Source organism: Pedobacter nototheniae (assembly GCF_032678625.1).
Lineage (GTDB): Bacteria > Bacteroidota > Bacteroidia > Sphingobacteriales > Sphingobacteriaceae > Pedobacter > Pedobacter nototheniae_A.
On the sequence record NZ_JAVTSO010000004.1, the window covers coordinates 115,343 to 346,028 of the forward strand.

155 protein-coding genes and 1 tRNA gene (2 of these 156 cut by a window edge) are annotated in these 230,686 nt (G+C 38.2%); 46 read left to right on the top strand and 110 right to left on the bottom strand.

Features of this window, described 5'->3' with window-relative positions:
* The 3 genes in view from R2Q77_RS13410 to R2Q77_RS13420 are tightly spaced (at most 6 nt apart) and all read right to left on the bottom strand, a layout consistent with a single transcriptional unit that may run on beyond the window.
* Positions 1–915 carry the 5' portion of a HAMP domain-containing sensor histidine kinase gene (locus tag R2Q77_RS13410; protein ID WP_316804235.1) on the bottom strand. It extends 345 nt beyond the left edge of the window, so the window shows 915 of its 1,260 coding nt (coding positions 1–915); the start codon lies at positions 913–915; its stop codon lies off the left edge, out of view.
* Entirely contained in the window at positions 912–1,589 is a 678-nt protein-coding gene (locus R2Q77_RS13415; protein ID WP_316804236.1) for a response regulator transcription factor, read from the bottom strand. The genes R2Q77_RS13410 and R2Q77_RS13415 overlap by 4 nt, the downstream gene beginning before the upstream one ends.
* Before the next feature lie 6 nt (positions 1,590–1,595).
* A complete protein-coding gene (locus R2Q77_RS13420) occupies positions 1,596–2,195 on the bottom strand; it encodes an HD domain-containing protein (protein WP_316804237.1) in 600 nt (199 codons plus the stop codon).
* A gap of 358 nt (positions 2,196–2,553) precedes the next feature.
* Between R2Q77_RS13420 and R2Q77_RS13425 the strand changes: the two genes are divergently transcribed.
* Complete coding sequence (locus tag R2Q77_RS13425) at positions 2,554–2,970, top strand: EamA family transporter (protein WP_316804238.1); 417 nt, start codon at positions 2,554–2,556, stop codon at positions 2,968–2,970.
* Positions 2,971–3,129: 159 nt separating this feature from the next.
* On the opposite strand, the gene R2Q77_RS13430 is transcribed toward R2Q77_RS13425, so the two are convergent.
* The 17 genes from R2Q77_RS13430 to R2Q77_RS13510 all read right to left on the bottom strand — a co-directional run bounded on the left by R2Q77_RS13430 (position 3,130) and on the right by R2Q77_RS13510 (position 49,210).
* Positions 3,130–5,160 carry a heavy metal translocating P-type ATPase gene (locus tag R2Q77_RS13430; protein ID WP_316804239.1) on the bottom strand — a complete coding sequence of 677 codons (2,031 nt, stop codon included), beginning with the start codon at positions 5,158–5,160 and terminating at the stop codon, positions 3,130–3,132.
* Between the two features lie 42 nt (positions 5,161–5,202).
* A complete protein-coding gene (locus R2Q77_RS13435; RefSeq protein ID WP_316804240.1) occupies positions 5,203–6,414 on the bottom strand; it encodes an efflux RND transporter periplasmic adaptor subunit in 1,212 nt (403 codons plus the stop codon).
* Between the two features lie 15 nt (positions 6,415–6,429).
* Entirely contained in the window at positions 6,430–10,749 is a 4,320-nt protein-coding gene (locus R2Q77_RS13440; RefSeq protein ID WP_316804241.1) for a CusA/CzcA family heavy metal efflux RND transporter, read from the bottom strand.
* Between the two features lie 179 nt (positions 10,750–10,928).
* Complete coding sequence (locus tag R2Q77_RS13445; protein ID WP_316804242.1) at positions 10,929–11,249, bottom strand: DUF6660 family protein; 321 nt, start codon at positions 11,247–11,249, stop codon at positions 10,929–10,931.
* A 247-nt stretch (positions 11,250–11,496) separates the two neighbouring features.
* Positions 11,497–12,396, bottom strand: a complete 900-nt coding sequence (locus R2Q77_RS13450) for a helix-turn-helix transcriptional regulator (RefSeq protein ID WP_316804243.1) — start codon at positions 12,394–12,396, stop codon at positions 11,497–11,499.
* A 23-nt stretch (positions 12,397–12,419) separates the two neighbouring features.
* A complete protein-coding gene (locus R2Q77_RS13455) occupies positions 12,420–14,828 on the bottom strand; it encodes a multicopper oxidase domain-containing protein (protein WP_316804244.1) in 2,409 nt (802 codons plus the stop codon).
* A gap of 142 nt (positions 14,829–14,970) precedes the next feature.
* Entirely contained in the window at positions 14,971–15,183 is a 213-nt protein-coding gene (locus R2Q77_RS13460) for a hypothetical protein (protein ID WP_316804245.1), read from the bottom strand.
* A gap of 13 nt (positions 15,184–15,196) precedes the next feature.
* A complete protein-coding gene (locus tag R2Q77_RS13465) occupies positions 15,197–17,437 on the bottom strand; it encodes a heavy metal translocating P-type ATPase (protein ID WP_316804246.1) in 2,241 nt (746 codons plus the stop codon).
* Positions 17,438–17,633: 196 nt separating this feature from the next.
* A complete protein-coding gene (locus tag R2Q77_RS13470; protein ID WP_316804247.1) occupies positions 17,634–18,659 on the bottom strand; it encodes a sterol desaturase family protein in 1,026 nt (341 codons plus the stop codon).
* A 36-nt stretch (positions 18,660–18,695) separates the two neighbouring features.
* Entirely contained in the window at positions 18,696–19,622 is a 927-nt protein-coding gene (locus tag R2Q77_RS13475; RefSeq protein WP_316804248.1) for a sugar phosphate isomerase/epimerase, read from the bottom strand.
* A 182-nt stretch (positions 19,623–19,804) separates the two neighbouring features.
* Positions 19,805–21,766, bottom strand: a complete 1,962-nt coding sequence (locus R2Q77_RS13480) for an OmpA family protein (protein WP_316804249.1) — start codon at positions 21,764–21,766, stop codon at positions 19,805–19,807.
* Between the two features lie 33 nt (positions 21,767–21,799).
* On the bottom strand, positions 21,800–22,816 hold the full coding sequence (locus tag R2Q77_RS13485; protein WP_316804250.1) for a type IX secretion system membrane protein PorP/SprF: 1,017 nt from the start codon (positions 22,814–22,816) through the stop codon (positions 21,800–21,802).
* Positions 22,817–22,821: 5 nt separating this feature from the next.
* Entirely contained in the window at positions 22,822–41,172 is an 18,351-nt protein-coding gene (locus R2Q77_RS13490) for an Ig-like domain-containing protein (protein WP_316804251.1), read from the bottom strand.
* Positions 41,173–41,943: 771 nt separating this feature from the next.
* Entirely contained in the window at positions 41,944–43,347 is a 1,404-nt protein-coding gene (locus R2Q77_RS13495; RefSeq protein WP_316804252.1) for an alkaline phosphatase, read from the bottom strand.
* Between the two features lies 1 nt (position 43,348).
* Positions 43,349–44,161, bottom strand: coding sequence for a tyrosine-protein phosphatase (locus tag R2Q77_RS13500; protein ID WP_316804253.1), 813 nt, complete (start codon positions 44,159–44,161; stop codon positions 43,349–43,351).
* Between the two features lie 76 nt (positions 44,162–44,237).
* Positions 44,238–45,833 (bottom strand): SusD/RagB family nutrient-binding outer membrane lipoprotein, encoded by a 1,596-nt coding sequence (locus R2Q77_RS13505; protein ID WP_316804254.1) that lies wholly within the window; start codon positions 45,831–45,833, stop codon positions 44,238–44,240.
* 20 nt (positions 45,834–45,853) lie between these two features.
* The gene (locus R2Q77_RS13510; RefSeq protein ID WP_316804255.1) at positions 45,854–49,210 is read right to left on the bottom strand and encodes a SusC/RagA family TonB-linked outer membrane protein; all 3,357 of its coding nucleotides are present in this window, start codon (positions 49,208–49,210) and stop codon (positions 45,854–45,856) included.
* Positions 49,211–49,428: 218 nt separating this feature from the next.
* On the opposite strand from R2Q77_RS13510, the gene R2Q77_RS13515 reads away from it, so the two are divergent.
* The gene (locus R2Q77_RS13515) at positions 49,429–51,846 is read left to right on the top strand and encodes a TonB-dependent receptor domain-containing protein (protein ID WP_316804256.1); all 2,418 of its coding nucleotides are present in this window, start codon (positions 49,429–49,431) and stop codon (positions 51,844–51,846) included.
* A 159-nt stretch (positions 51,847–52,005) separates the two neighbouring features.
* Positions 52,006–52,506 carry a DinB family protein gene (locus tag R2Q77_RS13520; protein WP_316804257.1) on the top strand — a complete coding sequence of 167 codons (501 nt, stop codon included), beginning with the start codon at positions 52,006–52,008 and terminating at the stop codon, positions 52,504–52,506.
* Positions 52,507–52,634: 128 nt separating this feature from the next.
* Here R2Q77_RS13520 and R2Q77_RS13525 read toward each other — a convergent pair whose 3' ends face one another.
* Genes R2Q77_RS13525 through R2Q77_RS13540 form a run of 4 tightly spaced genes read right to left on the bottom strand, consistent with a single transcriptional unit; the run spans position 52,635 to position 57,768 of the window.
* Positions 52,635–53,555: a DUF4625 domain-containing protein gene (locus tag R2Q77_RS13525; RefSeq protein WP_316804258.1), complete on the bottom strand. Its 921-nt coding sequence runs from the start codon at positions 53,553–53,555 to the stop codon at positions 52,635–52,637.
* 50 nt (positions 53,556–53,605) lie between these two features.
* Positions 53,606–54,856 carry a hypothetical protein gene (locus tag R2Q77_RS13530; protein ID WP_316804259.1) on the bottom strand — a complete coding sequence of 417 codons (1,251 nt, stop codon included), beginning with the start codon at positions 54,854–54,856 and terminating at the stop codon, positions 53,606–53,608.
* Positions 54,857–54,874: 18 nt separating this feature from the next.
* Positions 54,875–55,351 (bottom strand): DUF4625 domain-containing protein, encoded by a 477-nt coding sequence (locus R2Q77_RS13535; RefSeq protein ID WP_316804260.1) that lies wholly within the window; start codon positions 55,349–55,351, stop codon positions 54,875–54,877.
* 11 nt (positions 55,352–55,362) lie between these two features.
* The gene (locus tag R2Q77_RS13540) at positions 55,363–57,768 is read right to left on the bottom strand and encodes a TonB-dependent receptor (RefSeq protein WP_316804261.1); all 2,406 of its coding nucleotides are present in this window, start codon (positions 57,766–57,768) and stop codon (positions 55,363–55,365) included.
* A 557-nt stretch (positions 57,769–58,325) separates the two neighbouring features.
* On the opposite strand from R2Q77_RS13540, the gene R2Q77_RS13545 reads away from it, so the two are divergent.
* On the top strand, positions 58,326–58,451 hold the full coding sequence (locus R2Q77_RS13545) for a hypothetical protein (protein WP_316804262.1): 126 nt from the start codon (positions 58,326–58,328) through the stop codon (positions 58,449–58,451).
* 248 nt (positions 58,452–58,699) lie between these two features.
* On the opposite strand, the gene R2Q77_RS13550 is transcribed toward R2Q77_RS13545, so the two are convergent.
* The 10 genes from R2Q77_RS13550 to R2Q77_RS13595 form a co-directional block, all read right to left on the bottom strand.
* Positions 58,700–60,568, bottom strand: coding sequence for an alkaline phosphatase (locus R2Q77_RS13550; RefSeq protein WP_316804263.1), 1,869 nt, complete (start codon positions 60,566–60,568; stop codon positions 58,700–58,702).
* Entirely contained in the window at positions 60,562–62,085 is a 1,524-nt protein-coding gene (locus R2Q77_RS13555; protein WP_316804264.1) for a RagB/SusD family nutrient uptake outer membrane protein, read from the bottom strand. Before R2Q77_RS13555 ends, R2Q77_RS13550 begins: the two co-directional genes overlap by 7 nt.
* Positions 62,086–62,097: 12 nt before the next feature.
* Positions 62,098–65,397 (bottom strand): TonB-dependent receptor, encoded by a 3,300-nt coding sequence (locus R2Q77_RS13560; RefSeq protein ID WP_316804265.1) that lies wholly within the window; start codon positions 65,395–65,397, stop codon positions 62,098–62,100.
* Positions 65,398–65,555: 158 nt separating this feature from the next.
* Complete coding sequence (locus R2Q77_RS13565; RefSeq protein ID WP_316804266.1) at positions 65,556–66,500, bottom strand: FecR family protein; 945 nt, start codon at positions 66,498–66,500, stop codon at positions 65,556–65,558.
* Positions 66,501–66,563: 63 nt separating this feature from the next.
* Entirely contained in the window at positions 66,564–67,127 is a 564-nt protein-coding gene (locus tag R2Q77_RS13570) for an RNA polymerase sigma-70 factor (protein ID WP_316804267.1), read from the bottom strand.
* Between the two features lie 180 nt (positions 67,128–67,307).
* A complete protein-coding gene (locus R2Q77_RS13575) occupies positions 67,308–68,645 on the bottom strand; it encodes an amidohydrolase (RefSeq protein WP_316804268.1) in 1,338 nt (445 codons plus the stop codon).
* Positions 68,646–68,749: 104 nt separating this feature from the next.
* A complete protein-coding gene (locus R2Q77_RS13580; protein ID WP_316804269.1) occupies positions 68,750–69,604 on the bottom strand; it encodes a helix-turn-helix transcriptional regulator in 855 nt (284 codons plus the stop codon).
* A 29-nt stretch (positions 69,605–69,633) separates the two neighbouring features.
* Positions 69,634–70,638 carry an LLM class flavin-dependent oxidoreductase gene (locus R2Q77_RS13585; protein WP_316804270.1) on the bottom strand — a complete coding sequence of 335 codons (1,005 nt, stop codon included), beginning with the start codon at positions 70,636–70,638 and terminating at the stop codon, positions 69,634–69,636.
* A 157-nt stretch (positions 70,639–70,795) separates the two neighbouring features.
* Entirely contained in the window at positions 70,796–71,710 is a 915-nt protein-coding gene (locus R2Q77_RS13590) for a DUF6268 family outer membrane beta-barrel protein (protein WP_316804271.1), read from the bottom strand.
* Between the two features lie 126 nt (positions 71,711–71,836).
* Positions 71,837–72,661, bottom strand: a complete 825-nt coding sequence (locus R2Q77_RS13595) for an alpha/beta hydrolase (protein WP_316804272.1) — start codon at positions 72,659–72,661, stop codon at positions 71,837–71,839.
* Between the two features lie 354 nt (positions 72,662–73,015).
* Here R2Q77_RS13595 and R2Q77_RS13600 point away from each other — a divergent pair, with 354 nt between their 5' ends.
* The 6 genes from R2Q77_RS13600 (at position 73,016) to R2Q77_RS13625 (ending at position 84,508) form a co-directional block, all read left to right on the top strand.
* Positions 73,016–74,419, top strand: coding sequence for a S41 family peptidase (locus R2Q77_RS13600; protein ID WP_316804273.1), 1,404 nt, complete (start codon positions 73,016–73,018; stop codon positions 74,417–74,419).
* A gap of 79 nt (positions 74,420–74,498) precedes the next feature.
* Entirely contained in the window at positions 74,499–75,089 is a 591-nt protein-coding gene (locus R2Q77_RS13605) for an RNA polymerase sigma-70 factor (RefSeq protein WP_316804274.1), read from the top strand.
* A 1,961-nt stretch (positions 75,090–77,050) separates the two neighbouring features.
* A complete protein-coding gene (locus tag R2Q77_RS13610) occupies positions 77,051–78,079 on the top strand; it encodes a FecR family protein (protein ID WP_316804275.1) in 1,029 nt (342 codons plus the stop codon).
* Positions 78,080–78,242: 163 nt separating this feature from the next.
* Positions 78,243–81,494, top strand: a complete 3,252-nt coding sequence (locus tag R2Q77_RS13615; protein ID WP_316804276.1) for a TonB-dependent receptor domain-containing protein — start codon at positions 78,243–78,245, stop codon at positions 81,492–81,494.
* Between the two features lie 405 nt (positions 81,495–81,899).
* A complete protein-coding gene (locus tag R2Q77_RS13620; protein ID WP_316804277.1) occupies positions 81,900–83,246 on the top strand; it encodes a hypothetical protein in 1,347 nt (448 codons plus the stop codon).
* Between the two features lie 191 nt (positions 83,247–83,437).
* Positions 83,438–84,508 carry a hypothetical protein gene (locus R2Q77_RS13625; RefSeq protein WP_316804278.1) on the top strand — a complete coding sequence of 357 codons (1,071 nt, stop codon included), beginning with the start codon at positions 83,438–83,440 and terminating at the stop codon, positions 84,506–84,508.
* An 81-nt stretch (positions 84,509–84,589) separates the two neighbouring features.
* Here the strand turns inward: R2Q77_RS13625 and R2Q77_RS13630 are convergent, their stop codons facing one another.
* The gene (locus R2Q77_RS13630) at positions 84,590–88,453 is read right to left on the bottom strand and encodes a TIM-barrel domain-containing protein (RefSeq protein ID WP_316804279.1); all 3,864 of its coding nucleotides are present in this window, start codon (positions 88,451–88,453) and stop codon (positions 84,590–84,592) included.
* 174 nt (positions 88,454–88,627) lie between these two features.
* Positions 88,628–90,376 (bottom strand): FAD/NAD(P)-binding protein, encoded by a 1,749-nt coding sequence (locus R2Q77_RS13635; protein ID WP_316804280.1) that lies wholly within the window; start codon positions 90,374–90,376, stop codon positions 88,628–88,630.
* 230 nt (positions 90,377–90,606) lie between these two features.
* Between R2Q77_RS13635 and R2Q77_RS13640 the strand changes: the two genes are divergently transcribed.
* On the top strand, positions 90,607–91,179 hold the full coding sequence (locus R2Q77_RS13640; protein ID WP_316804281.1) for a DUF1543 domain-containing protein: 573 nt from the start codon (positions 90,607–90,609) through the stop codon (positions 91,177–91,179).
* A 60-nt stretch (positions 91,180–91,239) separates the two neighbouring features.
* On the top strand, positions 91,240–92,040 hold the full coding sequence (locus tag R2Q77_RS13645) for a CPBP family intramembrane glutamic endopeptidase (RefSeq protein ID WP_316804282.1): 801 nt from the start codon (positions 91,240–91,242) through the stop codon (positions 92,038–92,040).
* A gap of 67 nt (positions 92,041–92,107) precedes the next feature.
* Here the strand turns inward: R2Q77_RS13645 and R2Q77_RS13650 are convergent, their stop codons facing one another.
* A complete protein-coding gene (locus tag R2Q77_RS13650) occupies positions 92,108–93,196 on the bottom strand; it encodes a TlpA disulfide reductase family protein (protein ID WP_316804283.1) in 1,089 nt (362 codons plus the stop codon).
* Positions 93,197–93,251: 55 nt separating this feature from the next.
* On the bottom strand, positions 93,252–93,425 hold the full coding sequence (locus R2Q77_RS13655) for a ComC/BlpC family leader-containing pheromone/bacteriocin (protein WP_316804284.1): 174 nt from the start codon (positions 93,423–93,425) through the stop codon (positions 93,252–93,254).
* A gap of 245 nt (positions 93,426–93,670) precedes the next feature.
* On the opposite strand from R2Q77_RS13655, the gene R2Q77_RS13660 reads away from it, so the two are divergent.
* Positions 93,671–94,543, top strand: a complete 873-nt coding sequence (locus R2Q77_RS13660) for an alpha/beta hydrolase (protein WP_316804285.1) — start codon at positions 93,671–93,673, stop codon at positions 94,541–94,543.
* A gap of 19 nt (positions 94,544–94,562) precedes the next feature.
* On the opposite strand, the gene R2Q77_RS13665 is transcribed toward R2Q77_RS13660, so the two are convergent.
* The 3 genes from R2Q77_RS13665 to R2Q77_RS13675 all read right to left on the bottom strand — a co-directional run bounded on the left by R2Q77_RS13665 (position 94,563) and on the right by R2Q77_RS13675 (position 98,354).
* Complete coding sequence (locus R2Q77_RS13665; protein ID WP_316804286.1) at positions 94,563–95,138, bottom strand: DUF4256 domain-containing protein; 576 nt, start codon at positions 95,136–95,138, stop codon at positions 94,563–94,565.
* A gap of 93 nt (positions 95,139–95,231) precedes the next feature.
* Positions 95,232–97,568: a family 20 glycosylhydrolase gene (locus R2Q77_RS13670; RefSeq protein ID WP_316804287.1), complete on the bottom strand. Its 2,337-nt coding sequence runs from the start codon at positions 97,566–97,568 to the stop codon at positions 95,232–95,234.
* A 216-nt stretch (positions 97,569–97,784) separates the two neighbouring features.
* Positions 97,785–98,354 (bottom strand): porin family protein, encoded by a 570-nt coding sequence (locus R2Q77_RS13675; protein ID WP_316804288.1) that lies wholly within the window; start codon positions 98,352–98,354, stop codon positions 97,785–97,787.
* A gap of 243 nt (positions 98,355–98,597) precedes the next feature.
* On the opposite strand from R2Q77_RS13675, the gene R2Q77_RS13680 reads away from it, so the two are divergent.
* Both R2Q77_RS13680 and R2Q77_RS13685 read left to right on the top strand, forming a co-directional pair.
* A complete protein-coding gene (locus tag R2Q77_RS13680; RefSeq protein WP_316804289.1) occupies positions 98,598–99,692 on the top strand; it encodes a preprotein translocase subunit SecD in 1,095 nt (364 codons plus the stop codon).
* A 266-nt stretch (positions 99,693–99,958) separates the two neighbouring features.
* On the top strand, positions 99,959–100,783 hold the full coding sequence (locus tag R2Q77_RS13685; RefSeq protein WP_316804290.1) for an XAC2610-related protein: 825 nt from the start codon (positions 99,959–99,961) through the stop codon (positions 100,781–100,783).
* An 86-nt stretch (positions 100,784–100,869) separates the two neighbouring features.
* Here the strand turns inward: R2Q77_RS13685 and R2Q77_RS21040 are convergent, their stop codons facing one another.
* The 24 genes from R2Q77_RS21040 to R2Q77_RS13800 all read right to left on the bottom strand — a co-directional run bounded on the left by R2Q77_RS21040 (position 100,870) and on the right by R2Q77_RS13800 (position 127,537).
* A complete protein-coding gene (locus R2Q77_RS21040; RefSeq protein ID WP_410479282.1) occupies positions 100,870–101,451 on the bottom strand; it encodes a DUF6688 family protein in 582 nt (193 codons plus the stop codon).
* Positions 101,417–101,935 carry a DUF6688 family protein gene (locus R2Q77_RS13690; RefSeq protein ID WP_316804291.1) on the bottom strand — a complete coding sequence of 173 codons (519 nt, stop codon included), beginning with the start codon at positions 101,933–101,935 and terminating at the stop codon, positions 101,417–101,419. Before R2Q77_RS13690 ends, R2Q77_RS21040 begins: the two co-directional genes overlap by 35 nt.
* A gap of 76 nt (positions 101,936–102,011) precedes the next feature.
* Positions 102,012–103,070 carry a hypothetical protein gene (locus tag R2Q77_RS13695; RefSeq protein ID WP_316804292.1) on the bottom strand — a complete coding sequence of 353 codons (1,059 nt, stop codon included), beginning with the start codon at positions 103,068–103,070 and terminating at the stop codon, positions 102,012–102,014.
* Positions 103,071–103,086: 16 nt separating this feature from the next.
* Positions 103,087–104,097, bottom strand: coding sequence for a hypothetical protein (locus tag R2Q77_RS13700; RefSeq protein WP_316804293.1), 1,011 nt, complete (start codon positions 104,095–104,097; stop codon positions 103,087–103,089).
* A 3-nt stretch (positions 104,098–104,100) separates the two neighbouring features.
* Positions 104,101–105,111 carry a hypothetical protein gene (locus R2Q77_RS13705; protein ID WP_316804294.1) on the bottom strand — a complete coding sequence of 337 codons (1,011 nt, stop codon included), beginning with the start codon at positions 105,109–105,111 and terminating at the stop codon, positions 104,101–104,103.
* Positions 105,112–105,114: 3 nt separating this feature from the next.
* Positions 105,115–106,125, bottom strand: a complete 1,011-nt coding sequence (locus R2Q77_RS13710) for a hypothetical protein (protein ID WP_316804295.1) — start codon at positions 106,123–106,125, stop codon at positions 105,115–105,117.
* 3 nt (positions 106,126–106,128) lie between these two features.
* Positions 106,129–107,073, bottom strand: coding sequence for a hypothetical protein (locus tag R2Q77_RS13715; RefSeq protein WP_316804296.1), 945 nt, complete (start codon positions 107,071–107,073; stop codon positions 106,129–106,131).
* Between the two features lie 68 nt (positions 107,074–107,141).
* Positions 107,142–110,201, bottom strand: a complete 3,060-nt coding sequence (locus R2Q77_RS13720) for an OmpA family protein (RefSeq protein ID WP_316804297.1) — start codon at positions 110,199–110,201, stop codon at positions 107,142–107,144.
* Between the two features lie 23 nt (positions 110,202–110,224).
* The gene (locus tag R2Q77_RS13725; RefSeq protein WP_316804298.1) at positions 110,225–110,701 is read right to left on the bottom strand and encodes a DUF4280 domain-containing protein; all 477 of its coding nucleotides are present in this window, start codon (positions 110,699–110,701) and stop codon (positions 110,225–110,227) included.
* 19 nt (positions 110,702–110,720) lie between these two features.
* Positions 110,721–111,716, bottom strand: a complete 996-nt coding sequence (locus R2Q77_RS13730) for a hypothetical protein (RefSeq protein ID WP_316804299.1) — start codon at positions 111,714–111,716, stop codon at positions 110,721–110,723.
* 15 nt (positions 111,717–111,731) lie between these two features.
* The gene (locus tag R2Q77_RS13735; RefSeq protein ID WP_316804300.1) at positions 111,732–113,138 is read right to left on the bottom strand and encodes a phospholipase effector Tle1 domain-containing protein; all 1,407 of its coding nucleotides are present in this window, start codon (positions 113,136–113,138) and stop codon (positions 111,732–111,734) included.
* The gene (locus R2Q77_RS13740) at positions 113,122–114,162 is read right to left on the bottom strand and encodes a DUF2931 family protein (RefSeq protein WP_316804301.1); all 1,041 of its coding nucleotides are present in this window, start codon (positions 114,160–114,162) and stop codon (positions 113,122–113,124) included. Before R2Q77_RS13740 ends, R2Q77_RS13735 begins: the two co-directional genes overlap by 17 nt.
* Before the next feature lie 71 nt (positions 114,163–114,233).
* Positions 114,234–114,407: a hypothetical protein gene (locus R2Q77_RS13745; RefSeq protein WP_316804302.1), complete on the bottom strand. Its 174-nt coding sequence runs from the start codon at positions 114,405–114,407 to the stop codon at positions 114,234–114,236.
* A 3-nt stretch (positions 114,408–114,410) separates the two neighbouring features.
* Complete coding sequence (locus tag R2Q77_RS13750; RefSeq protein ID WP_316804303.1) at positions 114,411–116,273, bottom strand: type VI secretion system Vgr family protein; 1,863 nt, start codon at positions 116,271–116,273, stop codon at positions 114,411–114,413.
* A 292-nt stretch (positions 116,274–116,565) separates the two neighbouring features.
* The gene (tssD, locus tag R2Q77_RS13755) at positions 116,566–116,961 is read right to left on the bottom strand and encodes a type VI secretion system tube protein TssD (RefSeq protein WP_316804304.1); all 396 of its coding nucleotides are present in this window, start codon (positions 116,959–116,961) and stop codon (positions 116,566–116,568) included.
* Positions 116,962–117,063: 102 nt separating this feature from the next.
* Positions 117,064–117,462: a type VI secretion system tube protein TssD gene (gene tssD / locus R2Q77_RS13760; protein WP_316804305.1), complete on the bottom strand. Its 399-nt coding sequence runs from the start codon at positions 117,460–117,462 to the stop codon at positions 117,064–117,066.
* A 478-nt stretch (positions 117,463–117,940) separates the two neighbouring features.
* Positions 117,941–118,513 carry an NAD(P)H-dependent oxidoreductase gene (locus R2Q77_RS13765; RefSeq protein WP_316804306.1) on the bottom strand — a complete coding sequence of 191 codons (573 nt, stop codon included), beginning with the start codon at positions 118,511–118,513 and terminating at the stop codon, positions 117,941–117,943.
* Positions 118,514–118,647: 134 nt separating this feature from the next.
* Positions 118,648–120,036 carry a DUF5458 family protein gene (locus R2Q77_RS13770; RefSeq protein WP_316804307.1) on the bottom strand — a complete coding sequence of 463 codons (1,389 nt, stop codon included), beginning with the start codon at positions 120,034–120,036 and terminating at the stop codon, positions 118,648–118,650.
* A gap of 22 nt (positions 120,037–120,058) precedes the next feature.
* A complete protein-coding gene (locus R2Q77_RS13775; RefSeq protein ID WP_316804308.1) occupies positions 120,059–120,505 on the bottom strand; it encodes a hypothetical protein in 447 nt (148 codons plus the stop codon).
* A gap of 58 nt (positions 120,506–120,563) precedes the next feature.
* On the bottom strand, positions 120,564–123,080 hold the full coding sequence (locus tag R2Q77_RS13780; protein ID WP_316804309.1) for an ATP-dependent Clp protease ATP-binding subunit: 2,517 nt from the start codon (positions 123,078–123,080) through the stop codon (positions 120,564–120,566).
* 4 nt (positions 123,081–123,084) lie between these two features.
* Positions 123,085–125,460: a type VI secretion system protein TssR domain-containing protein gene (tssR, locus tag R2Q77_RS13785; protein WP_316804310.1), complete on the bottom strand. Its 2,376-nt coding sequence runs from the start codon at positions 125,458–125,460 to the stop codon at positions 123,085–123,087.
* 49 nt (positions 125,461–125,509) lie between these two features.
* On the bottom strand, positions 125,510–126,487 hold the full coding sequence (locus R2Q77_RS13790; protein WP_316804311.1) for a PKD domain-containing protein: 978 nt from the start codon (positions 126,485–126,487) through the stop codon (positions 125,510–125,512).
* 30 nt (positions 126,488–126,517) lie between these two features.
* Positions 126,518–127,006: a type VI secretion system transmembrane protein TssO gene (locus R2Q77_RS13795; RefSeq protein WP_316804312.1), complete on the bottom strand. Its 489-nt coding sequence runs from the start codon at positions 127,004–127,006 to the stop codon at positions 126,518–126,520.
* A gap of 9 nt (positions 127,007–127,015) precedes the next feature.
* Positions 127,016–127,537 carry a hypothetical protein gene (locus tag R2Q77_RS13800; protein WP_316804313.1) on the bottom strand — a complete coding sequence of 174 codons (522 nt, stop codon included), beginning with the start codon at positions 127,535–127,537 and terminating at the stop codon, positions 127,016–127,018.
* A 188-nt stretch (positions 127,538–127,725) separates the two neighbouring features.
* Between R2Q77_RS13800 and R2Q77_RS13805 the strand changes: the two genes are divergently transcribed.
* Entirely contained in the window at positions 127,726–128,160 is a 435-nt protein-coding gene (locus R2Q77_RS13805; RefSeq protein ID WP_316804314.1) for a GPW/gp25 family protein, read from the top strand.
* Positions 128,161–128,186: 26 nt separating this feature from the next.
* Positions 128,187–130,061 carry a type VI secretion system baseplate subunit TssF gene (locus R2Q77_RS13810; RefSeq protein WP_316804315.1) on the top strand — a complete coding sequence of 625 codons (1,875 nt, stop codon included), beginning with the start codon at positions 128,187–128,189 and terminating at the stop codon, positions 130,059–130,061.
* Positions 130,062–130,063: 2 nt separating this feature from the next.
* On the opposite strand, the gene R2Q77_RS13815 is transcribed toward R2Q77_RS13810, so the two are convergent.
* Positions 130,064–131,002: a type VI secretion system baseplate subunit TssG gene (locus tag R2Q77_RS13815; protein WP_316804316.1), complete on the bottom strand. Its 939-nt coding sequence runs from the start codon at positions 131,000–131,002 to the stop codon at positions 130,064–130,066.
* Positions 131,003–131,121: 119 nt separating this feature from the next.
* Between R2Q77_RS13815 and R2Q77_RS13820 the strand changes: the two genes are divergently transcribed.
* Positions 131,122–132,015, top strand: a complete 894-nt coding sequence (locus R2Q77_RS13820) for a TssN family type VI secretion system protein (protein ID WP_316804317.1) — start codon at positions 131,122–131,124, stop codon at positions 132,013–132,015.
* A gap of 18 nt (positions 132,016–132,033) precedes the next feature.
* On the top strand, positions 132,034–133,173 hold the full coding sequence (locus R2Q77_RS13825; protein WP_316804318.1) for a hypothetical protein: 1,140 nt from the start codon (positions 132,034–132,036) through the stop codon (positions 133,171–133,173).
* An 80-nt stretch (positions 133,174–133,253) separates the two neighbouring features.
* Here R2Q77_RS13825 and R2Q77_RS13830 read toward each other — a convergent pair whose 3' ends face one another.
* The 3 genes from R2Q77_RS13830 to R2Q77_RS13840 all read right to left on the bottom strand — a co-directional run bounded on the left by R2Q77_RS13830 (position 133,254) and on the right by R2Q77_RS13840 (position 138,273).
* A complete protein-coding gene (locus R2Q77_RS13830) occupies positions 133,254–133,622 on the bottom strand; it encodes a PleD family two-component system response regulator (RefSeq protein ID WP_316804319.1) in 369 nt (122 codons plus the stop codon).
* A 121-nt stretch (positions 133,623–133,743) separates the two neighbouring features.
* Positions 133,744–134,925, bottom strand: coding sequence for an MFS transporter (locus R2Q77_RS13835; protein WP_316804320.1), 1,182 nt, complete (start codon positions 134,923–134,925; stop codon positions 133,744–133,746).
* 105 nt (positions 134,926–135,030) lie between these two features.
* Positions 135,031–138,273: a PAS domain S-box protein gene (locus tag R2Q77_RS13840; protein ID WP_316804321.1), complete on the bottom strand. Its 3,243-nt coding sequence runs from the start codon at positions 138,271–138,273 to the stop codon at positions 135,031–135,033.
* Between the two features lie 275 nt (positions 138,274–138,548).
* On the opposite strand from R2Q77_RS13840, the gene R2Q77_RS13845 reads away from it, so the two are divergent.
* The gene (locus R2Q77_RS13845; protein ID WP_316804322.1) at positions 138,549–138,884 is read left to right on the top strand and encodes a nuclear transport factor 2 family protein; all 336 of its coding nucleotides are present in this window, start codon (positions 138,549–138,551) and stop codon (positions 138,882–138,884) included.
* A 237-nt stretch (positions 138,885–139,121) separates the two neighbouring features.
* Here R2Q77_RS13845 and R2Q77_RS13850 read toward each other — a convergent pair whose 3' ends face one another.
* The 8 genes from R2Q77_RS13850 to R2Q77_RS13885 form a co-directional block, all read right to left on the bottom strand.
* Positions 139,122–139,817, bottom strand: a complete 696-nt coding sequence (locus R2Q77_RS13850; RefSeq protein ID WP_316804323.1) for a DUF3823 domain-containing protein — start codon at positions 139,815–139,817, stop codon at positions 139,122–139,124.
* 15 nt (positions 139,818–139,832) lie between these two features.
* A complete protein-coding gene (locus R2Q77_RS13855) occupies positions 139,833–141,608 on the bottom strand; it encodes a RagB/SusD family nutrient uptake outer membrane protein (protein WP_316804324.1) in 1,776 nt (591 codons plus the stop codon).
* 10 nt (positions 141,609–141,618) lie between these two features.
* The gene (locus R2Q77_RS13860) at positions 141,619–144,990 is read right to left on the bottom strand and encodes a TonB-dependent receptor (protein ID WP_316804325.1); all 3,372 of its coding nucleotides are present in this window, start codon (positions 144,988–144,990) and stop codon (positions 141,619–141,621) included.
* 274 nt (positions 144,991–145,264) lie between these two features.
* Positions 145,265–146,416: a FecR family protein gene (locus tag R2Q77_RS13865; protein WP_316804326.1), complete on the bottom strand. Its 1,152-nt coding sequence runs from the start codon at positions 146,414–146,416 to the stop codon at positions 145,265–145,267.
* A gap of 97 nt (positions 146,417–146,513) precedes the next feature.
* Complete coding sequence (locus tag R2Q77_RS13870; protein WP_316804327.1) at positions 146,514–147,095, bottom strand: RNA polymerase sigma-70 factor; 582 nt, start codon at positions 147,093–147,095, stop codon at positions 146,514–146,516.
* A 582-nt stretch (positions 147,096–147,677) separates the two neighbouring features.
* Positions 147,678–149,441 carry an arylsulfatase gene (locus R2Q77_RS13875; RefSeq protein ID WP_316804328.1) on the bottom strand — a complete coding sequence of 588 codons (1,764 nt, stop codon included), beginning with the start codon at positions 149,439–149,441 and terminating at the stop codon, positions 147,678–147,680.
* A gap of 626 nt (positions 149,442–150,067) precedes the next feature.
* Complete coding sequence (locus R2Q77_RS13880) at positions 150,068–150,565, bottom strand: SRPBCC domain-containing protein (protein ID WP_316804329.1); 498 nt, start codon at positions 150,563–150,565, stop codon at positions 150,068–150,070.
* The gene (locus R2Q77_RS13885) at positions 150,562–150,882 is read right to left on the bottom strand and encodes a metalloregulator ArsR/SmtB family transcription factor (RefSeq protein ID WP_316804330.1); all 321 of its coding nucleotides are present in this window, start codon (positions 150,880–150,882) and stop codon (positions 150,562–150,564) included. Before R2Q77_RS13885 ends, R2Q77_RS13880 begins: the two co-directional genes overlap by 4 nt.
* 305 nt (positions 150,883–151,187) lie before the next feature.
* Here R2Q77_RS13885 and R2Q77_RS13890 point away from each other — a divergent pair, with 305 nt between their 5' ends.
* The 4 genes from R2Q77_RS13890 to R2Q77_RS13905 are packed head-to-tail and all read left to right on the top strand — an operon-like array spanning position 151,188 to position 154,316.
* Positions 151,188–152,225, top strand: a complete 1,038-nt coding sequence (locus R2Q77_RS13890; protein WP_316804331.1) for an aldehyde reductase — start codon at positions 151,188–151,190, stop codon at positions 152,223–152,225.
* Positions 152,226–152,230: 5 nt separating this feature from the next.
* Positions 152,231–152,389 carry a hypothetical protein gene (locus R2Q77_RS13895; protein WP_316804332.1) on the top strand — a complete coding sequence of 53 codons (159 nt, stop codon included), beginning with the start codon at positions 152,231–152,233 and terminating at the stop codon, positions 152,387–152,389.
* 5 nt (positions 152,390–152,394) lie between these two features.
* Positions 152,395–153,525: an MBL fold metallo-hydrolase gene (locus R2Q77_RS13900; RefSeq protein ID WP_316804333.1), complete on the top strand. Its 1,131-nt coding sequence runs from the start codon at positions 152,395–152,397 to the stop codon at positions 153,523–153,525.
* Between the two features lie 5 nt (positions 153,526–153,530).
* Complete coding sequence (locus tag R2Q77_RS13905; RefSeq protein ID WP_316804334.1) at positions 153,531–154,316, top strand: AraC family transcriptional regulator; 786 nt, start codon at positions 153,531–153,533, stop codon at positions 154,314–154,316.
* A gap of 141 nt (positions 154,317–154,457) precedes the next feature.
* Here R2Q77_RS13905 and R2Q77_RS13910 read toward each other — a convergent pair whose 3' ends face one another.
* On the bottom strand, positions 154,458–154,907 hold the full coding sequence (locus R2Q77_RS13910) for an Lrp/AsnC family transcriptional regulator (protein ID WP_316804335.1): 450 nt from the start codon (positions 154,905–154,907) through the stop codon (positions 154,458–154,460).
* A 108-nt stretch (positions 154,908–155,015) separates the two neighbouring features.
* On the opposite strand from R2Q77_RS13910, the gene R2Q77_RS13915 reads away from it, so the two are divergent.
* Both R2Q77_RS13915 and R2Q77_RS13920 read left to right on the top strand, forming a co-directional pair.
* Complete coding sequence (locus tag R2Q77_RS13915) at positions 155,016–155,897, top strand: alpha/beta hydrolase (RefSeq protein ID WP_316804336.1); 882 nt, start codon at positions 155,016–155,018, stop codon at positions 155,895–155,897.
* Between the two features lie 68 nt (positions 155,898–155,965).
* Positions 155,966–157,087 (top strand): P1 family peptidase, encoded by a 1,122-nt coding sequence (locus R2Q77_RS13920; RefSeq protein ID WP_316804337.1) that lies wholly within the window; start codon positions 155,966–155,968, stop codon positions 157,085–157,087.
* A gap of 313 nt (positions 157,088–157,400) precedes the next feature.
* On the opposite strand, the gene R2Q77_RS13925 is transcribed toward R2Q77_RS13920, so the two are convergent.
* From R2Q77_RS13925 to R2Q77_RS13945, 5 genes are all read right to left on the bottom strand, one after another.
* Positions 157,401–158,240, bottom strand: coding sequence for a sialate O-acetylesterase (locus R2Q77_RS13925; RefSeq protein ID WP_316804338.1), 840 nt, complete (start codon positions 158,238–158,240; stop codon positions 157,401–157,403).
* Between the two features lie 141 nt (positions 158,241–158,381).
* Positions 158,382–159,011 carry a hypothetical protein gene (locus tag R2Q77_RS13930; RefSeq protein WP_316804339.1) on the bottom strand — a complete coding sequence of 210 codons (630 nt, stop codon included), beginning with the start codon at positions 159,009–159,011 and terminating at the stop codon, positions 158,382–158,384.
* A 238-nt stretch (positions 159,012–159,249) separates the two neighbouring features.
* Complete coding sequence (locus R2Q77_RS13935; RefSeq protein ID WP_316804340.1) at positions 159,250–160,689, bottom strand: S41 family peptidase; 1,440 nt, start codon at positions 160,687–160,689, stop codon at positions 159,250–159,252.
* A 319-nt stretch (positions 160,690–161,008) separates the two neighbouring features.
* A complete protein-coding gene (locus R2Q77_RS13940; RefSeq protein ID WP_316804341.1) occupies positions 161,009–163,165 on the bottom strand; it encodes a catalase in 2,157 nt (718 codons plus the stop codon).
* 4 nt (positions 163,166–163,169) lie between these two features.
* Positions 163,170–163,661 carry an ankyrin repeat domain-containing protein gene (locus R2Q77_RS13945; RefSeq protein WP_316804342.1) on the bottom strand — a complete coding sequence of 164 codons (492 nt, stop codon included), beginning with the start codon at positions 163,659–163,661 and terminating at the stop codon, positions 163,170–163,172.
* Between the two features lie 171 nt (positions 163,662–163,832).
* On the opposite strand from R2Q77_RS13945, the gene R2Q77_RS13950 reads away from it, so the two are divergent.
* Positions 163,833–164,750 carry a GlxA family transcriptional regulator gene (locus R2Q77_RS13950; RefSeq protein WP_316804343.1) on the top strand — a complete coding sequence of 306 codons (918 nt, stop codon included), beginning with the start codon at positions 163,833–163,835 and terminating at the stop codon, positions 164,748–164,750.
* 87 nt (positions 164,751–164,837) lie between these two features.
* On the top strand, positions 164,838–165,611 hold the full coding sequence (locus R2Q77_RS13955) for a DJ-1/PfpI family protein (protein ID WP_316804344.1): 774 nt from the start codon (positions 164,838–164,840) through the stop codon (positions 165,609–165,611).
* A 146-nt stretch (positions 165,612–165,757) separates the two neighbouring features.
* Here the strand turns inward: R2Q77_RS13955 and R2Q77_RS13960 are convergent, their stop codons facing one another.
* The 13 genes from R2Q77_RS13960 to R2Q77_RS14020 all read right to left on the bottom strand — a co-directional run bounded on the left by R2Q77_RS13960 (position 165,758) and on the right by R2Q77_RS14020 (position 186,433).
* Positions 165,758–166,555: a sterol desaturase family protein gene (locus tag R2Q77_RS13960; RefSeq protein ID WP_316804345.1), complete on the bottom strand. Its 798-nt coding sequence runs from the start codon at positions 166,553–166,555 to the stop codon at positions 165,758–165,760.
* Positions 166,556–166,647: 92 nt separating this feature from the next.
* Positions 166,648–167,247: a Crp/Fnr family transcriptional regulator gene (locus R2Q77_RS13965; RefSeq protein WP_316804346.1), complete on the bottom strand. Its 600-nt coding sequence runs from the start codon at positions 167,245–167,247 to the stop codon at positions 166,648–166,650.
* A 105-nt stretch (positions 167,248–167,352) separates the two neighbouring features.
* A complete protein-coding gene (locus R2Q77_RS13970; RefSeq protein WP_316804347.1) occupies positions 167,353–169,641 on the bottom strand; it encodes a Gldg family protein in 2,289 nt (762 codons plus the stop codon).
* A gap of 13 nt (positions 169,642–169,654) precedes the next feature.
* Positions 169,655–172,432 (bottom strand): M16 family metallopeptidase, encoded by a 2,778-nt coding sequence (locus R2Q77_RS13975; RefSeq protein ID WP_316804348.1) that lies wholly within the window; start codon positions 172,430–172,432, stop codon positions 169,655–169,657.
* A complete protein-coding gene (locus R2Q77_RS13980; protein ID WP_316804349.1) occupies positions 172,422–175,076 on the bottom strand; it encodes a MutS-related protein in 2,655 nt (884 codons plus the stop codon). Before R2Q77_RS13980 ends, R2Q77_RS13975 begins: the two co-directional genes overlap by 11 nt.
* Complete coding sequence (locus tag R2Q77_RS13985; RefSeq protein ID WP_316804350.1) at positions 175,076–177,379, bottom strand: Gldg family protein; 2,304 nt, start codon at positions 177,377–177,379, stop codon at positions 175,076–175,078. Before R2Q77_RS13985 ends, R2Q77_RS13980 begins: the two co-directional genes overlap by 1 nt.
* Positions 177,380–177,394: 15 nt before the next feature.
* Positions 177,395–178,318: an ABC transporter ATP-binding protein gene (locus R2Q77_RS13990; RefSeq protein WP_316804351.1), complete on the bottom strand. Its 924-nt coding sequence runs from the start codon at positions 178,316–178,318 to the stop codon at positions 177,395–177,397.
* 56 nt (positions 178,319–178,374) lie between these two features.
* Positions 178,375–179,130, bottom strand: coding sequence for a DUF4397 domain-containing protein (locus R2Q77_RS13995; RefSeq protein ID WP_316804352.1), 756 nt, complete (start codon positions 179,128–179,130; stop codon positions 178,375–178,377).
* 31 nt (positions 179,131–179,161) lie between these two features.
* The gene (locus tag R2Q77_RS14000) at positions 179,162–180,547 is read right to left on the bottom strand and encodes a RagB/SusD family nutrient uptake outer membrane protein (protein ID WP_316804353.1); all 1,386 of its coding nucleotides are present in this window, start codon (positions 180,545–180,547) and stop codon (positions 179,162–179,164) included.
* 81 nt (positions 180,548–180,628) lie between these two features.
* A complete protein-coding gene (locus tag R2Q77_RS14005; RefSeq protein WP_316804354.1) occupies positions 180,629–184,000 on the bottom strand; it encodes a SusC/RagA family TonB-linked outer membrane protein in 3,372 nt (1,123 codons plus the stop codon).
* A 241-nt stretch (positions 184,001–184,241) separates the two neighbouring features.
* Positions 184,242–185,366 (bottom strand): FecR family protein, encoded by a 1,125-nt coding sequence (locus R2Q77_RS14010; RefSeq protein WP_316804355.1) that lies wholly within the window; start codon positions 185,364–185,366, stop codon positions 184,242–184,244.
* Positions 185,367–185,443: 77 nt separating this feature from the next.
* The gene (locus R2Q77_RS14015; RefSeq protein WP_316804356.1) at positions 185,444–186,028 is read right to left on the bottom strand and encodes an RNA polymerase sigma-70 factor; all 585 of its coding nucleotides are present in this window, start codon (positions 186,026–186,028) and stop codon (positions 185,444–185,446) included.
* 331 nt (positions 186,029–186,359) lie between these two features.
* Positions 186,360–186,433: transfer RNA gene (locus tag R2Q77_RS14020), tRNA-His, on the bottom strand.
* Positions 186,434–186,606: 173 nt separating this feature from the next.
* Between R2Q77_RS14020 and rnhA the strand changes: the two genes are divergently transcribed.
* Positions 186,607–187,080: a ribonuclease HI gene (gene rnhA / locus R2Q77_RS14025; RefSeq protein ID WP_316804357.1), complete on the top strand. Its 474-nt coding sequence runs from the start codon at positions 186,607–186,609 to the stop codon at positions 187,078–187,080.
* A 59-nt stretch (positions 187,081–187,139) separates the two neighbouring features.
* Here rnhA and fbp read toward each other — a convergent pair whose 3' ends face one another.
* The 5 genes from fbp to R2Q77_RS14050 form a co-directional block, all read right to left on the bottom strand.
* A complete protein-coding gene (gene fbp / locus R2Q77_RS14030; RefSeq protein WP_410479285.1) occupies positions 187,140–188,219 on the bottom strand; it encodes a class 1 fructose-bisphosphatase in 1,080 nt (359 codons plus the stop codon).
* A gap of 19 nt (positions 188,220–188,238) precedes the next feature.
* Positions 188,239–188,730, bottom strand: a complete 492-nt coding sequence (locus R2Q77_RS14035) for a metallophosphoesterase family protein (protein WP_316804358.1) — start codon at positions 188,728–188,730, stop codon at positions 188,239–188,241.
* Positions 188,731–188,736: 6 nt separating this feature from the next.
* Positions 188,737–190,536, bottom strand: a complete 1,800-nt coding sequence (locus R2Q77_RS14040) for a serine hydrolase (RefSeq protein WP_316804359.1) — start codon at positions 190,534–190,536, stop codon at positions 188,737–188,739.
* A 101-nt stretch (positions 190,537–190,637) separates the two neighbouring features.
* On the bottom strand, positions 190,638–191,342 hold the full coding sequence (locus R2Q77_RS14045; protein ID WP_316804360.1) for a tRNA1(Val) (adenine(37)-N6)-methyltransferase: 705 nt from the start codon (positions 191,340–191,342) through the stop codon (positions 190,638–190,640).
* Between the two features lie 3 nt (positions 191,343–191,345).
* Positions 191,346–191,729 (bottom strand): VOC family protein, encoded by a 384-nt coding sequence (locus R2Q77_RS14050; RefSeq protein ID WP_316804361.1) that lies wholly within the window; start codon positions 191,727–191,729, stop codon positions 191,346–191,348.
* A 182-nt stretch (positions 191,730–191,911) separates the two neighbouring features.
* Between R2Q77_RS14050 and purL the strand changes: the two genes are divergently transcribed.
* On the top strand, positions 191,912–195,691 hold the full coding sequence (gene purL, locus R2Q77_RS14055) for a phosphoribosylformylglycinamidine synthase (protein WP_316804362.1): 3,780 nt from the start codon (positions 191,912–191,914) through the stop codon (positions 195,689–195,691).
* 118 nt (positions 195,692–195,809) lie between these two features.
* On the top strand, positions 195,810–197,285 hold the full coding sequence (locus R2Q77_RS14060; RefSeq protein ID WP_316804363.1) for a TlpA disulfide reductase family protein: 1,476 nt from the start codon (positions 195,810–195,812) through the stop codon (positions 197,283–197,285).
* A gap of 76 nt (positions 197,286–197,361) precedes the next feature.
* Here R2Q77_RS14060 and R2Q77_RS14065 read toward each other — a convergent pair whose 3' ends face one another.
* Positions 197,362–198,207 (bottom strand): TonB family protein, encoded by an 846-nt coding sequence (locus R2Q77_RS14065; RefSeq protein WP_316804364.1) that lies wholly within the window; start codon positions 198,205–198,207, stop codon positions 197,362–197,364.
* Between the two features lie 204 nt (positions 198,208–198,411).
* Between R2Q77_RS14065 and R2Q77_RS14070 the strand changes: the two genes are divergently transcribed.
* From R2Q77_RS14070 to R2Q77_RS14090, 5 genes are all read left to right on the top strand, one after another.
* Entirely contained in the window at positions 198,412–200,586 is a 2,175-nt protein-coding gene (locus R2Q77_RS14070; protein WP_316804365.1) for a glutamine synthetase III, read from the top strand.
* 480 nt (positions 200,587–201,066) lie between these two features.
* Positions 201,067–202,248 carry an AIR synthase related protein gene (locus R2Q77_RS14075; protein WP_316804366.1) on the top strand — a complete coding sequence of 394 codons (1,182 nt, stop codon included), beginning with the start codon at positions 201,067–201,069 and terminating at the stop codon, positions 202,246–202,248.
* A gap of 174 nt (positions 202,249–202,422) precedes the next feature.
* On the top strand, positions 202,423–203,877 hold the full coding sequence (locus R2Q77_RS14080) for an aminoacyl-histidine dipeptidase (RefSeq protein ID WP_316804367.1): 1,455 nt from the start codon (positions 202,423–202,425) through the stop codon (positions 203,875–203,877).
* A 77-nt stretch (positions 203,878–203,954) separates the two neighbouring features.
* Positions 203,955–204,527 carry a pentapeptide repeat-containing protein gene (locus tag R2Q77_RS14085; RefSeq protein WP_316804368.1) on the top strand — a complete coding sequence of 191 codons (573 nt, stop codon included), beginning with the start codon at positions 203,955–203,957 and terminating at the stop codon, positions 204,525–204,527.
* A 54-nt stretch (positions 204,528–204,581) separates the two neighbouring features.
* Complete coding sequence (locus R2Q77_RS14090) at positions 204,582–205,601, top strand: S41 family peptidase (RefSeq protein WP_316804369.1); 1,020 nt, start codon at positions 204,582–204,584, stop codon at positions 205,599–205,601.
* On the opposite strand, the gene R2Q77_RS14095 is transcribed toward R2Q77_RS14090, so the two are convergent.
* From R2Q77_RS14095 to R2Q77_RS21045, 4 genes are all read right to left on the bottom strand, one after another.
* Positions 205,602–205,934, bottom strand: a complete 333-nt coding sequence (locus R2Q77_RS14095; RefSeq protein ID WP_316804370.1) for a DMT family transporter — start codon at positions 205,932–205,934, stop codon at positions 205,602–205,604.
* 69 nt (positions 205,935–206,003) lie between these two features.
* Positions 206,004–206,768: a methyltransferase domain-containing protein gene (locus R2Q77_RS14100; RefSeq protein ID WP_316804371.1), complete on the bottom strand. Its 765-nt coding sequence runs from the start codon at positions 206,766–206,768 to the stop codon at positions 206,004–206,006.
* A gap of 91 nt (positions 206,769–206,859) precedes the next feature.
* Entirely contained in the window at positions 206,860–207,159 is a 300-nt protein-coding gene (locus R2Q77_RS14105) for a hypothetical protein (RefSeq protein ID WP_316804372.1), read from the bottom strand.
* Positions 207,160–207,455: 296 nt separating this feature from the next.
* Entirely contained in the window at positions 207,456–207,680 is a 225-nt protein-coding gene (locus R2Q77_RS21045) for a helix-turn-helix domain-containing protein (RefSeq protein WP_410479286.1), read from the bottom strand.
* Positions 207,681–207,961: 281 nt separating this feature from the next.
* Here R2Q77_RS21045 and R2Q77_RS14110 point away from each other — a divergent pair, with 281 nt between their 5' ends.
* Complete coding sequence (locus R2Q77_RS14110) at positions 207,962–208,633, top strand: LytR/AlgR family response regulator transcription factor (protein ID WP_316804373.1); 672 nt, start codon at positions 207,962–207,964, stop codon at positions 208,631–208,633.
* An 87-nt stretch (positions 208,634–208,720) separates the two neighbouring features.
* On the opposite strand, the gene R2Q77_RS14115 is transcribed toward R2Q77_RS14110, so the two are convergent.
* Both R2Q77_RS14115 and R2Q77_RS14120 read right to left on the bottom strand, forming a co-directional pair.
* Complete coding sequence (locus tag R2Q77_RS14115; protein ID WP_316804374.1) at positions 208,721–209,272, bottom strand: hypothetical protein; 552 nt, start codon at positions 209,270–209,272, stop codon at positions 208,721–208,723.
* Between the two features lie 58 nt (positions 209,273–209,330).
* Positions 209,331–212,678, bottom strand: a complete 3,348-nt coding sequence (locus R2Q77_RS14120) for a TonB-dependent receptor domain-containing protein (RefSeq protein WP_316804375.1) — start codon at positions 212,676–212,678, stop codon at positions 209,331–209,333.
* Between the two features lie 544 nt (positions 212,679–213,222).
* On the opposite strand from R2Q77_RS14120, the gene lpdA reads away from it, so the two are divergent.
* The 7 genes from lpdA to asnS all read left to right on the top strand — a co-directional run bounded on the left by lpdA (position 213,223) and on the right by asnS (position 221,357).
* Positions 213,223–214,611, top strand: coding sequence for a dihydrolipoyl dehydrogenase (gene lpdA / locus R2Q77_RS14125; RefSeq protein WP_316804376.1), 1,389 nt, complete (start codon positions 213,223–213,225; stop codon positions 214,609–214,611).
* A 120-nt stretch (positions 214,612–214,731) separates the two neighbouring features.
* Positions 214,732–215,571, top strand: a complete 840-nt coding sequence (locus tag R2Q77_RS14130; protein ID WP_316804377.1) for an MBL fold metallo-hydrolase — start codon at positions 214,732–214,734, stop codon at positions 215,569–215,571.
* The gene (locus R2Q77_RS14135; protein WP_316804378.1) at positions 215,571–216,131 is read left to right on the top strand and encodes a GNAT family N-acetyltransferase; all 561 of its coding nucleotides are present in this window, start codon (positions 215,571–215,573) and stop codon (positions 216,129–216,131) included. The genes R2Q77_RS14130 and R2Q77_RS14135 overlap by 1 nt, the downstream gene beginning before the upstream one ends.
* Positions 216,132–216,260: 129 nt before the next feature.
* Entirely contained in the window at positions 216,261–216,620 is a 360-nt protein-coding gene (locus R2Q77_RS14140; protein ID WP_316804379.1) for a hypothetical protein, read from the top strand.
* A gap of 302 nt (positions 216,621–216,922) precedes the next feature.
* Positions 216,923–217,450, top strand: coding sequence for a ferritin (locus R2Q77_RS14145; protein WP_316804380.1), 528 nt, complete (start codon positions 216,923–216,925; stop codon positions 217,448–217,450).
* 717 nt (positions 217,451–218,167) lie between these two features.
* A complete protein-coding gene (locus tag R2Q77_RS14150; protein WP_316804381.1) occupies positions 218,168–219,817 on the top strand; it encodes a M28 family metallopeptidase in 1,650 nt (549 codons plus the stop codon).
* A gap of 91 nt (positions 219,818–219,908) precedes the next feature.
* The gene (asnS, locus tag R2Q77_RS14155) at positions 219,909–221,357 is read left to right on the top strand and encodes an asparagine--tRNA ligase (RefSeq protein ID WP_316804382.1); all 1,449 of its coding nucleotides are present in this window, start codon (positions 219,909–219,911) and stop codon (positions 221,355–221,357) included.
* Positions 221,358–221,422: 65 nt separating this feature from the next.
* Here asnS and R2Q77_RS14160 read toward each other — a convergent pair whose 3' ends face one another.
* Positions 221,423–221,911, bottom strand: a complete 489-nt coding sequence (locus R2Q77_RS14160; protein ID WP_316804383.1) for a hypothetical protein — start codon at positions 221,909–221,911, stop codon at positions 221,423–221,425.
* A gap of 1,193 nt (positions 221,912–223,104) precedes the next feature.
* Positions 223,105–224,766 (bottom strand): FMN-binding glutamate synthase family protein, encoded by a 1,662-nt coding sequence (locus R2Q77_RS14165; protein WP_316804384.1) that lies wholly within the window; start codon positions 224,764–224,766, stop codon positions 223,105–223,107.
* Positions 224,767–224,849: 83 nt separating this feature from the next.
* Here R2Q77_RS14165 and R2Q77_RS14170 point away from each other — a divergent pair, with 83 nt between their 5' ends.
* Together R2Q77_RS14170 and R2Q77_RS14175 are read left to right on the top strand one after the other, a co-directional pair.
* Positions 224,850–225,470 carry an L-threonylcarbamoyladenylate synthase gene (locus tag R2Q77_RS14170; RefSeq protein WP_316804385.1) on the top strand — a complete coding sequence of 207 codons (621 nt, stop codon included), beginning with the start codon at positions 224,850–224,852 and terminating at the stop codon, positions 225,468–225,470.
* A gap of 149 nt (positions 225,471–225,619) precedes the next feature.
* Positions 225,620–230,686, top strand: partial view of a lamin tail domain-containing protein gene (locus R2Q77_RS14175; RefSeq protein WP_316804386.1) — the 5' portion only. The gene runs 1,809 nt beyond the window's last position; the window shows 5,067 of its 6,876 coding nt (coding positions 1–5,067); it begins with the start codon at positions 225,620–225,622; its stop codon lies beyond the right edge, outside the window.

The following is a 230,686-nucleotide window of genomic DNA, read 5'->3' on the forward strand; positions in this document are numbered from 1 at the left end:
ACCGTCTCGTTCAAACAATTCCTGAAACTGGCGGACTTTCCCTTCTACCATTTCCTTGAGATCAATATCCTGAGCATCAGAAATAAGGTTATTTTCTATTTTCGCCAAAAGCAAAAGCGATTGGTGCAATCTTGAAAGCCGGCCGGTAGCATGGTAAATATCTTCCAGTAATGCACCTTGTTGTTCAGTAAAAGATTCAGTTTGTAAAAGGGAATCGAGTTTGGAATTAATAACCGCCAGTGGTGTCATCATTTCATGCGAGGCATTGTCGGTAAAACTTTTAAGTTCTTTATAATCTCGCCTAACTTTTTCGGCCATTGCATTAACCGATCTATTCAGTTCGTTAAATTCGTCTATTGTTGTGGGCTCTTCCTCAATATTTTCCATTCGGGCCACCTCAAAAGTCTTCATCCGGTTTAAGATGCTGTAAAAGGGTTTCCAAAGCCTGCTTAACACAAAACGATTGATTCCCAACAAGGAAAGGAGTAAAACAATGGTTACAGCAAGTGTAATAAATAGAATAATCCGAACTAAATCTTCTGCTTCTACCCTTGATTTGGTGATATTTACAATAATGGTTTTGCCATTTAAATTAACCGTTGTAACCAACCTTCTTCCGGGTTCTGTTTCCTTTTCTTTCGGGTTAAGGTAGCTGGTATATAAAAATTCCCGTTCCGGTACCTGGCCTTTAACTTCTTCGTAAGAAATTTGCTGATCTAAATAACTTGCCGGAAGTGGGAGGCGGTTATAAGCTGCAGTATATTGCCTGATTTCATTTTCTTCTACTGCTAAATCCTTATCGAGTTTTTCTGTTAAAATAAAGTGGATAACCAAATAATATATAATCCCTGTAATAATCAGAACGATAAGGGAGGTATAAATGTTAACCTGATTGTAGCGGCTGGAAAGTTTCATATACTTCCAAATTTATACCCGATTCCATACACGGAGCGCAAGTAGTCTGCCGCACCGGTTTCCATTAATTTTTTCCTGAGGTTTTTAACATGTGTATAAATAAAATCGAAATCATCAGAAAGATCCATTTCATCACCCCAAAGGTGTTCGGCCATAGCATTTTTAGTGACGACTTTATTTTTGTTAGACAGGAAGTAAACCAGTAAATCAAATTCCTTTTTTGTTAGTACAACCTGGTTATTGTTAATTATAACCTTCATTGCCGAAACATCTACACTGATTTCATTAAAAACAATTACATTATCGCCATCAAAGTTTTTACGGCGTACAATTGCACTTACCCTGGCCTTCAGTTCTGAAAGGTGAAAGGGTTTCACTAAATAATCATCGGCACCAAGATCCAATCCCGCAAGCTTATCATCTAAAGAATGTCGGGCAGAAATAATAAGCACCCCATCTCTCTTCTTTAATTGCTTAAGTTTGGTCAACAATTCAAGTCCTTCGCCACCGGGCAAGCCAAGATCAAGTAAGATACAATCGTAATTGTACATCGAAATTTTCTCTAAGGCCATGCTAAAATTTATGGCGTGCTCACAAATATTCCCTTCGCCGGTAAAATAGGTTAATATGCTTTCCAATAAAGCTTGCTCATCTTCAATGACTAAAATCTTCATAAATAATCAGGTAAAGCGCTGAATGAGTTTTTCTATGTTTAAATTTTTATTTTTTTGAAGAAACTGTTTCCCATAACCGGTAAAATATTCGTGTTTGGCTAACATTTCGAGGTTTAGTGCCGTCCATTGCAATTCAGAATATACCAATCCTAATTTCGCTTCCCATTCTTGTTTTAGCCGGGCTGCAAAAAGGTTATAATTACTTAGTGAAAAATGGTAAAAATCGGCATCGCAAATCACCTTTTCGAGCATATTGGAGGGAAATTGCGGGTAACGCGTTGCCATAATGCAGGCCTTAACCTGCTCTACTTTACCTGCACTTAGCCCATTTTCAAACAGAAAGTTTTCGGCAATACGTACACTGCTGTTTTCGTGTCCCATGTATTGATCCGTATAACCAATATCGTGCAGAAATGCGGCAATATTTAAAATGAATTGATCTTCTTTAGAAATTTTAGTTTCCCTGCCAATAACTTTCACACCTTCAACAACTAATAATGTATGTTCAAAATTGTGAAAATACATAAAATCAGGAAGTTTATTTTTTAGCAAATCTTCAGCAAACTGTTCAACTTTTTCTAATAAAAACTCCTGAGGTATTTCCATGAATTAAACCCTGTTATGCGACAACAATTATAATTGCCAATTCTGAAGAAATGCTGTAGCTAAAAAGATATGGCTACAATGCCGCAGTTGTTCAAGTTAACAACACTTTTCGATTTTGCAAAATGATATAGATGATATGCCCCATCGGGTGGCTTTTATATCTTTTATCTGACAAAACATCCTTTTAAGTTGAGGCTAAACTTTACCCAAATCGTAATTGAGTTATGGAAACGCGGAAGAAATTTTAACTTTTATGGATAACGAAGGGCCACCCATTGGGAAGAAAGAACTTCGACAACGTTATATTCAGTATTTCTACAGAATTAAAAGCGATCTTTAATATTCAAGTAATCGCAAAATGATGTGGAAATTTTATGCTTTATTATCCGCTTTCTTTGCTGCTGCAACAGCAATTTTGGCTAAAATTGGAATTAAAGGCGTTAACGGTAATCTTGCAACGGCCGTTCGCACAGTTGTTATTCTTTTTATTGCCTGGGGAATTGTTCTGGCAACCGGCGAAATTTCAGAGTTAAAAACACTAAGTAAAAACAACCTGATTTTTTTGGGCTTATCTGGCGTAGCCACGGGCTTATCGTGGATTTTTTATTTTAAAGCACTCGAAACCGGAAACGTATCCAAAGTAGCACCGATAGATAAATTGAGTGTGGCTATTGCAATGGGGCTTGCCTTTTTAATATTGAAGGAACCCATTGATGCCAAAACACTTATTGGCGGATTAATGATTGTTGGTGGCAGCTTAGTTATCTTACTTTAGTTTATTAATATACAGCATAACTGCTGCACCTTCCGCTTTGATTCACCTGCTGTACGATTTCCTTTCTGCAGATAAGATATGTAATCAAACATACTACATCATTTTACCATAATGCCCGCTCCGGTTTGTGCAACCGGAGCGGGCAAAAATAGAAATGGATTAAACGCTTACTGGTTTCTTAGGGTTGTAAGCAAGCAACCGCAACGCATTAAAAACCACAATCAGTGTAGATCCTTCATGTGCAATTACAGCTGGTCCTATTGAAGCAATTCCAAGAATGGTTAAAGGAATTAATACGGCAACTACCCCGAGGGAAATCCATAGGTTTTGTTTAATAATTCCCCTTGCTTTTCTGCTCAAACCAATGGCAAATGGTAAACTTTCCAGCTTATCGCCCATTAAGGCTATATCTGCTGTTTCTAAGGCCACATCAGAACCAGCAGCCCCCATGGCTATACCAACGGTACTTTTAGCCATAGCCGGTGCATCATTTACCCCATCGCCTACCATGGCAACCATTTTTTCAGATTTTGCCAGTTTTTGTACTGCTTCCACTTTATCTTCGGGCATTAGGTCTCCCCATGCATCTGTAACACCAATTTGTTTTGCTACTGCTTCGGCAACCTGCTGATTATCCCCGGTAAGCATAATCATTTTTTTGATCCCCAAACTGGTTAATGCTGCCAGGGTTTGTTTGGCCTCTGCCCTCGGAACATCCATCAGCGAAAGCAAACCTATAAAAGTACTTTCCTGCTTAACCAGCATTGAAGTGTGTCCGCCTTTTTCCAGTTCTTCAACCTGCTTTAGTATATCTTGTGGAATACCTTCTTTTTCGAATAGCGCTTTATTTCCGATTAATATTTTTTTGCCTTCTACTTCGGCTTGTACACCTCTTCCTGTAATTCCTTTCACATTTTGAGCCTCCGGAACCGTTTGATCTTTCATCTTTTGAAGCATCCCCTGTACAATGGCTTCGGCCAATGGGTGATCGCTCCTTTTCTCAACAGCAACCGTAACAGCCATTAATGATTCTTCGGAAACACCATTTAAAGATATAACATTGGTTAACTGCGGCTTGCCTTCGGTTAAGGTTCCTGTTTTATCAAAAGCAATAGCATTCAATGCGCCTAAATCTTCCAAAGGTCGCCCACCTTTAATTAAAACACCAGCCCTGGCGGCCCTCGCTACCCCACTTAATACAGCACTGGGTGTAGAAATAGCCAAAGCGCATGGACTTGCGGCGACCAGTACCGACATTGCCCTGTAAAAACTTTTGCTAAAAGGTTCGTCTATAACCAAAAAAGCGAAACACAGTAAGGTGACCAGCACCAAAACAAAAGGCACAAAATATTTCTCAAATTTATCTGTAAAGAGCTGGGTTGGCGACTTTTGTTTTTCAGCTTCGTTAACCATTTTAATCAACCGTGAAATGGTCGAATCTTTAGCTTCACGGATTACTTTTACTTCCAGAACGGCTGCGCCGTTTATGGTTCCTGCAAAAACACGAAACTGTGGTTTTATGCTTTTATCTGTCGAATAATCAAGGCTGGCATCAGCAACAGGTAATTTATCAACCGGAACACTTTCGCCGGTAATGGGTGCCTGGTTAACACTTCCTTCACCTTTTACCACTACACCGTCGGCCGGAATTTTGCTGTTCGGCTTAATAATAATTACATCACCCAGCTTTAATTCTTCAATGCGTATTTCAGTTTCCTTACCCGCTCTTACCACAAGCGCGGTTGGGGGGGCAAGGCTTGTTAATGCCGAGATAGATTTGCGTGCTTTACCCATAGCGTAATGCTCCAGGGCATGGCCTAAACTAAAAAGAAACAATAAAAGTGCTCCTTCTGCCCACGAACCTAAAATTGCAGCACCTATTGCAGCAACCAGCATTAAAAAGTCAATTTCAAAGCCCCCTTTTGAGATGGTTTCTACCGCTTCTTTTGCGGTAAAGAAACCTCCAAAAAAGTAAGCCAAAATGTATAAACTTAAACTTGACCATGATGGTAAGCCCTGTATATAGCCAAGTCCGTAACCAACCGCTAAACAAACACCACTTAAAATGGCAAAATACAATTCTGTATTGGCGCCAAATATGCCACCTTCATGATGATGGCCTTCTCCGGATTCCTGAGCGCTATGAACATGGTTATCATGATTTTCTTTATCTTTTTTTTGTGTTTTCATCGTTATAATTTTATTTATACGGATTAAATATTTCATTTTTCATTAATGCTCATGCTCACCGGCATTACTCATTTTAGCCAGCACAAAAAATGCGCCTTTAACTACAATTTCGGCATTTTCGGGTATTTGCTTAAGCAAGGTAATTTCTGTGTAGCCAACATCGGTGGTACCTTTTGCCACAGGTATTTTTTCAAAAAGCATTCCTTTTTCAGTTGCCCCTTCTTTATGCTGTGTTTCGGCCTTGCGTACAAAAATAAAATCCTGCCCGCTTACATTCACAATGGCTTCTGATGGTACCGCAGGTTTGGTTCCGGTTTCCAGGCTAATTACCGCGGTGATGGTCATACCATCAATCAAACCCTTCTTATCGCCCTGCACTTTGGCATGCACGGTAACTGCTTTACTTTCGCCTTCAAAAGACGATCCTAAGGAATAAATTTGTGCATCGTATTCTCTACCGGGATTATTGGTTAAAGTAAAGTGAATTAACTGGTTTTCTTTAAGCTTTGGAATGTCTTTTTCATATACAAACAAATCAAGGTGCAGCTGGCTGTTATCTACAATTTCGGCAATGGGTGTATTTACATCTACGTAACTTCCCATTTCAACTTTTACATTGCTTACTACTCCATTTATCGGGCTTCGTACCGATAAAACCGAAATCAATTTTCCTTTATTTAAACTGGTCGGATTAATGCCCATTAACTGTATTTGTTGTGCATACGTTGCTTTTGCCGTTAACAGGGTTTTCAATTCCGTTTCGGCAGATTGTAAATTCTTTAAAGCGCCGGCATTACCTGCATTTAATTCTTTCTGCCTTTTTACTTCCAGTTCAACCAAACTAATTTTTGCACTGGTGTTTAAATAATCGCTTTGCACCCTTATAAATTCCGGATTTGAAATGGTTGCCAATACTTGTCCTTTACGTACCTGATTGCCAGGTTGTATAAGTAATGATTTAATTACGCCATTATAAACCGAATTTACACTTGCCCTGTTTTGATTTGGCACCTGTAATGTTCCATTGGTTTTTAGGGCCGTTGTAAGTTGTTTATTTTCGATACTTCCTAATTTTAAACCGATGCTTTTAATCTGCGAATCGGTAAGCATAGCCGTATTTCCACCTGCTTCCTCGTGGGTTTCTTCAGGTGCTGTTTTTGACTTTTCCGTTTCGGTACTGCTTTTCCCTTTACAGGAAACAAGGATAGCCGAAGCGATGAGCAATGTGAATATAATAATCAGATATTTTTTCATTTGAATATAGTTGTTTTATTGGTTGATGTAATAATTATACTGGATAACCGACTGATTATAAGTATTTAGCACTTCTAAATAATTTTTCTGTATATCAATTGATTGCGTAAGGTATTGCGACATTTCAGCAAAACTGATTTCTCCGGCTCTATAGGCCAAAGTAGCTGCCTTTATAATTTCATTAGCCTGCTTTAAGCCCGTAGTTTCATAAAAGGCCAGCATGCTGTACCCTTTATCTACTTCCTGCAACAACTGTGATTTTTTATTGTCGAAAAGCTGCACATCGTAATCATATTGTTTTTGCTGCACGGCTTTTTCGGCCTGTGCCACTTTTACTTTATTTCGGGAAGTACCGGCGTTAAACAACGGAAAGGAAGCCGTAACTGAAAATCCGGTAAAAGGATCTTTTGCTCCCCATAAGCGCTGGCTGAAAAAACGACCTGAAAAATCTGGTTTATTTTCATTTTTAATCACAGATATTCCTGCATTTGCAATATTTATATTCTGCGCCTGTAACTCCAGTACAGGGTGTGTGGCACCTGTTTGCCTATCGGGTGCAGCTAATTTTACCAGGGGTTGTTGTAAGGGCAAAATATAGTCGGAAAGGTTAAGCAGCTGCATCATTGCCTGCTGTTGTATTTTAGTTTCCCGATCCATTTGCTGCATTAAAGCACCAAGTTCTTTCACGCGCACATTAGATGCTATGCTATCCAGCCCCGGACTATCACCTGTTTTTACTTTAAGTTTTGCAGCCGCATTTAACGATCTGTAAATGCTATCCAAACGATGATACAACTCCTTTTTATCCTGCAAATACCAAAGCTGATAGTATACAGCCCTAATGTTTCGTTTTACATCTACACCAATAGCGGCATCATTAGCCTCAAAGTATTTTAACTGTTCTGTATACAGATTTTTTTGTGCTTTATATAAACCCGGCCAGGCGAGATTTTGAGAAAGACCTATCTTTAAAACACCTGTATGATCACTGGGTCTTAAATCTTCATTCTCAGCAAATACACCTGTTTTTGTTAAAATAGAAGCGGTTTTAATTTGTGCCTTGCCTTTATTTAATTGTTGGCTATTTACATCATATTGAAGATTTCCCCTCGACAGCATCAGCGCTTCCTCTATACTTACTCTTTTTGAAATTACTTGTTGTGCCTGAACATTATTGGACAAACCAGCCAGAAAAAGAAACCCTATAAAAATTGCAGCTTTTGGCTTTATTTTGATTTTAGCGGAGAATAACAGGTACAGCAATGGCAATACAACCAATGTTAAAAATGTTGCAGTAATCAATCCGCCTATAACTACGGTTGCTAAAGGTTTTTGCACTTCAGCGCCTGCCCCACTGCTTAATGCCATAGGTATAAACCCTAAAGAAGCAACGGTGGCTGTCATTAATACCGGGCGCAGGCGCATTTTTGTACCTTCCAGTATTCGCTGGATAATATCGTCTATGCCATCTTTTTTCAGTTGGTTAAAAGTGCCAATCAATACAATACCGTTAAGTACAGCTACGCCAAACAATGCAATAAAACCAACACCTGCAGAAATACTAAAAGGCATGCCCCTGAGTAACAATGCAAACACCCCACCAATAGCACTCATCGGAATGGCTGTAAAAATGAGCAAAGAGTCTTTAACGGTTCCGAAGGTAAAAAACAGTAAAAGGAAAATCAGTGCCAAAGCAACGGGCACGGCAACCATTAACCTTGCCGAGGCTTCCTGTAAGTTTTCGAAAGTGCCACCATAAGTATAGTAATAACCTGTAGGTAAAAGTTTAGCTTCATTCAATTTTTGCTGAATATCTGTAACCACACTTTGCACATCCCGGTCTTTTACATTAAAACCAACAACAATTCTGCGTTTGCCTTCTTCGCGGCTAATCTGGGCAGGTCCATCTTTAAAAGAAATATTTGCCACCTGCGAAAGCGGAATCTGGTTCCCATCGTTTGTTGCTACATACAGGTTATTTACATCCTCTATTGACATTCTGCTGGCACTATCCAACCTAACAACGAGATCAAATTTTCTTTCATTTTCAAACATCACGCCTGCGGCTTTTCCTGCAAAAGCAGTGCTTATGGTGTTATTTATATCTTCTATATTTAATCCATAGCCGGCAATTTTTGCCCTGTCGTACTGAATGGTAATTTGAGGCAAACCCGTTGTCCTTTCTACCTGAGGTTCTGTTGCACCCTTAACCGTTTGTACAATTTTTGCCACTTTAGGTGCAAGTGCTGCCAGGGTATCAATGTTTTCGCCAAAAATTTTAATGGCCACATCTTGCCTTACTCCCGTCATTAACTCATTAAAGCGCATTTGTATCGGCTGCGAAGCCTCAAAGAAAACACCTGGTATAGAGGCCTCAAGTTTCTCCATCATCAGTTGTGCCAATTTATTATAATCCTGTGTGGTTGTCCATTCACTTTTGGGCTTAAGGTTTATAATTAAATCGGTTGCTTCGGGCGGCATCGGGTCTGTTGGTACTTCCGCACTTCCTGTTTTACCAACAACCATTTTTACTTCCGGAAATGTTTTTATAATCCGGCTGGCCTGCATAGAGGTTTCTACACTTTGACTGAGTGATGTACCCTGTGGAAGGATACAATGAAAAGCATAATCACCTTCCTGCAACTGCGGAAGAAATTCGCCGCCCATTCTGCTAAAAACAAAAATGGTAATAACCAATAAAGTTACTGCACCTGTTACCACCGCATATTTCATTCTAATTGCCCAATTAATTAATGGTGTATATCCTCTTTGGAAGAAATCCATCATACGGTCGGAAAAGGTTTTTTTATGCGATATTTTTTTTGAGAGAAATAATGCCGACATCATCGGGATGTAGGTTAACGAAAGCAATAAGGCTCCAAAAATGGCAAAACCTACTGTCATGGCCATTGGGCGAAACATTTTACCTTCTATACCAACCAAAGTTAGAATAGGAATGTAAACAATCAGAATGATGATCTCGCCAAAAGCCGCGCTGCTGCGTATTTTGGATGCTGAAACAAACACTTCTTCATCCATTTCGTTCTGTGTAAGCTTTTTAGTTGATTTTCGGGAGGCTAAATGGTGTAAAGTAGCTTCAACAATAATCACAGCCCCGTCTACAATCAATCCAAAATCAATTGCACCCAGACTCATTAAATTGGCACTTACCCCAAATACATTCATCATGGCTAAAGCAAAAAGCATAGCTAACGGAATAGCAGAGGCTACAATTAGACCTGCCCTGAAATTGCCGAGAAACAAAACCAGTACCAGTATTACAATCAGCGCGCCTTCTATTAAATTTGTTTTTACGGTATTAACTGCTCTTTCGACCAAACTGGCCCGATCACTAAATGCTTCAATAACCACATCTTCTGGCAAGGCTTTTTTAATAACCTCCATTTTTTCTTTTACCTTTTGAACTACTGCAGCACTGTTTGCGCCTTTCAGCATCATTACAATTCCTCCAACTACTTCTTTCTCTCCATTATAAGTAACTGAACCATAACGCACTGCATTACCCAGTTTTATTTCGGCAACATCTTTAACCAATACCGGAATGTGGTTTACTTTTTTAACAACCGTATTGCCAATATCGCTCATAGACCCCATCAGGCCAATGCCCCTGATGAAATAAGCATTTGGCTTTTTATCAATGTAAGCGCCTCCGGTATTTTCATTGTTTTTTTCCAGTGCAGTAAAAATTTCAGCAATGGTTACGTTCATGGCTTTTAGGCGATTCGGATTTACTGAAACTTCATACTGTTTTAATAAACCGCCAAAACTATTTACTTCGGCAACGCCGGGCGTACCATACAGTTGCCTGGCAACAATCCAATCCTGCATGGTTCGTAAATCCATAGCCGAATATTTATTTTCTGAACCTTTTTTTGGGTGAACAACGTATTGGTATATTTCGCCAAGCCCCGTACTAACCGGAGCCAGTTCGGGTGTACCCAATCCTTTAGGAATTTTTGTTTCGGCTTCTTTAAGTTTTTCGCCGATTAACTGGCGGGCAAAATAGACATCAACATCTTCATGAAATACAACGGTTATAACGGAAAGTCCAAATCTTGAAACCGATCTTATTTCCTGAAGATCGGGCAGATTAGCAAGAGTTTGTTCTATGGGATAGGTAACTAGTTGTTCTGTTTCCTGTGCAGCCAACGTGGGTGTAAGGGTAATAATTTGCACCTGGTTATTGGTAATATCGGGTTGGGCATCAATTGGCAGCTTGGAAGCGCTCCATATACCCCAGCAAATAAGTGCCAGTGTAAGTAAGCCAATGATGAGCTTATTTTTGATGCTGAATTTTATAATTTGATCTAACATTTCTAAAAATGATATGAATTGATGGATGATCAGATTATAAGTTGTACAAGGCAATGGCCCGGATTGCAGGCTGTAAAATCTTGACAACAAATTATCTGATAAATAAGGTATGGATTGCTAACTGCGATGAAAACAGATAAACATGCTTACAAACATCACAGTAGAATCAAAAAAGGAAATTAAGCGATGAGTTTTGGCGGTTGCCAAACATCTACAGGTTGTTTTTTTATAGCGGTGATACAAAAAACCTGATAAGATTTATAATGAGGTGCTTCTATCTGGGCTGAAGTTTGATCAATTGGAAAATGCTGACCTACTGAACAGCATGCACAACCACAAAGCGGTGGACAGGATTCGTCCTGCAAATGTTTCGTTGCCGAATCAGTGTGCTGTACGATAGAAGAATATTGAGTATTTGCAACAATATCTGCCATATCCTGACAAGGCATTAGCCCTAAAAGGATTAAATAAACAGAAAATATAATTATTGAATACCTCATTTTTTTCAAAACTAACAATTATCCTTTAAGAAAGTGTTTAAATTTCTAATTTTATCTATGCTTATTATACTGCGTTTATACCAGGTTTTGATCACGAAATAAATTCAGGGCAATGAAATTAAAACTTTCTAAATCTTTCAGTTTTAAATAAGCATAATCTATTTGCCTATTTATATGGATTGATTACAGTACAAAGTAAGCTCATTTTATAAGCCCAAACAATGGATGGATAAGTGAAGGTATTGGATTATTCGAGGATTTTATTTTTGAAAGATAGTGCAGAAGCGCCAGTTATCTTTTTAAAAAGTCTCGAAAAATATGCCGGATCGTCATAGCCTAAATCTGCGGCAATTTCTTTAACTGATTTATTGGTATGAAAAAGTAAGCGTTTGGTTTCTAATATAACCCGCTGTTGTATGTGATGCGATACCGGGAAACCTGTAACCTGCTTTACACATTCATTGAGGTAAGCAGCTGATACATTTAACCGGGTTGCGTATTCTGTAGGCTTTTTAAGTTTTAGAAAAGATTTTTCCAGTAGGATTTTAAAATCTCCGGTCAATATTTTTGCCCTGGAAAGGTTAGGTACAAGCGAAGTTTGTTCGAGATACCTCGAAATGGTTAAACCCAGGTGTGCATTGCAAAGATCGCTCAAAAATGAGGCATACAATTTATCTCCCTTACGTTTAAAAGCCTGTTCGCACAAGGAGGCTGTATTATTGAGTAAAGCTAATGTTTCTATATCAATTGTTAATGGTTCTACCAGAAGCAGCGATTGCTCTAATGGTTCGAGGTAACTAACGTTGATATTTTCATCGGTAATTCCCATCAGAAAAAGATCGGATTTTTCGACCTCCAGTATTCGGTGCACCTGATTGGGGTGGATGTGCATAACGGCCGGCGCTAAAATATGATGTTTTTCAAAATCAAGTTCAATCCATGCCGAACCACTTTGGAGCAATAGGAAAATATGGTAATCATGACGGTGGGAATCTTCTGATTCTCCAAAAGCTTCCAGGTTTTCTGGTGTAATGCGACCTATGGATATGCCAAGATCAAAATCTTTACCGAGCTGGTTTACCGGAATGCCTTGTTTATTTACAGGAATATGGGTGTGTAAATCGTGATGATTTGTTTTAACATTCATAAATCCAGTTTTAGCTGCACAAATTAATAGTTTAACGTAATCCCTCCACCATAGCCCATATCGCTATCGTAGTGGGTCGAAAATGAAAAATATTTAGTTACAATGTAGCGAAAACCTGCCATATATTCTTTGTCGGTATTGCCCATCAGATTAAACCTAAGCCTGTTTGTAATTGGAATATCTTCTCTTGTTAACTGAAAACGCATTTTCCCTTTACTATCGAGGCGTGCCTCGGCAACGAAAAGCATGGGCAATGTATATTGAAAACCAATTACAGCTGCCTTACGGTTATGTTGGTTGCTGGTTTGTCCGAATAGATTCTTTTCAGATTCATTTTTCATATTATTATAGTGATAATCGAACCCAACAAAAGGCATAAACATTTGCATTTTCCCAATATACCGGCCAAAATAAGTTTCGCTTTCGTAACCATGCTCGGCTTTTAAACCCACTCGCCATTCGGTAGATAAACGGTAACGGGTATTGGACAGCATAAATTCGCCGTCGCTGCCGTTACTTTCTAAACCAACGGTAGCCATGGGATGAAACTTTCTATCGTCGCTAAACAGCTTGCGTTGTGCAAATTTCGGATTTACGATTTCTGGATTAGGTGGCGAATTTTCATAGCTGAATATCCTGCCCATGCCACTCATCATGTGGTACAAAATATGGCAATGAAAAAACCAGTCGCCGCTTTCTGTTGCAGCAAATTCGATGGTGTCGGTTTCCATTGGCATAATATCAAGTACATTTTTCAACGGTGCGTATTCTCCCTGTCCGTTTAACACCCTAAAATCGTGACCATGCAGGTGCATAGGGTGCCGCATCATCGAATTATTATACAGGATAATCCTTACGTTTTCTCCTTTTTTAATCAGTATTTTATCGCTTTCAGAAATTGTTTTATTATCAAGCGTCCAGGTATAACGGTTCATATTGCCCGTTAATTCAAACTTTAATACTTTTAAAGGCCCTTCTCTTAAAGTGGTTTTTTCGGTAGCCCTTAACATGCCATAATTTAAGGTTACCGGTGCGGCTTCCTCAACTTCTTCTTTGGCCGGCTCGGTCTTTTTCTTCTTGCCATACTCATGTCCGGTTACTTCAGGGTACATCACATTATTCATATCCATTTGCTGGTTAGACATTTTCATGCCCATAGGCTCCATATCACCATTCATCTTCATCATTCCATTCATCATTTTCATGCCTTCAAAATACTTGAGCTTGGCCAGTGGTTTTGCAGGTTTTTTAACCCCGCTGCCCAGCCATAAAGAAGTTGAATTGGTTCGATCCTCAGCCGTGGAAAGAAATTCGTAGCTTCCATCTGCCGGAATCGTTAAAACCACATCATAAGTTTCGGAAGGTGAAATCAGTAAACGATCTACTTCAACAGGCTCCACATCATTACCATCGTTGGCTACAACAGTTATTTTCCCGCCCGACCAGGTAAGCCAGAAATAAGTTGAAGCACCACCATCTACAATCCGTAATTTTACTTTATCACCAGCTTTAAACTGAGGCTGAACGTTAACATTTTTTCCATTGGTCAGAAATTTTTCATAATACACATCGCTTACGTCCATGGCCGTCATACGCTTCCATTCATTCTGTAGTTTTGCTTTAAAATAACCTTTGCCAATGGCCTCACCATAACTCTGCGTAGTACCTTTTTTAATGGCAAACCAATCTGATGCGTTATGAAGTGACCGGTCTACTTCATTCGGGTTCATATCTGTCCAATCGCTCAATACAACCGGGATAGCTGGCATTTTGGGTTCGTTTCTTTTATTAAAAATCAGGGCGCCATACATACCACTTTGTTCCTGCAGCATGGTATGGCTATGGTACCAGTATGTACCATTCTGAATAACCGGAAATTTATAGATATATGTAGAATGTGGCTTAATGGGCATTTGCGTTAAATAAGGCACACCATCCATATTATTAGGCAAAAATACACCATGCCAATGGATTGAGGTTTCCATATCCATCAGGTTATGCACATAAACCTCGGCAGTGTCGCCTTCTGTAAAAGTAAGTACGGGACCAGGAATAAGGCCATTTATAGCCATAGCCATTTTTGGTTTTCCCGAAAAATTAACCGTTGTATCCTTTACATAAAGGTCGTAGCGAACGGTTTTAGCACTTACGGGCGCAGCTTTAGCTTTGTTTGCAACAGAATTAACGTCAATATTTTTTTTCAAATGCTCCGGCTCCTTTTTTTCTGGAGATGAATTTGATTTTGTGCTTTGCTTAACCAATGCCATTCCACATTTCGGACAAGCTCCCGGCTTTGTACTTTTAATTTCCGGGTGCATGCTGCATGTGTATACTATTTGTTGAACATCGGTTTTTATGGCGTTTCCATTTTCCTGTGCTGACGCAAATGCATACATGCAGGTTAAAAAGAAATACAAAATCATTTTTTTCATTGGAGAATATTTTCTGATAATGGCGTGTAAAAGGTCTGTTAAAACCTATAAGTTAGAATGCTCGTCATGCTGAATTATTTCAGCCTCTTTCTTGATAAAAAGCCCCGATAAATTCTGGGTGACGGATTTCATCTATAAAAACCTAAATCTTTTCAATCAGGTAACCGGCCTGCTCAACGGCACTGGTAATACTTTTTGCATCAGTACCTTCTTCAACCTTAACCGTCATCACTTTATCAGGGTTTTGCGTATCTACTTCCCAGCTTTCAACATGGCTAAGTTTATCCATAAAAGGGGTTACAGTAGCAATACAGCCACCACATTTAATATTGGTTTTAAATTTTAATGTTTCCATGATTATTTTATTTTTAGTTTGATAATAAATTTGAAAATTTTAACCTTAAGCTGTTTCCAACCACCGATACTGAACTTAAAGCCATTGCAGCCCCGGCAATCATGGGGTTTAATAAAAATCCGTTAATGGGATATAATACGCCTGCGGCAATTGGAATGCCGATTAAATTGTATATAAATGCCCAGAACAGATTTTGGCGAATGGTACGAACGGTTAATTTTGACAGACGCAATGCTTTTGGCACCATCATTAAATCAGAGGATACCAAAGTAATTTTAGCTACATCTATCGCAATATCAGATCCTTTACCCATCGCGATAGAAACATCTGCCTGTGCAAGTGCATGGCTATCGTTTATACCATCGCCAATCATGGCAACTACTTTACCCTGAGCCTGTAATTCTTTTACAAAATCAGCTTTATCGGATGGCAATACTTCTGCTTTGTACTGGCTTATTCCGGTTTGTTGCGCCACTGCAGCTGCAGTTTGCTGGTTATCGCCGGTTAGCATATATACTGCTATTCCCATATCCTGCAATATTTTAACGGCATCCGCAGATCTTTCTTTGAGCTGATCGGCAATGGCTACAATTGCAAATACCTGATGCTGATCTGCAAAATAAATAACCGTATTGGCAGCTTGCTGTAAAACATCAGCCTTTTGCTGCAAATCATTGCTGATTTGTATTTGCTGATCTTTTAATATTTTATGACTGCCAGCCCAATATGTATTTCCATCAAAATCAGCCTGTACACCTTTACCCGTAATGCTGTTAAAATTGCTTACCGCTACCGCACTTGTAAGCTGGGGTTTAATGTGGTTAACAATGGCCTCGGCAAGCGGATGTTCGGATTGTTGCTCAAGAGCAAAAAATACCTCCATAAGCTTTTCTTTTTTGCCGTTAATACCAGTTTCCCAGATCATTTCTGTTACTTCGGGTTTCCCTTTGGTTAAAGTTCCGGTTTTATCTAAAATTACGGCATTAACTTTATAGCCCTGCTCAAGTGCTTCAGCATCTTTAATCAGAATGCCACTTTCGGCTCCTTTTCCAATCCCCACCATAATGGCAGTAGGTGTTGCCAAGCCAAGTGCACAAGGGCAGGCAATAACCAATACTGTAACCATAGCCAGCATTCCCTGTGTAAAAGCATTTTCGCCACCAACCAATATCCAGGTTATTAAGGTTAAAAGCGCAATCGCCATAACTACCGGTACAAATATCCCGGCAATTTTATCCACCAGTTTTTGAACCGGTGCCTTCGATCCCTGGGCATCCTGCACCATTTTAATAATTTGTGCCAGCATGGTTTCTCCACCAACTTTTTCGGCAGTAAAACGAAAACTCCCTTTCTGGTTAATGGTTCCTGCATATACTTTATCGCCCTCGTTTTTCGATACTGCAACAGGCTCTCCTGAAATCATACTTTCATCAACATAAGAACTTCCCTGAAAGACAACTCCATCTACAGGGATTTTCTCTCCGGAGCGAACCAAAAGCTGGTCGCCAATATGTACATCAGTTAGTGCAATTTCCTTTTCTCCCTCACTGGTGATCAGTAAAACAGTTTTAGGCTGTAAGCCCATCAGTTTTTTTATTGCTGAAGACGTATTCGATTTGGCCCTTTCTTCTAAAAGCTTGCCCAACATAATAAATACAATTACAACTGCTGCTGCCTCAAAATAAACATGTGGATGCAAACCCCTGTTATGCCAAAATTCAGGGAAAAAGGTGTTGAAAACACTAAACAGGTAGGCAATACCGGTACTTAAAGCAACCAGTGTATCCATATTGGCCTTTCCATATTTAGCTTGCTTAAAAGCATTGATGAAAAAGTTTTTGCCAAACACAAAAAGCACAGGTGTGGTAAATACCAGCATAATGTAGTTTGCATAAGGTATATCCATCATAAACATGCCAATAACAACAACGGGTAAGGTTAAAACAGCGGATGCAATCATTCGTTTTTTGAGCGATTCGTAATTGCTGCGCTGTACTTCTTCCTGTTTTTCTTGACCACTTTCTACATCCAGTATTAAGTCGTAACCAACAGATTGTACTGCCTTTTGAAAATCAGCAGGTTGCACCTGATCTGTATGGTAAAGAACTTTTACAGATTGTGTTGCATAATTAACCTCTGCTTTGTCTACACCTGGCTGGGCAGCAATCATACTCTCTACGCTTACTGCGCAAGCTGCACAACTCATGCCCAAAACGGGTAGTGAAATGGTTTCTATATTTTTTGATGAACTCATTTTATCTGTATTGAATGATACAAAGATACCATGAGTTAAGCGCGCTGTTCTTACATGATTTTAAGAAAAAGTTATATGATTCCTTAACAGATGCTGTTTGTATCGTTCTTTAAAGAAAAGAATGAATACAGGGCATTACTCCAGGCTAAAGCAAGCCCTTAAGTTGGGAAATACGGATTATTAATGACGATAAAAGTTAAGCCGATAAACTACCTGAAGGTATTTCCTCTTCTATGGCATTTTCTTCTGTTATGTACAGTGCCTTCGTAATTTTTGCAGTTTTATGATCACCTGTATGGCTCCATCCCGGTGGCATAACGATATAAAGTAATTTGGCTTTTAAACCCGGGGCCGCAGCAATATCTTTTCCTAAACAAATAAATTCGCCAAAATAAACATCCCAAAGGCTATTAGGATTCATTTCCCTGGTAATGCCATATTCTATTTTGATTTCTTTTCTTTCGTCCTGATAAGTTTTAAATATATGGTCCCATATATTTAACAGATTACAAAAATTGGTATCCATGTATAAAGGATTTTTTGCATGGTGTACCCGGTGGTGAGAAGGCGTAAGTAAAATGCGATTTAAAAAACCTAACCTGCCATCTTTAATTACATTTTCACCAATATGAATAAACGAACCCCAAATTCCATCAATAAACATAATGAAAAACAGCAGTGCCGGGTTAACGCCAAGGAGAATACAAATTGAGGTCCTGATTAAATCGGCATAAGGTGCCTCGAGAAAGAAATGTGCAAAGTTTACCGACATATTCATCTGCTGGGGTGCGTGATGTGTGGAATGCAGGCACCATAAAATCCTGACTTTATGCCCCAGAAAATGATAAACAAAGTGCGAAAGTTCCCACACAATATAACCGTAAATAAGCCAGTACCAGGTAAAAGTGGTGGTAAAAATTGCCCATCGGCTTAATAAGCCTATGCAAAGGCCAACTACAGCAATTGAAATAAAATTGGAAATAAAGCGGTTAAGTACAAATACTAAGAATGGTATTTTATATTCTTCTACTTTGAAGCGCTTATAAAAAGCTGCCCTTATAATTTCAAAAAGAAGCAGAAAAGGAATAAGCGGCCATAGCAAATTCTGGATGCCCGATAAAGTAGCTAAAGAACCATAATCTCCTGATTGTACTATTTTTATAAGGCCTCCTAAACTGAAAAAGCCGATTAATTCATCATATACTATTTTAAAGATGTCCATTAATACCCTATTTAATTACAAGTTACAAAAATCATTTTATAAATATCTTTTTCTCCAGGTCTGCATCATATACACATTTATGGCCCATTGATCGGAAACCGGGACATTGGTAAATGGCAATGTTGGCATATAAGTGGGCGGACCAAATTCGGTGAGCATGGTGAGCATTTTTCCTTCCTGTTTTTTTATGGCCACGATTTTATCCCACCAGACAAAATGAGCTTCAACTGCAGGTTTCCATTCGGGTGCCCGTGGGTCACTAACCTGTGGTCCTTCTGCATGTCCAACTCTCGAATGGACATGATCTGTTCTTGAAATGGCAAGGTTAACCGTTTCGGGCTGGTCTTCCAATAAGCTCTCGCTAACATTGCACCAATGAGAAATATCGAGTGTGAGCCTGAGCCCTGGGTTTTCTTCTAAATATACCCTCGAGGCGGGAGCCGAATAAAGCATGCGCGAACGGTGTGTTTCGTGGTAAATGGCTACACCAGTTTGTTTGGCATACAAAATTGTAAAATCTATAAACTTTTTATTTTCTTGATACTTAAAAAAATCCTTTCCGGAGTGGACATTGATGTAAAGCGGTTTTTGCAAGTTATTATTAATCGCTTCGTTAAGTACTTTTTTAAATGTTGCAAAATGCGATTCAAAAACTGGCTCATCTCCACGGCAAAGAAAACCTACTTCAAGGCGATATTCTTTCAGGGCAGCAAAAAGTTCTTTTGCAATTTCGGCCGACCATAAAATTTCTATGCCATCATATCCATCTTGTTTTGCTTTTTTACAAAAACCTGTAACCGAGCCATTGAAACCCCAATAAGGTGCCATAATTTTTAATACAAAGCCTTCTGCAGCCGCCGGCGAATGTGCTTTTGAAGTTCCAAATACATTTAAAGTTGGTAAAAAGGAAGCAGCTGAAATGGCTATACTGTCACCGATAAAATTTCGACGATTGTAGCTCATATTTATATTTGGTTAAAACAGCACATATCTTATGTGTTGAAATGAAGGTAGGACTTTTAGCTAAAACCCAAATTTCAAAACCCAATTGTATTAGATTTGTTACTTATTAATCCGTGATTCTTTCTAAATCTATTGCAGCATAAAGAACCTTCAAATAAAAACCGGAACGGTAGCATTATTTATTATTGCTTTACGATTTTAAATTCTGTGCGCCTGTTTAACTGATGTTCGGCCTCTGTGCACTTAACCCCGTTAGCGCATTTATTAACCAATTGCGTTTCGCCATAACCTTTTGCCGTAATCCTGTTTCTTTGAATTCCGCGGGACAAAATGTAATCAACTGCGGCATCTGCCCTTTTTTGGGAAAGCCATAAATTGTAAGCATCACTTCCCCTGCTATCGGTATGCGAACCAAGTTCAATCCAGATGGTTTCATTTGCTTTCATTATTGCCACCAATTTATCCAATTCTAATGCTGCTTCCGGTCTTATATTCCACTTATCAAAATCATAATAAATATTGTCAATTCTGATGGGTTTATCGATCGTTATAGCCACAAGAAATAAATCTTTATGCAGGGTTTCTGCTGCACTTAGATTAAAGGTATTAACCGAAGCGGTATCCTTGCGATAATTGGTCTTCTCTCCTTTTAAACTATAATTAAACCCTTTATCGATGCTGAATTTAAACATGCCGTTTGCATCAGTTAAAGCCACCAATGGCGCTGCTCCTTCTTTGCTTAAAGTAACCACCGCATTCGAAAGCCGGGCATTACTATTTTTATCATATACAATACCTTCTAATTTAAAAAGCAGAGGTTCTTGTTTGATGAAACTATAAATATCATCACTTCCCACCCCTCCAAACCGGTTAGAAGATAAAAAACCTTGCTGACTGCTGTTAATGTTGAAGAAAAAATCATCTTGTGGCGAATTTAAAGGATATCCCAAATGTTTTGGGACGGTATAACCAGAAGTTGTTTTCGATGCTTTATAAATGTCTAATCCACCCATACCGATAAAACCGTCGCTACTAAAATAAAAAGTTCCATCGTTTGAGATAAAAGGGCTTCGTTCGTTTCCGGGAGAATTTAAGGCTTCTATATTGGTTGCATTTCCCCAGGAATTGTCATCATTTTTAACCGAACTGTACATATCCGTTCCACCTTTTCCTCCGGGCATATCGGAAACAAAATAAAGTGTTTTGCCATCTGCAGCAATATAAGGATCGCCTACCGACCATTTATTGGCATTGTTATACCGGAAAGCTTTGGGGTTTGCCCAATTTCCTGCGGCATCTTTTGTACTGCTGTAAATCTCAATGTTAATTGTCGAAATTTCGCCTTTAACTTTCAATACCTGATCCGGAATGCGCGTCATGGTAAAATACATCGTGGCACCATCGGCCGTGAAACTGGCAGCACCAACATGGTATTTTGTATCTCTTTTTAATTTAAATGGCTGAACACTATCGGCAGAAGAAATGGTTTGATACAGATTGAGGTAGGCATTACCGGTCCACCCATAATATCCAGAACTGGGCAGTTTAGCACCATCAAATTTCAAAAACGGCTTGCTTTTAGTGTACTTATTCTCATCGGATAATTTCCTGTCAGAAGTAAATACTATGCCGTTCTGATACTGAACTGCGCCCCACTCCGCATCGGCCGAGTTTAACTTTTTCTCATTTAAAAGGTTTACAGCAACTGGGTTTTTTATCCAGTATTGAGCAGAATCGCATGATAACAACCATTTTTGTTTTTGATCTGCGGTGACTGCCTGATTTAAGGATGCATATTTTTCATATTGCAGCCTTGCTTCAGCGTATTTAGCGTTTTCCTGTAAGGCTTTTGCATAATTCAGTACATTTTCGGCTTTACTTTCGGGCATTGCAGCTGCAATTGCATACCAGCTTTCGGCTTCACGGTAGTTTTTAGATGCGCTATAGGCTGCTGCCAATCTTTCTGCAGCATGCAGTGAGGCTTTTTTCTTGTAAGCTTGTTCGTAAAGATCTATTGCCTTACTGTAGTTAAACAATTCATATTGGGCATCAGCCTCTTTAATTATGTATTGTGCTTTTAACTGCGCAGATGTAATTAGCGTAATTACAAAAATAAATATGCCCGCGTTTAGTTTTTTCATCATATTATTATGCATGCCTGTTAGCGTTTATTTAATTTAAAAATACCTCGGGCTTTTTATGCGCAGGTTGTTTTTACGAAAGAAAAAACCAATTGATATTTCGTGTGTACCACTACTGTATCCTTGTAAAGGGCCTATAGAAAAATCGTAAGCGTAACCTATACGAAGAATATCAGAGGCATAAAACTCTACCATCCCGATGGCCGAATTTCGGTTACTGAGGTCTTTTTGAAGATAACTTTTATCGTATAGCTTTACGCCTGTTCTATAGGAACCTCCAATCCATAATTTTTCGCCAAGCAGAATAAAGGCATTTAAATCTAAACTTGTTGGCCCGGCCCTATCGTCTTTTAAAAGAAAGGAAGGTTTTAATAAAATATCTTCCGATAATGGAATCAATGTACCTGCGGTTAAATAATAATGAGGTTTTGGTTGCGGAATAAAAGCATATCGGTCTACATCAATGTACTGGCTGATGAGGTTATCGGCAGATAAACCGGCAAATACCCGGTTATTTGAAAAGTAAACACCCACCCTGGCGTCAGGCAGAATTGTACTTTGTATTCCAACAGGTTGGTTTGGTTCCGGATCATTAGGATTTAACAATGCCCCATCAATACCTGGCTGCACAACTCCTACACCAATTCCAAAAGCCAGTCGCGAACTTCCTTCTGCGTTCATCCTGATGCGGTAAGCATAATTTGCATAAATGGATAAGTTGCGTTGGGCACCAAGTTTATCGGCAGCAATTTGAAGTGCCAGGCCTACATTCCCATCATTTGCCGTTGCATCAACAGCAAGTGAAAAACTTCTGGGCGCTCCTTCTATTCCCGTCCATTGAGAACGGTAAAAGCTATGCAAGTTAAGCTGTTCTTTATAACCGGCATAAGCAGGATTAATATAAATACCATTAAATATGTATTGACTGAACTGAGCATCCTGCTGCGCCCGGAGCCAATTGGGCAGCAGCAAAACCAGAAGCAACATCCACATCAGTTTACTTTTAAGCAGAACACTTGCTTGCAGGTTATTAAATTGGGTTATGTACTTCATAAATTCTATTTTTTAAATGCTCTTACTAACGTGATATAACCTTTAAACACTTGTGTATCTGTACTTCCTTTGCGGGTTACCTTTAACAGATAATAGTAAGTACCTTCATTTAAACCTTCGCCAGTCCAGGTATTTTGATAATTATTTTGCCTGAACACTTCGTTGCCCCAACGGTTTACAATTGTAAGTTCGTTTGCACCGTACTGATTTAAGCCACGGATTTCGAACGTATCATTAATACCATCGCCATTTGGTGTAAATAAATTCGGGATAGTAATATCAAAGAAATTAAGCCCTAAAGTTACTGTAGCCGTATTGGTTTGATAACCGTATAAGTCTTTCACATTGTAGGTAAAACTATCCGGCCCCGTATAACCAGGATCTGGTGTGTAGGTGATGCTGCCGTCGCTGTTTACGACTGCTTTTCCATGTTGCGGCTGGGTTATAATCTGTACAGTGAGGTTATCAAAGCTTGAAGATCCCGGATCATCATTTGCCAGCACCTTAATGATTACGGCTTGATTGGCTTTTGCTTCTGCTTTATCGTCAAAAGCTACCGGGGATTTCGGAACTGTAATTTCCGTTGGTGTATTGTTATTCTCGGCCGTTCCTGAAACATCGGTCACTACTTTTAGCCCTGGTGTTAGCGCATTTACGGTAGCGGTATTTGTTACCTTACCCGCATCTTTATCTTGCTGGGTAAGAGTGTACACTTGTGTTATACTTACAATAGCATTAGGAATTAATCCGCCAGGTACTGCTACAGGTAAATTAGAAAGGCCCAGTTTAGCATCCGATAGGGTAATAGTATTGAGGTTAACATTACCACCGTTTTTAATGGTGAAAGTATAAGTAACCTTATTGCCACTAAATGATGCGGTTTTGATCAGGCTAATTACCCCAATTTGTGGAACATCTGTAACGGTAGCATTATCATTTGTGGCATCAGTTCCTGAAATATCTGTTGCATTATCACCTTTCACCGTAGTTACTGCAACATTTGCAGTATTGGTTACATTGCCCGTATTCCTGTCTGCAGTTGTTAAAGTATATACTTCAGTAGTGGATACCGATGCGCCCGGAGCCAATCCGCCAGGTAAGGCAACCAACCTGCTTATGCCCAACTTAGCATCATTTAAAGTAGCTGTATTTAAAGTTACATTACCCGTATTGATGATGCGGAAAGTATAGGTGATGGTATTTCCATCTGCAGCCAATGCGGCCGTTTTAACAAGGGCAACTCCAGCATTAGAGGCAACTGTAATTACTGTTGCGTCATCAGGCGTTGGCGTATTAGGGTCATCTGATTTTGGTTTTACCACCGGATTTCCACCTGGTGTTGTTCCGGTAGCACTGGCCTGGTTGCTATAACTTCCATTATCTACCTCAGTCTGCGTTAATGTATGCTTAGCAATTACTGTAGCACTTGCGCCAACAGCCAAACTGGCAACATTAGCAGGCGTAATACTTCCGGCATCCGCTCCGGCATCAGCCACAACCACATTCGATAACGTTACGTTACCAGTGTTTGTTAATACCAGCGTGTAACTGATTACATCTCCGGCTTTAGCTCCGGTGTTGCCGGCAACTTTGGTTAATGTCAAACTACCTGCGGGCACAATTGCAACAACAGTAGGGTCATCAGCAACTGGTGTCGACGGATCATCAGATTTTGGATTTTTAGCCGGTATACCTCCAGGCGTAACCCCCGCTACACTGGCCTGATTGCTATAATTACCGTTGTCAACTTCAGCTTGGGTTAAGGTGTGTTTAGCGCTAACTGCAGCCGATGCTCCTGGTGCAAGGTTTGCAATGCTTGCGGGCATAATACTACCAGCATCTGCACCAGCATCTGTTACGGCTACATTAGACAGGGTTACGTTCCCAGTATTGGTAACCACAAGATTATAAGAAATAACATCGCCAGCCTTGTTTACGACCGTGCCTGCAACAGCAGCTTTTGTGAGCCCTAATGTGGCAGCAGGTGTAATGGTTATAATGGTTGGATCATCAACCGCCGGCGTTGAAGGATCATCAGATTTAGGGTTGGTAACCACTGTACCATCCGGTGATGTGCCCTCTACACTGGCCTGATTACTGAATAAGCCTGCATCTACTTCTGTTTGCGTCAGGCTATGGTTGGCCATAACTGTTGCTGAAGCATTTGGGGCAAGTGCTGTAATCGTTGCCGGGGTAATGCTTCCGGCATCTGCACCAGCATCTGTTACTTTAATGGTGTTTAAAGTTACATTTCCGGTATTGGTAACGATTATACTATAACTAATTACGTCACCTGCCTTTGCACCCGTATTATTTGCCTGTTTGGTTAATTTCATAGAAGTAACCGGTGGTATCGTTATAATGGTTGCGTCATCAGGCGACGGGGTATTCGGATCATCTGATTTTGGATTGATTACAGGGGTACCTCCAGGTGTATTGCCTTCAACACCTGCCTGGTTACTGTACATGCCGGCATCAATGTCAGCCTGTGTAAGTATGTGGCTTGCCGTTACGGTTGCACTTGCCCCAACCGCCAGATTTGCGAGGGTTGATGGCGTAATGCTTCCGGCATCTGCACCGGCATCTGTTACTTTAATGGTGTTTAAAGTCACATTTCCTGTATTGGTAACCATCAGCGTATAATTAATAACATCGCCGGCTTTAGTACCTGTATTATTGGCAACCTTGGTTAAGCTCATGGCACCTGCAGGTGATATGGTTGTTACCGTAGGGTCATCCACTGCCGGTGTAGTCGGATCATCAGATTTTGGATTTGTGGCCACTCCGCCATTTGGTGTTGCGCCTGTAATACTTGCCTGATTACTGTACTGCCCAGCATCAACCTCTGCCTGTGTTACGGTATGCCTTGCGGTAGCCGTAGCATTTGCTCCAGGAGCAAGGTTTGCAATACTTGCAGGTGTAATACTTCCGGCACCGGCATCTGTTAGCACAAGATTGGTGAGGTTTACATTCCCTGTGTTTTTAACTTCAAGGTTATAGGTAATTACATCGCCTGCTTTAGTTACCACCGTACCTGGCTGTGCCACTTTTGTTAAAGCAATGGAACTTACCGGTGTAATGGTTACAACCGTTGGATCATCAACCGCTGGTGTTGAAGGGTCATCAGATTTAGGATTGGAAACAACCGCACCACCCGGTGCTGTACCGGTTACCGAAGCCTGGTTACTGTACTGCCCGGCATCCACATTGGCCTGGGTTAAAGTATGCTTAGCAGTCACTGTAGCACTTGCACCCGGAGCAAGGGTTGCAATACTTGCAGGCGTAATACTGCCTGTGTCTGCACCCGCATCTGCTACTGCAATTGCGCTCAAAGTTGTTCCGCCGGTATTGGTTACAACCAGTGTATAATTAATTACATCACCTGCATTAACCCCAGCATTATTAGCAAGTTTGGTTAAACTCATGGAGCTTACAGGCGTAATCGTTATCACTGTAGCATCATCAGGCGCAGGTGTATTTGGATCATCAGATTTTGGATTCATTACAGGAATACCTCCAGGTGTATTGCCCTCAACACTTGCCTGGTTGCTATAAGTACCTGCATCAACATCTGCCTGCGTAAGCGTGTGTACAGCGGTTACGGAAGCACTTGCACCAACTGCCAGGCTGGCAATTGTTGATGGGCTTATGCTTCCGGCATCCGCACCGGCGTCATTTATTGCAATGCCATTTAAGGTTACGTTTCCGGTATTCGTTACCACTAAAGTGTAATTAATTACATCTCCGGCTTTCGAACCTGAGTTGTTAGCTACTTTGGTCAGGCTCATTGAACCCGCAGGCGTAATTACAGAAACCGTTGGATCATTTAGCGCTGGTGTATTCGGATCATCAGATTTTGGATTTGTAACCACAGAGCCTCCCGGGCTTGTACCACTTACATTTGCCTGATTACTGTAAACGCCTGCATCTACCTCGGTTTGGGTTAATGTATGTTTAGCCGTAACCGTAGTGCTTGCTCCAACAGCAAGACTGGCAATAGTAGCAGGTGTTATGCTTCCGGCATCCGCACCCGGATCGGCTACTGTAATTGCGTTGAGTGTTACATTACCCGAATTGGTAACCACTAAATTATAATTGATTACATCGCCTGCTTTGGCACCTGTATTAACCGCTACTTTGGTTAAAGTTATGGTACCTGCCGGAGTTATGTTTACAACTGTTGGGTCTTCCGTTCCAGGTTTGGCAGGATCATCAGATTTAGGTATTAATACGGGTGTACCACCTGTTGTGGTTCCAGCTGCACCGGCCTGATTACTATAAATACCCGCATCAACATCGGCTTGGGTTAAGGTATGTTTAGCGGTAACCGTAGCTGAAGCATTTGGCACCAGGGTAGCAACCGTAGCTGGCGAGATACTTCCGACATCTGCACCCGGATCGGTTACTGCAATTGCATTCAGCGTTGAGTTACCTGTATTGGTTAATATCAAGGTATACTCAATTATGTCACCTGCTTTTGTCCCCGTATTATTTGCCACCTTGGTTAAGGTCATGGCGCTTAAAGGAACAATTGTAATCACTGTAGCATCGTCTGGTGCTGGTGTATTCGGATCATCAGATTTTGGCGTAATAACTGGCGTTCCTCCAGGGGTTTTGCTGCTTACACTGGCCTGGTTACTAAATGTTCCGGCATCCACATCGGCCTGGGTTAAGGTATGTTTAGCGGTAACCGTAGCGGAAGCACCAGGTGCCAAACTTGCAATGCTTGCTGGATTAATGCTGCCCGCATCTGTACCCATATCCCAAACTTCCACCGTATTTAAGGTTACATTTCCGGTATTGGTTACCACCAAAGTATAGTTAATAACATCACCCGCTTTCGAACCTGTATTGCCTGCGGTTTTGGTCAGACTCATTGAACCTGCCGGTGTAATTACAACTACTGTAGGGTCATTTGGTGCGGCTGTAGATGGATCATCCGAAGTAGGATTACTCACAGCTGCGCCTCCCGGTGTTGTACCGGAAATACCTGCCTGATTACTGAACGAACCTGCATCAACTTCTGATTGGATTAAAGTATGTTTAAGTGTTACCGTTACCGATGCACCTGGCGCCAAAGTGGCCGGTACAGAACCAATGCTGCCGGCATCTGCCCCTGCATCGGTTAATACCAAATTACCAAGTGTTATATTTCCAGTATTCTTAATCAGGATATTATAGGTAATTACATCTCCTGCTTTCGAAACATTTGTTCCCGCAGCGGTTTCTTTAGTTAAACTAAATGCTCCTGAAGGTGCAATAGTTACGATTGTAGGATCATCAATTGCAGGCGTAGCCGGATCATCAGATTTCGGATTGAAAACTGCTGTTCCTGCAGGCGTTGTGCCTGCAACGGCTGCCTGGTTGCTAAATAGCCCGGCATCTACTTCTGCCTGTATAACGGTATGTTTAGCCGTTACGGTTACAGATGCACCTGGTGCCAAAGTACTTGGTACTGCACCTATACTTCCGGCATCAGCGCCTGGATCGGTTAATACCAGATTACTTATGGTTACCGTACCGGTATTGGTTATAACGATTGAGTAATTGATCACATCTCCCGCTTTACTTACCGTTGTACCCGCCGCTACCGCCTTGGTTAAAGTCATAGAACTTGCAGGTACGATGATTATAACAGTTGGATCATTAGGCGTAGCTGTAGCCGGATCATCAGATCCCGGAACAACAATCGATGTGCCGCCCGGCGTTAATCCGCCTGCACTTGCCTGGTTGGTGTAATTTCCGGCATCTATATCTGCCTGTGTCAATGTATATTTACCAGTTGAAGTTACCGAAGCATTTGGGGCTAAACTGGCAATACTTTGTGGCGTGAGTAATCCGCCATCAACGCCCGAATCGGTTAGATTAACATTGTTTAACGTTACATTTCCGGTGTTTTTAACAACCAAAGTATAGTTAATCACATCGCCTGCTTTAACACCTGTATTGTTCGCTGTTTTAGTCAGCGTCATTGCACCTAAAGGACTAATTACAAACACTGTTGGATCATCAACCGCTGGTGTGGAAGGATCATCAGATTTTGGATTGGAAACAACCGCTCCACCTGGTGCCGTACTGCTTACCGAAGCCTGATTGCTAAAAATACCTGCATCAACCTCTGTTTGCGTTAAAGTATGCTGAGCCGTTATAGTTGCCGATGCACCCGGTGTTAAAATTGAAGGTACTGTTCCGATACTTCCAGCATCGGCTCCGGCATCCGTTAACACCATATTATTTAATGTAATGTTACCGGTATTTTTAATCACCAGTGTATAATTAATTACATCGCCAACTTTGGTTGCCACAGTTCCCGGTACAACAACTTTTGTAAGGCTTAATGAACCTGATGGAGCAATAACCGCAACTGTCGGATCGTTAGCTGCAAGCGTATTCGGATCATCCGAAGCCGGATTAGTTACGTTTACACCAGCCGGTGTTATAGCCGTTACGGAAGCCTGGTTACTAAAGCTACCTGCATCTACCTCAGCCTGTGTTAAAGTATGCTGAGCGGTTAATGTTGCAGATGTACCCGGCGCCAAAACTGATGGAGCGGAACCTATACTTCCAGCATCGGCTCCGGCATCTGTAAGTACAAAATTATTTAAAGTAACATTACCGGTATTTGTAATGATGATGGTATAATTAATTACATCACCAGCCTTAGCTACTACAACACCGGCGTTTATTGCTTTAGTTAAACCTATAGACGGTGCAGGGTTAATGACCACTATTGTAGGATCATCCGGCGCAACTGTAGAAGGGTCATCTGATTTTGGACCAATTTCGTGTATTCCATTTGGCGAATTACTTTCTACCCTGGCCTGGTTACTGAATAAACCGAGATCAACTTCAGTTTGTGTAACCGTATGTTGGGCGGTTATAGTGGCTGATGCACCAGGCGCAATACTGGCTGGTAAAGCACTTAAGCTTCCAGGGTCAGCACCGGGGTCAGTAACAATAATCTGATTTATCGTTACATTACCGGTATTGGTAACCACCAAAGTATAATTAATCACATCGCCAGCTTTTGTAATTACCGTACCTGGAGCCACAACTTTAGTTAATGTTGTGCTATTTACCGGGGTAATGGTAACCACAGTTGGGTCATCAACAGCTGGTGTATTCGGATCATCAGATTTCAAATCAGTTACCGGGTTATTTCCTGGATCCTGGGCGGTAACATTAGCCTGATTGCTGTATAATCCTGCATCAACATCGGTTTGTGTGAGGGTATATTTAGCTGTAAATGTTGCACTTGCCCCAACAGCTAAACTGGCTACAGATGCCGGTGTTATACTTCCTGCATCAACTCCAGTATCGGATATAACAATGCCTGATAAGACTATATCCCCGGTATTTTTTGCGACTAAAGTGTAATTAATTACGTCACCAACTTTGGTTCCGCCGTTGTTGGCGGCTTTGGTTAAAGTAATGGCAGGGTTTGCCGGATTAATGGTAATGGTAAAAGTTTGTGCAGCAGCGGTATTTTGACCTCCATTTGCCGTTCCCCCATCGTCGCTTAACAACACCGTAACCGTAACCGTTCCGGTTTTTCCTGGTGCCGGGGTGTAGGTTAATGTTCCATCTGGCGCTATGGCTGGCTGAACAGTAAAGAAAGTATTATCCGAATTGGTCAGCGTGAAATTAACGGTTTGTGCACTTTCATTTGCCGGCCCCGCACTAATACCCGTTGCCCAGGCATTAACCACCTGTGCTCCTGCATATTGCTGCAAAACCTGATCAGGCCCTTTTGTAAATACCGGAGGATCATTAACTGGTGTAACATTTATAGTTAACGTACTGGTTGCAGTACCACCATTTCCATCAATTAACGTATAAGTAATAACCGGAACAACGCCTAACGGATCAGTATCATTATAATTGGGTGCCGGAATAAAGCTGTAACTGCCATCACTGTTTATGGTGATGGTGCCTTTGCCAGGAATTGGAACAGCTGTACCTACTGAAAAATCGCCGGTTATACCTGCAATATTGAATTTACTAATCTCCAGCGCATCTAAATCTACATCAGATGCATTTGCCAATAAACCATTCGCAGCATCAACCGTTAAGGTTGCATCTTCTAAGGTTGTTTTCGCATTTGGATTGGCTACAGGGTTTGAGTTTATAATGGTGATGCCTGCTGAAGCAGTATTATTGGTTGTAACCGGATCAGATTCTGTTGCGGAAACAACCGCAGTAGTTTGATGATTTGCATCGTGTTTTACCGTTGCTGTAAGGGTTAATGTAACCTGTGCACCATTGGCTAAATTACCTATTAACCAGGTGCCTGTTCCCGGATCATACCCACCCAGGCCAGGTACTGAACTTACCAAAGTAAAACCACCGGCTGGCAATAGGTCAGATACCTGTACGTTTGAAGCATTACTCGGTCCGTTGTTACGTACTGTTACGGTAAAAACAACCTGATCTCCAACTTTTGCTGAACCTGGTGATACCGTATTGGTTACACTTAAATCGGCTACCTTACTAATGGTTGTTGTAACCTGGTTGGACAATACATCCGGCGCACCGCCTATATTTGCAGTTGCAGTATTATTTATTGTGGCAACGCTAATCCCGGGATCAACTGTTGCCGTTACATTAATGGTAATAAAATTATTTGCGCCTGCCGGTATTCCACCATTTACGGCTATTGGAAGTGTGGTATAGGCTACGCCCGGGGTTAATGTGGTTAAACTTGCATTATTTGATACGGTTGGCACCCAGCTTACATTAATTAAGCCTGTAGGCAATACATCTGCTATCCTTACATCTGTGGCATCACTTGTACCATTATTACTCACTTTAATCTGGTAACTGATTTGCTCACCTGCGATTGCAGTTGACGGACCATTTTTCGAGACGGCAAGGGCCGCATTACTGATAATGTTTGTGCTGGCCGTTGAGCTGTTGTTAGCGGTATTGTAATCGGTTACCGGGAATGGGATTTCAACAGAAGCGGGTAAAATACTTACTGTTGCGGTATTTGATATAGATCCCGCAGACATGTTCGCCGGAATTAAACCATTAACCGTAACTAAAATATAATTATTTCCACCTGAGGCAACATCGCCGGTTACGGCAACATTTGGACCGGTACCGGTAGCACCTGTGGTTACAGTTGCCGAACCCGTAGCTACCGCTGTCCAGCTCACATTTGTAATACCTGCAGGAACTGCATCAGCAATATTTAAACCTTGCGCATCTACAGGACCATTGTTGAGAACTTTCAGGGTGTAGCTGATGTTTTCTCCCGCGGCCACTTGTGCAGGGGCTTGTTTAACAATGCTTAAATCGGTCGAATTATTTACAGAGGTTGTTACCGAACTTGTTTTTGTTCCGCCAGCCTCTGCCGTTACTGTATTTGTAAAAACAGTTAAATTAGTGGCCTTAACGGTTCCGTTTACGGTAATTTCAATGGTATTTCCGGCACCGGCAGGAATATCGCCAATGGTCGAAATCAAATTACCAATGCCTCCGTTTACAGTAGTTGTTGCGCCACCGCTGGTTGTAACCGTCCAGCTGGTTACATTTATCGGATCAAGCGGAACATTATCAGTAATCTTAGCTGCCGTAATGTTTCCCGGAGATAAATTACTGACTACAATTTTATAAACAATCGGATCGCCAATATTTACAGTAGCAGGTCCAGATTTAGAAACCAAAAATTCTGCAATATTACTCACTTTAGTGTTAAAAACTGAGGTATTATCAGCCGTTGACGGATCGGGCACAGAAGAATTTGCGGTAGCCGTATTGCTGATGATGGTTCCATCTGTAGTGACAGCATCTACGGTTGCATTAATGGTTACAATAACCATACTTCCCGTTGGAACATCAGCCGTTAAATTCACATTCCCTGTTCCAGTTCCCGGGGTTATTATTGTTGCCCCTCCACTTGGTAAAACGGTCCATGTTGCATTAATTATACCTGCAGGAAGCAAGTCTGTAATTACCGTATTAACGGCAGTACTTGGCCCTGCATTGGTTACCCTTAAAGTATACTGAATGGCTTGTCCTGCCCCAATATCGGCAGGTCCGGATTTTACAATTCTTACGTTGGCGGCAGTAGCGGTAGTGGTTGTAGCGGTACTACTTACCGGTGTACCTGAATTGGTATAACCCGCCGGCAGCGTTGCTGTTGCTGTATTTGACAGTGTAGTGCCGGTAAAAGCTGCATTCAGAATTCCAGTAACCGAAATGGTTAGTACATCTGCCCCATTCCCTTTTAAGGCCGCAATTATATTTATATCTCCTGTACCACTACCCACCGAACTTGTTGCTGATCCGGTACCGGTTACTGTCCACGACGGATTTAAGATGGCCACCGGAATAATGTCTGTTACATTAATTCCTGTTGCATCGCTTGGCCCGGTATTAAGTAATTTTATTGTGTAATTAATCGCCTGGCCTGCCACAATATTGTCGGGCCCGGTTTTGGTAATTTCAAGATTTGCCGTTTTGGTTATATTCGTTGTAATTGTATTTGAATTCACAGCAGGATTACCCGGTTCGGCCGGGGTTATTGTTGCGGTATTGCTGATAGAAGGACCTGTAAAAGCCGGATCAATTTGTCCGGTAATAACCACATCAATATGGTTATCCATTCCAGCTGGAATATTCCCTGTAATACTTACTGACGGACCTGTTCCGGTAGCACCGCTTACAATATTTGCATTTCCCTGTACAGTAGCCATCCAGCTAACATTGATTAATCCTGCTGGTATTGCATCCGTTATTACGGAATTGAGTGAATTACTTAAACCAGTGTTTGATACTTGCAAACTGTACACAACCTGTGCACCTGCATTTCCTGTTGATGGTCCGGATTTGGTTATGGTAAGTACCGGTGTTTGCTTCACAGTTGTTGTAGCGGTGGAAGTTCCACCTGTTCCCAAGGGCTCTGCAGGACTTACAGTTGCCGTATTGCTAATGGTTCCAATTGGTGTAGCAGGATTTACAGTTCCGGTTATGGTGACCACAATTGTATTTCCGGCACCTGGAGGTACATACGCATTAAGGTTAACATTATTACCGGTTCCTGAAGGATTGGAAGTCACAGAAGCGGTTCCTGAAACCGAACTGGTCCAGCTAACATTTGTTAAAGCCACAGGTACAGCATCTGTGATATCGGCATTAATTGCAGTACTGCTTCCTGTATTGGTTACGGTAAGCGTATAAGTTAAAACAGCACCAGCAACAACATCCACAGGTGCTGTTTTTGTAATATTTAAAACCGGTTTATTTTGAACCACCGTATTATCTGTTGCCGTATTATTAGTGGTCTGAGGATCATTTACACCTGCCGGAACAGTAACTGTAGCCATATTGGTTAATGAACCTGTAAGCGTTGGGTCTGTTTGTCCCGAAATAGTAAGCGTTGTACTTTGTCCGGAAGCCAATGTTAAACCTGTCCAATTGCCATTATTGCTGGTGTAGGTTCCACTGGCAGCAGTATAAACAGGGTTTATAAATCCCAACGGCAAGTTATCCGAAACATTCAGAACATCTGTACTAAGTAATTGAGATGGCCCTGCATTTGTGATTGTTAAGGTGTAAGTTAAACTTTCTCCTGCTACCACGGGTTTTGGCGTTGCAGTTTTTGTAATGCCGAAATCCATAATCCGGTTTAAGGTTGTTACATCTGTTGCCGTATTATTTCCGGTTACGTTATCGGTTGTGCCTGCTGGTGGCGTTAAAGTAACAGTATTGCTTAATGAACCCGTAGCTGTTGTGGATATGGTTCCATCAATTTTTAAAGTTACATTTTGCCCCGAAGCTAAGGTTAAACCAGTCCAGTTGCCTGTTGCACTATCATAACTACCTGCTGAAGCTGTATATAAATTAGCGGTAAATCCTGCAGGCAGATTATCTGAAACATTCACCACATCTGAAGTCAGTAATGCACCCGGCCCATTATTACTCAGTGTTATGGTATAACTTAAAGCCTGTCCTGCTACAGCTGGTTTCGGCGTTGCGGTTTTACTCAAACCAAGGTCTATAACCCTATTTACCACTGTGGCATCTGTTGCCGTATTATTTGTCAAATCAGGATCAGTTGTTCCTGTTGGCGGGGTAAGCGTAGCGGTATTATTTAATGTTCCACTTGCAGTTGAAGCTACATTACCCGTTATTGTTAGCGTGGTTGTTTGTCCGTTGGTTAAGTTTAATCCTGTCCACTCTCCGGTACCAGCATTATAGGTACCTGTAGCAGCGGTGTAAGTAGAAGCGGTAAAACCGGCAGGCAAATTATCCACCACTTTAACTACATCTGAGGTTAATAAGGATCCTGTTCCATTATTTTTTAACGTAATTACATAACTGAGTGCCTGCCCCGCAACCGCAGGTTTTGGTGTAGCCGTTTTGCTTAAGCTTAAATCTATAGATCTTGTAATGGCGGTTAAATCAGTTGAATTATTATTGCCGCTTACCGGATCAGTAATTCCTGCGGGCGCAGTTACGGTAGCCGTGTTACTCAAGCTTCCGCTTGCCGCGGCATCAACAATCCCCGTAATGGTTAATACCGCGCTTTGACCATTAGCCAATGTTAAACCAGACCAGCTATCAGTAGGCTGATCGTATGTGCCTACAGAAGGGCTAAATGTTGCAGCCGTAAATCCCGTAGGTACATTATCGACCACTTTAACAACATCCGCAGCAACTAAAGCACTCGGACCATTATTGGTTAATGTTATGGTATAGGTTAATGCCTGCCCGGTAATTCCTGGTTTTGGCGCGGCTGTTTTAACAATACTGAAATCGATTACCCGGCTAATAACAGTCTGGTCGGTTGCCGTGTTATTCGTACTTACGGGATCTGTTGTTCCGGTTGGAGGCGTTAAGGTAACCGAATTACTCAATGTACCCGAAATCGTTGCAGATAATGTACCTGCAATAACCAAAGTTGTGCTCTGTCCATTGGCCAGGCTAAGCCCTGTCCAGTTGCCATTTGCACTGGTGTAAGTTCCGCTTGCAACGGTATAAGTTGTTGGTGTAAATCCTGCCGGCAAATTATCAACCACGGTAACAACATCAGCAGGCAATAAAGAGCCCGGGCCACTATTGCTTAAAGTAATGGTATACGTTAAAGGCTGCCCGGCAACGCCTGGTTTTGGTGATGCTGTTTTACTTACCCCGAGGTCAATTATCCGGCTAATGGTGGTTACATCTGTAGCCGTATTGTTTCCTGTCACCGGATCTGTAATCCCCGCAGGCGGCGTAACTACAGCCGTATTGCTCAAACTGCCATTTGCGCCAGGTGCCACTGTACCTGCAATCGTTAATGTTGTACTTTGCCCGTTAATTAAGGTTAAACTGGTCCAGTTTCCGGTTGTATTATCGTACGTACCATTGAGTGGTGTGTAGGTTGCAGCGGTAAATCCTGCTGGCAAATTGTCAACCACCTTAACTACATCGCTACTGGTTAGTGTACTTGGCCCATTATTTTGCAATGTAATGATATAGCTTAAAGCCTGCCCCGCCACAGCCGGTTTTGGTGAAGCTGTTTTAGTGATGATAAAATCAATTACCCGGTTTACAGGTGTGGCTGTTGTAGCTGTATTATTGCCGATAACCGGATCTGTTGTTCCGGTTGGTGGCGTAAGCACCGCCTGGTTATTTAATGTACCCGAAGCCGTCGCCGATACGGTTCCTGCGATGGTTAATGTAGCACTTTGTCCCGACCCTAAACTCAAACCCGTCCAGTTCACGCCTGAATAAGTTCCTGTTGATGGGGTATAACTTGAAGCCGTAAAATCGGCCGGAAATGTTTCCGTAATTTTTACAACATCCGTACTTAATAAAGAGCTCACCCCGTTATTGGTTAACGTAATGGTATAGGTTAAAGGCTGACCGGCAACAGCGGTAGCTAAAGATGCTGTTTTAGTAATTCCCAGATCAATAACTCGCCCGATGTTGGTTACATCAGTTGCACTGTTATTTCCACTAACCGGATCGGTGGCACCCGTTGGTCCGGTTACTGAAGCGGTATTTGTCAGGGTACCATTGGATGTTGCACTTACTGCTCCAACGATGGTTAAAGTTGTAGTTTGTCCCGTTGTTAAACTCAATCCGGTCCAGTTTCCATTTGCCGAATTAAATGTTCCGGTACCTGCAGTATAAGTTGTAGCGGTAAATCCGGCTGGCAGGTTATCGGTCAGGTTAATTAAATCAGTCGTTAACAACGCACTTGGGCCCGAATTGCTTAGCGTAATGGTATAAGTTAAGGTCTGGCCGGCAACTACTGGTTTTGGCGAAGCTGTTTTAGTTAGTCCAAGATCTATAACTCGGTTTATAGCCGTAACATCCGTTGCCGAATTATTTCCTGTTGCCGGATCGGTAATCCCTGTGGGTGCTGTTATTGAAACTGTATTGCTTAAACTGCCGGTTGCAGTAGCAGAAACAGTGCCGGCAATGCTTAATGTTACACTTTGGCCGTTACTCAAGGTTAAGCCTGTCCAATTTCCTGTTGCAGCATCGTAGGTGCCCGATGAAGGCGTATATGTTGAGGCGCTGAATCCTGCAGGTAAATTATCTGTAATTTTCACAACATCAGCTGTTGTTAAGGCACTTGGCCCGTTATTGGTCAGGGTTATGGCATACGTTAAGGCCTGCCCTGCTATTGCCGGTTTTGGTGATGCCGTTTTACTGATGCTAAAATCAATTTGCCTGTTCACCACCGTTTGATCTGTTGCCGTATTATTCCCTGGTGCAGGGTCTGTTGTGCCTGCTGGCACAGTTACCGATACTGTATTATTTAAGGTACCACCGGCCGTTGCGGCCACATTACCCACAATGGTTAAAGTTGTACTTTGGCCATTTAAAAGCGTTAGGCCAGTCCAGTTTCCATTCGTTGAAGTGTAGGTACCGGCTGCTGCTGTATAACTTGTTGCAGTAAATCCCGCAGGTAAATTATCAACAACACTAATCACGTCACTTGCCAACAAGGTAGATGGGCCATTGTTTGTTAGGGTAATGGTATAAGTTAATGTTTGACCAGCAATTACCGGTTTGGGTGATGCTGTTTTAGTAAGTGCCAGATCTAACGATCGGTTAACATTGGTTACATCCGTAGCGATGTTATTTGCCGGTACAGGATCAATTGTTCCAAGCGGTACCGCTACAGAAACCGAATTGGTTAAACTACCCGTAACGCCGGCACCAACTGTACCTGCAATGGTTAAAGTAGTACTTTGCCCGTTGGCCAAGGTTAAACCGGTCCAGTTTCCGGTAACAAAATCATAGGTTCCATTAGCAACAGTGTAGGTATTTGCGGTGAATCCAACTGGCAAAACATCCGTTATTTTAACCACATCAGCAGCTAATAGCGAACTTGGACCCGAATTGTTTAACGTAATGGTATAGGTTAAAGCCTGGCCTGCAACTACTGGTTTTGGCGATCCCGTTTTAGAGATGCCCAAATCAACTACCCTGCTTACAGTTGTTAAATCTGTTGCTACATTATTTAAAAGATTATTATCTACGGTCCCCGTTGGAGGTGTCAAATTTGCAGTATTGGTTAGGGTTCCGGTTGCTGTGGCAGCTAAAGTACCTGCAATGGTTAAGGTTGTGTTTTGCCCGCTTGCCAAGGTCAGTCCAGTCCAGTTACCTGTTGCAGAAGTATAAGTTCCGTTTGCGGCGGTGTAACTTGTAGCTGTAAATCCAGCCGGTAAGGCATCCGTTACTTTAACAACATCCGCAGCTAATAAACTGCCTAAACCATTATTGGTTAAAGTAATTACATAAGATAATGCCTGGCCTGCTACAGCAGGTTTCGGAGTCGCTGTTTTACTAATCCCTAAATCTATTACCCTGCTTATGTTAGTTGCATCAGTTGCAGTGTTATTTCCTATTACCGGATCGGTTATACCTGTTGGTGCTGTAACTGTTGCTGTATTATTTAATGTGGTACTTGCCGAAGCCGAAACATTACCATTGATGGTTAAAATTACACTCTGTCCGTTTGACAAAGTTAGTCCTGTCCAGTTTCCGGTGGCCGAATCATAACTGCCGGCTGCCGGCACATAAGCGGTTGCTGTAAAACCAGCTGGCAATACATCTGTTACTTTAACAATATCCGTGGTTAATAAGCTTCCAGGGCCATTATTGGTTAACGTAATTGTATAAGCTAAACCCTGACCAGTTATGGCAGGCTTTGGCGTTGCTGTTTTAGTCAGACTAAAATCAATTATTCTATTAATAGTTGTATTATCTATAGCTACATTGTTGCCAGGTACCGGATCAGTAGTTCCTATTGGCGCCACTACAGTTGCGGTATTGGTTAGCGTGCCGGTTGCTGTTGGTAAAACACTGCCTGCAATGGTTAAAGTTGTACTTTGTCCGCTGGCAAGCGATAATCCTGTCCAGTTTGCAGTAGCACTAACATAAACACCTGCAGCCGGAGTAAAAGATGTTGCAGTAAAGCCAGCTGGCAAAACATCTACAACACTTACCACATCAGAGGCAACAATTGCACTTGGACCATTATTAACTAAGGTAATGGTGTAAGTTAAGGCCTGACCTGCAATTGCTGGTTTTGGCGACGCTGTTTTGGTAAGCCCAAGGTCTACCATCCGGCTAATGGGTGTAACAATTGTTGCCGAATTATTTTCTGTTACAGGATCAACTGATCCAACTGGAGGAGTAACCGTAACCGTATTACTTAAACTTGTAGCCGTTGTTGTTGCATTTACCGTACCCGCAATAACTAAAGTGGTGCTTTGTCCACTGGCCAAGGTCAAACCTGTCCAGTTGCCGCTTGCTGGTGTATAAGTTCCGTTAGCTGCCGTATAAGTTGTAGGTGTAAAATCTGCCGGAAGATTATCAACAACCTTAATCACATCTGTAGAAGCCGTTGTAGTTGGCCCATTATTGGTTAATTTAATGGTATAACTCAGCGGTGAACCCGCAACAGCAGGAGAAACGGAAGCCGTTTTTGTAACGGCCAAATCGTAGGCTGCCATTATCGGCAAAGTATAGTCTTCCACCTCACCATTACTTATCACTGTTGTAGGTGTACTGGTATCCAGCTGATTCGTAGATATCCTGAAACGGGCATAACTTTGTCCGGGTATTAAGCCCGTTAACCCTGTCCAGGTTAGCACCGCCGTTGTGGCACCCGGAGGTACAACCACCGCAACGCCCTCCGAAGCTTCGAAAGTCCCGTTTCGATTGAAATCTATCCAGCCAACAAGATTGGCATTTGTACCACTCGTATTGCCAACTGTTGCGGTTACAGAATAAGTAGTAGAAAGTACACTCAACTGTGGGAAGGTTGCAATTCCATCTTCATCATTTTCACCATTCAGGTTATCTGCATCCGCATTTGCACCTAAATTTGTAAAAGAAGCGGGATCAAAATCCCCCGAAATTGCACCTAATTTTGGAGTTGCCGGTTTAATTACAGTCCCTGCATTAATCTGAACTCCGCCTACTGGTGGGTTTGCAATATATACCGTGCTGGATGTTAGTGCCGTTGTAGGAACCGGGTTACTTCCTCCAACAAGTGTAGGGTTTAAAGTATGAGATGGCGTACCATAACTTGCAGGTGCATCCCCTTTTTCTGAATAGGCAATTACGCCTAAGGCCATGGCCGTAAGACCGCCAGATTGAATGGTGGCATTAATAGTTAACGGATTGGCTAAACTGGTCATTGTTTTTTGAGTGTATAGAAGTGCCGCATTCTGATTACACTGTAAACGAACCGTATTATCACTATTCGAAAATGTTATTCTTCTACCAAATCCAGCCCCACCCTGATCGGCCGAATTGCCCACATAACTCTCAAGAAGTTTCCATGCGTCGCCATTGGTTACACCCTGGGTGTATTCTGCTGGTGCATCAGATTCTGCATTACCAAAAACAAGACCAACATCAGCCGGCTGGCCGTTAATACTGGCGTAGGTACGAATTCTGAATACAGCATCCGCTCCGTCAATACTTGTTCTTATGGCATTAACCAATGTATTACTGGTTCCTGTACCACCAATATTATATAAAAAATTTAGCCTGTCTTCAAAATAAGTACCAGAAATATAAGGAATTAAGGTTGGTGTACCCGCCCCATTTGCTCCGGTAATCGATACCTGATCTATAATGGTGGTTATGGTAATTCCGTTCACTACGAAATTGAAAGTTTTGGTTCCCCCCGATGCCAGGTTTAACCCGGTGAAATTTAGCCAGTAGATATTGTTTTTATATAAACCACTGCCTCCGGTTGCCTGTACTTGAGCTTTACTATTAAATGCCAATAAAAGCAAGAACATCCCCAACAACGAAATTTTCAAAATTTTATTAAAAAAGGCATTGAAAAATTCACAGCGTACACTAAAAATCCGAGTAGATTTTTTTTTCATAGGGATGTAATTTAGATGATTAATTAAAACGGATTGATAAATTATCTATCCGGCAAAAACCACAAACCATATGTTGATGTGCACCTCTAAGAAAAAGCGGTATTTAGCTGATGGGAGAACTTGGACCAATGTTTATCTACTCTTAATGCAGCCTGCCCTTATTCCGGGCGATGAGCTGCGTAAGCCATCAACTTGTTAATTCATAAGGAAATGCTTCTATACAGCATCTTCCTTTTAAATAAAACAGATAAACTTATTTAAAAGAGATTAATTTCCAGTTTCAGCACAAATAAAGTCTTTGTTCTATCATAACATGTATTTATAGTAAATTTATACGTTTTGACTCACGTAAATTAAATTTTAATAACAAGGATAAAGCAGCCTACTGAATGCTTAAAAAGCACTACATGAAAGTAGATATTAAAAACTAACTTTAATATTAAAAGTTAAAATTCGAACAAAATGAACAAAAAACAGGGAATTAAAACGAACGGCAAATAAATTTACAAGGCGGGTAATATTAGGGCGTTATTACTATTTTAATGGGGTTTATTGACAAAATAACTTTGATACACTTCAATACAGATTAAAAATATTTTGACTTTAAAAAATTACAATAAAAAAAATTAATCATACAATATCGAAAGCAAAATCGTTAAATAAAAAGAGGATTTTACCTAAGCAACAAGAACTTAGATACAAATTCATGGAAGAATTTACACGTGTATACGTAAATTTAAAATAATAAAAAAGGAGCGCTAAGCTCCTCTTTTATATCTTTTTAATAAAATGTTCGGGCATGGCCGCGGCTTTGAGCATGAAATTATGCAATTCATAGTTTTTTACAAATGGTTTCAACTGTTCTGATCCCGGGCCAAACATTGTAAGCTCTACATAATCTCCGGTATGGTTCATTCCTGCCCATTGTACATCGGTATATTTACCCATTATCTTTCCATACTCGTAAAATGGAAGCAGCGATTCGTTATATAACTGGCCGGGGCTTACGTCTTTAAAATGAACCAGCAAGGATTTTACATCTTCCCGTTTCATTTCTATACCTTGGTTTTCCAAAATAATATCGGCAACTTTCTGCTCGCTAAAAGATTGATTTAACTGAGCGAGTAACCAGGTATTGCTGCATTTAAATTTTTGCAGGCTATCAAATTTTTTATTGGCTTCATCTGCATAAAAAAGGCCTGGATTAGAATTACCATGATCTGTAGTAATAATAACCAGGGTTTCTCCATCCTTTTCTGCAAATTCAATTACTTTCCCCACCGCTTCATCAAAAGCCAGCTGATCGAACAATAAACCTCCAATATCATTTGAGTGTGCAGCCCAGTCTACCTTCCCACCTTCAACCTGTAAAACAAAACCATCTTTATGATCTTTCATCAATTCTATTGCCTTTAAAGTCATTTCGGCGATAGAAGGTACTGTTTTCATTAATTCCGGATCATTTCTGCGATCCACCTCATAAGGTAAACCATCTTCTGCAAAGAGACCTAAAACAGGCTTTTGATTATTCAGCGCAAGCATTTCATTTCTATTCTCAGCAACTTTAAATCCTTGTGTTAAATATTTGGGAATAATACTTCCATCTTTTCGCTGTGCGCCGAAATATTTACTTCCACCGCCAAGCATTACATCAAATTTTAAATCAAGATACATTTCAGCTATAATCGATTGCCCGTCGCGGTTATCTATATTTACGCAGAAACCGGCCGGCGTGGCATGCGTAATTGGAACGGTGGTAACACAACCTACTTTTTTACCCTGTTCTTTAAATTTTTGGAGAATTGGCTGAGGTTTTTCACCATTCATGCCCACGTTTAAAGCACCATTTCTAACCCGTAAGCCACCACCCCATGATGAGCTGGCCGCAGCCGAATCGGTAACCATCGAACTTGCAGAAGCGGTATCCATTAATGCCCTTACCGCTTTATTATCTCTGTATAAACCAATCCACTTACTACTTTGTCCAAAAGTACGGTTTGCGTATAAATCAGCAATATTTAAAGTACCTGTACTCATGCCATCGCTCACCATCATAATGATATTTTTAGCTTTTTTGCCACTGGTTACCGGCTTTGCAATAACATCATTTAAACCCACAAAGGGTAAACCAATTCCGGCAAGTATGCCGCCTTTTAATAACGATCTTCTGTTCATATTACTTTGTGTATTTGTTGCGCAATTGCTGTATATCGGCATCACTTAAATCCATTTCTGTATTTAAGAAAGCATCGAGGCTACCATATTTAGATAGAATCGCGTTGTAAGTTGCCATCAGATACTCTTGTTTAACACCAGCTAAATCTTTTGCAACTTGTTCTTTTATACCCATTTTAACCATTCCCTGTACCATTTGCTCATTTTCGGCTTTACGGTATTCGTTGCTGAGTAAATAATCTTCTAAAATGGTCTCCTCAGGCACACCCAAAGCATACAGTAGTAAAGCTGCACCAATTCCTGTTCTGTCTTTTCCGGCTGTACAGTGAAAAAGTAAGGCAGATGAATCAGGTTGTTTTAGCAGCGACTGAAAAAAGGGCTTGTACTTTGCTTTTAAATGTGATGTTTGGCTGTAAAAAGATTCCATTAATGAATCGGCAGAATTTAACTTGGGTAACTGCGTCATCCAGTTGCCCAGATTTTCGCTTCCGGCAGGTAACTGAAGGTATCCGGCACCATCTGGCAAACGATCCTTAGCTTTTGATACTTCATCGTTTCCGCGAAAATCGACCACAAAGCCAATGTGTTTCCGGCTAAGCAAAAGCATATCTGCATCGGTTAGTTTGCTAATCTCGCCCGAACGATAAATTTTACCCCATTTTACATGAGTGCCCTGCCTGGTTGCATAACCACCAAGATCTCTGAAATTTGTAGCACCTTTTACAGCAACAACTCTGCTGCTATCGGTAAGGGCTGCATAAACCGTGTGAAGACTGAAAAGCAGGCTTAAAAATAAAATGATATGTTTTTTCATAAATATTAATTATAACCTATAAAAGCTATAATGAATGACTTCACTATAGCTTTTCTTTTTTGAGAAATGGACTGTTTTATTTCGTTAACCAGGTATCTTTAGTTACATCATCATTACCCCCAAATTGCGACTGGATAGCTGATTTGTAATTGGCTGTGTTATTGTTAATTTCATCAACCGGATACTGCCAGCGTACCGGAATTTTACCTACGGGATTAATGCCCGGACCATTGTTTGCAAATGCAGGCACACCTGTTCTTCTCCAGTTGTAGAAAGCTTCCCAACCTGAATTTTCAAAGAAAGCAACATATTTCTGTTGAAGAATCTGGCCCAGGCCATCCGCATTATCGCCTTTATAAACCACATTAGGGTTATTTAAGAAATCAGTAACATTAAACGTAATTCTACCTAACGTTACTCCACCAACATCACCTACATCGTAACCCTGGCCATTTACAATGCCATAAAAGTTTAATGATGCATTAATACCGTTGGTGTACCATGCAGAAGCCGAACCCGATAACCATCCCCGGTTTATGGCTTCGGCAATATTGAAGCACATTTCAGGATAACCTATTAAAATTAAAGGTTCAGGCCCTGCAAATGAGGTATAGTAACGCTTAAAATTTACATAAGAATACATGCCTGCCAAACTGTTTGTTGATAAACTGGCCTGCGTTAAAGAAATATCAGAACCAACGTAAGCTGTAAAATCTGCTACAGTTTTGCCCGCTGCCAGTTGCGCTGGTGCAGGTGTTGCTGCAATAAAGGTTCTTGGATCTTTATTGGCTGTAGTAATGTTTAAATACGTTTTACTTACACTGCCAAATTTGTTGTATGTTTCGTCCGGATTATAAATGTACTTGTTTACCGTAGCATTAAATTTAAAACTCAGGTTATCTGCATTCCCTGTCATAACAGGATATTTTGCAGGATTGGCAATGATGGCCGCAAACTGAGATTTGATATTTAAATCGGCATTATCATCTGCACGTTTACTTAAGGAAATTAATATCCTTAATTTATAAGTGTTAATTACCTTTTGCCACTGCAACTGTGTTAAGCCAAATATATCGCCATCTACCACATTCCCCGGATTGGCAGCTGCCAAAGCACTTATATTGTTATTGGCATCTTCTAATAGTTGCAGTGTATTTTTGTAAACATCGTGCTGACTATCAAATTTTGGCTGAAAAACAGCTGGGTTTCCAGCCTCTGCCATCGGAATATCGCCAACACGCTGGGTTAACCAAATAAAGCTGTATGCCCTAAAAAATTTACCCAAAGCACCATAAATTGTGGCCGTAGAATTAAACTGTTTGGCAGCCTGGCTTTCCATTTTAGTTACATACCTCAACAAATCATAAGCTGTAGCTGTATTACTGAATGCATAGGCATTTTGTCCGCGGTAATAGGAGTCTGATGAAGTATGAAACTGATTCCAGCGCATTACCTGTCCAAAAGGATCTTCTTCTACCGAATTGGCTACCTTATCTACCACGCCACCGCCTTTATAAAAACTCCAGGTAATGTGATTAAGCAATAAAGAGGCCGGAATGGTCGAATTTTCGTTTGCTACATTGGGGTTCGACAGTAAATCTCCCTTTTGACAGCCGGCAACCGAAATTACCAGCACAATCATTGTAGTTATTTTTAAGATATATGATTTCATCTTGTTTATCATTTTAAATATTAAAAGCCTATGTTAACATTGAAACCGTAACGGCGTGCAGTTGAACTTTGCAAATCAGACTGTTTACCGCCCAAACTTCTGTTGGTTAGGTTAAAGCCAGAAGCGTACTGATCAAGATCGATATCTTTACGTTCGGCGAAATACAACAGGTTACGACCTACTAATGAGAATGTTGCAGAACGAACAAAGGTTTTTTCGAGCCATTTTTTAGGAAGACTATAACCAATTACCACTTCGCGAAGTTTAAGGTAAGAGCGGTTAACCATAAAAGGTTCATCAAAAGAACCATATACACCATTCTGGATGTAACTTCTTAAGGTTACTGCTTTAGCATTTGGTGCAAAAGTTAACTGATCGTAATTATCAATTTTACCATTTGTATAATGTGGCGTACCCGATGTTATAACTACACCAGAACCAACCATGGCCGCAGTTGCAGCTCCGGTACCACCATTAGTACTTTGCCATTCTTTTAAACGGGCATCACCATATTGCCCTTCAACCAATTCCATTGCGTTTCCTGCATTCATCATCTGCGCATAAACATAATCGAAGATTTTTCCACCCGAACGCCCGTCTAATTGAAAGCTAAAACTGAGGTTTTTGTAGGTAAAACGGTTGTTAAAACCAAATACAAAATCAGGGTTTGCATAACCTAAAAATTGGTTACTGTTAATGCCTGCCTGTTGGGCCAGCGGAAGACCACTTGCATCATGAATAACCTGACCATCAGGTGCACGTACATAAGCACGTCCATAAAAAGCATCCAAACGTTCGCCAACTTTATAATTATGCCCGTTAATTGGTAAGGCATCAACACTGCCATAAATTTCTTTAAGCGTTTCTTTATAGGTTGAAACATTTGCCATTACATCCCATGAAAAACCACCAGAGGTTTTAACCGGTGTACCCGTAACTGATAATTCCCACCCTTTCTTTTGAGACGTGATGGCATTTACACTTTGCGTGGCATAACTGGTAGAAGGTGCTACAGCAAGTTGGTAAATAAGCGGTCCGTTTATGGAGGTAAAGTATGTAAACTCTGCGCCTAACCTGTTTTTTAAAAATTTAACATCTACACCCGCTTCATACGATTTCACGTTAAAAGGTTTAATGCTCGCATTTGCAATATTTTTAGAATAATCTACCGATGGGGTGTTGTTATAATAAGTAGTTGCACTGTACGAATTCTGGTTATCATAAGATGGCCCGTCATAAGAAGATATTAATTCCGTACCGTAACCACCATAGGTACCACCGCCTAAAAGCGAACCAACCGTATTGCCTGTTAAAGCCTGGTATGCCGTACCAATGGTTGGATTGGTTAACCCACCTTTTACATCAGCAAACGATCCCCTGAATTTTAAGAATGAAATAAAAGACGGAAGTTTTGCATAATCTGAAACCACCGTACTTAGTGAAACGGATGGGTAAAAGAATGTACTGTTTCCTTTTGGCAAGGTAGAAAGATTATCTACCCGGCCTGTGGTATTAATATTTAACCAGTTTTTAACCCCCAAATCTACAGAGTAGTAACCACTGTATACCTGCATTTTTGAACCAAAAGTGTATCCTTTAATTGGCCCTTTGGAATTGGCGAAATTGTAAACATTCGGAATGTTTAACGCAAAAGTGGTTTCCCAGTTAGAACTGTATTCGAAAGTACGCAAGTTTCCACCTACCGAGGCACCAATATCTAACCAATCGCCAACTTTATTGTTGTAATTAGCCAAAACATCATGATTATGCTCCATTAACCTGCGCTGATCTTCGCGGTAATCGCCATACCAGATGTTATAAACCCCGCCGGTTTTATTAAAATAGTAATCGTTAACATACTGATTTAAATTGGTGGATGGCGGAACTTTCTCTGTACGCAACTGGTTCCAGGTAGTAATTTGTGTACGGGCTAAAAAGTTTAAATGTTCATCAACTTTATAACTTAACTTGGCGTAACCATTAATGTCAGTTTTATTATGGCTGTGCAACCACTCGTTGGCCGTAAAATATGGGTTATTGTGCCTGCCGTACTCCACAAAGTTTTGAACCAAGTCTTTTCGTCCGCCCGCTCCTCCCCAGTAATCTTTTACTTCTTCAATATCCCAGTTGGCCGATCCATATACTTTAAATTGATATACATAACTGTTTGGGCCGTAAGATACATCAGGAATATTTGGGGTATACTGGGAGTTGAAGTTTAAACTTCCTTCAAATTTCAGTTTATCGTTAAACTTGTAACCGCCTGATAAGGCAAAATTATCGATGTTTAACTTGGTATTTGGCGACATGCCCTTTTGGTAAGTGTGTGTAATCGACGCTCTAATGTCATATTTATCGCCTGATGCGCCAATGGCAATGTTATTGGTAGAAAGCACGCCGGTTTCCATAAAGTTTTCGAAGTTATTGGCTCCTTTTGCCAACCATGGCGTTAAAGTACGTTTGCCGCTGGCATCAAGTGGGCTATTGTATTGCGCAACACCCTGACCATCAAACTTTGGCCCCCAAATATTTGTTCTTCGGTAACTTCCATCCAAATCATACAAATCGTTGCCATAGGCATATTTGTAATCATTACCGTAACCATATTGGGTTTGAGTTTCAGGTAAGGCTACAAAACCACTTTCCAGTGAAGTACTACTGTTTACATCAACTGTAAAACCCCGGCCATCTTTCGATCCTTTTTTGGTGGTGACTAAAATGGCACCATTCTGGCCTCTTGAGCCATAGAGGGCCGCCGCATTAGGGCCTTTTAATACGGTATAAGTTTCAATATCATCGGCGCTGATGTTCCAGGTATCTGAATTTACAGGAACACCATCCACTACAAATAACAAATCGGTGCTTCCCCTTAAAACCAATTGTGGCCTGCCCAGCATTTCGGCATTACCGCCAACGGTTAAACCGGCAACCTTACCTACCAATGAATTAATTGCATTGGGATCGCGGGCTTTTACAAGTTCCGACCCCTTAACCTCTTGTGTAGAATAACCTATTTTTTTTGTTTCTTTTCTAATACCCAAAGCCGTTACCACCACATCGGATAATAAGTTGGCATCATTATTAAGTGAAACAGACAGGTTTGTTTCATTGCTTAAAACAATTTGCTGGGTTACAAAGCCGATAGACGAAACTGTTAATATTTGTCCTTTTTCGGCTGAAATAGCGAAGGTACCGTCAGATTGGGTTGAAGTTCCGGTTTTGGTACCTTTTATCATAATGCTAACACCAGGCATTATGCTCTGGGTTTCATCTTTTACGATCCCTTTGTACTGAATCTTTTGGGCAAATGTGATTATGGATGCCATTACAAGCATAACAACCATACACATCTTTACGATAAGTAAGTTTTTTTTCATGAGCATTTCTTTAATGATTAGCTGCACGAAAGTAGAGCAGATACGTTACCGTAATGTTTGTGTTACAATACCAAATCGTCAGTATATTGTTAATTACAGATCACTAAATCGTATAAATGCTACGTTGTGTTAAGAAATTGAAAAATTAACATCCAACACCTCGTTCAGATTCTCTTCAGATTTGCCTTCTATCTTTCAGGCGGAAAACTTTTAAGATTATGAAAATTTATAAGCGAATATTAAGGCTCTTATGCCTTTCTATATTCCTGCTGGCTGATGAAGTATGCGCACAGGAAAAATTAATAACCATTTCTGGACAAATAAAAGATGCAAAAAACAAAAACACACTTCCTTTTGCCAATCTTGTGCTGAAAACCAACGATGGGTTTATTTCAGGTACGGTGAGCGACGACAATGGTCGATTTACCTTTAAAGATTTAAAACCTGGCGATTATAGCCTCCAAATGAGTATGATGGGCTACCAAATGCTCATTAAAGAAATCAACATTGGTTCTTTAAGTCCCTTTCTTGATCTGGGTGTGCTCGAACTTTTAGAAGATGCTAAAACCCTTCAAACGGTTAACATCCAGGGTTCGCTAAATGAAGGGGTTTCTTCGGCTATGGATAAAAAATCATACGATTTAAGTAAAAACACCAGCCAATTGGGCGGTTCGGTTTTACAAGCCATGCAGAATTTGCCGGGCGTTACTTTACAAGATGGAAAAGTACAGCTTAGAGGAAACGATAAAGTTGCTGTGCTGATTGATGGAAAACAAAATGCAATTACCGGTTTCGGAAGTCAGACCGGACTTGATAACATTCCCGCATCGGCCATAGAAAGAATTGAAATCATAAATAATCCATCTTCCAGGTATGATGCAAATGGCAATGCCGGAATTATTAATATTATTTACAAAAAGAATAAACAGCAAGGTTTTAATGGAAAACTAAGTATGAGTACCGGTTTGGGCGCCTTATGGGTAAGAAAGCACAATCTTCCTGATGTTGCACCACAATATGAGGCAACGCCGAAGTTTAACCCTTCACTTTCGTTAAATTATAGAAAAAACAAGTTGAACACCTTTCTCCAGGCAGATTATTTATATACGCAAACCTTAAATAAAAACGAATTTGCCCAACGGATTTACGAAGATGGAACGGTTATTAACCAGCAGGTAAAACGAAACCGGACCACAACCTTTTCTACTGTTAAAACTGGTGTTGACTATAATCCTGATGAGTATAACAGTTTTACGCTTTCGGGTTTCTTTAACCGTGAAAAAATTACCGACAATGGCGACATTCCCTATTTCAACAGTGATTTTACCCTACGCAACCGTTTATGGCAATTTCTTGAAGATGAGGTTAAATACACAGCAACCGGATCGGCCGTTTACCAGCATAAATTTGCCCAACCCGGGCATACTCTGAGCGCAGGTTTTAATTATACCTGGCACCGGGAAGATGAAAAATACTTTTTTACTAACATTATGCCCGCTTATACCGGGAAAGATTCTTTTAAACTACTTTCTGATGAGCGTGTGGCAGATGTAAATATAGATTATGTTCGTCCGCTTAAACAGGGAAGATTAGAGGCAGGCTTTAAATACAGAAACCGATCTATCCCTACTGATATGCAGTTTTTTCCGGGAATTAATTCGCCTATTGATGTAAATGCCGGCGGTTGGGCCAGTTATGGAGAAAATATCCCCGCTGTTTACGGTAATTATGTTTATGAAAGTAAAAAAATTGAAGTTGAGGCTGGAGTGAGACTGGAATATGCAAAAATTAACTACCAGGTAAACCCAAACCACAATACTTATAAAAGTGATGGGTACAACTATTTCAGGCCTTTTCCTAATCTGCGTTTTGCATACAAATTAAACGATCAGAATAAAATCAGTTTATTTTACAATCAAAGGGTTGATAGGCCAAACGAAGTTGATATTCGCATATTTCCAAAATACGATGAGCCTGAATTATTAAAGGTTGGAAACCCTACATTACGGCCACAATTTACCCATGCAATAGAACTTGGATATAAATACAACTGGAATAATGGTTACCTATACGGTGCTGCCTTTCATAAAATGATAAACGGAACAATTACACGCATTGCAACCATTGTGCCGGGTAATACCATTATTTATAATATTTTTCAAAATGCCGGACGGAGCTTTAATAGCGGGGCAGAGTTGCTATTGCAGCAGCAAATAAATCCCTGGTTCTCTTTTAATTTGAGTACATCCGTTTACCAAAACAGCATCAATGCTTTTACCATCGTAAATCAATATCCTGTACCTACAACTTATACCATGCCCAAAGAATCGATGCTATCGGGCAATGTTAAATTTAACGGGCAATTTAAGTTAACAGGTAAAACCGATATTCAGCTTTCGGCCACTTATTTAGCACCCGATATTATTCCACAAGGTAAAATCGGTTCCAGGTTTTCTACAGATATGGGCATAAAAAAACAAATCCAAAAAGGCAAAGGAGAACTTTTTCTTAATGGGACGGATTTACTCAATACCCTAAAAATTAGAAAAGAGATTACCGGAAATGGCTTCAGGTTAAACAGCACAGACTATTATGAAACTCAGGTTTTCAGGATTGGTTACAGCTATAAATTTTAAGCATAAAGCGATTAGATCAATGCTAATGATTTGGACCAGAAGAAAAATAATATTTTTTTGGATTGGTCCAATCAGAGCCAATCAATTTTTAAATAATAATGAATAAAACTTGTGCAGCTTTTCCTTTATTTGCATTTTGCGGCACAAAACATATATCCCATGTATCGCAGCATAAATGATTTCCTTGAAAACTGGAAAAGTGAAGAAGAAATGACCCTGAAAATTTTCGGACTCATTACGAACGAAACGAAAAATACAATTATTAATGAGCATGTGCGCAGTTTGGGCCGTTTGAGCTGGCACTTAACCCAAACCATAATGGAAATGGGCAAACATGCCGGGATTTTTGCTGAGGATAACTTAGAAGGTTTACCTGTTCCGGATTCGATGGAGGAAATTATAGAAAGCTATAAAAACACTTCCGAATTTCTATGCCGCAATGTAAACTTAAAATGGACGGATTCTGCACTGGAAAACCTTGTACCTATGTATGGTGAAGATTGGGAAAAGGGTAAAATCCTGCATGTTTTGCTGGTACATCAAACCCATCATCGTGGTCAAATGACGGTAATTATGCGTATGCTGGGCTTACCGGTAGCTGGCATTTACGGCCCTACAAAAGAAGAATGGCAGGCCATGGGAATTCCCGCTATGGAATAAAGAAAAATAGTGTTGCCCGTTTTCTTTCACCACTCGCCTCTAACTAAATAAGGCATTAACTTAAAACTTAAGCTATAAAATTCACAAAAAAGTCGTCATTACTGACGACTTTTTTTTGTGAATACTAATTATTGATAATCAATTGTGATGGGTATTGATTTAAAAACATTTATGTTGTGCGTTGTATTTTTATAAAGGATAACCCAGTTGTATTGACCAGATTCCCAGGCCTTTTCTCCGGTAACCTGATTTGCCTGAGGTTCATTATTATCATTTACTGCACCTACAATGATAGACTCGCCACCCCAAACGCCATTAACTTGTTTTAAAGTTGTTGTTTTCGAAGCTGCAGGAAGCCCTTTATGCGCTACTTTTGAAATTACTATGGCTTTACTCAAATCAAGGTTATCGATACTTTCGGGATAATAATTACTTTTTTTCTTTATCAAAACAGAATAAAGTATTCCATCATCCTTTATCTCACTAATTTGTGCATGCAAGGTTAATTCATCCCCTTTTTTAAAAATCAGTTCCTTTTCTACAAAGGTATCTGTATAGTAAATAAGCGTACCATTTCTGGAAACAAAATCACGCCCGATTTTAGGATCAACAGGCATATTTGCGGGATCGGTAATGGTTAGGGTTTCCTTTAATTCCAGTTTACTCCCGTTTTCATCGGTTACCGTAAAATAAAAATCATACTTACCTTCGGGTGCATCGGCCGGAATGGTAAAGTGTTTATGCACGTTTGTATTCTTTGCACCTTTGTATTCGTCCCAAACCAGTTCAAATTTCCAGTTTTCAGTATACGTTTCGCCACTTTTTTGTTTAATATCCAATCGCACATCGCCAATTTTAGTAACAGCAAGTACATCGGCATTAAAATGGAAATCCCTGCCCCGCAGTGCACTTTTATTATTTGCAGTTCCGATTTCTATGTTTTCTGCGGTAGGTTTCAACTTTGGCACCTCATTTTCACTATCCTTTTTACAGGCCGAAAACATGGCACCAATAAACAATAAGGCTAACAGTATTTTTTTTGCATTCATTTTTAATGGATTTTATAGTCTACAATAGATTTAATTGGTTTTAGCAGGTTTTAGTCGTTATGCCCGCTATTGCTTTCGAAACCGAATAAAGTAAGTTTCACCGGACGGGCAGATACTTTGTGTTTAATCACCTTACTAAAATCGTCAAGGCTAATCTGTAAAACCTCTCCGGTAGCGGGATTTGCAACGTAAGCAAACTTTGCTGTTGCTTCCAGTACAGGTTTATAGGTATCTGTGGCATTTACAGCAGATAAAATGCTACCTTCTTTTTTAAGTGTTCCTGTACCAAGCTCATAAATTCTGAGTTTTCCATCCAGCGTTAGCACGACAAGATTTTTACCGGCATAATCAACTTTGCATTGAAAAGCATCAGCACCAGCGTACATAGGTGTAATTTTATGCATTGCAACATCAATTAAATACGCGCCTTTTGCTGCCACATAACCAATAAATTTCTTTGCAGATTCTGCGTACAGTATCGTTCCGAAGCGATAAGCACCAAATCCATCCGGGTTGGCAAGAAAACGTTGCGCACCGCTCTGGTTAACCACCAGCACGCCGCCAGCACTTGCAGCCGAGGTGGCATAAGCACCAAACACGGCATTTACCCCATCGCTTGCATTACCATGTATGGCACCCACTTCTACCGTTGAAGGAAATAATGTTGTACCGTTTTTATCAATTACAATTGCCCTTGTTGGCGATGCGCCTGAACTTGCAGCCGATGTAACCGCATAGGTTCCGTTTAAAAATTGTGCCATAGCGCCATGGTGAGGAAGTAATCCAGCATTTATGGTTTTAAATTTTGCCCCTTTTGTATTAAAATCCGCATCATTTCCTAAACTAAGTGTACCCGCCCCATCGTTAAAAATTAAAGACTCTTTTTCTCTGCTTTTAAAATGGGTTGGTTTAATCCCATCTGCCGTAATTGAAGCCCATTTTGCTACTCCATCCACATCAACATGATCTATGTGCGATTGAAGCCCGCTGTCGAATACTTCTACCAGGTTCTGACTTTGGTACAACACTGCTGCATACCTGCCGGAAGCGGTACCATACAGGTTTGCAAGAGGATATTTTCCATCAAAAGCACTTACCTTCCCTTCAAAGGGATTAACCTGCGAAATAACCGGACTCAACTCATCGGCCACCAAAATGCGCAGGTATTTATACTCCTTATTACTGTTATTTACAGGCTCAGGAATTGTTTCCTGCTTGTCTTTTTTACAGGCGGTAAATGCAGCACTAATGGCTACTACAAATGCAATACGTCTAAATGTTTTTCTTGTTTTTAACATCATGATTGGTTTAAATTTTTATTAATTAATTTTTATACTAAGTCCTTTTATGGTTTGCCAGCCTTCTTTATCCGTTAATCTGATCAGGAAATGATAATCTCCGGCATCTACATCGGCGGGTACACTTATTTCCTGTGCAACGCGGAAAGTTTTTTGTCCGGCAGGAACGGTAAAATCCTTGATGAGGAGGAAAGGTTTAACCGGAGTTTTAACGGCTTCTAAACTACAGTCTACTACTTCCGTACTGTGCGTATGATGATCGAAATTGTGGTGAATATCAACACTTACCGATCCCAGTTCGCGGTTATCGCTTAGCGTAGCAACGAACATAAACTTGCTGCCTCTTTTCAGCACACTGCATTGTTTGGGAAATGCATCCTGCGCAGTAACATCAATTACCGGATAAATGGTGTCTATCTCTTCAGCATCTTTTTTACAACTGTTTAAAAGCATAACCAGCCCTGCAACAAAGGCTAATACTTTGGTTTTTTTTCTCATGGTGTATATTATTAATGATTTAACTGTTTGCGAAGGTTAAAGGGTATGCGGAGCGAAAGCACCAGGTTCCGTCCTTGTTCGGGTAAGCCAATAAGGCGGTAAAAACTGGTATGATTGAGGTAGCGGGTATTAAAAACGTTTTGCACCTGAAGGCTGATGTTTGCCTGCTGTTTGGCTATAAATACTGATGTGCCTGCCTGAATGTTGAACAGACTGTACGAACTGGTTTTGCGCTCTGGTGGTACAATGTTATTTTGTGCAGCGGTTAAGCGGTAATCTATAGAGAGGTAGGGATGAGCGGTTCCGCTTTTACGTTTATAAGTTAGGTTCCATAGAACTGAAGCGGGTGGCGAAAAAGGTAAAGTATAACCCTTCTTATCGCCTGATAGCTGTTTTGCATAAAGATATTCGGCCAGCACCTCAGCACTCAGGTTATTTGTAAGGGTTGATTTAAGTTGTAATTCTCCGCCATACCTAAATACACAGCTTTGTGCATATTGAAATACCTGGTTACCCGCACCATAAAAATAATCGTGCTTTGATGTTGGGTTTAAATAAATGTAATTGGGAAAATAATTTACAAAAGGGCTAAACTGAACGGAGAACTTTTCTCTTTTCCATAAAACGGAAGCATCTAACTGGTAGGATTGCTCAGGATCGAGATTTGAATTGCCTTTTTCGTAACTGAAATAATGATAATTAACCCCATTTGCCCCAAGTTCTTTTGCAATTGGCACCCGAAAACTCTTTCCTAAGTTTCCTTTTAGTTCTACCTCTTCCGTTACATAGTTTATCCCAACTGACCATACTAAACTGTTAAAGTTGCGTTGCAAATTTTCTGACCTAATAAGCTGCTGGCTGGAGGTTGTTTGATTGCTTACCAATTCAGAATAGAACCAGTCGGCATAACGAAACATAGAAAGGTTAGTATAATCGTAACGCAAAGCCCCTTGAAGCAATACGCGCTCACTTAGCTTTAACTTGTCGTGAATAAATGCACCAGCGCTTTGCTGATTAAAAGCGGGCACTAAAAAACTCCAGCCATTAATCTGGTTTTTCTGTATTTCTCCGTTAAGGCCAAACATTAACTGATGTGCGCCCAGCAAAAGTTTTTCTCTTAAATTTAGGGTGTAAACCGATTTATCAAACTGCCTTTCCATATCGATAGGTATACCCAAATCAACCGGATAAATGGCGGGCATATAACCGTGATTAACGTAATGATTAAACTCCTGCCTGAAATTACGCTGGTAACCTATTTCGGCTTCGAACCGATTTAAACCATGTTCTACAGTTGTTCTGTTGCTAAACTTAAAATGGTTAACCCTTTGCGATGGCATTAAAACATCGCGACTGTTACTATCGTGCAATTCTGTATCCACCCTTCTTGGTTCTAAACCATGCGCATTTGCAAAAAAACCACTTTTACTGTATAGGTTACTGATGTAAAATATCGACCTGAATTTTTGACCTATATAACCCGAGCTGAAGTGTAGCCCGGTTTCCCGGCCTGCTGTATTACGGAGATGATTTTTATACAGTGGTACGGCATAATCGTAAACATAAAGCGTATCGGCCGGAACCCTGTAATCGCCATAGTTCTGATCAGTAGCCCTCAGATCGAAAAAATATTTCTGTTTCCTTGCATACAGATTTACTGAAGTACCATATAGATTATTATTAGATTTTCCAATTAAATCTATACTGCCACCAATGCTTTCGGCAGCCGGTACTGTAGCAGGCTTTATGTTAATGGCGCCGGCAATGGCATCAGAGCCGTAAGCAAAAGAAGCTGCACCTTTTAAAAGCTCAACCTCATCTGCTGCAAACTGATCAATTTCAAGCCCATGGTCTGCTCCCCACTGCTGGCCTTCGTGTTTTATGCCTTTATCAACAACCACAACTCTGTTGAAACCCAGGCCTCTGATTAGTGGTTTTGACTGGCCTGATCCAATTCCGATGGTTTTAATCCCTGGAAGACGTTCCAGTGTTTGCATTAAACTACCCCCAAGATTCTGCCGTATGAAATCACTTTTAACAACTTCTATAGTTAAAGATTCTGTTCTCCTTCTTTCCTCCTGTCGTTTATCGTTAATGGTAATATCATTTAACTGAAAACCCATCCGATGAAGCGTGATGGACAAATTGATATTTTGCACAGAAATTTCGACCTTTTGGTTTACGGTTAAATAGCCATTTAAAATGCATTCTAAAGTATATGTGCCGGATGTTAATTCAATATCTACTATACCTTTATGGTCACTAATTTCTTCCTGTAAAGGCTTAAACAACCTGATTTTAGCTCCTTTTAAGGCTTTATTTGTCGTATCGGTTATGTTTATATGAAGATTATACTTTTGGGCATAGGTACCCAAAGTGAGAAATACGCTACAGCATAGCATAAATATTTTTAGCATCGTAAAATAAGCCTTATAAGGCAAGAAAATACCGCAGCACAAAGCGGACTCGGGTTAATAAAAATTAGTTAAAAGGCATGGTTACAGAAGAATTTCTGCAGGGTAATGGAAATACAAAAAAAGTAATTCCTGGCTATGCGTTTAGGGCAGGCGGACCTTTGTTACTAAATCCCTGAAGGGTAAATTTATAATTGCCTAAAATGAAGCCGTATAGAAAAATGGAAACAATAGGTTTTAAACTTATAAAAGAAACAGGTAGAACGTGGATGAAGTCTTTACTACTTTTATGGAAATAATATGCGCAAATATCACATTTTTCGGGTGCGTAAACAATTTCTCTGTCATCCGTTTTTGGTATTGAACGATGGTGGTTGTGTAAAAGGCCTGCGAAAATTATAAACATAAAAACGGCAGCAAGCAGCATAGAAACGTGCTGCAGTACGAAATGGTGTTTATGTTTTTCCGATCTTTCCAATTGCAACAAAGATGCAATAAAATTTGATTAAAAAAAATTATGCTTGTTAATTTTAACTTTTGGTTGGTGTTATCACCAATCAATGAAGATAATACCAGCCATAGGGAAATATGGAATGGTGCGGATAGTATTCTATTTAAAACAACAGATTGCTTCACCCTCGCGTTTAAACCTCTTCTTCGTTCGCAATGACGACCGGATTATTTAACTTAACTTTTGGTTGGTGTTATCACCAATCAATGAAGATAGGTGATGATAAAACCAGCCATAGGGAAATATGGAATGGTGCGGATAGTAGTCTATTTAAAACAACAGATTGCTTCACCCTCGCGCTTAAACCTCTTCTTCGTTCGCAATGACGACCGCATTATTTAACTTTTGGTTGGTGTTATCACCAATCAATGAAGAATAACGACCGGATTATTTTATGTCATTGCGAACTAAAGTTTAGGATTTTTAGCGCTTATCTGTGTTTAAATGATAAGCCTGAAGTATTTTATAAAAAATTTGATTGTTAGAATAAATACCTCTGAAATCTTCGGCACCCGGGCCATAAGCAAAAACCGGCACCATAATATTGGTGTGATCGTTGGTACTAAATTCTCCCCGAATCATTCCTTTTTCAAGTTCAGTATCTAAAAGTGTTAAACCACCCGTTTCATGATCGGCGGTTACAATTACAAGAGTTTCGCCATCCTGATCAGCAAAGCGCAATGCGGCTTCTATCGTTTTATCAAAATCATGCAGTTCAGTCACTACATAAGGTAAATCGTTAACATGTCCACCATAATCAATTTGTGCTCCTTCTGTCATGATGAAGAAACCAGATTTGTTTTTATTCAGCATTTCTATGCTATGTACAAGAGATTGTTTTAGCATATCTCCCCTTCCTTTATACACCGGACGAGTAGTGGAATCGGGTAATAAAACCAATTGCTTTCCATTACTTTGTCTGGTAAAATTGGTCATACTTGTACTTACCTGAAAACCCTTTTTATCAAGCTGTTGCAACAAATTGAGGTTTTTATTTTTGTAAAAACTCTTTTGGTTAGAGCCAACTAAAATCTCCACTTTACTTTGCAATAAATCTTGTGCAATTTCGCTGCTCATTGCCCGGTCTAACTGATGTGCATAAAAAGCTGCAGGTGTGGCATCCGTAATATCGCCCACACTAATTACAGCACTTTTAATTCCGTAATTAGCAAGGGTATCAACTAAATTAGTTCTTCGTAAATTATCAGGCCCTAAGCCAATATACCTGTTGTTGGTTTTAAAACCTGTAGCTAAAGCGGTTCCACCTGCAGCCGAATCGGTATTGCCCGCATCAGCTGCGCTGGTTTGTGCAAAGCCAATATTGTGTACCCTTGCTAAATTTAAATCGCCATGATTGGCCATCAAACCCGCATGAATTTGGGCCAGTCCCATGCCATCACCAATTAAGAGTATAACATTTTTAACAGGTTTATGCAGCCCGTCGCTTTTGTAAGTGGGCGTATAAACCGGATAAGGTGTAGCGTTGGTATAAGTAAGTTTAGCTTTGTTCTGGTAAAAATCACGAAGTTTTACAGGCTGATCCGTATTAATCCAGTCTACTCCCAATCTTTCGAGTACAATCCAGGTGTTTGGACTATCCTGTGTGGCCCAAAACCTGAAAGGTTTACCCTGCTCATGGGCTTTATTAATAATTTCTGTTAAATGTATTTCATCTGTTTTAGTCGGGTTACCCTTTCCATTCCATTGTGTATGATTTTTAAGGTCATCACTAATCATTGCTACACGTTTCAACTCTTCCTTGGTATAGGTAATGTAAGGACGGCCATCAAAAGAAAGCTGTTCCGAATAATTTTTAAAATCGGCTGGTTTAGGCACATCACCACTTACTGCAATACTAATGGCTCCGGCTTTCTGATTTCCATCAAATACTGCCGGGTAAGCTTTTAACTCCTTTAGTAATTGTGGCAGTACGTGCTGGTAATCTTGTTTTACATCAATAACCAATTGCAATTTTAAAGAAGCATTTTTATACGGATGATTACCATTGGCTTTATAAAAGGCTGCCAGCGGATCGAGATATAGTTTTTTTAACGTAAGTCCAAGTTTTATCTCGGTACTATCATGTGCTACGTATAACTCGCCGTTTCTTAAAAAAACATCGGCTTCAATAGAACCCATTTCGGCATAATAAGCCGTTAACAGGGGAATATTCTGCTTATAATCATTGTGGCTGTGACCACGGTTTGCGTTTAATGCAGTTTGTGCAGAAACAGAATTTAGTGCCAACCCAAAGGTTAGCACTAAACAGTTTATCCATATTTTTTTTACCATCCTGCGTTTTGTTTTATTACCCCGGCGCTGTTGTCAATTTCTTTTTGTGGCACGGCCCAAACATCATGTACCTGCGGGTTAAATGCCCTTGCCGGCCAAATTACATTACCTCCCGAATCGTGCAACGGTTTTGCATAAACTGCCTGTGCATCGCCCCATCTTACTAAATCGCGGTGACGATCGGCCCACTCTCCTGCCAGTTCATTGCGACGTTCGCGTTTAAGGTCATCTATCGTCATTCCTGCTTTGGTACCTAAGCCTGCTCTAACCCTTATTTTATTCAACTCTGTATCGCCTGCACCTGCTCCGCTTAACATAATGGCCGCTTCGGCCTTAATTAACAATACTTCGGCATAGCGCATTAAGGGTACGTTTAAATCAGTTGTTCCGTTGTCACCATTTGGGTTTACATGTGTAGGAATTGGATTGGAATAAGAAAAAGGTTCCATATATTTTTTAAATTGATAATCAGACGTTGCTCCTGCATCTTTTGTAAAGCTGCGTTCCTGGCCAAAGAACATAAATTTATCGTCAGTTTTTAAAATAGTAGCTTCTCTGCGCTGATCGCCTGCTTCGAAAGAGTCGTATAATTCTTTAGTTGGTAAATAATAACCCCAACCATTGTAAATGCCCCAGGCTTTGTTGGTTAGCATTACGCCCGGTAATTTACTCCCCCAACCTGTACCGCCACCGCTTGGTGTACAAACCACCGACCAGATGTATTCTTTTGACCAGTTGTTTGATGCTTTAAACACATCTGCAAAACTGGTTTTAACCAAATCGTGCTGACCTGAACTGATGACCATATCGGCATATTTTGCAGCATTGGCATAATCCTTTTTATAAAGATAAACTTTTGAAAGGTAAGCCCATGCAGCTGTTTTATGTGCTTTACCGTAATCCTCGGCTTTCATTGCAGAGAAAAAAGGCAAATTATCAGCGGCTTTTAATAACAACTGGATGATGTAATCATAATTTTCGTTTACATTTTTGGCGCGGGGTACTGCTAATGAGGCATCAGTTTCGGGCGTAACAATTGGCACGCCGGCTTTTTCATTACCGTAGTTTGCAGCTAACTGAAAGTAAACTAAGCCTGCATTAAAATAAGCGTCGCCAATAATTTGTTTTTTTAATGCTTCATCCATCTGTATTTTCGGAACGTTAACAATAATATCGTTGGCTCTTTTAATTACAGCGTAACGCATGCCCCATTGGCTTTCGGTATACCCGCCACCAATATAGGTGCGGTTAAAGTTTTTAATATTATCGGCTTCGGGTTTGTTACGGCCTGTTACCATATCATCACTGGCGTTGATAAACCAAAACATGCCACGGCCATAATAATCCTCTTCATTATATTTTTCGTACATGCCGCCTTCTGCTTTCAGGGCATCTTCTTTGGTTTTCCAGAAGTTTTGTGCTGAAGGAGAACCCTCAGGCGTAATATCGAGCTGTTTTGTACAAGAACTGAATAGCGCAAGGGCTGCTAAAGTCAAGCATTTTATATTTATTTTCATTCGTATTAAAAATTATAGATTTACACTTAAACCAAGGATAAAGCTTCGGGCTTGCGGATAACGGCCGGTATCTAATCCCAAATTGTCCATTCCAATTTCCGGATCAAAACCTGAATATTTGGTTATGGTAAACAGGTTATTGGCTGTAGCATAAACGCGTACCGCTCCGGTTCTTAATTTACTGGTTAAAGCTTTTGGTAAACTGTAGCCTAATGTTACGTTTCGGATGCGGAGGTAAGAACCATCTTCTACATAAAAATCAGAAGCATTGAAATTTCCATTGTTATCAGAAGTTGAAATAATCGGCACTTTACCGTTGGGGTTTTCTGGCGACCATGCGTCGAGAATCCCAACCAGTTTATTATAAGATGGACCGCTGGCATTATAAGTTGTTCTTTTTACCGCATTAAATAATTTATTGCCTTGTACGCCTTGGGCAAGAATATTAAAGTCGAAGTTTTTATAGCTTGCATTAAAGCTTAAACCATAAGAAAAATTAGGGTATGCACTGCCGGCAAAATAACGGTCTTTAGTGTCAATTGTGCCGTCGCCATTTAAATCGGCAAATTTAAAATCACCTGGCCTTGCATTGGGTTGTATTTTTTGTCCGTTAGTATTTTTATAATTATCTACCTCAGCCTGATTTTGGAAAATGCCCTGCGTTTTTAATACATAATAACTGTAAAGCGGTTCGCCAACTTTTACAAAAATAGGTGCAAGCTCATTACGGAAATTGTTTGGCATAGACATTACATCCAATCCTTCGCCTAAGCTTATTACCTTATTGTTTATTTTGGTTAAGGTTGCATTTACTGAATAATTAAATTCGGCTGATTTATCGCTGTTGTAGGTAATGCCAAGCTCTATCCCTTTATCTCTAACCTTACCGGCATTAACAGTTTGTGTATTTAAGCCAGAGGTACCTGGAAGTGTTTTAGTTATAATCATTTTATCAATGTCCTTAATAAAATAATCGGCCGTTAAACTCAGCCTGTTTAGCACGGTAACATCAAGCCCTATATTGGTTTGTTTTGACTCTGCCCAGGTTAAGTCTTTATTTGCTAAAATGCTTTGTGCATACCCATTTTGCAATTTTGGTGATTGCCCGAAATAACTTTGTGTAGGATTTAATAAAGGGTTAACAGCTGATTGTGTTAAACTGGCCAGGTTACCCAAAACGCCATAACTGCCGCGCAGTTTTAATTCATTTAACCAGGAAACATCTTTTAGAAAATCTTCCTTGCTAACAACCCATCCGGCAGAAACCGAACCATAATTTCTATATCTTTTATCCGTTAACAAAAGCGATGTTCCATCACGACGGCCGATTAACGACAACAGGTATTTTTCTTTGTAATTGTAATTTGCCCTTAAAAACATCGAAAGCAGTGCTGTCGCATCAAATGCGCTTGATGGTTGCTGAAGCACCGTTGCATTAGAAAGGTAACGGTACTGAGGTGATTCATCATCAAATCCTGATCCTGAAGTATACAATCCGTTATTTTTTGTTTTCTGAAAAGAATAACCACCTGTAAAATCTAACTGATGCTGGCCGAAAACTGTTTTATAGTTTAAAACTTGCTCTGCCAAAAAATCATTGCTTTGATTACTTCTTTGTACTAAGCTATTGCTTAACACAGGCTTTCCTACTTCGGGTCTCTTAGGGGTAAAGCTTTTAAACTGGGCATCGGTTTTAGTAATGCTTAAGTTAGACCTGAAAGTTAAACCTTTAGCTAATGTTAGGGTAACGTAAGGGTTTATCATTAACACATTTACAGGGTTATTAATATCGATACGCTTAAGCTCGGTAACCGGGTTGATAATGTCGCCATAATCACCCGCAAACGGACCGGGCAAGCCTGCGTAAGAACCATCCGGATTGGTAGGCGTGGCATTAGCAGGGTAATAAACAGCCGAAAGCAATGCGCCCGTATAATCACTGCTGGTATTGGCGCCGTTTCCGTTGGTGCTGCTGTACGAAAGATTTTCGCCCAGTTTTAACCAGGGCGTTATGGCATGTTCAGTGTTTATCCTGAAATTGTAACGCTGTGTTTGGGTATTTAAAACAATGCCTTCAGCCTTGCGGTAGTTAAAACTTAAATAAAAAGTAGATTTCTCTGAACCGCCGTTAACTGCAGCATTATAATCTTGTAACAAACCATCTCTGAATACTTCGTCCATCCAGTTGGTACGGGTAATTTGCCCGTCAGGATATTTCACAGGGTCAAAGGCCGGCAATAAAGTTGTACCTCCGTTTTTAGCAGCCGTTGCGGCAACCATAGCGCGTTGTTCGGCATTAAGTGGTTCTAATTTTTTCCAGGCACTTTGTTGTCCCACTTTAGCATCGAAGCTGATTTGCATTTTACCGCTTTTGCCTTTTTTAGTGGTAATTAACAATACACCACCTGATGCCCGGGCACCATAAATGGCTGCAGAACCGTCTTTTAATACCGATATGGATTCGATATCGTTGGGATTAAGTTGTGGCGTTCCGGTAAATATTGATCCATCAATTACATATAAAACACTCTCGGTATTTAAACCACCAGAACCCCTGATGTTGATGCGTGGTGTTGAGGTTGGATCGCCACCTTCGTTGGTTACAATTACACCTGGCGATTTCCCCGCAAGTACATCACCCACGCTGTTTAACGATCGTGAAGAAAGTTTATCCAGAGCAACATTGCTGATGGCCCCGGTTAAGGTTACCTTTTTCTGCGTACCGTAACCTACAACCACTACTTCCGAAAGTGTAGAGCGTTCTTCGCTTAATACGACATTTAAAACCTGGTTATCGCCAACTTTTATTTCTTTGGTTCTGTAGCCAATCATCGAGAAAGATAAAATGGTTTCTGAAGCGACTTCTATACGAAAAGTACCATTACCATCGGTTATTGTACCGCTTTGGGTGCCCAGCACTTTTACGGATACACCGGGCAAGGTAACCCCGGTTGAATCTTTCACAACCCCCGTTATAATCCGCTCTGGTTTATTAAAAGTGGCATTGTTTAAAATAATGTAATCTCCCTTTTCTAAAACGTTAAGTCCCATTTTATCTAAAAGAGACCGAACAGGTTCTTTTTTAAAGTCGCCGCTTAAAAAGGTATTTCTTTGTTGTAATAAATCGGGGTTGTATACAAAACTAAGACCTGTATTGGTTTCAATTTCTTTAATGATTTCGGTTATTTTTTGTCCTTTATTAATTTTAATACTAACCGTACTTTTCTCCAGTTTTTGCGCCATACCTGCCGAAGCGAGTAATGAGCTGCAAAAGAAGCAGAGGATTGAAAAAGTTAAACATGAGTATTTCATGATCTTATAAAGAGCTATCCTCTTGTGTGAGGTTGTTTTCATTTGTTTGTTTTATTTATTGTAATTGCTTTTAAAATATTCCGGGTGTTATTTCCGGACGATAAATTACGGTTACTGATCTGATCAGTACCGGTTTGTACCTTGATATTATCTACTCATCATTTGTATATTTTAAAGGTTTTATGATTTTTTGATGGACTGAATTTAAGGTGATGGAGGCTGCAAATGATATCAAGAATTTCTTCGGGCTGCTGTTTGCTACTAAAAGTTGCAGTACATTTTAGCTTTGCCATTTCTGCATCGCTGAGTGCGATTTTAATATTATATGCATACTCCAGTTTGCCAATAATCTGTTGTAGGGTATTGCCCTCAAAAGCAAAATCAACATAGGCGGCCTGCTTAACTTTTCTTATGGAAATATGATTGGCGTGTTTATCGTAATCCAGCTGCTGATCTTTAATTAAAGTGCTCATTAAGCCTTTTTTATTACTAACGGCTACTTTACCCGTGGCTACGACTACTTCTATATTATGCTTGTTGCGATAAGATTTTATTCTGAAAGAGGTGCCCAACACTTTAACATCAAGGCCAGAGATCATGTGTACCGTAAAAGGACGGCGTTCTTCGTGGGCAATATTAAAAAAGGCTTCCCCTTCTGTTAAAGAAATGTTTCTGCTGCTGGCTCCGAAGCGATCCGGGTAAATCAATTTTGCTTCAGGTTCAAGTAAAACTTCTGAACCATCTGTTAAGATAATTTTCTTTCTTTCCTTTGGGCCTGTTGTAACGGTAATCAGGTTTTCTTTACCGTTACTGCCCATATATTTCCAAATGCTAAAGGCCAAAGTAAAACTGACCAGTAGTATAGCGGCGATTTTTGCAAAACCATTAAAAACAAATAATTTCCTGTGTTTTGGTTTTCCCTGCATGGCCAAACGAAGGTTTGAAAAAATTTCTTCGCTGATTGCAGTTTTACAATCACCCGATAAATTACTTTCCTTACGATTTAAGGATGCATACCAGGTTTCTACCTTTTTAATTTCAGCAGGGCTTGCGTGATGCTCTAAATATTTTTGCAGCAGGTGTTTTGCTTGTTCTTCCGTCATTTGAATACATGTCAATTCAAAAGCAGAATGGTACTACCCAAAGATGTTATGTATAGATTAAGTTTATATTAAGGCCAATAAAACCGCCAGAAAAGCAATATAAGATAAGCTTTTTTTAAGCAATTTCATGGCAGCACTGATTTGATTTTTTACGGTTTGTACCGAAATATCAAGTTCTGTGGCAATTTCTTTTATAGATTTTTCCTGTTTTCGGCTCATTGAAAATACCATCCTCATCTTTTCAGGTAAAAGTTCTATTGCGGCTTCAACCTCCAGATTAAGTTCGCTTAAAATCAATTTACCATCCGTTGCAGAGGCAAACTGCTCATTCATTAATAAGGCAAGTTCGGTTTTTTGTTTATCCTTTAATGCAGCAGATTTGAAGTGATTAATCACTTTGTATTTAACAGCTCCGTGCAGGTAGGCCGATAAATTACTTTCAATCTTGAGGTGAGTTCTATTCTCCCAAAGAGAAATAAAGATTTCCTGTGTAATATCCTGGGCCAAATCTTCATCGCCCAGTTTTTTAAAAGCAGCATCAAAAACCTGCTCCCAATGGCTATGGTAAATTTGTTCCATAGCCGAATGAGTGCCATTTTTAAGGGATGCCAGTAAATCTATATTCAATGGAATTAACGGGTTTATTTTATGGCAAAGCTAAAGTTGCAATATTCCCTTAATGTTAATAAATCTTAAAGACTACTATAAAATGAATTGGAGGTTTTACCGTTACTATTTCAAAATTTATTTTAATACATTTTTTCCATTTTCATGACCAGGATTTAATGGAATAACGATTTGAGGTAATTATTTCATAAACACCACATTACCATTGTGAATTAATGATTTAACAGGCGATACCCTGGCTACGGCTTCCGAAGAACAACTTGCATCAACCAGCACTACATTTGCCTGATCGCCTGCTTTTGGCCAGCTTTGGTTTCCTTTATCATCCAATGGCAGAATATTATGCGTAGCCAGTTTCAAAATTCTTGAAAGATCAAACTCTGAGCGGTACCCGTAAAGTTGAGCAGCCATATTTGTTTTTTGTAAAATACTGCCACTACCAAAAGTATTCCACCAATCGATAATACAATCGTTACCTGCCAATACATCTACACCATATTTGTAAAGCGTTGGTATGGGCATTATCGTGCGTCCGAAGGGGATGGTTGATGCAATACCAACTTTTGCATGCCCAAGTTTTTCAGCTATTTCCTCGGTTTTGGCTTTATCCAGGTTGGCAAGTGCAAAGCTGTGACTAATAAATGTTTTACCTTTTAAAACCGGGTTTTCAATTACTTTATCCATTAAATAATTAATGGTTTTCAAACCCGATTCTCCGGATTCGTGCAGGTGGATATCGATGCCTTTATGGTTATCCAACGCCAGCTGTACCACAAAATCCATATGCTTTTCTATTGCTCCATCAATTGAATAAGGATCTAAACCTCCAATAAAATCGATATCCATTTTAGCCGCTTCTTTCATCAGTTGCTCAGATTTGGTGTAATAAATGCCATGCTGAGGAAAAGCCACCAGTTCGGCCTGGAAAGAGTCCTTTTTATTTTCGAGGGCCTTTTGTAAATGCTTTAATGAGTTTAAACCCGAAGTTGGTTCTATGTTTACATGGCTCCTCGCATAACTCGTACCATAACTCTGCATCAATTCAATAAGTTTTTCGGTACGTGGAATTGAAGTTTTCAGTAATTCAGGGATAATTTGCTGTTCGTGGGCAATCATATCTTTTACCGATCTCCGCTTATTTGAATTTGCTTTCCAGGGTAAACCATACCAGGTTTTATCCAGGTGAATGTGCATATCCCTGAATGCAGGAAGCATCAGCATGCCTTTTGCATCGATAGCATCGGCATTTACCTGATTAGGCAAAATGGCTTTTATTTTCCCATCACTAATTTCTACCGTAAATAAATCTGTTTTAGTTTGGACAATTTCATCTTCCTCATATTCAAAACCGGTTTCAAGCCTTACATTTTTAAGGGTAAAACTTTTACTGGAAGCCGAATTAAGTTTTTCTTTTTCTGAAGCAATAGACTGGGATGCGCTGAAAATACCGCTTCCGGCAGCCAACAAAATAGATGAATTTTTAATAAAATCTTTACGTGAAATGGACTGTACGGACATAACTTATACTTTTTATACAAATTTAAAAGTCAAAGCCGCAAAATGATCGTATCATTTATGCCATAACTTGTACCATTTATAACAAGTGTGTTAATTGGCTAAATTTATAAAGGCGTTCTGAATTCGCGCGGACCTATACCCGTTTGGTTTTTAAAGAATTTTGAAAAATAGGCTAAATCGTAAAAACTTAGTGCGTAGGCAATTTCTTTAACGCTGTTTTTAGAAGTGAGCAATAACCTTTTGGCCTCAAGCGTAATTCTATTGTGTATTAATGAAGTGGCTGAAGTATGGAAATGCTTTTGGGAAAGAATATTGAGGTAGTTAGCCGTAATGTTTAATTTTTCTGCATAAAATTTTACAGATCGATGCGCTTTAAAATGTACATCAATTAAAGAAAGATAATCTATTAATATGGGTTTAGTGTGGTAAACTTTTAGATCTTCAAAACTTTCTTCTGCTTCCCTGCTGGCCATTTGGGCAATAATTTTACATCTGGAACTTATAATATCTAAGAGAACAGGTTTTAAGTTCAGTTCGTACCGCACCGACTGAAACTCGTATAACAGCCTTTGAAAAGTTTCATCAGTTAGATTTAAGACAGGGTGTTTTCGGTAGAGTACAAAATCATACCGTAAGGCATTTGCAAAAGTTTCAAAAATCCGTCGGCTTACCATGATCTGAACAGCATTGGTTGTTTCGCCTAATTTCCAGGAATGCACCTGCCCTGGAAACAATAAATGCAGTTGCTTTGGTTCTACGTTATATTCAATAAAATCAATTGTATGGGTGCCACTTCCTTTTTCAAACAAAAGAAAAAGGAAGAAATCGTGTATATGTGGACTTTCAATATACCTGGAACCAATAATTTCATGATATTGAAAACTATTATCGGTTGCAGCTTCCTGATCAATCCGGAATTCACTTATTCCAAGTACCGGTATATTGGCTTTTGTTTTCACTGCCGAAAATTACAAAATCCTTTATATTTTTAAGCAAATACTTCTGCAAGCAATTGATTAGAATATAGTTTTGCATCGTGATCGTAGATATGCGAAGTTGCCATAATTTCATCTACACCAAATTGATTGACAAACGATAATAATTTTTCCTTTATTAATGCTTTATCGCCAATAAAAGAGTAGGCTAACATTTGTTCAACGGCTTCTTCTTCATACTGGTTCCAAATGGCATCCATATTATCAACCGGTGGTTTAAGGCGTTCGCGTTTTCCGGTTACCACTCCCATGAAAAATTGCTTAAGCGATGTGGTTAATTTCTCGGCTTCCTGCACGGTATCGGCCGCCACCACATTAACACAGGCCATTACATAAGGTGCTGCCAAATGCGCGGAGGGTTTAAAATTAGTGCGATAAATATTAACAGCCTCGGCAAAGTAAGTTGGTGCAAAATGACTGGCAAAAGCGTAGGGCAAACCCAATAAAGCCGCAAGTTTAGCACTATCGGTACTGCTGCCTAAAATCCAGATTGGAATATCCAGTCCTTCGCCCGGAATTGCCCTCAGGTTACTATATTGGTTATCGGCATCGAAAAATTGCTGCAACTTCTGAATATCGCGCGGAAAACTATGTACTGCATTAAAATTTTCGCCTCTTATTGCCATAGCGGTTACCTGGTCTGTTCCTGGTGCCCTGCCTAAACCAAGGTCAATCCGGTTTGGATAAAGTGAAGCCAATGTACCAAACTGCTCTGCAACAATTAATGGTGCATGGTTGGGTAACATAATACCTCCCGATCCTACCCGAATGCTTTTGGTACCACCAGCAATGTAACCAATAAGAATTGCAGTAGCCGAACTTGCAACCCCCACCATATTGTGGTGTTCGGCAAACCAATATCTTGTATAACCAAGTGTTTCTGCCGCCCTGGCCAGTTCCAAACTATTTAAAAAAGTATCTGCAGGAGTTTTTCCTTCCAATACGGTTGCTAAATCAAGTAGAGAGTAAGATATATCTTGTAAGCCTTTGCCTGTCATCTTTTATGAATAAAATTCAGCTACAAAGTTAAACTTAATGCAGCCCAAATTTTATTCGGCCTATACAAATGACGGTAGACAAACATTAAATACCAAACATCATATTGTACTTGCAGGGAACCTACATAGAAAAATTATCTTTGATTTTATAAAAGCCTTAGTGTTTAGAAAAATTCCATTTTAATGTAGCAGCACCATAAGCTGTAGTGGTAAAACGTGGATTAGCCTCATCTTTCTTTTTAAAGAAATCTTTTAGTCTTCTGCTGCTTAAACTGAAAGAGCGCGTAAGTGTTGTACCACCGGTTAACTGGAGCGATAACGATTTGCTTAATTTAAATTCGGGGCGCAAGCCCGCAATAATTTGCTGGTAACCTAAAAGCATTGAAGTATTGTTGCGGTTTACCTCGGCTGTCATGCCGCTTAGCTCCACCACTGCATTAAGGTCTACCGCTTTGCTTAGTTTTACACCAAACTCTATTCCCTGCGGAAAATTAACATGCAATTTATACCTTCCTTGTGTAGTCCAATCGAAGTAAATGGCAGGTAAAATCATAGGAACACCAAAGGTATTGCTTAATACCGGACCAAAGCCAAGCGCCAAATTGGGCTTAAAATGTTTGATAAACAAAACACCTCCCTGCGCCAGAAAATCTTTTGATGATATTTTTTCCATATCGGTATAAACACCTATTGAAGCCATTGCCATAATAGACCATGTTTTACTAATTGGCCTTGAATGCATTAACCCAACTTGCACATTTAGCAATTCAGTTGGAAATAAAGTTTGTTCGTAATTTCGATTGTTTATTCTTGCATATGAACCTTCCATTGCAATTGCCCACATGGTTGGACGACCGGCCGCATCTATTTTTACAGAAACCGGGACATTAAAAGCGGCCTGAATTCGTTTAAAATCACTGGTAGAACCCGTTTTAACGCTATCTATGGGTCTAACGTAATTAGAAAATGGCACATATTCAGCTTTTATCTGTCCTGAAAATACAGTTTGTGCAAATAAAGGCGTACTGAGTACAATAAAAGCGATAATAAAGAAGTAAGGGAGTGTTTTCATGTTTGTGTCTAATCTTATATTGATTGAGACACAGAGAATGACCGATACCCTAAAAAAAGAAAAAATTTATTAACCCCACCCTGTTGGGTGAGGTTATAAACTCATTATTTAATTCGATTATTTTGTTTAAGCTTCTTGAATAAAAGCTAAAAGATCTGCATTTATAGTTGCCGCTTCTGTTGTTGGCATTCCATGAGGAAAACCCGGATAAGAAATTAGCTTGCCATTTTTTAAAAGTTTTACCGCCTTTGCGCCCGATAATGGAAAAGGAACTATCTGATCATCTTCTCCGTGTAAAACCAATACTGGAACATCAACGCTTTTTAAGTCTTCCGTAAAATCAGTCTCCGAAAAAGCTTTAATACAATCGTAATGTGCTTTTATAGCACCCATCATCCCTTGACGCCACCAGTTATCCCTTACCCCTTGTGATATTTCAGCACCTTCGCGGTTATAACCATAAAATGGTATGGTAAAATCCTGAAAATATTGCGGGCGTTTAGTGGCTGTACCTTCACGAATTTCATCAAATACGGACATAGGAACGCCATCCGGATTACTTTCAGATTTCACCATTACCGGGGTAACCGCACTGATTAACACAGCTTTTGCTACTCTGTTTTTTCCATATTTTGCTACATAGCGGATAACTTCGCCACCACCGGTAGAATGTCCGATGTGTACAGCATCCTTTAAATCCAAAGCTTCAGTAAGTGCGGCCACGTCTGCAGCATAAGTATCCATATCATGTCCGTTTGCAGTTTGCGATGACCTTCCATGTCCTCTGCGATCGTGGGCAATTACCCTGAATCCCTTATTCAGAAAAAACATCATTTGTCCATCCCAGTCATCGCCAGACAATGGCCAACCATGATGAAAAAAAAGTGGTTGGCCTGTTCCCCAGTCTTTGTAATAAATTTCGGTGCCGTCTTTTACTGTGATCTTACTCATTTTGTTGTTTTTTTAGGTTAAATAATTAGGATAATTTGCACTTAACAGGATAATTGATGTGGGTTTATCTTTTATCCTTTAATTATTACGGAATAAAGCATAAAATTAGGGCTGATAGACTGTATTTATCAGCTAAAAGCAAATGCCGCTTTAAAAACTAAAAATACCAAATATATTTCTTGTCATTGCCACTTTCTAAATTAATTTTTGGTTAAATAGCCCATGTTACAAACTCTGTATTCTCTAAATAATTGTTCATTAAAAATTATAGAATCATTTAATTAATAGCGGACTAAATAAAATTAATGTTTAGTTAACAATAGTAAACATAGGTTTGCATAAATCTAAATAACTATGAATCACGCCCTAACCATTCACAATAGATTATTTACCTGCTTTTATGTCATTCTTTTTGCTTTACCTGTCTTTTTCGTATCCTGCAAAAAAGATAAGTCGAAATTCGAATACCCTGCCGGAAGCAATGAAAACGTCAACACCTGGATACTGGACAGTTTGAAACGCTATTATTATTGGAGTGATGTACTACCTTCCAACCCAAATATTGGTTTGTCTCCTAAGGATTTTTTTACTTCTGTGCGCAATGGAGCTGATCGTTTCTCCTACATCATTCTTCCTAATGACCCAACTACTACTATTCCAAACAATAAAAACTTTGGATTTGATTATTCCACTGTTATAGAACAAAACACCGGAAAAGCCATTGGCATTGTAAAACTGGTATTAAAAGATTCTCCGGCATCAAGAGCTGGTTTGAAACGCGGTGACTACATCAGCAAAATTAACGGAAAAACACTTAACGAAGCCAATGCACAGGCATTGCAGCAGGAAATTTTAAGTGGTGATAAGTTTACACTCGGCCTTGCAGTATTAAACGGAAGTGTATGGAATGAAAGCCGGTCGGTAGAAATCAGTAAAGGTGCAATATTGGATCAAAAAGAAATAAGTTCTGTAATAAATCAAGGTGCAAAAAAAATAGGCTATTTATATTTTCAGGATTTTAACCCCGGATTGGCTACCTCGTTAACAGGTGTATTTAATACATTCAAAAATGCCGCAATAACCGAGCTTATTCTGGATTTACGCTACAATTCTGGCGGACAAGTTTCCGAATCGGCTGGGGTTTGTGCTATGATTTTTAAAAACAGCACTTACGAAAAACCCTTTATCACCTACAAAGGCAATAAAAATGGTGGTGTAAAAACCGAATCGATAGGCCGTGCTGCAACTTTTGATGGCACTGCAAACTTTAATACTTTATTGCAAAACAACCTGGGTTTAAGCAGGGTCTACATTTTATCAACCGGGGCTACAGCTTCGGCTGCAGAAGTGGTCATTAATAATTTAAAACCTTATATAGAAGTAGTATTGATCGGCGAAAAAACCAGGGGGAAAGATGAAGCTTCTTTCAGGATTTTTGATGCGCGTGTACCTAAAATGGTTAACTGGGAAATGCACCCCATTGTTTACAAATTATTTAATGCCTCGGGAAATGGCAATTACAGTGCAGGTATAAATCCCGATGTTGCCATAAACGAGTTGGGCACATTACCCCTGCTACCCTTCGGCGATACTGCCGACCCACTAATAAAAGCAGCCCTTAATCATTTAAGTGGAAAAAGAAGCGTAGCCGTAAATGGAATAAGTTCGGTCAAAGCAAATGGTTTTTCTCCGGGAATGGTTTTAACTGACACCAGAAAACTGGTGGCGCAGAACAGTATGGTTAACGCGCATCGTTAAAGGGTCTGAAAAGGTTTTTATGGATTTAACATTAACTTTAAACTGGACAGCTAACTTGCCTTTACAAATCTAACGCCCTATGGAACAGCTTGATGATTTTAAAAAAAAGCAGGTACTGAATGACCTTAAAATTGGCGATTCAGCTGCTTTTAACCAAGTTTATCACCTATATCGTAAAAAAGTTTATGCTTATGCATATCGCTTTACACGCTGTCGCGAAACCGCTGAAGAACTTACTCAAGATACTTTTGTAAGGCTTTGGGAAAACAGATTCAAAATAGATCCTGAAAAAAATTTCGATGCTTTTTTATATACCCTTATCCGCAATAATTTTTTAGGCGCATTGCGAAAAAAGGCAAGAGAAAAGGCTTACTCCAATGAGATTGCCGATGAAGCGAAATCATTTAATTCCATAGAAGCCCATATCGATTTTAAAGAATCGAAAAACATAGCTGTTAATGCCATTGATACACTTTCGCCACAGGTGAAAACAATTTACCTGATGAGCCGTAACGATCACCACAGCCACGAAGAAATCTCTAAAATGATGGGCATCTCAAAAAATACGGTAAATAACCACATAAAAAAATCTCTTGGTGTTATCCGTAAATATTTCAAAACGTATTCGCCCGAAACCATTCTTTCGCTTTTATTGATTTTAGTCTATTAGTAAATTAACATCTTGATTAATACAAACAAAGATTACTTCATGCCCATGCTCAACCGCCTTCTTCTGTTCGCAATGACGCGTATTTTCTAATTAATGAGGTGTCTTACATGTCTTAGGTGGTAAAAATAAATAGAACAAAGATTGCTTCACGCCCATGCTCAACCGCCTTCTTCTGTTCGCAATGACGGACACTATCTAATTGCTAAGGTGTCTTACATGTCTTAGGTGGTTAAAATAAGTAGAACAAAGATTGCTTCACGCCCATGCTCAACCGCCTTCTTCTATTCGCAATGACGGACACTCTCTAATTGCTAAGGTGTCTTACATGTCTTAGGTGATTAAATATAAGCACAACAAAGATTGCTTCATGCCCATGCTCAACCGCCTTCTTCTGTTCGCAATGACGGACACTCTCTAATTGCTAAGGTGTCTTACATGTCTTAGATGGTTAAAAATAAGTAGAACAAAGATTGTTTCACGCCCCCATTAACCCTTTTCTTCTACTCACAATGACGGACACTTTCTAATTAATAAGGTGTCTTACATCTCTTTAGGTGGTTAAATATAAGCAGAACAAAGATTGCTTCACGCCAATGCTCAACCGCCTTCTTCTGTTCGCAATGACGCGTATTTTCTAATTACTAAGGTGTCTTACATGTCTTAGGTGGTTAAAAATAAGTAGAACAAAGATTGCTTCACGCCCCTACTCAACCGCCTTCTTCTGTTCGCAATGACGCGTATTTTCTAACGGCTAAGGTGTCTTACATGTCTTAGGTGGTTAAAAATAAGTAGAACAAAGATTTCTTCACGCCCCTACTCAACCGCCTTCTTCTGTTCGCAATGACGGACACTTTCTAATTACTGAGGTGTCTTACATGTCTTAGGTGGTTAAATATAAGCACAATAAAGATTGCTTCACGCCCCTACTCAACCGCCTTCTTCTGTTCGCAATGACGGACACTTTCTAATTACTGAGGTGTCTTACATGTCTTAGGTGGTTAAAAATAAGCATAACAAAGATTGCTTCACTCCCATGCTCAACCGCCGCCTTCTACTCCCAATGACGGGTATTTTCTAACGGCTAAGGTGTCTTACATGTCTTAGGTGGTAAAAATAAGTAGAACAAAGATTTCTTCACTCCCATGCTCAACCGCCGCCTTCTACTCCCAATGACGGGTATTTTCTAACGGCTAAGGTGTCTTACATGTCTTAGGTGGTTAAAAATAAGTAGAACAAAGATTGCTTCACGCCCATGCTCAACCGCCTTCTTCTGTTCGCAATGACGGACACTATCTAATTGCTAAGGTGTCTTACATGTCTTAGGTGGTTAAAATAAGTAGAACAAAGATTGCTTCACGCCCATGCTCAACCGCCTTCTTCTATTCGCAATGACGGACACTCTCTAATTGCTAAGGTGTCTTACATGTCTTAGGTGATTAAATATAAGCACAACAAAGATTGCTTCATGCCCATGCTCAACCGCCTTCTTCTGTTCGCAATGATGGGTATTTTCTAACGGCTAAGGTATCTTACATGGCTTAGGTGGTTAAAAATAAGCATAACAAAGATTGCTTCACTCCTATGCTCAACCGCCTTCTTCTGTTCGCAATGACGGACACTCTCTAATTGCTAAAGTGTCTTACATGTCTTAGGTGATTAAATATAAGCACAACAAAGATTGCTTCATGCCCATGCTCAACCGCCTTCTTCTGTTCGCAATGACGGACACTCTCTAATTGCTAAGGTGTCTTACATGTCTTTAGGTGGTAAAAATAAGTAGAACAAAGATTGCTTCACGCCCCCATTAACCCTCTTATTCTACTCACAATGATGGGTTTTAAAGTATTTAAAACATACATCGAAAAAATATTTTTTTTAGGCATAGCCATTCCCGGCTTTTCAAACATATATACTTATAGAAAGGCAAAAATATTGAGCCTTTGATATTATAGCAATTTACAGTGGAACAAAACGAGGACATAAAAAGATTATTTAACCTTTACCTGGAGGGCAAAATCAATGCTCAGCAGGAAACGATATTATTCGACTACTTAGCGGATGATAAAAATAAAGACAGTGAGTTTCACGATATAATGGATACAGCTTGGCTAAAAGAACCTGTTGTACAAGAACATTCGATAAAAGCTGGCCATGCATTTAATGAGATTTTGAATAAGATCGATTATAGAAACCGGAAGAAGAAGCAAAAATATCAATTTTTAAAATATGCCGCATCAATTGCCATCGTTATTGCCTCCGCTTTTGGCTGGTATAGTTACCAGAAACAGCAAGATCATTCCAATCTGGTGGTCGAATTATTAAGTAAAAGCACTCAAAAAGCAGAACGAATAAAAATGATTTTACCTGATAGTACGATTGTGTACTTAGCGGGTGGCAGTAAACTTACCTGGCCTGCCCGTTTTATAAAAGGTAAATACAGAGAAATATATTTAGAAGGGGAAGCTTTTTTTGAAGTAAAGCGCGATACAACCAGCCCTTTTATTGTGTATAGCGGAAAAATGCAAACTAAGGTTTTAGGCACTTCCTTTAATATATATGCCTATCCTAAAGACAAAACCTTTAGTGTTACCGTTCGAACGGGTAAGGTAAAAGTTTCAGAAAATATTACCGGAAAATTAAAGGTATTATCGTTGCTAACCCCTGGCATGAAACTGCTGTATGAGGTAAACACCAACAACTACGTATTAGATACCAGACCGGTTGAGGAAGCGGATGCATGGATTAAAAACAGGTTTACCTTTCGTAATGTAACACTGGCCAATATGTTCAAATGCCTTGAAAGGTATTATAATGTACGCTTCAAGGTAGATAATGCTAAAATTTTGGATTGCAGGTTTAATGCAACTTTTGCCAACAAAAGCATTACTGATGTTATGGAGCAGATAAAAATAATGAGCGGTAACCACATCCAGTATAAACTTGGAGACCATAATAAATTAATTACCATTTGGGGGGAAGGATGTAAATGACATTATAGCTATACTAAATAGCTTCTGCTAAAGGAGCCAACTGATATAAAACCTACGGAAAACATTAAACCTTTTATTAAAAACAAAGAGCCGGCTTGCGCTAACAATACGGCTCTTAAACAAAAGTTTCTAACTCGTGAAAATTAAAAAACGTCTTGAACCTATGAAAATAGGTTTTTATGCACACATAAAAGAATATATTATCAATTTGAATTGCCGTCCTCTGGTGGCCATACTGTTACTGGGTATATTTACATTTAGTTCAACCCTGGCTGCTGGTTTAATTCAAAACCTAAAAAAAAATGGCCTCAGCCTTAAACTAACCGCAGTAAGCATTCCGGAGGCGCTTTCGGCTCTTGAACATAAAGCTGGCTACGCTATTAATTTCAATAAATCGATCTTCAGCGAAAGCCAAAAAATCACCATCGATGTGCGAGAGATGAGCATCGATCAGATTCTTAAAAAAATTCTGGCAGGCACCCACGTGGCCTATAAATTTGCCGACCAGCAAACCATACTGCTTTACAAACTTCCTGATCCGGTAAAACCTGGGAAGATATCGGGAAAAGTATTCGACGAAAAGGGCGAAACACTACCTGGTGCTTCAATTAAAGTGATTGAAACCGGCAAGGCAACGCAAACAGCAATCGACGGAAGTTATAGCCTAAGCATTGATCCGGGTACGTATACTTTAGAAATCAGTTATGTTTCTTTTCTTACCTACAGGATAAGTGGTGTGGTGGTTAAGGCAGATAAAAACACGCCGCTGGATGTTTCGCTAAAACCAGATTCAAAAGGTTTAAAAGAAGTGCTAATTACCGCAAATTACAAAAAGGCATCGGTAGAAGGTTTATTAAGCCGCCAGAAAAATGCAGCTGAAATCAGCAACGGCATCAGTGCCGATCAGATCTCAAGAACACCTGATAAAAACATTGGTGAAAGCTTAAAACGCATAAGTGGGGTAAACACTGTAGATAATAAATTTGTTATCGTTCGCGGCATTGGCGAACGTTATAATTCTGCACAGCTGGATGGAGTATTGTTACCGAGTACTGAAGCACAAACCCGTAATTTTTCTTTCGATCTTATCCCTTCTAATTTGGTTGATAATATTGTGGTGAGTAAAACGGTCACTGCCGATATGAATACCAGTTTCGGTGGTGGCTTGGTGCAAATCAACACCAAAGATATTCCAACAGAAAATTTTATGAGTTTTACAGCCGGCACCTCGTATAACGACCAAAGTACGGGTAAAGATTTTTTAAGCCATAAACGTGGCAAATACGACTACTTTGGTTTTGATGACGGCAGAAGGGATTTTCCTGTAGATTTACAACAAACAGACCGTGGAACAGCCCCTAATAATGTACTCACTGATGCGGAATTTCAGAAAAAGGTAGATGATCAAAGTAAAAAGTTTACCAACGATAATTTCACCATTTATAAGTATAAAACAGCACCATCTCAAAACTACCAGTTTACCATTGGGCGCTTAATTAAACTTGATACTGTTAAACAGAATAAATTAGGGTTTACAGGCTCTTTAACCTACAGGAACACCCAAAATATTAATCAGTTTGATAATGTGCGCAGAAGTGACTGGTATTACAATTTCAATAACTATGGCGCTAAATACATTTTTAATACCACTTTAGGTGCCTTACTTAATGTTGGCTTGCAGCTGGGGCAAAATCGCTTCAGTTTCCGCAATACCTACACGCACCTTTACAATAATGAATTGGTCAGAACTACTGGTTATGACAATAACGACGGATCGAGTTTTATAAATGCTGGCATTCCTCCAAGTCGCGTACAAGAAGTTGATGACCCAACCTTTACTGATCTTTTGCAAAACAAATTGAGCGGTCAGCACCAGGTGGGCAAAGTAAAACTGGAGTGGAATGCGGCAAGGACATCAATAGACAGAAAAGAGAAAGATATCGGCATAGCCACTAATATTCCTAAGCTTGTGGGTGGGCAATACCTATATTTTTATGATACCACGCCTTTTATTCAGGGCAACATTCTTCCAACATCCCGTCATAATTACAGCAACAGCGAACGTCATTATTCGTGGAGTTTAGATGCATCCACTCCATTTAACGTGGCTGGCATAAGAAATACGGTAAAGGCAGGTTATTTCGGCATTAACAAAAAAGGCAAATTCGACTGGCAAATTGCAGCTTTAGCAAGTAGTCCAACATTGGCTGATAGCTTAAGGTATATTCCCATAAGCGAAATGGCAAATCCGGCAAATTTTGGTGTTAACGGCTATAATTATGCCATTAATGCCTATTATTTGAATGGTTACGAGGGCAATAGTAATACCCATGCCGGTTATGTAATGTTTGATGATCGCTTGAGTGAAAAAATTCGATTGGTTTGGGGTTTAAGGGCCGAATATTATAAGTATAACGAAATAAGGAACGACTTAAATACAAACGGAAAGAGCGAATTTGTACTTCCAGTTGAAAAGAAATGGCAATGGCTGCCTTCGGCGAACTTAACGTACAGTCCAACCAGTCAAATTAATTTGAGGGCTGCCATATCAAGCACCGTAATCAGGCCTGAACTTTTGGATAACAGTCAGTTTTTCAGATTTGATCCTAACCTGGGTGCGATGTTTGGAAATCAAGGCTTAACCAGTACCCGAATTAATAGTTATGATGTTAAAGCAGAATGGTTTCCGGGCTTGGGCCAAATTATTTCGGTAGGTGGTTTTTACAAAAAATTTGATAAACCTACGGAGCTTACCTTTATACTGGTTAATGGTAATGTAAATTATTACATCAAAAACGCCGATGAGGCCAAGGTATATGGTTTAGAATTTGAGTTAAGAAAGAACCTGGGTTTTATTACCGATAACCCAATTTTAACCAACATTGCCATTTATGGTAATTTAACTTTGCAAAAGTCAAATGTAGTAGGCACTTATCAGGTAAACAACCCAGATCCAAAACTTCCACCAATTTCAGTACCAATTAAACAAAAAAGGCCTATGTACGGGCAGTCTCCATACCTGATCAATTTAGGGCTGCAGTACACAGGAGATCGGTTGGGTATGAATATCGCCTACAACAAATCGGGATATAAAACCTATATCGTGAGTTCGCTTTTCGACCAGATAGAATATGAACAACCGCGGGAGCAGATTGATGCACAATTGAGCTATAAGTTTTTAAATAAAAGGTTCGAGATTAAAGTTAATGCGGCCAACCTGCTTAATAAAGCTTCCACATTCTACATAAACAATGCAAGTTATGAGTCTAAACCCGACCGTGATGTTAATGACCTAAGTGATATTGGCATCCGGTTGAAAACGGGCTTCAGCGATAGATATGATGAAGGTGATCAAATTAGATACAGGCAAAAATTCGGGCGTACGTACAGTACCTCAATCACTTACAATTTTTAAATAAACTCGAGATGCGTGTTATAAATATGGTTAAACGAATTAAAATAACGAAAGGAGGAATTTAAATTTCCTGCGATATAAAAAAACGAAAGGTTCTTGTAAAACCCTCCGTTCTTTAAACCGATAATTTCATGCGGAAACACGGTATATCCAGGCCTGAACCTGAAATGTATTTAAGAAATACTGTTAAAAACCAAGGGTTATTAACAATCTGCCTGTACTTAATTTAAAAGTTAAATACTAAGGTAAAAAAAATCATATCATTTAAATATAAAACCAACTTTATTTTCCATAAAAAAACAGGAGTTAAAGCTGAAAAAGAATATTTAAATCAAGAAAAACTAAATCAACCTTACTAACATGGATTTTAAACCATAAAATCCTGTGAAAAACAAAAAAAACGAAATGAAAAACTTCAAAAAATTAATGGGTATTTTATCAATTGCTGCTGTTTCTTTTACGGCTTGTAAGAAAAATGATAGTGGTTCAGCTTCTTTTGGCAACCGCAGCACTTCGGCAGCAGATTATTCTCAATCATCATTACCAGTGGTTGCAGTAACTGGAGATATAACCAGCTCTGTTACCTGGACAGCAGGAAACGTTTACGAAATTAGTGGTGTAGTAACCGTAAGAAGTGGTGCAACATTAACCATCCAACCTGGCACATTCATTAAATCATCTGTAAATACAGCAGGCATACAAAATGGTGTGTTGGTTATTGGAAAAGATGGAATGATTAACGCATCGGGTACAGCTACAAACCCAATTGTTTTTACCAGTCGTAACTTATTAGATGGTAATGATAGTACCGTTGGAAAACCAGGCGATTTTGGTGGTTTAATTGTTTTGGGTAACGCTACAATCAACGTTAAAACTCCAGGTGGAAAATTAATTGAGGGTTTGGCTAACGAATCTAAATATTATTATGGAGGCAATAATGATGCTGATAACCGTGGTATTTTACAATATGTGCGTATTGAGTATGCAGGTTTCCAATTAGCACCAAACGTAGAAGTTAATGGATTAACTTTAGGTGGTGTTGGTAGTGGTACTACAATAGATCACGTACAGGTTTCTTACGGATTAGATGATGGTTTCGAATTTTTTGGTGGAACTGTAAATGCAACTAATTTAATTGCTTTAGCTTCTGATGATGACCAGTTTGACTTTGATAATGGTTTTACAGGAAGTATTCAGTACGCTATTGCAATTGCAGACAAAAACTCTACACACAGTACAAGTGGTGGAAGCAGCGATTCAAACGGTATTGAGTCTGATAACAATGCACCAGCTGAAGATGCTACTTATACCTTAACACCTAAAACACATCCAACTTTGGCTAATTTTAGCATTATTGGTACCGAAAATACAGCGTCTATCTCTGGTTTAGGTTATCGTTATGGTGTACGTGAACGCAGAGGTTCGGAAATTGATTTCATCGACTGTATCATTACGGGTTATGCTACTGGTATTTCTTTCGATCCAGATGCTTCTGCTTCTGCTTCATCAATCTCTACAACTTCAGTTCATGGTTTTGTTAATTCAATCGTTGCTTCATCTGGTACTTATATAGATGGTGGCGGTAACTTGTTAGCCGTTAACGCAACAAATGCAAATGCTTTTGGTATTGCACAACCTTGGTACAATCTTCCAGGTTCTCCATCAACCGTTAATTTTACGGGTGGAACTAATGGTGCAATTCCAACAGGCACACCTGACTGGACAACTGGCTGGACTAAATTTGTATTTTAATTTTTCTCTCTGATTACAAAGAGGCTGTACCCAATGGGTATGGTCTCTTTATTTTAATACAACAATAATTAGAAACCGTTTTAAATTTTATTTGGAAAAATGCACATACGCCAACAAACTGAACTAAATTAAGGCTAACGGTTAAAATATTTGAATAAAATTTAAACACTTTCAAACTAAAAAACAAATTGATGAAACAAAGAACATTTACTCTTTTATTTCTTGCTTTTTTTACCACCTTAAGTATTTCCTGTACCAAAGAGGTACTTTTGCAGGCCGAGCCTGTTAAAGTGGTGCAGCTAACCATTACCGGAAATACCACTGTTGATTTAGAATATCTTTATAAAGACAGTGTTATAGCCACTACAAAAGCCGGCACAGGCGGCATTAATGTTAAAACCTTGTTATCGGTAAAAAACCAAACGGCCCCGGTACAGATCAGAAAAAAAGGAAGTACCGATATCTTACTGAGTAAAGTAGTTACCGCCAGCCCCTTTGATCAAAACATTAATATTTATTACGATGGCGATAAAATCTATAACAATTCCGTATCCGTACAGGTTAAAGGTTATGCCCTATCGGGCGAACTTGAATTTCTTTTAGATGGAAATTTACTGTTCTCAGCTACGGCTGCTGTTAATAATACCGTCTCGGTACTGATTGACAATGGTACAACCAGAGAAATTCAGGTCAGAAAAAAAGGAGAAACAACATTGCTGTTTGTTAAAAAAATAGAAAGCAGTATTAAACAGCAAAATTTACTTTTCTTTTTTGACGGCACCAAAATAGTTGACAATGTAAAGCTCGAACCTCCGGTAAATCCGGCCAATATGATGGTAAGTGCAAAATTTGAAACCACATTTGCGCAATATTTTAAAATGGTTGATGTTGAACTGGTTCTTTATCAAAAAAACCTGTCGACCAATGTAGCCACTAAACCAAATCCCGAAATCAGGTTTACACTTCCTAAAGATGGATCTTTTAATTCAATCGAGCTGCCACCTTTGCCTGCCGGCAATTATATTTACAGTTTTGATATTGTAGAAAAAGGTACAAATAATGTTCCCTACACTACAACAGCAGCACCATTTATAGCTGCAGCATATCCGTTTAAACCAAACGACGGAAAATATGGTTTACTAAATTTTGAAGCCGGTAAATCGAAATTATTTATCATAAAAGATTCAAAAACCCAGTTACTTGTTCCAAAGGGCTCCTACTTATCTGGTATAGCAACTGATCTTTCTCAGTATTTTCAATAAGTATATTGCTAATCATAAAAAAACAAAGGCCGTTATGGAGTAATTCCTTAACGGCCTTTGCTGTAAGCGGTAATAGATTTATTAAAACTGAACTGAATTAAGGTCTTTATCAACTAAAAACCCATCACGCATTTTAAGGTCAAACTTAACCTTACGTTTTGCTTTTAATTTCAATATAAATAAATCGCTGTTACCTGATAAGGCTTCCTGCTTACCTAAATTCACAAATGTTGGATATAAAACTTTATCGCCATTGGTATGTAACCTGTCATTCGTCAGGTTATCCATTTGTTTAACATTTAAACTTTGAACACCAACAAAATCATAATCCTGTGGATTATAGGGAAGCGCAAAACTTAACGCGTTTACAGATTTAAGGTTTAGTCCCCTCACTTTAACTTCAACTATTTCATCCTTATTGTAAACTTGTTTTGCAGTGCTGATTTCTAATTTCCCTGCTACTTTATCCATTTTAGCATCACCTGCGCCGCCATCCAGCTGAGTGGCCACTACTGAAATATCGTAAGCATCAATCAGGTTATTTTTATTAATATCGCCATTGCTGATGTAACCTTCAAAATCTGCATCACCTTTTCTTAATCCCGTGTAGTTGGTATACGAAGTTAAATCGTTCTTATCAATTAAGCGGTCATTGTTAATGTCGCCAGGAAGATAACTTTCAGTACCCGGAACTTTAAATACATACAACTCCCGGCCAGAACCAAAACCTCCAACACCATCTGTAATTGCTAATTTAATATAACGTGCAACTGGATGGCTGGCAAAGTTAAATGTTTTAACATCTCCACTGTTTGCCCATTCAAACGGGCCTGCTTCTGTCCAGCTTTGTTTATTATTGCTGTAAAATACTTTCCCTTTTAACAAAATTCCATTTCCTCTTCCTGTACGTGGCAGATACTGGAATTTTTCAAGTTGATTGATAGATTTTAAATCAATTAACATATCAAAAGGAATTGATTTTTTGCCCCATTTGGTATGCCACATATTACCTTCATCAAAATCAAATAACTTATCGATTTCTGATTCATCCTGGTTTTCAGCTGTAGTTTCAGCAACAATGCCCTGAATGGCAAATTCTAATGGATTAGATTTTGTTGTTGCTTTTATTTCTTTCCAGTCTGAATAGCCATCTTTATTTACAGCACGCAGTTTAAAGGCATAAGCTGTTTCTGCCATTAAGCCTTCGAATAAAAGTGTGGTATCTTTAATGGTTGTATAATGCATCCCGTTAAAGTCGATCTCATAAAAATCAGCATGGTCTACCTTGCTCCAGCTTGGCTTAAGTGTATAAGCTTCTTTGTTTTTATCTGTAACAGCAGCATTAAGCGGAGTTGTTAATTTCCCTGAAGATATACGCTGTTTATCCGCTGGCTCGAATTTAAAGCCTTCTATGCTCACTTCAACTTCATTCAATGTAATATCCGTAGGTGCTAATTTTATTAAAACCTGAGGATTCTTAGCCATTACTACTTTTTCAAATTCACTTCCACGGGTTGCAAATCTGTTTAAATTTGGGGCGCTTTCATAAAAGTATACATTCTGGTTTTTCAATAAATCCTCTTTTGAATGTACTTCGGTTAGTTTAACTTTAGCATTTCCAATTTTAGCCGTCAATCTTTTAGGCTCTGCAGTAACGTTAACGATAAATTCGGTTGTTTTTTCTTTAACAAAACCTTCAAAATCTCCCTTAGCCTGATGAATGGTTACCCTTGCATCATTTTTATCCAATTCTGATTCTATTAAGGTAGCAACACCTTTCCCCAGTTTATAGGCTTCAGAAGTACCATCGTCATCATATTCGGTAAACGCCGTTTTTCCAGATGGATAAAGTTCATATTTGCGGATTCCTTTATTAATTTCTGACACATTATTGTTGGGGTTTGCCATTGGAATAATAGCGCCGGCTTTAACTAAAAGCGGTAATTTCCACAGCGGCGAGTCGAAACTGTTCAATATGCTGTTTCCAGCATATTTTTCGCCGGTAAAATAGTCAATCCAGGTACCTTCGGGTAAATAAATCCCATTACGTACATCATTCCCTTTAGCATCAGATTTTGTTTCCTGGTAAATTGGAGCCACTAAAAAATAAGGGCCATATAAATACTGATATTGCGTAGCTGCTCCTTTGGTGTATGCATTTGGATATTCCAAAAACATAGCCCTTATCATTGGCAAACCCGTTACAGCCTCTTTTGCAATGCTGTAAGAGTAAGGTATTAATTCTGCTTTAAGCTTTAAATAATTTCGGTTTATGGATGCAACAGGCTCGCCAAGTGCATGTGGGTATTTTTCGTTTGCACCCCAGCCGTCCATATTCAATTCCATTGGCGTAAAGGTTTTCCATTGAAAATCTCTTGTATTTATGATTAAATTTTTGCCACCAAAAATACCGTCCATGTCCGATGTTATGTTGGGCTGACCAGATAGGCCCGAGCCAATATAAGTAGGAATATGAAAGCGGATATATTCCCAAACGCCACCGGTTTGATCGCCTGACCAAACGCTGGCATAACGCTGGGTACCTGCCCAGCCATCTAAAGATATGATAAAGGGTCTGCTGCTGCTTCCATAATAAGACATAATCTGTGCAGCATCGGCCACACCATTAAGCCCAAAAGAATATCCTGCCCCTACCCAGGCCACATCAGTTTTAAGCACACGAACACCAGCATCCCTCACCTCTTTTATAAGGTCGCGCTGTAATAGCGGACTAATTTCTGGTTTAGGATGAAGATCTGATTGTGTCCATAAACCTATTTCTACTCCGTTTTTATGGGCATAGTCGCCCAAATTTTTAAGGTTCTGAATGTTCCCGTCTAAGGTTTCCGTTTGTCCATAACCTGCTCCATAACCATCGTTGGGCAGCAACCAGCCTAATGGCATATCATTTTTCTTATACCGATCTATAACCGCACGGGCCGAAAACTGGTAATTATTCTTTTCCCCGTTAAGAGATTCTTTTATCCCTCCGTTATCTTTTTGGCTTTCTTTATATCGTTTACCATCTTCAAACAAAATACCTTTTTCATCCTGTTTCCAGAAATCGCGGTTATAGGCATTCAAATGCCCCTGGTAAAAACCAAACTTAGGCAATAATATAGGGTTACCGGTAAGCTGATAAAAATCATTTAAAAGAGGTACCGCACCATCTCCAACCATTAAAAAGGCATCAAGATAACTTGATTCGTGCGACAGTTTTACCACACCTTTTTCTTTGGCTCCAAAATCGTAACTGCCTTTCGAAAAGGTATGCCACATAACGGCATAACCATTAGTAGACCAATAATAAGGTGTTGGTGAAGCTACCCCGCCATCGGTCCAGCTATTTTGGTTTTCAATAGAAATTACTTTTCCTTTATGCGAAAAACGTCCGTTCTGAACACCGCCACCGTAAAAGTATTCCTGTGGGTTTTCTTTTAAAAGGATTGTAACTTTTCCTTTCTCAAAACGTATAGGCGCTGTTTCTTCTAAAGCAACAGCTTTGGTAGCCTGGTTAATAATTTTTAATAAAGAAGTATTTTTATCAATCAGAACCGAAATTTTATCTGTTGTAATAATAATCTGATTGTTTTCATCGCTTAAATTTAATTTGGAAAGTGGCCTTCGGGCATTCTCTACCAAAATTTTAGCTTCCGGCCTGGCTTCAGGATCTCTAATAAAACCGCCATTATTATCCTGGAAAATCCTGAATATGTTTTCACCATAAAAATCTAAGGTCAATCGTTGATGGTCTGATAATGAAACTTCGATTGTTGTCGAATTAATTTTCTTAGCACCAATTACTTTTTGAGTTTGCTGCTGAACCGTTTTTACAGGGTTTATTTTTTGAACAGCAAATAATGGCGAAGAGGAAATAAATAAAGGAATGGCAAGCGCAAGCAGAGTTGCCTTTTTTTGGTTAGAAGTCAAAAACATTTTCGTCATACGGATTTAGGCAAATTCTCTAATTTTGTTAAGAGAATTTTGTTGAATTGAGCTAATCTAATTATTATAAAAGATTTGTGTCTGCAAAATCATAGCGCAAACGTTTGTGCTGAAACAAATTTTAATAAAAAAACCACCTCAACTCACGGAATGAGGGAATCTAATTTTATTTTATTAAAAATTAAGCCCTTCTCTCTGTTCTTTCTCTTCTGGTAAAGAGCCTTTTTCCAACGATTTAATAATACTCTCTGATGCCGCTTCACAAAAATCAATACCCGAATAGTCGGGATTATAGCCACCAATGTAAGGCACGGCCATAATGTAAATTCGCTTATTGGCTTCGCCTTCTTCTTCAACAACCTGAAATGCGTCATTTATTGTAATTCCGGGTACCCTTAGATAATACCCATCAGTGTCTTTTTCCACCTGTTTATTCCCTCGTTCCATTTCGGCACTCCCTTCTTTTGCCGAATTAAACTTTAAGCGTGCAGCGCTTACCGTTTTCCCTTTTAGCAATCCGTTAAAAGGGAAATCTTCAAAAGATAAATGTGGTTGTCCTACGCAATCAATAAAAGTATCAAAGTGTACTTTAACCTTTTCATCACATTCGTTAGTGTATAAATAACTCGCTCCACCTTTAATTTCAGGTTCTATTTCACTGTCATCGCCAACCGAAACCAATTCGAGCAAGCCCGCATCGTGCAGCGCCATTAACTCCCTGCAAGAACTTTGCGGTACAAATGCAATAACCAAAGAAATTAAAGGCATTAACACTTTTTGCAGTCGCTGCATGTCTTCTGCCGACAGGTACTTAGCCGGATAATTCATGGCAAAGCTTAATACGGCAAGCATTTCTTTCCAGTAAATAGACTCTCTTTTTTTTATAGAACGTTCTGCTTCTGCGTATTCTTTTTTAAAAAGTTCAAACGGATCTTCTTTCTCTCGTAAATTCATCATCGCTTCTACAAAAGTTTCAATGTTCATATCCTTAATCAGCTTGTAAAAAGCAGGTTCTTTGCTGATAAACATTTTTTTAAAATTCTGATCAAACACATAATCCAAAGAGAGGAAACCGTTGTTATCGGCAATATTGGCTGCAATTTCAGCTTTACTTAAAGTAGCATCTTTACCCAAATGAGAATCTTCCAAATGAAAGCGAATAGCCGGTAGTAGGCCATTTCTTGAATGCATAATCATTTTAAATCCTTCACTATCCCGATCCGGCTGAAAACATAGTTTACCATCATTGCCCTCATAAAAATCTCCATTTTGGCGGGCCAGCGTCCTAACTGCATCAATAGCCGTTAGCGATGCACCTTTTAATCCAACCTGGTGGTTTAGTTTTAAGGCTAACTTTTTTGGTGGATATGGGGAATCAAAATAGCCCGGAATTTTACCTTCGTATTTTTTTGGCCAGTTGTGCCCGATACAAATTACAGCAACATCAAAATAAGCATTTTTCTGACCTTCCACCACAATTTCGACCTTATCCTGTTTAGGCAAATCAATAAGATCAAGCACATTAGAGTTTAAATGAACCTTAACAGGTATGGACTGCTTATCCGCAAGTTTTTTTAATAAATCGAACTGTGCAGAAAGGTACTCACCAAAAAACAGCCTCGGTAAAACCTTATATTCATTAAATTTTTCGGGAATAATATTAAAGCGTTTTAAGAGCGGCTCAGGCGCTACTTTTACCCATTCGTTAATGTGGTTAAAAATAGTCGGAATTTCATTATCCGAAACATTTGTAATGTGCTCATCATTGGCACCTTCTGCACTATATGGCATGCCCATACCGAGGTGCTGTTTACGCTCAAAAATTTCGATTTCATAATCATTACGACCAGATTCGATCAATCTTTTAAACATAAAAAGCCCGCTGGGACCGCCACCAAGAATTGCGATGCGTTTTCTAACCATATCTATTTTAATGTGTACTGGAACTAAAAATCAATGTTCTGTGCTGGCTTTCTTTTGCCAAGTTCATTTTCAATCCTGAGATATAATCCATAAAAACGGTAATTGTTTTAAAAATTAATTCAATTATTTATAATATGGTATAAAAAGTCTTTTCAGAAACCAATTGCAAAGAAATGTGTTTATAAATTTCAGTATTAATTTAAAGGGTAAATTAGAGTTAACAATAGATTATGGAGCATAGCCAGGCACAATTAAAACTTTACCAGTTATTATTAGGTTCAAAGGCACCGAAACGAAATGTAGAACAACATGATTATTTTTTCGGAATTGCGGCTTCACTTAAAGCGCTTGTTCCACAAATTAAAGCATTTTGGCCAGAAGCCGGATCAAGTATACATGTGGATGGTTGGCGGGAAGTAAATGTGGTAGACGGTTACCAAATTAGTATTGTACCAAGAGCACAGGTAGAAGAAATACCCAATCGGCATTTATTTTTCATCAACCTGGGTGGCTACCAGGAAAACAAACTGGAAGAACAGCATTATACCATTTTAACTGTTCAGGAAAATCGTGTATTAGCCGTACAAAGCGCTAAGAAGACTGTATTTTTTAAAACTAATTCTTTAAAAGGTGCCAACGCCCATATTGATGAGAAATATGGGATAGATGTGGATGACATATATAAAATGGAAGATATTTTAGATGACGAATTAAAAAAAAATTATCGCATTCAGATAAAACCAGCTGAAGGTTTGCCAGAGGATCAGATTCATTTGGGATATTTTAAACTGGACAAGCTATAAAACAATCCATGCAACCTTTTTAACTGTTTTTTCATCTTCTTTTAAATCTATAAATTGAAGATGAAAGTTACATCCCATTCTCCGCAAAAAAGTACAGGCCAAACAAGTAAAAGCAAGGCCATCCTTTTTACTTTACTGGCAGCAGCAGTATTAGTGGCTGCTTTACAAATCCGAGATCTTACGCCTTTTCTTGGTTTTAAAATCCCTGGCTTTCCAATTGAATTTGGTGGCGCCATTATGGATAATTTATTAGCAGTAATGCTTGTGGTAGTTACGGCGTTTTTATTGATCAATAAAAATAAATCGGGCTTAATGCAAGCTTTGGGCTTCCGGTGGAATGGTTTCAGGGGACCTTTGCTGGCCTTAGTTGCTACCCTCCCTTTTTGGATCGGACTATCTGTGCAGGCGAAAATCGCTACTGATTTAGAATTTAAAAGTTTCTTTTACTTATCTTTTTTATTTCCATTTGCCGAAGAAATTGTATTCAGGGGATTTGGTTTTATTTTTACACGTAAAATTCTGGGTTGGTATTTTGTTGCTGCTGTATTATTTCAGGCTATTATTTTTGGTGGAATACATTGGCTTAGCCTTGGTGCCAATGGCGGCATTGCTTTACAGGTTTTCTGGATTACCTTTTTTGGCGCCATTTTATTTGCAATTCTTAATGCCTTAGATGGATATACTTTATGGAGCGGGCTCTTATTTCATATTTCTTTAAATGCGGCTTGGAATGTATTTACCGTATCTGATACCGCAGCAACAGGCTGGCAGGGAAATGCCTTAAGGTTATTTAGTGCTGTTGCTGTACTGTTGCTGTTTAAATACCTGATGCCTAAAACCAAGGCCGAGGTTTTAAAATGAGGCAATTATAAATAATTAAAAGCACCTGCTTATAGTCTTATTTGAATGTCAACTGATTTATAAAAATTTATTTCCCCAACTGTTTTTCTAAAAATTTTTCCAGTTGTAGGTTGTCAAAATCTCGTTTAATCACCCTGCCTTTTGAATCAAGAAGAATTGTTGTGGGAAAGTTTCGGATTAATAGTTTCTTGGATTCTTCACCATTTTCATCAAGATAATGAAGCCAGTTTAATCCATATTCTTTAATTCTTTTTTCCCAAAGCGCTTTTTCACTGCTTTTATCTGTAGAGATGCTTACAATATTAAAACCCTTTTCTCTGTACTTGTCAAATATCTTTTTTAGCCCTGGGTAAGATTCGAGACAAGGTTTACACCTGCTAAACCAAAAATCTACAAGCGTAAACTTTGCTTTAGGGATTATTAAAGATTGCGTTGTATATTCGGTATTCTGAACTTTTATACTTGGAAAAACTTTTTGTTCTTTAATCAGGATGTTTTTAAAGTCATCATTTAGGGTGTTCCAAATATAGCCTGATTTAATTTCTTTTGAGAATAGATTAAGTATTTCTTGCCGGGTAATGCTGTGGCCAAAACGCATAAATCTGTTTACCAGTTCCCAAAGGGCTACATAAGATGAAGGATGCAACTGCACATAAGTATGCAATAAGCTATCAAAGCCTGTTTCTTTACTGCCCTCAAATTTCTCTACCTCATCACTTGTGTATTTGCTCCCGGTTTTTTTCGCAAAAATAAACGGTATAAATTCATGTTCATATTCTGTATTTACCATTCCATTTATCGTAACCTGATCATTATTGCTCAGGTCGGTACGTATGTTTGTTGTACTCCTGTCGATAAAATATCTTCCGGCCCGCCAAATCAGCTGGTTTCTATCACTTAACAGAACCATTCTATACATCATAGGTTCGTTAAAATGCTTTCTTAAACGATAATTCCCTTCTTTAACTTCAGCAGCAAGCGTATTTCCTTTAAAATATTTAGATGCAAGCTGACCACCGAAAAAGAAAACAGAATCACTTGGCTGGGTAAATCCAACCATTTGTCCCGTAATTAATTCCTCATTTTTTGGATTCTCCTGCGCTGAAATAACACCACACACTAAAACCAATAGACCTGTTAAAAAAAAACTCTTCATTGACTAAAATAATTGATTTCGACAGCACTTTACAGAACCATCGAAATCTTTTGATTTAAATACTTTCCTCGGTGGTTGCATAGCAACAAGTATTGCACACCCGGTCAGTTGCACAACCTGTTGAACATCCATCTGTTGCATAACAATCTCCAAAATTCGCGCCGCCTAAAACTTTTTTAAGCTCATCCCTTGTTAAGGTTTTAAAATTTCCTTTCAGTTTTGTTTTCATAATTATTCTTTTTAGTCGTATTCTTAGCTGTTGCTACTAAGAGAAGTATAACTACACAGGAACAACATTGCAATCAGGCAATCCTGTATAACTAAAGTAAGCATTTGATTTTGAAATCAGAATTATGTAACACATTAAATATAAGCACAAAACGATTTCTAAAAGACATAAAAGCCCTCTGCTGCTTAAAAGCTTAAATAATGCATTTAATAATCCTAATTTAGCCCGATATACATTTACACAAGATGAATAGATTTTTTGCGACCATTATTGCTTTATTGTTTTTGACTGCTACAGCTTCAGCACAAATCCGTAAATCCAAAGCTGCAGACCAAGGCAAGCCTTTTATACTGGGTAAAATAGAGGAAATTCAATCAAAAGAATTAGCCGAAAAAAGAATTTTAAACATCTATCTCCCGGAAGGTTACGAGGAAAGTGATACCACAAAATATCCGGTAATTTACTTGCTCGATGGTTCTGCGGATGAAGATTTTATTCATATCGTTGGACTTGTACAGTTTAACAGCTTTGAATGGATAAACCAGGTACCCAAATCAATTGTTGTAGGTATTGCAACGGTTGACAGGCGCAGGGATTTTACATTTCCGACCAACATTGAGGCCGATCAAAAAAAATATCCAACCACCGGGCATTCTGATCGGTTTATTGCTTTTATCGAAAGAGAATTACAGCCCTATATTCAAAAAAAATACAAAACAAATCTTTCTAAAACCATTATAGGACAATCATTAGGAGGACTTTTAGAAACAGAAATTTTATTAAAAAAGCCAACGCTTTTCAATAAATACATTATTATAAGCCCAAGTTTGTGGTGGAATAATGGTTCGTTATTAAGTGAAAATCCAAAGTTTTTACAAGCCGGTTTTAATCAGCAAACTGATGTTTATATTGGTGTTGGCAAAGAAGGGCTTACACCTACTGAAAAGCCCAGGGTAATGGAGGTAGATGCAAATTTGCTGGCTGAAAAGATAAAAAGTGTAAAGACTAAAAATGTGAAAGTATATTTTGATTATTTACCCGAAGAAAACCATGCAACGATTATGCATCAGGCGGTTGCAAATGCATTTAAGTTTTTATATCCAAAATTACAGGAATAAACAGGAAAAATCTTCTGAGTTAAACGCTTAATGCTCCACGAAAGCCTCTTACTCCATAATATGATTGTGCGCCATTGTGGTATATAAAAACGGTACCATAGCGGAAATCTGCAAAAATTGCACCACCAAGTTTTCGGATATTAGCAGGCGTTTGCAACCAGCTCGACGTTTTTGTATCGAATGGAGCAAGTTTTTGCAGGTTTCTATATTGTTCTTCCGTTAAAAGCTCAATGCCCATTGCGGCGGCCATATCAATTGCATTATTTTCGGGCCTATGTTCTTTTCTGGATTCCAGTCCTTCTCGATCGTAGCAAGTACTTCTCCGCCCTTTAGGGCTTTCAGCCGAGCAATCGTAAAAAATATATTCGTCTGTATGGATATTATAAGCTACAACATCTGGCTCTCCACCCGTTCTTTCCATCTCATTAATTGACCAAAGTTTTTCTGGGTTTGCTTCCAGTTTAGCTGCTACAGCTTCCCACTTTATATCTTTATGGAAGCTGCTATTTTTCTTAAAACGGGCCTTTAACTGGCTCAGTAATTCTTCGTGCAGCGCTGCAGGCAGTTCCTTTTTAATATTCATTTTTGTTTCCATAATTTATTTGTAAACCAAAAATAATATAATCTATTCAATTTATACCTTGTTTTCCAATTCGGCTAAAATCCCTTTAATTTTAAACTATAATCCTTATTTTAAAACAGAAATTTCCTCGTCAGATAGTATTTTATTCCAAATCTGCAACTCATCAAGCTTTCCTTTAAACCCACCTACAGTTTGCAACGGAAAAAATAAGGTTTCAGATTTCCGCATCTTTGTTTTATCCTTGTCTGTAAACACAATCCAGTTGTCGATCAATCTCTTTTCAGGTTTGCCATTTATAAAAAGACTGGTGCCTTTACTGGTACCGGTAATGACTACATGAGTCCAGGTATTCTCAGGTACCGTGTACCCAAAATCGATATCATAACCCTCTCTTGAAAATCCAAGTTTACCGGTACCTGCCTGTTTTAATTTAACAACGGCATTAGGCGATTTAAACAAAACTGCATCATTTAAATTGTTAGAAGGATTTATCCAGAAAGATACGGTATAATTATATCCAATTTCAGTATAAGGCAAACTTGCAATGCTATTTTTCCCTGAAAATGCCAATGCATTCTGCAGGTATCCTTTTGAATAAAGGGCGTTTGTTATCCGCACTCTTTTATCTTTACCATCAAATCCGAAACGGGTTGTAAAAGGCACGTTATTTTTAGTTATTTCTCCCCTCATATTTAACGATGGTCCTTCCCCAATTTCTTTGCTTAACAAATTAAAATCATCAAATTTTAAAGCAGTCTCGGTTCCGGCCCACATTTTTTGTGCTAAAACCTGCATAGCCGGAAATACCCTGTCGTTTACATCTTTTTCTGTATATCCGTTGCCCACAATATCATTCCATACGGCAAAAGAGCCACCTAAAATAGTGGGATCACCCGCCGGGAATTTCACATTCCCGATCATAGAGGGTGTCCATTGATTATAAATATTTTTAACATCCAGGTAATCAAAATAATAACCTGCTCCCGGCACAATATACAACCATCCATCAGGTGTACTAATTTGCTTATAGCCAAGTTTTTTCATTTCTACCGGGTTGGCGTAACCATTATACCAGGTATTCATGGTTACGTTTTCAACTTTTACAGGCGTATTGCCTTTTGCATGCGTTAATGCACCCCACAGGCGTACATCTTTTCCAAAACCTTCAACATATTTAATCATATGATCTGTAAAAGCCCTGAAAACTTCTGCATCTTTTTTGGCATACTCATCTGTACCAATGTGAACGGTTTTACCCATAAAAACAGGATCACTTCCAGACAGGTATTCTTTAAATACTTTTTCCATTACAGAATAAGTAAGTGGATTATGAAGATCAAGATGGTCCATTCCATAGGCTTTGCTTCCAATTTCGGGAACCACTTTGGTAAAAGCAAGTGCGTGTGCCGGCGCATCAATTTCCGGAATAATCTGCACGGCATACTGATTGGCTAAGACTTGCAAATCCATAAATTCTTTTTTGGTGTACGAACCGTCTTTGGCAGTAAGCCCCGGGTAAGTTGTATTTTCTAAACGGAAAGCAGAGTAGGTATCGGCCCAGTTATCATTGAAATATTTTTTAAAGCCATTATCGTTTAAATGAATCTGAAAATCATTCATTTTATAATAGGACATCAATTTTACATAATCTTTCAAAAACTGTAAACTGAAAAACTTTCTTCCTACATCAAGTACAAATCCACGGACTTTAAATTCGGGGTAATCTCTTGCCAATCCTTTTGGAATGCCTTTTTTCTGCTCTAATAGTTGCAATAAAGTTCTTGTACCCCAAAATAGTCCCTGATATTTTATAGCAATAATTGTAATGTATTCTTCTGTATTAAAATAATATCCTTCTTCGCCTATGCTCTGATCAGCGGCAGACAGTGTTAGAAAGATATCCCCTTTTTTCGCTTTCCCTTTTACAACCGGCAAATTAAAGCCGGATTGCTTTTTTAAATCTTCCTTTAAAATATCTGCTGCACTTTGTAACTGTTTTTCATCTGCCGGATTTAAAACGATTCTGCTGGATGCAGTTAAAAAAAAGTCGCCGTTACCCCCATGCCATTCGCGTAAAGCAGGGATTACGAAAGGCTGCCCGTTGGTACCTCCATTGGAAAATTTTCCAGGAACAGTAACTTGTTTTGAAACATCATATTTAAGGGTATCGTTTGCCTGACTAACCAGTTGAAAATATAAATTTACTTTTGTTGCAACGAGTGGCGTTGTAATTCTTCCTGATTCATCTATAATTGGGTTATGATCGCTTCCTTTTAATATTAAAAGATAACCTTTTGGGCTATCCGGAAAAACAATTTTTCTGTCGCCAGTTTTAATCTCTTTAATATCAGACACAGATTGAACAACCGTACTGTCTGTTTGTGCGAACAAAAAATGAGATTTAAGGATGAGTAAACCAATAACTATTAGCGTTTTTTTCATAACAATAGGCACTAACTTTCTAAACGTAGTGACAATAAATTTATAATATTCCATTTACCTTTAGCTGCGCAAACGTTTGTGTAATTTATAATGCTGCTGTATCAAAAACAGAAAAGACCAAAATCATAAGATTTTAGTCTTTAAAGTCCTGAATGGAAACAAACAGGATAAACTATAATTTTTGTAGAGGTTTAGGTCGACTCTCCCAGCGCCTTATTAAAATAATTTAAAGCCAACCGACAGGTTAAATAAACCAGATTTTTCATCCAATCCCTTATTAATTTTAGTAATTCCCCTGCTATATTTAGCGTCTATAGTAATATTACCAATATCAACTCCTGCATTGATTACGCCACCAAAATTAAGTTTTTTGTAATCAAATCCGCTTGGTCCTTCAGCCTTATTAAGTGTATAGTTAACATCAGGTCCGGCAGAAATCCTGAAGTTTAAAGCTTCAGTATTAATCAGTTTATAACCAACCATCAGCGGTAAATTTACCTGATGAAATTTAGGTGTGTACGTATTGGAAGCATAAACGTATGAGCTTTTAAAAGTTACATAATTTAATTCGGGCTGGAAATAAAGCGAATTACCCACTCGGGCAAATGCACCAACATTATAGCCAACTTTCCCTTTTTTATCTGTTATCCCTTTTAGGCTTGTTGGTAATGTTGCATAGTTTAAACCCGCTTTTAAACCAAATACGACGTCTGAATTCTGTGCTTTTACAGTGCCTGCCGTTATCGCCATAACTGCAATAAATAAATAAAACTTGTTTACTTTCATAATTTTTGTGTTGAATAATGGATGTTTTTTTTGTTATTTGAAAGTATGACAACTACAAATGCCTTTACCCCTATCTACAAAAAAAATATAATTCAACCTTAAAAACTATATATACCACATAATTGTGATATAAAAATTCTTTGTTAGATTTGTAAGACTCATAAACACATACCTATTTGGCAAAGAACTTGATTTAAATAAAGTCTTTGAACAGTACTGTTTATCCATTCAAATTGCGCTTAAATGAAACTATTGATAAACTTATTTGCATTGCTTATGCTTACAACAGCTTTATCAGCACAAAACACCAACCAACACATGAATTATAAAAAATATGCCGGGCGATATGGCAACAGTTCGGGCGTATGCCTTTTTGATGATGGAAAGTTTTTGCTTTACGGTTATGCCACAAGCGTATTTGGCAGTTATAACGTTGAAAACAATCAACTTTTATTTTATCCGGATCAGCAGGAATTGTTTAATGTATTTGCGCATCAGAACAAAAGCATTGGTAATAACACAAGAATAAATTTTGTCGGTTTTGAAAGAACTGGAAAAACTTACATTCGGTTTGATAAAGAAAATACGTATAAAATATTTAATGATGGAGCCAATTGCTTTAACTCCCCTTTTGTTTATGAAAGAGCAAAAACACCGGCAAGCTTTGCATTATTAGCATTAATAGAAGATTCGAGAGACAAAAGTAAGACCAACAATTTATGGCACTATACCAACGAAAATGGTTATAATGATTTTATTTTGGTATATAATGCGCCTAAACGTGAATATGAAAATTTTATCGGAATAGTTTCTGCTGGTGCGGATGGTGAAGTTTTAAAACTCTCTAATTATGGTGGAGATAAGGGTTACGGGAAACAAAAAAAGAACAAGGATGAAGAAAAACAGATGTCGGAAATTCTGGAATGGAAAAACCAATATGATCAATCAAAAGGGGCCCAAGAAAATATAATTTTTGCCAACAAACATTATAATATTTTTCCAGAACCTGACACCTTAAATTATCAGTACAATCAAACATTAAATCAATACGTCAGTATCCATGATAAGGAAAATGAATCTTATTACCAGCAAAATCAATATAAAGACAACCTTTACCTAAGTAAATATTTAAAATTACAGCCACAAACCAAGGAACACATAAATTCCATTAAAAGCAATATAGCCATTGAAAGTATCTTTTTTTCCACTTGCGGCGAAGGTTCAGAAAAGTCGTATCACTATAACGGCTTCGAAAAGCATAAGGCAGAAAACATGCCAATGCCAGTTAAAATGGAACCTGTAAAAATTATGCCGGATCATAAAAAGGGCAATAAATAATGTATTGAAATGATAAAAAAACGGGCAACCAAGGTAAATTTAGCCCTTCATGTTTTTTTATTTTCCACAAGCTGGGACATATATATGGGATTGATTTTCCCTTTTGCAGTTTTTTAATGTTATTCAATTGCTTATCTTTTCAATTGATATTTTTATTATGCACAGCAAATAAACCTAAACTTTTTTTAATTTAAATGAATAATAAAGTATAGATAAGAAAATTGAAACTCTGTAAACAATAAAATGCTCAAATCCCACAAACTATCATGATAAAGCCCTTACTAATTATATCTCTAATTTTAATAACCTCCTTCGCAAATGCTCAGCCATTCAACTTAAAATCGGTAGGCGAACCTAAAGCATTCGGCCTTAAAATTTACTTTGGCACGGCGGGCAAAGGAGCTTTTGTACAATACAATGGTCAAAAAGGCATTATTCCTTTACAAGTAAAAAGTTATATGTTTGATACTGCAGGACGCAGAAACAACAAGCCAGATGTTGCTGTTTATCAATGGGATGAGATTATAAACGGACAGATTACAGGAAATTATGGATTAACAATTAAGCAGGATGAGGCGTCTGCCATCTGGTACCTTCGTAAAAAAGATGGTAAACGTTTTTTATTTACCTCAGTTAAAGAAAAAACAGAAAATTTAGATGGGAAAGATAAATACCTTTTACATGGAGCTCTGCTCAGTTTCAATCATTCTAATGATGATTTATTAAACATAAATTACTCCAACCAAACGAAAAAAGCATTAACATTACCCGGTTTTGATAACCCCAATTATACAAGACGGAGCATTATTGCCGACTACAATTTTGATGGATATGATGATATTGCATTTTCAATACCTGATGCCGGGATGGGTGTTTACCACACTTTTAGCATTTTACTCTACCATTCAAAAACTAAACAATTTGTTAAACTGCAGGAACCTGATTATGCTAAATCCAATTGTTCTTGCCTATGTGATATTTCTATAGACAGTAAAAAAAAGCTGCTGTATAGCGCTTGTCGTGGTGCAGCCAGCTGGTGGAAAGATACTTATCGGTTTAACGGTGAAAATAAATTAGTGCTTGTGAAATGACACATCGGTTATTCAATTCTTTGGCTTTATTACCATACCAAATCATCGGTGACAACACCAACAATAAGTTTTATCCCTGATACTGGTTATTGATTTTTTGCTCGGGCTTGTGACAAAATAAATATAAGCAAGTTAAGAATTCCCCATTCTAAAGGTTTCATTAGCAAATAAGTTAAATTAGACATTTGCTCACTGTTGATTTTTTTGGAAAGATTATAGCCGTATTTATCGTAATTGCGACGGATGAATCTATGAAGCCGGGGTGAAAAATCCTGTACCATTTCTTCAAAGGCGTTAGCGATTAACAATTGCCGGTTTACAATTATAGTATTTCCATGCCTGTTGCCAAACCTTAAAGGTTTTACAATTTTTGGATTTCCTGATGCCGCTACTGTGCATAAATAATGTCCTTTATGATCTAATATTGGTGGATGCATCTGTTGAGAAAATCGCCAGGTTGTGGTTTCTGTAAATACTTTAATAAGCGAGTTCGAATCTTGCCCAAACAGGATCAGAATAACGGTTACAAGCAGTAGCAATGGAGCAGTTACGATGATAATCCATAGGGGTGAATTACATTTGTTCGCCAAGAAAAGATTTAACGTAGCTAATGTTTTATTGGAATACTTTTGTTCAGTTGCGGCTAAGGCTATTAATAACCTGAACAACCAGTATTATTGAAATAAATAGACTTAAGGTTGGGGCAAATAAGAAGAAAAAAATATGCTCGGATTTGTCATACCCATCAATGCTGCTGGTATCATGTTTAGTAAGTTGCAATAAGACAACTATGCTAAGTATAATCCCAATAAAGATAAAACCCAACGATAAAACTTTTGTTAATGGAGGCAACTTATGCCCTCTTGTCCAAACGAGCAATAACGAAACATTAAAAGCTGCAAAATAAAACCCTAAAGTAATAATATGTTTGCCACCAAATAGAATATAACAATCGCCATCAATAGGATCAATGGCTTGATAATAGTCGTTTTTATGCGTTAACAAGCCTATAAAAAATAAGCCTAAGGAAAGAACATATACAACAGCCAGAATGATTTCTGGAAATGAGCTGTCTTTTTTGATCTTTTTAAACATAAAAACTGTAAAACAGATTACAGCTGAGAGACATAATAATGCGTAAACAAAGATCATGGTTTATTTTTTATTTCAACATCAAGTTTCTTAACCTATACTAACTAATTATTTCAAGAAACCAGGTTATCACAACTTAATCATCAAAACCAGTAAATCTTGTATTTTTATATAAAATTTCGAAAGTACTTTTCCCTTTAGGAATATGAAGGTAGAGTTTATAAAATTTAGTTGAAAGTTCACCGCCTGACAATTGAGCTTCGCCCCAAATAGGGCTTCGGTTTTTAAGTTTTGCATCCTCACTTGTTTGTTCTAAGCAAACAATTTTGCCATTACCATACAAACGCATTCGGTGGTTTTCCAATGGTTTTAACTTGAATTCAGGGATTAAGAAATAAAATTTATCTGCATCCTCTATTGCTTCCAAATCTTCCTGATGAACATATGATGATACAATTTCGTCTACATCGCTTTTAAAACCCAATCTAAAATAATCGTCCATTTTTTTGCCTTTAATCAAATTCCAGTAATACCGGTAGGCTTCTTCAGTTTTCTTGAGAAGTAATTTTTGGTCTAACTTGCTCAAGTCTTCACTATCCGCCAATGTTGATAAAGTATAAGGCACTTCTGCTTCAAACGGTACTGTATATTCGTAATAATCTTTTCCGGCCTCTATAAAAGTTTTTCCATCAGTTTTAGTGGCTGATGTATGTTTGAGCACCACTTGCTGGTTTTTAAAAGCGGTTATCCTATCGGTTTCTTTACGGCCAACCAATTCAATTTTTATGTATGTATTTTCTGTTAAATGCTTAAACTCTTCGCCAATAGCCGCCGAATGTTGTGGGTACAAACGATAGGTAAGCAATTGCTTGCCAGATTGATTGATATAGGAATTTAAACAAACAGGTGTTATAACAGATGATTCCTCAAAACGTCTGTAAACAGGCACATCATTTACCAAAATTTCATAAAAACATTGGTTTGACCTTATAGAAAAATAATATTCGGTTCCTGTTGAAGGCTTAATAAATTTAATCTCTTTTTGTATATAGTTTTGTGCGGTAATTTTCTCCTGGTTAGATGCTGTAATGGGTGCTTCTTCATTGGATGAAGCTTTGCTACTTTCAGGTGCTTTTTGCCCACAACCCAGCTGACAAAAACTTAAAAGAAATATTAAAGCGATTAAATTTTTCATTTGTAACCGATACTTATTATAGAATCTCAAAGGTATCTTTTCCTTTAGGTATGTAGAGGTATAACTTAATAAAAGTCGCTTCCGTTCCTCCTTTTTCATTTTTACTTTTGCCCCAGATAGATGACTCCTTCTTCAACCTTAAATCATTACTGGTTTGCTCTAAACAGGCCACTTTACCATTGGCATACAATTGCAATTTATAGTTTTCGAGCGGTTCTAATTTAAAGGTTGCATCTTTTAAAAATGCCTGGTCTTCATTCTCTCCTTCCTTGATATCATCCACATCCCAATACTCAGATTTTATTTGAGCAATAGTATTTGCAAATGTTAGCCTGTAATAAGTTTCTATTTGCTTGTTCTTAATAATATTATAATAATATTGATAAGCAGCCTCCGTTTTTGCTAAAAGTACCTTTGGCTCTATCTTACTAAGGTCTTTACTTTCCTCCCAACCTTTCAACTCAAATGGTACTTTTGCCTCAAAAGCAAAGCTGTATTCATAATAATCTTTTCCATCTCCTATAAAAGATTTCCCATCTGCCTTGGTAGCCGCATGATGTGTGAGCAACAATTTTTGCTTATCGAAGCTATTTGCTGTATCGGCATTGTTGCGCACATATAATTTAACATCAAACTTGGTGTACGGAGTAAGTATATTAAACCCTTCGCCATATGTTCTCTTGGTTTGAGGGTACAAACGGTAGGTAATAATCTGTTTTCCAGAATGGTTAATATAGTTATTTAAAATAATGGGGGTCATGATTCCACCATCTTCGAAATAATGAAATACGGGTATATCATTAATCAATACCTGAAAAAAACACTGTTCGTGATTTACATAAATATAGTATAATGGCTCATCAGCATAACGCTTAATTGCTTTTATCTGGTTTTGTGAAGAGTTTTCAGCTGTTATTTTTTCCTTGTTAGAATCTGTAATGGGAGGTTTACCAACAATACTCTCCTTTGTATTACAGCTAAGTAATACGAAAGAAAAGAAACAAAAAAGCAGTATTCTCCCAATCATTTACTATAAAATTTCAAAGGTATCTTTTCCTTTAGGAATGTGGAGATAAAGTCTAGTAAAGTTCACTCTAGTTTCTCCCTCACTTGTTTTGTATTTACCCCAAATTGCCCATCTTTTTTTAAGTCGTAGATCCTCACTAATCTGTTCTAAACAAACAATTTTTCCATCTCCATATAATTTCATGCTATAATTCCCCAATGTTTCCAATTTAAAAGAAGGCTCATTAAAATCAAGTAATTCATCATTCATTCCATTTTTAATCAGATCTTCATCTAAATATTCCGAATTAATTTGTGAAATATTAGACGCAAAACCTAATCTGAAATAATCATCCTTCTTCATTTTATTTAAAATATCCCAAAAATATTGATACGCCATTTCTGTCTTCTTCAGCAGTTCTTTTTGATCGATCTTTCTTAAATCTTTACTATCGTCTAAGCTTTTTAATTCATAAGGGACTTTTGCTTCAAAAATAAAGCTAGACTCGTAATAATCTTTTCCATCTCCTATAAAAGATTTTCCATCTGCCTTTGTAGCCGCATGGTGAGTGAGCAATAATTTTTGCTTATCGAAGCTATTCGCCGTATCGGCGTTGTTGCGCACATATAATTTTACGTCAAATTTGGTGTAAGGCGTAAGTATATTAAACCCTTTGCCATATGTTCTTTTGGTTTGAGGATACAACCTATAAGTAATGGTTTGTTTACCAGAGTGACTAATATAGTTGTTTAAGATAATTGGCGACATAATACCGCCATCTTCGAAATAACGGAATACGGGTATATCATTAATCAATACCTGAAAAAAACACTGTTCGTGATTGACATAAATATAGTATAGTGGCTCATCAGCATAACGCTTAATTGCTTTGAGCTGGTTCTCCAGGGCATTTTCAGCTGTTATTTTTTCCTTGTTAGAATCTGTAATGGGAGGTTTAACAAAAGTACTCTTCTTTGTATTACAGCTAAGTAATACACAAGAAAAGAAACAAAAAAGTAGTATTCTCCCAATCATTTACTATAAAATTTCAAAGGTATCTTTTCCTTTAGGAATGTGAAGATATATCTTATTAAATCTTACCCTTGTTTCACCCTCGGCAGTTTTATATTTCCCCCAAATAGGTGTCTTATTTTTTAATCTTAAATCTTCACTTGTTTGTTCTAAACAAACAATTTTTCCATTTCCATATAGATGCATTTTATAATTGTTTAATGGCTCAAGTTTGAATGTGGCTTCATTAAATATAAATTTATCTTCTGATTCACTTTCTTTAAGAGCCTCTTGACTTATATAAGTTGCTGTTATCTCAGCTGCATTTCCTTTAAATATTAATCTAAAGTAATCATCCGATTTTTTATCCTTAATCAAATTCCAGTAATATTGATATGCTTTCTCAGTTTTAGTCAGCAATTCTTTTTGATCCATTTTACTAAGATCTTTACTATTTTCCCAACCATCTAATCGATAAGGAACGACCGCATCAAATGAAAGTGTGTATTCGTAATAATCTTTTCCATCTCCTATAAAAGATTTCCCATCTGCCTTTGTAGCCGCATGGTGGCTGAGCAATAATTTTTGCTTATCGAAACTATTTGTTGTATCGGCATTATTGTGCACGTATAATTTAACATCAAATTTGGTGTACGGAGTAAGTATATTAAACCCTTCGCCATAAGTTCTTTTGGTTTGAGGGCACAAACGATAGGTAATAGTCTGTTTACCAGAATGATAAATATAATTATTCAAAGTTATTGGTGTCATCATTGAGCCATCTTCAAAATATTGAAATCTTGGTATATCGTTTACCAGAACTTCAAAAAAGCACTGCTCATGATTAACGTATATATAGTATAAAGGTTCATTTGCAGATCGCTTAATAAATTTTAATTGCTCTTGAAAAAAATTCTGAGCGCTAATCTTTTCATTATTTGAGTCTGTAATAGGAGGTTTACCAACAGTACTATCCTTTGTATTACAGCTAAGAAATACAAAAGAAAAGAAACAAAAAACTAGTATTCTCCCAATCATTTACTATAAAATTTCAAAGGTATCTTTTCCTTTAGGAATGTGGAGATATAACTTAATAAAAGTTGCTTCCGTTCCTCCTTTTTCATTTTTACTTTTGCCCCAAATTGACTGCCTTTTCTGAAGCCTCAAATCTGCATTTGTTTGTTCTAAGCAAACCACCCTACCATTACCATACAATTGCAATTTATAGTTTTCGAGCGGTTCTAATTTAAAGGTTGCATCTTTTAAAAATGCCTGGTCTTCATTCTCTCCTTCCTTGATATCATCCACATCCCAATACTCAGATTTTATTTGAGCAATAGTATTTGCAAATGTTAGCCTGTAATAAGTTTCTATTTGCTTGTTCTTAATAATATTATAATAATATTGATAAGCAGCCTCCGTTTTTGCTAAAAGTACCTTTGGCTCTATCTTACTAAGGTCTTTACTTTCCTCCCAACCTTTCAACTCGAATGGTACTTTTGCTTCAAAAGTAAAGCTATACTCATAATAATCTTTCCCATCTGCTATAAAAGATTTCCCATCTGGCTTTGTGGCCGCGTGGTTTGTGAGCAGCAATTTTTGCTTTTCGAAGCTATTTGCTGTATCGGCATTGTTGCGCACATATAATTTTACGTCAAATTTGGTGTAAGGCGTAAGTATTTTAAATCCTTCGCCGTATGTTCTTTTGGTTTGAGGATACAACCTATAAGTAATGGTTTGTTTACCAGAGTGACTAATGTAGTTGTTTAGGACAATAGGGGTCATAATACCGCCATCTTCAAAATAGCGAAATACGGGTATATCATTAATCAATATCTGAAAAAAACACTGTTCGTGATTTACATAAAGATAATATAGTGGCTCATCAGCATAACGTTTCACTTCTTTTATCTGATATTGCAAAGTATTTTCAGCTGTTATTTTTTCCTTGTTCGAGTCTGTGATAGAGGGTATTGTATTATCCATAGAATTATTTTTTTGTTTGCATGCTCCCAAGCTAAAAAGGGTTAAGAGTATGATATACTTTGTTTTCATTATTGCGCTGTATTGTTTTTATAAAATAAGTTGACTTTCATAATTGTAAAAGTCTTGTCCTTAAATAGATGGAATTCTGTATCAATTAGATTGCTTTCTGAATCACTATCCCAATCTTCTTTTTCACGGCTACTTTTTTTAACCCCAAGCTTCACCTTCCCTTTAATCCCCGAAAAATAAATTTTGTCCTGATAAAAAAGCCCTTCAGTTTCATTGGCTCCATAGGTACGGGTGTGCACTAAATGAGACTCCAAAGCAGTTTCTAACATTGCATCGTACTGTGTATGGCTGTTTTTAAAAAAGGTTGAGGCTAAAAAAGGTGAAATCGGGATACAACCAACAACATGTATGCGGCCTTTTACCATTAATTCGGCTTCCATTTTTATTGATGTATCGCCAATTACTTTACCCGCACTATTGCTAAAGCCTTGTTTTAAACTATTTTTAATACTTACCGGCCCGGCAAATTGTTCGTGTGGCGCTGGCGAAGAAATTTTAATTTTATATTCCTGGTTAATACTCCCGCTAAACATAATTTTAATCTTCGCATCGTAACCTGCACGATCTAATAAGGTTTGCAAACCCTTGCCGATATTTCCTTCTGCCTGTTTCCGCCCAAAGTTTCTACCTGTTTTGTATATATTATCATTTAATGGATCACTCTCATCCATTTTTTCCTTTTTCAGGTCTTTAAAATCTTCGTTATATACATACTCTTCCTTACCTTCTTCATTTACCTTTTTTTCCTGGGTAAGCGCTCTTTGTATAATGTCTTTTAAAGTAAGTGTTTTTTCAAATTTAATGCCAATTACCGGATCGGCCTTTACATTAAATTCGGTAATATAATGTACTATGCCATCTTTATATTTTTCTAAATAAGTACCATAGGTAAAGGCTACCTTGGGGAATATAAAATCGAAACCTAACTCATTTACTTCCTTTTCTATTTTTTGGGCCTTTTTAAGCAAACGGACTGCCTTTTTTAACTTTGGCAGTTTAGCCGCAGCAGATTCGCCCATGGTAAGCACCGCAATAATCAGCTCAACAATCATTACAATAATGGTGAGGGTTAAAATCCCTTTTTCTACCAAGTCTCTATTGTTGTCTGTGTAGTTGGTTAGTTTACTAAACTTACCGCCACTATAGTTCCATTTTTTAGCGTAACCTATGCCATACATTTCTGCTTCTGATACGAAAAAATCAATGGCGAGATTGGTAAGCATTACGTAAGCTTCTCCCATTGGAAAATACTTAAGTACGCTGAGGTATAAATCGATATAATGTTTAGCCCTTTCGTGCAGCCCTTTAATGCCTTTAATTACCGATATGGGCTCGGGTTTGCCACGGTATACAATCGGGTAATCGCCATCAAAATCGTAGGTAGCCTGTAAAATCCATAGGGCATCGGTAAAGGCATTAACAACCAAAGTGGCTTTTTTTGGGTTTGGAAAGTAGGCGCAAGAGTGGATGCCCAGTTCATATCTATTGGGCTTTAATCCCAATGCAGATGGAAACATATCGCCTTCAAAAGAAAATATTTTTAAACTTCCTTTTTCGCCATTAAGCGGAATTTTATAATTAGGTTCAAAATTATTGAAGTTGACTAAAACATTACTGTCAATCTGGGTATGGTCGTGCTGCTGTTTTTTATCGTTCCCCATCATGCAACCGTCTGTTACATACTTTTTCACAAAAACGGCAAGGTCAACTGGTTCTTCTACATTTGGAGTTATGGTGTTATAAAAAACAGTATTTGCATTATTTACATTAAATGTAAGTACTGTTTTACGATTTATTTTATGTATTGGTCTATCTTCATTGGTAATATAATCAAACTGCTTTGCTTTGCTTTCGCCATAAGGGTAAACAGATAGCTTGTTTTTAACACCATGCGTTAAAAAATAGCTTAAGATAGCATTTGCTCGTTTCTCTGTTAAATCATAGTTATACTTATTATCTTTCCTAATATCTGCGTAAGATTCTATAGATACAGGTACCTGCGAGTTTATTTTAAGATACTTTACAACGTTATCAAGCATTTTCTTATTAGCCGCAGGCACTTCATATTGATCTGTATCATAGAAAATATTTAAACCAAAAGAAAATGGTTTCTGCGAAAAGCCTGTTGCAACTGGCTTATTTTGATCAAATACCGTTATAAATGTTTCCCTATCGTGGATATTAATTTGAGCAAATGAACAAAGATCATATTTAATAGGCTGTTTTTCTTCCTCGCCTATGGTAATTACCTTATTGCCTTTTGGCAATGGAACAACCTTGGTAATTAATTTGCCAAAACTATTTTTAATAAAAAGGTGGGTTGCATGTTTTAAATCGCCTTTCGGGGTGGTGTCTTTAACATACCCTGAAGCACCTTCTACTGTTAACATGATGTAAAACTGTTCGATGGGTTTTTCTGCACCAATTTCTTTTCTCCATTGGAGCACGTCGGCATAAGGAATATGCACATCTATTATACCGTTACTGCATGTTTCGGTATAGGTTTTTTTTATTTTCTGGTTGTCATCCCTAAATAAGTTAAACTCACAATTGTAAATATGAATGGTACAGTTATAGCCATTTAAACCTTCCACTTCTAAATGCAGGTGAAGCGGTACATTGTATTGGGTAGGGTTTCCGCCGTGGATTTGCTTATTATTTCCTTCAATATCTTCCCGCCAGTAAGAGCTTACTACGCGCCATGGGCTATAAGCGCGTACATATAAACCTGTACCGCCCGACAAATCTTTAAAGCCTGTTAAGCTGGCTTCTACATAATAAGAGACTTTGCCTGCATTGGATTTGGGGATGAATAAAGTATATGGTTTTGCAACAGAGCGGCCTTCTTTATAGTAATCTATTTTTCGATCTGCTGATTGCCTGATCCAGATAACTTCCTTCTTTTTATCAGCTTCAGTTGTACCTGGAAACCATTCGCCAACTACAAAACCTATAGTAGATCCTCCTTCTATAACAATAGAATAGTTTGGTTGCGATTTATCTTTATAAATCTTACCTTCTCCATTCCAAACAATTTTTTTTACACCTTTTTTAGCCATTGCTTTCCGTATTTTGCCATAAACTATCCATCAATAACACCACTTTCAACCACTTCGTCTTCTTTCATATCCTGGGCACTTACCATTGGATTCAAGCTCTTTTGTACCTCTTTATTTGTATTGTCAAAATTCTGCCCGCCCGGCTCTGCTGTTTGTCCGTGCTTAATAATTTTTATGCAATCTGTTCCACCAATCGGGCAGGTCGCTTTAGAATCTTCCAAAAGAATTTTCCCACCGTTATCCAGCACCGTACTTTCATAAAAAGCAGACCATTTAGTTACCGTTGCAACACAGGGCGAATTATTTTTTTTAGCACAACTACCGAATGTATTTTTTTCGAAAGTAGAACCTAAATCCTTATCTGTTGCAATTGGTTTTTTGCTTCCTTTATCGTCATTTGCATAATTTTTGGTATTAGTCAAAACCTTCAAATTATCGGGCTTTGTACCAAAATTGCACAAACAAGTGGCGCCCTGTACTACAATATGTTTTTCTGCCATAATGTTAATTTTTTTGCCGTTAAAACCACTTTTCCCAAAAGCTTGTTTTACCTGTATTTTTACGCCCATCAATAAACACCAAACTATCTACTTCAGAGGGCGATATGTTTGTTTGTACATTTCCTGTTTCAATTCCATCTCTCGTAAAAAGCTTAAAAACAATCCTTTTCTCGGTTAAGTCTTTACAGGTCCACTCTGCTATTATAATCTGAATGGCTTTGGAAGCGGCATTTAAAACATATCGTGCCTCATAATTTCCAGTCATTGAATTTTCTTCATCCTGAATCAATTCGCCCTGGTGATTTACTTCTACCGATCCAAAATGATTAGTATACTGATTTACTTTTTCAATTGTTTTATAACCAGACACCCAAGGTTGAAGAATGGGAAAATTTAAATACTCTTCTACGGTTAAGGTTTCAGTATAGTTTCTATAAATAGCCTGAAAATAAACCTTGATAAACCAGTCATCCCTAAAAATAAGCTGGATAAAATCATCATCTGCCAATCTTTCTTCCATCAAACCCAAATATTTTGAAACATACTCACCTTCAAAATAGTCGGTAATTTTTTCTTTTGCCTTAGGCCAGCGCTTTCTTATTTCGTTTATATTTTTAACACCTAAAAACCTACCCTCTTTATCGGTTTCTATGGTTAGCGGATAAAATATTTTACCGGCTTCATAAGCCAATTTATCTGCCACCAAATCAGGTTCTAATTCATTAATATAAACAGGGCCGGTTCGCTCTATTTGATATGAAATGGTAGATTCTTCATTAATCCCCAAACAAGTTACTGCGAGCTCGTATTTAATTTCGTTCTCGGCAGAATTTTCCTGGGTTAATATGGTTAAACCATAATTTTTCCTTTCACCCTTCTTATTAAACTTAGAAGTTAGTCCATGGTTACCCGTAAACTGAACTGGTAAACCCGTCTTTTTATTTTCTAAGGCTACAAATGCCTTCTGCTCTTCCGGAGCAGCGGATTCATCTGACAAAAGGCTTCTATAATTCATATCCGATCAGAATTATTAATAGGTTACTCTGGTTCTGTTTGGTGCCGGATCCATTCCTACTCCATCATACTCAGCAGACCAATGAAGGTATTCGTTTCTTAACTTTCTGAGGTCGCTTTGCTCAGTCAACTCTCTTTGATAGTCGGCAAAACGCTGTTCAGGTACCTTTGCGCCCTTATACTTTGCATGTATATCTTTATAGGGTTTAAAAACATACGGCCGAACGTTTTTATGTATAGAATCCTGAAGTTTTTTCTTTACCCTAACCAATAATGGATCGGCGGATATTACATACTTTTGATTTTCGAGCAACTCTTTGTTAATTGGAAACTTTTCTTCAAATTCCAAAGCATATTCAATCATCAGGTGCAAAGGGATGTAACTATAGGTGTTTTTCAGATCTCTTGTTCCCGAAAGTTTTCCCCAAAAATCGTGTACGGTTAACTGCTGATCAGTGAACCATCCCTCGGCAACTAATCTGTTTTTTTCTTTGATTAAATCTTGTTCTGACCCATCCAAAATTTCATCAACATTTTCAACACCGTTTGGATAACTACCGCCAATATCACAATGTACGCCAGGCAAACTTTTCTCTAATCCTACCCTTGTATTGGTTAAGGCAAAATTTTCACGATGTTCATTTTCTGCAGTCAGGTGAAAAACGCATTTTGCTTTATCAATATTATTAAGGCTTAAATCAGTTATATCGTTGGTAAAATCGTGGTTTAAAGCGGCTGTTGATACCATAGAGGTGGCCCTTGGTTCGTAAGAGGAAACGGTATCGTAAATTCCAAGGAAACGAACTTCCAGTCGTTTTACAATTATTCCAGCATCTCTAAATAAACCACCTAAAAAGCCATGTTCAGGAATTGTGATTACAGCAGGATTGGCTTTATTGTTATTACTAATTTTTATTTCACTCCGCGTTACTTCTGCAACAAAATTTCTGGCTGCTGCTGCCCCACGGCTAAATCCAAAAACATCCAGTATTAATACAGAGATTTCTTTTCCCTTTGGCAAAAGTCCGGCTAATAGCCTGCAACCTTTTTCTACTTTACTTCTAACACCCGTTTCGCCTGTACCCAAAGCATAACCTAATGTATCATCACCGCCCTTATCAGTCGTACCTATTCCTTCTATATAAATTTTCCCTCTTCTATACCCCTCCAGCATTCGGGCAACGTTGCTATAGGTATTTTGATAACTACTTTTTTCGTCACCCTTACCATGTTTTTTATAAGCCGCAGCTTTAGCTATATCATTAGGATCTGTAGATTTATTTTTTTTATTGTATTCTTCACGACCTTCGGTATTTGTTTTATTGTTCCGTGTACCATCGAAGAACATTCCAAAACGATATTCCAGTCCCTTTTCTACTGGTCCGGGTGGTGCATAACCATTGAAACTAACGTTGGTTGCCATAATTTTTTATTTGGAATTCAATCTGTTTAACCGGTATTTTTAATGCTCCCTGCACCAAATCCAAAGTCAATTTTTTATTTTGAGGACTTATACTAATCAATAGCTCGGCTGGTAAAGCTTTATTTAACTGTTCTTTATAAATTTTATTGATTTCGTTAACGTCAAAATCGATAGGAATAGTTGTAGCCAAGCCGTTTTGCTGTAAAGTGGGCAAATAGTTTTTATCCTGAGTTATGACTACATCTGCCTCGTACCTGTTTTGTTCCTTATCGGTAAACATTACATTAAGCAAATAAGGTATAGCACGGCTTTGCTTTGCTAAAATATTATTTCCGTCTAAAATGTATTCTTTCTCCCCGTTACATAGCATAAAAGACCAGTTTGTTAAATTATAACCCGCTGGCAATGCAACTTTTGGTGTCCAATTGTATTTTTCCCGGTAAACGGCGGTAAAAAGTTCGGGTTTAGAATACCCTTTAGATTTAATTTTTGCCTGAACTTGTGGTTCAACAATCATGGTATCAGATAAAACATAATCCACGTATTTAATCGTAAACATGTGTTTTTCCTCATCGTTGAGTTTGGCGGTGTCAATTTTTGTTTCAACCCCCGTAAATTGGGCTACTTCTACCTGATTGCCCCCACCGGCAACCCATACCACAACATTACCCTTTGGCGCTATGCCAACCATAAAAGTATTATAGGTTTCTTTCTTTTTGGTGGTTTCATTAGTAAATCCTTCCTTAAATAATTTAAGGATTTTTTCTTTAGGAAGCTGAAATTGCCCGGTGTATACTTTACGTTCTGCAAACGAAACCCAGGTAAGACCTACATAATCCGGCAATTCTTTAGTATCCGGGCCAGTCGAAATTGTTCCGCCGCCAAGCCCCCAACCAACCGCAATCGGACCCAAATGACTCAAGGTTTGTCCATAATTTTTTCCGGCAACTTCTCCCTGATAAACCTCCACAGGATATTCTTGAGGAGCAGATAATGTTGCCGTCCAATCAAATTTTTCTTCCATATTTTGTCCATTACAACTTACTACTGTTGTTGCAAACAAAAGCAGTAGCAGGTATAAATTATTTTTTAAAATCATGCTTTCCCTCCTCTGCCCACGATTCTCTTGTTGCAGGCTAAAACTAAATTGTTATGCATGGCTTCTATATTAACCTTATCTGCTTTTTTTTCTAATTTATTGTCTACCTGCAAAGAATAGGTCGAATTAACCTTTAAAGACATGTTGGTACATCGTTTTAGAATAGCCATGGCTTAAAACATTTTAGATTTCTCAGCACTATTAACTTCAACGATTTTCCCACTTTGCAGTGTCATATTTTCTTTTTGGCTAAAAACGCTTATTTCACTGGCCAATTCATTGGAGGTTTCAGACTGGCGCAAAAAATCCTTACTTACAATTTCTGTGCGATTATCTGAGTTTTCTTCAATATTACCTGTGGCCGCCAATGAATAGTTATTACCTGCAGTGGTGGCAATATCTTTACCTACTGACACGGTTTGGTTTGTACCTACATTAACAGACTGATCTTTTCCAACCTGAACACCCATATTTTCTGTAACGTTAATCTGCATATTTTTGCAATTCAACGTCATGTTTTCCAGTGCAGTAATGGTAATATTATTTCCTTTGGTATCAATATGGATAATATTTGAATTAATATCTGTAATTTTTATACCCTGCGATCCTGGGTCATCATCAAATTCAATTAAATGGCCACTTCGGGTAGTTAAACTTTTTAAATGGTTTTTAATCTGCGGGCTGCTATCCACATTGCTGCTGTTATAAACACTGCCCATTACAACAGGTCTCGCAACATTACCTTCTTCAAAACCGATTACAACTTGGTCACCAATTTCAGGTACTGCAAAAAAACCTCTGTTCGAGCCCCTGTCGCCTATACCCGCATTAGGTGTTACAACCCTTAACCATTCGGTTACATCGTTGGTCATGCATTCCCATTTAAATTTCACCTTTATGCGGCCCTGCTGGTCGGGATCCTGATGATCAACCACATCGGCAAGCTGCATTTCAGGGCTGGGTTTTTTATAATTTTTAACCAATAACCTTTCCGTGGTCGAAACAAGACCTTCGAAACTATTATGGTATCGGCCTAAACCGTCTATTTCATGATGAATATTGGTAATTAAAAACTTACCAAGGCTTTGTGTATTAAAGGCTGCCTCTTTCCTTAAACTCATGCTAATTTCGGCAATACTACCAATGCTTAATGTAGCATTATCTCCAGTTGCTTTAATTTTTAAAAGCTCACTGATGTTGGCTTTTTCCTCATTATCAACATAACTTTTAATGTCGTTACTGTTGTCTAACCTGATGGATGATGGCTGGTTGAATGTTTTACTGTACACCTGATTTGAAGCCTGAACTACATGAGTAAGGTCCTGAGAACCAGATGTTTTGCCATTGCTCTGGCTTAACAACATCTCATCTCCTTTCGGGTTGTAAGAAAATCGCTTGTTTTTAATTGGGGCAACTTCCATGGCATATTGAAGATTATTTACATCTCTGCCATAAAATAATGAAACCTCTTTTTGGTCATCGGGTTTTCCGAAGCGAAGTTGAGTGCCATCGTAGTAAAACCACTCAAAATACTCTCCTGAAAGCCTGTTTAAAAATTCAAAATCACTTTCACGGTATTGAATTACATAATCAATTGGTGAGGTTCGGCTTGCTTTACTTACAATGGTTAGATCATTTTCGGCGGTATCTTTACAAGCCAATTTTACGATATCATCCAGTGTTTTATCCAGGTAAGAGCCCAAATCAGCTCCACGATCAATTAAAATTGTTGGACTATAGCCGCTTACCACCAATACACCATGGTAACCATGTTGTTGAGATAGCTCTACCTTAGTTACAATGCCTACAAAGTTTTGAAGTTTATCATTGGCATGGCCAAAGGATGCGGAAAATGTTTTACCTACAAAATCACGGCTTTCATCAAGGGTAATAAGACCTGGCGATCCCATTTGATCGTGGTTGAAGCGCAATTCGAAATAGTGGTGATCGTTAAAGGTTTGTTTAAGACTTAAAGAACTAAAATGCTTTATTGTCTTATTCTCTATGTTGATATCGGTAATCAGTTTCAGTTCCATAATAGATTATTTTCTATTTTCCGAAGTTATAGATGTGGTTCATAACTTGTGGAAAATGTAAGCCCTTTCACTTATCTGTAATTACGAATTAACGCGATCAGCACCATAGAATAACCCATAATTTTTTAAACCGCCGGTAGGGCAATTTGGTAGAGAAATGACGTTTGGAAAGCCGAAAGCATTAAAATAAAATATTTTAGCGTTAATACTTATCAGAATGCTAAAAAGCAAAATTATTTTTTTTAGATAAACAAGGGAAATCCTGAATAAAGGATTTCCCTTGTTAAAAATTTTAGCCTTTTGGCCAGTCGTTCTCATGCATGGCGTTGCCAAGCTTAAGTTTACGTGCTGATACCACAAAGCTCAGTGTCATTGGAGTATTGTCGTTAACCGCAATTCCTTCATTGTACTGGATGATGTAACCGTCTTCGAAAGAAAGCTCTTTCATTTTGGCATCTTCCTCGCCTTTTTTGAAAACGATTGTACCTGATTGTGGTTTATACTGATTATTTACCATTGATTCTATTACTGAAGTATCTTCAGTAGATTCAATTTCGATGTTAATGGTACCACCGTAAACACCTGATGACGGGCGCCCTTTAGCGTCTACATCTCTGTTTAATGAAAAGCTGCACTGTAGGACGTCAAATTCTTTTGACCCTAACGTTAATCTGGTTTTAAATGCCATTGTAATAAGTTTTTAATGTTGAAAAAAGAATAATTTGTTTCGACTTTGGCGTGGGCATGTCTGAAATCAATTTCAAATGCCACCACTTAACCGCAGTCTTCTCTAAGTGGTTGTTGGCCAATCGTTACGATGCTCTGCATTTCCGAGTTTCAGCATTCTGGCCGAGATCTGGAATTTAAGTGTCATCGGATGATCGCCCACAATGTTTATTCCTTCGGAATATTTAACAATGTAGCCATCCTCGAAATTAACTTCTTTCATTTTGGCATCTTCTTCGGTCTTCTTAATCAAAAGCGTTCCGGTTATGGGTTTGTATTGGTTGTTTACCATTGCCTCGATAATTGAGGTGTCTTCTGTTGATTCGATCTCAACATCAATGGTTCCGCCGTAAACTCCGGAAGAGGGTCTTCCTTTAGCGTCTACATCACGACTTAGCGCATAGGCACAATGAAGCACATCGTACTCCTTGCCTGAAAAATTTAATCTAGCTTTGAAAGCCATAGTTTTAAAATTTAAAGGTGAAAAAATTTGGTTATTAATAGTAAGCCTACTGAAATAGAATAACGAAATATTATGCCAAAAGTTTTATTTCGATTCCGCTTTGATAGAAAAGAATAGTGATCATAATTAAAATTACCTCATAAATCGCGTTTACGATAAATGACTGATATATATTAACTTAAAAAATCAATGTAACTTTTTTGTTTCTTTTCCTGCTGCAATATACCAGCTACTGTACTATCTTATGTACCGAGACACCGTCTAACTTAATGGTCAGAAAAATTATAAAAATTGATACACAAAGAAGGCCACGGCCATATCAACTGAAAAATATGGAACCCCAAAATTATTTTTTCACAGAAATGAGAGAAAAAATATTTCCTACACCTAAAAAAGCTAAATGATATAGGACAATTATTGTGGAATTATTCCACAAAGTGCAGCAAAAAAGGGCATTAACCTATTGCTCAAAATTAAATTATATCAGTTGAGCGCCGAATTTTTTCATTTTCGCCACCCATTTTTGGCTATAATGATTTTCAAGAGAATGTAATTCTCCTATGGTGTTTGTTAACACAGGATTGATGTGACATTTCTCGAAAACATTTTTCTTAATAGAAAGATAGGTTGTTTTCTTATTAACTTTCCAGTCTTTGAAGGTTGCTTCGTCCAGAATGGATACAATACGTCCGGATTTCCCACTAAAATTATTATCTATACTTTGATTCCTGGTTTTGAAAATCTGATCAGGCATAAACAAGCGGTCAAAAAAGCCCTTGATTTTTGTAGGGATATGATCTACATAAACCGGGCAAAATAACACAACGTGATTGCTTTGCCTGATGGCATTTAGTGCCTTTTGCAAATCAGGTTCAAGTTCGGCTATTTGCCTGTTGTTAAAAAGTTTATTTGCATTAAAGATCAGGTCGGTAATTGCAATTTCCCTAACCGTGGCACCAACACTTTCAGCCCCGCTTTTATAAGTGTTGATTAAAAAATCTGTCGATACCGTCTTTTCTATATCCCCATTCAGGATAAGTACTTGCTTCATTTATGGTTTGGTATTAGCTATTGAGGCGGTAAATGTGTTACAAAATTATAAAGATTTTGTTAACGCAGTGTATCAAAACAAAAAAACCTGACTAAAATAGTCAGGTTTTATATTATTGTTTAAAAAAATGAGTTTTATTGCTGGTTATATTCCGATGCCCAGGTGGTACTTTCGTCTTCTCCTTTATGTCCATCTAATTTAACCACAAAACTTTTCGCAGGAAAATAAGGCGTAATGTGAATGTCTAAATGAATCCTGTCTTTTTGTTGTTCATCGCGTTCAAAACGCATAATTTTAAACCTTTCAATCAAACGTTCAGGTCCCTGGATGCCATCTAAAAATTTAACAATCTGACCGCGTAAATCTTTCTCGGTTTTAGAAGTCCAATTTTCGAAAGCTCTTCTGTTTAAGAAATCGAATAGTACTTTGGTTACATAATCGAATACCCGAACAACTGAATAGGTTTGTAAACCAATGTTATCGCCATTAAATAATGTTTTAGCGGAGAAAGCCATTACCTTGCCATATTCATTTACCATGGGCACTAAGCCCACACGTTCTAAGTGAGAAATTTCGCTTTTTTTAAGGTCAAATTTAACACCATCTACTTCGTTAATGGCTCCATGTTTTTTACCTGCAGTAACCTGCGACATTAAGGTATAGTACATTTTACCCGCAAGTGCCGCTGAACCTGGAACGGTTAGGTCTTCTTCTTCGCCCACTTCGGCTACTTTACCTCTTCCTACCAGCCAGTTACAGGTCATAATTACATTGGAACGAAAGGCATCAGCTCCTGTGAAATTTGCAGCAGTAAATAAATCTAAAACATCATCCGGCTGATCCAGATCGGCAAAATCTGTAACCAACATTGCCTTATTGTTGTGTGCTATTTTACCCCAGCGTTCCAATACCTTATTCGAACCCATGTAACCCGGAACAACCATTATAGAATAGTTATTACGTAGATCCAGGCGGTCGTAATTTTGTTTAAGTTCATCATCCACAAAATCAATAAAACGAGGATTGTCCAGGTCTTTAACCTGATCCATTGATGCATTTAAAAGCACCACATTTTTCAATTTATCAGATTCTGTGTTTTTATAAAACAAATGAACCGAACGGTAGGCCTGCTCCAGTTCTCTTGAAGCTTCCAATGCATTGGCTACATTTTTATTCAGGTTTTCTTCTGCTGCACTTAATTTTTCGGTACTTTTTTCAACCATTTCAGCAACTGAATTGGAAGACTCCAGTACATCGATCCAAAGCTGAATTTTCTTTTTCAGTTCTTCACGTTCTTTCTTCTTTTCATCTCCTGTTAAAAAGATTTGTTTTCTGGCTTTTCGTTCAGGGTTTAAATTCTGAAGTCCGTCAACGGTAGATTCTAACAAATCAAATCCGCCAACCCTGGCCAATTTTTCCAGGTTATCTTTTAATTGGGTTTTTTCTATAGTTTTGGTCTCTGCCTGCTTAAAGCCTGCCTGAGGGTTATCCTGGTTCGCTTGAGATTCTTGTAAACTTGACATAGTTTAAATTTTAGGTCGTTAATTATTTATTTTGCTCCAATTCATCCACAAAATTCTTTAAAGCGCTAATGAAGGCTGTTTTCGTTTCTTCATCATCAAGGGTTGCTTTTAAAGTTTTGTTAGATTTTAATTGCTTAATTACATTCAATGACATCTCGCGTTCGATGTTTACATTGGTTAAGTAATTACTCTGGTTAACGATATTTTTTACGCCAAAATCACTAAGGTCTTTAAAGTTTAGGGTTTCACCAATAGTGCCCCCGTCTTGCTTTTCGAATGCGACCTTAACGCTGGGTTTATAATGTTCAAATACTTCGCGAACAGTTTTCAATCCTTCTACCTTTTCTGGTTTTATTGGTTCGTTATCCGTTAATTTTTGTACAAACAGCGTTTTATTGTAGGCAATATCTGCGAAGGCTTCTGAGGTATCGATTTTGCGCTCATTTCCTCCAATTTCATAATTAAACATAGTATGGTCGATTTTTAGATTTTAATTTATAACTTATAATGATATAGTACTTAACGTTTTATTCCAAATTTTGTTCCAAAACAACATTTTCTGCATTTAAAATGTTCCACTCCAGCTTATCTTCCTGCGGGTGTTTGCTCACTTTTATTTTTGAACCCTTTTTAAGCTGCCCTGAAATAATGTATTTGGAAATAGGCCTCCGTAATAAGTTTCTGATAACTGCAGACAACTGCCGTGCACCATATTTAGGTGTAAAACCATCCAGTGCAATCATTTTTTTAGCATCCTCTTCAATTTCAAACTCTATACCCAGTTTATTTAAGGAATCGATAAGGCTTTTCAACTGGATTTCAAAAATGCGGACAACGTTGCTTTCATTTATCGGAGCAAAAGGAACAATTTCTGAAATACGGGCTAAAAACTCCGGTCTGAAATGTCCGGCCATCACTTCCATCAACTGATTTGATACCGGGATAATGCCTTTGCTAATTTGTTCAGCAATCCACTCGCTACCAATATTGGACGTAAAAAGAATTAATGAGTTGCTGAAATCGCCTTCCTTTCCTAAACGATCGTGCATGTGGCCTTCATCTAAAATTTGCAAAAAAGTATCAAATACCGAAGGGTGTGCTTTTTCAATTTCATCAAAAAGCAATACAGAATAAGGTTGTTGTCTGATTTTATTAACCAGCAGTCCACCTTCTTCGTATCCTACGTATCCTGGAGGCGCTCCATAAAGTAAGGCAGCACTATGTTCTTCCTTAAATTCAGACATATCAAAGCGGATCATCGCTTTTTCATCATTAAAAAGAAATTCAGCTATTGATTTGGCCAGTTCTGTTTTACCGGTTCCGGTTGGGCCAAGCAAGAAAAAGGAACCAATGGGTTGCCCTTTTTTGTTCAGTCCGCTTCTGGATTCCAAAATGGCATCTGAAACCGCTTTTAAAGCCTGGTCCTGACCTACCACCCTCTTTTTAAGGTATTGCTCCATGTTCAGGAGTTTTTCTTTTTCTCCAGCCTGTAGTTTCCCCATTGGGATGCCGGTTTTATACGAAACGATGGAGGCTATGTCCTGTTTGGTAATGACATCACTTTTTTCTGCTGCATACTTTTTTAAATCGCCAAAGCTATTTTTTAAATAAGCATCAAACTCTTCGGCTGATTCAAAAGCATCGGTTTGGGTTTCGTCTGTTAAACGGCCGAGCAATACCGGGCTTAATTTATTCTGAAGTAACGCATAAAGCCATTTATAATCTGCAAATCGTTGCACCTCATCCAATTCGGCATTGTTCTGTAAGGCTGTAAATTCTTCTTCCAAACCTTCAATTACCTTGTTGGAGGTATCGTTCATCATCTTCATGGCCGCCATGGTTCTGTCTAGCAAATCAAAGGCCGAATCAGGCAAGCGCCTGTCTTTCATATATCGTTTCGCCAGGCGTACACACTCGGTTAAGGCATCTTTTTCAATGCCCAAAAGGTGATGTTCCTCATATTTTACCGCCAATTTCTCAAGCATTTTAATCGTGCTTTCTTCATTGGGTTCGTTTACCTGCAATACTTCAAAACGACGGCTAAATGCTTGCTCGGGTTCTATAATTTTACGGTATTCATCAATGGTTGTAGCCCCGATAACTGTAATTTCGCCCCTGGCAAGTTCAGGCTTCAACAAATTGCCGATTCCGGCGCCTACAGGGCCTTTGCTATCTAAAAGCGTATGGATTTCATCAATAAAAAGAACTGCTTTCTCAAACTGTTTAATTTCTTTAATGATATTTTTCAAACGGTCCTCCACTTCGCCCTTGTAAGATGCACCGGCAATCAGTGAGCCCAAATCAAGTTCAAAAAGCTGAACGGTTTTTAGGCTTTCCGGTACATCCTGATTAACAATATCAAGTGCAAATCCATCTACCAAGGCTGTTTTCCCAACGCCGGCATCACCAGTTAAAATTACATTTGGTTTTGTTCTTCTGCAAAGAATCTCCATCATCATCCGTGTTTCTTTATCACGACCAATAATGGCATCTGTTTTACCATCGCGAACCAACTGTAACCGATCTATGCAATATTTAAACAACGCATTTCCGGTACCCTTACTTTCTTTTGTACTGGCATTTTTCTCGGGCATTACGGCCCTGTTTATTTCTTCATCCTTAACATAAAGATCTAAAATCTCCCTTTCTTTTATGGGAAATGATTTTAACTGATCTGGTTGAAATCCTACTCCAGGCTTTGCTAATGCAGTTAAAACACAAACTGGTGTAATTAAATCAAGTCCCAGTTTAATACGTACATGATCAGCTTCGTCAAAAACCACAGCAATTTCCGGTGCACCTGTAACGGTATCGTTAAAATTTGATGATTTTTCTATTTCATCAATTCTCACTTCTGCCCATTCGCTTATATATTCTTCATCCTTCCCTATCGAGGTTAAAAATGAACGCAGGCCAACATCCTTATGCATAAGCCCTTTAAGCAGGTGTGCTGCAGAAAATTCAGCATTCCTATATTCCTTTGCTAAGGATTGCGCAATATGGACTGCGGTTTTTACTGATTCGCTAAGATTTGTGATAGCCATAATCCTAATTGATTTTTGGCATAATTGCCTGGTTAAAATTATTTTCGGTAATGAAATAGTAGGTTTTTCCGTTCGATAAAAACTGCTGTTCTATTTGCGTGGCACGTTTAATTTGCTGTACAGATTGGTTTAACAACTTAATATAGGCTTCAAATTGCTCTAAAGGCATTTTTGAATTGTTTTTTAAATCCCCAACTGTATATTGGGTAAGCATTTCATTACTTACAGGCAAACCGGTAACCAGTTTAATATAGTTAGCTAAGGTCATTGCTCTAACGTTACTGGTTGACATATTCATGCCTAAAAGTTGTTTCGGCAATTTAGCATAGTTTTTTACCAGTTTACTTCTGAAAGAGGATTGATCCTGTTGCAGATTTTCGCCAAGCATGATTGAGAATACATCTACAATTTGCTTGTACTCCATATTATTTAATACGATTGCGTATTGTAATGCAGTGTGGTTATTTTTTACGGCATCGGCAGATAAGTTTGCTGTAGAATAATATTTAAAAGCATTATGGGGCATATGATCTGCTACTTCCTCTCCAACAGGTGGCGGAAGCATCGCTTCAACATCCGGTGCTAAGTTTTTGCGGGAAATACCGGTTAACCTAAAGGCACTGTCAAGCGAACTAATTTGTGTATAAATATCTATATTGGTTTGCTTTACAAAACGACGCAAGGCAACAGTCATACTCTGATTTGAGTTTACTGTACCTTTTGTTGGAAAAACTACCCCGCCCTGTATTAAACTATTTGTTGGATAATCCAAATAGTAAGAAATAGAATCCTGCAAACTGGTGTTATAAGGCTGGAAATTTTTTAAACCTTCACCTTTAACGGTCGTATTTTTCCGGTACTCAGCCGTGCGAATAGCTGATTCGGACACCAATTTACGTGATTCGATGACGAAATTATTAAATGACTGATCAAAATCGCTGTAAACCTGAAGGGCAAGTATTCTGGCGTCTGTTTGAGCAACCTGCTCACTTAACTGATTAATCAATGTATTATTTGCACCACCGGTATTACCGGTACTACCCACCAAAATAATCAGGTTGGTTTCATCCTTTTTCTTTTTAAAAAGATTTAAGCCTGCACTTATGGCTGCAAACACAGGCTGATTAACTACCTCCCCGTTGCACTTATCCGTATTTTTTGCCTGGTTGCCTAAAAAGGCCATAAGCTCACGATAATCTCCCTGAATGTTGTTTACAAAAATACCTGGTACAGAGCAGCCATTGTTACCTCTATACACCACACCACCGTAACTTACATTGGTTCCTTTTCCAAAATCGTTTAAAGCACTTTCGAAAGAAGATATGGTATTGGTCATTCCTGAAAAATACTTCATCATGGCACTGCCTCCATCCACTACGAAAACAACATTAACCTTGCGTTTATTCTTACGCAGATTCAGGTAATCCTGGTAGGAAAGCCATGAACCGTTTATGGTTAATAACTTATTGTCCTTTTTATTATAAACATCATTTGCGATTCCTATAGAGTAGCTTCCTTCATTATCTGCAATAATTGGGACACTCCTTAAAATTATATTTTCTCTTTGCAAAAGTGGGTCTATCACAAAATTCTGACCACCGCCAAGGCCATTTCTAATCGCCAAAGCAGTAGAATCATCCACATCATAATTACCTGGTTTTACCGAAGTAATGTATAATCTATCTCCCCAGTTATGAATGGCATCAGCAGAAACCCATCCATAAATACTTTTTAAAGCTGTATCTGCAATCAGCTGATCGTCAGAGCCGATTAGGTATTTTTTACCATCTTCAGATTTTTTAAAGATATAGGCAATTTCGTGCAAACGTATTTTTGTTCTTCTATCCTTAAGTTCGGGTGTATTGTATACTAATATAGAATCGGTGGTATCGTAATAAAATTTAGATTCTGTTAAAGGGTTTTTACCATTGATAATACCGATTGCTTTTTCGGCATAACCCGTTTTTTGGTTAGAGAAAGAACGCTGCCATAAAAGCAATTTAGATTTCGGAATCCAGCCGTAACTGATGGCGCTTTTTTTATCGTTTATCTTTCTTCCCCTAATCATTCCCGCTTTATATTTTATGAGCTTTAAGTATCCGTTTTCTTCTTTAGATACATAAAAAGGTTCCATAAAACTCAATTTTTTCATAATCAAACTTCCACCGGGAGCGGTAGTTGTATAATTATCATCCCGATCTGAAAATACTATCCAGGGCAAGCTGCTGCTGCTGGTACTTTCGTTAACATTTATGGTTTCTGATGGCTTTTCGTAAGTTTTAGGCATGTATTTAACCTTTTTCCCGAAAGATGCAGGCGATTGCGCCTGTGCGGTAAATATCCCTAAGAACAGAATGCAGAGAACAGAATATCTTTTCATAGTATTTTATGTTGAGCTTTTAATTTAATAATTGGTTCTTTAGGTTAATTTATTGGGCTTTAACAGCACTTTCAGCAGGTGCAGGCTGAGCTGGCTGGGTTGCTGAAGAATGTTGTTTGATGTTGAGCAGGTTGGCACAGGTAGAATTTGGTTTAATACTGAGTTGCGCCTCATCAATCGCGATTTCGCCTCCAAAGGTTAATCCCATACAATAAGAATAAATATCGGTTTGTTTTTTCTTCCCGTTCATTTCTACGTTTACGGCAACCTTTTCGTTGCTGCACATATACTTATTGATTAAATAATAATAGTTTGAATTGAAATCGGCCCCATTTGCAATGGCCTGTAGTCGTGCCCTAATGTCATCAATGGTTTTACGTTCGCCATCTCCAGGAGCAACAAGATCCTGTACAATTTCTGCATTGGGATCGGTAATAAATATGGTATGGTATACCGGGCGTGGACTTTTATCTGTTCTAAGGCGAACAATGTATTTTCCTGGTGCCCTGTATGTATAAAGAGCTGTTTTCCCTTTAACATCTACCCGGCCGGTTTCGCCAAAGGACCATTCGAAATTTTTACCTTCTCCATCTCCCTCCAGCCTTACTTCCTCATTAATTACACCGGCGGTGGGGCCGCTGATGGTTAACACGCTATCTATAATGGCTCTAACTGTATCGCGTACATTTACCGGAAATTGTTCCCTAAGTTCTCCGTCTACAGTTAATCGTATAATATAAGAGCCCGGTTTAGTATAATGATAAGAACCGGTTTGAGTTGCAGATTTATCACCATTTCCAAATTCCCAGCTCCATTTGGTGGCTTTATTAGTATTATCGGTATAAACTAAATCTTCATTTAAATAAATCTCATCTTTCAAAATCCGGGCATCTACGGCCCTTTTTTCAAAGAGTGAACTTTTGAATAGAAAAATAAGGCCACTTAAAAGCAGTACAGCTAATAAAATATACAGTATAACGTAGCCTTGTGAATTTGAACTTACTTGCTTGGTGTTTGAGTCAGACATGATTAGCGTTTTAGGTTGATTTTTAGTTTTTTATCTTTGTGTAGACATGGTTTGCTGCAGTTGTCGCCGAGAGATCACGCAGTCATCGAGGTTTCTCTTTAATCCTTCAATATCCCTCAGGTTTCCTTTCATTTCCTGCTTATCGTAAAACAGAATATCGTATAACTGCGAGGTTTGTATAAAGGTTTTATACCTGGAATCTGAAGCCTTCCTTTCATAAGCAGATTTAATGGAATTTAATGAATTCTGAATGTCACTTTTCAAAAAAACAGCTTGTACATTTGGGTCAAAGCGTATAATTTGTTTATAGGTAGTATCAATAGTAGGCATGGTTTCTTTCACCATATCTTCAAATGCTTCATTTTCGCTTATTTTAAGCTCAAGTTCTGTTTTAGAAATTTGATAAGGTGATTTTGGACTGTAGAAAATACCGAAACCAAGTAAGCCAACGGCAAGCACAAACAGGCCTGTGAAAAATAGAAACTGTTCTCTTCTTTCTTTTAAACTAAGTTTTATCATAATAGTAATTTAACGGCCAAAGCGGCCACTGCGAATCCTGGTAACTGCTGAACGGTTTGCTTTTAAACAGTTATCTAACTGATCCCGATAACTTTCAATACTATATCTGCTGGTAAATAAAGAATCCTGCAGGTTAGCCATAGTGGCTACATTATTGTTCATTTTTTCGTACAGCTTAAAACTAATGCTCGAAACTGGCTTTTTATCTATTAATGATTTTATCTTATTGTTGGCATTTTGAATGTCTTCCAGCAGAATGCTTTGTTTACTCAATTCATCTGCATTATAAGTACGGTAGCGGGAAAGCTCTTTGAAGCGAAGCAATACAAGATCGAAGTTGACATTGATCTCTTTTCTAAGGGAGGAGAGTTTTTCTGTTTCTTTAACTTTTTGATCAAGCAATTCGTATTCCCGATTTGATGCATTAAAAAATAAAAAGATGCAAAGAATTGAAAAAGCGGTAAGAAAGATAAAATTAAGAATAAAAATAGTGTAAGATCTTTTGATCTCGAGCGCGTTAATGGATTTCATATTGTTTATATTGGTTTATTCACATACTCTTTGGTTACTAAATGATTAATCTAAACCCACCAATCCACAAAAAATCTCTAAAGATTAATCCTGTTCTATAACAATTTACACTTTCTGTTGTTTGAGTACAAAAAGGTTTTTTTTATTAATATTAATTATAATTTTAACAAACTTTAAGCCAAAAGCCTGTGTCAGATTTTTTTTACAATAAACCCTTCCGTTTTGACAACATTTTCAGGGGTGTTGATTTTCAAGCTACTGACTTTGGAAAATCGATTTCAAACCACCTGGAGTTGATCATTTTTACGCGTTATGGGGAAAACAGGCACAACCATGATTACGGGTGTGAAATCTGGGACCTGGACTTTGAACTTATCGTTAGTGAGAGCATGTGGGAGGAGAAATTCCGTAAATCCTTACTAAAATCAATAACCAAATACGAGTCCCGAATTTATCAAACAGAGGTAGAAGTTAGAATTGCTGAGGTAGAAAACGTTTACCCTTTAAGAAAGATTACCGAGATTAAAAAAAAGGTTGATATTAGTGTTCGTGGTTTAATAACGACCACAGGTGAAAAATATTTTTTTAATATCGCTTTGTTCCTCAGCCCTCTATCTACATAAAAATTAACGACCATTATACTCTACACATGAAACCAGTTTTTTATTCGTCAAAAGAAGAAATCCGGAATAGAATTTTAAAAAATGCTGAAGATTTCTGGAGCATTAAGGATAGTAACGAATTTGATCCGCTCGTAAAATTAATTCTTGAGGCGATAAGCAACGAACTTTTTAATATCGCCAACGATGTAAAAAATCTGGAGAACCGAATTTTTGATAAAATAAGCAGAATTTTAGCGCCTGATCATTTAACATCTGCTTTGCCTGCACACGCTATTGTACATGCCTGGCCTATTGAACAGCAAGATTCCATCTCTCCTTTCACCCATTTTTCAGTAAAAAAGAACAACCTGCAACAGGATGATGCCAATACGGCAAATAAAAAAACCGACATATTCTTTAGTCCTTTACAAACGGTTAAACTTCAAAAAGCGGAGATAAAATACGTGGTTACCGGAAATTCTATTCAAAAAGTCGAATTTCTTAATAAAACTCCGTTATTTAATGCCATCCCCGGCTTTACTGTTGAAAAAAATACCATTTACATTGGATTAAGCGGAATTAACGATTGGATGGATTTTAATAAGTTAAATTTCTTTTTCGATTGGAAAAACTATGCGGTGCCCGAACATATTTACGATCTGCTTTCGCTCGGGAAATGGTCATTTCAGGAAAACAATATTACTGCATACACGGAACGGTTTATGGATGAGCCCGTTTCCGGACAAACACAAGCACCTTTCCATCATAAACGGCTGCTTAATTTAATCAAGGCTGATGTGTTGCAGTTTTACAGCAACAGGTTTATTACCCTGGGCGATTTAAATGATTTTAAGGTTACTGAAGACCAACGTTGGCCCGCTATTTTTTCAACGGTTTTTCAGCAGGAAAATTTAAATCAGCTTGACAAAGTGAACTGGCTAAAAGTAGTTTTTCCTGCAGCCATTACACAAGATATGTTAAATGAGCTGCATATTTTTATAAATGCTTTCCCGGTTGTAAATAAAAAACTAACCCAAATTAAACATCGCCTTAAAACGATGAACAATGTTGTACCTATAAAAACCGAAGATCTGGAACAGATTTTAGCGGTAGAAAGTTTAAAAGATAATAAGGGCAAGGGTTACAATGAAATTCCTTACACCAACGAAAATGAAAAAGGTGACGGCTCATTTTCTATACGTTACGGAGGCACTGAACGGTTTGACACCCGAAATGCAAAGGAGCTTATGGAATATCTTTTTGAGTTATTGAGGGATGAAAAGGCGGCTTTTTCTGCCTATGGCCCTGACTTTTTAACCAATGCTTTAAAAAATCTGGAACAAAATATTGCCTTGATTGAACAAAAAAGCAGAACGGTTTTAAAATCTATAAAAGAATTGCCCAGCTACGTTATTGTTAAACCCTTAGATGATGCGGATATTGTTTTTCTTGACATTTGGGTAACGCAAAGCGAAGATGCCAATAAAATTGGTACTGGTAGTAAACTGTCGGTACACGACAACCAAAAATTAGTAGCTGATCGTGTTTTTCTGTTAACGCAAACCAAAGGCGGGCGTTCTAAGTTAAATGCGGTGAACCGGGTACAGGCTTATAAATATGGATTAACCACCGGCGATAAGGTGATTACAAAGGCTGATGTAATTAACTTTTGTAAATTTGAACTGGGAGACAACGTTAAAAATATAATCCTCGCCAAAGGATTGGTCATGGATTCGAAACCAAACTCGGGTTTTATTAAAACAACAGACATTATTATTGACCCCGCAGAGGGCAGTAAATTATCCAGACAAGACTGGGATGAACTGCTGGCGCTTACACTATCTAAACTTAAATTACGCAGCATTATGAACGTACATTATAGAATACAGCTTAAAGCGGCAACCTACAACGTACTTAGTTAAAATTATAAATATACGGTATAGCCAAGGTAATTACTTTCCGAATCGGTGTGCAGAAAGCTTTCCTGAAAATTTGTTGCCGTAAGCAATTCAATACTAACTTCGGCATCAACGGGAATAAGATAGCTAATGGCCATATCCATGATTATCCTGTTTTTTTGTTCTGGCATAAATTCAATGAGGTCGTGTGGCGAGGTTGGCCCAATATGAACGGTTAAACGGCTATGATCAGACATAAAATTATTACCTATAATGGTATCAATACCTAAAGCACTTTTACCAAGTTGCATTTGTAAATCTTCTGCAATGGCCATTGGTTTTATGGTGCTCGATGTGTCTGTAATTTCCACGGGCACATTAAAAAGCGCGGTTAAAATCATTGATATAAAGCCAATATCATTTCTTTTCTTCTGAATTTCGGGCAACAAATGCATCCAAATAATACTCTGTTCCTTATTAAGTAAACTAAATTCGTTCCATCCGTATTGAAAAATCTGGCTTAAATGTGTATAGGTCGTTTTTTTATCGAGCTTATTTTCATACAGTTCGGTTAACAGGCGGGCATGATTCAATTCTACATCAAAAGGGCTAAAAAACAATCTGGCTTGCTTTTCTTCTTCCCTCCTTTCCCGAATATCTTTCATCATGCCTTCTTCGTCCAGGTCTGCATTACCCCTCGGTGGACGATGGAAAAGTCCTTCAGGCAGCATATCATACAAACCTTCCCGGTTGGTGTTGATCCGGATTCTTTCCTGTCTTCTTTTTTCTGAATAATAGGTCGAAATTCCCTCTATATCCTTGGCAAAAGCTCTTTTATCGGCACCAAGAGGAACTACCTCAATCTGGTCAGCATCTGCAATGTTGCGCTCAATAAGGTCTGCAGCCTGGGCCACTGCCTTGTAATCTGTAAAAATCTCGTTACTAATTAGCGTTCTTTTTTTCATTTAAACATTAAGCTTGCTTCTTTGTTATAGGTTTAACTTTTTATTATCAAACAAATTAATCATTTTAACCAAGTACTAAAGATACTATATTTGTAATTACATTATATCTAATTTTAACAATGGACGTTCAATCATTATTTATCCGTTACCTCTTATTTCCTTTAATTTTCCTGGTTTCTACAGTGGTGCTCTCCGTCATCAATAAAAAGAACCAATTTTTAAACAACAAAAAACTTATCGTAAGTGTTCTGCTTATCGGTATTATTTTGGCAATTCCAGGTTTTTTAGGCTTTCTTAATTTTAGTTTTATGCCGTGGGGATACATCATTTGCTGTATTTTCTATCTTTTATCCGGCACCCTTTATGTTTATTTATTAACCAGGTACTATGCGGAGCCGCTTTTAGAAAGAAAGGTTTTCATTTTTTTTGCAACGCTTATCTCCACTTTGCTTTCGGTTTATCTTTATCAACTGGCATTTAACTGGTTAAGCGATGTGGCCTTTGGCTGGTGGGGCGCAGGCAGCATTATTTGTTTTTTTGTACCACTTATTTTTTGGTGGGCTTATGTTTCATTGCTCAATATCCCATCAGAAATTTACAAAATATGGCAGTATCCGGTAACACCACTGGATATTAATATGGACCATGTGGATTTCGACAAATTGCTGGTTTTAGAACTGGAGCTTTACAAAAAAAGTATTGATCCAGAACCCTTAAAAGTAAAGGTTAAAGCACCTGAAAACATGAATTTTGGCATTTGGTTTCATAAATTTATTGATGATTACAACCTAAAATTTGCCCGAAATCCGATTGAATTCAGGGATGAAGACCAGGATGGTTATAGATGGATTTTCTTTATTAAGACTTCATTCTTTAAGCGTAATATTTTTATTGATCCCGATTTGGACATTACAGAAAACGGTATTTCGGAGAAAATGACTATCTATGCAAAGCGCGTATCAGAAAATGTAAATAAATCTACTGAAGCAGGCGAAAATGCTATATATATCTAACCAGTTAAACCCTCTTTTATGATTAAGCCTTTAAAATATAAATCGATAAACTGGATCAATGGAATGAAACTTTCCAGCGACCATTTTACTGCAAGCGATCTTTATTTACAAGATTTTGTGCGGGATGCGGTATCGCTTAACATCAATAATAGCAATTACGGTTTTTTACCGCCACTTATTGGTTACAACAGTTCTCATGATATCGAAATCCTGGAAAAGGCCACCAACCATATCGAAATTAGGGTTAAACACTGTAATGCAATTACCCCAGAAGGCTGCCACATAGATATTGTACAGAGCGATGCCATGGATAATTTAATGCACAGCCATTATTTTGGACAGTCTGAGCCCCGTAATTATGCAATTCTTTTAGTGGTAAACCCATTTAACCGGGTTCCTGCAGGCACTCCAGATCCAGAAGAAAGTCCTTTAAGGTATCCTGAACTGGCGAAAGCATATAGTATAGTTGTTTTGCCCGAAAATGAGGTTGCCAGCCAAATGCCTGATAATTATTTTCTAATGATTGGACAGGTTTACCATGAGAACGGCAGGTTAACGATTAATAAAAGTTACATTCCACCCAGTTCTACCGTTACCAGCCATCCTACATTAATTCGTTATTACGAAACTTTTAATGTTTTGCTTAATGATTTGCAATTGGCTTCTTTTAAAATTATTGATAAAACCGGTGGCCGGGATAACATTACCCCTTTAGGCAAAAACATACGCTTAATTTCAGAAAAGATTGTTGGCTTTATTGCCGGCATTTTCTATGAATACAGAAATGTTGCCCATAGAGAATCGCCAGTCGTTTTAGTTGGCTATTTTTCTACCCTGGCGCACGTTTTTTTCACAGCGGTAAAACTTATCGACCCTAAAGAACGGGAAGAGTTACTGAAATACTTTTACGAGTGGAAAGATGTTACGCCTGGTAATTTTGAAGAATTATTAGCCAAAACGATAGAACTGGTGTACGACCATAAACAGATCAATCAATCTATGACTACGGTAAATGATTTTCTAAGCGTACTTATTGCCCTTTGGAATAAATTGAGTGGATTGGAATACATCGGTCAGCGTAAGGAAAATATTGTGGTTGCCGAGCAACAGGTGGTACAGCAGGTACAGGCCCGTAAAACGTGGACCTTGCTTGATTAAAAGGTATTTCCCGGTGTAAATTTTATAATGAAGCTATACCTTTTAAACCAGGTATAGCTTTTTATTATTGAACTGAAAAATTAATTCTGTGAGAGTATTTGGCTAACACTTTTAGAAAGAATATTAATATCAAAAGGTTTGGTAAAATTTCTTATTGCCCTGCTGGGAATGTCATCAAACTGAGCCTCTAATATTGCAGATATCAGTATAACGGGAATAAAACTCAATTCCGCATGTTCAGCCATTAAATTACACAAATCGCGCCCATCAGCATTAGGAAGCCTAATATCCATAATAACCAAATCGGGTTTATACGATAAAGCAATATCAAAAAAATCGAGGTCCTCATATAATACTTTCACCTCGTAACCATCCTCGCGCAATACCTGAGCAACCATATCCGCGTTTGATTGGTAATCCTCAACAACAAGTATTCTTTTTTGCGTCATTTTTTTAGAGCTTACTTGCCTAAATTTAATCAAAAAATTTAATTTATATATGCTTTAAAGAAATACATTTTGAACCTTGGTGTTGAACTAATACGCTTCCAAGTATTGACCGGAGCTATTCTTATTTCCCCTGTTTTATTTTTAGGGCGTAGCAAACGGCAACAATGAATAATAAACAGCCTGTTAATCCCAAAGCAAGCGGCAACGAAAAATGATAGGCCACAAATCCAAGCAAAGCGGGACCAGCCAGTTGTCCGGCGTACCCCATAGTACTTATTGCTGGGATAGAAATCGATGTTGGAACTCCTTTTATCTTTCCTCCTTCGCTAAAAAACACCGGAACAATATTTGCCGCACCAATTCCAAGTAAAACAAAACCCAATAAAGTTGTTTGCAACCATGGAAGACTTACTGCAATAAATATTCCGAAAGCAGCAAGAAGACCGCCGCCTACAACAACTGTCTTACCGCTCAACCGTTCCACAATTCGGTCGCCTAAAAGCCTCATAAGTGCCATTGCTATTGAAAATGCAGCATAACCAATCCCAGCCAGTTCAGGCCCTACAGATCTGTTTTCTTTCAGAAATAAAGCGCTCCAATCCAACATTGCTCCTTCTGAAAGAAATACGGCAAAACAGGCAAAACCAAGAAAAATTACACTAAAATTTAGCCACACCCACCGGGATGATTGTTGAACATTTTCTTCTTTAATATCTTTCTCGATACTTTCCTTTTCAATCGCTTTCGTAAACAAGGTTGGAAAATTAAAAACCAGAATGACAATTAAAAGCACTGAAATGGCAATAGCTGCCGCAAGTGGCTGAAGCCCCATTTTAATTAAGATACCGAGGCCTAAAGAACCAAATAATCCGCCAACACTAAATAAACCGTGGAGTGAGGACATAATGGGCTTTCCATATTTGTTCTGAACATGAATTCCATGAGAATTCATCGCAACATCTATCGTTCCAACACCTGCACCGAATATAAATAAGGTTATGCCCATTGAAATTGGTTCGGGCATAATTAATAAAAATGGTAATGAGATTGCCGCCACTAAACCCGAAACCAGAATTACGATGCGTGTTCCGTATTTGTGCGTGAGGTAACCACTAACGGGCATCATAACAATAGCTCCAAGACCCAGAAGCAAAAGTAGCAAACCTAAATTGGCATCATTAAGTCCCAGCCTATGTTTCGCGATGGGTACCATTGGTGCCCAGCTTGAAATTGCCAGTCCGCAAACAAGAAAAATTGCTTGCGTTGAGTATTTAGCTTTAATTGTTATTTTTTCATTATTCATTCTGCAAATTATGCCAATAATATGCAAATTTGCAAATTATAGCAAAACATAAATATTAATTATTGATTAAAAAAATATACTGATGACGAATCCTAACAAATGCGCTTAAGCGAGTTTTAAAGTAAAATAAAATGTAGAACCCGTCCCTAACTCACTTTCCACCCAGATTTCTCCTTGGTGACGGGCGATAATTTCTGCACTTAGATACAGTCCTATTCCAAATCCGGCGATATATTTTGTACTCACCTCTTCTACCCGGTAATAACGATCAAATAAAAGTGCAGTATGTTTGGTACCTATCCCAATTCCTTCATCCTTTACGCTTACAACTGCATAACCATCTTTCTGAATACAGGCAATATAAATTGAAGTTCCTGCCGAAGAATACTTAACTGCATTGCTAATAAGATTATTGATAACATGCCCTATCTTGTCCACATCTGCATTTACGAAGGTTTTTTCAACCGGTGCAAAAATAATTTCATGGGTAGCGTGGGTCATTTTAACTTCGTGTTCCAACTCAGCCAATAAGGAGGCCATATCGAACTGCTCAATATCAATGGAAATTTTTCCGGATTCCAATCTCGAAATATTCAAGAAGCCATTGATCATCTTGGTCATCTTTTTAGCCTGGGTTTCTGCTTTTATCATTGCTCCAGCTAAAAATTCATCACCTTTTTTCGACAACTGCATCTTCGTGAGCTGAATCAGTGCAATCATTGATGTTAAAGGTGTTTTAAGTTCGTGACTAACCATTCCGATGAAATCGTTTTTACGGATTTCATCTTTTTGCCTTTCGGATATATCTCTCGCAATTTTTGATGCTCCGGTAACCTGGCCGCTGTCATCATAAATTGGCGAAACCGTTAATGAAATAGGCACCTCCTTTCCGTCTTTCGTTATTCTGATGGTTTCAAAATGATCTATTTTTTTACCCGCCTTCACTTGCCCTATAATGTAATCTTCTTCACTTAGTCTTGAGGATGGGATAATCAGTGAAATATGCTGGCCTATGGCCTCTGATTCTGAATAGCCAAACATTCGCTCCGCTGCAGGATTCCAGCTGGTGATGATTCCCTGAAGGGTTTTACTTAAAATAGTATCGTCTGTTGAACTTACAATTGAAGCAAGACGGGCATTCTTTTCAGCATTATCTTTGAGCTGGTCTTCATATTTTTTTTGTTCAGTGATGTCGGTAATTGCCCCTGAGAAAAACTGTTGCTCTGGTTTTGCATGATTGTCTATTTTGCCTACAGCGCGTATCCAGCGGACAATATCATTATGGAATCCTTTGATCTGAAATTCCATCTGAAAATCTGTGCCTTGGCTGATGGCCACTTCAATTTGGGAACCAACCGTTTCCCGATACGGTAGAACCACACATTCCATAACATCTGTATAAGAAACCTCGTCTTCAAGGTAATAGCCAAAAAGTGTTTTAAAACGCTGGGATGTAATGAGCTGATTGTTTACTGAATTATAGCTGAAAGTACCAATATCGGCAGCATCGATGGCAAACCGCAAAAGTTGTTCAGTTTTTTGAAGTTCTGCCCGGCTCCGTTCTATCTCATTACGGGTTTGAACATTTGAGGTTACTTCAATAACAAATGCTAAAATGCCGTCAATATGTTCATCTTCATCCAGGCGTGCCTGATAAATAAAATCAAAATAACGATCTTCAAGTGGTCCTCCATCTGTTCTGGCCAGCGGCACTAATAATTCTCGCCCCTCAAAAGTTTTACCTGTTTGATAAACATTTTGCAAAAGGTCCCAAACGGGTTCACCTTTAATTTCGGGTAAGGCCGTTAATATCGGGTTATTTAAGAGCTTTCGCCCTGAAAAGAATTGCTGGTACAAAGGATTAACCAACTCAAAAACCATATCCTCGCCACCCAAAATACAGATGCCGGCAGGAGCCTGCATAAAAAATCGTTCCAGGCGTTGCTTTTCCAACCGAAACTTACCTTCACTAGTCCCAAGCTCTTTTAAACTTTGTTCTAATGTATGCTGGGTTTTGAAAAGTTGTTCGTTGGTCGCTTCAAGTTCTTCGTTCGACGCTGCAAGCTCTTCGTTTATGCCCTGAAGTTTTCCGGCCAGCTTTTCCAACAACCTACGGGATTCGACTTTCTCTGTTACATCATTCGACATTACCAGGACGCCAGTTCTTTTACCGTCTTTATCCGTTAAAGCTTGATAAGAATAATCAACAAAAGTGGTATTGGTTTCTCCATTTTTAGAAACTAACCTAACGGGGTGTTCTTTTTCAAAAATGCTTATGCCAGTAAGCAGCACTTGTTTTAACTGGACTGGAAATGCCTGATCTGCAAGTTCAGGAAGTGCCGTTAATAAAGGTTTACCAATAACCTCCTCGGCCGTTTTTTGCCAGTAAGCAAGATTGGAAGGATTGGTTCTTTCAATTACAAAATCCTCCCCGATCAATACGGTAATACTGGCAGGCAACTGATTAATGACCTGATCAAGCCGGGCTTCGCTCGCTTCTATTTCAGTATTTTGCGTTTGAAGTACTTTCCTGGCCAAGACCTTATCTGTTACTTCTGTAGCAACAATCATAATACCCGTTACATCGCCTCCTACGTTCCGCATCGGCTCATAAACAAAATCTACAAAAACTGTTTCTGGAATGCCATTTCTAACGAGCAAAATCTCATGCTCTTTAGCTTTATAGGTTTCGCCGGTAGATATCACCTCATCAGTAACGGGTTCATAAATTGCTTTAGCTTCTATATTTACTTCCCAGTATGGAATGGTATAGAAAGGCTCACGTTGTTTACCAATAATTTCCAGGAAAACATCATTCACTTCTTCCACAAAAAGTGGAGATCCACTAACCAGGCACATACCAACGGGTGCCTGTAATATCATTTGTCTAATGTTTTGCTGATCAATGGCCAACGCCTCATTTTTGGCTTTTAAATCGCCATTCAAGCTTAAAATTTCTTTCCGAGCAGTTACCTGCGCCGTATTTTCAAAGGCCCAAACAGCTACTTTCTTTACAATGCCCAGGCCATCTTTTACTGGTTTATAAACAAAGTTTACAAAAATATTTTCCGAACGACCCTGGCGAAGCAGTACGATTTCGGCCTCCTCTGCAAAATAAGTAATGCCACTTTTTATTACATCTGCCAAAGCTTTCTCATAATAAGGTCGGGCTTCGGCAAAAACATCCCAATAAAACTGACCAAATATGGCGCCATATGGTTTTCCTGCAATTTCAACGAATTTTTCATTCACAATTTCGCTAACCAAGGTATCTGCATTGAGTATACAAATACCGATTGGGGCGTTATTTACCGCATCCTTTAAAAGTTGATCATTGGAAAATTGCATAGGGCGTTTCTAAAATATTTTGTCGTAAAAATCATTATAAAATATACAAACACCAAATCTTAAAACATAGTTTAGAAATTCGAAAAATTCCGAACAAATGCAGTTGACTTATGTAAAGCCTACTCATTGATCAGCATAATCTTTTTGAAGTAAGAGACAGGCAGGTATTGCGGTAATGAAGGATATGTTCTATATTGGAATTACAAAAATTTAATATTATTAGGGTTATAGACCAAATAGCTTTCTAAGCTCTAAAACATTCAGCATAAATGACCATGATTAATAAAAAGATACTCCAAAATGCTAATGAAGCAATTGCTGCAGGCGATTATGAAAAGTTTCTATCGTTCTGTACTGATGATACCAACTGGATATTTGTTGGTGACCAGACCTTAAAAGGCAAAGAAGCGGTAAGAGCTTACTTTAAAACGGCTTACATCGAACCACCAAAATTTATGGTTGAAACCCTGATTGAAGAAGGCGAATTTGTAACTGCGGTAGGCAAGATCAGTATGAAGGATAAAGATGGAAAAATGGTAGACTTTAATTACTGCGATGTTTGGAAATTTCGGGATGGCAAGCTATTTGAATTACAGGCTTTCGTAATTTAACTAAACTCAATTATAATCTTTTTCAAACACACGAACCAGAAAGTTTTTTGTTTTGACAAAAATGATATAACATCCGCTTAGGCCAAAAACCTATATTGTCAAACCCATTTTAAATCAAAAATTCATTTTTGAAATCGAAATGTAGTGTAAAAGAAAATCAAAAAAACAGGTGCGCTTACCGCAACACCTGTTAAAAAAACATAGGTAATAGAATTCGTTTTTAGTACATACTCTACCTTATTGTGAGTTTGTTGTAACTTCCAGCATCGGCGAATAGTTATAATAATTTCCCGTGTTTATTGTTCTGCCACCGCCGCGAACATAATACAGGGTAGATGGTTTTAATTGTCCAATTGTATAATCGTAACTGGTGATTGTTACTACAGCATTATCAATTGCTTCGGTATTGGTTAATCCTCTATCGCCAATGTAATTATTTACATCAACCGTGTTAAAAGGCGCTGCTACGGCTAATATCCGCGCAATTTTCTGTGTATTTTGCGCAGGTAGCGCAACTTTTACCCTTACCGTAATGCTGGTACTTGTTTTACTAAGCACTTCGCAGGTTACAGTTAAATAAGGAACCACTTTTATATCGAGTTTTGTTGATCCGCTTACCTGCACATTTAAGGTATCAAAATAAAAAAACGGGCCTGTAGGCACTACCTTATAATTACCGCTAAACATAAAGCCCCGGTTATAACTTCCATCTGGATGCAATGCCGTTTGTATGGCAGATGGTTTAGCGTAATCGGTTTGGAAAAGCTGGAGGTACCCCCCGCTTACATTGGTTTGCTGCGGTATATTTTTACCGGTTGCAGCATCTACTATATTGCCCGAAAGTTCTGCATCAGGCGATTCGTAATTGTCTTTTTTACAGGCACTAACCAATGCCACCAGTAAAAAAGAAAGGAATATGAATATTTTTTTCATGTGTCTGTAATTTATTTATTGGTAACCTGGATTTTGGATATATGGTGGGTTTTGCTGAGGCACTGGCTCCAGGTATAATTTTTCAGGAAATGTTCGCGTAAGTTTAGGTGCCACAGCCTTTTCAAATGTATATTTCATCTGTGCCGGATCAACACCATTTTGCCACATAATCCATGGATAAAGCGCCCGAAATTGCGTATTATTTAATATAGCACCCGCCGTGTGCCATCTCCGGATATCCCAGATACGGTGATTCTCAAATGCCAGTTCCACTTTTCTTTCATGCCTTATTTTGTCTAAGGTAATACTGGTTAACTGTACTATCCCTGCTCTTTTTCTTATTTGATTCACTGCATCCATTGCAGGTGCTGCATTTCCTAATTCGTAAGCTGCCTCCGCATAATTCAATAATATTTCTCCATAACGGAAAATCATCCAGGGCGTGGAGGAACGACTATAAGGAACACGATTAACCGGATCCATAAATTTTTTGATGTAAAAACCGGTTTTAGTAGGGTCGTTTGTCGTTACCGGTCCATCTTTACCAACAATATTAAATGTACCTCCTGCCGGATAAACTGCCGACAAACTTTCTGATGTATGTTTTACACCATTATCAATTACGCCTCTCCTTATTTCAACAATACCACCTTGCCAGGCATCAAATGGAGTTAAAATGGTAGCAAACATTCGCGGGTCTTTCCCCTTAAATAAGTCAGTTGGTTTATCATAAAGGATTGGATTTCCGGCAGCATCATTTACCTTCAATGTTCCTGCTGAGCCATCTGTATATTCAAATTCTTCGACCATTTCGAGGGTAGGATTTGTGGCATTGCCATAATCTACCCTAAAACTTTGGGGTGCATTATAAAAATCGAAGCTATGTGCTTTATCCGGCGATTGAAAAACCTTTGTAAAAATGGCTTCTGAATTGCCCAGTGTTAAAAATAACTGCTGGAAGTTTGCGGCTTTATCTGCATTAACATCATACAAGCTGTATTTATTTGATTTGATGATTAAATCAGCTGCATCCATTGCTTTTTGCCAATACGAATTGGCGAGTCCAGGTGTAATTCCAACCAATCCGTTAAGCTGAACTGTTCCGTATTTGGCACTCGAGGCTGCGTAAAGCATAGCTCTGCATTTTAGCGCAATTGCAGCATATTTATTTACACGAAAGGCATTGGCAGGATCACTTCCATAATCATCAGGTAAATCCGCAACAACGGCATCTAATTCGGTTGAAATGAAATCATAAATTTCCTGTTCTTTACTTCGCTGAACAATCAGACTTGATACATCATCACCGGTTCTGTATTCCTGCACTTTGGTAACTAAAGGAACACCTCCGTAGCGTTTTACTAAAGAAAAGTACTCAAAAGCCCTGATAAACCTTGCTTCTGCTAAAAAGCGTTTTTTTGAATCATTATCAATTGCAGCATTAGGCACTTTTTCTATAAAATCATTTACCCTCCTGATCCTCGCATAATCCCAGTTTCCGTACCAGTTTCCCATTACTGCGTTATTGATACTTCCCCATACATAAGACCGTACGGCTTCATCAGTAGTGGTTGATGGGAAACCAGCCTCATCGCTTACGGTGTAATTAAAATCTTCAGTTGGCATGCTGTTGTAAAGTGTTACTGTTAATGCCGTAACCCCACTTACACTGCCATAGGAAACATCTTCTGAAACCAAATTTTTAGGTTCCCGATCCAAAAAATCCTTTTTGCAGGATATCAAGCCTGTTAGCAGTACTAAAAACAGGCTATATACTCTAATTTTTTTCATATTTTTCTGATTAAAAACCAACATTTAAACCTAATGACCATAGTTTTTGCTGAGGATAGAAATTGCCCCTGCCACTTGGCTGTTCAGGATCGATAAAATTAACTTTACTAAAAGTGAGTACATTCTGTCCGGAAATATATACCCTCGCCGTACGCATCCCTATTTTCTCTATCAAATCTTTAGGAAATGTGTAGCCAAAATCAATATTTTTCACCCTTAAATAGGTTGCATCCTGCAACCAGAAGGTTGAATTAAGTTGATTATTTGGCGATCCTGAAATTATTGTTGACGGATATTTCCCCGGAATCCATGGACTGTTAGGATTGTAAAGATCCTGTCTGTGCCAGCGATCAGTAAACATGGAAAGGGTATTGGCGTTGTTAAAAAATGGGTTCTGCAATTCCTCACTATAATACCTGTTAAAATTTGAAGCACCTTGCAGCAATACAGAAAGGTCAAACCCCTTATAATTAACACCAAGATTAAGTCCAAAAAATATTTCGGGCGTAGTACCCCGGCCAATTACGGTTTGGTCTCTGCTATCTATCACACCATCGCCATTTAAGTCCTGGTAGCGTATATCGCCCGGTAAAAGCGTTTTATTTCCCTGAGTATCCTGTACCGGTGCAGTGTTAATTTCCTGCTGAGATTGAAACTGCCCCATTGCCACATATCCCCTGCTTATATTAATCCACCTATCAGTCATATTACCCTGATAGTTGCCCAGAGAGCTGGTTTGCGGACTTTGCTCCAGATAACCGTTTTTACTCCTGGTAAAGGTCAGGTTTGGCGAAATACTATAATTCCATTCTCCGATTTTGTTTTTATGGGTTAACTCAAGTTCAAAACCACGGGTATTATCTCCATTAAGATTCTCCTGAGGCAAGCTGGCTCCGAAAGTATTTGGCAAACTCAAAACACGTGTGGCAAGCAAGCCCGTTCTTTTACGGTAAAAAACATCAAATGAACCACTTAACAAGCCTTTCCATAAAGAAACATCAACACCTAAATTAGCGGTATATGAGGTATACCAGGTAAGCAGTGGGTTGGTTAAGCCACTGGTAATTAACCCTGGAATTAGTTGTGTACCGAAGATATAGTTATCGCTTGGGTAATTGTAACCAGGTATATAGCGGAATGGTATAATGTAGTTTGCCGCATCCGGATCATCTCCTCCATCATCCCCTACCTTTCCAAAAGATGCCCTCAGTTTAAGGTTATCTATTGTCGTATTATTTTTCAGAAAATTTTCCTCGTTGATGCGCCATCCAACTGATACATTAGGAAAAAACCCAAATCTATTCTCTGGTGCAACTTTATAAGTTCCATCATATCTAAATCCCAGTTCAATTAAATACTTACCTGCATAATCGTAATTAAATTTACCAACATATCCTTCACGGGCAATCTGGGCCGAACTTCCGTCATTACTTTGGTTGTTTGATACTCCTGCAAACAACTCATCCAGATTGTCTAAAAGAAATTCTTTATAAGCGGATAAAAACGAGGTATTGGTTTGCGTTCTTTCAAATAATAATAAACCCGATACATTGTGCTTATCGCCAAATTTCTTGGCGTAATTTAGAGACAATTGAAGGGCCTGATCATCACTGTGGTTATTTCTTACTGACAGGTTACTCGGATCGTTGGCTGTGTAATCTACATCATATGTTTTTGTACTGGTGTTGTATTTGTACAAATTATATCTCTTAACGTAATTTTTAATCGCCTTATCTGTATTTTGATAAGAATAAGTAGCCTTGGCACTTAATCCATCAACCCAAGGTAAATCGTACGTTAAACGGGCAATACCCGAGAAGAACTTGTTACGTTCTGAACCATAACCTGATATTTTATCATTTGTTTGGGCAAGCGAATTTTGCTGTACATTAGAAGGTGCTAAGTAATCCTGATTATCATTGGCATAAATAGGGAAAACGGGGCTTTCTCTTTTCACTGTGGACATGATGATAGCGGAAGAAACACCTGGGGTTTTTAAGTCTTCTAAGCGTGCGCTTAAATTAAGTTCGGCGGTTAGGCGTTTGTTAATTTTAGCGCTTATGTTACTTCGAACATTATACCTTGTAAAGTTTGTTGAATTACTTTTCCATATGGCATCCTGATTTAAATAACCAAGGTTAAAAAAATATTTAACATCCTCTGTACCACCATCTACATTTAAATTTTGATAATATTGCGGGGCATTTTTACGTATGGTTGAATTAAACCAATCGGAAGATGGCAGGCTGCCATTCTTGTACTGATCTACCTGTTCTTTTGTAAAAGGCAGAGACAAAGCAGCTGCAGGATTATTTTGCTTTACCCAGGCATTTACGGCACCTTCATTACTCAATTCTGCAAATGTTGCAGCATCTGCCAGTTCCGGATACTTGGTTGCATTATTCTGTAATCCATAATAAGCTGTATAATTGATCCGTGGTTTCCCTATCGTTCCTTTCTTAGTGGTTACCAGTATAACTCCATTTGCTGCACGTACACCATAAACCGCAGCCGATGCATCTTTCAGGATAGAGAAGCTTTCGATTTCGTTGGCATCTATCTGCGAAAAATCTGAAGGTACACCATCTACAATTACAAGTGCTGCACCAAAACCCCTGATATCAATGGTACTTGCATCTCTTCCAGGTTCGCCACTATTCTGAATGGCCCTTAATCCTGGTAAACGACCAACCAAAGAGTTGGTTATATTTGCTACAGGTGCCTTGGCCAGTTCTGTACCCTTAACCTGAGATATGGATCCGGTAACGTTTAATCTTTTTTGTGTACCGTAACCCACCACCACAACGTCATTTAAACTGGCATTAGCCGCTATAAGTTGAATGGTACCGAGATTTTCTTTTACGGGGATTTCTTTTGTGGTATAGCCCAGAAAAGATACGACCAGAATTGCATCTTCAGGTACATTTTTTAATGAAAACTCGCCATTGAGATTGGATGCTGTTGATGAATTTGTGCCTTTAACTTTTATACTTGCACCAGGCAATGGTTTATTCGTTTCGTCGATTATTTTGCCTTTAACATCAATTCCGAGTTTAGCAACTACCGGGTTTATTTTTTTTTCTAAGGCCGGTGCGTATTTAACAATAATTGTCTGCTCTAAAATCTCATAAGTTAAAGGTTGATTTAAAAAACAATAATCTAAAGCTTCCTTCAGCGAAAGGTTCTTCTTATCAATTGTTACCGGATTGGCTTTTTGCATAACCTGGTCCTGGTAAAGCACTAAAAAGCCACTTTGTTTTCTTATAGACTCCAGCGTTTTGTATAGAGGGGTATTTTTTTCGTTGAGGGAGATTTTCTGACTAAATACCTTGGCGCTTACCTGAGTAAGCACAATCATTAATAATATCAGGGTTAATTTCATAACCTTTAACAGCTTAGGTGGTAGCCACAGGTGTAGAATGGCCAAATTGAATGAGAAAATTTTCATTACTTTTGTTTGATTTGGGTTAATGTGCGAAATATCACTTTAAATAATTTTACCTGTTCGGGCTCAAACGAAGACAGGTTGGTTAACTCAGATTTTTTTGCCGGGAAGCGTTCCACCACTTTCCGGCATTTTTCTTTCTAACCATTAGGGGTTTGATAGTTATTTCTTCATAATTTTTAGGTTTGGTTAGTTAATAATTCGATTAGGTTTAGGGCGTTATTATAATCTGTTTACCTTCAATTTTAAAGTGAAGGCCCGTAACACTCAACATTTCGAGTAAACGGGATAATTTTAAATTCCGGGGGAGGTTTCCTGTAAAAGAAAGTTTAGATACATCTTCTTTATACACGATATCAACATCGTACCACCTTGCGAGCTGGCGCATAACCACATCAATGCTTGTATGGCTGAATTGAAACAAGCCATTTTTCCAGGCAATTACTTCTTCAATATTTGCTTCTTTAGAGATAATTTTATCATTCCCCGATGTTGAAACCGCCTGTTGACCTGGTTTTAATATAATCTTTTGATCTTTTTTAGCAACACTCACGCTTCCTTCAACCAGGGTTGTTTTAACGCTCGATTCATCATCGTAAGCATTTACGTTAAAATCTGTACCCAAATCTTCTATAATCATTCCTTTAACAGCTACCCGAAAAGGCTTTTTCGAATCGTGGACCACCTGAAAATAAACCTGTCCGGTAATGGTTACTTTACGTTCTTTATTAAAAGCTACCGGAAAAGAAATGGAAGATGCGGCATCCAAAAATGCTTTTGTTCCATCCGGCAGCTCTATTACAGGCCACTGTCCTGCGTTAGGTGTTCTGATGGTATTATATGCGGTCGACCCCTCATTTTTTAGTACGCCCTGTTGCTTATAACTTAAAATATTTATCCCATTTTTCTGGACAGTGATGCCGCCTTCCTTAGCAACAACACCCGATTGAACATCTTCCAAATTAACCTCTTTACCATTTGATAGCACCAATACGGCTTTATTGCGGCCAGGTAAAACATCTTGCTTTATTTGTGCAACCTCCGGGTTTTTCGGGCTTATTTGTTCTTTGAATAAATAATAGCCACCAAAAGATAAAACTAAAGCAAGAGAAGCGGCTACAGAAATAAAAGACCAGGAACCAAAATACCTGCCGCCTGTTGGCTTGCTTTTAATGTTTGCCTTTTCCTCAATATCCTCCCAAATTAATTCTTTATAGAAGGTAAGCTCCACCTCTTGTATGGGCGGCATCTTGTCTTTTTTTGATTTCGAGAGGTACCAGCTTTCGAGCAAAACAGTTTCTTCAGGACTGCAATTTCCATTTACATATTTCTCTAATAACGATCGTAATTCTGCCTGGTTCATCTAAAAGTTTTTCGCTTAGTTTCATGTTAAGACGATTTGTACCCAGCTAAGTATGAGATGAAAATGAAAAAAAATAAAAAAAATATTTTTAACAGGTTTAATGATGCAGCAGATAGATAATCAGGAAAGATGATGCACCTACTTTTGTTCTTAAAATTCTGAGCGCATTACTAATCTGGCTTTTTACCGTATGCTCACTTATATTTAAATGAAGCGCAATTTGCTCATATGAAAGGTATTGCTTACGGCTAAGTACAAATACATCACGCATTTTGGGAGGGAGTGAATTAATCTCATTTTCTATAATACTGGCCAATTCCTTTTCTCTTAGTAAATGATCAGAAGTAAAATTTTCTTCCAGCATAAAATCATTTATAGATTTCAGGTAATCGTTCATTACCTTCTTATGTCTTAAATGATCAAAGACTTTATTTCTTATTGCCTTGTACAAGTAAGCAGAAACCGAAGCACTTAATTCGAGCGATTGTGATTTTAGCCATAAAGCTGTAAATACTTCCTGAACCAGATCAGCGGCTTCTTCATTTTGCCTGAGTAGGTTGCGTGCATGTAAGAATAATACCGTCCAATACCGCTCATAAATTTCAGCAAATGCGGCCCGATTGCCAGACTTAATTAGGTTGACTAATTCAATGTCAGTTAGTGAATTTATACCTGGCATATTGTGGCTCAAAGTTTAGTTTAGTCGATGCTTTTTAAAGGACTCTTTTGCAGCTAACAACAACCCGTCTACTACAATCTTCTCCATTGATATAAAACGGGTTGGATTTTAGGGAGATTTAAATGTTGATAAGCTGCATAACAATCCTCTGGATAATAAATTTATACTATTTTCTTCATCTTTAGCTGCGCAAACGTTTGTGTGAAATTTAATTACACTATGCAAAATGGCGCTTAATAAAAAATTTAGGTACATGAAATACACCATAACCAAATCCGGTGTAAATGCAGATGCAGATGCATTTGCTTTAATTTTTAAATCATAAACGACTACTATTCAATCTCTTTCAAAAAACTATAAGTTAATTTTCTATAATTTCAGAAGTGATTTATTTAGATAGAAAGTTTTCTATTTATTTTTTACCCTTCAATTAGGAGAAGAGGCTTTTGAATGTGCCTTATATTAAAGAAGGAAAGCTAAGTGATTAATCACTATAGCTTTTTACTAATCGTTATAAATTAGTTTTGGTTGGATTAATAGTTGGTTAGGAACTGCTGGGGTGGCACCTTCTTTTATTATAAATTATTTCTCTGATATTTCATCTGTATAGCGGCTATCGCTTATCCTTAAGTTTATGTTTTTCGGAAACCAGGTTTCGTGCAAAGGGTAAACATTATGTTTTTTAGCATTTTTTTCAAACAGGGCACGCAGTTCTTTCAACTTTTTAGGGTATTTTTTCGCGAGATTTATCTGCTCATTAAAGTCTTCTTTCATATTGTACAACTCCCATTCATCATCAAGATAAGATTTTCCAGGCTGATGGAGTGCGCCCGCTTTCCATCCATCTTTATAAATTGCCCGCGAAGCCCCGGATTCATAATATTGTTCGGTATGCCTGTCTTTTGCGTCAGGCGCATTCATCGTGTAGGCAAAACTAATTCCCTCAACAGGCAACTGCTTATATCCATTTATGGTTTTGGGCGCGCTGGCATTGCTGATTTCCAAAATGGTTGGCCATACATCAATTAAATGTGTATACTGACTTCGAATACCATTGCCTTTGATGTATTTTGGCGCAAAGAGAATCATCGGATTATGAGTACCGCCTTCCGAGTTGGCATCTGCTTTCCAAAGTTTAAAAGGTGCATTTGTAGCCTGGGTCCAGCCAAGAGGCATATCTCCCTTATAATTCTTCCGTCCAATCTTATCAATATTTAATAAGGCTGCCTTTGCCCTTTCTTCCCTGCTCGCCCCGGTTAAACCTTCGGGTTCGCCCGGTATATCTTCGGTATATTTAGTCGCACCATTATCTCCAATAATGACCATCACAACAGTATTATCCAACTGACCAATACCAGATATAAATTCAATAATTCGTCCAATTTCAAAATCTGTTTGAGAAAGAAACCCAGCGTGGGCTTCCATAGCTCTGGCAGCTACTTTTTTTTCAGCATCGCAAAGGGTTTCCCATGCGGCTATTTTTACATGGCGATCAGGTAATGTGGTATTTTTTGGAACTATACCTAAGGCTTTTTGGTTTGAAAGTACAATTTCTCTGTATTTATCCCAACCCATATCAAATTTACCTTTATACTTGGCAATCCATTCCTGATCAACCTGCAAAGGAGAATGTACCGCACCCGGGGTTAGATAAAGAAAAAATGGTTTTCCGGAAGCTGCCTTTTGCTGATTTTTAATGTAATCAATTGCCTTATCAGCCAGATAAGTATTTAAATGTCTTCCCAAACCGGTATCAATTGGTGCACTTGTAATGCCCTCCCATAAAACAGGGTAATATTGGTCTGTTGCTGATTCATGAAAACCATAAAAACGATCAAAACCTCTGCCTGTTGGCCAGCGGTTAAAAGGACCAGCAGCTTTTCTTTCTAATACGGGCGTTAAATGCCATTTGCCTACGGCAAAGGTATTGTAACCATTTTCGCGTAATACTTCAGCTATGGTTGCCTGTTCAAATGGCATATAAGCATCATACCCAGGCGCATCAAATGCCGTCTCGGTAAAATGGCCCATATGAGCCGTATGGTGGTTACGCCCGGTTAATAAAGCTGCACGGGATGGTGCACATAGTGCAGTGGTATGAAAGTTATTATATTTTAATCCGTTTTTGGCTAAACGATCAAACACAGGTGTTTCGGCTAAACCACCAAAAGATGCGGCAGTACTAAAGCCAACATCGTCCAACATAACCAATACAACATTAGGCGCTCCGGCTGGGGCTTTTTTTGAATAAGCAGTTCTGTATAGTTTGGATACGGTATCCATTTTTAAAGGATCCTGTTTATACTTTTTTGATGGGCTGTATTGCGCAATGCAAGTATTTGTCAAAAACAGAAAGGAAAAAACAAATAAAAATCTACAGAAACAGATTGTTTTTCCTTCTTTCCAGTATTTTAAGTTGCTCCGATATACCATTACATTGAGAATAATTGCACTATAAATATAGATTAAAAGCGCCTGGAGTCAAAAAGTAATATTGCAGTATTTTAGTTTATTTAAACGATTCATATTTGATATCAGACATGTAGCCCATCCAAACTACCTTGCCTTTTTGTGCACTTGTACCAATGACAATATGTACCATCGCATTCTTAGGCATTGCACCGTGCCAATGAATAACATTAGGTAGGCAGTTGATTATATCACCTTTCTTCATCAACTTTAGGGGCCGTCCCTTTTTCTGATACAGGCCTTTCCCTTCGGTTAGATTACTTCTATTAAATTAAGCTAAAAACACAATCAACCTGAAAAATTGATGCTTATGAATTTCTTACAATAACTTTAGCGGAATCATCCTGGATTCCGCTAAAGTTTATTTGACTGAATGTGTCCCCTCTTTTTCATGGCAAATTATATATTTTTTTTTTGCGCTAATGAAAACCAATTTTCAGAATCATCTTTAAAAACTGTTGCTACACAGTAAAAATCTTCTGCGGGTACCTGAATGAATTTACTTATGCATTAGAACTCGTCAAAAGTTTTTCCAATTGATCCAGTCCCATAGTAAATCCTCCTTGGAAGCCCATTTCAATCATTTGCTCCATACGCGAAAGGGATTCATTGTAAATACTAATGCGTACTGTTGTTGTCCCGTTTTGTTCGCTAAAATTCAAATCCCAGTTAGAACCTGGCAAATCTGGGTTTGCATCTTTGTCTGAAAATGCATTCAACATTTTGAAATTGGTTGTTGGGGTAATGGAAGTAAATTTCTGGATCGACCAATGCTCTTGTCCTTCAGGGCCAACCATTGCATAAAACCTCTGTCCACCCTCTTCAAAATTCATAATTTTTGTTCTTGATGCCCATGGCTGAGGTGCCCACCACTGATCGAGAATTTCTTTTTTGGTGAAAGCATCCCAAACCAACTGAAGTTCGGCTGCAAATTCTCTGTTTACGAATACCGTTTTTGCTGCTTTGTCAACGGTAAAATCGAATAGCAAATTGTTTTTCATTTTTCCTGTTTTTTAATTGTTAATAATACTTCGTCCAATTGATTGAATCGTGTTTCCCAAATTTTTCTGAATTGCTCCAGCCATTTATCTACCTCTTTCATCTTTTTAATTTCGAGTGAATAGTAAATTTCCCTACCCTTATATTCTTGTTTTACCAAGTCGCATTCCGTTAAAATCTTTATATGTTTTGACACCGCCTGCCTTGTCATATCAAAATGTTCGGCCATGGCATTTGGTGTCATAGCTTGTAGGGCAATAAGCGTAATAATTGCCCTACGGGTTGGATCTGCTATAGCTTGAAATACATCTCTTCTCATCTTCTTAATTTACTTATACGAAACCGATCAGTTGCAAATATATATGCAACTTTTCGGTTTCGCAAATTTATTTACAATTATTTTATATTATGGGTTAAAAAACAACAAAAGCCATCACATATTTATTTTGATTTAAGACTTGAAATTTTGTCTTATCTTTTATTTGCCTTTAAAAAAGAATTTGGAATGAGCCCAGCGGAATTGTACGGCGAAAAAACCAAAACCTGATCAATAAAAAATATTTGAACTTTTAAACAAAGCGACCAACAAGTTTTCTTTCGATATTTGCATTATAAAATTTAAGAATGGAAAATTCAGATAAGTTAGTTTTAGTTACCGGCGGTTCGGGTTTTGTTGGTGGACATTGTATCCTACAACTTTTGGAAAAAGGATATCAGGTAAGAGCAACCATTCGTTCAATTCACAAAAAAGATGCAGTAATCGAAATGCTTAAAAACGAAGGGATTAATTCTTTTGAGCGACTATCCTTTGTAGAAACAGATTTATCTGATGATAAAAATTGGGATGAAGCAACTAAGGGCTGCGATTACGTGTTACACATTGCTTCGCCTATTCATCTCGAAATTCTGAAAGATGAAAACGAAATGATACAACCTGCTGTAGAAGGAACGTTGAGGGTTCTGCAGGCCTCGAAAAATGCCGGAGTTAAACGAGTGGTAATGACTTCAAATTTCGGAGCAGTTGGCTATAGTCATAAAGATCCTAAAACTTTAATAACGGAAGAAAGCTGGACTAATCCTAATGAAAAAGGGCTTTCTGCTTATAATAAATCGAAAGTAATGGCAGAAAAATCGGCTTGGGATTTTATGCGTAGCAATGGTGGCAATTTAGAACTGACCGTAATAAACCCTGTTGCTATTTTCGGACCAGCCTTGGATAAAAAACTTTCCAGCGGTTTTGAATTATTGAAAAACGTAGTGGATGGCCATATGAAAGCGATACCGAATATTGAATTGGCAATTGTAGATGTGAGAGATTTGGCAGATTTACACATTAAGGCAATGGAGAATTCGAAAGCAAAGGGCGAACGTTTTTTAGCTTTATGTGATGGAACGATGACCTTACCCGAAATTGCAAAATTTATTAAAAACCAAAACCCAGCAGTTTTCTATAAAATATCTACTAAAATAGTTCCAGATTGGGTAGTAAAAATTGGCGCTTTATTCAATAAAAAACTAAAGCAAATCAAACCGCTTATTGGTATCAACAGAAAAGCCAGTAACCAAAAAGCGAAAACAGTTTTAGGCTGGAACCCTCGAAACAAAGAAGAAGCAATTTTGGCTACGATTGAAAGCTTGCAAAAATTCGGAAATTTTAAGTAAATAAAATGAAAGTAATTTTAACCGCTGCAACAGGTTTAGTTGACGAAGATTTGCTTTTGATTTGTATAAAAAACCCAAGGATATCAGAAGTGTGGGCTATGGTAAATTGTGTTAACCAAGGCTACCCTAAAACAATTTTGGAGGTAACCGATATTAAAAAGTGAGTAAAATGAAACGATTTTATAAAATTTTAAAAAGAATGATGCTGGTGTTTTTATCACTCATTATTTTGTTCGCAATTGCCACATTAATATATATGCAACAAGATAAATTTGGGCAATTACCTGAGGGTGAAAGGTTGGCGAAAATAGAAAAATCACCAAATTATAAAAACGGAAAATTCTACAATAAAATAGAAAAACCAACCATTACTCAAGGTTACTCTTTTACGGGGGAAATTTGGAAGGCCATTACCAAAAAATACCCACGAACAGAACCAATTGATACAATTCCTACAATAAAAACTGATTTGAAAAACTTACCACCCGATAGCAATCTTGTCGTATGGTTTGGTCATTCGTCATTTTTACTACAGATAGATGGGAAAAGAATTTTGGCAGATCCTGTTTTTAGTAATTCTGCATCTCCTATTTCGGGTTTGGTAAAGGCGTATAAAGGCACCAATATTTACACTGCCGAAGATATGCCTGAAATTGACTACTTATTGATTTCGCATGATCATTACGACCATTTAGATTACAAAACCATCAAAGCTTTAAATCCTAAGGTTAAAAAGGTAATTTGTGGTTTGGGTGTTGGGGCACATTTTGAAAAATGGGGCTATGCAACAGAAAAACTGCTTGAAAAAGATTGGGGAGATAACGTGAAAGTAGGTCGCGGATTTACCATTTTCACCGAAAGCACCCACCACGATTGCGGCCGTGGTTTTATCAGCAGTAAAGCATTGTGGTTATCTTTTTTAATCGTTACTCCTACTCAAAAAATATATTACAGCGGCGATGGTGGTTACGATCATCGTTTTAAAGAAATCAATAAAAAATATGGTGTTATTGATTGGGCAATCATGGAATGCGGGCAATACAATCCCGCCTGGGAAGCTGTTCATAATTTACCTGAACAGGTTGTGAAAGCGACCGAAGATTTGCAGGCAAAAAATTTGTTGCCCGTGCATCATTCTAAATTTACCCTGGCAAAACATCCATGGGATGAACCTTTAATAAAAATGACAGAAATGGCCAAATCTAAACCTTACCGATTGGCAACGCCGATGATTGGCGAAGTTGTTTATTTAAAGGATAATAAGCAGGTTTTCAAACAATGGTGGAAAGGAATTAAATAAGGCCGATGAAAATTACAGAAATCAAATCTTGTTACGTAGGTCCGGCAATTTCGCCAGAACAATTTATTGCTGAACATTTCTTTTTGTTTTTGGCAAAAGGAATTATAAACGGTTATGATGGAAATAAAAATTATAGTTTAAAACCTGGTGAAAGTTGTCTTATTCGCAAAAACCGATTGGCTCGATATAACAAGCAAAAGGAAAATGGCGAGTTTGAAAAAGTGGTGATCATTTTTGATGAAGAATTTCTGAAAGAATTTCAAGTAAAACATAGAATAGTGCAATCAAAAGTGAAGGTTGATGATACCTTTATCCCGATGCTCAAATCTAAATTCATTTTAGATTTTGTTCAAAAATTAAGTGCTTTTTATAAGGATGAAGGAAAAATCGACGAACATTTTTCAAATAAATCAAGAGAAGAATTACTATTGATTTTATTAGAACAGCAACCTGAACTTGCCTCGGTTCTATTTAATTTTTCGATGCTTGGCAAAATTAATTTGGAAGAATTTATGAATCGTAATTATAAGTTCAATGTTAACTTAGAAAGATTTGCTTACCTAACAGGCAGAAGTTTGTCTTCATTTAAAAGAGATTTCAAAATTATTTTTAACAAAACACCCAATCGTTGGTTGATCCAAAAAAGATTACAAGAAGCTCATTTTTTAATCAACAATAAGAAGCAAAAATCATCAGATATTTATCTTGATTTAGGCTTTGCCGATTTATCTCATTTTTCTTATGCCTTCAAAAAAGAATTCGGATTAAACCCTACGGAATTTGTAAAGTAATGGCAAAATAACCAGTATAATCCGCCTTTCAGTTCTCGGTAGTTTAGTGTAAAAATGACTGGAATGAAGGTCTATTGTTTGAAGGTTAACGTTATTAGATTTCCTGCATAAATATTACATTTTTTTGCCAGTGTTACCCACCTATCTCTTTGTAGGCAAATTGATCGATTTAAGCTCGATTGGGATTGATAAAACAGAAAATGTAGTCGTTGCTCCAAGCTTTCCAAACCGATCTAATGCAATGTTCAGTTCTGCTGTTGATTTGAGGATCATACTTACAAAAAAGCAATATTCTCCTGTGGTATGAACTACATGGGTTATCCCTTCTATTTTTTCCACTTCCTTTAAAAAAACATTCACCTGTACAGGCGGTAATTTTACAGCAATCAGCACTTTTTGCAAATAATTCAGCTTTGAAAACTCGATGCTGGTAAAGAATCCTTTTATTATTCCTTCTTCTTGCATCCGCCTTATTCTTTCTGCCACTGCCGGCGCTGAAAGACCAACTCTCCTGCCTATTTCTGCATTGCTCATTCTCGCATCAAGTTGCAATTCATTTAGTATGGCATAATGTAATTCGTCTGTTTGCATATTTAAAAATTAAAAACTTTCGATTCAAAAGTTTTGCAAAGTTATTCCTTAGAAAGTAAAGCAAATTTAGACAATTGATCTGCCACCTTTGTTATAAATTAATCCGCAATGACAGAAAATAAATTAAATACTTTAGAAGTAATACATGGAGTGGCAGTAATTGACAGCACGCTGCGCATCCATTATGTTGAAGCTGGAAGTGGTGAAAAGGTAATTGTTCTCCTTCATGGTTTTCCCCAAACCTGGTGGGAATGGCGTTTCATTATCCCGAAATTGGCAGAAGCGGGTTTCAGGGTAATAGCAGTTGACTATCGGGGTGCCGGCGATTCATGGCGGCCTGCTTCTGGTTATGATAAACGAACAATGGCCAGCGATATCCACTACCTTTTAAAAGAGCATCTTAAAATAGAAAACCCTGCTATCCTGGTAGGTCACGATATAGGATTGATGGTTGCTTACGCTTATGCGCAGGAATACAGGGAACATACATCGCACCTCGTAGTTATAGATGCACCCTTGCCAGGCACAAAAGCTTTTGATGCGATACGAACAGACCACAGGGTATGGCACTTCGCCTTTCATAATGTACGCGATTTGCCGGAAACGCTAATCTCAGGACATGAGAAGCAATACCTGCAATCTTTTTTCAATTACAGGATATACAATACTGGCGCTATTAATGATGACGACCTCAATATATTTACCGTTGCTTATTCTGCACCGGGGGCAATCAGAGCGGGAATGGAGGTATACAGAGCCTTTGATCAGGATATTATAGACAATAGCGCGTATTTGGCTAAAAATGGAAAACTTTCGATACCTGTATTAGCAGTTGGGGGTACATTAAGTACAAGTGGCCCTATAATGGAGGAAATGATGAACGAGGTAGCAACAAACGTTACCGCTGTTCGCATACCCAATACTGCACATTGGGTTGTTGAAGAAAATCCTACAGTGTTTCTCTCTGAAATTTTAAAATTCCTGAATTAACACCAACAAACTCATATTAGCCTGTAAAACATATTTTATTAAAATACCTAACAAATCATTTGTAAAAAATGAATAGCACGCAAACATACAAGCCAAGGGCCAGAGATATTGGAATACCTTTTAATGGTATGCCCGCAAAGTTTAATGCCATAACAGATGTACCAGGAGTTGAGGTTGGTTACAGTACAATTATATCTAATCCAAACAAACACTTTAATGGCGGAAGGCCCGTAAGGACTGGGGTAACAGCTATATTGCCAAGGGGTAAAAGTAATAACCCGGTTTTTGCAAACTGGTATTCATTAAATGGAAATGGAGAAATGACAGGAACTACCTGGGTTACAGAATCTGGATTTTTAGAAACGCCCATAATGATTACAAATACGAACAGTGTTGGTGTTGTAAGAGATGCGGTATTAAAATGGTTTATAGAAACAGGATGGTATCAGGAAGATTATTGGTATACCTACCCGGTAGTTGCCGAGACTTATGATGGGTTGATGAATGATATTTACGGCTTTCATGTACAAGAAAGCCATGTTTACGAAGCATTAAACAATGCAAAAACGGGTATTATAGAAGAAGGGAATGTTGGTGGTGGAACGGGAATGCTATGCTTAGGTTTTAAGAGTGGAACAGGAACTTCATCCAGGATGGTAAAAATAGGCGATTCAGACTACACAGTTGGGGTATTGGTACAAGCTAATTTTGGCGAAAAAAGGCATTTAACAATTTCGGGTGTTCCGGTAGGGCGGGAATTAATAGATTTGATGAACAACATAATCAATCTGCCAACATCTTATAGAAAAGAAGGAGATGGATCAATCGTGGTGGTGGTAGCAACCGATGCACCACTCTTGCCCCACCAGCTAAAAAGAATAGCTACGCGAGTTACCATAGGCTTAGGCTTAGTTGGTGGACATGGAAATAATGGTTCGGGAGATATTTTTATCGCTTTTTCAACAGCAAATAAAACTGCTTTTCAAAGAAAGGATTTCACAAATATTGAAATGTTACCCAACGATTTGATAAATCCATTGTTTGAGGCAACTGTTCAGGCAACAGAAGAATCTATAATTAATGCAATGGTTGCCGCAAAAACGATGGAAGGTATCAACGGAAATAAAGCATACAGCCTTCCTCACGATTTAGTGATTGATTGCCTGAGAAAATATGGTAGAATCAGTTAATTAATGACAAGAATGAATCAAAGAATTGAATATAGAATTTTGGAGTCTGGTGATAATTACGCCAATCAAATAAAAACTCAAATAGAAAACACTTTTTCCATTAAATAGTTCTTCTATGTTTACCTGATTTCATCTAACATATGCCAAACCTATTCAGGATTTACCTGAATAAAAAAAGGCGATGAACTCAAATATCATAGGTTTTTTCGGTACGCTCAGTTGCTAATCTGAGCGTACCGACTTAATATATTTCCCAGAAAACAGAGCGTCGAATCACTACAAATTCAGCAATTTTGTTTCGTAGCCTGTACTATTATAATTTTGATAGCTCAATTTTATAATCTTCAAGGGATAAAGCTCCACTCGAGAACTTCAAGTTCAGTAATTCTTTTTTCTCTGTTTCCGATAAAGGTCTTTGCTCAATCATTTCTAATATTTCCCCTTCCGTCTTAAGCGGTTCGAGTACATGCATGTGATTAGCAAAAGCCTCAAAATATCGAACACCAAATATCCTTTGAGAAGCAGCATTAAAATGTATGACGTCTGGATTTGAAGTGAGCCCCAGGGCAGTAACAAAATAACAATGAGGGATAGATTGCCCACAATCCTTTAACTTCTTATTTACAACTGGATATGCTGAAAAATAGGCTCCATACATACCTTCGATTAAAAAGTCGCCAAGTCCGCCAATTACAATAGGCAAATCCGGTTCATTAAGTTCCCTGCGAAAGGCTTGCACGATTAATGAAAACTTTTCTTCATATCGATTAGCAGCATCAGGATTAGCATCGTTTTCTCCCTGATGCCATAGGATGCCATCTAATTTACTCGTTTTTTGAGCAAGTTTTGCCTGCAAAACTGCATGTTCAAATAGTATTCCATCAATGGCCCAATCATCGAGGCTCGACCCTCCATCTGCACATGGAATTAAACCAATATTTTCTGACTTATTTTTCAAACACCATGCTGCTGCAAAGGAGCCGGCTAAACTTATACCTGAAGTTGGTCTATCATAATTTATTGGCTCTACCATCGTCTGCCATTTTCCGTTTCGAAGCATTTTAATGCGCTCATTGTAAATAAGAGGAACCTCATTCAGAAAACCACGTCCTGCTATATTAGACTGTCCGGCCATTAAAAAAGAGTGTATCATTTTTATTAATTTAAAAATATATTTTTATTTTATTCTCTGTCACACCGCATCAAAAGCTAACGTTTTTCGACGGTGTTGTTTAGGTTCTATGCTTTCACATACCCTCCTAATCGCGCAAAGTTAACATTAGCCATTCGGTCCCTAATATAATTCTTTATCAGAAAATTTGAAATCTTGTATTTTAGGCAGGGGTCTTATTAAAACTCTTTTTTTTCTAACTTTCAAGACTTTGTCAGAACCTGATATTTCATCAGTTTCGGTTCTGATCCCCGTAACCAAGTTAAATTTAGTTTCCGTAAATACTGTATTTTCATCAGTATAGCCTTTGGTTGCATTATTGGTGAGTTTAGTTACGTTAACTAATTCAAAATTACCATTCTTATATTTGAAGTCGTACGTAATATTTCCTCCTTTAATTTCACCCCACATTTTTAAAATACCTTTTTCAATAAAGAAAGATGGAATTTGATACCCATTAAATTCTCCCCGGTTTTTAATAGGATATTGCGGTTCGATGATTTTAGTTGACGATACAGCCAAAATTAATTTTCCATTTGGTTGGGACAGGAAAATTTGTAACCTCAATGGCCTTGTTTTGTCTACAGTATCCATTTTCACGATTATTTTATCCATTTTGCCATCACCATTTAAGTCTCCGCTTTCTTTCCTAACCTGATAAGTATAATTGCCTTTACTTTTAATACTTTGGGCAAATAAATTTATTGGGACTGAAATTAAAATGAATATAAAGTATAGGTAAACGTTTTTCATAACTCTATTCATCTATTTTTGGTTTTTTAACGGTTATTAATCACAAAAGATACAACAGCTTGTACTTGGCCAGCTAATGTACAAATTATGATAAAAACACTTCGTGCGGTTTGTTCAAAAAGTATCAATTGCGACACTTATACCCGGCTGCGTTAACCTTTATTACGGTTATCTTTTTTATTTGATAAACTAATAACATTTGGGGCATAACCATTATATTCTTGGTCAGAAGCATTTTTCAATGCATTCTATCAAGTATAAATTTCACCCATGCTTCTTCACTAATTTTATCATCGATATAGTAGTCGGGTAATATGCCTACATCATCAATAACGAGTTTACCTATGGTTATGAATCTGGATGTTGAATATACCAATGTTAGTTTTTTATCTGGCGATTCTGTCGTACTAATATTTGCAACATCTAATGCACCAGCAGTTTGATTGCCAAACGTCTTAACTTTCCAGCTTTGTTTCAAATCTAAAATGAATTGTTCGGCTGCGCTGGCCGTATGCTTGTCCGTTATAACTGCAATTTTTTCGGGATTTCGGTATACACTATCTAATTTAATTATAGAAATATCTTCCTTGAAGATCCTTTCAAAACCTCCAATGTTGGCTTGTAAACGGTTTGCAAAATCTGTGAACAACAGCTTTTCCTTTGTAGATAAATTTTTATTTTTCGAAAGCTCTATCCAATTTTTATTGTTCATTTCAGATGAATAAAATTCGAGTTGATTTCTATGGATGGGATTGGTATAGGTGAAAGGTAAAAGTTTATTATAGGTTTTATCAGCCCCGCCACCATTGCCTCTAACATCTATGATTAGATTTTTGGTTGTTGTAAGTTCACTTTTCCAATGGTTCGTTAGGCTGTCAAGTATAGCTTTCTGATCTAACCCAAAAGATGGGATTTTAATATAAAGTGTTTTTTCATCCAGTCTTTCTATAAATGGCTCCGTAGCAAATTTAACTTTATATTTGAATGCTTGTTGAGGTTCAAGTTTAATAAAAGGTGTTGCCTTTTCCAGGGTCAGATCGTCAAGCGTCAGATATTTATTACCTGAGAACGAAATCTTGCTTATCGTGTCAGCAGAATGATCCCCTGCCCAGTAAACCCCACTGCCTAAATTTGAAGAAAAAGTGAATTTTACATCCCCTTTTTTCCAGCTTTGGTTGGCAGATTGAACAATATATCCTACATAGTTCTTTCGTTCCTGATTAATTAAAATTTCATAATTATTTGTTTTCCAAATCCCCTCTATTGATGATGGTAATTTGTTTTGCATCGATTTAATAAGTTTATCAATCTCATTGCTCTTTTTAGGTTTTAAATCCATTGAAACGGTTAACCTATTCTTTACGTCGGGTGCATTTGGATATAACCCGATGTGAAACTTTCTAAAAAAAGTCAGCCATTCCTTTAATATAATCGTGCACTTATTCAAGTCAGTTTCCTGGGATACTTTCCTGGAAATATTTTCATTATGCCTATCGTAACGCTCTTGCCCTTTGCTTTCCAAAATATACTTAAATCCAGCATCATTCCTTTCAAAAGTACTCTTTAGCCATTTATAATATAAATCGCAGTCGCATTTTTGAGCAAAGGCTTGCGAGGAAAATAGTATTAAAATTAATATTAAAAGATTCTTAATAATCGAGATTACGTATCTGTTCATTTTTAAAAATAGGCAAATTCATTTAAAATGAAGCTAAGTTCTCGAAAACTCAAAGAATTACTAAAGGCATCCGGAACTATATGTCAGAACCGTAGAAAATGATTGTAACAGACACTCCATACATAATTATTTGCATAGCTTTTAAAGCTCCTCTAATTAGTGGTAACTTAGAAATCAGAGATAAACTTATCTTGTCCGAAATTTTTTCGTTAATCCGGATATCGGGCATAATACCAATGTTAACTTAGGCCCGCCAGGGCTAATAAAAAAAATGTGGCCAACAATTCAGTTAGCCGCATTTTTTTAACATTTATTTAGATCAGGCAGGCACCTTATCTTTTTTTTCCCTTTGCCAGAAACGGTGTTGGGCCACGGCTTTAATGAAAGCATCAGCAGTCGCATCCATCAGTATTCCTGCTGTTGCATCTTCATTGGCTGCTTTTAATTTGGCACCTACATAACTCTGATGGATTAGTTCTGCACCTTTACCACTTGCCGCTATAACTTTGCAATGTCTATAGGCTTCGTTAATAAAATGAACTGCATCAGGCTCAACCAACAAGGCATTAATACTTTTATCTCCTCCCGGTACATATACTGCATCAAATACCACCGATGTTCCGGTTAAGAAACTCATGTCAATTTTAATTTCTTTACCCGCTGAGTCCTTAAGCGTACCATTTTTAGGTGCAACAACCTTAATAACAGCACCAGCTGCTATAAGTGCTTTTTGCATATTGCTAAAATCAGAGGCAGCCACACCATCAGCAGCAAGAAATGCGATCTGCCTGGTTTTAATACTGTCTTTTGGCATACTGGCCATACTTAAGGCAGGAGATTTTTCAATTTCTGATTTCACTTTAAGCGGGCGATAATCTGCAGGATTAGCATCCGCACCCAGAACATGGTTTATGGGCTCCTCTGGTTTCCCCGCTTTTAAGCCCAAACTCTCTGCTACCGTATTTGCTAAAGGAATGCTAATCTGCGTAAGGAGGTTGACCATTCGCTGTCTTATCTCTACCGTCGCAACTTTACCTAATTCAAATTTTAAAGCATCAGCAATATGGTTTTGTTCGGGCTCAGACTGGCTTTCAAAGAATAAGGTAGCCTGACTGAAGAAATCCATGAAACTTTTACTACGCGCCCTTACTTTATGGGCATCCACACGTTCTTCATAAGAAGAAAAGCCGCCATCAGCTATTTTTGCCTGAGCAGGACTTCCACCGCCTAAGGAGTTTGGATGATAACTGCTTTTGCCTATATTGATTTGCTGACGCATATGTCCATCACGCTGATTATTATGGATTGTATTAACGGAACGGTTAATTGGGATCTCATGGAAATTCGGACTGCCTAAACGGGACAATTGTGTATCTGTATAAGAGAATAAACGGCCCTGAAGTAAAGGATCATTGGTAAAATCTATACCAGGAACCAGATGACCAGGGTGGAAAGCAACCTGTTCTACCTCCGCAAAAAAGTTATCCGGATTTCTGTCCAGCACCATTTTGCCAATTCTCTGAACAGGTACCAACTCTTCGGGAATTAGTTTAGTTGGATCAAGTAAATCGAAGCCAAATTTGTGCTCGTCTTCTTGGGCAACAATCTGCACGCCGAACTCCCATTCCGGAAATGCACCGCTTTCTATCGCATCATGTAAATCCCTGCGGTGAAAATCAGGATCTTTTCCAGATATTTTTAAAGCTTCATCCCAGGCAACAGCATGCATTCCAAGAATTGGTTTCCAATGGAATTTCACAAAACTCGATTTCCCCTCGGCATTAATAAATCTAAACGTATGCACACCAAAACCTTCCATCATGCGAAGACTTCTTGGAATTGCCCGATCTGACATGGCCCACATGATCATATGCATAGATTCAGGTGTCAATGAAATAAAATCCCAAAAAGAATCGTGAGCTGTAGCTGCCTGGGGAATTTCATTGTCAGGTTCTGGTTTAGCAGCATGGATCAGATCGGGAAATTTTATCGCATCCTGTATAAAAAATACAGGCATGTTATTTCCAACCAAATCATAATTACCTTCCTGCGTATAGAATTTAACAGAAAATCCACGTACATCTCTTGCCAAATCTGTGGAACCTCTGAAACCAGCAACGGTAGAAAACCGGACAAATACAGGTGTTTTTACAGATGGGTCCTGCAGAAAACCTGCCTTGGTATATTTGGCCATAGATTCATATACCTGGAAATAGCCATGTGCTCCCGAACCACGGGCGTGAACAATCCTTTCCGGAATCCGTTCGTGATCGAAGTGCGTTATTTTTTCCCTAAGTATAAAATCTTCCAACAGGGATGGCCCCCGTTCTCCGGCTTTGAGTGAATTTGTGTCATCATTTATTTTAAGTCCCTGATCTGTTGTCATCAGTTCACCCCGGTCCGAAACGGTATCCGGTGCAAGATCTTTTTGTTTTAAATTTACTGTGTTTCCGGCATTCGGTTTTTTCTTTTCCATTATTTTACTGATTTATAAGTTGATGTTTTTTTAAAAGCTGAAATCCCTTTTCATTGCCTTGCTGTACAGCGAGGTCCAATGCGTCCATTCCCCGATTGTCTTTTATTGTTAGGTCGGCTCCATGTTGAAGGAGTAAATAAATCAATTCATTCCGGCCAAACATAGTAGCAAACATTAAAGCAGTTCCGCCATTTGCATTCAACAGATTTAGATCAGCTTGATAGGCCATGAGCAATTCAGCAATATCCGCGTAGCCTTTAAAACAAACACCCATAAGGGCTGTATTCCCGCCTATATCTACACCATTAACGTCTGCCTCTGATTGGAGCAGCAATCTGGCTGCTTCCAATTGGTGATTATAAGAAGCAATGATTAAAGGTGTATATCCCTTATCATCCCTAACTTCAAGTGTAACCTTCATTCCTATTATTTCTTTCAATAATGGGAGATCACCAGTCCTTGAAGCATGAATTAAAGCTGATGTAATATGATCCATATTTTTAAGAACATCAGTATTTTGAAATTGTTTACCAATAATTTTAATCTTGTCTTTAAGTAGTGAATGTCGAAAATTAAGCCTGTAGATATTATAAATTAAGCATTAGATTTGAGGCGTTACTTAGGCCATCTTTATAGTGCGCGTAAACCAATTTCTTAGCTTTGAATAATGATACCCAACCGCGTTATATTTTTGATATTTGAAAGTGTTCATCTTTTAGATTTGGCAGGTGCCGTGACGGTTTTTTATGAATCGGGCTGCTGTGGAAAAAAGTATGATATCCATTATGTATCACCATATCCTAATCCGGAAAGCTCAGCTGGTCTGGGATTTAGAAACATTAATGCACCAAGCTCGGTAACAGTGAACAAAGACGACATAGTAATAGTTGCGGGGATGGAAATTGAAAAATGGAACCGAGCAGATGACCATCTCTGGATGGGATGGCTGCAGTTGGCTGCTGCTAATGGTGCTACTGTCTGTTCAATTTGTACTGCCGCATTTGCACTTGCCGCCGCTGGACTCCTCGATGGTCAAAATTGCACTACACATTGGGCGTGGACAATGGCTTTGCAGCGAAATTATCCCCGTTTAAAGGTGATAGAGAATAAATTGTTTGTACAAAGTGGCCGGATTTTTACCAGCGCCGGCATTTCTACCGGTATAGATCTTGCTCTTTACTTAGTTGAAGAGCAACATGGGGTAGCTTTTGCATGTTCAGTAGCTAAAGATATGGTGGTTTATATCCGCAGAGATGGAATGGAAGTGCAAAATAGCATCTATCTGCAAAACCGGCAACACATTAGCCATCAGGTACACCAAATACAGGATTATATTACCAAGAACTTGCACCATAAATTAAAAATAGATGAGTTGGCTGAAACAGCATTTATTAGTCCGCGGAGCCTAACGAGGTTATTCAAATCTGCTACAGGAATAACCATTGGCCAATATATCCAGCTTTTAAGACAGGAAAAAGCGAAGCATTTACTTAAAGAAAATTATAAAGCAGCGTGGGTAGCTAAAGAATGTGGCTATAAAAGTGTTGCCTCTTTGCGGCAACTAACTAAAATAATTCACGATTAATAGTAAAGTGTAGAATGGCCGGATTTTTACTGCGACTGTCCCGATTCTTCCTTCATATTGTCCTAATTTTGTTCGTAAATTATATATATGAAACAGTTACTACTTTTACTTTTAACAATTCCATGCTTTGCATTTACAAAAGCTTCTGATACCAAATATCTTTACCCACCATACAACCATATTTACGATACCTATTTTTTTGAACAACCTGGGGTTTGTACACGAAGTGGAATGAGGCTCATTGAAAAAAAATTACAATCGCCAAAGGATGAAAAGATTTCAATATGCTTTTATTTATATGAAGGAGTTGAGGTGCTTGACTTTGCAGGACCAATGGAGGTTTTTTCTTATGCTGGCTTTAAAGTAATCACTGTTGCAAAAACTAAAGCTCCGCTTTTGTCACAAGGTATTCTAAAAATCATTCCGGATTACAGTATTGAAGATGCGCCACAAACAGACATTTTTGCGGTATTTGGTGGCTCAGATGAAGTTGCAGCAGACGATCCCGATGTTATATCATGGATACAATCAAGGGATAAATCGACTAAAAGTTACTTTTCGGTATGTACTGGAGCATTTATACTTGGAAAAGCTGGACTACTTGATGGGCTCACCGTGACTACTTTTCATAATAGTATAGCAAATCTTCAAAAGAAAGTGCCAACCGCCCATGTATTGAACAATGTTCGCTATGTTGACAATGGTAGAATAATTACTACTGCAGGAATCTCAGCTGGAATAGACGGGGCTTTACATTTGGTTGCAAAACTAAAAGGTAAAGAATTTGCAATTGCGGTTGCCAAACAAATGGAATATGATAAATATATACCTGAGCAAGGATTAGATTTGACAAAAAAGTAACAGCCTTTATATTAATGATCAGAACGAATTCATTTTGGTAGTTAAAAATTGATTTGGTTAAATCTAAATTTATATAATGATGGATAAGGAAAGAGAAAAATCCGGTACTGTTTTCTCCTTACGTTCATTTTAAATTCTACCTTAATCTACTGATTTTTGATTTCTTCCACAACAGAATAGATTCCAAAGCGCTGATGCTGTATCCGGTCATAATCATTCACATAATCAGGATGTTCTGTACCCATTATTCTATCCCAGATTCTAAAATATAAACCATAATTCCCTTTAAACTTGCTATGGTGCAAGTTGTGGTGTACGGAAGTGTTGAATACCTGAAACAGTACAGTGCCGCGAAACCACCTGGGCGCCAATTCATATCCAAGATGTCCGTAAACATTGATAATGAAACCAGCAATAACGAAAAGAAATATGGTGATCTGATGCATAGGAATTAAAAAGACAATCAGCAATAGAACCAGGCCTTCAGGTATGGCCTCCAAAAGATGAAAACTGTAGGATGCCCATGGAGAGGGATTTGTACTCTTGTGGTGAACAAGATGTACAGTTTTAAATAATATTTTGTGATGCAGTAACCGGTGCATCCAGTAAAAATAGGTATCATGTATAACCAGACTGATTACCAAGCTTACCGGAATGTACCAAAGCGGAAAGTCGTTAAGGTTATCATAGAGTAGCGTATATTTACGCAAGGGGGTTAAAAGAATTATGACAACAATAAACGTAAAAACAAGCGTACTTTGCATGGAGTACCAAATTTCACGAACAAAATCTTTCTTTGAGGCCAACCGTGCCTGAATTTTAGATCGGAATAACCTCGGGGCGAGTAATCGGTAAAAGAGGAAAAAGGGAATCCCTGCAATTACAAAATATCGGATGGCTGACAGACTGAATATTCTGAAAAAAGTTTCTATAATCGTTTCCATAAATTTTAAATTATAGACCAAAGCTAACTAAGCCAGGTGGCTCAGGACGTTAACAAAAGATAATTTCGAATCTTAACAAAAGATAATTTCCATCAATTTCTACCCTTTTGATGCATGCGCTTACGAATGCGGCTTAGAGATACCGGTGTAATGCCGAGCATGGAAGCGATGTATTTATCCGCTACGCGGTTTACTAATTGAGAACGCTCAGTAACAAGCTCCCGGTAACGTTCCTCCGGAGATTGCAAAACAAAAGACTCCATTACCTGCAAGGTTTCGGACAACATACGCATCAGAAAAAAATTCCTAAGAGGCTCCAAATCGGGATGTAATTTGAGCATATCTTCTAATACATCATAATCAATTTCCATCAATATTGATGGCTCAAGTGCCCGGTAGATAAAGCGTGAAGGCCTGTGATGAAGGATTGTATCATGGGAGGCAATAAACTGTCCTTCCCATCTAAGAAACAAGGTAACCTCATCTGCATTTTCTTTGTGGGTATAGGCACGCATAACCCCTTTTTCAATAAAAGCCAGCCGCTTTCCCAAATCTCCTTTGGAAATATATATTTCATTTGCCTCCAAAGTTATCAGCCTTGACATAGCATATAAAGGTTCTATATCGTAAAGTAGCCTCCCATTAGAATCCGTTAATAATTCAGTCAGCGAATTGATAAAGTGATCTTTCATATTATGATTAACGGCAAATTTTGTAAAAGCGGTTAAATTAAAAAACTCTTTCCCTTACCAGCCTGCCTTGATTTTTATATAGAGGCAGGCTGGGGAAGAAAGAAATTATTTGCGCTTTCTACGGATTAACAATATGGTGCCCGTGAGAAACATGAGCCCAGGTATCAGGCCGTAATATACAACCTGTATAACTTTAACACGTACTTTATTGAGCTTAATGGTATTGTCTTTAGGTTCCGGGCGCGATACATCTATCGGGAACTCCCCGTTGGCAAACCAACTAAAAATGTTTACTGCAATGCTTGAATTGGCAGTACGCATATTTGCCCTGGCCAATTCCATATTACTAAAAAAGTCGGCATCGCCAGATACCAGAATCCGTTGATCTTTATTGTTCTGTTTCCTGGTTAACATTAATGCCGTAGGAAATGAACCTTCTTCATCTCCATTTCGCGTTTCCACAGTCAACGCTGCCGAATCCAACGTAAACTTACCTTTTTTTAACCAGCTTGTTTTCGCATCTGTCATCAGGATGGGGTGAATATCGAAGGCACCTTTAGGATCATAATCCAAAGCCGCAGCATCAGGCATGGAAACTACGGATTGGTAAGCATAAAAGGGTTGTAAAAAGGGTGACATTGCCACCGCCCCGGCCGATACCAATGGCGTAACCAGGCCGTATGAATAATCCCGGCTACGCTGAAGCAAGGTTCCGTTAAGCATTTTTACTCCAAGTACATCCAGCAAAGGATTAACCACATTTTGTTTACCCGGTTCTCCGGCAACCATCAGGTTACCGCCCTCAGCAATATACTTACGAAGTTTGGTTAATACGGCTTCGCTGAAAGCAACCTTAGGATCGGCAATTACCAGTACAGATATGTCCTTTGGGATTTCTCCCTTTTCTAAAGAAACGCTGTCTAAATCAAATCCCTGATTGATCAGTGAACCCCTGGTCGTTTTCTCGTTGAGCAGCTTTTTATAATCACGATCCCCAAGTTTGTCCATGCTCCGCTGAAAACCATCCGTTGCAAAAACGATTTTTGGAAGAGTGATAATCAATCTTTTCAAAGCCGCTCCGGTCTCCGCTTCTTTAGGCCACATATTTTGTTCAAAAGGAAAGGTGCGTAAAAAGGTTGCCTTACCTTTATATTTCAACTGCATCACCGTGCGCGAACCCTCTTCATACAGGTTAATTTGCTTATGAATTTCCTTAGGATTCAAAAAATCACTAAGATCCAATTGATTTACACCCGACATGAACACAACATATTTGTTAAAGGTGCTTTTGTACTCAATTAAGTTTTTAGTAAGGCCAGGAATACTGTCGTAATAATAAACCCATTTGAGATTGATGTTGGGTTTAAACCTTAAGTAAGGTTCCCAACGGGCAATGTCTGCAATACGCTCACTCGGTGTAGCCCTGTTGTAAGAATCTTCTATTCCATTAACATATTCGGTCATTTCGATGGGCTCATCGCCCATTTTATTAAGAAGTTCCTGACTGGTTTTAGTCAGCGTATTAACTTTAGTGGCGGTTGCATCATAGTAACCAATCATTGATTGTCGGGAAGTGATATAAGTTATACTGAGACAAATCACTATAATCAGCGCATAGCGTCCTATCTGCTGTAAAGTTGATTTTAAAACCCTTTCCATTTCCAATTTAGTGATGGTAAAAGCTAAAAACATGGCGGTAATGGCCAGATAATAAATAACATCCCGGGTATTTAACAGGCCAGACATAATTCTTTCTGCACGGCTTGGCATAGACAAACTAAAAGTTAAATCGCGTATAAAATCCATATCCTGACCAACTGTACCGATATAGTTCATAAAAGCGAGCACGACGAAAGTACTGATGGCAGCCACTGCTTGGTAGGAGGTTAAGCTGGACACAAAAATCCCAATCGCCGCATAAGCATTAATTAGCAGGTAAGCTGCCAGTAAAGCCACCAGAATATGAGCATAATCAAAGTGTGGAATGATGAAAGCTACGCCGAGAACAAAGAGGCTTAAAATGCCGATGATTATTAGATTGTAGATTAACATGGCACCAAATTTACCATAGACTACATGACTGAGTTTAACCGGAGAAGAATAGAGCAATTTGATACTTCCACTGCTGATTTCTCTACTAATAATCCCCATGGTAATCAATGGAACATACAGGTACAAGCTATCGAGAATACGGGCAATGATGCCGATTTTTTGAGCATCAGTAAACAACGCGCTCGTTAAAAATGGCGTACTTTTTGCACGTTCCAAATCGGGCATAATACCTGTAAAACTCAAACTAACCTGTATAAACAGGATGATTAGCAGCAGCCAGGCAATTGGGGAATAAAATAGCAGGCTAAGCTCCAGCCTGGCTATTTGTATAATTTTCTTCATATCTATTAAAAAGTTATTTTTTTTCTGGCATCAGCACAAGTCTCACAAAATTCTTTTCCTGGATGTATTTTACCGCGGCCCGCTGAACCGTTTTTGTTGTTACCCCATTTAGGGCAGCATTGTAATTGTAGAACTGATCCAATGGCTCTTTGGTCATGATCTGCGAGGCCAGGTAATCTAACCAGAAATCATTATTAGTTGAGCCAGTTTGCATACCAACCCTTCGGGCAGCCTTAAACTTCTGCAAATTCTCTGCTGAAGGTCCCGAAGTCCTTAACGCCTGCACCTCTTCTCTTGCTGAGGTAATTAGTTTTTCAACATTTTCTGGTGCACAGTCAAAACTAATGATCAGGCTGAACCTGCTCTTTAGATATTTAGACATATTGATCTGCACATTTGGAGTATAAGTTCCGCCCTGCTGATCCCTCAGCCGCTGGGTCAGCTTGATCTTTAAAACATCTGCAACGGCATTCATATCAATGGTATTCTGAAGGTTATAATCAAAATCGCCTGAATAAGTTAAAAACACGCTTGACTTTTGTTCGTTGCCCAAGTACACCGTTTTTGAAATTTGACCGGCCGGAATGTGGATACCAACATCCCTTGCAGTTTCATGAAGGTTTTTAGCTGGCAAAGCGCCCAGGTATTTTTCCAGTAAAGGTCTGATCGTTCCTTCATCCAGGTTACCAACAAAAAGGAAAGTGAAACCAGAGGCATCAGCAAAACGCTCCTTATAGATTTCAAAGGTTCGGTTTAGCTTAATCTGGCTCAGCTGATCGGCACGCTGTGGTCTTTTACGGATGTGAGAATTCCCTAAAACAAAGTTTACCGTATCCATAAACACTTTAGAACGATTATTTCCGGTGGTCGCCATCTCCTCTTTAGTTCTTTCTATCAATGTGGCAAAAGCTTCCTCATTTTTCCGGGGTTCGGTAAAATAAGCATGAAGAAGTTCCAAACTGGCTTGCAAATCTTGTGGAGTCGTACTCCCATTAAAACCCTGATATTCATCTATAATAAAAGGGCTTACTTGCACTTTTTTGCCCGCCAGGAGCTTATTAAGTTGCAGTGCATCATAATTTCCTGCTCCGGCAGCTACCGTTAGCTTTGCCGCATTAATGGCGCTTAGATAATCTGCATCAGAATATAAACTGGCCCCGCCAGCAGAAATACCTTTAAACAAAATCTGATCATTTTGAAATCCCGTCTTTTTCAATAGAATAGTCATTCCATTGCTCAGGGTTAGCTTTTGGACACCCACAGCCTTAATTTCTTCGGTTGATGTGATTTTTCCTGGAGAAGGCTCAACCTTTAATAGAGGCAGATCTTGTACATCTTCTTCAGCATCAGGCAAACTTTGCGTATAAACGCTTTCTATCCAGCGATCCACAGTAGGGGAATCGGGTAAAAATCCTTTATTGTGCTCAGACCCCTTAACGATAATATCGCGATCTTTAGACTTAAGATAGGTATCCAGCAGGCTATTAATCTCTTCTAAGGTAATATCAGGAAGTAATTCTGTCGTTAACTGGTATTCTTCTTTGATCCCCTGAGGTATATTACCTGTCAGAAAATGTTGCAAGTAGGCTCTAATAAGCACTTCTGATGCTGTTTTATCTTTCTCACGCATCTCATCAGACATCTTTTGGAGATAGCTCTTTTTTACCCTGTCCAATTCTTTGCCAGTAAAGCCTTGCTCCTGCATTTTTCGTAGTTCCAGCCAAACACTTTTTAGTGCTTGTTCAGTTTCTGCTGGTTTAGTGGTTACACCAACAGAAAAAGAAGTCAATCCACCTGATAAGGGTGAAAAACCTGCAAGTGGTAGTCCTCTAAACCGGTTGTTTACGAGCTGCCCAAATAGGGTTTTTAAAAGAACGGCCCGGAAGTCTGTCGTTGTAGTAAGCTTATCAGTGTACTCTTTCATCATTATCTCCACAGATATACCAGCCATTTCTGCGTCTATAAATTGCATATACTGGCCTTTTCCTGTTAGTTTAGACTGGTAAACTGTCCTTACTTTTTCATTTGCAGGTTTTTTCAAATCGGAAAACTTTGCTTTAATATTTTTTTCCATCTGATCAGGATCAATGTCCCCGACCACCAGAATGGCCTGCAAATCGGGGCGGTACCAATCTTTATAATAATTGCGTATTTCTTCTGGAGAAACCTTAAGCAACACGTCTTCGGTACCGATTGGCAAACGGGTACCATAACGGGATCCGTTGGTATAAAAGGGAATAGCCTTTTGCTGGTAACGCTGTGCAAGCCCATCGCGATAGCGTTTCTCTTCGAGAATCACATGGCGTTCACGTTCTACATCTGCAGCATCAATATTGGCTTCCTGTGCCCAGTCGCGCATAATCTGTAAACCATTGGCAAGCAAATCCGGGTTGTCGGAAGGTAGCGGAAGCTGATAAACCGTTTCATCAAAGCCCGTATTGGCATTAATGTCTGCACCAAACCGTACACCGGATTTCTCCAGGTAATTGGTCAATTCCTTTTTAGGAAAGTGTTTGGTTCCGTTAAAGCTCATATGCTCTACAAAATGTGCCACTCCCCGCTGCTCATCAGTCTCCAGGATAGACCCTGCCTTTACAGCAAGGTACATAGTTACCCGATTTTCAGGCGTTTTATTTTTACGGATATAATACGTAAAGCCATTGGCTAATTTGCCTGTCCTTACTTCTGGATTGAGCAGCAAAGGCTGCGTACCCATTTGGGTTTTGCATGCCAAAGGAATGCAAAGCGCAGCCATAGACAGAAACCTAAAAAAATTATTTTTAACTAACATGTTGCTGATTTTTAATGATCTCTATAATCTTTTCATTTTCAATAATGATCATTCCCTGACGATCGGTGGTGATTCCAGAAGCCAGTGTATATGGATATGTTGGCGCACCATCTCTCATCACAGTTGGAAGGTAAGAGAACTGCAGGTTGTTGCAAGTTTTTCTTAAAGCCTCACCTACTTCAATAATATGGGTAGAAACCACAAAGAAACTATTCCTGTTTTCTGCAAAAGCCTGTGTTACTGCAAGGGTAGCATCATAGGCATCTTTTACATTGGTCCCTTTAAACAGTTCATCAAACAGAACATACAAATCCAGGGATTCGCTCACTGCTTTAGCTACCGTTTTAGTGCGCAGTACCTCTGCATAAAAATGGCTGTAGCCCATATCCAGATTATCGGACACGTTGATAGAGGAGAATAATCCATCCTTTACAGAAAATTCCATCCGTTTTGCCGCCACCGGAAAGCCCATGTGTGCCAGATAAACCGCAATTCCCATCGATTTCATAAAAGTCGATTTTCCGGCCATATTGGCGCCGGTTAAAAACAGCACGTTACGCTCACGGGTCAGGTGCAGGTTATTGCTTACCCCTTTTCTTAATCCAGGGTGCCGAAAACCTTCCAAATCCAGGAGCATCTCTTCAGCCGGCAATGCCCTGGCATATACAAAAGCTTCTTCGCGGGCTATTGCGGCCACGCCCATATATACATCCAGTTCATAAATCAGCTTCAACAGCACTTCCATCTCTCGCATCATGGCATGTCGGATGGTATAATCATTACGAATCAACTGGCCCAGCGAAGGCTGCCCTTCAGGCGTATTCAGAACACTTTCAAGTTTGGGGTCCTGCAATATTTTCCATGCGGCATCAAGGTCTTTTTGATAAATACCCACATTTGGCTTACCCTTTAGCTCTGAAAAGAAGTCGCGAAAAGCCTGCAACACTTCAATGGTTACCGATTGTCCGGCTTGTAATTGGAGCAGTTCGGCATTGTGAAAAAGCACCTGTCTGAACTTCTTGGTAAAGATGCCCCAGGCCACCCTTGGTAAGGCTGCTCCGGCGCCACCTGCCAGGTAATCTTCCATGGATTCTACCTGCGAACGGATTACGGGAAAAATCAGGCTATTTTGCTGAAAAAAGTCAAATAAAGCACTTCTGTTATTTATTCGATTAACGTCATTTAAAGGTTCGCGAAACATACCATCCAATACTTTCTCCCCGCCGCGGGTTTGCAAATGGTTAAACAGGCTATAAATAGATTGTTGCTTAAACTTGCCTTGCAGGTTCAAGTCTTCTATGGTCTGCTTATCGGCCTGAAAATGCTGATATTGGGGCTTTACTCCAGTTTTATCGTTAATTAGTTCCAGTACTCCTTCATTATTCACAATGATCATCCCATGACGGTCATCAGTAATCCCTTCGCTCAATGTATAGGTGTACGCAGGTTTGCCCTGCTCCATACGCGTTGGGAGGTAGCGGAAGCTCATATTTGGGCACCGCTCCTTTAATACTTCTCCAGCTTCCATAATATGCGTAGAAACCACAAATAAAGAGTGTGGCTTGGCTGAAAAAGCCTCCATGATGGCAATTGTACCTTCATAAGCATCCTTAACATTCGTGCCACGGAATAATTCGTCGAAGATGACAAACAGGTTTTTTCCTGCACCAAGTTCTACTGCAACTTTTTTTACCCGCAACACTTCGGCATAAAAATGACTGGCACCCATGGCCAGATTGTCGGGAAGGTTAATTGTAGTGTACATCCCATCGCATACTGAGAATTCCATTTCTTCAGCGGCGATTGGAAAACCCAGATGAGCGAGGTAAACCGAGATTCCCAGCGATTTCATAAAGGTAGATTTACCTGCCATATTTGCCCCCGTGAGGAATACAATATTCCCGTTAGGATTCATTTCTAACGTATTGGGGATTGCGTGGCTAAGCAGTGGATGGTAAACTCCTTTCAATCGAAGACGGTTTTCATCACGTTGTAGCGCTGTGGCGAAAATAAATCCACGTTCAGTAGCTACCCTGGCGATGGAAATACATACATCCAGAAAATAAATCTGCTGCAAAATTTTCTCGAGCAACCCACGCTGCTGGAAACGCAGGATATTATCGTATTCCACAATCCTGCCAGACGAGATTTTTCCTTTGCCATGATCCTTAAAAATCAGCTCCAGTTCTTTGGCATTCAAGAGGGCTAAAACAGTAGAAATCTGTCTGCCATAGGGATTATTTACCACCTTAGGCTCGATTTCCAGCATAAACTTTTTTAGTCCCTGAAGGATTTCCATCAGCGCCGTTACACTTTGTCCGGCCGCATTAAAATCAGCCATACTAAAACCCTGGTTAGAAAGGCGGCTTCTGGGGTCCGTATTTGAAAGATATCTTTCAGTTTCTTCAAAACGGTTACCTTGTAAAGGGAAAGCTGTTTGACTTTCCTGAAAATACCGCAATATTGCTACACGCTCATTTATGGCCTGATGATCAGAAAGTGGACTGCGGAACATTTCCTCCAGCAGGGCCGCACCACCCTGCGTGAAGGTCTTGTTGAAAATATGGTAGATTGAATCGCTCCCCGATTTGGAGAAAACGTTCAAATCATCTATTGTTTGTTTATCAGTTATAAAGCTCATCATTATTTTCTTTTTCTGCGGATCAAAAGCACCATACCAAGCAAAATGATTGCGCCAGGTATAACTGCATAATACATTACTTTTAAAGTTTTAACGCCCGCTTTGTTTAGCTTTAGATGTGCATCTTTTGGAGCGGGGCGGCTCATATCTATCGGAAATTCTGCGTTGGAAAACCAGCTAAAGATGCTGATCGCAACAGAGCCATTTGCTGTTTCCAGATTGCCCCTGCTCAGCTCCTTATTACTAAAGAAATCGGCATCGCCCGAAACCATAATCCGCTGTTCTTTGTTATGAATTTTACGGGTTAGCATCAGCGTTGTCGGAAAAGATCCCTGCTCATCACCTGTCTTTTTATCAAACACCAGTGCCGCCGAATCCAGCACAAATGATCCTCTTTTGATCCAGCTTGTGTTGGAATCGGTCATTAAAATTGGCTCAACTTTAAAATTACCCTGATGTTTGTCCTTTAAAGCTGCAGCACCTGACATGGAAACCACTGTTTTTTCATCAAAAGGTTTTTTAAGTGCTGGCGACATTAGAACTGCTGCAGGGGTTAGCCGCGGGGTAACCAGGCCATAAGAGTAGTCTCTGCTACGCTGTACCAGGGTTCCATTGAGCATTTCAACGCCCAGCGAATCCAACAAAGGGTTTACAATGGCTTGTTTACCCGGTTCACTGGCAATCAACACATTACCACCCATTTGAATATAATTGCGCAGATTGGTGAGCGCTGCTGGATTTAATACAGCCCGTGGGTCACCAATTACCAATACAGCAATATCTTTAGGAATTATGCCATGCTCCAAAGAAACACTGTCAATATCGAAACCCATATTAATCAGGGAGGTTTTGGCCAACTTATTATTGAAAAGCATTTGATAATCCCGGTCGCCAATTTTATCTACCCTGCGCTGATAGGCATCCGTAGCAAAAACAATTTTAGGCGGTGTTACCACCAGGCGTTTCAAAGCAGCGGCAATCCCAGCCTCTTCAGGCCAGCCATCACCATCATCAAAGGTTCGCAGAAAGGTCGATTTCCCTTTGTATTTCAATTGCATCACCATCCGGTCGCCTTCCCCGCGGAGGTCAACCTGTTTACGGATTTGCTCAGGGCTTAAAAAGCGGCTGGTATCCATATCTCTTGCTTTCGCTTCTTCTTTAAATATGGCTTTTATGCTTTTTCCGGGATTAGCGGCATAAAACTGTGGATCAAGAAAATCATAATAGTAGACCCAATGGAGATTGATATTTCCTTTAAAACGCAGATAAGGCTCCCATTTGGCAATGCCGTACAGCCGTTGAACCGGAGCACCTATAGTATAACTTTGATGCAGTCCGTTTATATAGGCCGTCACTTCCACCGGCTCATCTCCCATCTTCTTTAAAACATCCTGAACTGGCTTTACAATGGTGTTAACTTTAGTTTCTGTGGCATCATAATACACAATTACCGCTTGGCGGGAACTTAAATAAGCAACCGCAAGCCCAATTACTATAATCGCAAAGTATCGGCTGGTCTGGTAAAAAACAGACCTGGAAGAGCGTAAGAGTTTTAGTCTGGCAATCGTAAATGACAAAAAGATTCCGGAGATCACGATATAATAAATTACATCTCTACTGTTCAGCAATCCCGATACCATGCGCTCTGCCCGGCTGGGCATGGAAAGGCTATTGGTCAAATCGCGAACAAAGTCTATACCCTTCCCAAAACTTCCAATGTAGTTCATAAAGGCCAGTACACCAAAAGTCCCTAAGGCTGCTACAATCTGATAACTGGTAAGACTGGACATAAAAATTCCGACCGCTGTATAGGCACTTAAAAGCAAGAAGCAGGAGAGCATGGCTACCAATACATGCGGATAATCAAAATGATCTACTACACCCACACCCACAATAAAGAAAAGTCCTGATACCACCAGGATGATAACCAGATTGTAGATAAGCATGGCCAAAAACTTTCCATAAATGATCTCCCTGATTTTTACCGGAGAAGAATATAAAAGTTTAATGCTCCCACTGCTAATCTCCCGGCTGATGAGCCCCATCGTGATTAATGGGGTATATAGATATAAACTTCCAAGTATGGTATAAAGGATTCCCAGAGTTGCTCCTGTAGAAGTGGTGAACAGCCGGCTTGTTAAAAAGCCATTATCTCCAATAAGTTGTTGTAAATACTGCATTGATGCTATTCCTGGTATAAATGCATGGGTCATTTGCACAAAAAATACAATGATTAGCAGCCAGGCAATAGGCGAATAAAATAGCAGACTAAGTTCCAGCTTTGCTATTTGTATGATTTTTTTCATTCTATAAAGTGATTCTTAGTTAGATATCCTGGATAACTGGGCGAAAGTTTCATCTAAGGAATTCTTTTCCATATTCAATTCACGCAGTCGCCAGTTTTGTTTTGCACTTTCCAATACCAGCGTTTCAGAAATTCCTTTGTCTCCGTTGAAATAGATTCGCAACTGTTTTTCTGTCAGGTATTCTACCCTGGTAATGCCTTCTATCGCCTGAAAAGCTTCTGCCGGAGGTGCATTCTCCATCACAACCAACATGCTGTGCGGGGCAATATAATTGTCAAAGGCTTCCATGGTATCTGAAAAAACAATCCTTCCGCTTTCAATCATCACAATGTCTCTGCACAAGTATTGCACTTCAGTTAAGATATGGGTAGAAAGTATAACGGCACGATCTGTAGCAATATCTTTAATTAATGCACGTACTTCCAGGATCTGGTTAGGATCCAAACCATTAGTCGGCTCATCAAAAACGACAAGTTTTGGTTTATGGATGATGGCCTGGGCAATTCCAACACGTTGCTTATAGCCGCCTGATAAATTTTTGATCAGGCGTTTATTGATATGGCTCAATCCACAACGTTCTTTAACCTCTTCCAAAGCCGATTTTAGCTTCGAATGTTCTACCGAACGCAGGATGGCACAATGGACTAAGTATTCATCCACCGTAAGATCCATATATAAGGGTGGAGTTTGCGGCAAAAAGCCAATCTCCTGTTTGGCACGTTCAGGCTCCTTTCGCAGGTCAATCCCATTGATGATTACCTCTCCCATGGTTGGGGTTAATACCCCGCAAAGAATGTTCATCGTAGTAGATTTGCCGGCACCGTTAGAGCCAAGCAAGCCCAGTATCCCACTTCTTGGGATTTCAATATTAATGTCGCGGATAGCCCAGCTGGTACTATAGCGATGCGATAGTCCAGTAATACGAACAATTGGTTCCATATTTTAAATGTGTGTTAGGTATTTATTCGAGAAGACAGCTGTAAAAGCTTTAAGAATTAAAAATCATAGACCAGAAATGGGTCATCGGCAAGGTTGCCCTGAGCATCGTTGGGCAACCAAACAATTGTATAGTTTCGGTAGCGCCATTTATTTACCTCGGCATTAATGCTGCCAACATCTTTTAAAGTATATCGGGTTAACAAGGAACCCGATGCCTGATCATAAAATTCGATTAAAACATCTGTAGTTGCCGAGGTTGCATTTACAGTCAAGTAGTCGGTAACTTGCTTGTAAGCTAAGTTATTTACGGTCTTATCTGTCCCGTTGCCTGATATTTTCACATTCACCGGCTTTTTATCCGGAGATAAATTAATCAAACGCAAACCTGCAACACTATCTGTTAGCGAATGAAAAGGGGGCATTTTATTCACTAAAAGCATCTCCGGCTGCGAAAGTGTTCCAAATAAAAACAATGTTGAAGCCTCGTTGGCGCTGAGGTTAAGAGACGTTTTATAAATGGGTTTATCATTTGCGTTAGTGTCTGGAATCTTATAAATAAGAATAGGCTGTTCTTTGGAAGGAAGCGAGAGATGATTATTAGGTGAATAAATGCGGTATTTAATCCACATTGGAGTTCCGAGTCCTGCCGCTGGGCGTTGTTCATTAAAGTTAGCAGCCAGAAAATCACCACCCTGCAAAGCATTGACAATTGTTAGGGACGTTAAAGTTTGTGGCTGAACATCCTTTTTACAGGAAATAATTGCTGAGAAAAAAAGCCCGGCTAAAATATATAGGAAAATTAGATTCTTCATAATGTTCAATATTTAATGGTTGGGTCTGGTTCTAATAATTTGGGTTCTGAGTCAGAAAATGATCTCTTTGCAATTCTGTTTTCGGAATTGGATATAACAACTGGTAATTGCCCCGCCATGGTTGCTTCGCTGAAATCGCCGAAAGCACCTGCTCTGCTTTTCCAGTTCGCTTTAGGTCAAACCATCTGTGGCCCCATTCCCCAAAAAGCTCTGTTTGCCTTTCCTTTGCAATGGCTGCCAGGGTTTGATCTCTGGTTAAGCTTTTTGACAATGGCAGTATTCCAGCCCGCTGACGTAAAATATTGAGGTCATCGATACCCGCAGAAAGCTGTCCACTAAGCGCAAAGGCTTCTCCGCGAATAAGATACATTTCAGCAAATCTCAAAACCATATAATATTCAGTCGCAGCACTACCTATCGCCAGGTTATGAAATCCTGTTTTATATTTATATATAAACCTCGCACGATAAGTCTGCCCGCCTTGCGAGAAATCTGTACTATCTATCCAGGCCGCTTTACGGAGATCTCCAGGTTCAAATGATTGAAGCAAACTGGAAGAAAGATCTCCGGCAGGCCCCGTATGTAATGGAGAAGGCAGAAGGTAAATCGCTTCCGGCACCGCATTGCCCGTAAAATCTTTATTTACATTTTGCTGAAGCTGCCAGATGGTTTCCGAACTGTTTTTAAGGAAAACTTTGTTCAAATCTGCCGTTTCCAATTGGTAAAGGCCAGTTTGTCCAATTACATCCGTAGCCTGCTGAATGGCGTTCGCGTTATCGCCTGTGTACAGATAAACTCTGGCCAATAATGCTTTAGCCGCCCATTTATTTGCCCGGATACGTTCTCCCCCACCCGCAGCATAATCCGCTGGTAAATCATTTGTTGCCTCGATAAGATCGTTAATAATCTGCTGATAAACGATGTTGGCTGCCGTTCTGGGTTTGTTGGAGTTTTCAGCAAGGTTGGTCGTCAACACTAATGGTACATCTCCGAAACAGTTTACTAAATAGAAATAGCTAAAAGCACGAATAAATTTAGCCTCAGCAGTAAGCTGGGTTCTGGTTTGCGCATGAAGTAAAACAGATTTTGAAGCCTCAATTCCTTCAATTACCGCATTGGCACCATAAATGGCTTGATATGCTGATGACCAGATGCTGTTAGTAAAGGTGCTCTCTGCGGTTAGCGCATTTCTGGCTGCCTCACCACTGGAGTTATTTACTGCAAAAATAGTACCTACAATACTCAGTTCATCTGCAGATGCCCTTGCAGTTTGATTTACCGCCCCACTCGCAAAAGAGGAATTAGCATTCGCATTGATCATTTGAGTCAATATACCCGCCATGGCACCTATTGCCTGTGTATCATTGTTAAAAACCTTATCCGTAGTAAGACTGTTTTTAGGATCTGGAATCTCCACCAGTTTATTACATGAAAACAATAAGAATGCTGATAACAGCAGTAGAAATTTATTTGAATGATGGTTAAGCATAATCATGGTTTATAAGGTCAGTGAAAGGCTTGCAACAATAGTTTTAGCTTGTGGCAACGATCCGAAATTCTGTGTATCCGGATCAATTCCCTTGTATTTGGTCAATACCCATAAATTTTGGGCATTAATAGAAACGCCCAGGCGTTTTCCATCAAGAAATTTCTTCGGCAGCATATAAGATAAACTCACCGTTTGCAACCTAAGAAAAGAGGCGTCAGTATAAGCCAGATCAGAGCTGCTTATAACTGAATTTGATGGCGAACCAGTAAGGCTGGTTAATGCCGCATATTTACCCGATTGTCCAGGCTGTTGCCAACGGTTATTAAAAACCTCGGTTGGTATATTTACCATATTCCCTGCAGGCACACCTGAATAAAATGCACTTATCCCCATTTGGTTTTTATAATATAAATTAACCAATAGGGAAAAGTCTTTGTAACGAAATGTATTACTCATTCCGACCGTAAACTTTGGGTCCCTGTTAATGGTAATGTACCGGTCATCATATCCTGAACCCGGTCTGCCTGAAGAATTTGAACTAATTGACCCATCCTTGTTATGGTCTTCAAAAACATATTGACCAGTCATTGGGTCAAGGCCAATATAGTGAAGCAGATAAACATCATTTACAGATTTACCAACCACATACTGCGTTGCGTAACTGGAAAGTTCAAGGTCTGGGTAACTCAACAAAATGTTTTTGTTAAATGATGTGTTTAAACTTAAGTTCCAGCTGAAATTATTTGTTTTGAATGGCATAGCACTCAATTCAAATTCCCATCCGCTATTTTGAACCACAGCCGACCAGTTGGCCGTTACCGCGCCGAAGCCTGTAAATAATGGCGTTGGATAATCGGTTAGCTGATTACCGCACCTGTTTCGGTAATAATCCACATTGATGTTAAGATTTTGAAAGAGATTTATTTCGAAGGATAAATCTAATTTTTTATTTACCTGCCACTGAAAATTTGGATTCACCGCATGAAGGCTAACCAGCGGTGTAACCCCGCCATAGGTATAATAAGGCACTCCATTATTCATGTTAGACCATTGACTGATGTATTGGTAATCGCCTACACCATCACTTCCAGTAAGGCCATAACTTCCTTTAAATTTCACAAAATCAATAAAGGAAGGAAGGTTTCTTTTAATCCAGGATTCTTCAGAGGCAATCCACGCAAAACCTAAAGACCCAAAATTTCCATATCGTTTCCCAGGTCCAAAACGTGAAGACCCGTCTCTTCTTCCGCTTAGATTAATGATATATTTTCTGTCCCAGTTATAGTTAATTCGACCAAATAACGCCGCGTATTTAAGCTGACCATAAGTATCACCTACAATCATAACGGTTGGTGCAAGTTGCAGGGAACCCAAAAGATTATCATCCGTGTAGCCCAATCCATAAGTATTCTGTCCCGAAGTAATAGTCTTGCTAAGGGCAGTACCCAAAAAGGCTGAAAAATCACCCTTACTTATGGTGGTATTATAACTCATTTGCGGTTCAATGCTCCAGGTCTGATTATTGTTTGTCCCGATATTTAACCCCCCGGTTGGGTTATCAATCGGATTTTGGGCTGAAATTGGCGATCTGCCTTCGCTCTTCTGGTTGGTGGTATTAAAACCAAAAAGGCTGGAAATTTGAAGTCCGTTAAACACTTCGTAAGAAAGATTTAACTTAGTCATTACTATAGTTGCGGTTGAATTTAATAAAGTTTTAAGTGTTCCAAATGGATAACTATTCTGAAGTCCTACATCGTTCCACTCTTTATAATTCAATTCTCCATTACCATCATAAATCGGAGGCGCATTTGGCGGAAGCGTGGCAACTGAAGGTGTAGAATTGATGTTGCTATTAGAATAGGTATAATTAACTGTTAGCGCTGTTTTTAGCCGCTTGTTAAAAGCCGCATTATTGATGCTGACCGCTGTTCCGGCAACCTGATCTGATCCGCTTACCGTTAAAATGGATGTTGAACGGGTATAGCTTGGGCTAATCATAAATTGTGTATTTTCATCTCCGCCAGAAATGGACAGGTAGGTTCTTGTCATCTGACCAGTATTTCCCCATAATTCCTTTTGCCAATTGGTATATCTTGTTGTATCCCATCCTACAATATCCGGGGCATTTTGAAGTGTCAATGGAATTCCGTCATTTTTAAATGCTTCTTTTCTCATTTTCACATAATCCTGAGTATTCAACATATCCCAGTAACGGGTAACCTGAGAAATCCCATGAGAAATACCCGCACTAATCTGCGTTGGCCCCGCCTTCCCTTTTTTAGTTGTAATCAAGATTACACCATTGGCACCCTTCGATCCATAAATGGCTGTAGCATCAGCATCTTTTAGCACATCAATGCTCTCAATGTCAAGCGGGTTGATGTTAAACAATGGACTTTGCCCGTTTCCTGCCGTATAACTTCCGTTCTGGATAATCCCCGGAGATCCGCTTTCATAGCTGGCATTGCCCCCAACGTTGAGGTAAATAAGCGGTACACCGTCAATAACGTATAAGGGTTCTGAAGGATAATTCGGACTTATGGTACTGCGCCCACGAATTTCAACTTTTACAGTTCCATTTGCATAGCCCGTAGCCGGAGTTACATTCATTCCAGGCACTTTTCCAACCAAAGCTAAAAGAGGATTCATAATTGGCTGTTTTTCAATTTCTTCTGCTGTTACCGAGGCAATATTACCTGTCGAAAAGCGACGACTGGTCTTACCATAAGCCATCACCTGTACTTCATCCAGCTTAGAATTACTCAATTGCAATCTGATTTCAAGCACACGATTGCCAATTCCAACTTCCTTGGTGGTATACCCCATAAAAGATACCTGCAAAATGGCATCATCGGGAACATCTTTTAAACTAAACTCCCCTCGTGCATTCGTTATGGTACGGGCTTTCCCGTTTTTAACTGAAACAGTTGCGCCGGGCAGTTGCAGTCCATCAGCACCATATACATACCCGCGAACACCGGTATCCTTAAAAACATCCGCTATTTTATCTAAAACGGAAGTTTCCTTTTGCTGAATAACAATAGATTTTTTGGTGATGGAATACGTTAGGGAGAGTCCTTTAAAAATTTCTTTTAAGGCCGTTTCTAAAGAAGCGTTCTGAAGTTTTACATTAATCTTTATCGAACTCAGATCAGCATCTTTCCAAAAGAAATTATATCCGGTTTGCTTTTCTATAGTGGAAAAAATAGTAGTAAGTGGTGCATTATTTTGTTGGATATTTACGGTTTGGGAATATCCAACAGCCGCCACTTGCACACAGGTGACGGTGATGATGAAAAAAATCAGTTTCATAACCAAAATGGTTTTACGCATCAGCCGCCCCGTCAGCCAGGCGGTTTCTGCATATGAGGATAAATTCATACGTTTGTATTGTTTGGGTTTGGATTAATTGTCAAGAATTATTCACTATTCCGATTGATCGGATCAGGTTAACCCAAACGCAAAGTCCGGGGAAAAGTGTCGAAGCCTTCTCCGGGCTTTTGTTTCGTGTGGTTAACCTATAATTAAGCCTAACCGCTTTGTAGTATAGATTTTTTCATGTTGGTTGTTTGGTTTAGGTGGTTTATTATTTAGTTGATTTTATTTATTAAAAGCTGCAGGTTTACTGCAGCACAATAATTTTTCTGCCCTCTACCCTAAAGTGCAGGTTGCCAAGTTCCAGTACTTTGAGCACTTCAGAGAGGGTATAGCTTCTTTCAATTTTACCGTAAAACTGGCCGTCTTTAACAGTACCTTCATAAACTACTTCTACATCGTACCAACGGGCAATCTGCCTCATCAGGGTATGGATATCGGTATGGTCAAATTTAAAAAGTCCGTTCTTCCAGGCAACTACCTCTTCAGGATCTACTTCCATCACCTGAATGCTGCGATTGTTGAAAATGGCTTGCTGCTTAGGTTTAATGATGGTACCATTTACATTTACGCTTCCCTCCAGCAAGGTGGTTTTAATGTTGGGTTCGTCCAAATAAGAATTAATATTGAAATGGGTACCCAATACCTCTACCGTTTGGCTTCTGCTGATCACTTTAAATGGTTTTGATTTATCATGAGCCACTTCAAAATAGCCTTCGCCACTTAGCTCAACAACCCTGTCTTTACCTTTAAACTGAGCAGGATATTTTAGGGAAGAAGCCGCGTTGAGGATTACTTTTGTTCCTTCGGATAAGATTAAAGTATATTGTCCTCCAACCGGGGTACTAATGGTATTGTAAATGGTTTCTCGTTGTGTTTCATTAGCACCTAAATAGACCAGCTGGCCATTGGCAGTTTTTTTAATGACCGTATTAGCTTCATTCGCCAGTTTTCCATTTTTGGCATCTGTTAAACTAATTTGTTGACCGTTTGCAAGCGTTAATATGGCTTTATTAGAACCTGGAGCAATATCATGAGCTTTTAATTCAGCCAGGCTGTTATTACCACCCGTAGGTTGGTTTGCATAATAAAGGATTCCTGCCCCGGCTACCAAAATTACTGCTGCAGCCGCAGCAATACGTTGCCAAAGTTTAAATCGCTTTGCCGGAGCTTTCCTGGAGATGATGCCGGCATATTCAAAAGTGCGCAGGCTAAGTTCCTCATCAATGCTATCGAAATCTATTTCGTCATCTTTAAGGTAAAGACTATCGGATTTTTGCATATACCAGTTTTCCAGCTTCGCTTTTTCTTCAGCCGATGCTATTCCCTGATTATATCTTTGAACCAATTCTTTTGCCTGTTGCTTATCCATATCTTTTTGAGGGTTAAGTTACAGGTAAACGGGTGAACGCAAAGTTGGGGGTAGAAGAATTTTGAAATAATTTAAAATCAACGTAAAAGCAGTAAAATCCCTATTCCAATTCCCATATTATTGAGCTTTGGTTTAATAACTTTTAAGGCATTTTGAACCTGTTTTTTAACGGTTTGTTCTGAAATATTCAATTTTGAGGCAATTTCTTTATGTGAAAGGTTATCTTTTCTACTTAACTCGAAGATTTCCCGCATTTTTGGAGGCAATTTCTGAATCTCCCTTTCCAGGATTTCCAATATCCGCTTTTCATCAATCGCATCAACCTGATGGTTTACAGGATCAGACATAAAGCTTGCAATTTCTCCAATATAATCACTTCGCACTTTGTTTTTTTCGATCAGATCAAATACCCGGTTCCTTGCCGAAGTATACAGCAAGCCAGACATGTTGGTATTGTGTTTAATAGATTCTGCCTTAATCCATAAATTCCCGAAAACCTCCTGCACAATATCCTTAGAGTCTTCTTCATCCCTAAGCATTTTATAAACATGTGCATAGATTAGCTTCCAGTAGCGGTTGTAAATTTCAGCAAAAGCCTCCTTGTCTCCCTCCTTTAAAAGGGAAGCCAATTCTTCGTCCGGAAATTTACTATAGGGAATCATGATATGAATTTCTTTTCTAAGGTATAAAATTTCATATAATGTCAATAATATATGCACGAAATAACTTAGCTCACGGGAATATTTGCTAAATTTTGGCTTCTAAAACTATTATAACGTTAACAACGAATTAATGATTAGAAATATATCAACCCCTATAAGCCCGATATAAACACATTTAAAAAAGAATAGTCTTTGATCTTATTTCTAAAAATTCAACATCCCCTGTAGTGAGAGTGACTAAAGATCCTTGAGGCTATCTATCTGAAAAACAAAAAATTGGAAGGCAAAAAAAAGGGGCAAAAGATTATTTAAAATCTTTTGCCCACTACGGGGTGGCTGATGGGGCTCGAACCCACGACCCTCGGCACCACAAACCAATACTCTAACCAACTGAGCTACAACCACCGTTTTTTAGTGTCACAAAAGTACAACTTTTAATATTTCCTGCAAAAAAAATATGCTTTTACAGGCAATTATTTTTTAATTCCTTATATTTCAATTATTTGAATTTTCACTTTTTTATTAAAATCACATAAAAACCCCTATTACGAACCTAAAAACTTAGATTTGCAGCGTTTATGATTGAGATTTATACCGATGGAGCAGCAAGCGGTAACCCCGGACCAGGTGGTTATGGCACTATTTTAAGAGCAGGCAAGCATTATAAAGAATTAAGTGGCGGTTTTAGAATGACCACCAATAACCGAATGGAATTGTTAGCCGTAATTAAAGGCCTGGAAGCTTTAAAAAGTTTAAATCAGGAAGTAATGGTTTATTCTGATTCCAAGTATGTGGTAGATGCTGTAGAAAAAAAATGGGTATTTGGCTGGGTAACTAAAGGATTCAAAGACAAAAAGAACAAAGATCTTTGGATGCGTTTTCTGGAATTATACAAATTGCACAAAATAAAATTTACCTGGATTAAAGGCCATAACGACCATCCGGAGAATGAACGTTGCGATCGTTTGGCTGTTGCAGCATCGCACGATAAACAGAATTTAGCAATTGATAACTTTTTTGAAGTTGAACGAAGCAAAGCAAATTTGCTTTAATTAATAAGCGTAAAACGCTGAGCATTTAATTACAAAATGCTCAGCGTTTTTAAATAGTTTTAGTCTATTCCGCCAACAATCCCCAGGTCTTCAAGCTTTGCTTCTACCTTATCGGCATTTAATTCGCTTGGATTGGTATAAATAGCCATCATTTCTTCAGCTTTATTAACCATATTTTTAGACCCAATAAAAATTGGTACCCTTTGGTGTAATTCTGTTGGCTCTACCTCTAATATTCTTTCAAAACCTGTTGTGGCTTTTCCTCCGGCCTGCTCTATAATGAACGCCATCGGATTGCATTCGTACAACAGCCTTAATTTTCCTTTTGGAGAACGTGACGTAGTTGGGTAAATGTAAATACCACCTTTAATCAGGTTGCGGTGAATGTCGCCAACCATAGAGCCAATATACCTGGATGTGTAAGGTCTTTTAGTTGCTTCATCTTCCACCTGGCAATATTTTATGTATTTTTTCACGCCATCTGGAAAATGCACATAATTTCCTTCATTAACGGAGTAAATATAACCTGTATCCGGAATTTTCATTTGAGGATGTGATAAACAAAACTCACCGATAGAGGGATCTAAAGTGAAACCGTTTACGCCTTTTCCGGTGGTATAAACCAACATGGTTGACGAACCATAAATAATATAACCTGCAGCAACTTGCTCTGTTCCTCTTTGCAGCACATCTTTTATTGATGCTTTGCCTTCGATTGATTTTCTGCGAAAAATAGAAAAAATTGTACCTACAGCAACATTTACATCTGTATTAGAAGAGCCATCAAGCGGATCGATACACACAATGTATTTGGCATTCTGAGATACCGGAGATTCAATATGGATAATTTCATCTTCCTCTTCGGTAGCTACAATACAACACTCGCCTCCACTGGTTAAGGCTGCAATAAATTGTTCATTTGCGTAAACATCAAGCTTCTTTTGCTCCTCTCCCTGTATATTTGTAGTGCCTACGTCTCCTAAAATATCGACCAATCCAGCCTTATTTACTTCCCTGTTTACAATTTTCGCTGCAATACCAATGTCTCTCAATAGTCTGGAAAGCTCTCCCTTTGCATAAGGAAAATCGCTTTGTTTCTCAATAATAAACTGTCCTAATGTTTTAACGCCACAAATCATACTTAGTGTACTTTTTACATTATCTACCCGATAATTCTATGGCCTCTAAGGTATGAATATTTTCATCAGTTATGCAAAAACGAATTAAGGTTCTAACTTTATGCCAGCCATGTTTACCAGCCGCACCGGGGTTTATATGCAAACATTTGATTTTAGCATCAAACATTACCTTTAAAATATGTGAATGCCCGGTTATAAATAATTTAGGCGGCTTAGTGTAAATTTCTGGCTTAACCAGCGCAGAGTACCTGCCGGGATAACCGCCAATATGCGTCATCCAAACATCCACCCCCTCACACATAAAACGATTATGCTCCGGAAACTCTGCCCGAATAATTTTATCATCTATATTACCATAAACCCCTCTTAATGGTTTAAAGGCAGCTAAAGGTTCGGCCACGCCCGGACCAAAATCTCCGGCATGCCAAATTTCATCACAAGTTTCGAAGTGCTTAAATACCGCATCATCCAAGTAACCGTGGGTATCTGATATCAATCCTATTTTTTTCAATGATTATTATTTTTTTCTCATCATTTTAAATGTTCCGTTGGGCTGTATAAATGAAATCGATAAAGCTTTGGCATCGCCATCTTTCACCTCAAATTTCAAACTATATCCTTTTAAGTCTCTTAGATTAAAAGTATCATTTCCCACTGAAACAGTTTCATATTCAGGCTGCCCTACTACATAAACAAATAAAGTTTTGCCTTTTAAATATACTTTTGTTCCATTATCATAATCTCCTATGTATTTATCTAAAGCTTTCTCATCTAAACTTACCACCTTTTGTTTTGATGCAAATATCATGGGTTTCATCCCTGCTTCAAGCGGAATACTAATGCTTTCGATTTTACCATCCGGGCCACTGATAAAATTAAATCGCAAATTACTAACTGCAGTATCTATTTTCCCGTCTTTATCTATTCCACTTATATTGAATACATCATAATGGTAATGTCTAAGCAAAAGACGTTCTTTTCCCATAGTGGCAAAAAGTGAATCGTTTTTAAATGCCACGTCTATAGTACCATAAGCAAGGTTTTCAAAAGCTCCATCGTAATTTTTTAGTGGATGAGAAGGTTTCGTGTTTAAAACATGATCGGATTCCTCCTTTTTATCAGCAACTTTCTTTCTTTCTTTGACCAAAGCTTTTGATTTATTTAACCGACCGTTCCAATCCGTGTTTTTTAACCCAAGCATCCTGTCAGCAATACTGCTGTATAAAACTTCGGGAACTTTAGACGTATTTTGGTTCGTTAAAATCACTATCCCTAATTTATCTGTAGGAAAAAAAGACACACTTGCTGAGAAACCATTGATATTACCACCATGCTCTACCATATAATGCCCGCGGTAAGAATTAATCATCCAGCCAAAACCATAATTAGAAAGAAAAATATCTTTATCCTCTCCGGGCAAACCTCCGTTAATCACCATTTGCGAACTTGCAGCCTCTACGATATAAGAAACCGGTAAAATTTCTTTCCCATTATATTTACCATCATTTATCCAAACCTTTAACCAGTGTGCCATGTCGTTTACACTGCTATTTATGCTGCCCGCAGGGCCCATGCCATCAATATTATAATAATCTGTTTTCTCAATTGCGCCCTGATCATTAACGGTATAGGGCAAAGAAGCATCCGCATCTTTTTCCATTTCAAAAACATTGGTATTAGACCGGTTCATTTCCAATGGATCAAAAAACTTCTCTTTAATATTCTGCTCCCATGTTTTACCGCTCATTTTTTCTACAATCATACCCTGCGCTAAAAACATAAAATTATTGTACTGCCATTTTTCACGAACTCCAGCAGTAGGCTCCATATAGCGCACCCTTTGTATTATGCTATCGCGATTAGAAGTATTAAAAACAAACCAGGACAAATCGTAACGCGAGAGGCCAGTACGGTGGCACATCAAATCGCGCACGGTAATTTGATTATTCATATTATCGTTGTAAAAACGCAGCTGTGGCAAATAGGAAACTGCATTGCCATCAAACGATAATTTTCTTTCTTTTTGCAATAAACCAATTAATGATGAGGTAAAAGCTTTGGTGCTCGAGCCTATTGCAAAAAGGGTATTAGGTGTAACCGGTTTTTTATTTTCAAGATCGCGGTAACCAAAACCTTTACTATATATTACCTGATCGCCTTTTACTATCGCTACAGCAAAACCAGCCATCTGCTGATCTTTTAAAATCCGGTTAAATAAAGTATCTATCCCTTTTAAAGGATCGGTTGTTTTTTTTGATTGAGCTAAGGAGGATAATGCGATTAGGCATAATAAGAGAGCACTTAGTGGGCTTTTCATTTTAATTTGTTTGAGATAAGTTGTACCCTCCTAAATTACAAATGATAATCAGATAATTTAAGATTAGCCGAAAATAAAGACAGATTCTGCTGGAGAAGTTATTAGAATGCTAAAAAAAAATCTTTGAGTAAAAGCCTGTATTCGTGTGTATTTTGCTTTAAAGATTCGTAGATGTAAAAATCTGTTTCAATTAGCGGCACATTACCCTTACTTAAACAGATGATCTGCCTGAAGGTGGGTTTGGTTTTATCCGAATGCAGATTAACCCTTTTACAAAGCGACAAATCAAAGCGATGAGCCTTGGTTACAACTTCATCTGCTTGTTTAACGGGAAGGATTAACCATAGTTTACCATTGGCACTCAAAAGGTGGGCGGATTTTTTTAGCAGCATTTCAAAAAAATCAACATCAGCATGCCTTGCTATTCCTTTTCTGTGTTCTTCATTTTTCAAATCATTCACAAAAAAAGGAGGATTAGATACAATCAGATCATACTTTTGCTGACCAGCAAATTCCTGAAAAGCCAAATGATGTATCGTTAACCGCTTATTAAAAACGGATAACTGAAAATTTTTCTGTGCGGTTTCTGCAGCCAGTTCATCTATTTCTACCGCATCTATCAAAGCATTAACAAAACGTTGCGCAAGCATCAGGGCAATTACACCTGTACCGGTTCCAATATCCAAAATACGTAGAGGAGCTTGATGCGTTACCATGGCGCCAAGTAAAACACCGTCGGTATTTACTTTCATAGCACAACCCGTCTGATCGATCTGGAACTGCTTAAACTTAAAAACATTGTCCATAAATTATACCTCGTAAAGTTCCAGAGGTAAACCATCCGGATCAGTAAAAAAAGTAAATTTTTTATCGGTAAATTCATCAATACGAATCGGCTCTGTTGCAATTCCATGAGCTGAAAGACGTGCAATCTCCTCTTCAATATCATTAACTTCAAAGGCTAAATGCCTTAACCCCTGCGCTTCTGGCCTTGATGGCCGTGCGGGCGGATTTTCAAAAGAAAAAAGTTCGATCTGATACAATCCATTAACGGCCAAATCTAATTTATAAGATTTCCGCTCTGCCCGGTAAACTTCAGCCAATATTTCGAAACCCAGTTTATTTACATAAAAATCTTTCGATTTTTCATAATCGGCACAAATAATGGCTATATGATGGATTCGGGTAAACATATTTATAATTTTAGACTAATGATTTGAATAACGCAGGCAAAGTTGCAAAATATCTCCATCACTTAATCAAAATTCGGGCTAACTTTCTTGCCCCTCCATTATTTATTCAATCTCCATAACTCAAAAACCAATTGTCAAAAATCTACACCGTCTGTAATTATAGATCTTACCAATTATTAATTATGCTTTTTGACATTCAATCATTCAAAATTCGTTCATTCAATCGCCCCATTACGCTAATTTTTCATTTAAAAAAGCTAAATTTGCAGCTTCAAAAAAAAAGCATGATTCATTTCTTCTTAAGCCAATCCAACGCGGTTTTTGTTTTACAAACAGAACAAGCGCTGTCTACTGTTGATATTACGAAATTAGAATGGTTATTCGGTGGAGCTAAAAAACAAAACGAAACAGTTTTAACTGATTTCTTTGTTGGCCCCCGCGCAGCAATGATTACTCCATGGAGTACAAATGCTGTTGAAATCACTCAAAACATGGATATGCAAGGCATAATCAGAATTGAGGAGTTTCAAATTGTAAATGAAGATTTTACGGATTTTGATCCGATGCTTTCTCAAAAATACAACAAACTGGATCAGGACATTTTTACCATTAACATTCAACCTGAACCAATATTAGAAATAACAGACATTGCCGCCTACAACAAACAAGAAGGACTTTCTTTAAGTGATGAAGAAGTAGATTACTTAAATAATCTTTCTAAAAACCTGGGCAGGGCTTTAACAGATTCAGAAGTATTTGGTTTCTCTCAGGTAAATTCAGAACACTGCCGTCATAAAATCTTTAACGGAACCTTTGTAATAGATGGCGTAGAACAGCCTACTTCTTTATTTAAGTTAATCCGTAAAACATCTGAAGAAAACCCTAACGATATTGTTTCGGCTTATAAAGATAATGTGGCTTTTATTAAAGGCCCGAAAGTGCAGCAATTTGCACCAAAACGTGCCGATGTACCTGAATATTACGCATTAAGCGATTTCGAATCCGTAATCTCTTTAAAGGCAGAAACACATAACTTCCCTACCACTGTAGAACCTTTTAATGGTGCTGCTACAGGATCAGGTGGTGAAATTAGAGATCGGTTAGCTGGTGGACAAGGTTCTTTACCTTTGGCCGGAACCGCTGTTTACATGACTGCTTTATCTCGTTTAGAAGAAAATCGTCCCTGGGAAAAAGGTGTTGAGGAAAGAAAATGGTTATATCAAACACCAATGGACATCTTAATTAAGGCATCGAACGGCGCTACAGATTTTGGAAATAAATTTGGCCAGCCTTTAATTACAGGTTCGGTTTTAACTTTCGAACATGAAGAACATTTCGATAAACGCAACGCAACCCAAAAATTAGGTTACGATAAAGTAATTATGCTTGCCGGAGGTATTGGTTATGGAAAAGCAAGCCAGGCTAAAAAGCAAAAACCAACAGCTGGCGATAACATCGTAGTATTAGGTGGTGAAAACTACCGGATTGGAATGGGTGGAGCAGCCGTTTCATCTGCTGATACCGGTGCACACGGAAGTGGCATTGAATTAAATGCAATCCAGCGCTCAAACCCCGAAATGCAGAAAAGAGCAGCCAATGCCGTGCGTGGTATGGTAGAAAGTGATCATAACACAATTGTATCTATACACGATCATGGTGCAGGTGGGCACTTAAACTGCCTTTCTGAACTGGTTGAAGAAACTGGCGGCAAAATTAACTTAGATAAACTTCCTGTTGGCGACCCAACCCTTTCTGCTAAAGAAATTATTGGCAACGAATCTCAGGAACGTATGGGATTGGTGATTAGCGATGAGCACATCGGTACTTTACAAAAAATTGCCGATCGCGAACGTTCTCCAATGTACACTGTAGGTAAAGTTACCGGCGATCATCGTTTTACCTTTGAATCGGCCACCACAGGTGCCAAACCAATGGACTTTGAACTAAAAGACATGTTCGGCAGTTCTCCGAAAATTGTGATGGAAGATCAAACCCTTGATCGTCAATATCAACCGGTTACTTACGATACAACAAAAGTTAACGAATATTTAGAACAAGTTTTACAGCTGGAAGCTGTGGCTTCAAAAGATTGGTTAACAAATAAAGTAGACCGTTGCGTTGGTGGCCGTGTGGCTAAACAACAAAATGCCGGCCCACTGCAATTGCCTTTAAATAATTGTGGTGTAATGGCTTTAGATTTTCAGGGTAAAGAAGGTATTGCAACTTCGGTTGGACATGCCCCGCTTTCTGCTTTGATTGATCCAGCGGCCGGAAGTCGTAATGCCATTGCCGAATCTCTTTCAAACATTGTTTGGGCCCCTTTAAAAGATGGTTTGAAAAGTGTTTCCCTTTCTGCAAACTGGATGTGGGCTTGTAAAAACGAAGGTGAAGATGCCCGTTTATATGCTGCAGTTAAAGCTTGCTCTGATTTTGCAATTGATTTGGGAATCAACATTCCAACCGGAAAAGATTCACTTTCAATGAAACAGAAATATAAGGATGGTGATGTAATTGCGCCAGGTACGGTTATTATTTCTGCCGGCGGTAATTGTAACGACATTACCAAAGTGGTAGAGCCTGTTCTTCAGAAAGATGGCGGTTCAATTTATTACATCAACCTTTCTAACGATACTTACAAGCTTGGAGGATCATCTTTCGCACAAATTTTAAACAGGATTGGCACCGAAACACCTGACGTTAAAGATGCTGACAAATTTAAAACTGCTTTTAATACTTTACAACAATTAATTAAGGAAGATAAAATACAGGCCGGGCATGATGTAGGCAGCGGTGGTTTAATTACCACTTTACTGGAAATGTGCTTTGCTGATCGCAATTTAGGTGCAGATATTGATCTTTCATCATTGGTAGAAGAAGATATTGTTAAGGTCCTTTTTGCCGAAAATATTGCTGTTGTTTTCCAGGCTGATGCTGCTGTTGAAACCATCCTTAATCAGAATGGAGTTGCTTACCACAAAATTGGAGAAGTAAGCAATACCGCCAGCCTTAAATTAAAAAACCAATCAGACAGTTTAAATTTCGATATTGATCATTTACGTGATGTTTGGTTTAAAACCTCTTATTTATTAGATCAGAAACAAAGCGGGCCTGTAAAAGCCAAAGAACGTTTTGATCACTATAAAAACCAGCCTTTAAATTACACCTTCCCTACTCAGTTTGACGGTAAAAAACCAGTAATTGACCAAAGTAAGCCAAGACCAAAAGCAGCTGTACTCCGCGAAAAAGGCAGTAACTCGGAACGTGAGCTGGCAAATGCGATGTACCTTGCCGGTTTTGATGTTAAAGATGTACACATGACCGATTTAATTTCGGGCAGGGAAACATTGGAAGACATCCAGTTTATTGGTGCGGTTGGTGGTTTCTCTAATTCTGATGTTTTGGGATCCGCTAAAGGCTGGGCTGGTGCATTTATGTTTAACGAAAAAGCTAAGGTAGCTTTAGAAAACTTCTTTGCCCGCCCTGATACACTTTCAGTTGGCGTTTGTAATGGCTGCCAGCTTTTTGTTGAGTTGGGCTTAATTAATAAAGACCATTCAGAAAAGCCAAAAATGCTGCATAACGAAAGTCATAAACACGAAAGTATTTTTACTTCTTTAACCATTGCAGAAAACAATTCAGTAATGCTTTCCACTTTAGCAGGCAATACTTTAGGCGTTTGGGTATCGCATGGCGAAGGTCGTTTCAGTTTACCTTATAGCGAAGATCAATACAGCATTGTAGCCAAATATGCTTACGAGAGCTATCCTGCAAGCCCTAACGGATCAGATTACAATACCGCCATGATGTGCGACACAACGGGTCGTCACCTGGTGATGATGCCACATATTGAACGTTCTTTATTTCAGTGGCACTGGGCAAATTATCCAAAAGGCCGTAAAGATGAAGTATCGCCTTGGATGGAAGCTTTTGTAAATGCCCGAAAATGGATTGAAAAGAAATAATCTAAAAAAATCTAGCCGCTTTAATAAAGCGGCTTTTTTTATGACTAATGAAGAATAAAAAAATATTTTAAACTAGATAATTAGTTAATTTTTCATACATTTAACTAGATAAATAGTTATGAAAAATCCTAAAATATTATTCATTGGCATATTAGCGCTAATCACCCTTCAAACAAAGGCACAATTAAGCGGAAAAATTCCTTTATTAGGAGATACCGTCTGGACATTAAGTAGTAAAACAGGCTATAACTTAAAGGTTAAGGGCGATAAGAATGGGCATTTTTGGGTGGATATAAGCAAGTTATCGGCAGGAATTTATTCTTTTGGCGAAATTGATGAAATCTTTATCCAACCTGACTACAAAACACAGATCGATTTTATTGATAAGAAATATATTTTCACAGGAAGCGGTAGTATTGAAAATAATATTTTACAACAAATGGGTATTAACCTAAACAAGTTTTTTGGTAATACCGGCTATGGAGTTAGCTTTTCCGCTTTACTTACAGAGCCATCTATATTTATTCCAGCACTTGATGATTACATAAAAAAGTCCAATTTAAGTGCTAAAGAATCATCTAATACATTTTTTAAAGATTTTATAAAACAGGAAGCAGAATTTGATAAACGATATTGTTTATATGCATATAATCGTTTTTACGGGCTTGATTCTTCCAAAATGGCCGCTTTACGAAAAATATTATCTATTCCGGTTGCCAATCGCAATGCAGATTACAAAAAAGAACTTCAAACAGCCTATCAGGCACAGTTTTCTAAAAAATTAACACCAGAAGAAAAACAATTACTGAATAAAACCATTTATGAGGACTGGGACTTAAACAACGAAGTTTTATATAAAAATTCGAAATACTATGTAGATATGATTAGTTATCGAATTGATTATATGGCCTATCTTCCTGAACATCGAAAACTAAGAGATTCTATTCAAAATGATGATATTCTTAAACTTTCTATTCTAAATAATTTAATCAGTAATAATAGAATTAAAGAAGATTTCGCTTTCAGATATACCAACGGCGCCATTAAAAAAGCTAAAATACCCACAGAAGTAAAAATCATTTACGAATCTTTTATCAATCAGTCAAAAAATGAAAAGCATAAGCTAGAAGTAAAAAAATCTTATGACAATTTGATAGCTACTCTTAATGATAAAGTAGCACCTGATTTTAATTATGTAAATAACAAAGGAGAATTAGTCAGTTTAAAAAGCTTTAGAGGAAAATATGTTTACATTGATATTTGGGCAACTTGGTGTGCACCATGTATTGCAGAGATTCCATCTTTAAAAAAAATTGAAGAACAATATAAAGATAAAAAAATTCACTTTGTAAGTATATCTGTCGATACAAAAACTCAAAAACAACAATGGCTAAATTTTGTAGAAAAAAATAATCTGCAAGGCACACAACTTATGGCAGATAATGATTTTAAGTCAGACTTTATCCAGAAATTCGGAATCAATGCTATTCCTAGATTTATATTAATTGGCCCTGATGGCAAAATTATTGACAATGATGCTAAACGACCATCTAATAAAGAACTTATTAAACAATTAGACTCCTATAAATTATAAAAGTTAAATGAAAGGTCGGGCGTTAAGTCCCGACCTTTTCATTCTCATCCCCTACACTGAGCGCTAATTGAAAATTTTAATTGGAAATGGTAAAGTTTATAGGTAAATTATAACGAACCCTTACCGCCACACCTTTATTTTTTCCTGGTTTCCACAATGGTGATTTTTTAATCACTTTCGCCGCCTCTTCATCGCAACCGTAGCCAATTCCCCTCACCACTTTTACATCTGTTATCGATCCATCTTTTTCTACCACGAAACTGATAAATACTTTTCCTTGTATATTATCTTCCTGTGCCTGGTACGGATACCTTAAATTACGTTGTATGTATTTTGCCCAGGCATTCATTCCTCCAGCAAATTCAGGATATTCATCCACACCGGTTGGATCTAAAATTGCATTTCCATCCCCCGTACCCTCTACTTTACCAGCCCCATTGCCCTCTCCTTTTTCTTTGGTATCACTTATAACCAGGTTTGGTTTTATCTCGCCATCCTGAGTTTTAGTACCTACAACCGCTTTCTCCAGTTCTTTCATGGTTGGAGGTTCTTCAGTAACCGGATCTTTAGTCACTACAATGTTCGAAACCATTTTTACGGTCTTAATTTTCGGCTGTTCAGGCTCGGCTTTTTTTGGTTCTTCTTTCTTCGGCTCCTCTTTCTTAACATTTTCATGAATCACATTGGAGAGATCAACCACTTTTGCTACATACACAGGTTCAACTGCTTTCGGGAAAAGTTTATTGTAAATCATTGGTGAAAAGAAAAGCAGTATAAAAAGACCACCTGCAACGATTAAAGACTTCGTCATGATCTTAGAAGAATTAGACCTCAATTCGTAAGCACCATAACTTTTGTTTCTGTTTGAAAATACAAGATCGAGCCACTCGGTTTTGTATACGTTAAAAGATGAATTGAACATAGTATTTAAGTTTTATACCATGATGTAAGAAAATCATCAATTCCATAAAACTTTAAAAAAATCTATATTATTTACAAAAAATGAAATTTTTCATCTGAAAAACATTTTTTTATTTCATTTTCAATAAAATTGACGATTTTTAACATTTCACCTTATAAAAATTAATAAAATATACTATTTTTGACAAAAAAACTTAATAAATTAATGAAAAGCTTAAGAACCATCGCATTAAAAGAGGCTCAAAACAGAATTTCACCAGAAGTTAAATCACCAGCAGCAAAAATTTCTGACTTTTTTGGCTCAAATGTTTTTGATAAGAGAAAAATGAGAGATTTCTTATCTAAAGACGTGTATGAAAAATTAATTTCATCTATTAACCAAGGTGAATTAATCAATTCTGACGACGCTAATCAGATTGCTACAGCTATGAAAGCTTGGGCAATGAGCGCCGGAGCAACACATTATACGCACTGGTTTCAGCCATTAACAGGTACTACTGCAGAAAAGCATGATTCATTTTTTGAGCCAAGCGGTGATGGTGCCATTGAGAAATTTGCCGGTAGTGCTTTAGTTCAGCAAGAACCAGACGCATCCAGCTTTCCTAACGGGGGTATTCGCAATACTTTCGAAGCTCGTGGTTATACTGCATGGGATCCTTCTTCTCCAGCATTCATTATGGAAAGCAAAGCCGGTAAAACGCTTTGTATTCCTACTGTTTTTGTATCTTATACCGGCGAGGCATTAGATTATAAAGCACCATTATTAAAAGCATTAGCCGCATTAGATAAAGCTGCTGTTGATGTTTGTCAGTATTTTGATAAAAGCATCACTAAAGTAAATGCCTCTTTAGGTATTGAACAAGAATATTTTTTAGTTGACGAGTCTTTATTTAATGCCCGTCCCGATTTAGCTTTAACAGGCCGTGCTTTATTCGGTCACATGTCTGCTAAAGGACAACAATTAGAAGATCATTATTTTGGATCTATTCCTGAGCGCGTTTTCAGCTATATGGTAGATTTCGAAAACGAAGCTTTAAAATTAGGCATTCCTTTAAAAACGCGTCACAATGAGGTTGCACCTTCTCAATTTGAGTGTGCGCCTATTTATGAAGAAATCAACCTGGCTATTGATCACAATCAATTGTTGATGGATTTGATGGAAAAAGTTGCCCGTCGTCACCATTTCCGTGTTTTATTACACGAAAAACCATATGCAGGCATCAATGGATCAGGTAAACACAATAACTGGTCGCTAATTACCGATACCGGTAAAAACTTATTGGCTCCAGGTAAAACACCTAAAAACAACTTAATGTTCCTTGCTTTCTTTGTAAATACAATTAAAGCCGTAAGTGAGCATGCTGATTTATTACGTGCAAGTATTGCTTCTGTAAGCAACGATCACCGTTTAGGAGCTAACGAAGCGCCACCTGCAATTATCTCTATCTTCTTAGGTTCACAATTGAATGATGTGCTAGATGAGATTGAACACTCACGCATCAGCAAAAAAATCAAAGAAGACAATGCTTTATGGTTAGGCATTCCTAAAATCCCTCAAATTTTGATGGACAATACCGATCGTAACCGTACATCTCCTTTCGCCTTCACCGGTAATAAATTTGAGTTAAGAGCCGTAGGTTCATCAGCAAACTCTTCAGCACCAATGACCATATTAAATGCGATTATGGCAGATCAGTTGGTTAAATTTAAAGCTGATGTAGATAAGTTAATTAAGAAAGGTGACAAAAAAGACATCGCTTTACTAACTGTAATTAAAAAATACATTAAAGAATCTAAAAATATCCGTTTCGAAGGTAATGGCTATAGCCAGGAGTGGGAAGATGAAGCTGCTGTACGTGGTTTATCAAACATCAAAACAACCCCTAAGGCATTAGATGCTTATTTATCAGAAAAATCGTCCGATTTATTTGCAGCTACAAATGTTTACAGCAAACGTGAAATCCATGCCCGCCATGAAATCATGTTAGAGAATTTCTACAAAAAACTGCAAATCGAAGCACGCGTAATGGGCGAAGTAGCCAATACCGCGATTATTCCTGCTGCAATTGCTTACCAAAATACTTTGATCGAAAATGTTAAAGGACTAAAAGAAATTGGTGTAGACAGTAAAGTTTCTTTAGATATTGTTAACAAATTAGCCGAGCATTTAAATATTGTTAAAACCAATATTGATGCCATGTTAGAAGAGCGTAAAGTAACCAACAAAATCGAAGACACCCGCGATAAAGCGATTGCTTATGATGAGAAAGTTAAAAGCTATTTCGATACCATTCGTTACCATGCTGATAAGCTGGAGCAAATTGTTGACGACAGCGTTTGGCCTTTACCAAAATTCAGAGAGTTATTATTCTTGAAATAAGATTTAAGTCATTAAGATTTATAGCACAGGGCGTAAGGTTTAACTTTACGCCCTTTTTTGTGATGTTAACAACAAACTTAAATGCCACCGGGTGTGGTTGGCTTCCTCAATCCCTTTTCTACCGTTAAAAACAAAAAAAACCAAATTCAAGATAGACCACAAAATAAATTTAGGGCGACGGCTCCAAGAACAAAATACCTTAGGTGTACTCAGGTGTCTTAGGTGGTCAAATATTCTAAGAAAAATACAACTGCTACCAGCAAAAAAACATTCGGGAAATACCTCGGAATAAATTTAGGCCGACGACTCCAAGAACAAAATACCTTAGGTGTACCCAGAGACCTTAGGTGGTCAAATATTTTAAGAAAAAGCAATCCCATTTATCAATTCCAATCACGCGTTCAAAAAATAAAAATTTACTTAGTTCATCGTACGTTTTACATTTCCCATATCCCCTTAAAACCTTATCTTTGCGCCAACATGAGTGATAACAGGTACAATCAACGCGGGGTTTCTGCCTCCAAAGAAGATGTGCATAATGCCATCAAAAACATAGATAAAGGAATATTCCCTAAAGCATTTTGCAAAATCGTTCCTGATATTTTAGGCGGTGATGAAAACTACTGCAACATCATGCATGCAGATGGTGCAGGTACAAAATCATCTTTAGCCTATGTTTACTGGAAAGAAACCGGAGATATTTCCATTTGGAAAGGAATTGCGCAAGATGCCATTATCATGAATCTTGATGATTTAATCTGCGTAGGTGCTACTGATAACATCCTGTTGTCATCAACTATTGGCCGTAATAAAAATTTAATCCCCGGAGAAGTCATTGCAGCAGTAATTAACGGAACGGAAGAAATTTTAGCCGATTTACGTGAGCAAGGCATTTCTATTTATTCTACTGGTGGAGAAACTGCCGATGTTGGCGACTTAGTAAGAACGATTATTGTAGATTCAACAGTAACTTGTCGTTTAAAACGCGAAGACATCATCAGCAATGATAATATTAAACCTGGAAATGTAATTGTTGCTTTGGCTTCTTATGGCCAGGCCACTTACGAAACTGAATACAACGGAGGAATGGGCTCTAATGGTTTAACTTCTGCCCGTCATGATGTGTTTAACAAATCTGTAGCAAATGCTTACCCTGAAAGTTTCGATCCTGCTGTTCCTTTCGACTTGGTATTTTCTGGTAAAAAAAAACTAACTGATGAAATTGAAGTTGAAGGTTTTGGCAAAATTACTGCAGGTAAATTGGTTTTATCACCAACCCGTACTTATGCACCGGTAATTAAAAAAATATTAGATCAGCACCGTAGCCAAATAGATGGCATAGTACATTGTAGCGGAGGTGCCCAAACCAAAGTATTGCATTTTGTTAATGATGATATTCATGTCATTAAAGATAATTTATTCCCTGTTCCTCCCCTATTTCAGTTAATCCAGGAAGAATCGGGTACAGATTGGAAAGAAATGTACAAAGTTTTTAATATGGGTCATCGCATGGAGTTATACATACCTCAGGAAATTGCAGAAAGCATTATCCAGATTTCTAAAAGCTTTAACATTGACGCAAAAATTATTGGGCGCGTAGAAAAAGGCAATCAAAAGCAAGTAACGATTGAAAGCGAAAAGGGAACTTTTATTTACAATTAAATATAATTTCGAAAAAATATTGAAATGCGGTTTAATAAAATTAACCGCATTTTTTTTATTTAAGCCTTTCAGGAATTTCTCCTTAAAAAGATTCGAAATTCCATTATATCCGCTCAGGTAAATAGTAACTTTACGTCTCAAAATATCTTAACAATTATATTTAAGCAATACTAAATGGAATTAAAAGATTTATCTCCGAAACTATTATGGGAGAATTTCATCAATCTGAATGCTGTACCACGAGCTTCAAAAAAAGAGGCGCGCGTAATAGAGTTTATATTAAATTATGGAAAAAGCTTAGGTCTTGAAACAATAAAAGATTCCATTGGAAATGTTGTGATTAAAAAGCCTGCAACGGCAGGAATGGAAAATCGCCAAACGGTTGTAATGCAATCACATTTGGATATGGTACACCAAAAAAATGGTGACACAATCTTCGATTTTGAAACCCAGGGCATAGATATGTATATTGATGGTGAGTGGGTAAAAGCAAAAGGAACAACACTTGGTGCCGATAATGGTATTGGTGTAGCGGCAATTATGTCGGTCCTGTCTTCTAAAGACATTCAACATCCTGCAATTGAAGCTATGTTTACCATTGATGAAGAAACCGGAATGACCGGCGCCAAAGAATTAGATCCAGCTAATTTTACTGGCAAAATTCTTTTAAACCTGGATACAGAAGAAGAAGACGAATTAACCATTGGCTGTGCTGGTGGCCTGGATACCAATACAAAAGCACAATACAAAGAAGTTCCTGTTGAAAGCGATTCTGTTGCCTTTCAAGTTAAGATTAAAGGTTTAATGGGCGGCCATTCGGGCATGGATATTCACCGTGGAAGGGCTAATGCAAATAAATTAATGAACCGTTTATTATACAAAGTAAAACAGTTTGTTAACATTCAGCTTTCCAGTTTGGATGGCGGGAGCTTGCGGAATGCTATCCCAAGAGAATCTGTTGCTATAATTACACTCCCTGAAGCTGAAAAAGATGATTTTTTAAAATCTTTCGGTTTATTTTCAGCGGTTCTTAAAGAAGAATATAAAACTATAGAAACTGGTTTAACTATTGATTGTATTTCAATAGAAACCCCCTCATTAATAGTAGACCCTGATTACTTCCCTAAAATTTTAAGGGCGATATATGCTACGCCAAATGGTGTTTTCAGAATGAGTCCGGATATAGAAAATTTAGTAGAAGCGTCCACCAACCTCGCCAAAGTAAGCATTAAAGAGGGTACATTTATAACGCAGTCTCTTCAACGCAGCAGTGTAGAAAGCACCAAAGAAGATGTTGCTACTGCAGTTAAATCTGCTTTCGAAAACATTGGCTGTGAAATTGTTCAGAATGGAGATTATCCTGGCTGGAAACCTGACGCTGATTCGGCCATACTTAAGTTAATGCTAAAGTTATACCCTGATCATTTTGAGCATACGCCGCATGTAGGTGCATGCCATGCGGGTTTGGAGTGTGGCATCTTAGGCTCTTATTTCCCTGAAATGGATATGATTTCCTTTGGCCCTACCATTCGTGGAGCACACTCACCGGATGAACGCGTAAACGTTGCCTCAGTTGATAAATTCTACAACTACCTGATTCACGTGCTTCGAGAAATCCCTGTTAAATAAATTTTCTTAGTATGCCTGGATAAAACGGGCATACTTTTTTAATTTCCAGCCCCCGTTTCTACTGAACAAATAGCTTTATGCAAAACGATATAGAAGACCAAACTTACGATAAATTAGATTTCTCGGCAACACCATTTCCGCAAGCACAATACGATCGTTGCACATTTTTAAACTGTAATTTTTCAAACGCTGATTTGTCTGGCAATACCTTTACCGACTGTGATTTTATAGGCTGCAACCTCAGCTTAGTCAAACTTACAAAAACGGCTTTTAGGGATGTAAAGTTTAAAGAATGCAAAATGCTTGGGCTACATTTTGAAAACTGCAATGATTTCGGCTTTTCAATCTCGACAGATCGCTGCATGTTAACACATTCTACTTTTTATAGAGTTAAATTAAAAAAAACCTCCTTTTTCAATACAAAACTGGATGAAGTAGACTTTACTGAATCTGATTTAAATGGGGCAACGTTCGATCATTGTGATTTATCACAGGCTACTTTTCAAAATACAATATTAGAAAAAACAGACTTCCGTACCGCTTATAATTACAGCATTGATCCGGAACAAAATAGAATTAAAAAAGCCCGGTTCTCACAAGCTGGAATTAGCGGTCTTTTAAACAAATACGATATTATCATTACAAGTTAATATATATTTCAGAGTATGTGCAACCTTAAGCTGTAAAAATATCGTCCTGCAATTATGAATAAATATCTTTTAATGCTCTTACTGCTTCTTTCGTCATTCAATTTAATGGCACAAGAGCCAATGGCCGACAGTGTAAAAAACTTTTTAGACAGCAGCCTTAATATTATCCAAAAGCATGCATTAAATAGTAAAAAAGTAAATTGGGAGATTTTAAGAAGTCAGATTTACCATAAAGCATCGGGGGCAAAAACATATGAAGATATACTTCCGTTGTATCGCTATATTTTCGAGCAGATTGATGATCATCACGGCAGTTTAAAATTTAAAGGTAAAACTTACGGATGGAATGGAAAAACACCAATTATAGCCAGTGAGGCGATTAAAAAAGCTTCAAAACAATATAAAGAAGTCCGTTCAGAAAAAATTGGCTCAGCTATTGGGTATTTATTAGTACCAGGTAACAGCGATTTCAGGGGGCAATTGATGGATAGCATTAGTAAATCAATAAAAAATGCAATTGCAAAGGTTAATGATAAAAACATTAAAGGCTGGATAATAGATTTAAGGGTAAATGATGGCGGCAATATGTATCCAATGATTGCCGGACTAACAGATTTTATTGGAGAGGGTAAAGTAGGTGGTTTTATAAACGCAGATAACGTTCCCCAAGGAACCTGGATAATTAAAGACGGCACCTTTTATGTTGATTCAATTAAAGTTACCAATGTTAAATACGAGGGTTATCCGCTAAAAAAAGATATTCCGATAGCTGTATTAATTGCGGGTTATACGGCAAGTTCAGGAGAAATGACAGCTATTTCTACAATAGGCAGAAAAAAAAGTATTTTAATCGGTGAAAATAGCGCGGGTTACACCACTACAAACCTGGGTTTTGAAATTAATAAAGATGCCGGACTTAATTTAGCTGTAGATTATCCGGTTGATAGAAATGGAGAAATATATCCCGTAAACTTAAAACCCGCCATATTGGTTGAAGGTGGAGATAATTTCGAAAAGTTAACCGAAGACAAAAAAATTACGGAGGCTATAAAATGGTTAAAAAAGAACCGGTAATTAATGAGAAGCTGTTTTAGAAAACAAATTAATAATAATAACACCCGCTATAATTAATACCAGCCCAATAATGGCAGGCAAATCAGGAACTTGTTTAAAAGCAACAATCCCGATTATGGTAATAAGTACAATGCCAACGCCCGACCAAATGGCATAGGCAATGCCAACAGGTATGGTCCGCAAGGTTAAACTTAAAAAGTAAAATGCAGCTGCATATGCCAAAACTGTAGCAATGCTATAGGTAATTTTGGTAAATTGTTCAGAATATTTTAATGCAGTTGTTCCAAGTATTTCAAATAAGATTGCAAAGGCTAAAAAAAGATAATTTTTCATTATTTCAGAAGATAAACTTAAGTTCTAAAATTAATCAATTTGAAAAGTATTGGATAAAAATTATTCCATTTAAAAAAATCCTGACATAAGAATGCGTTTGAAAGGATAAAAAACCGGGCTTGACGGATATTCCTTTTCAATTTTAAGTTTATAATCTGCTTTAAAATTATCTCGCAAATGCTCGGGCAATCGCTCTAAGTACCTGATTAAAGCCGTACCAGAAGTCCAGTTAAATACAGCTGCTGCATCTTGTAATACATGAGCATATACCTTTTCAAAAACAACCATCTTTTGGCTATTATTCTCATAAAAAATCTTCGAATAATCATCAATTTTTAAAACAGAAACAGATCTTGCCCAACCTTTAAGTGCTGTAAAATATGGTTCGGTGGCAGCTAAATTTGTTAAGGCAAGATGTGTAAAATGATCGTGATTAGAAGGAATCTGCACAGCCAGCTGACCTCCAGGATTTAAACGCTTAATAATGGAGGGAAACAATATTTCATGATGATTTAACCATTGCAGAGCTGCATTCGAAAAAATTAAATCATAACGACTATTGGCTTCTATTTTAGACTGTATACTCGTTAGTTCAAATTGAACCTGATCATTTGCAAATTCTTTTGCAGACTGCAGCATTTCGGCAGATGAATCTATACCCAAAATAGTACATGCAGGTAAATACTGAGAAAGTTTATGTGTCAACTCCCCTGTTCCGCAACCAAGATCAATTACTTTTAAACCAGGTTTTATTTCTATTAAAGCCTGCAAATCATAAAAAGGCTCGTAGCGCTCTTCTTTAAATTTATTATATACTTCCGGATTCCATCCCATAAATTTCAAGTTAATCAATTATATAACTTAAAATAATCGAATGTGTTTTTGCAATTAAAAAGTTATACCCATTAACCTTAAAAATTCAAGTCTATTTTCTTTTCCACTGCCTGCTATTCAGTATAAAACACTGCTTTAAAGTTACTGCTGTATTGGGCATGGCTTGGTTATAAAACATGGTATCTACGATATTTACGATACAAACATCATCCTTACGTTGTAAACTAAACCAATAAAAACCTTTATTTTTGTATTTTTCTTTTAAAACACCACTAATTTCCAGGTAATTCTTTTGCTTTTGCCCCTCATAATTTCCTGATTGAAAAACCTTTTGGCCAAAAGCCAGTTTCTGTACGCATAAAACTGCACACAACATTAAAAATTTCTTCATTGTTTTGCGTTAACCAAATCCCTAGAAAAAATGAGCACTTAAAATTCCATCATCCGAAGATTAAAGATTTTTACCTACATTAAATTTTCGGGGTTTAAGATAATTATTAAACCATTTTAGGGATGATTAATAATGTACGGGCCTTTGCAATACTGCAGACCAGCGGGATTGATTATCAAAAGGGAATGAAAAAAAATTTACAAAAATGGGTTAGAATCATTTTTGATAAATCTAATGTATAACAATTAATAAGAAGGAAAGAATAAAGAAGTAAATATTTTAATACACTAATTACCTTAAAAATCAAGAAGAACTGTAGGACTAACCTCTAATCCCTTAGCGAGTTCAATGATTGTAGAAAGTTTAATGTTAAATTTTCCATTCTCAATTTTAGAAATCTTGCTGTCATCAATGTCACAATTTGCCGCAAGCGCGCGGAGACTTAAGCCCTTGCTGTGCCTAATTCTCTGAAGATTATCTCCAAATTGTTTCTGAATATATGTATAATCCTTCTCTGACATCAATCTGGCCTAACTTTTTTAGTTAAGCAAAGTGTTCAGATTATATAAAAATTCCGCGGTCACTAAAGACCGCTTTTTAAAAAAAATATGTACATTTATACTACAGCTTATGTGTACATATAATTTCATTTAAAAAAATATTATCCTACAAATTGGCTATTAATGATCGTTCAAGCGTAGGTGAGGCAAAATACCTTTCTAATTGATGACTAATTATTAAAGAATAAACGAAGAGAAATTTTAATTGAAATGATGTAAAGAATTACTGTTATACAGATGTTATGAAAAAATTACGGTGTGTCATTATAGATAGTGACCAAGGTTCGCTTGATAGCTTAACAGGATTAATTGAACACAATCCTTTGCTAACCATTATTAAAAGCTATACCAGTGCTGTAAAAGCGCTCTTCGAAATTAATGAAGAAGATGACATTCATTTTCTTTTTACAGCTGTTAAAATGCCCGATCTTTCTGGCCTGGAGCTTGTAAAAAAATTAAGAAGTAAAGTAAAGTTCATTATTTTCACCACTTCTCATTTACATTATGCATTAAAGGCCTACCAGGTAGGTGCAGATCATTACTTACTTAAACCTGTAAACCAGCTTAAATTAACCAACACTATCCATCAGCTTGCCTACCCCTATCAAATTAACGGCGATGATAATCTATTTATTGAAAGAGAAAAAAAAGGGAGTTTTGATCGGTTAATAAAAGCAGATATTATTTTGATTCAAAGTACAGAAGGGTTTATTTCAGTAGTTACCAAAGCGAAAAAGCTCAGTATACATGTATATTTTAGTGATGTGCTAAAAGCGTTTAGAAACGACCTGCGCTTTTTAAGGATGGATAATTACCTGGTTAACTTAAATTATGTTGCACACTTTTCTGAGGCTGGGATAAAGCTAAAAAACGGAATAGAGATCTGTATTGGTGAAGTTTATGAACAATGTTGAAATGAAAAGCCCCAAAATAAATTTGGGGCTATACAAAAAAAGCAAGGCCTAAAGCCTTGCTTTTTTATCTAATACGCTTTCTGAAAATTAATTTGAAAGTTTCAAACCATATTCAGCAGTTGTAGCCGTATATTCAGCTATAACTGTTCCGGCAGCATTCTTTAAAGTAAAAATAACACTTGTAGAACCAGTGGTTTTAGTGGTGGTAGGATTGGTTAAGCCTACAAAGCTGCTTAAAGGATAAGTAAATTTTAATCCCCAAATAACATTTGCAGCATTTCCATAAGCACCAATAGCTGTAACCACAGGATCAGTAGTAGACGAGGCTGCTAAAGCCACATTATCATAACCTTTAAGTAAAACTTTGCTTGAAGAACTGGTAGTTCCTTTTAAAACATAAACTTCAAGTCTGGCAATTGCTTTGTTTGTTGCAATAGCTTCTCCCACAATAGCATTTATTGTTACCAGGCTTGCTCCTGTAGTACCATTTGCTGAAATGGCCGCTCCCTTAGCTAATTCGAAGGTTGTAGCACCAGTACCTGTAACTTCTTTTTCAGCATTTGGATCTTTTTTGCAAGCACTCATTGATAATACAACAAGACTCGCTAAGACCGTAAATTTTGATATTAATTTTTTCATATTTTTTTATTTTAATTCCGAACCGATCTATAAAAATAGACCGGTTCAAGATTATGAATTAGTTAAAGTTGTAACGAACGCCAAACTGCATGTAGTAAGTTGAAGAAATTGTTTGAGAAGTACCAAATGTATTTCTTACAATATCACCTTGAGCATTAGCTAATCTGAATGTTGGTTTTGTGGTAGCACTAATTGCCGAAACATTTTGAGGAACTAAAATTGCTGAGTTGTTCACAAAATTTACGTTACCCCATTTACGGTTTAATAAGTTACCTACGTTAAAGATATCCACAGTGAATTGGAATGAGTTTTTCGTTTTTCCAAAGTTTTTAAAAACCTCTTGGGTTATTCTAAGGTCAAACTGGTTTCTCCAAGGAGATGTAGCTGCATTACGTTCAGCGTACTGTCCTTTATGCTCACTTAAATATTTATCGTTGTTGATATAAGCCATGAAGATATCACTTTGCTCTTGTGCAGAATAAGCTTTTGCATAACCAGTAGTTCCGGCAGGAATAGCAACAAAATTAATTTCAGATGCATCACGAGGGATATAAATTAAATCATTTGTTTGTCCATCACGGTTAAAATCTGAACTGTAGCTATATGAGAATCTTCCTTGTTGAGACCCTGAATAAAATAACGAGAACGAAGTTGCTAAGTTAGCTAAGTATTCTTTTCTGTAAGATACGGATGCAACAACGCGGTCAGGATTTAAATTACTTGAATAACTTAATGTAGGGTTATTAGCATTTGTTGAAGTAAATGGAATAGACCATAAGTTCAATAACTGATCACCACTTCCATCTCCGTAGTTACGTTGGTCAGATCTTGTATAAGCGATCATTGCAGATAAACCATTAGAGAATTGTTTAGTCAGCTGAGCTGTTGCCTGCCAGTTATAACCACCTTTAGCGTTAGTCATTTGAGTAACGTTTAATACAGATGTACCGTTTGCAACAGGGATACCTGCAGTATTCATGTTCACAACTTGTCTTGAATTTACAGAACTTCCATAAAAAGGTCTGTTATCCGGATATCCAGGGATATTTAAAGCAGTTGGATCTTTTAAGTTAACGTTTTTACCAACAGCAACGTTTAAGTCTTTACCATAGATACCTTCTAAAGTAGCTACAACACCACCAGGTAATTTAAAGTCAACCGCCAAACTTGATTTCCAGGTTTGAGGAAACTTTAAGTTTGGAGCCATAGCACTAATTGTACCCGGAATACTTGTTCCTGCTGCAGGAGCTGCAGTTGCCAGGTTAGGGGCTATGCTTGGGTTAAAAAATGGTGTATTTGCACCTGTATAAACTTGAGTATATTGCAATAAACCAGCATCACCAGACTGACCTACGATCCAAACAAATGGAACACGACCAGTGAAGATACCAGAACCACCTCTAACCTGTAAAGAGCGATCGCCCATTACATCCCAGTTAAAACCGAAACGTGGAGAATAAGTTATTTTGTTAGCTGGTAATATACCAGTATCAATGTGTTCACCATTAGCGAAAGTTTGTGCAGCAACTAAAGGATGTGTTTTAATTTCAGAAACATTTGGATAAGTTGCCTGCTCAAATCTAATACCAGCAGTTACTTTTAAACGCTCAGAAACTGTAAATTCATCTTGTAAATAAGCTGAATACTGTGCAAATTTAAAGCTTGGATAAGCTTGAGAACCATCAGCCGTTAAAGGATAAGTTACAGAATATTGTAATGGTCTTGCGTTGTTGTAAAAATCATCATAAGAAGCAAAAGTATAAAATCCTGTTCCGAATCTTTGGAAACCATTTTTAGTGGTACTATATTCTGCCTGTAAACCTAAAGTAATGTTATGTTTACCTAAAGCCAAACTTAAATCATCACTATAAGTATAACCTTTAACATCTCTTAAGTTTCCATAAGTAAATGGCTCATAACCAAAAGTTGTTAAAACACTACCAGCAGAAGTTGAAGACTGTGTATTATTTAAAATATCAACTAATGGAAAAGGAGAACTGTCAGAACTTCTGGGGTCATTCTGGTGAGAATAAGTAGCACGTAAAACATTCGTAACCTTACTACCAAAGTTAGAGTTTAACTCAGCAACAGCTGAATATAAGTTTGCAGCCTGATAATAGTTAGAGTTAGAAAAATTTAAACCAGCATTTGTGTTTGATCCTGATCTGTTATTACCATAACCTAAGTTACCGGTTACACCCGAACCTGAAACCGAAGTTGATGCAGGACTTGGAGACTTGCTTTCTACTTGGTTATAACGAACACTGAAACGGTGGTTTTTAGTAATGTTCCAGTCTAAACGAGCAAACATTTTCTCATTATCACTAAGATTTGAATAGCCCTGATAAACACCCGGATCATAACCATATCTAGAAATTAAATAAGATTTCAATTTATCTAAATCATTAGCAGTTGCTGGAGCAACAGTTGTTAAACTACCATAAGGCTGACCTGCAGTAGCTGCAATCCTGTTATTTCCAGGCTCAATAGTATGTTTCTTCTCATAATTAACAAAGAAGAATAATTTATCTTTAATGATTGGTCCACCTAAGCTAAAGCCATAGTTTTTCTCATCCAATTTTTGAATAGAAGTTCCAGGAATACGATAGGTATCGCCAATTCTTTTTCCTTGCATACTTTCATCGCGCATTGTGTAAAATGCATTTCCCGAAAACGTATTTGAACCTGAACGGGTTACAGCAGTAACAGAACCACCTGTAAAACCTGATTGACGAACATCGTAAGGTGTAACATTAATTGAAATTTGCTCTAATGCATCGATAGAAATTGGAGAACCTCCTGCGGGAATGTTTTGACCAATACCAAACTGATTGTTAAAGTTAGCACCATCAACCGTAAAGTTGTTTGAGCGGTAATTACCACCACCAATTGAAGTGCCGTTAGCCTGAGGAGTTAAACGGGTTAAATCATTTACACTTCTGGTAATGGTTGGTAAGTTTTGGATTTGTTGTCTGGTAATTACAGTATTAGCACCACTCTTATTAGAGTTCAGAATTGCGTTACTGCTCTGTCCAACAACTTTAACCTCGGCTAATGTTGAACTATTATCAACTAAGGTTAAGTTTAAAAGATAAGGCTCACCTAACTTTAAATAAACATCAGTTAATTTTTCTGGCCTGTACCCAACGAAACTAATTTCAATGGTGTAAGGACCACCAACACGCATACCGCCAATCGTAAAACGGCCATCGTTGTTGGTTGATACAGAGTAAACTGTACCGGTTGGTGTGTGTGTAGCTTTAACACTGGCACCTGGCAAAGCTCCCTTTGCATCTTTGATTGTACCAGTCATTGAAGATGTGGTTACCTGCGCATTAGCTGCGAAAGCGAAACCTACGAAAGCTACAATAATGAATACAAATTTTAAAAGTAAAGATTTGTTCATACTTTGTTTTTTAAATGTTTTGTTTTTTATGAATAAGATCAACTGATTTTATCGCTGCAAATGTAAATAATAAATTTTAACACAATTTAACATTCAATGTTAAATAATTATTAACTATCGCAAAACTTTTCAACAATTAACATGAATTAATCGCCTTATAACTTTCACTTTATCAATCCCTTGTTCATTCATTACTCGAATTATCAAAAAACAACATGTTTGATTAGCAATTGCATATTAAATTAAGGTTAACAGTAAAATTATCTTAAAAACTGTTTTAAACTTTTCTTAAAACACAGCCTAATCCTTCATGAATGTAATTTTTATATTCTTTGTGCAGCAAACACAACAATCTCTAACCGAATTGACATTTTTTTTTTAGTTTTGGCAATTATTGGAAACCAAAAAATTTCCAGATTATTTATAATTCGGCGAGAATTTAATCAAACCGATGGGGAAATCTGACCAATCAGAGCCCGCTCCTACCCGGAGATTATAATAAGGTATAACGAAACAATTAAAAAGCAAATTTCTTTTAATAGATATGAATTACGATGTTATTGTTTTAGGCAGCGGTCCGGGCGGATACGTAGCTGCAATCAGAGCTTCCCAACTGGGTTTAAAAACTGCAATTGTTGAGCGCGAATCATTAGGTGGCATTTGTTTAAACTGGGGCTGTATTCCAACCAAAGCACTTTTAAAAAGTGCACAGGTTTTTGAATACATTAACCACGCTGCAGATTATGGTATTACTACCGCTGAAGCAACTGCTGATTTTGCAGCTGTGGTAAAACGCAGCCGTGGTGTTGCCGATGGAATGAGTAAAGGCGTTCAGTTTTTGATGAAAAAAAATAAAATTGACGTAATTATGGGTACCGGAAAAGTTAAGCCGGGCAACAAATTAGAAGTTAAAGGTGCAGATGGTTCTCAACAAGAATTAACTGCTAAAAATATTATTATCGCCACAGGTGCTCGCTCAAGAGAATTACCTAACTTAAAGCAAGACGGCAAAAAAATTATCGGCTACCGCCAGGCAATGGTTTTACCAGAATTACCGAAAAGCATGGTTGTTGTTGGTTCAGGCGCTATTGGCGTTGAATTTGCCTATTTTTATGCAACAATGGGAACGAAGGTTACTGTAGTTGAATTTATGGAAAACGTGGTTCCTGTAGAAGATGAAGACGTTTCGAAACAATTATTGCGCAGCCTTAAAAAGGTAGGTATTGACGTAATGACTTCTGCAAGTGTTGAATCTGTTGATACAAGTGGTACTGGTTGTAAAGTTCAGGTTAAAACGGCTTCAGGTATGCAAACCATCGAAGCTGACATTGTACTTTCTGCTGCTGGTATTGTGGCCAACATTGAAAACATTGGTTTAGAAGAAGTAGGTATCAAAACTGAAAAAGGTAAAATCGTTACCGACGAATTTTACAATACTTCTGTTAAAGGTTATTATGCAATTGGTGACGTTGTAGGTGGACAAGCTTTGGCACACGTTGCTTCTGCAGAAGGCATTATTTGTGTAGAAAAAATTGCTGGTCAGCATGCCGAGCCATTAGATTACAATAATATACCGGGCTGTACCTACTGCACACCAGAAATTGCGTCTGTAGGTTATACAGAAAAAGCCGCTAAAGCTGCTGGCTACGAATTAAAAATCGGTAAATTTCCTTTCTCTGCTTCAGGTAAAGCAAGTGCTGCCGGTGCAAAAGATGGTTTCGTAAAGTTAATTTTTGATGCTAAATACGGAGAATTATTAGGTGCACACATGATTGGTGCCAATGTTACCGAAATGATCGCAGAAATTGTAGTTGCACGTAAACTGGAAACTACCGGTCACGAAATGATTAAAGCTGTACATCCACACCCAACCATGAGTGAAGCCATTATGGAGGCTGCAGCTGATGCGTATGGAGAAGTGATACACCTTTAGGTAGTCTGGAGTCTGATCTCCTAAAACTAAAATGAATTTTCAAAAACCCTTTAGCATTCGCTAAAGGGTTTTCTTATTTTTATCCCTAAATTGCATTATCCAACTTATTTATCTTAAAAAATGAAACTCCACACCATAAATACAGGCTTATTTAAACTCGATGGCGGTGCTATGTTTGGCGTAGTACCTAAAACAATCTGGCAAAAAACCAATCCTGCTGATGAGCACAATCTTTGTACCTGGGCCATGCGTTGCCTTTTAATAGAAGACGGAAATAAGCTCATATTAATAGATACTGGCATTGGCAATAAGCAGGATGAAAAGTTTTTTAGTCATTATTACCTGCATGGAGATGATACCATGGAGAAATCATTGTCTGCTCTTGGATTTAATAGTGCCGATATTACAGATGTATTTTTAACACATTTACATTTTGACCATGTAGGCGGTGCAGTAAAACGTGAAGGAGAAAAATTACTTCCGGCTTTTAAAAACGCCCATTATTGGAGCAACGAAAAACATTGGCAATGGGCTATAGAACCCAATGCAAGAGAAAAAGCTTCTTTCTTAAAAGATAATATTTTACCCATCCAGGAAAGCGGCCAGCTTAAGTTTGTGGAAGAGAAAGAGGATATTGAATGGCAACCCAACATCAACATCAGCTTTGCATACGGACATACAGATGCCATGATGCTCCCTAAAATTAATTATAAAGGTAAAACCATTGTTTACATGGCTGATCTCCTACCCTCTGTTGGGCATTTGCCCCTTCCTTACGTAATGGCGTATGATATGTTCCCTTTAAAAACATTGACAGAAAAGAAATCATTTTTAGAAGAAGCTGTAGCTAACGATTATATTTTATACCTGGAGCACGACCCTATAAATGAATGTTGCACCCTACAACAAACGGAAAAAGGGATCAGGGTTGCTGATACATTTAACTTATCGGATCTATAATGATCCGATATGCAAAACCGGAAGACAGTAAAGCTGTAGCGCCATTAATTGTACAGGCCATGGGCGATTTAGCTTTCAAATTTGCTAATTCCAATAACTTTTCGGAAGTTATTGCTCTATTTGAATACTTTTTCGAACAAAAAGGCAACCAGTACAGCTATGAAAATACTTTAGTTTTTGAAAACGATGGAGAAGTTGCCGGATCTATAAATGCCTATGATGGCGCGAAAATCTTAGAACTCCGGGCTCCATTTCTTCAGTATTTAACTGAGCACAAAGGATTAAAAAACTTTAACCCCGAGCCTGAAACCGAGGCCGGTGAATTTTACTTAGATACGATTAGTGTCTCTGAAAAAATACAGGGAAAGGGCATTGGAAAGCGCTTAATAAAAGCTGGTTTAGAATGGGCAGTAAAACTGGGGCACAAAAAAACAGCATTATTAGTCGATAAAAAGAATGAAGGCGCTTTAAAACTTTATTTAAAAATGGGTTTTAAAATAGAAAACGAAAGAACATTTATCGGCAGCCAATACTACCATATGGTTTATAACAATTTATAGTCAGCGCTCCAAACGCTAATATTTTCAGAGGTTTTTCAAAAACACCGTTTCAGACTAAGAAATACAGTTTTTTTAATTTTATGAAAAGATTATTTGTATTTAATCTAAATAATCACAACATTTGTAGCAATGGAAAAAGCCTGTATCAATATCAATGAGCTGATTAATGTTTTCTCAAACAACCACGGTATTATTTATCAATCGGATAAGCTTAATTGCTTTTATATTGATTTTGGCGGCAAGTTTGCCCGTTTCAATTGCCTGGCTTTACAAAAACTTAAAAATGCTGTTGAAAACATTGATGTAGAATCTCTCCTGTTAAATACACACAAAGCGGATTTTGAATTGGTAACCTTTAACGGTTGCGAGCACATTTACTTGCTAAGCGCTTTAGAAATCCTGGCACTTAAAGATTTATTACAAGGTACATTTACCATGTTTAAACTTAACCATATGATTAGCGATTGCCTTTACAGGCTGGTACACTAATATAAATGTAAAAAGGCATGACGGTGCTAAATACCAGCACGTTAAATTGCATTGCTGTTCTATTCTTTTCTCCCATCCAATATCCTCCTGTTAAACATTATTGTTTAATTCTTTTTCTGATTTCGCAATCCGATTATAAGGAAACCTCATTTATTTCTGATTTCCTATTACCAATTTCAGCTTATTTAAACTGATTACAAATACCTACATCCCAGCAATTTAGACTAATTTCATATAGCAAATAATTCACACAAATACCTAAAATACATGTTACATTTGTATTGTTATTAAAGCACAGAATTATGAAAGACTTAATGCGCATTAAATGTTTAATCTCTGAAGAGATCGAAACATTATTAAATCAGCAGATTAAAAAAGAAGCACACTCTTCATCACTATATTTATCAATGTCATCTTGGTGTGACCAAAACGGATTTGACTTTTCAGCAGATTACTTTTTAAAACAATCAGAAGAAGAACGCGCTCACCAGCTAAAATTATTTAAATATGTTTTAGATATGGGTGGAAATGCAATCTCTCCGGAAGTAGCAAACATTAAAACTGACTTCGCAGGATTCAGAGAAGTATTTGAAGACGCTTTAGAAGCTGAAATTGCAATAACGCAAAGCTTTAAAAACATTGCTGCAAAATGCCACAAGGAGCAAGATTTCGTTACAATGGAATTTTTAAACTGGTTCTTAAAAGAGCAACGCGAAGAAGAATATAAAGCACGTCGTGCATTGGAATTATTCGAAGTAATTGGCGAAGAAGGAACAGGCAGATGGGAAATTGACAAACATGTCAACAAAATCACTTATTCAGAACAATAACTAACAAAACATATTGTTGATAAGAGCTTCCATGGTTTTCCATGGAAGCTTTTTTTATATAAAAAACAAAACGTTGCCTTGTAAAAACACAAAATCCCTTAAAATTAAAAAGCTTCCATGGTTTCCCTGGAAGCTTTTTTGGTTAGTTGGTTTGGTTTATGTTGATTATGAATAAGTCTTTTGTGTTTTCTTTATAAAAAAAGCGCCGTTGCCAGCGCTTTTCTTAAACCAAATATATAATAATAATTAACGAGCATCACAAAAATAGATATTTTTATTTAAAAAGCAATTTATTTCAAATAAAAATTAAAATATTTTTATTAAAAGATAATAATATAATAAAAATACACTTCAAAACACAAATAAAAAATTAAAAAATATAAATTAGTATACTAAATTAATATAAATCAATCAAAAATTAATTAATAATAAAAAAATATACTAAATATTTGAGTTTAATTTAAATAAAATGATAAAAAATTTAATTAAAAAATAAAAAAACCACGTTAATTAAGAATAATCGACTAAAAAAATCAGTTAATTCATTTAATTGACAGTTTTTAAAGGAATTTAGCGTAGCGAATAACATTAATTTATACTGAAGGAATTATAAATGCGGTGGATAATAAACATATTTAAATATTCAGTTAAATTTACATCGCTATAGTGGACAAACCACTGTTCAATTCAAATTATTAAATTTATTAATAAGCTATCATGAATAAAAAGCAACTCCCCTACCTATTAATCATCCTTTTTACAACTACTTTATTTTCCTGCCAACAGGAAAAATCAGAGGAGAACAATGAAACAATTCGCTCTGCATCAATAAAACAGTACATTTCAGTTTTGGCAAACGATAGTTTACAAGGTCGCCGCCCTTTTACAATTGGTGAAACAAAAACCGTAAATTATTTAGCTACACAATTTAAAGAAATGGGTTTAGAACCAGGCAATGCTGGAAGTTATATCCAAAAAGTACCTATGGTCGAAATTACGTCTACCCCATCTGAAACCATGGAAATTACAGGCGGTAAAACCAATATAAATTTAAAGGCAAACAAAGATTTTGTTGCTTTTACCAGAAGAGAACAAGCTAACATCGAGCTAAAAAAATCGCCTTTAATATTTGCCGGTTTCGGAATAGTAGCACCCGAATACAATTGGAATGATTATAAAAATTTAGATGTTAAAGGTAAAACGGTTATTGTTTTGGTAAGCGACCCAGGATTTAAATCTAATGATAAAACGGTTTTCAGAGGCGATACTATGACCTACTATGGGCGCTGGACTTATAAATTTGAAGAGGCAGCCAGGCAAGGTGCTGCAGGTGTAATTATTATCCACCAAACAGATGCCGCCAGTTATGGCTGGTCGGTAATTACCAATAGCAATACAGGCGCACGTTTGTATTTGCAGGAAAAAGACAAACATGCATCACGCTGCAAACTGGAAGGCTGGATAACCGAAGAAGCGGCCACTAAATTGTTGGCAAACGCAGGAATAACAGGCGATATTCGTAATTATGCCCGAAAAAAAGATTTTAAAGCGGTGTCTTTAAATGAAAATTTAACGATTAGCTTAAAGAATAAATTAAAATACAATACTTCTCAAAATGTAATCGCTACAATTAAAGGAACCAAAAGGCCTAATGAATATGTTATATACACCGCGCATTGGGATCATTTTGGCATTGGACCAAAAATTAATGGCGATTCCATTTATAATGGTGCAGTGGATAATGCCAGCGGAATTGCAGCCATGCTTAGCGTTGCTAAAGCTTTTAGGGAAGCAAAACAAAAGCCCGAAAGATCGATTGTATTTTTAGCTGTAACTGGCGAAGAGCAAGGTTTGCTTGGCTCAGAATATTATGCATCCAATCCGGTTTACCCTTTAAATAAAACAGTTGCTAATTTAAACATGGATGCCCTTGGCGCTTATGGAAAAACAAAAGACATTTCTATTAAAGGTAAGGGGCAAAATGAGGTTGAAGATTATTTAACTGCTGAAATTGAAAAAGATAAACTGTATGCCGTGGGCGATCAAAGGCCAAGTGCAGGAAGTTATTATAGATCAGATCATTTTAATTTTGCCAAAGTTGGTGTGCCGGCTGTTGATGTTGGCAATGGAATTGACAGCTATGAAAAAGGCAAAGAATGGGGAGCGGCGCAAAAGAAACTTTATAACGATAAAAAATACCACCAGCCTTCTGACGATTATACGAATGCCTTCAATGCGGATGGAATAACTCAAATTGCCAATATTTTATTTAATGTGGGTTACAAAATAAGCAACGAAACTACTTTTCCTGCATGGAAAAAAGGTTCGGAGTTTAAAGCAGTCAGGGATAAATCTTTATCAAAATAACACAACACTCTTCTATTTGCAATCCGAATTAAAAATTGCCAGCTGAAAACTATTTATTTTTTCTAAATTTGGGCCTTTTACAATTAAAATTATGATTAAGAGACAGCAAATTAAAGATTTATTAAAATCGACAGCATTCAACACAGAAGTTACGGTTATGGGATGGGTTAGAACCTTCCGCAATAATCAGTTTATAGCTTTAAATGATGGTTCTTGCATGAGCAATATCCAGGTTGTGGTTGATTTTAATAATTTACCTGAGGAGCTGTTAAAAAGAATAACAACCGGAGCAGCCATTTCTGCAACCGGAAAACTAATTGAATCTTTAGGAAAAGGTCAGACAGTAGAAATTAAAGCAACCAACATTGAAATTTTGGGCGATAGTGATCCGGAAAAATTCCCTTTACAACCCAAAAAACACAGTCTGGAATTTTTACGCGAAATTGCGCATTTACGCTTCCGCACCAATACATTCAATGCCGTTTTTAAAGTGCGTCATGCTTTGGCTTTTGCCATTCATCAATTTTATAACGAACGTGGCTTTGTTTACATGCACACGCCTGTAATTACAGCAAGTGATGCAGAAGGTGCTGGTGAAATGTTTAAAGTAACTACTTTGGATTTTGACAACACGCCCCGTACTGCGGATGGTAAAGTTGATTTTTCTGAGGATTTTTTCGCACGTGCTACAAACTTAACGGTTTCTGGTCAGCTGGAAGGTGAACTGGCAGCAATGGCTTTCGGACAAATTTATACTTTCGGCCCTACTTTTAGAGCTGAAAACTCAAATACGACCCGCCACCTGGCTGAGTTTTGGATGATTGAACCGGAGGTTGCTTTTGCCGACCTGGAAGACAACATGCAACTTGCAGAAGATATGATGAAGTATGTAATTAAATATGCTTTAGATAACTGCAAGGATGAATTAGAGTTTTTAAATACCCGTTTAGCGGAAGAAGATAAACAAAAACCTCAAAATGAGCGTAGTGAATTTACTTTGCTGGAAAAATTGGATTTCTGTTTAGCTAATGATTTTGAACGTTTAACCTATACAGAAGCCATTAAAATATTAAAATCTTCTAAACCTAACCAGAAGAAACAATTTAAATATTTGATTGATGAGTGGGGCGCTGATTTACAAAGTGAACATGAGCGTTTTTTAGTGGAAAAACACTTTAAAAAGCCGGTAATTTTAACAGATTATCCAGCTGATATTAAATCTTTCTACATGCGCCAGAATGAACCGGATGCAGAGGGAAGACAAACAGTTGCAGCTATGGACATTTTATTTCCCGGCATTGGCGAAATGATCGGAGGTTCGGCCCGTGAAGAGCGTTTGGATCGTTTAACCAAAAGAATGGACGACATGAACATTCCGCAGGAAGAATTATGGTGGTATTTAGATACCCGCCGTTTTGGTTCTGCTCCACACGCAGGTTTTGGCTTAGGTTTTGAACGATTGGTATTATTTGTTACAGGCATGACCAATATCCGCGATGTAATTGCGTTTCCACGTTTCCCTAAAAATGCGGAGTTTTAGCCTTTAAATTTAACAGAAAAAGGGTTCGTTAGAAAAATCAGCGGACCCTTTTTTGCTTCAAAATATCACTTTTCACATTCTAAGTGATATTTAATTTCGCTACTTGCTTTAGTAGATACACTTTTTGGTACTTTTTCAAATACATAGTCAATTTTTACCGCTGGCACCACTGCAATTCTACCAGGCATTACGGTTCTGTCAACACGCTTGGCTTCCAGCTCTTCATCAGTAAGGCTTCCATAAGCAATAGTTTCTATATAAACTGGCGTATTTCCTACATTATTTACATAACATTTGCTATGCCAATAGGTTAATTTTACACCATTAATTTCAAGCGGTTTAATCATTACCTTTTCTTCATATTTCCCGCAACCCTGAACAATATAAAGAGATGGGCAAGTCCAGTTGATTAACAGAGAAAGCACAATGGCAGCAAGCAGAAATAAAATTCCTTTTTTACTTTTTTTCATTCTTTCAATGTACCAGCCATATCCGGCAACAAGAAAAAAGAAAACCCAAATGAGAATGGTATAAACGGTGTGTGATAGTAGCATAATTTAAATAGGCGTTAATTAATTTATTTTTAAGATATTACATTAACAATCAGCAGTGTATAGTGTTTATAAATTTAAGTTTTTTTTCTTTTGAAGTGTAAAAAATCTTTATTTGTAATTGTGTTTTTTAGAGATTAACAAATCATTTTACTTTTATTGTTTGTCGACCATCTTAGAAACCTAAGCGCACTTAAGAATGAAATAGAGTAAAGCAAAGCAGGACTACAATTGCCATACATAGAACCGTAAGTTTCCAAATCATCATACTTCTATTGTTTTTCGACCACCTTAGACATCTAAGAACATCTTAGATGATTTTATAAGGAATAGCGTAAGAACATAAAAAGATTGCTCGCAATAATGAGCATAGACAGAGCGCAGCAAAACTTGGTATCTAAACCAGATTGTAGCGAACACGAAGTGAAACGGAGTAAAGCGAAAAGCGGGACTACAATTGCCATATACACAGAACCGTACGTTTCCAAATCATCATACTTTTATTGTTTGTCGACCACCTTAGACACCTAAGAGCATCTTAGATTAATTTTCTAAGGAAAGCGTAAGAAAATAAAGAGATTGCTCGCAATAATGAGCATAGACAGAGCGCAGCAAAACTTGGTATCTAAGCCAGATTGTAGCGAGCACGAAGTGAAACGGAGTAAAGCGAAAAGCGGGACTACAATTGCCATACACAGAACCGTACGTTCCCAAATCATCATACTTCTATTGTTTGTCGACCACCTTAGACACCTAAGCGCACTTAAGAATGAAATAGAGTAAAGCGGGACTACAATTGCCATACACAGAACCGTACGTTCCCAAATCATCATACTTCTATTGTTTGTCGACCACCTTAGACACCTAAGAGCATCTTAGATTAATTTTCTAAGGAAAGCGTAAGAAAATAAAGAGATTGCTCGCAATAATGAGCATAGACAGAGCGCAGCAAAACTTTGTATCTAAACCAGATTGTAGCGAGCACGAAGTGAAACGGAGTAAAGCGAAAAGCGGGACTACAATTGCCATACACACAGAACCGTACGTTTCTAAATCATCATACTTTTATTGTTTGTCGACCACCTTAGACACCTAAGAGCACTTTAGGTATCCTTTCTAATTATTGTTAATGCCTAGAAACAACAAAGGCCGGTTGAAAATGAACTGGCCTCTGTTTATAGTAAAGTAAGGAAGAATTAATTTCCTGGCTCTGCCATGGTATCGTTATACGGATTGGCGTGAGAATAATCTACTGCCGACACCTTGTAATCGGTAGGTGCAAAAGTTTTTGAACTACTCAAAGCCATACCCAGTTCAAAACGTGATGGATATGGGGTTTGTAATAAACTTCCTGCCGGAATATATGGGTAGCTTTCTAAATATGACTGCATTACATTTGGACTAACCCTCCTGTTAATGTAAGCCCGACTTAGCTGTTGTGGTTCTTTTAAACCGGCTGCGCCTAAAAGTTCTACTGCACTTGCAACAGTTAAATTATGAAAGTTTTTAACCCTCACCGTTTTATCTTCTACCACTAAACCTTTCATTAAACTCTGATCTTGTGTTGCTACACCAGTTGGACAGGTATTGCTGTTACATTCCAAAGCCTGTATACATCCTAAGGCAAACATCATTCCACGGGCAGCATTGCACATATCGGCGCCCAGGGCAATGTTTTTAACCAAATCAAAACCAGTTGCAACTTTACCCGAAGCAATGATTTTAATGTGCTGCTTAAGATTAAAACCATTTAAAACATCGTAAACAAATGCTACAGCTTCACGCAATGGCATACCTACCGAATTGGAAAATTCTTGTGGCGCAGCTCCGGTACCGCCTTCGCCTCCATCAACAGTAATAAAATCAGGATAGATACCTGTTTCAATCATCGCTTTACAAATTGCATAAAATTCACTGCGGCGACCAATACACAATTTAAAACCAACCGGCTTTCCGTCAGATAAATCCCTGAGTCTTTTAACAAACTCTAATAAACCAATTGGCGTAGAAAATGCAGAGTGTGCAGGTGGCGATAAAACATCTTTACCTTCGGGCACCAAACGAATGCGGGCAACTTCCGAAGTTACTTTTTTTGCGGGTAACATTCCTCCGTGACCTGGTTTTGCACCTTGAGAAAGTTTAATTTCAACCATTTTTACCTGATCCGTTTTTGCCCTTTCAGCATAGGCATCATAATTGAAGGTTCCATCTACATTACGGCAACCAAAATATCCGGTTCCGATTTGCCAGATTAAATCTCCTCCAGGTTGGCGGTGATAATCACTGATCCCTCCTTCTCCGGTATTGTGTGCAAAGTTGCCCATTTTAGCACCACCGTTTAGCGATAAAATTGCGTTTTGGCTTAATGAACCAAAACTCATTGCTGAAATATTATAAATACTGGCAGAATACGGCTTTTTACATTCCGGTCCGCCAACGAGTACGCGCGGGTCAAGGTTTAACTCGTGGTGACTGATGGCTGCAATACTATGGCTTAACCATTCGTAACCATTATCGTATACATTTAATTGTGTACCAAATGGAATGGTATCGTTATCTTTTTTAGCTCTTTGATAAATTAAAGACCGGTTTAACCTGCTGTAAGGGGTTCCGTTGGTATCACTTTCTACGAAATACTGGTATACTTTAGGACGTAAATCTTCCATAAAATAACGCAAACGACCAACAACGGGATAGTTTCGGACAATACTGTGTTTGGGCTGGATTAAATCGTAAATGCCCAAAACAACAATTGGGCCTGTAAAAATTGAAATCCACCAAAGTGGTGGATAGGTTAAACCTAACATAACCGTTATGGTTACTAAAAATGCGGCAATGGCGATGAATGCTTTTCTCATAAAATTAGATTAGCGTATATGTTTTGTGGTACAAAGATTAGGATTATTAAACAACTGGCATCATAATTTTGTTATTTTTACATATGCTTATTAAGATTTACCCCGAAAACCCGAACGAAAGAGCCATAGAACAGGTTGTTGAAGTATTAAAAAAAGGCGGAATTATTATCTATCCTACTGATACTGTGTATGGTTTGGGTTGCGACATTACCAATCCGAAGGCTATTGAGAAAATTTGCCGCATTCGTGGGATAAAACCTGAAAAAGCTAATTTTTCTTTTATTTGCCACGATTTAAGTCATATTGCAGATTATATTAAGCCCATAGATAATACCACATTCAGGGTATTGAAAAAAGCTTTACCAGGGCCTTTTACTTTTATTTTTAATGCCAATAATAATGTTCCGAAGTTATTAAGCTCGAATAAAAAAACGGTTGGTATCCGGGTTCCTGATAATAATATTGCCCGGTGTATTGTAAAGGAATTAGGCAATCCCATCCTTTCTACTTCCATTAAAGATGATGATGAGCTGATCGAATACTCAACCGATCCTGAATTAATTCATGAAAAATATGAAAACCTCGTTGATTTAGTAATTGATGGTGGTTATGGGGATAATGAGGCTTCGACGGTGATTGATTGTACAACGGGTGACTTTGAAATTATCCGTGAAGGAAAAGGAGACATCGAAGAATATTTGTAAAAATTCTATAAAAAAAGAAGCGCAACGACGTAAAAGTCAAATTCTTATCCAACATTAACATTATTTTTCCACAATTGCAATAATTAACAACAAGTTAATATTGAAAGAGGATTTTTGCATATACATTTGTTTTAAACTAACAACGTTATATGAAAAAAACCTTACTATTAATTTTATCCCTTTTTTTCATTTCAAAATTTTCGCAAGCTCAGGTAACGCTAACAACTTCGCCTTATGTTGAAAATTTTGATGGAATAAGTTCAGGATTACCCGCGGGTTTTTCTGTAAGGACGGGCTCTACCGCTACTGCCTTAGGAACCGCAGCTACACTGTCTGCTACTCCAATCAATAATGCTACATCAGGCACTAACTGGGCAAGTAGCAATGGCGCTTTTAAAAACTTTGCCAGCGCCGCGGCAGGTGCTGCTGCTACAGGGGCCGATCAGTTAACCAAAACCGACAGGGCTTTGGGTATCAGGCAAACTGGTTCTTTGGGTGATCCCGGGGCAGCATTTATTTTTCAAATTGCCAATACAACAGGAAAATCTGATTTAAAATTAAGTTTTAACCTTCAATCCCTTGATCCAACTTCTACCAGAAGTACAATATGGCGGGTTGATTATGGTATTGGCGCTTCTCCAGCCACCTTTACTAATGCAAGCGCAACAGGCACCCTAACTACCGGAGGATCAGTATTTTCCAACAACACAATTAATATTGATTTTGGTGCTGCTTTAAATAACAACAGTGGTCCCATCTGGATTCGCATTGTTACCCTTACAGCCTCAGGTGTTTCGGGAAATAGAGCCAGTACTGCAATAGATAATTTCAGTTTATCATTTGCCACAGGGGGAGCAATTGTTCCTTCTTTATCGGTTACACCTTCATCTTTAGATTTTGGAACACAATTAAACAATACTACTTCTTCTGAAAAAACATATACCCTTAATTCTTCAAATCTTAATGGAACAAATGTTATTTTAACAGCAACGGCTCCTTATGCCATATCAAAAACCACTGGAACGGGTTTTGGCACATCAATAACTTACACCAATGCAGAACTTACCGGAAGCAATACGGTTTATGTAAATTTTACCCCTGCAACAGCAGGTACACAGGCGGGCAGCATTACAACAGCCGGCGGTGGCGTAAGCACTCCTCCAACCGTTTCATTAACCGGTATTGGTCAATCGGCAGTTTTAACAACCGATCAAAGTATGCTGGATTTTGGAAGTTTAAATACAGGAACCAACACTACAAAAACTTATACATTAAGTGCAACTGGCTTAACAAGCAATGTTACATTAACCACAAATGCACCTTTTTCTATTTCAAAAGACAACACTACGTTTAGTACTTCTGTAACTTATACGGCTGCCGAACTGGCATCGGCCAAAACAGTAAGTGTACGTTTTAGTCCAACAGCAGCTTTAACCTCTACAGATAATGTTGTAAATACAAGTACAGGCGCAACAACTGTAAATGTAGCCCTAACCGGAACCGGAACTACACCTGCAGCCCCTCAGGGGCATGTGGTTATTTCTGAAGTTTATGGCGGTGGTGGCAACAGTGGTGCAACTTATAAAAATGATTTTATTGAATTATACAACCCAACAAATGCTGCAGTTGATTTAACAGGCTGGAGTGTACAGTATGCATCGGCTATATCAACAGGAAACTGGGCTACAACGGCGCTTACAGGAAGTATTCCGGCAAAAGGATTTTACTTAATACAAGGAGCTGCAGGCGCCGGAGGTACATTAGATTTACCAACTCCAGACCAGCTTGGCAATTTAAACTTATCGGGTACAACAGGCAAAGTATTGCTTGCAAATACAACCGCGTTCCAAACAGGGGCCAAACCTACTGGTGCTCAAATTATAGATTTAGTGGGCTTCGGCACCGCAAATGGTTTTGAGGGTGTTGCTGCAGCGCCCGGTACGACTAACAGTACATCTATTGAAAGAAAAGCTTCTGCTACCTCTACTACGGCAACATTGGCAATAGGCGGTATAGAAGAATTTGAGGGCAATGGATACGATACGGATAATAACAATACCGATTTTGTAACGCAAAGTCCTAACCCGCAAAACTCCGCTATAGTTGAACCAGTTGGCGCAACACATATAGTGATCTCTGAGGTATATGGCGGCGGTGGCAATAGCGGAGCGGTTTATAAAAACGACTTTATTGAATTGTATAACCCAACCAATACTGCGGTTGATTTAACAGGCTGGAGTGTACAATATGCAAGCGCAACAGGAACAGGAAACTGGGCTGCTACCATTCTTTCCGGAAGTATTGCCGCAAAAGGTTTCTACTTAATTCAAGAGGCAGCTGGCTCGGGTGGCACATTGGATTTACCAACACCAGATAAAGTCGGAACCTTAAATTTATCAGGCACAGCCGGAAAAGTACTTTTAAGTAATACCAGCACCATACAAACCGGCATAAAACCTGCAGGCCTAAACATTATTGATTTAGTAGGTTTTGGTACTGCAAACGGTTTTGAGGGTTCGGCACCTGCTGCTGCAACAACCAACACCACTTCTATTGAGCGTAAAGCCAGTCCAAACTCAACTGCAGCTACTTTAGCCGTTGGCGGTACTGAAGAATTTGCGGGTAATGGATATGATAGCGATGACAATGCCACTGATTTTATTACCAGAGCACCTGAACCTCAAAACTCAAGTGTAACAGAGCCTGCCTCCACCACTGGTCCTTATTTAAAAGTTACGCCAACCACGCTTGCCTTCAGCAGTCAGGCACTTAACAGCACTTCTGCTTCCAAAACTTACGTGCTTTCTGGTGGTAATTTAATCAACCCGGTTACATTAACGGCAACAGCATCTTTTACCATTTCGAAAGATGACGTTACTTTCTCTAACGTTTTAAATTATACGGTTGCCGATTTAGTAAGCAATCAAACCGTTTATGTTCGTTTTACGCCTACTGCTATAGGAAACGCTACAGGAACCATTTCGCACACCAGTACGGGTGCAAAAACAGTAAGCCTGGGCTTAACAGGCGCGGGTGTTGACCCAAATCAAACCGCATTCAATTTTGAAAACTGTACAACTGTTGGAAGTTCAGCCTTATCTGATGGTTTTTATCAGTATAGTGTAACCGGCCCTCAAACCTGGGGATGTACAACTACATTTGGCCACGATGCTTCTGACCCAACCGGGAAAGCAAGTTTAGGAAATGCACTTCAAATTAATGGCTATTCTGCCGGTAACATTTTAAATGAAGACTGGTTAATTTCTCCAGCTTTAAACCTTTCTACATTTAACTACGCAATCCTTTCCTTCTGGACAAGATCTGCATTTGCAGGAGATAAACTTCAGCTTAAAATTTCAACAAATTATTCAGGTTCGGGCAATCCGGCTTTGGCTACATGGACCAGCTTAGACGGTAAGTTTCCTGAAACGGCTACTGATGTTTGGACAAAATCTGATAACATCGATTTAACCGCCTACAAAGCAACACCAATTTATGTTGCCATTATTTATACCTCTACTACTTCATCGGCAAGTAGGTGGACAGTTGATGATTTCCAGGTATTAAATTCAACTACCCCACCGGCAGTTGATATAACCACTTCGCCATCAAGTTTAAATTTTGGTTTTCAGGCAAGCGGAACAACATCTCCGGAGAAAACATTTGGCTTTTCTGCCGGAAATTTAACAGATGATGTTACCTTAACCGCCCCTGCCAACTTCACTATTGCTAAAACAAGTGGTGGTACTTTCGGCAATAGCCTTTCATATGCTAAGGCCGATATCAATAATACTTCTCAAACGGTTTATGCTAAATTCTCGCCAACAACCGTTAATTCAAATTATTCGGGTAATGTTAGTATTGCTTCATCAGGATCGGTTAATAAATTTGTGAGTTTATCAGGTAACACTTTTGATATTGCAAATAGTCTTGAAGTGGTTAACTGGAACATCGAATGGTTTGGAAGTCCGGCACAAGATCCAAAAGATGATAACCTGCAGGCCGCAAATGTAAAAACCATTGTTAATAACATTAATGCCGATATTTATGGCTTTGCCGAAGTTGTAGATACTACTTTATTCAGAAATACCGTTTTACCAGCAGGTTACAATGTAATTTTCAGTGATTTTGGTTCGTATGCAGATGATAAAGCCGATGCTGATTATCCATTGGCACAGAAACTGGCTTTCATGTACCGCACAGACATTATTCATCCAATAAACTCTTTTGGTGTACTAAGAGATACTTATAACCCGGCCATACCTGCAACAAGTGCAAACGGCACGCCTTACAAAAACTGGTCTTCAGGTCGTTTCCCATATTTAATGGAAGCGCAGGTAAAAATTAACAATAAACTCGATACGGTATATTTTATAGAAATACACGCAAAAGCAAACACGGGTACTGCAGCCGATCAAGTAGATGCATACAACCGTAGAAAAGATGGTAACCTGCAATTTAAAACCTGGCTTGATGCAAACCTTGCAGGTAAAAAGGTAATTATCCTGGGCGATTTTAATGATGTGCTCGATGCAGATAAAACCATTGCCCCAATGCCAGCCGGCACAGGTACATCTTATTCTGATTTTACCAATGATGCCGCCAATTATTTCCCGCTTACTTTACCATTAAGTTTAGCAGGAAAACAATCAACAGCAGGTTTCCCAACCGTTATCGATAATGTTATTGTAACTAAAAGCTTAAATACCAATTATATTCCGGCATCTGCCGAAGTACTGGATGCGCTGAAAAGTTTGGTAACCAATTATAGTACCACGACAACAGATCACTACCCAATTAAAACGAGGTATTTATTTGGCAATGGTGCACCAACTTTAGATGTTGTGCCTGATCAAAAAGCGTGTTACAATACCACAAACTTAACCATTCCTTTAACAGGCATTTCTGCAGGCCCTGAAACTGCTCAAACCATCAACCTTTCGGTTACGTCAGATAATGCAAATTTATTTGATGTTTTAACGGTAGCGGCAAACGGAAGCGATAAAGCAACCATCACTTATCATTTAAAGAATAATGTAAGTGGTATTGCAAACATTAAAGTAACTGTTCAAGACAATGGCGGAACTGATTTTGGTGGCATAGACCAAATTAACCGCACTTTTAAACTTACGGTTACGGCTGCAGCAACAGCCACGGTAAACGGTACGGCCACAGTTTGTTTAAATGGAACTGCTCCGGCAATTACATTTACCGGG

What these genes read in the sequence shown, in the direction of transcription:
- R2Q77_RS13710 (WP_316804295.1), bottom strand. Translation starts at nt 106,125, where the DNA reads ATGATTGGGAGAATACTAGTTTTTTGTTTCTTTTCTTTTGTATTTCTT.
- asnS (WP_316804382.1), top strand. Translation starts at nt 219,909, where the DNA reads ATGATTAAGAGACAGCAAATTAAAGATTTATTAAAATCGACAGCATTC.
- R2Q77_RS13675 (WP_316804288.1), bottom strand. Translation starts at nt 98,354, where the DNA reads ATGAAAGTAAACAAGTTTTATTTATTTATTGCAGTTATGGCGATAACG.
- R2Q77_RS13425 (WP_316804238.1), top strand. Translation starts at nt 2,554, where the DNA reads ATGATGTGGAAATTTTATGCTTTATTATCCGCTTTCTTTGCTGCTGCA.
- R2Q77_RS13940 (WP_316804341.1), bottom strand. Translation starts at nt 163,165, where the DNA reads ATGGAAAAGAAAAAACCGAATGCCGGAAACACAGTAAATTTAAAACAA.
- R2Q77_RS14130 (WP_316804377.1), top strand. Translation starts at nt 214,732, where the DNA reads ATGAAACTCCACACCATAAATACAGGCTTATTTAAACTCGATGGCGGT.
- R2Q77_RS13835 (WP_316804320.1), bottom strand. Translation starts at nt 134,925, where the DNA reads ATGAATAATGAAAAAATAACAATTAAAGCTAAATACTCAACGCAAGCA.
- R2Q77_RS13775 (WP_316804308.1), bottom strand. Translation starts at nt 120,505, where the DNA reads ATGTTTAATTATGAAATTGGAGGAAATGAGCGCAAAATCGATACCTCA.
- R2Q77_RS14115 (WP_316804374.1), bottom strand. Translation starts at nt 209,272, where the DNA reads ATGAAAAAATTAATATCAAAATTTACGGTCTTAGCGAGTCTTGTTGTA.
- R2Q77_RS13870 (WP_316804327.1), bottom strand. Translation starts at nt 147,095, where the DNA reads ATGCCAGGTATAAATTCACTAACTGACATTGAATTAGTCAACCTAATT.
- R2Q77_RS14085 (WP_316804368.1), top strand. Translation starts at nt 203,955, where the DNA reads ATGCAAAACGATATAGAAGACCAAACTTACGATAAATTAGATTTCTCG.
- R2Q77_RS14005 (WP_316804354.1), bottom strand. Translation starts at nt 184,000, where the DNA reads ATGAATTTATCCTCATATGCAGAAACCGCCTGGCTGACGGGGCGGCTG.
- R2Q77_RS13555 (WP_316804264.1), bottom strand. Translation starts at nt 62,085, where the DNA reads ATGAAAATAAATATAAAATGCTTGACTTTAGCAGCCCTTGCGCTATTC.
- R2Q77_RS13590 (WP_316804271.1), bottom strand. Translation starts at nt 71,710, where the DNA reads ATGAAAACACTCCCTTACTTCTTTATTATCGCTTTTATTGTACTCAGT.
- R2Q77_RS13620 (WP_316804277.1), top strand. Translation starts at nt 81,900, where the DNA reads ATGAAAAACTTCAAAAAATTAATGGGTATTTTATCAATTGCTGCTGTT.
- R2Q77_RS13625 (WP_316804278.1), top strand. Translation starts at nt 83,438, where the DNA reads ATGAAACAAAGAACATTTACTCTTTTATTTCTTGCTTTTTTTACCACC.
- R2Q77_RS13930 (WP_316804339.1), bottom strand. Translation starts at nt 159,011, where the DNA reads ATGAAAAACGTTTACCTATACTTTATATTCATTTTAATTTCAGTCCCA.
- R2Q77_RS13585 (WP_316804270.1), bottom strand. Translation starts at nt 70,638, where the DNA reads ATGACAGGCAAAGGCTTACAAGATATATCTTACTCTCTACTTGATTTA.
- R2Q77_RS13695 (WP_316804292.1), bottom strand. Translation starts at nt 103,070, where the DNA reads ATGAAAAATTTAATCGCTTTAATATTTCTTTTAAGTTTTTGTCAGCTG.
- R2Q77_RS13910 (WP_316804335.1), bottom strand. Translation starts at nt 154,907, where the DNA reads ATGCAAACAGACGAATTACATTATGCCATACTAAATGAATTGCAACTT.
- R2Q77_RS13540 (WP_316804261.1), bottom strand. Translation starts at nt 57,768, where the DNA reads ATGCTAAAAATATTTATGCTATGCTGTAGCGTATTTCTCACTTTGGGT.
- R2Q77_RS13845 (WP_316804322.1), top strand. Translation starts at nt 138,549, where the DNA reads ATGATTAATAAAAAGATACTCCAAAATGCTAATGAAGCAATTGCTGCA.
- R2Q77_RS13860 (WP_316804325.1), bottom strand. Translation starts at nt 144,990, where the DNA reads ATGAAATTAACCCTGATATTATTAATGATTGTGCTTACTCAGGTAAGC.
- R2Q77_RS13505 (WP_316804254.1), bottom strand. Translation starts at nt 45,833, where the DNA reads ATGAAATCATATATCTTAAAAATAACTACAATGATTGTGCTGGTAATT.
- R2Q77_RS13565 (WP_316804266.1), bottom strand. Translation starts at nt 66,500, where the DNA reads ATGACGGAAGAACAAGCAAAACACCTGCTGCAAAAATATTTAGAGCAT.
- tssD (WP_316804305.1), bottom strand. Translation starts at nt 117,462, where the DNA reads ATGGCTTTCAAAGCTAGATTAAATTTTTCAGGCAAGGAGTACGATGTG.
- R2Q77_RS13600 (WP_316804273.1), top strand. Translation starts at nt 73,016, where the DNA reads ATGAATCACGCCCTAACCATTCACAATAGATTATTTACCTGCTTTTAT.
- R2Q77_RS13725 (WP_316804298.1), bottom strand. Translation starts at nt 110,701, where the DNA reads ATGGCAGAAAAACATATTGTAGTACAGGGCGCCACTTGTTTGTGCAAT.
- R2Q77_RS13490 (WP_316804251.1), bottom strand. Translation starts at nt 41,172, where the DNA reads ATGAAAAAAAAATCTACTCGGATTTTTAGTGTACGCTGTGAATTTTTC.
- R2Q77_RS13535 (WP_316804260.1), bottom strand. Translation starts at nt 55,351, where the DNA reads ATGAGAAAAAAAACCAAAGTATTAGCCTTTGTTGCAGGGCTGGTTATG.
- R2Q77_RS13885 (WP_316804330.1), bottom strand. Translation starts at nt 150,882, where the DNA reads ATGAGAAGAGATGTATTTCAAGCTATAGCAGATCCAACCCGTAGGGCA.
- lpdA (WP_316804376.1), top strand. Translation starts at nt 213,223, where the DNA reads ATGAATTACGATGTTATTGTTTTAGGCAGCGGTCCGGGCGGATACGTA.
- R2Q77_RS13475 (WP_316804248.1), bottom strand. Translation starts at nt 19,622, where the DNA reads ATGAGCTACAATCGTCGAAATTTTATCGGTGACAGTATAGCCATTTCA.
- R2Q77_RS13660 (WP_316804285.1), top strand. Translation starts at nt 93,671, where the DNA reads ATGAATAGATTTTTTGCGACCATTATTGCTTTATTGTTTTTGACTGCT.
- R2Q77_RS21045 (WP_410479286.1), bottom strand. Translation starts at nt 207,680, where the DNA reads ATGTCAGAGAAGGATTATACATATATTCAGAAACAATTTGGAGATAAT.
- R2Q77_RS13770 (WP_316804307.1), bottom strand. Translation starts at nt 120,036, where the DNA reads ATGTCAAGTTTACAAGAATCTCAAGCGAACCAGGATAACCCTCAGGCA.
- R2Q77_RS13650 (WP_316804283.1), bottom strand. Translation starts at nt 93,196, where the DNA reads ATGAAGAGTTTTTTTTTAACAGGTCTATTGGTTTTAGTGTGTGGTGTT.
- R2Q77_RS13435 (WP_316804240.1), bottom strand. Translation starts at nt 6,414, where the DNA reads ATGAAAAAATATCTGATTATTATATTCACATTGCTCATCGCTTCGGCT.
- R2Q77_RS14065 (WP_316804364.1), bottom strand. Translation starts at nt 198,207, where the DNA reads ATGTTCAATTCATCTTTTAACGTATACAAAACCGAGTGGCTCGATCTT.
- R2Q77_RS14075 (WP_316804366.1), top strand. Translation starts at nt 201,067, where the DNA reads ATGAGTGATAACAGGTACAATCAACGCGGGGTTTCTGCCTCCAAAGAA.
- R2Q77_RS13980 (WP_316804349.1), bottom strand. Translation starts at nt 175,076, where the DNA reads ATGATGAGCTTTATAACTGATAAACAAACAATAGATGATTTGAACGTT.
- R2Q77_RS14080 (WP_316804367.1), top strand. Translation starts at nt 202,423, where the DNA reads ATGGAATTAAAAGATTTATCTCCGAAACTATTATGGGAGAATTTCATC.
- R2Q77_RS13830 (WP_316804319.1), bottom strand. Translation starts at nt 133,622, where the DNA reads ATGACGCAAAAAAGAATACTTGTTGTTGAGGATTACCAATCAAACGCG.
- R2Q77_RS13500 (WP_316804253.1), bottom strand. Translation starts at nt 44,161, where the DNA reads ATGAAAAAACATATCATTTTATTTTTAAGCCTGCTTTTCAGTCTTCAC.
- R2Q77_RS13520 (WP_316804257.1), top strand. Translation starts at nt 52,006, where the DNA reads ATGTATCGCAGCATAAATGATTTCCTTGAAAACTGGAAAAGTGAAGAA.
- R2Q77_RS13430 (WP_316804239.1), bottom strand. Translation starts at nt 5,160, where the DNA reads ATGAAAACACAAAAAAAAGATAAAGAAAATCATGATAACCATGTTCAT.
- R2Q77_RS13720 (WP_316804297.1), bottom strand. Translation starts at nt 110,201, where the DNA reads ATGGCTAAAAAAGGTGTAAAAAAAATTGTTTGGAATGGAGAAGGTAAG.
- R2Q77_RS13445 (WP_316804242.1), bottom strand. Translation starts at nt 11,249, where the DNA reads ATGAGGTATTCAATAATTATATTTTCTGTTTATTTAATCCTTTTAGGG.
- R2Q77_RS13455 (WP_316804244.1), bottom strand. Translation starts at nt 14,828, where the DNA reads ATGAAAAAAATGATTTTGTATTTCTTTTTAACCTGCATGTATGCATTT.
- R2Q77_RS13970 (WP_316804347.1), bottom strand. Translation starts at nt 169,641, where the DNA reads ATGAAGAAAATTATACAAATAGCCAGGCTGGAGCTTAGCCTGCTATTT.
- R2Q77_RS13575 (WP_316804268.1), bottom strand. Translation starts at nt 68,645, where the DNA reads ATGTCCGTACAGTCCATTTCACGTAAAGATTTTATTAAAAATTCATCT.
- R2Q77_RS14145 (WP_316804380.1), top strand. Translation starts at nt 216,923, where the DNA reads ATGAAAGACTTAATGCGCATTAAATGTTTAATCTCTGAAGAGATCGAA.
- R2Q77_RS13925 (WP_316804338.1), bottom strand. Translation starts at nt 158,240, where the DNA reads ATGATACACTCTTTTTTAATGGCCGGACAGTCTAATATAGCAGGACGT.
- R2Q77_RS14150 (WP_316804381.1), top strand. Translation starts at nt 218,168, where the DNA reads ATGAATAAAAAGCAACTCCCCTACCTATTAATCATCCTTTTTACAACT.
- R2Q77_RS13485 (WP_316804250.1), bottom strand. Translation starts at nt 22,816, where the DNA reads ATGAAGTACATAACCCAATTTAATAACCTGCAAGCAAGTGTTCTGCTT.
- R2Q77_RS13440 (WP_316804241.1), bottom strand. Translation starts at nt 10,749, where the DNA reads ATGTTAGATCAAATTATAAAATTCAGCATCAAAAATAAGCTCATCATT.
- R2Q77_RS13840 (WP_316804321.1), bottom strand. Translation starts at nt 138,273, where the DNA reads ATGCAATTTTCCAATGATCAACTTTTAAAGGATGCGGTAAATAACGCC.
- R2Q77_RS13460 (WP_316804245.1), bottom strand. Translation starts at nt 15,183, where the DNA reads ATGGAAACATTAAAATTTAAAACCAATATTAAATGTGGTGGCTGTATT.
- R2Q77_RS13690 (WP_316804291.1), bottom strand. Translation starts at nt 101,935, where the DNA reads ATGATCTTTGTTTACGCATTATTATGTCTCTCAGCTGTAATCTGTTTT.
- R2Q77_RS14100 (WP_316804371.1), bottom strand. Translation starts at nt 206,768, where the DNA reads ATGGGATGGAATCCGGAAGTATATAATAAATTTAAAGAAGAGCGCTAC.
- R2Q77_RS14070 (WP_316804365.1), top strand. Translation starts at nt 198,412, where the DNA reads ATGAAAAGCTTAAGAACCATCGCATTAAAAGAGGCTCAAAACAGAATT.
- R2Q77_RS13745 (WP_316804302.1), bottom strand. Translation starts at nt 114,407, where the DNA reads ATGGCTATTCTAAAACGATGTACCAACATGTCTTTAAAGGTTAATTCG.
- R2Q77_RS13450 (WP_316804243.1), bottom strand. Translation starts at nt 12,396, where the DNA reads ATGAATGTTAAAACAAATCATCACGATTTACACACCCATATTCCTGTA.
- R2Q77_RS14165 (WP_316804384.1), bottom strand. Translation starts at nt 224,766, where the DNA reads ATGAGAAAAGCATTCATCGCCATTGCCGCATTTTTAGTAACCATAACG.
- R2Q77_RS13955 (WP_316804344.1), top strand. Translation starts at nt 164,838, where the DNA reads ATGAAACAGTTACTACTTTTACTTTTAACAATTCCATGCTTTGCATTT.
- purL (WP_316804362.1), top strand. Translation starts at nt 191,912, where the DNA reads ATGCTTTTTGACATTCAATCATTCAAAATTCGTTCATTCAATCGCCCC.
- R2Q77_RS13820 (WP_316804317.1), top strand. Translation starts at nt 131,122, where the DNA reads ATGGACGTTCAATCATTATTTATCCGTTACCTCTTATTTCCTTTAATT.
- R2Q77_RS13470 (WP_316804247.1), bottom strand. Translation starts at nt 18,659, where the DNA reads ATGGACATCTTTAAAATAGTATATGATGAATTAATCGGCTTTTTCAGT.
- R2Q77_RS13890 (WP_316804331.1), top strand. Translation starts at nt 151,188, where the DNA reads ATGGAAAATTCAGATAAGTTAGTTTTAGTTACCGGCGGTTCGGGTTTT.
- R2Q77_RS13740 (WP_316804301.1), bottom strand. Translation starts at nt 114,162, where the DNA reads ATGGAAGAAAAATTTGATTGGACGGCAACATTATCTGCTCCTCAAGAA.
- R2Q77_RS13415 (WP_316804236.1), bottom strand. Translation starts at nt 1,589, where the DNA reads ATGAAGATTTTAGTCATTGAAGATGAGCAAGCTTTATTGGAAAGCATA.
- R2Q77_RS13420 (WP_316804237.1), bottom strand. Translation starts at nt 2,195, where the DNA reads ATGGAAATACCTCAGGAGTTTTTATTAGAAAAAGTTGAACAGTTTGCT.
- R2Q77_RS13995 (WP_316804352.1), bottom strand. Translation starts at nt 179,130, where the DNA reads ATGAAGAATCTAATTTTCCTATATATTTTAGCCGGGCTTTTTTTCTCA.
- R2Q77_RS14040 (WP_316804359.1), bottom strand. Translation starts at nt 190,536, where the DNA reads ATGAAAAGCCCACTAAGTGCTCTCTTATTATGCCTAATCGCATTATCC.
- R2Q77_RS13480 (WP_316804249.1), bottom strand. Translation starts at nt 21,766, where the DNA reads ATGATGAAAAAACTAAACGCGGGCATATTTATTTTTGTAATTACGCTA.
- R2Q77_RS13640 (WP_316804281.1), top strand. Translation starts at nt 90,607, where the DNA reads ATGGAGCATAGCCAGGCACAATTAAAACTTTACCAGTTATTATTAGGT.
- R2Q77_RS13800 (WP_316804313.1), bottom strand. Translation starts at nt 127,537, where the DNA reads ATGAAATCCATTAACGCGCTCGAGATCAAAAGATCTTACACTATTTTT.
- rnhA (WP_316804357.1), top strand. Translation starts at nt 186,607, where the DNA reads ATGATTGAGATTTATACCGATGGAGCAGCAAGCGGTAACCCCGGACCA.
- R2Q77_RS13880 (WP_316804329.1), bottom strand. Translation starts at nt 150,565, where the DNA reads ATGAAAAACAATTTGCTATTCGATTTTACCGTTGACAAAGCAGCAAAA.
- R2Q77_RS13530 (WP_316804259.1), bottom strand. Translation starts at nt 54,856, where the DNA reads ATGATGTTAAAAACAAGAAAAACATTTAGACGTATTGCATTTGTAGTA.
- R2Q77_RS13935 (WP_316804340.1), bottom strand. Translation starts at nt 160,689, where the DNA reads ATGAACAGATACGTAATCTCGATTATTAAGAATCTTTTAATATTAATT.
- R2Q77_RS13685 (WP_316804290.1), top strand. Translation starts at nt 99,959, where the DNA reads ATGATAAAGCCCTTACTAATTATATCTCTAATTTTAATAACCTCCTTC.
- R2Q77_RS14010 (WP_316804355.1), bottom strand. Translation starts at nt 185,366, where the DNA reads ATGGATAAGCAACAGGCAAAAGAATTGGTTCAAAGATATAATCAGGGA.
- R2Q77_RS13865 (WP_316804326.1), bottom strand. Translation starts at nt 146,416, where the DNA reads ATGAACCAGGCAGAATTACGATCGTTATTAGAGAAATATGTAAATGGA.
- R2Q77_RS13920 (WP_316804337.1), top strand. Translation starts at nt 155,966, where the DNA reads ATGAATAGCACGCAAACATACAAGCCAAGGGCCAGAGATATTGGAATA.
- R2Q77_RS13560 (WP_316804265.1), bottom strand. Translation starts at nt 65,397, where the DNA reads ATGAAATACTCATGTTTAACTTTTTCAATCCTCTGCTTCTTTTGCAGC.
- R2Q77_RS14090 (WP_316804369.1), top strand. Translation starts at nt 204,582, where the DNA reads ATGAATAAATATCTTTTAATGCTCTTACTGCTTCTTTCGTCATTCAAT.
- R2Q77_RS13790 (WP_316804311.1), bottom strand. Translation starts at nt 126,487, where the DNA reads ATGTCTGACTCAAACACCAAGCAAGTAAGTTCAAATTCACAAGGCTAC.
- R2Q77_RS13960 (WP_316804345.1), bottom strand. Translation starts at nt 166,555, where the DNA reads ATGGAAACGATTATAGAAACTTTTTTCAGAATATTCAGTCTGTCAGCC.
- R2Q77_RS13990 (WP_316804351.1), bottom strand. Translation starts at nt 178,318, where the DNA reads ATGGAACCAATTGTTCGTATTACTGGACTATCGCATCGCTATAGTACC.
- R2Q77_RS14160 (WP_316804383.1), bottom strand. Translation starts at nt 221,911, where the DNA reads ATGCTACTATCACACACCGTTTATACCATTCTCATTTGGGTTTTCTTT.
- R2Q77_RS13700 (WP_316804293.1), bottom strand. Translation starts at nt 104,097, where the DNA reads ATGATTGGGAGAATACTGCTTTTTTGTTTCTTTTCTTTCGTATTACTT.
- R2Q77_RS13525 (WP_316804258.1), bottom strand. Translation starts at nt 53,555, where the DNA reads ATGAATGCAAAAAAAATACTGTTAGCCTTATTGTTTATTGGTGCCATG.
- R2Q77_RS14050 (WP_316804361.1), bottom strand. Translation starts at nt 191,729, where the DNA reads ATGTTTACCCGAATCCATCATATAGCCATTATTTGTGCCGATTATGAA.
- R2Q77_RS13730 (WP_316804299.1), bottom strand. Translation starts at nt 111,716, where the DNA reads ATGAATTATAGAAGCCTTTTGTCAGATGAATCCGCTGCTCCGGAAGAG.
- R2Q77_RS13510 (WP_316804255.1), bottom strand. Translation starts at nt 49,210, where the DNA reads ATGAAAAAAAACTTACTTATCGTAAAGATGTGTATGGTTGTTATGCTT.
- R2Q77_RS13895 (WP_316804332.1), top strand. Translation starts at nt 152,231, where the DNA reads ATGAAAGTAATTTTAACCGCTGCAACAGGTTTAGTTGACGAAGATTTG.
- R2Q77_RS13465 (WP_316804246.1), bottom strand. Translation starts at nt 17,437, where the DNA reads ATGAGTTCATCAAAAAATATAGAAACCATTTCACTACCCGTTTTGGGC.
- R2Q77_RS13735 (WP_316804300.1), bottom strand. Translation starts at nt 113,138, where the DNA reads ATGGCAACCAACGTTAGTTTCAATGGTTATGCACCACCCGGACCAGTA.
- R2Q77_RS13705 (WP_316804294.1), bottom strand. Translation starts at nt 105,111, where the DNA reads ATGATTGGGAGAATACTACTTTTTTGTTTCTTTTCTTGTGTATTACTT.
- R2Q77_RS13515 (WP_316804256.1), top strand. Translation starts at nt 49,429, where the DNA reads ATGAAAATTTATAAGCGAATATTAAGGCTCTTATGCCTTTCTATATTC.
- R2Q77_RS13900 (WP_316804333.1), top strand. Translation starts at nt 152,395, where the DNA reads ATGAAACGATTTTATAAAATTTTAAAAAGAATGATGCTGGTGTTTTTA.
- R2Q77_RS13945 (WP_316804342.1), bottom strand. Translation starts at nt 163,661, where the DNA reads ATGGATCATATTACATCAGCTTTAATTCATGCTTCAAGGACTGGTGAT.
- R2Q77_RS13750 (WP_316804303.1), bottom strand. Translation starts at nt 116,273, where the DNA reads ATGGAACTGAAACTGATTACCGATATCAACATAGAGAATAAGACAATA.
- R2Q77_RS13815 (WP_316804316.1), bottom strand. Translation starts at nt 131,002, where the DNA reads ATGAAAAAAAGAACGCTAATTAGTAACGAGATTTTTACAGATTACAAG.
- R2Q77_RS13715 (WP_316804296.1), bottom strand. Translation starts at nt 107,073, where the DNA reads ATGGATAATACAATACCCTCTATCACAGACTCGAACAAGGAAAAAATA.
- R2Q77_RS13615 (WP_316804276.1), top strand. Translation starts at nt 78,243, where the DNA reads ATGAAAATAGGTTTTTATGCACACATAAAAGAATATATTATCAATTTG.
- R2Q77_RS13950 (WP_316804343.1), top strand. Translation starts at nt 163,833, where the DNA reads ATGATACCCAACCGCGTTATATTTTTGATATTTGAAAGTGTTCATCTT.
- R2Q77_RS13915 (WP_316804336.1), top strand. Translation starts at nt 155,016, where the DNA reads ATGACAGAAAATAAATTAAATACTTTAGAAGTAATACATGGAGTGGCA.
- R2Q77_RS13795 (WP_316804312.1), bottom strand. Translation starts at nt 127,006, where the DNA reads ATGATAAAACTTAGTTTAAAAGAAAGAAGAGAACAGTTTCTATTTTTC.
- R2Q77_RS13985 (WP_316804350.1), bottom strand. Translation starts at nt 177,379, where the DNA reads ATGAAAAAAATCATACAAATAGCAAAGCTGGAACTTAGTCTGCTATTT.
- R2Q77_RS14105 (WP_316804372.1), bottom strand. Translation starts at nt 207,159, where the DNA reads ATGAAGAAATTTTTAATGTTGTGTGCAGTTTTATGCGTACAGAAACTG.
- tssD (WP_316804304.1), bottom strand. Translation starts at nt 116,961, where the DNA reads ATGGCATTTAAAACCAGATTAACGTTAGGGTCAAAAGAATTTGACGTC.
- R2Q77_RS13825 (WP_316804318.1), top strand. Translation starts at nt 132,034, where the DNA reads ATGATTAAGCCTTTAAAATATAAATCGATAAACTGGATCAATGGAATG.
- fbp (WP_410479285.1), bottom strand. Translation starts at nt 188,219, where the DNA reads ATGATTTGTGGCGTTAAAACATTAGGACAGTTTATTATTGAGAAACAA.
- R2Q77_RS13680 (WP_316804289.1), top strand. Translation starts at nt 98,598, where the DNA reads ATGAAACTATTGATAAACTTATTTGCATTGCTTATGCTTACAACAGCT.
- R2Q77_RS13655 (WP_316804284.1), bottom strand. Translation starts at nt 93,425, where the DNA reads ATGAAAACAAAACTGAAAGGAAATTTTAAAACCTTAACAAGGGATGAG.
- R2Q77_RS13975 (WP_316804348.1), bottom strand. Translation starts at nt 172,432, where the DNA reads ATGTTAGTTAAAAATAATTTTTTTAGGTTTCTGTCTATGGCTGCGCTT.
- R2Q77_RS14120 (WP_316804375.1), bottom strand. Translation starts at nt 212,678, where the DNA reads ATGAACAAATCTTTACTTTTAAAATTTGTATTCATTATTGTAGCTTTC.
- R2Q77_RS13965 (WP_316804346.1), bottom strand. Translation starts at nt 167,247, where the DNA reads ATGAAAGATCACTTTATCAATTCGCTGACTGAATTATTAACGGATTCT.
- R2Q77_RS14140 (WP_316804379.1), top strand. Translation starts at nt 216,261, where the DNA reads ATGGAAAAAGCCTGTATCAATATCAATGAGCTGATTAATGTTTTCTCA.
- R2Q77_RS13780 (WP_316804309.1), bottom strand. Translation starts at nt 123,080, where the DNA reads ATGGCTATCACAAATCTTAGCGAATCAGTAAAAACCGCAGTCCATATT.
- R2Q77_RS13765 (WP_316804306.1), bottom strand. Translation starts at nt 118,513, where the DNA reads ATGAAGCAAGTACTTATCCTGAATGGGGATATAGAAAAGACGGTATCG.
- R2Q77_RS13605 (WP_316804274.1), top strand. Translation starts at nt 74,499, where the DNA reads ATGGAACAGCTTGATGATTTTAAAAAAAAGCAGGTACTGAATGACCTT.
- R2Q77_RS13645 (WP_316804282.1), top strand. Translation starts at nt 91,240, where the DNA reads ATGAAAGTTACATCCCATTCTCCGCAAAAAAGTACAGGCCAAACAAGT.
- R2Q77_RS13670 (WP_316804287.1), bottom strand. Translation starts at nt 97,568, where the DNA reads ATGAAAAAAACGCTAATAGTTATTGGTTTACTCATCCTTAAATCTCAT.
- R2Q77_RS14135 (WP_316804378.1), top strand. Translation starts at nt 215,571, where the DNA reads ATGATCCGATATGCAAAACCGGAAGACAGTAAAGCTGTAGCGCCATTA.
- R2Q77_RS14110 (WP_316804373.1), top strand. Translation starts at nt 207,962, where the DNA reads ATGAAAAAATTACGGTGTGTCATTATAGATAGTGACCAAGGTTCGCTT.
- R2Q77_RS13665 (WP_316804286.1), bottom strand. Translation starts at nt 95,138, where the DNA reads ATGGAAACAAAAATGAATATTAAAAAGGAACTGCCTGCAGCGCTGCAC.
- tssR (WP_316804310.1), bottom strand. Translation starts at nt 125,460, where the DNA reads ATGAAAAGATATTCTGTTCTCTGCATTCTGTTCTTAGGGATATTTACC.
- R2Q77_RS13630 (WP_316804279.1), bottom strand. Translation starts at nt 88,453, where the DNA reads ATGACGAAAATGTTTTTGACTTCTAACCAAAAAAAGGCAACTCTGCTT.
- R2Q77_RS13550 (WP_316804263.1), bottom strand. Translation starts at nt 60,568, where the DNA reads ATGGTAAAAAAAATATGGATAAACTGTTTAGTGCTAACCTTTGGGTTG.
- R2Q77_RS14170 (WP_316804385.1), top strand. Translation starts at nt 224,850, where the DNA reads ATGCTTATTAAGATTTACCCCGAAAACCCGAACGAAAGAGCCATAGAA.
- R2Q77_RS14095 (WP_316804370.1), bottom strand. Translation starts at nt 205,934, where the DNA reads ATGAAAAATTATCTTTTTTTAGCCTTTGCAATCTTATTTGAAATACTT.
- R2Q77_RS13855 (WP_316804324.1), bottom strand. Translation starts at nt 141,608, where the DNA reads ATGAAAAAAATTAGAGTATATAGCCTGTTTTTAGTACTGCTAACAGGC.
- R2Q77_RS13810 (WP_316804315.1), top strand. Translation starts at nt 128,187, where the DNA reads ATGAAACCAGTTTTTTATTCGTCAAAAGAAGAAATCCGGAATAGAATT.
- R2Q77_RS13905 (WP_316804334.1), top strand. Translation starts at nt 153,531, where the DNA reads ATGAAAATTACAGAAATCAAATCTTGTTACGTAGGTCCGGCAATTTCG.
- R2Q77_RS14045 (WP_316804360.1), bottom strand. Translation starts at nt 191,342, where the DNA reads ATGGACAATGTTTTTAAGTTTAAGCAGTTCCAGATCGATCAGACGGGT.
- R2Q77_RS13495 (WP_316804252.1), bottom strand. Translation starts at nt 43,347, where the DNA reads ATGAACAGAAGATCGTTATTAAAAGGCGGCATACTTGCCGGAATTGGT.
- R2Q77_RS13635 (WP_316804280.1), bottom strand. Translation starts at nt 90,376, where the DNA reads ATGGTTAGAAAACGCATCGCAATTCTTGGTGGCGGTCCCAGCGGGCTT.
- R2Q77_RS14060 (WP_316804363.1), top strand. Translation starts at nt 195,810, where the DNA reads ATGAAAAATCCTAAAATATTATTCATTGGCATATTAGCGCTAATCACC.
- R2Q77_RS13850 (WP_316804323.1), bottom strand. Translation starts at nt 139,817, where the DNA reads ATGAAAAAAATATTCATATTCCTTTCTTTTTTACTGGTGGCATTGGTT.
- R2Q77_RS13595 (WP_316804272.1), bottom strand. Translation starts at nt 72,661, where the DNA reads ATGAGTAAGATCACAGTAAAAGACGGCACCGAAATTTATTACAAAGAC.
- R2Q77_RS13545 (WP_316804262.1), top strand. Translation starts at nt 58,326, where the DNA reads ATGAAGATAATACCAGCCATAGGGAAATATGGAATGGTGCGGATAGTA.
- R2Q77_RS14015 (WP_316804356.1), bottom strand. Translation starts at nt 186,028, where the DNA reads ATGATTCCCTATAGTAAATTTCCGGACGAAGAATTGGCTTCCCTTTTA.